This is a genomic window from Arthrobacter sp. B0316-1-20, assembly GCF_059091865.1.
This window is the reverse complement of the sequence record NZ_JBNHHC010000001.1, coordinates 450039-667070: the sequence shown is the minus strand read 5'-3', so window position 1 is coordinate 667070 and position 217032 is coordinate 450039. Positions and strand designations below refer to the sequence as shown.

Sequence of the window (217032 nt, the reverse complement as noted above, 5' to 3'; positions counted from 1 at the left end):
CGTCGTCGTTGCCCGGGATCGGGAAGTCGACTTCGTCCGGATCGCAGTTGGTGTCCAGGATGGCCACCACGGGGATGCCGAGCTTCTGGGCCTCGTCGATGGCGAGGTGTTCCTTCTTGGTGTCGACAACCCACATGACCGAAGGAGTCTTGGTGAGGTTGCGGATGCCGCCCAGCGTGGTTTCCAGCTTGGTCTTCTCGCGCTGCAGCAGCAGCAGTTCCTTCTTGGTGCGGCCGGAAGCTGCGACGTCGTCGAAGTTGATTTCTTCGAGTTCCTTCAGGCGCGAGATGCGCTTGGAGACGGTCTGGAAGTTGGTCATCATGCCGCCGAGCCAGCGCTGGTTGACATACGGCTGGCCGACACGGGTGGCCTGCTCGGCGATTGCTTCCTGGGCCTGCTTCTTGGTGCCGACGAACAGGACGGTGCCGCCGTGGGCGACCGTGGCCTTGACGAACTCGTAGGCGCGGTCGATGTAGGACAGCGACTGCTGCAGGTCGATGATGTAAATGCCGTTGCGCTCGGTGAAGATGAAGCGCTTCATCTTCGGGTTCCAACGGCGGGTCTGGTGACCGAAATGTACGCCGCTGTCGAGCAGCTGGCGCATGGTAACGACTGGCATGTCGTCACTCCTTCCGGCAGCACCGGGCTGGGCCTGGGCTGCTGCCTGTAGACGGTTGTTAGCTTGTCGCCCGGCGGGCTAAGCTCCTGGCGTCTGTCGGCGCCGCCGGCTCGGCGGCGCATGTGCCCGGACCGGTTTCCCGGACCGCCTGGGCACACTTCCATCGCTGAGATCAAGCCGATGGATTTCAGACACGCGTAGTCAGCCTCCGTCCGGACATGGGTCATGGACGGAAAACTGCTTCGTCCAGTGTACTACAGGCGGCACCCTGTTCCTGCGCGTTCCCGCCCTCCACAGCCGGCCGGGCCAAGGGGTTCCGCACACCATCCGGCGCCGCCGCGACGCGGACCGCGGGCAGCGGCGAGGATCGGTTGCATGACGCCGTCCGTGTCGCGCTTGGCCGCCGCCGCGGCCTCTGCTGTGCTGCTGGCCGCGGCCGGGTCACCCGAGCCGGCAGGCCGTTCCGGTTATTCGCCGCCGTGGGGCTGGCCCGCCAGCCCGCAACCCGCCATCGTGCGCGGCTTTGACCCGCCGCCGAAGCCGTGGCTGGGCGGACACCGCGGCGTCGATCTGGCGGTTCCGGCCGGGGCGACGGTCCTCTCCCCCGCCGACGGCCGGGTCAGCTTCTCCGGCCGGGTCGTCGACAGGCCGGTGGTCACCATCGATCATGGAAACGGCCTGCGCAGCAGCCTGCTGGCCGTCGCGTCCGGACTGCAGGCCGGCGATACCGTTTCGTCGGGCGATCCGGTAGGAACGGTTGCCGCGAGCAGTCATTGCGCATGCCTGCATTGGGGCGTCCGTCGCGGCGACGTTTATGTCAACCCCCTGCAGTTCGTCATGGACCTGCGGCCTTCGGTATTGCTGCCGGTGCCGGATGGCTAGACGAACGCCGCCAAGCCGGTGATCGCCCGGCCTGCCACCAGGGAGTTGATTTCGTGGGTTCCCTCGTAGGAGTAGATGGCCTCGGCGTCGGCGAAGATCTTGGCCATTTCGTAGTCGGCCACGATGCCGTTGCCGCCCAGGATGTTGCGGCCCAGGGCCACACTTTCACGCATCCGCGCAGTGGTGAACGCCTTGGCCAAAGCGGACTGCTCGTCCTTGGCCTGTCCGGCGTCTTCCAGCTGCGCCAGGCGGACCATCATGCCCATTGAGGCGACGGTGTTGCCGAGGATCTGCACCAGCTGGTCCTGCACCAGCTGGAACGATGCCAGCGGCTTCCCAAACTGGTGCCGCTCCACGGCGTAGCGCCGTGCCACATCGAAGGCAGCCATCTGCTGCCCCACCGCCTGCCAGGCTACGGCAAGCCGCGTCACCTTCAGCACCTTGTTGGTGTCGCGGAAGCTGTTGGCGCCCTTGAGATGGAAATCATCGGGGACCAGCACGTTTTCCAGGGTGATGTCCGCGTTCTGCACGGTGCGCAGGCTGATCTTGTTCTCGATCTTCGTCGCGGCATAGCCGGGGGTGGCCGTGTCCACGAGGAAGCCCTTGACCTGGTTGTCGGCCAGGTCGCGCGCGTAGATGACGACCCAGTCCGAGAAGGTCGCGTTGCCAATCCAGCGTTTGGCTCCGTTCAGCACCCAGCCGTTCCCGTCGCGCCGGGCCGTGGTGCGCGTGCCGCCGGCGACGTCGGAGCCGCCGAGCGGTTCCGTCAGTCCGAAAGCGCCGATCTTCTTGAGGGCGTAGATGTCCGGCAGCCAGGCCTCCTGCTGCTCCTTCGACGCGAGGACTTCGATCGATCCGGCGAACAGGCCGTCGTGGACTCCCAGGAACGTGGCGATGGACGTGTCGGCGCGGGTGAACTCCGCGTGGACGAGGCCGGCGAACAAGTTGGAGTATCCCTGCCGCCTGACCGGGCTGACCACGTCCAGGTCCGCCAGTTTCGGGATGATCTCCAGGGGGAACTCAGCCCGGTTCCAGCAGTCGACGGCAATCGGCCGGACTTCCTTGGCCAGCCAGTCGCGGATGTCGTGCAGCCGCGAGCGTTCGGGTTCCGAGAGCATCTCCTCGAACGAGTAGAAGTCTCCATCGGCGTAGGGAAGGTCGTTCGGATCGATGACGCGCTGGCCCATAGTGGCTTCCTTTTCTGTGAACAGGTCGCGGCCCCGGGCAGGAGGCGCCGGGGAGAAGATCAAGTTACTGATCAGTAACTTAGCGCAGAACCGGTCAGCGGGCAACGGCCGAACGCGTGGGGCCGCAGCTTCGGCCGGGGTGCCGGGGCAGCCGCATCCCCGGAGTCCCGCGGGAGTCCGGCGGGCGGCATGACGAAGGCCCCGGACCATTCTGGTCCGGGGCCTTCTCTCGACGTAGGGCGGGTGGGGCTTGAACCCACGACCAAAGGATTATGAGTCCTCTGCTCTGACCGGCTGAGCTACCGCCCCGCGCTGCCGGGCGGCGCCCCGCAGCGCGGGGACCGTTACCGGCACCTTAGACATACTAAGTCCTCCCGACCGGCGGGCGCACGTTGGCCTAGTCGAGGAAGTCGTCCGCCGAGGCTCCGCGGTAAAGCTGCTCGAAAGTGTCCATCGTCTTGTCGATGCCGTGCCGCATCGCCTTCGCGTGGCTGGCTTCGCCCATGGCCTCCAGCCGCTCGGGACTCTGGCCGAGTACGGCGTTGAGCTTGGCCGCCAGGTCGGAGGGATCGCGGGGGGCAAACAGGTAGCCGTTGACACCGTCCTCCACGAGGTGCGGCAGGGCCATCGCATTGGCCAGCACCACCGGCTTGCTGGCGGACATCGCTTCCAGGGACACCAGTGACTGCAGTTCGGCGGTTCCGGGCTGGCAGAACACAGCCGCGCGCAGGTACGCCCGGCGCAGTTCGGCGTCGTCCACATGGCCCAGGAACGCGATCCTGCGCCCAAGCCCCATCGCGGCAACCCTCGCCTCGAGGTTCTTTCGCTCGTCGCCGTCGCCGATGATCTCCAGGTGGACGTTCAGCGCCGGGTCCGTCATGGCCAGCGCCTCGATCAGCGTGTCCACGTTCTTTTCCACCGCCAGCCGGCCCACAAACAGCACCGTGGGGTGCTCCGGCCTCTCGATCGTTTCCCCGGGGGCCAGCTCATAGGCGGCGGCATCGATGCCGTTGGACAGCGGCATCACCTTGTGCAGGAAGGCGTGGTCCCGCATCGCCTTGGCGGCGAGCGGCGTCGGCGTCGTCACCACGGCAGCCTTGCCCATGATCTTGCCCATGTCGCGCCAGGAGTTCTTCGCGACGATGTCCAGGAACCACTGCGGGAACGGCAGGAACGGCTCCAGGTTCTCCGGCATGAAGTGGTTGGTCGCGATGGTGCGGATGCCCCGTCGCACTGCCTCGGCGATGGTGGCCTGTCCGATCATGTAGTGGCACTGGATGTGCACGACGTCCGGCTGGACCTCATCGAAGATCCGCTTGATGTCGCGTTTGATCTCCCAGGGAAAGCAGATGCGCCACGTCTCGTGCGTCGGCACCGAGTGTGAGCGGAGCCGGTGCACCGTCGCCTCCGCACGGTGTTCCACGAAGGTCGGGCCCTTGTCATACCGCCCGGCGATGATGTCGACGCTGTGTCCGCGCTTGGTCATCGCGGTGGCCAGCCGGTACCCGAAGACGGCCGCCCCGTTGACATCCGGCGGGTAGGTATCGGCTGCAATCAGGATCTTGAGGGGTTTCGGTCCGATGTCGTCGCTCACCTGCGGCAGGACTCCTTGTTTCGTGGTCACGGTATTGGTCATCGCGCCGGCCCTATGGTTTCTTGCCCGAGGCTTGGGCCCGGCGCCGGGCTTCTTCCTGTTTCTGCAACACGTCCGGATGGTGCCTCGAGAGGGCAATGACCCCAACAATAGCAACCAAACCTGCCCCCACCATGCCAATCGCAAACACCGGTTCGACGTCGGGCCTGAGCTCTCCGAGGATGAAAATGCCGATGGCGATGCCGACCAGCGGATCGATCACCGTCAGCCCCGCGATGACCAAATCGGGCGGGCCGCTGGCATAGGCACTCTGGACAAACCAAGCCCCCAGGCCGCCGGCCGCGGCGACCGCGATGACCGTGTAGATCGGTACGTTGGCGATGAAACCGCCGCCCGGCTCCAGCAGCCGCAGGCCGATAATCCTCACCAGCACGGCGACGAAACCGAACAACATGCCGGCTCCCAGAATGTAGGCGAAGGCATTCAGCCTGTGCCGGAACATCAGTTCCAGCGAGAGAAAGACGGCAACGACGACGGCCAGCAGCAGGACCGCTGAGAGTTCCTCCTCGGCCCGCACGCGATGGCTAGCGCCCGTGACGTTGACGGCCAGCAGTACGAAAACGGCGCTTCCTGCCACACACGTTGAGATGGCCACCACCGTCACGCGGTTCAGCCGGATCCCCTGGTCCTTGGAATTGATGATCGTGGTGATCACCAACGCGATGGCGCCGATCGGCTGGACGACGGTCAACGGCGCGCTCACCAAGGCAAACACGTTCAATCCCATCCCGACGGCCAACAGCAGCAGTCCCAGGACCCAGCGGGGATTGCGGAGCATCCGCAGCAAACCGGCGACGCTCATCGCCAGGCCGCCCGTATTGGCTTGGACGGCACTGGCTTGGCGCTGGGTGCCGAGGGCGAGGAAGAAGGCACCGAGCAGGGCACAGAGTATGGCTAACCAGACCATGGGGTCCCGTCAGAAAATGTCCGTTTCCGCCCGGAGCGCGGGTCAACCATGGAGTGGATCGTTCTGCCTGGCCTCGCGCCGGCGCTTGTACTTGCCCCAGGCCGCCCGCATGTAGCCCAGCCACGCAAGGACGTGCCCCGCACAGCCCGCGGCGAGGATGGCGTAGGCGAGGGTCAGCAGCCAGTCGTGCCCGAAGCCCTCCACCCGATGGAGCAGCAGCAGCGGAGTGCCTGCCAGCAGCAGGGCCGTCCGGACCTTGCCGATGAGTGTCACGGGAAGGTCGGGGCTGCCATGGAACAGGAGCAATGAGAACACGAGCAGGATCGCGTCGGGGATGATGATGGACAGCAGCAGCCACCACGGGGCGATGCCGGCCGCGACAAAGGTCGTGGCCACGATGATGAGGGCCAGCCGGTCGGCCACCGGGTCCAGCCACTTGCCGACCGAGGAGATTTGGTCGAGGCGGCGGGCGAGGTAGCCGTCCACCCAGTCCGTGGATCCCAGCACGACCAGCGTGATGGTGGCTGCCCCGTACGAGTGCCGGGCGATCAGCCAGACAAATAGCGGCACCGCAAGGAAACGCAGGACGGTGATGAGGTTCGGGATGGTCCAGAACGTGTGCAGCTCGCGGTACTCGAAGTCGCGCCGCGTCCCGGCACCGATGATCCTCAACGCCGTCCCTCCCCTCAGTCGTCGTTCCACGCTGGGCAGCCGGCTGCGCTGCAGCCGGCTTCCGTGCCGCCGTGCGACGGTGGTAATGGTTATTTTTTCAGCAGCCGCCGGAGCATGACGCCCATGGCGGTCAGCGAAACCGCCAGCGTCGCCAGTGGCTTCCAACGCTCCCTCAGCTCCGGGCCGGCCTCGCTGACGGCTTCGGCGCCTGCCACCAGGCGTTCCGTGGCAGCATCTGCCGCATGCTTCGCCCGGCGCTTGGCCTGCTCCGCACGGGGCTTGGGGTCGACGCGGCGGCCGAGATCGTCCCTGACTGCCGCCAAGTGGTCACGGCGTTCCGCGGTACGGGCACGCAGTTCGTCCATCGTCGGAGCCGGCTCCTGCGGTTCCTTGCGCTCCGCCTTTTCCGCCTTGGTCTCCTTCCGGGGCTTTTCGTCCAGTGTCGCCGGATTGAAGCTGCTGCCCTCACGCAACACGCCGACGTCGTACTTGACGCCGCGGATGGCCTCGGCGGGAAGGAGCGGCATGGCCTTCTTGCCCCTCGAGATTCCAATGAGCGCCAGGATACCGCCGAGGATCAGGAACACGGCTGCGACGAGCAGCGCCGCCAGCCAGGCCGGCATGATGAGGGCCAGTCCCATGATTGCGGCGACCAAGAGGGAGATGGCCATCAGGACCAGGAACACCAACGCGACCGCAAGGATCGCGGCGGCAATGCCTGCCTTGGTGCCCTTGCCCTTGAGCTCGAGCAGGGCCAGCGAGAACTCGTCCTGAAGCTGGCGGGGGGTTAGCTGGCCGGCGAGCCGTGCCAGCCCCGCCGTCGACAACCTGGCGCCGGCAACGGAGCTGCCTGGCTGCCCGGCACGGGCAGCGGTGCTCCCTGACTGCCCGACGCGGGCTGCAGCGCTCCCGGGCGGCCGCAACCCGGTGACGGTGCTGCCGGGAGTCCCCGCACCGGTTGCGGTGCTCCCGGACGTCCTCTCACCGGTTGCGGTGCTTCCGTGGCTTTCCGGACCGGTCATGGGCTCTGCCTCCATCTTGTCGGTAGTGCGCGAGTGTCCACACCTTCAAATTATCATTCTGCCCCAGTCTGGCCCCTCAGCCGTAGGGAGTAGTTTCACTGGAGGGCTGTGGAACAAAAAATATGAGTAAACGCTTACGTTCACCTGCCCTGCGAACTAGGCTGGCAGGCAGCCCGTGTCCGCGCCCGTTTCCGCAAGGGACCAGTGATGAGCAAGGTCGTGCAATTCCCGAAGCCGTTCCTGTGGGGCGCCGCGACGGCCGCCTACCAAATCGAAGGCGCGTCCCGGGACGACGGCCGCACCGATTCCATCTGGGATGTCTTCTGCCGGCTGCCGGGCGCCACCGTGGGCGGCGAGACCGGCGAACGGGCCTGCGACCACTACCACCGCTACCGTGAGGACGTCGCGCTGATGTCAGCCCTGAACCTGGGTGCCTACCGGTTTTCCACGTCCTGGCCGCGGGTCAAACCGGACGACGCGGTCGTGAACCCGGCCGGCCTGGATTTCTATTCGCGCCTGGTGGACGAACTGTGCGCGGCGGGCATTAAGCCCTGGCTCACGCTGTACCACTGGGATTTGCCGCAGGCGCTGCAGGAGAACGGCGGCTGGGCGAACCGGGACACCGCCTACCGCTTTGCGGAATACGCCCTGGCGGTCCACGAGGCGCTCGGTGACCGGGTACGCGTCTGGACCACGCTCAACGAGCCATGGTGCTCGGCGTTCCTCGGCTATGGTTCGGGCGTCCATGCACCGGGCATCCAGTCGAGGCCGCAGGCCTTGGCGGCCATGCACCATCTGCTGCTGGGGCACGGGCTGGCCTCCGACGAGCTGCGCCGCCGCGATCCGGACGCAGAGCTGGGCCTCACCCTGAACTTCACGGTGGCGGATCCCCTGAATCCGGAGGATCCCGTCGACGTGGACGCCGCCCGCCGAATCGACGGCCAGTTCAACCGCGCCTTTCTGGACCCCGTCTTCCGCGGTTCCTACCCGGCGGATTTTCTGGTGGACGTGGGGCCGTACGGACTGGAAGCCAGGATCCGGGACGGCGACCTGGCTCTGATCGGAACCAGGATCCAGGCGCTGGGGGTCAACTACTACCACGGTGAAGCGGTGACCGGGCACCCCCGCCCGGACGCGGAAAACACGCGTGCCGCCCCGGTCGAGCGTCCGCTGGCGCCGCCCTACCCCGCGGCCGACCATGTCAGCTCTGTTCCCCGCGGGCTGCCCACGACGGCGATGGGCTGGGAGATCCAGCCGGAAGGACTGCACCGGCTGCTCGTCCGTTTGCAGCACGAGTACAGCGGCCCGGCCGGGACGGCGCTCTTCGTCACCGAGAATGGGGCGGCCTTCGACGACGAGGTCTCGGCCGACGGCGCCGTGCATGACCGGCAGCGGCTGGAGTTCCTGCGCGCACACATCCTGCAGTGCCACCGTGCCATCCAGGACGGCGTGGACCTGCGCGGCTACTTCGGCTGGTCGCTGATGGACAACTTCGAGTGGGCCTGGGGCTACAGCAAACGCTTCGGCCTGACCCGGGTGGACTACGCCACCCTGAAGCGCACCGTCAAGGACAGCGGCCGCTGGTATGCGCAGGTCGCGGCCGGCAACCGGGTCGCCTCGGCCTAGCCAAAGAAAAATCCCGCAGCCGGCGCGGGGTGCGGGATTCTGCCTTGCAGCTCCCCCGACTGGACTCGAACCAGTAACCCTTCGATTAACAGTCGAATGCTCTGCCAATTGAGCTACGGGGGATTGAAGCGAGTAAAACTCTAGCAGGACGGCGGCGCGGAGACGAAATCGGCCTCGCGCCGAGGGCCCCCAAACGCACAGGATCCCCGCCTCCTGCAGAAGGCGGGGACCCAGTGTTTGTCCGCTCCCCCGACTGGACTCGAACCAGTAACCCTTCGATTAACAGTCGAATGCTCTGCCAATTGAGCTACGGGGGAAAGAAATCATCCGCCACCGGCGGTTTGACCTCCAACAGCATACTCAATGGAGGCCGGAACTTGCCAATTGAAGGTCCGACCCTACTCCGCGCGAAGGGCGCGCCGCTGCATCTCCAGTTCCATCAGTTCACGGTTGATCTGCTGGAAGCTCTCGGGATCGGACGTTGGATCCATCCGTTGCAACTGGCCCAGCTTGTCGGCCTTCAGGTGGGTGATCTGTAGGTCCTGCAGCCGGTTCAGGATCCCCCGGCAATACAGCCGCAGGGCGTCGTCGTTTTGTGCAGGCAGCGGGGTCACCGCAAGTTCCGAGACGAAGGTGCGCAGCTCCTCCGGGACCTCCTGGCGGATGGTCTCCACCCACTGCGAGGGTGTGGCACCGGAAACACCCGCAGCCCGGACGGCGCCGTGGATGGCCACGTGCACGGGCGCCAGGAAGCGGGCCTGCATGAACTGTTCCCACTGGTTGGCATCGAGGAGGCCGGGCTGCTGGATGGCCACTTCCAGTGCCTGGTGTTCCAGGCGGACCACGGGATCACGCAGGTCCGGCCGCGGAAAGGCCGGGGGTGCCGCGTACTGGCCGGATTCCCGGGCGTAGTCCGTTTCTCCGGCGGCCTCGGCGCCCCGGCCGTAGCCGTGCTGCGCGGCGTGCCCGTAGGGAGGCCGGCCGTCCTGTTGCCGGGAGGAAGGATTTCCCGGATTCCATGCGTCCCGGCCCTGCTGACCTCCGCCGCGCCGGTACGGTCCGGACGGCTGCTGGTTGCCGCGGTTCGATTCCTGCCCGCGGTCCTGCTGGCCCCGCTCGCGGCCCGCCGCCCGGGTCCCGGCTTCCTGTCCCCGTTTAGCGGCCCCGGCCACCGCCCGGGTGACGTCATCGATGTCCATGCCCAGCCAGCCGGCGAGCTCGCGCGAGTAGCCGGGACGCATGGCGGGGTCCCTGATCTCGGCCACCACCGGGGCCGCGGCACGGAGGGCCTGGACCCTTCCTTCGACCGTGTCCAGGTTGAACTTCTTCAAGGTGGCCTTGATCGCGAACTCGAACAGCGGACGGCGGGAGCTGATCAACTCGCGCACCGCACCCTCGCCGTGGCTCAACCGCAGGTCGCACGGATCTGCGCCGCTCGGCTCGACGGCTACGTAGGTCTGGGCGACAAAGCGCTGGTCTTCCTCGAAGGCCCGCAGCGCGGCCTTCTGGCCCGCCTCGTCACCGTCGAAGGTGAAGATCACTTCCCCTCCGGTCCCGTCGTCGGAGAGCAGGCGCCGGGCGATCTTGATGTGGTCGGTGCCGAAGGACGTGCCGCACGTCGCCACGGCCGTCCCGATGCCCGAAAGGTGGCAGGCCATCACGTCCGTGTAACCCTCCACGACCACCAGTTGGCGGTTGCGGGCGATGTCCCGTTTGGCCAGGTCGATCCCGTACAGGACCTGCGACTTCTTGTAGAGCGCCGTCTCCGGCGTATTGAGGTATTTGGGCCCCTGGTCATCCTCGAAGAGCTTGCGGGCACCAAATCCTATCGTCGCCCCCGTCAGGTCGCGGATGGGCCAGATGAGTCGGCCACGGAAACGGTCATAGATCCGGCTGTTCCTGCCGTCGGATCCGTCCGATCCGCCGGAGAACATGCCGGTCATCCGCAACTCGTCCTGGGTGAAGCCGCGGCCGGTCAGGTGCTTGAGCAGGCCGTCCCAGCCCTGCGGGGCGTAGCCCACGGCGAACTGCTCCGCGGCGGCCTGGTCGAAGCCCCGTCCGGAGAGGAACTCCCGGGCCGCCGCGGCACCCGGGCTCTGGAGCTGCTCCCGAAAGAACTCCGCGGCAACCTTGTGTGCGTCCAGCAGCCGCTGCCGCTTGCCCACGTCTTCCCGGCGGGGGCCGGTGCCGCCGTCTTCGTACCGGAGCGTGTAATTGATCCGGTGGGCGAGTTTCTCCACGGTCTCGCTGAACGTGGTGTGATCCATCTTCTGCACGAAGGAGATGACGTCGCCGCCCTCGCCGCAGCCGAAGCAATGGTAGGTGCCCACCTGCGGACGGACGTGGAACGACGGCGACCGCTCGTCGTGGAAGGGGCACAGGCCCTTGAATGAACCGATGCCGGCCGACTTCAGCGTGACGTAGCCGTCGATGACTTCCTTGATGTCGGTACGCTGGCGGACTTCATCGATGTCTTCACGCTTAATGAGTCCGGCCATAGTCCCATGGTATGCAGCCGTGCCAAATCGGGGCCGGAACCGCGGCGGCCTGTGCCCCAGGCACCGCGCGCAGCCGCCTGTGGAGGGAAGCTGCTTGCGGCCCGCAACCTCACAGGAGGGTGCGGTGGGCCCCCATCAGGCGTTCGTGCAGCGCCAGGGCGGAGACATCGGTGAGCGAGGCGATCTGGTCGATGACCACGCGAAGGCGGCCGCCGTCGTCGTCCGCATCCCGCCAATCCGAGGCAAAGGGCTCCTCCAGATGCTTCTCCCCCGTGGCATGGAGCTCGCTGACCAGGTCGTGCAGGATCTCCTGCTGGTGTTCGTAGACCGGCTGGCGCAGGTCCGCGGTCATCACGAACGTGGTGGCCAGGCCCTTCATCACCGCGATCTCGATGGCGGTTTCCTGCGGCACCACCAGCTCCGCTGCGTAGCGGGTCAGCTGCTGCGGGCCGTAGATGGAGCGGGTGGCTTCCATCGCGCTCGAGCAGAAGCGGCCGATCAGCTGGCTGGTCATGTCTTTCAGCGCCGCCATGGCCTTGCGGCTGCCATCGGCCTCGCGCACCCAGACGCCGGATTGCTCCAGCCGGGTCAGTGCTTCGTCCACCTCTTGGGCGTCGCTGGAGGGCAGGTACCACTGCTGCGTGTAGCCGATGACCCGGCTGCGGGTGTCGGCGCTGTCCAGCCACTTGAGCTGGATGCGTCCGGCCACGATGGCGTCTTCGACGTCGTGCACGGAGTAGGAGATGTCGTCGGCGAGGTCCATCACCTGGGCCTCCAGGCAGGAACGGCGCTCCGCGGCGCCTTCGCGCAGCCAGTTGAACACGGGAAGGTCGTCTTCGTAGGCGCCGAACTTGCTGGTGCGCTTGCCGTGGATCACCGGCGCGTCGTCGGCGGACCACGGGTATTTGCAGGCCGCGTCCAGGCTGGCCCGGGTCAGGTTCAGCCCGGCCGGGGATCCGTCCGGGCGCAGGATCTTGGGCTCCAGCCGGGTCAGCAGCCGCAGGGTCTGGGCGTTGCCTTCGAACCCGCCGATGGCGTGGGCCGCGGCGTTGAGCGCGGTCTCCCCGTTGTGGCCGAACGGGGGATGGCCCAGGTCGTGGGACAGGCAGGCGGCGTCCACCACGTCGGGGTCGCAGCCCAGGGTACGGCCCAGTTCGCGGCCGACCTGGGCCACTTCCAGGCTGTGCGTCAGCCGCGTCCGCACAAAGTCGTCCGTGTCCGGGGAGACCACCTGGGTCTTGGCGCCCAGCCGCCGCAGTGCCGACGAGTGCAGAACCCGGGCCCGGTCGCGTTCGAACTGCGTGCGGTAGGTGCTCTTCGGTTCCTCCGTGTACCAGCGTTCCTGGTCGAACTCCGTGTATCCCGGCGTGGGCGGGGCCGGGCGCCCGGTGCGTACCTTAGCCACCGGAGACGTCCAGTTCAGCGGCGGCGATCATGGCCTTGTGGTCCGCGTTCAGCTCCCGGCTGGAAAGCCAGCCGTCGGGCAGCGCCGTGCGTTTGGGCGAACCGGCCCGGCCGCGCGGGCCCTCGGCGTCCGCCCCCGGGTAGGGGGCGTCGGCATCCAGTTCGGCCAGCCGTTCGCGCAGCACTTCGAGGGTAGGCACTTGGGCCAGCGCGGCACGCAGCTCTCCGCCCACCGAGTATCCCTTGAAGTACCAGGCCACGTGCTTGCGGATGTCCCGCAGGGCCTTGCCCTCGTCCTCGAAGTAATCCACCAGCAGCTCGGCATGCCGGTAGAAGCTGTCCGCGACGTCCTTTAACCCGGGCCGGAAGCGCCTGTCGGTTCCTTCGAAGGCGGCCTGCAGGTCGCCGAACAGCCACGGGCGGCCTTGGCAACCGCGGCCGACGACGACGCCGTCCACTCCCGTTTGTTGCACCATCCGCACCGCATCCTCGGCGCTCCAGATGTCTCCGTTGCCCAGCACCGGGATATCCGGCAGGGCTTCCCGCAGTTCCGCGATCGCGTTCCAGTCGGCCTTGCCCGAGTAGAACTGGCTGGCGGTGCGGCCGTGCAGCGCCACGGCGGCGACCCCGGCGTCGCGGGCGATCTTGCCGGCCTCGATGAAGGTCAGGTGCTCGTCGTCGATCCCCTTGCGCATCTTGATGGTCAGCGGGACGTCGCCCTTGGCCGCCTCGCGGGTCGCGGCCTGGATGATCGCGGTAAACAGTTCCGTTTTCCAGGGCAGCGCCGAGCCGCCGCCGCGGCGGGTGACCTTCGGCACCGGACAGCCGAAGTTCAGGTCGATGTGGTCGGCGCGGTCTTCCTCCACCAGCAGGCGGACGGCGGCGCCGACGGTTTTGGGATCCACGCCGTAGAGCTGGACGGACCTCACGTCCTCGTCCTCATCGTGCGAGATGATCCGCATGGACTCCCGGTTGCGTTCGACCAGCGCGCGGGACGTGACCATTTCCGCCACATACAGGCCGCCGCCGTACTGGCGGCAGAGCCGGCGGAACGCCTTGTTGGTGATGCCGGCCATGGGTGCCAGCACCACCGGGGTGTCGACGGTTATCGGGCCGAGTTTGAGCGGCGGAAGCTCGAGCTTGGCGCCCGATTCGGGGGCAGCGGTAAGTGTCACCCCACCATTCTCTCAAAACCGGGCAAATCCGTCCGCCGGCACCCGCGCCTGTGGACTAACGGCCCCGGTCGGCTTCGCCGCCGTTCCTCCGCGCCGCCGGGGTTCGTCCGCGTCCGCGGGACAGCCGGGCCGCGCGCCGGCCTTGGAGCGCGCAGGCCGCCTGCCTGCCGCGCGCGCCGGCGGTCAGGCGCGCAGCAGGCCGCCGAGGGCGCTGTCCGCGAAGTGTTCGAGCAGGTCCTGCGGGTCCCGGTACACCTCTGCCGCACCGGCGTGGAGCAGGGTCGCAGCGGGGGTCCCGCCGCATTCGAGGCCGATGCACGGAATCCCGAGGTCTCCCGCCGCCTGGACATCCCACACGGCATCGCCCACGAAAACGGTGTCTGCCGGCTGCAGGCCCGCCGCGTCCAGGGCCGCCTGCAGGATGTCCGGCGCCGGTTTGCTGTTCTCCGCGTCCGCGGAGCTGGTGGCGGCGGTGATGGACCCGTCGGCGTCGATCACGCGGCGCAGCACTTCCAGCTCCGTTCCCTCGGCGGACGAGGCCAGCACGACGGCCAATCCCTCCTCGGCGGACCGGCGCACCAGCTCACGGGCACCGTCGAAGCGGCGCAGGGAAGGCCAAAAGGTGGAGAAGACGGTTCCGTGGGCGGCCTTGAGGTCCTCGTCCCGGGACTGGTCGCGGTCCTCGTCGAGCAGTTGCGCGATGAGCCTGCCGCCGCCCATTCCCACGCAACGGTGGATGGCCGCCATCGGGACGTCGAGACCCGCCTGCCGGAAGGCCTGCCACCAGGCCAGCACGTGCAGGTAGTTCGAATCCACCAGCGTCCCGTCCACGTCAAACAGCACGCCCTTCATGAGCACTCCTCCCTACGACGGCGATGGTTCTTTCGGCACCGGCCCGGACACGGCACCAATGTGTGCAGTTTAGCCGCTCGGGTCGGCGGGCCTGCCGTGGCCCGCCGTGGCTTCCGCCCCGGGGTCCCGCACCCCTGCGTCGGCGGGCGCGCGGGTTGCGGCGGCTCCGCCGGGCCCCCGTACCCCCGCGTCGGGATCGGCGGCGGCTCCGGCCATGAGGTGCCGGGGGCCCGACCGCTCCCCCGCCGCCACCGGGCCGCGGATGCCGGTGGCCTTGACCACCAGCACCGCGATCAACGTGGTGATCGGGATAGCCAGGACGAGGCCGATGGAGCCGACCAGGGTGCGCACAATCTCCTCGGCCAGTTCCCCGCTGGTCAACGTGGCGAACAGCGGCCGGTCGTGCAGCGACACCAGGATCAGTACCGGAAGGGACGCGCCGGCGTAGGCGAAGGCAATGGTGTAGACGGTGGAGGCGATGTGGTCCCGCCCCACGCGCATGGCCCCGGTGAACAGGCGCCTGGCAGAGGCACCGGGAGCCAGTTCGTACATCTCCCACACCGCCGACGACTGGGTGATGGTGACGTCGTTGAGCACGCCCAGTCCGGAGATGATCAACCCGCACATGATCAGCCCGGAGACGGAGAGGCTGCCGCCCAGATTGATCAGCTGGTAGGTGTAGTCGTCGTCCACGCCGGTCAGGTAGGCGGCGTCGGTGGCCCAGGCCGCCAGCAGGGCGGTCACGCCCAGGCCGAACAGGGTGCCCAGCAATGCGGTGGACGTGCGGGCGGAGAATCCGTGGGCGAAGTAGAGCACCCCGACCATGATGACCACCGAGCCGATGAGCGCCAGCAGCAGCGGCGGCTTGCCTTCCATGAGGCCCGGCAGGATGAACTGCGCCAGGACCAGGAAACCGCCCGCCAGCCCCAGCATCGCGCGGAAGCCGCGCCAGCGGGCCACGGCCACCACGACCAGGGCGTAGAGCACGGCCAGCAGCACCATGGGGACGCTGCGCACGAAGTCCACGAAGACGTAGGCCCCCTCCTGCCCGCCCATGACGCCGGAGAGATTCAGGTAGCGGATGGTGTCGCCGGCCTCGACGCCGCGCGAGGCCGCGATTTCCGGCGTGATCTCCACGGGCAGCGGCGAGCCGCCGGCGTCGGGCTGGGTGTAGGCGACCAGGCACTCCTGTGCTTCCATGCCGGCGTCCACCGCCGCCTGCGAGGTGGGGCAGTCTTCCAGCTCCACCCTCTGCACGGTGCCGACGTCGAACGTCACCCCGGGCGCCGCGGCATAGGGATCGGGGACATCGGCTCCGGCTCCGTCCCCGGAGGGCCAGAGCAGGATCATGCCCACCAGGGTCAGGACGGTGACCGGCAACAGGATGGCCGCCAGGAGCAGATTGGCCCGCCGCCGCGCGGCAAGTGCGGCGGCGCCGGGCGTGGAAGTCCCGTGGCTGTGGCTGTGCCCCATCCGTCAGTCGCTGACGATGGAGGTTTCCGGACCCAGCTGGCGCGCGAGACCGGAGTCCAGCAGCGGCTGCAGCACGGCCAGCACAGCGGTCATCGAGTCGTCCACCTCCAGCTGCACCGGGTACTGCGCCACCAGCATGGCCAGCAGCGCCCGCACCGCGGCCTCGGCGTCCTCGGCCGGCAGCGCGGTGTCGTATCCCAGCAGCACGTCCGCCGGGGCGTCCGTGCGCTCGTGCGTGTAGCTGACGGCGAAAGCCTGGATGGTGCCGCCGTCGGACTTGGGGGCGCTGCGCAGCACCACCGCGCCGCCGGCCCCCGCGCTCTCGCTGAGCAGCATCTGCTGGGCGCGTCCCACGGTCATGTCCGCCCGGTCCCACACGTGCACCGAGTTGTAGAAGTCGGCCACGGCCCGGGTCAGTTCCACCGACCCGGTGGCCGCCTCCTCCAGTTGCGGACCGGTTTCCCCGAGGTCGGGCAGCGGCAGCGCGCTGGGTGAGACCAGCACCACGCGCGAGCTCTGGATCTGGGTCAGGCCGGCGGCCCGGGCGAAGGCGGCGCCGGAGGTGTCCGGCTCCACCTTCGCCCGCAGCTTCCGCACGCCCGACGGCGCGTGCTCGGCCTCGGCGCGGAGCCGTGACAGCAGGTCACGGGCGACCCCGGCGCCGCGGTGGTCGCGGGCAACCTCGACGTACACCCACAGCCGGTCCGGATGCAGGCTGGTCTCGTACACGGTGCCGGCGGCAACGGCTATCCCCTGGTCCTCGGCCACGATGCACCGCGACCACGGCTGGTCGGCGGACGGGCGGAGCATGGCACGGAAGTGACCTGCCTGGCCGGTTTCCGGGTCGCCCCAGATCTCCAGCAGGGCCAGGTCATCGTCCTCGCGCCAGTCACGGTAGGTCAGCTGGGCCATGGTTCTCCTTTAGGGGTGGGCTGCCCTGATCGGGCGGCCGGACGGTTGCCGCAGCGGCTGCGGACGCGCGGTCCGCGGCCGGTTCAGGCTCCGATCAGGCGGGCTGCCAAATATGCTTCGACCTTGTCCAGGGAGACCCGTTCCTGGGCCATCGAGTCACGTTCACGGATGGTCACCGCCTGGTCCTCGAGCGTGTCGAAGTCCACCGTGATGCAGAACGGCGTGCCGATCTCGTCCTGCCGGCGGTAGCGGCGGCCGATGGCACCGGCGTCGTCGAAGTCGATGTTCCAGTTCTTGCGCAGCGCCTCCCCCAGCTCCTTGGCCTTGGGCGAGAGGTCCTCGTTGCGGGACAACGGCAGCACGGCGGCCTTGACCGGGGCCAACCGCGGGTCCAGCCGCAGCACCGTGCGCTTGTCCACGCCGCCCTTGGCGTTCGGCGCCTCGTCCTCGGTATACGCGTCCACCAAAAAGGCCATGAAGGACCGCGTGAGCCCGGCGGCCGGCTCGATCACGTACGGGGTGTAGCGCTCGTTGGTGGCCTGGTTGAAGTAGCTCAGGTCGGTGCCGGAGTGCTTGGAGTGGGTGGACAGGTCAAAGTCCGTCCGGTTGGCGATGCCTTCCAGCTCGCCCCATTCCGAGCCCTGGAAGCCGAAGCGGTATTCGACGTCGGTGGTGCCCTTGGAGTAATGGCTCAGCTTGTCCAGCGGGTGCTCGAAGAGGCGGAGGTTGTCGCGTTTGATGCCCAGGTCCACGTACCACTGCAGCCGGGCGTCGATCCAGTACCGGTGCCACTCTTCGTCCGTCCCGGGCTCCACGAAGAATTCCATTTCCATCTGCTCGAACTCGCGGGTGCGGAAGATGAAGTTGCCCGGGGTGATCTCGTTGCGGAAGCTCTTGCCGATCTGGCCGATGCCGAACGGCGGCTTCTTCCGCGAGGTGGTCAGGACATTGTTGAAGTTCACGAAGATGCCCTGCGCGGTCTCCGGGCGCAGGTAGTGCATGCCTTCTTCCTGGGCGACCGGGCCCAGGAAGGTCTTCAACAGGCCGGAGAATTCCTGGGGTTCGGTCCACTCGCCCTTGGTGCCGCAGTTGACGCAGGCGATGTCCTTCAGCCCGTTTTCCGGGGCGCGGCCCTTTTTCTCCTCGTACTCTTCTTCGAGGTGGTCGGCGCGGTAGCGCTTGTGGCAGTTCAGGCACTCCACCAGCGGGTCGGAAAAGACGTCCACGTGGCCGGACGCTTCCCAGACCTGGCGCGGAAGAATGACCGACGAATCCAGTCCGACCACGTCGTCGCGGCCGCGGACCATCGTCTGCCACCACTGGCGCTTGATGTTTTCCTTCAGCTCGACGCCGAGCGGCCCGTAATCCCATGCGGAGCGGGATCCACCGTAAATTTCACCAGCCTGGAACACGAAGCCGCGGCGCTTGGCCAGCGAAATAATCGAATCGAGGGCTGATTTGGCTGCTGCCATGAGGTGGTTCTCCGTATCTCTCCAGGGCCGCTGGGTGCGGTCCGAGGGTTGTCATGGCACAGATCCGCCCGGCTGCTGCAGGCACGGATCGGCGCATAGCGAAGCTACAACGTTAGCCTACCGAAAACGGGAACCCGAACCCGAACCGCGCGGATGCATCGACAGGCATCAGGCATGATGGTTCCATGGCTTCCGACGATATCCATGACGTGCCGATCCGCGACGAGATGATCCGGCTGGGCCAGCTGCTGAAGCTGGCCAACCTCGCCGACGACGGGATCCAGGCCAAGGAGTTCGTCGAGAACGGACTGGTCCAGGTCAACGGCGACATCGAAACGCGCCGCGGCCGGCAATTGCACGCCGGCGATACGGTCAGCTGCAACGGCCAAACGGTGCGGGTCAGCCGCGACTGACCCGCACGGGCCGTTTGCTACTTCCCCTGCAGCACCTTGTAGGTCAGGAACTCCTTCACATGCGCCAGTTCCTGGGCGTTGATGCCGTGGCCGATGCCGGGGTAGAGGACCTTGGTCAGGTCCACATGCTCGTTCGTCCAGGCGTGGGTGAACTCGATCTTGTCCGGGGTGATGACCTGGTCCGCCTGGTCCCGGCCCCAGAAGAGCGGGGGCTTGATCGCCTTGACCGCATCGTCGCGGAAGAAATCGTTGCCCGCGGCCGGCACGGCGAATCCGGACAGGCCGACCACCGCGGCGATTTCCTCCGGGCGGTGCCGCAGCACCGAGGTGGCCACCGCCATGCCCATGGAAAAGCCCAGCACCGAAACGCTGCTGTGCATGTCCTTGACTCCGTCCAGCCAGGACACCACGTCGCTGACGGCCTTCGTGACCTTGTCCACGGAAAAGTCCGGCTCGTGCATCAGGGGGAACCAGGTGAAGCCTGGCCCCATCGCCACCGGCGCGCGCACCGCCGCCACGGTGAATTCCTCCGGCAGTCCGGGCACCAGGCCCATCAGGTCCTGCTCGTGGGATCCGTAGCCGTGGAAGAGCACCAGCAGGGGCGTCCCCGCCCGCTCCTGTTCGGGTTTGGACCAGGCAACGACGGGCTGATAAGCAGTTTCAGTCATGAGTTCCATGATGGCACAAAGAGCCCATTGCTTGAAAGTTAAAGCTTCTTAAGGTGTCGGATCTCCCAGGGCCCGGGCACCCGAGCCGGTGCCGGGGAGGGTGCCGCCCGCGGGCTGGCCGGCCCCGCCGCTCCGTTCGACGGGCGCCGTCAGCTCGGCGACGAACCGCTTGCTTCGACGTGCGCCGTCAGCTCGGCGACGAACCGTTCCGGATACTCCACGTGCGGCGAATGTCCGCAGTTGTCGAGCAGCACCTCGGTGAAGCGCCCGCCGTTGGCGGCATACTTTTCCAGCACCGCCCGGGTCTGCGCGACCATCGGCTGCGGCGGGGCCGCCTCCTCCCCCGGCCAGCCGGGCACCAAACCGGCCTTGCCGAGGCAGTTCAGGTCGAAGAATGAAGCATCGGAAACGATCGCATCGCTGTCGCCGCGGATCCAGAGGATGTCCGGCTTGACTGCCAGGTCAACAAGGCCACTGGCGTCAAAGACCCCCGGTGCCATCGTGTTCAGCACCCCCCTGCGTCCGGGAGCGAAGCCGGGCCAGTTCGGCGAGGGGACGGAATCGCCCGGATAGTTGTCGGGGCCGGTCTTGGTGCTGAGCATCGATTCAACCCAGATGCGTTCGTAGGGCGACTGGAACCCGGCGTGCACATAGGTCGAGCGGTAGACCGACAGCGGCGAGGCAGGCGCGTCGCCGCTGGTGTCCCTGGCTGCCAACCGCGCCACGAAGTCGGGGTTGGCGCCCCCGCCGCCGGTGCCGGCGTCGTCCCCGGTGAGCCTGCGCCCCTCCGGTCCAGCCGTCCCGCCGAAGCCGTACGGCGAGACCGGAGCCTGGAGCGTCAGGCTGCTGACCGGATGCTCCAGCGCGTATTGCATCACCACGCCACCGCCCATGCTCCACCCCACCAGGTGCGCGGGCGACAGTTGCAGGGTTTCCAGCGTGGCATGAAGATCGTCCGAAAAGTCACGCAGCCCGCGGCCGGCGTCCACCGGCGCCGGGTCCGTCTGGCCGAAACCCCGCAGGTCCACGGCGAGCACGCGGTAGTCGGCTGGCAGCGCCTGCATCGCCTCCTGCCAGAACAGCGCGGAGGAAACATTCCCATGCACCAGGACCACCGGGATGCCGTCGGGCCGGTCGCCGTCGCGCTCGAGGATGTTCACCGTCAGCCGCCCCGTCGGCACGCGCCGCGCCACGATTCCGGCCAGCAATTCCATCTCAGCTCCTCGAGTTCGAGGCGGCCGCCGTTGGCCGCGTCAAGCACACAGTAGCCGGTAAACCGAGCAGTGACCATCACTTTCTGAAAGGTGATTCAGGTATTGGTTGTCGACCTTCTGTGCATCCTCCGCGGCTTGTTGGGAGAATGTACTTGTGAGTAACTTGTCCCTTCCCGAAACACAAGCGCCCATCGCCGCGGCCCGCCATCCTTGGAGCCGTTTCGTTGCCCTGGGTGATTCGTTCACTGAAGGCATCGGCGACCCGGACCCCGGGAGCCCGGGCGGACACCGCGGATGGGCCGACCGCGTGGCCGAGGAACTCGCCCGCGGCCACCATGACTTCGCCTACGCGAACCTCGCGATCCGCGGCCGCCTGCTGCAGCAAATCATCGATGAACAGGTCGAACCGGCCCTGGCCCTGCAGCCGGACCTCATTTCGATCTGCGCGGGCGGCAATGATGTGATCCGGCCGGGCGGCGACCCGGACGCCCTGGCCGAGAAGTTCGACCGCGCCGTCACCCGGCTGGCAGCGTCGCAAGCCACCATCGTCCTGTTTACCGCGCCCGACATCGGCGATACACCCGTCATCGGCAGTGTCCGCGGCAAGGCCGCGATCTACAACGAGAACCTGCGCACGGTGGCGGCACGCCATAACGCCGTCGTGGCCGACATGTGGGCGCTGCGCCAGCTGAAGGCACCGCAGATGTGGGCACCTGACAGGCTGCATTTCTCCCCGCTGGGGCACCACACCATCGCGGCCATGGTGCTGGACGCCCTCAACGTGGAGCATTCGCTGCAACCCGAGACGCCCAAACCGTTGCCACCCAAGAACTGGCGCACCGCCCGCACCGAGGACCTGGTATGGGCCCGCCAGCACCTGGTCCCGTGGGTCCTGCGCCGGGTCCGCCACCAGTCCTCGGGCGACGGGATCCTGCCCAAGCGGCCGGCCGCCGACCCCTTCTTCGGTCCGGGCATGCCTCCCGGCGCGGCCGGGTAACAGGAGCAGCCGTGCAGCAGCCGAGTCCCCAGGAGATCCGCCGTCACCGGCTGCGGGCACAGCGGCTGTGGGACAGCCCCCGGGACGACGCCGCCGCCGCCTTGTGCTGGCTGCTCGCCTTCCAGTCCCAGGAATATGCCTATGCCCGCTGGTCGCTGGCCCAGCGCTGCGGCGGACCGGCACGGGACAACGCTGCGGAGGTGGATGCGGCGATCGCCGGCGGACGCATCCTGCGCACGCATGTCCTGCGGCCCACCTGGCACTTTGTGGCCGCCGAAGACCTGCGCTGGCTGATGCTGCTCTCCGGCCCCCGCCTCAAGGCAGGAAACAAGGGCCGGGACCGGCAGCTGGGACTGGACGAGGCAACGGTGGCGCGCAGCAATGACGTGCTGGCCGCGGCCGTCGCCGGGGGCCGGCACCTGACCCGGGACGAGCTCGCCGCCCGGCTCGCCCAGGCGGCGCTGCTGAAGGACGACGGCGCGAGGCTGAACGGAGCGACGCTGCGCGGGCAGCGGCTGGGGCATCTGGTGTTCCATGCGGAAATGGACCGGGTGCTGGTGAACGGGCCTCCGCGGACCTCCGGGTCGGGCGCCGTGCAGCAGACGTATGCGGCCTTCGACGAGCGGGTACCGCCGCTGGCCGCGGACTTCGACCGCGACGCGGCGCTGGCCCAACTGACCGGGCAGTACTTCACCAGCCGCGGACCGGCGACCTTGAAGGACTGTTCCGACTGGTCCAAACTGCCTCAGGCGGACGTCAAGCGCGGCCTCGAAGCCGGGGGCCGAGACGGACTGGAACTGTTCGAAACCGAGGGGCAACAGCTCTGGTACTCCCCCGCCGCCGGGACGATCGGCGGCGCCGCAGCCGCGGCGGGCGACGGACACCCGCGGGCGGACCTGATCCAGTGTTACGACGAATACGTCATGGGTTACACCAAAACCCGCGGCTATCTGGGCGGCAGCGCGCCGGCGGCGCCGGGCGGCGACGTGCCGATCCACGTGCTGCTGTTGGACGGACGGATGGCCGGCAACTGGAGACACGTCCTCCGGCCCGGCTCCGCCGAGCTGCGGCTCAAGCCGCTGCGGGTCTTAAGCGAGCCGGAGCGGCAGGCCGTGGACGACGCGGTGGAACGGTACGGGGCCTTCCTGCGGCGGCCGGTATCGCTCGAACTGACCTGACGCTCCGCTCCCCCCGATCGGGCGCGGCGGTGGGAATCGGCGCGGAGGGCGCGCACCGACGTCGTACCGAGGCCGCTGTCACGCGGGCCGAAAAGTCAGGCGGGCGCGAAGAACGCCTCGGTGAGGGCCTCGTGCAGCTGGTGGATGTCGGTGAGGAAACCGTCGTGGCCCAGCGGCGTCTCGATGGTGTGGACCTTGACCGCCCCGGGCAGCGCCTCGGCCAGCTGCCGCGACTGTTCCGGGAAGTACAGGCGGTCGGAATCCACCGCGGCGACGAAGAACTGCGTGTCGGTGAGGCCGCCCAGCGACTGCTCCAGCGAGCCCCGGCCCCGGGCAACGTCGTGGCTTATGAGGGCCTCGGTGAGCAGGATGTAGCTGTTGGCGTCGAAGCGCGCGACGAGCTTGTCCGCCTGGTAGTCAAGGTAGCTTTCCACGGCATAGCGGCCACGGGCGGACGGCGTAATGCCGCCGAACGGCTGCTCCTCCGCCTGCGGCTTGCGGCCGAACCTGTACTCCAGCTCCGGCTCCGAGCGGTAGTTGATGTGCGCGATCCGCCGGGCGATACCCAGTCCAGCCTCGGGAGCGGGGCCCCCGTAATAGTCGCCGCCGGAGAAGTACGGGTCCAGCCGGATGGCCGCGACCTGCGCCTGCGCGAAGGCAATCTGTTCGGCGGTGCTCGCGGCGCCGCACGCCAGGACGGCGCACCGGGCCGTGCGCTCCGGGAACGTAGCCGCCCATTCAAGCGCGCGGGCGCCACCCATCGACCCGCCGAGCACCGTGTGCCAGCGCCGGATCCCCAGCGCGTCGGCCAGCCGCGCCTCGGCGCGGACCGAATCGCGGATCGTGACGAACGGGAAACGTGAACCCCACGGCGTCCCGTCCGGAGCCGGCGACGAGGGACCGGTGGAGCCGTAGCAGCCGCCAATCATGTTGGCGGCCACGACGAAATAGCGCTCCGTGTCGATCGTGGCACCGGGGCCTACCAGGTCGTCCCACCAGCCGTCCTCGTCCGAGTAGCCGCGTGCGACATGCGTGCTGCCGGTCAGGGCATGCTGGATCAGGACGGCATTGGACGCGTCCGCATTCAGGGTGCCCCAGGTCTCAAAGCCGAGGACCACCTCGGGCAGATAGCCGCCGGCTTCCAGCTCCAGCGCACCAACCGGCATCCGGCGCAGGATGCCGTCGGTTGCCTGTTCCACCAGTTCCTGCGGTTGCACTATCGTCACGCTGCGCTCTACCTGCTTGCCTAGTCGTCCGCACCCTTGGCGGCGCGGAAACCGGCCTCCAGGTCGGCGATGATGTCGTTGGCGTTCTCGATGCCTACCGACAGCCGGACCAGACCGTCGGTCACCCCGGCCGCGACCCGTTCCGCGGCCGAGAGTTGGGCATGGGTGGTCGACGCCGGGTGGATCACCAGCGAGCGCACATCGCCCAGGTTGGCCACGTGCGAGTGCAGTTCAAGGCCGTCCACAAAGCGCTTTCCGGCCTCGATGCCGCCCTTGATTTCGAACGCGACGATGGCGCCGGTCCCCTTCGGGCCGTACTTGCGGCCGCGCTCATACCAGGGGCTGGAGGGCAGGCCAAGGTACGCGACGGAGGCAACGTCGTCGTGCTCTTCCAGGAATTCGGCCACCCTCTGAGCGTTGGCCACATGCCGCTCCACGCGCAGGCTCAGCGTCTCCAGCCCTTGGGCAATCAGGAAGGCATTGAACGGCGAGATGGCGGACCCCAGGTCGCGCAGCAACTGCACCCGGGCCTTGAGGATATAGGCCAGGTTGGCGCCCAGAGCGCCGTTGACGCCGAGGTCGCGGGCGAAGACCAGCCCGTTGTAGGTGTCGTCCGGCGTGTTGAACCCGGGGAACTTTTCGGGGTCGGCGGCGAAATCGAACGTGCCGGCGTCGACGATCACGCCGCCGATCGCCGTCCCGTGGCCGCCGAGGTACTTGGTGGCCGAGTGGAGCACGATGTCGGCCCCCCACTCGATCGGGCGGATCAGGTACGGGGTGGACAAGGTGTTGTCAACGATCAGCGGCACGCCGTTTTCGTGGGCGATGGCGCTGACCGACTCCAGGTCCAGCACGTCCTGGCGCGGGTTGGAGACAACCTCGCCGAAGAACGCCTTGGTATTCGGCTTGACGGCATCGCGCCACTGCTGCAGGTTGTCCGGATCCTCGACGAAGGTGACCTCGATGCCGAACTTGGGCAGCGTGGTGCGCAGCAGGTTGTAGGTGCCGCCGTACAGGCTGGGGCTGGCCACGATGTGGTCGCCGGCCTCGGCCAGGTTGAGGATGGAGAACGTCGACGCGGCCTGGCCCGAAGCAAGCAGCAGGGCGCCGACGCCGCCCTCCAGGTTGGCGATCCGGGTCTCGACCGCTTCCTGGGTGGGGTTGCCGATCCTGGTGTAGATGGGTGCCAGTTCGGACAGGGCGAACCGGTCGGCCGCGCTCTGCGCGCTGGGGAACACGAACGACGTGGTCTGGTAGATCGGCAGTGCGCGGGCGCCCGTGGCGGCGTCCGGCTCCTGCCCTGCGTGGATCTGACGGGTTTCAAAGGACCAATCGGCGTTGGACATGGTGCAACTCCTTCACTGGAAGGGGCCATCCGGGATCCGGCCGTGCCGGCATGTCTGTCCCGGGTGTGACCCGCGCTTGCGCACCGCCTTATGGCGGCTGCCTGGTCTTCACCCGGGGCACCCCACCGCGGTTGGAGGGTTGCCGGCCAGCAAACCGGGGTTTTGCGCTGGCACTCATGACCTGCCTCCAGTCTCCGCAGACAAGCCGGCGGCCGCAACAATATGACACCTTATGACTGGGCACCCGTCTCGGGACCGCCTTTCCGACAGTCCGCTTCGTCACTGTTGCCGCCGCGTGCCGGGGAGGCGGAATTGCTGTCCGGAACGGCGCGTTCCCCACGAGCCGCAAATTGAGTGACTTAGGTCACCCTAAGTCGAGAGCGGGTTCACAAAGTGCCAAGATAATGCCATGCGCTTCGACCATGTTTCTTATGCCGCTGAACCCGACGGTCTGGCTGCCACCTCAGAGCGGATCTCCAAAGCCCTGGGCATCGACGCCGTCAAGGGCGGGGTTCACCCCCGCTTCGGCACCCGCAATATGATCTTCCCCCTCACCGACCACCATTACCTGGAGGTCGTGGAGGTGCTCGACCACCCCGCTTCCGATAAGGCCCCCTTTGGCCAGGCCGTGCGGGCGCGGTCGGAAGCCGGCGGCGGCTGGATGGGCTGGTGCGTGGCGGTCGACGACCTGACCCCGTTCGAAGAACGACTGGGCCGCCACGCGGTTCCCGGCAACCGCAAGTTCCCGGATGGGCAGGAACTGAGCTGGCAGCAGATCGGGATTAAGGGCCTCATCGCCGACCCGCAGGTGCCCTACATGTTGCGCTGGGACGACGGCACCGAACCGCTGCACCCGTCCAACGCCCGCCCCGCCACGGTCAAGCTGATCGGCCTGACCATCGCCGGCTCTTCCGAGCGGGTGGCGGACTGGCTGGGCACGCCGGTCGACGGCCTGCTGGACGACGTCAAGGTCGCCTGGACGGCACCGAACGGTACGCCGGGCATCCTGTCCGTCCGCTTCGAAACCGCCCACGGGATCGTCGAACTCTAAGTTCTCCCGGCATCGCTCCGTTTCGGGCGTCCGCTCCGCGTTATAGAAGGAGCAGACGCCCGAAACGGAGCTTTTGCGTTCACAAGCCCTCCAGATCGACCTGCAGGGCAGCGTTTTTCCACACAGCTCCTCCCCGCGTGCCCGACCGCCATGAGGTCGCCGAGGCTGTCCCGTATGGACGTGAAACTGATCTATGTGAGGGACCTGGAGAAGTGTGGTCCAGGACGCCGGGATGTCGCCCGACAAGCTGCGGAAGAACAATTGGTCCGCTTGCGGCGCGGCGTGTATGCGGCCGCCGGGGAATACTCGCGGTTGCCATGGTGGGAGCAGCAGCGCCTGCACATAGAGGCCGCCGTCGGCACCGGACGCACCGACAGAGTCCTTGTCCAGCGCTCTGCGGCGGCGGTGTGGGGACTTCCGGTAATCGGCCGCTCTCTGGACGTGGACTTGTTGGCTTACAACGGCACGCATGGTCGGTCCCGTGGCGGAATCCGGTGGCATCGCAGGGAACTTTTGGAACCCCTCGTTAGCCGCAACGGCTACCTGATCACTTCCCGGGCACAAACCGTTGTCGATTTGGCGGCGCATAGTCCCTTCGCTGAGGCCGTTCCCGCAATGGACCATGCGCTTCGCGTGGACCGCCACCTCGGCCTTCCCGCCCTGCAGGCCACCCGGATTCTTGATCTGGCCGGTTCTTTGCCACCGGGAAAGTCAAACCGCGTGAAACGGGTTCTCGCCTTCGCCGATCCCGCCTCGCAGTCGCCGGGCGAATCGTACTCCCGGGCTCTGATGTACCTGAACCACTTCCAGGAGCCGTTACTGCAGTACCCTGTCTTCGATTCGCAGGGAGTTCGTGTCGGCATCGTCGACTTCTACTGGGAACAATTTCGTCTTGCCGGCGAATTCGATGGTGCAGGAAAATACTCCCGAAACGAGTACCTTCGGAGCCGTAGTCCCGCCGACGTAGTGGAGGCGGAAAAGAGGCGGGAGGACCGCATTCGGGCGACGGGGGCGGGAATGGTTCGCTGGATGTGGGATGCGCTCCAGCCCACCGGTACCGACACACCACTGGGTCTCGTCCGGTCCCTTTCCATGGCGGGCCTTCCCCAGGATAGGTGGAACAACTCGTGGAGGGGCATGTAGCGGCCAATTCTCCCCAGCACCACTCCTGACTTGCGGGCGGGCCGTTGCTCCGGTTTGGGCTGCGGCTCTGGAAAACAGCAGGAGCACGTGTACCAGGCTCCAATAGATGGCCGGCAACTCTTTTGTGCCCGCTACGTGCCGATGCCGATGGCCGGCCCCAGCAGCGTGTAACCGACGAAGCCGGCAATATCCAGCAGCGCGTGCGCCACCACCAGCGGCATCACCCGCTTGGCCTTTGTATAGGCGTAGCCGAAGACCAAACCCATGAGGAAGTTCCCGATGCCCGGCCCGATGCCCTGGTAGAGGTGGTAGGTCCCGCGCAGGGCGGCGCTGACGAAGATCGCGGACCAGATGCCCCAGCCGAACTTCGCGAAGCGGTTGAAGAGGTAGCCCACCATGACCACCTCTTCGAGGACCGCATGCCGCAGCGCGGACAGGACCAACACCGGAACCGTCCACCAGTATTCATCCAGGGCCGCCGGGACAATGGCGGTGGTGATTCCCAGCGCCCGGCCGGCGGCATAGACGCCCAGCGTCCCGACACCGATCACCAGCGCGAGCAAAAAGCCCAGGCCGAAGTCCAGCCGCGGCCGGGAAAACGTGAACCCGATCGCACGGAAGGCCGACCGGCCGGGAACGGTCATCAAGAACAGCACCAGGGCCACCGGTACCAGCGCAAAGACGATGCCCAGCATTTGGTACACGAAGTCGAAGAGCTCCCGCTCGTTCAGCACCGGGTTCAGCGTGGTCGTCTGCGAGGCCAGCGGAGCGCGGGTCATTTTTTCCAGCAGGTTCACCACGGCGTAGACCGCCGACTGCCCGAGCGAGAGTCCCAGGACGATCAATACCTCTGCCCGGTAGTACCTGACCGTGCGCCGCGTGCCCTCGGCGGCGACCCTCTGCTTGTCCATAGCCTCCATCTTGCCAACAGAACCGCGGGAGTCATCGGCCTAAGGCGCTTCCGTTCCGTGCGCGGCTGCTCCCGTGGCCCGCGTCGGCGCCGGGAACGCTTGGCTGCTACAAGTCCAGCAGCAGGCGCCGGCCCTTGCATCGCGACACGCAGATCATCATGGTGTCTCCGGCCTCGCGCTCGTCGTCGGACAGCAGCGAGTCACGGTGATCGATCTCACCACCCAGGACGGGGGTTTCGCAGGTGCCGCAGATCCCCTCCCGGCAGGAATTCAGCGGGTGGATCCCGACCGCTTCGAGGGCCTGCAGAATCGATTCCCCGGGTCCCACCGGAACCTCGGTGCCGTCGGCCAATTCGACCGTGAAGGCCGAGTCCCCCGCCTCCGCCGGCGGCTCGGCCGTCCCGGAGGCTGTGAAGCGCTCACAGTGGAAACGCCCGGGGTTGTCCCAACCGTCCGCGATCGATTGAATCACGTTGAGCAGGGGTCCGGGTCCGCAGGCGTAAACGTGTGTTTCCGGCGGCAATTCGTCCAAGAGTCCGGCCAGCGGGTAGAAGCCGCTTTCGTCGTCGGCGTGGATATGGATGTCGCCGTCGAGCGCTTGGATTTCGTCGAGGAACGCCATCGAAGAACGGCTTCGCCCCAGATAAAGCAGGCGCCAGGGCACGCCGGCTTCGGCAGCTTCCCGGATCATCGGCAGAATCGGGGTGATGCCGATGCCGCCGGCGATGAACACATAGCCGGCGGCGGGAGCCAGAAGGAAGTTGTTACGCGGTCCCCGGACCTGGATCTTGGTGCCGGGCCTGAGCATGTCGTGCACGTAGGCGGAGCCGCCGCGGCCCTCCGGCTCGCGCAGTATGCCAAGCCGCCAGGCGGAGCGGTCCGCCCGCCGGGAGCACAGCGAGTACTGGCGCAGGAGGCCGTTGGGCAGGAGCACGTCGACATGCGCCCCCGCGTCCCACTCCGGCAGCTCCTCCCCCAGCGGATGTTCCAACTGGAGGGAGACCACGCAGTTGGACTCGTGGCTGATCGACCGGACTTCGACGTCGAAAAATTCTTCATTCATGGTGGCACTCACAGGGGTATCAGGCTGCTGCCGGTTCGGCGAGAACGGAGGCTAGGAAGGCCCTGGTTCGTTCGTTTTGCGGATTGGTGATGACGTCCCGGGCGGGCCCCTCTTCCACGACATGGCCGTCGTCCATGAAGACCACGCGATCGGCGACGTCGCGGGCGAAATTCATTTCATGCGTCACCACCACCATCGTCATGCCGGACATGGCCAGGTCCTTCATCACCTTCAGGACCTCTCCCACCAATTCGGGATCCAAGGCGGAAGTGGGCTCGTCGAACAACATCAGCTTCGGTTCCATGCACAGGGCACGGGCGATCGCCACCCGCTGCTGCTGGCCGCCGGAAAGCTGGCGCGGATACGCATCCGCCTTCTCGCTCAGGCCGACTTTTTCCAGCAGCGACTTCGCTCTGGCCACCGCTGTCGCCTTCCGCTCCTTCCGGACCAGACGCGGCGCCTCGATGAGGTTTTGCAGGACGGTCATGTGCGGAAACAGGTTGAACTGCTGGAACACCATGCCGACGTCGGAACGGCTGTGGCAGATATCGTTGTGGCTTTGCTCGTAGAGCCTGTTGCCCTTGAGGTCGTAGCCGACGATCTTCCCGTTGACCCACATCCTGCCGCCGTCGATGACTTCCAGATGGTTGATGCACCGCAGGAAGGTGCTCTTCCCGGATCCGGAGGGGCCGATGAGGCACACCACCTCGCCCTGCTGGACGTGCAGGTCAATCCCCTTCAGAACACGGTTCGAGCCGTAGTTCTTGCAGACCCCGTTCGCCTTGACCATCGGTTCGGCACCGTTCGCTGCTGTCATTTCTTGCCGCCTTTCAGGGAGAGTGCGTCATGGGTCGCGAAAAACCGCTTTAGCTGCTGGAACGGCGTCGGCGGCAGGTTTCGCTGGTTGCCGCGGGCGAACCGCCGCTCCAGGTAGTACTGGCCAACGGTGAGGACGGAGGTGATCAGCAGGTACCAAAGGCTGGCCACAATGAGCAGCGGGATGGTCTCGAACGTGCGTGCGTAGATGATCTGCGCCGAATACAGCAGCTCCGGCACCGAGATCACGCTCACCAGGGCGGTGGTCTTGAGCATGCCGATGGTCTCATTCCCGGTGGGCGGGATGATCACGCGCATCGCCTGCGGCAGCACGATGCGCCGCATTGTCTGCAGCTTCGTGATGCCCAGCGCTCCTGCGGCCTCGGTCTGTCCGTGGTCAACGGAGAGGATGCCGGCCCGGACAATCTCGGACATGTAGGCACCCTGATTCAGGCCGAGGCCGAGGATCGCCGCCGTCATCGGCGTAATGAACTGATTCGCATCCAGGTGGACCCCCGGGATGCCCAGGGTAATGACCGGGTAAAGCGCGGCCAGGTTGAACCAGAACAGCAGCTGCACCAGCACCGGAGTGCCGCGGAAGAAGTGCACGTAGGCGAAGGCAGCGCCGCGCACCACGGGATTGACCGACAGCCGCATGACGGCCAGGACCACCCCGAGCACGATGCCAATGGCCATGCTGATGGCGGTAAGTCCCAGCGTGACGAGTATGCCCCGGCCGATGGAGATGTCGCGCAGATACATCGCCACCACGTCCCAACCGAAGTTCGGGTTGGTGAAAACGGAGTGCAGCAGCAGTCCGCCGATCAGGAAGATCAGGGCTGCAGCCAGCCAGCGGCCGGGGTGTTTGGCCTTGACGATGGTGTAGTCATCGACCGGTGTGGCGACCGGCTCGCTTCGGGCAGTCACGGCAGTCATCAGCTGGTTCCCTCTTTCGCTACTTCGCCTCGAGCGCGTCGGCCGAGATCAGCACGGTCTTCGGGAAGTCCCACTTGGCGCCGATTTCCTCGTAGTGGCCATCGGCGATGATGCCCTTCACCGCCTCGGTCACGGCTTCCGTCATGCCGGAGTCCTTGGCCAGGGCAATGCCGAAGGGCGCGGGATCGTAATCCTCGCCCTCGGCCAGTTCGAACTGCCCCTTGGCTTCCTTGCCCTGGAAGGCCAGCGGCATGCTGTCGGCGATCACCCCGTCGACGCGGCCGGACGTGAGCGCGAGGTTGGCGTCCGTCTGCCCGGGGAAGTTTTGGATCTTGATCGCTTCCTTGCCGGCGGCCGTGCATGCCTTGGAGAACTCCGGCAGGTACTCCATCGACTGGATGGATCCCTTCTGGCCGCCGATCTTCTTCCCGCACATGGTCATGGGGTCCATGGAGATGCCCAGCGGATTTCCGGGAGCAACGGCGATGCCCGTGCCGGTGTTGAGGTACTCCACAAAGTCGACGATCTTCTCTCGTTCGGGCGTCACCGAGAAGGCCGACATGGCCATGTCGTACTTCCCGGAGGCCAGGCCCCCCAGGATGGTGTCAAAGGTTGCCGGAACGTGCTCCACTTCCAGTCCCAAGGCCGCGCCGACGGCGTCGGAGAAGTCGACGTCAAAGCCGATCATCGTCTGGTTGTCGGTGTCGTAGTACTCGAAGGGGGCGTAGGTCGGGTCGGAGGCGACCTTCAGCTTCCCGGAGGCCAGGATCCCCTCCGGCAGCAGGTCCCGGGCTGCCTCGTTGACCTCCACGGACCCCGTTGCGGCGCCGGCGGCGGCCGGAGCGGCGGTGTCGGCGGAGCCCGCGGCCGAACCGGAGGCGTTCGTGCAGGCGGCCAGGGACAGCGCGGCCAGCAGCACTGTGCCGGTGAGGAGATTGGCACGGACGGCACGGTGACGTGAATGACGCATGGACTTTCCTTTCATGGGCCGGACGGCGTTGTCCGGTTATGGATATCCGCACTGATCAGGAGTCGATCAGCGCCTCGGTGCTTCAGTTTCAGGTGCAGGGCGCAGCACGCGGCTCCGAATGAAACCGTGGCCGCCGCGGGACGGCCAGCGCGCCGTCCCGCCGATCCACGGGCCGTGCGTTGCGTGGTGCATGCGGCAGGTGGTCAGGCCGTGGCCGTCAAGGGACCCATCGCAGCACCTTGGCCTTTCGCGGGGCGAGGGTGATGACCTGGACGGTGGACTCTCCCGCCGCCAGCGAGAGCCGGATAGTCTCCGCGTCCTCTCCTTCGACGATGAACACATCGCCGGCCCGCAACCAGCGTTCCCACGGGCCGTCCTCGGCGGCGACCAGCGCCTCGCCGGCCAGTCCGGTCACCAGCAGTTGCTCGCCGGGCCCGCGCTGCAGGGTGCCGGTGTAGTTGCCGGTGTAGCGCCGGCTGTCGGAAGCGATGTAGTTCTCATCGGCTTCAAGTGCGACGGCGGGCTCGGGGCCGGATTCATCCAGTTCCACCGTCCAGCGCCACGGGTCGCCGCGCTCCGCGGAATCCGGGCATGCCGCCAGGATCTTGGCTCCCGAGTCCGCCGAGGTCTCCGCGCCGAGGGCGTTTGCCCTGATCAGCATCCACATGCCGGCGCCTAGGCCGTCACGGGAGCAACCGGCTCCCGGCGGGCGGCCGAACCCATCGCGGACTTGGCCTGCTGCTCCTTCTTGATCAGCGCGGCCAGGATGCGCCGCGCCTTCGCGACGCCGCCGTCCTGGGCGATCAGGACATCGAACTCGCCCTCGGGCCGGGTCTGCATCCCGATCTCCTGGGCCTCCAGCGCGGATGCGTCCTCGTCCAGCACGGTGGCCAAACCAACGCGCAGATCCTCTGTTGCCTGCTCGTTGTCGACGGCGAAGTTACGGCTGAAGGCGTAGTAGTACCAGGAATTGTGCTGGTCGATGGGCGTGATCCCGTTGAGGACCTTGATCAGGAAGCCCTCTTCGCGCGGCTTGCCCTCCCCGGTGATGCCGGAGTGCAGAACGTGCAGGTTGGGCACGAAGAACTCGGTGCAGTGGAAGCGGTCGAACAGCCCGCGGGCGTCCATGGTTTCGGCATAGAGCGGCGGCGCTTCGACCGAGGGCATCAGGCGGTCGACGCTGACCACGTTGCCCTCGACTTCCACGGTGATGCCGTGTTCGTAGATGTAGTCGTCGCCCACGGTGGTCTTGTGCAGGAAGGACTCGTGGGTCAGGTCCAGCAGGTTGTCGTGGATCAGGTCGGCCCGGCACTTGAAGTGGTACGAATGGGTGACGGTGGCCCACTCGGGGTCCACCATCCAGTGGGTGTCCGGGACGTCGGCCGGGTCGGCCAGTTCCGGATCGCCGGTCCACACCCAGATCCATCCGTCCTGCTCCACCACGGGGTATTTGCGCACCTTCGCGCGCTCCGGGATCGAGGACTGGGCCGGCACCTTGGTGCACATGCCGTCCGGGCCGTAGGTGAAACCGTGGTAGCCGCACTCCACCGAATCGCCGATGGTGCGGCCTTCCGAGAGCGGGAAGGCGCGGTGCGCGCAGCGGTCCGCAAGGGCAATGGCTTCGTTGTCCTGGGTCCGGAACAGGACGATCGGCTGCTCGCAGATGACCCGCCGCACCGGCTTGCGGGTGACCTCCGTCGACCACGCCGCCACGTACCAAGTGTTCAGCACATACATTTTAAGGTTCTCCTCCAACAGGTGTGTATACACTGTATTCAGAGCCGCAATGTGACGTCAAGCACTTTCAGCTAAACGTTGGCAAGTTACGCGTTTGGCCGCTTTTGCCTCGAAATCCATGTCCTGCTTGGCGGCAGGGCTATAAAGTGCACTCAATGAAACCCAAAAGGAGGCCATCGTGGCTGCGATACCGAATGACGTGAGGCCGCTGGCGGTCCGGGTCCACGAGCAGCTGAGCGCCGACATCATCAGCGGATCCATCGAACCGGGTTCAGCCCTGGCCCAGGAGTCCGTGGCGGCACAATACGGTGTCTCCCGCACGCCCGTCCGCGACGCGCTCACCCAGCTGACGCTGGAAGGACTGACCACCCTCGTCCCGGGCAAGGGTTATATCGTGAACCAGCTCGACGAGCGTGAGATCGAGAACGTCTTCAAGGTGCGCTACGCCCTGGAATCACTCGCGGTCCGGGACGCCATTGGGTCCTACACGCCGCAGCAACTCGTGCGGCTCGGCGGCCTCGTGGACGAGACGGAAATCGTCGACCCGCAGGACAGCGGTGAACTCTTCCGGTTGGGCAGGGCCTTCCATCTGGCCCTGATCGAACCCTCGGACAACGACTACCTGCGCGGCGTGATCTCCTCCATCTGGAACCATCCCATCCAGCACCGGATCACGTTGACGTACCGGCAGGGACCGGAGCACCAGGCCAAGGTCATCCACGACCACCGCAGCATCCTGCAGGCACTGAAGGACCATGACGCCGAGCGTGCCGTCGAGGTCCTTGCGCACTGCCACGACGTCAAGGACCCCAACCGGTACGAGCACATCGGCTGACGGCCGCTCCCGGACCTCAGGAGCCGGGTGGCGGACCGGACGCCCTAGGCCCCCACGGCCGAGCGCACGCCCGCCCGCCACACCGCGGCGGTCAGGGGCATGCCGGGCCGGTAGGCGAGGTGGGTGGCCGACGGGGCGTTGAGCAGGTGCAGGTCGGCCCGATGGCCGACGGCGAGGGAACCCACGGCACGCTGGCCTTCGGCATCTACCCCGGCATGCCGCCCGAGCGCCAGCGCCCCGCCATAGGTGGCGGCCCGGACCGCCTCGTGCACGCTGAGTCCCATCTGAAGGACGGCGGTGGTAACGCAGAAGTTAATGGAACTCGTGAACGAGGTCCCCGGGTTGCAGTTGGACGCCAGGGCGATTTCCACGCCGGCATCGAGCAGTTGCCGTCCCGGCGCCAGCGGCTGGCGGGTGGACAGGTCGCAGGCCGGCAGGCAGGTGGCCACGGTGCCGCGCTCCCCCGTGCCGCTGGCCCGGTCCCAGCCGGCCCAGCTGCCGGCGAGCGCTGCGACGTCGTCGTCGTTCAAATAGTTGACGTGGTCCACGCTGGCTGCCCCGAATTCCACGGCCAGCCGCACGCCGGGACCTTCACCCAGCTGGTTGCCGTGCACGCGCAGTCCGAGGCCGGCGTCGCGGCAAGCCGCCAGCACGCGGCGCGACTGGGCCTCGGTGAAGGCCCCGCGTTCGCAGAACACGTCGGCCCACTGCACGTACGGCCTCACCGCCGCGAGCATGTCCCCGCAGACCAGGTCGGTGTAGTCGTCGGCGTCGATGCCGGCCGGCACCAGGTGTGCCCCGAGGTAGGTGACCTCGTCGGCCACGGTGGACGCGATGCGGGCGCTGCGGGCCTCCTGCTCCACGTCCAGGCCGTAGCCGGTCTTGGTCTCCAGGTAGGTGGTGCCGCCGGCGGCCGCCTCCGCCACCCGGGCCAGCAGCAGGCGCGTGAGGTCGTAGTCGCTGGCCTCGCGGGTGGCGCCGGTGGTGACGGCGATCCCGCCGGCCTGGTAGGACTGGCCGGCCATCCGTGCCTCGAACTCGGCGGTGCGGTCTCCGGCAAAGACCAGGTGCGTGTGCGAATCCACCCAGCCCGGCAACACCGCCCGCCCGCCGGCGTCGAACTGTTCGTCGGCATCGGGGGCCTGCGCCGCGGGCCCGAGCCAGGAGATGCGCTCCCCCTCGATGATCACCGCGGCGTCGTGCAGCACGGAGTCCGCGCCGCGGGCCGGGTCCTGCGTGTGCAGTTCGCCGATGTTGGTGACGACAGTGCTCATTCAAACTCCTTCAGGGCGTCGGCCAGCAGCTCGGCCGGCCAACCCAGGCGCCGGTGGCGGCCGTTGACGGCCAGCAAGTCACCGGCAACGACGACGGCGGAAACGTCCGCTGCGCTGGCGCTCAGCGGCAGTTGCCCGGGCTCCGAGCCTACCGTGCGCACGCTGCCGGGGTTCACCGCCACCAGATCGCAGGCCATTCCGACGGCGATGCCGGCCACCGGGGTGCCCATCGCGGCGGCCGCTCCGGCGGACACCGAATCCAGCAGCTCGGCCGGCGCAAACCGGCCGCGCTGGCCGCTGGCCAGCCGTTCGCCGTGTTCCAGCGCCCGCATCTCCAGCCAGGGATCGATGACGGCGTGCTGGTCGGTGCCGACGGCGATGCGGGCGCCGGCGTCCGCCAGCTCCCGGGCCGGGCCGATGCCGTCGGCGAGATCGGCTTCCGTGGTCGGGCACATCACCACGGTGGCACCGGCTTCCCCGAGCAGCGAGATGTCCCCCGCGGTCAGGTGCGTGGCGTGGATGGCGCTCAGGCGTGGCGACAGCAGCCCGTGCCGGGCCAGCAGGCCGGCCGGCGTCACCCCGTAGGCGGCCAGGCAGGCCTCATTCTCGGCCGGCTGCTCGGAGAGATGGATGTGCAGCGGCAGGCCCTCGGGCAGGTGCTCGGCGATGAGCGGCAGCGCGGCCTCGGGCACCCCGCGGACCGAGTGCAGGGCGGCGCCCACCGTGATCCGCGCCGGGTCGAACCGGTCCGCAACCACGCGGCGCAGCGAGTCGAGCCGGGCCAGCCAGGCCTGCACGTCGCCGTCGCCGAAGCGCTGCTGCTCCGGCGCCAGCGGGACGCCGATGCCGCCGGCCAGGTAGCAGGTGTCCAGCAGGGTCAGCCGGATGCCGGCCGCCTCGGCGGCCCGGCACAGCGCCAGTTCCATCGCGTGCCCGCCGTACCCGGGGGTCTCCGGATCATCGCCCGCCGGACCGGACCGGTGCCCGCCGCGGCTCCCGCCGGCCGCGCTTCCGGGCCCGTACGGGCTGCCGTCCGGGCGGTGGTGGACGTAGTGGAACTCCGCCACGCTGCTGAAGCCGGCCGCCACCATCTCCGCGAACACCGCCGTCGCCAGGCGCTCGTAGTTCTCCGGGGTCAGCGTCCCGGCCGCGCGGTACATCTGCTCCCGCCACGTCCAGAAGTCGCCCCGGCCGGCGTGGGTGCGGCCCCGCAGCACCCGATGGAATGCGTGCGAGTGCGCGTTGGCGGCGGCGGGAAAGACCACGCCGTCGAGCACCAGCACGCCGTCAGCCGGATCGGGCCGGGGCGCCGTGCCCACCTGTGTAATCATCCCGGCGCCGTCGCAGCCCAGCAGGACTCCCTCGGCCACGCCGGCGGGGCCCAGCCAGGCGCGCTCACACCAGATGCTGCTCACAGCAGTGCCTCGAGCACGTCCGCCAAGGCTTCCGCGCCGGCGTCCGCGTCCCAGGGCTCCACGTATTCCTCCGGGGAGTGCGAGATGCCGGAGGGGTTTTTCACGAACAACATGCCGGACGGCACCCGCGCGGCCAGCACGCCGGCGTCGTGCCCGGCACCGGTGGCCAGCACCGGCGCGCCGGGCAGCGCGTTCTCCAGCTGGCGCTGCAACGCGGAGTCGAAGTGCACGGTTCCGCTGTAGGACTCTTCCGTCAGCGAGACGGAGCAGCCCTCGAAGGCGGCGATCTTCTGGGCCTTCCCGTGGATGGCCTCGACGAGGTGCGCGGTGACGGCGTCGTCCGGGTGGCGGGCATCCAGCCACAGGTCCACCCGCGAGGCGATCACGTTGGTGCCGCCGGGCACCGGCTGGAGGCGGCCGACCGTGGCGCGGGCGTCGGGCTGCTTGGCCGCGGCCTGCTGTACGGCCAGGATGATCTGCGCCGCGGCGACCATCGGGTCGGCACGGTCGGCCATCAGCGTGGTGCCGGCGTGGTTACCCTGGCCGGTGACACTGATCCGCCACCGCCCGTGGCCCAGGATGGAGCTGCCGACGGCGATGGTCGGGCCGTCCTCGCCCAAGCCGCGGCCCTGCTCCACATGCAGCTCGATGAAGTCGCCGATCCGCGCCAGCGCCTCCTCGTCGCGCCCCAGATGCGCAGGATCCAGCCCGTTGGCCCGGGCGACGTCGGCGAACGTGTCGCCGCTCTCGTCGCGCAGGTTTCGGGCCTTGTCCGGATCGATGGCGCCGGCCAGCAGCCGCGAGCCCAGGCAGGCCACACCGAACCGCGATCCTTCTTCTTCCGGGAAGACCGTGACGGCCAGCGACCGGTTCGGCTCGACGCCGCGCTCCTTGAGGAGGTCCACGGCGGCGAGCGCGGAGGCGACGCCCAGCGGCCCGTCGAAGGCGCCGCCGCCGGGAACCGAATCCAGATGGCTGCCGGTGACCAGGGCGCCGGGCTGCGGCTCGCCCCACCACGCCCAGATGATGCCGTTGCGGTCCGTCTCCACGCCCAGCCCGCGGCGTTGGGCCTGTTCGATGAACCAGTCGCGCAGGCCCAGTTCCGCGGTGGAATAGACCGGCCGCGAATACCCGCCGCGTTGCGCGTCACGGCCGACGTCGGCAATGGATTCCAGGAGGGAGGACACAGTTTCCATCTGCGCCTACTTGCCCATCGGGATGTGGACGCCCCGTTCGGCCGCGACCTCGACGGCGCGGTCGTAGCCGGCGTCCACGTGGCGGATCACGCCCATCCCCGGATCGTTGGTCAGCAGCCGCTCCAGCTTCTGCGCCGCCAGCTCGGTGCCGTCCGCCACCGACACCTGGCCGGCGTGGATGGAGCGGCCGATGCCGACGCCGCCGCCGTGGTGGATGGACACCCAGGTGGCCCCGGAGCTCGCGGCGGTCAAGGCGTTCAACAGCGGCCAGTCCGCGATGGCGTCCGAGCCGTCGGCCATCGCCTCGGTCTCCCGGTACGGCGAGGCGACGGAGCCGGAGTCCAGGTGGTCGCGGCCGATCACGATCGGCGCCGAGACCTTGCCCTCGGCCACCAGCCGGTTGAAGAGCAGCCCGGCCTGGTGGCGCTCGCCGTAGCCCAGCCAGCAGATGCGCGCCGGCAGCCCCTCGAACTCCACCCGCTCGGCCGCGGCATCCAGCCACCGGTGCAGGTGCTCGTTCTCCGGGAACAGTTCCTTCAGGGCTGCATCGGTCACCTCGATGTCCTTCGGGTCACCGGAGAGCGCCACCCAGCGGAACGGGCCCAGTCCCTCGCAGAACAGCGGCCGGATGTAGGCCGGGACGAAGCCCGGGAACTCGAAGGCGCGCTCGTAGCCGCCCTTGCGCGCCTCGTCGCGGATCGAGTTGCCGTAGTCGAACACCTCGGCTCCGGCGTCCTGGAACTCCACCATGGCCTGCACGTGCCGGGCCATGGACGCCTGCGCCTTCTTGGTGAAGCCGACCGGATCGGCCTGGGCCTCGCGCTGCCAATCCGCCACGGAAATGCCTTCCGGCAGGTACGACAGCGGATCGTGGGCCGAGGTCTGGTCGGTGACCACGTCCACGGTGATCTCGCCGGCCCGGTGCCGGCGCAGGATCTCGGGGAACACCTCCGCCGCGTTGCCCACGTAGCCCACCGACCAGCCGCGGCCTTCTTCCTTGGCCTTCATGGCCTTCGCGACGGCGGTGTCCAAATCCGTCTCCACCTCGTCCAGGTAGCGTTTGCCCACGCGGCGGCGGAGCCGGGCCTCGTCCACGTCCACGATCAGGCAGGCGCCGTCGTTAAGGGTGACCGCCAGCGGCTGGGCTCCGCCCATGCCGCCGCAGCCGCCGGTCAGTGTCAGCGTTCCGGCCAGCGTGGGCGACGCTGTCTTGCCGGCCTCGTGCAGCTTGGCGCCGACGGCGGCGAAGGTCTCGAAGGTGCCCTGCAGGATTCCCTGGGTGCCGATGTAGATCCAGGACCCGGCCGTCATCTGGCCGTACATCATCAGCCCTTCGGCCTCCAGGCGGCGGAATTCCGGCCAGTTGGCCCAGTCGCCCACCAGGTTCGAGTTAGCGAGGAGCACGCGCGGGGCCCAGGGGTTGGTGCGCAGCACGCCCACGGGCTTGCCGGACTGGACCAGCAGCGTCTCGTCGTCTTCGAGTTCCGCCAGCGTCTTGACGATCGCGTCGTAGGCTTCCCAGGAGCGTGCGGCGCGGCCGGTGCCGCCGTAGACCACCAGGTCCTCGGGGCGTTCCGCCACTTCGGGATCCAGGTTGTTCATCAGCATCCGGAGCGGAGCCTCGGTCTGCCAGCTCTTGGCGGTGAGGGTGGTGCCCCGGGAAGCCCGGATGCGGCGGGAAGGGTCGTGCTGGGTGAACGTCATCGTCATGCCCTTTCTGGCGTGGAGGTACTTCTCTGGTTATGTTCTTCGGTCCCATTGGCCGCCGAGCCCTCCGGCGCGGCGAAGAGCGTGCCGGCTTGTTCGGCCAGCAGCAGCCCGAATTTTTCGGCGGCCTCTGCCGTCGTGCGGTAGCTGGGCGCGACGATGCTCACCGCGGCAACCACCTTGTCGCCGGCGAAGACGGGAGCCGCGACGGCGGTGACGTCGGCCTCCACGCTGTCCGCCTGCACGGTGTACCCGCCCCGGCCCACCTGTCCGCTGAGGGCCGCCCCGGCCGCGCTGCCCGCCATCGGGAAGGTCCGGCCCACCCAATTCACGTGGCGCACGGTATGGGTGCCCTCTTCGATGGCTATGTACAGCCCGTGGTCGTTGCCGGCGGTCACGCTCAGGTACGCCGACTCCCCGGTCTGGTCCACCAGGCTCCGCAGGACCTCCCGGCCCGCATCCACCAGCGACTCGTGGCTGAGCGCCTGGACACCCAACTGCACCATCCGGAAGCCCGGCCGGTAGAGCGCGTTGTCGCGTTTCGCTGCGAACCCGTTTGCTTCCAGCGTGCGCAGCAGGCGCAACGCGGTCGACGCCGACAGGCCCACCGCCTTGGCCGCATCGGCGAGCTTCACGCCGTCGTGCTCGCAGACGATGCGAAGCAGCGCCAGGGTGCGGTCCGCCGCCCTGGTCGTAGGATCCGCTGCCGTTCCTGACGCCATCTCTGCTCCTCGGTAACCATCCAATGTTGCAGCCAGTAAAACATCAATTTCATGCAGCGGCAAGGAATTAGCAAAAAACCCTTGACCCCGGCAGCGCGGATGGGTAGCTTCAGGTAGCAAGCCACGCTCGTTTTACTGATCGAAACAGGTATGCCGCGTACCGGCAGAAACAAGGAGACCCTGATGCGCCCATTGATGTCCGCGGCCACCGCGCCCCGCCGCCCCCTGCTGGCCACCGCCTCGGCCGCGGTGCTGGCCGGCGCCCTCCTGCTGACCGGGTGCGGCTCCGGCAGTCCGTCCTCCACCGGCGGCGGAACGGAAACCGCAGGGGCGCCGGCAGACGCCAGCCTGGACCAGGTGAGCCTGGGCCTGATCCCGATCGCAGACGTGGCCCCGGTTTACCTGGGCATGCAGGAGGGCTACTTCGAGGAGGAAGGCATCCAGCTGTCCATCCAGCTGGCCCAGGGCGGGGCGGCCATCGTTCCGGCGGTGATGACCGGCGAATACCAGTTCGGCTACTCCAACGTCATCTCGCTGCTGATCGCGCGGGACAAGGGGCTGCCGATCACGGTCGTCTCCAACGGCTCCAGCTCCACCAATGAGCCCGGGAAGGATGGGACCGAGGTGGCGGCCATGCCGGACAGCGGCATCGAGAGCGCCGCGGACCTGGTGGGCAAGACGGTCGCGGTGAACGCGCTGAACAACTTCGCCGACGTCACCATCCGGAACTCCGTCGAACAGGCGGGCGGCGACCCGGACGCCGTCGACTTCGTCGAGATGCCGTACCCCAACATGCCCGCGGCGCTGGAGCGCGGCGACGTGGACGCGGCGTGGACCACGGAGCCGTTCCGCACGCAGATCCTGGACGCCGGCGGGAAGATCGTGGCCAGCCCCATGACCGACCTCGCCGACGACTTCGATTCGGCCTTCTACTTCGCCTCCGAGCAAACCCTGCAGGAGGACCCCGAGCTCGTGGAGCGCTTCCGCCGGGCGCTGGAGAAATCTTTCCAGTTCGCCTCGGAGAACGAGGACGAGGTGCGCACGATCATCCAGGATTATGCCAAGGTCACGCCCGAATTGGCCGAGAAGATAGTGATCTCCCGCTGGTATCCGGAGGTCAACATGGAGGGCCTGCAGAAGTTGGGGTCGGCGGCCACCAAGTACGGCGTGCTGAAGAACGAGCCCGACTATGACGCACTGATCGCGGACTGATCCCCGCCCCTCCCATACCCGCCACTCCCACCTTCACCCGCACCCGAACCCGCACCCGAAAGGCACCATGTCCCAGCTCCAGACCGCCACCGTCTCCGTCTCCGTCGGACCCCTCTCCCCCGCCGACGTCGTCGCCGTCGCCCGCCACGGCGCCGCCGTCGAGCTCAGCGAGGAATCCCTGCAGGCCATGGCCGAATCCCGCAAGGTGATCGAGGCCCTGGTGGACGACGACGTGCCGCACTACGGGGTCAGCACCGGCTTCGGCGCCCTGGCCACCAAGCAGATCCCGGTTCAGCTGCGCACCCAGCTCCAGCGCAGCCTGATCCGCAGCCACGCGGCCTCGTCCGGGGCCGAGGTGGACCGGGAGGTGGTGCGCGGGCTGATGCTCAACCGGCTGGCGACGATGGCCACCGGCCGCACCGGCGTCCGCCCGCTGGTGGCCCAGGCCTACGCGGGCATCCTCAACGCCGGCATCACCCCGGTGATCGGCGAATACGGCTCCCTGGGGTGTTCCGGGGACCTCGCGCCGCTGGCCCACTGCGCACTCGCCCTGATGGGTGAGGGCCAGGTCCGCACCCAAGACGGCGAGCTGGTGGCGGCCGCCGACGCACTGGCCGCCGCGGGCCTGGAGCCGGTGGAGCTGCGGGAGAAGGAAGGGCTGGCACTGATCAACGGCACCGACGGCATGCTGGGCATGCTGATCATGGCGTCGGCCGACCTGCACCGGCTGCTGAAGACCGCCGACCTCGCCGCGGCCATGAGCATCGAAGGTTTGCTCGGCACGGACTCCGTGCTCGCCGAGGACCTGCACGCCCTCCGGCCGCACCCCGGCCAGATCGCTGCCGCGGCCAACATGCGCACCGTCCTGGCCGGTTCCGTCCTGATCGCAGAGCAAAAGTCGGCCGGAGCCGATGCGCAGCACCGGTTCACCCGGGTCCAGGATGCGTACTCCCTGCGCTGCGCACCCCAGGTGCACGGCGCGGCGCGCGCCACGCTTGCCCATGTGGAATCGGTGGCCGGCTACGAACTGGCCTCCGCCGTCGACAATCCCGTCGTCACCCCGGACGGCCGGGTGGAGTCCAACGGCAACTTCCACGGCGCCCCGGTCGGCTACGCGCTGGACTTCCTGGCCATCGCCGTGGCCGACCTTGCCTCGATGAGCGAACGGCGGACCGACCGGTTCCTGGACACCGCCCGCAGCCACGGTCTGAATGCTTTCCTGGCCGATGATCCGGGGGTGGACTCCGGGCACATGATCGCCCAGTACACCCAGGCCGGCATCGTCAGCGAGCTCAAGCGGCTCGCCAACCCGGCGTCGGTGGATTCCATCCCGTCCTCGGCCATGCAGGAGGACCATGTGTCCATGGGGTGGTCCGCGGGGCTGAAACTGCGCCGCGCCCTGGACGGGCTCACCCGGGTGCTGGCCATTGAACTGCTCACCAGTGCCCGCGCCCTGGACATGCGCGACGGCGGGGTGGAGACCTCCCGCAGCGCCCCGGCCGTCACCGCGGTGCGCCGGGAGATCCGCAAAACCGTCGCCGGTCCGGGCACCGACCGCTATCTCTCGCCGGAGATCGAGGCGGTCCGACTGCTGGTGGACAGCGGCGTGCTGGTGGACGCCGTCGAACAGGCGGCGGGCACGGCACTGAACTGATGCGTTCGGCATAGACTGGTGCCGACAATCGCCGCGTCCGGCAGGCCGGACCGGATGCGGCGCAGGGACTCTGGGGGCCGGCACCGGGAGGACGTGCTGCATGGCCGCCAACACGCCCGAGGGACAGCCGAGCCGGCGCAGACTGCTGCAGCAGACGGTCCCCGTCTTGGCGGCCGGCATCGGGGCCGGGGCGTTGGGCACGGCCGGGGCGGCCGCCGCAACCCGGCCGGATTCCGCACCGGATGACGAGCGGATTGCGCGCTTGGTGGCGGACCCGACGTCGGCCACCCACCGGGAGCTGCTGCAACTGCTGGCCCCGACAATCGCGGCTGCGGCCCAAACGGCGGCCAACGGGCGCGTCGATCCGCGCCAGGCCGGTTACGACGTCGTCCTGCTGCTGGGCCAGTCCAATATGCAGGGCTGCGGCCTCCCCTTCGATCCGGCCATCGACGTGGAGCTCGACGGGATCGACCAGCTGGCGGGGTCCGGCCCGTCCGCCGGCCGGGTCATCACGGCCAGCGAACCGCTCTGCCATGTCGCCAGTGTGTGGGTGGACGGCCGGCCCGCGGTGGGACCCGGCCTCGAATTCGCGCGGCAGCTGTGGCTGGCCCAGCCGGCCGGCCGCAAGGTGTTGCTGGTGCCCGCGGCCCTGGGCGGCACCTCGATCACCGGCAACGCCGACTACTCCTGGGATCCGGACAACAAGACTGCCCGAACGAACCTGTACCACCGCACGCTGGATGCCGCCCGGCAGGCGCTCTCGCTGAATCCGCGCAACCGTTTGGCGGCGGTCCTGTGGCACCAGGGCGAGTCCGACGCGGTGCTGGGTGCCTCGGAAGGCTGGTACCGCCGCAAGTTGCTGCAGATTATTGATCTGGTCCGCGACGCGCTGGGGCCGGCGCCGTTTCTGATCGGCGGGATGGTGCCCGAATGGCTGCCCGATGACCGGCGGCGGCGCGGCATCGAGGCCGCGCACCGCTCCGTGGCGGCGCAGCGGTTGCGGACGGCGTTCGTGGCGGGCCCGTCCGGCGCCAGCCAGGATGCCGAACAGATCCACTACAGTGCCGCCGGCGCCCGCGAGCTCGGCCTGCGCTTCTACCGCGCCTTCGAGGCCCAAACCTCGGACCGGGCCCGGTAGCCGGGCCGGCGGGCCGGGAAAGGGCGCCACGCCCCGCCCGGTCAGGCCTGCCCGACCGCCTGTCGGGAGGCGACGAACGCCGCGACGCAGGCCTCGACGTCGTCGGCGCTATGGGCCGCCGAGAGCTGCACGCGGATCCGCGCTGCGCCCTTGGGCACCACCGGATAGCTGAAGGCGGTGACGTACACGCCGTGGGCGAGCATGGCCTCGGCCACCCGCCCGGCGAGGACCGCGTCGTGGAACATGACCGGGACGATCGGGTGCACGCCTTCGAGCAGGTCGAACCCTTCCTCCGCCATCCGCCGGCGGAACAACGCGGTGTTGTCCTGCAGCCGCGACCGAAGGTCGGCCGAACCGCCCACCAGTTCCAGCGCCTTCAAGGTGGCGGCCACGATGGCCGGCGCGACGGAGTTGGAGAACAGGTACGGACGGGCCTTTTGCCGCAGCACGGTCACGATTTCGCGGCGGCCGGACACGTAACCGCCGGAGGCCCCGCCGAGCGCCTTGCCGAAGGTCCCGGTGTAGATGTCCACCCTGTCGGCCACCCCGGCATGCTCCGGGGTGCCGGCACCGTTGGCCCCCATGAAGCCGACGGCGTGCGAGTCGTCGACCATCACCAGCGCGCCGTATTCTTCGGCCAGTTCGCAGATCCGTTCCAGCGGCGCCAGGTAACCGTCCATGGAGAACACGCCGTCGGTGACGATGACGGTCCGCCGTGCGCCGGCGCCGTCGTTCATTGCCGCGGCCTGTTGCAGCCGCTCCTGGAGCTCGGCCATGTCCCGATTGGCGTAGCGGAACCGCACCGCCTTGGACAACCGGATGCCGTCGATGATCGAGGCATGATTCAGCGCGTCCGAGATGATGGCGTCCTCCGGCCCGAACAAGGATTCAAAGACCCCGCCGTTGGCGTCGAAACAAGACGAGAACAGAATGGTGTCCTCGGTGCCCAGGAAGCGCGACACCTCCCGTTCCAGCTGCAGGTGGAGGTCCTGCGTGCCGCAGATAAACCGCACGCTGGCCATGCCGAACCCTCTCTCGTCCATGGCGGCCTTCGCGGTGGCGATGATGTCCGGATGGTCGGCCAACCCCAGGTAGTTGTTAGCGCAGAAGTTCAGCACCTCGCGGGTTGACCCGTCCTCCGGGCCGGCGGAGATGTGGCTTGACTGCGGGGTGGTGATGCGCCGTTCGGCCTTGAACAGTCCGGCGGCGCGGATCTCCTCCAGCTCCGAGGCCAGCTGGTCCTTGAGTGTTCCGTACATGCTTCTCCTCCCTAGATCCGGGTCCAGTCCAGGACCACTTTGCCGCTTGTCCCCTGCCGGGCCGTCTCGAACCCGCGCTCCCATTCGGCGGCCGGCAGCACGTCGGTGATCACGGAGGAAATCGCCGCGTGCAGGGCCGGGCTGGAGGAGAGCATGGCGCTCATCGCGTACCAGGTTTCGAACATCTCGCGCCCGTAGATGCCCTTGAGCGTGAGCATGTGTGTGACCACCTTGGCCCAGTCGATGGTGATGTCTTCGGCGGGCAGCCCCAGGAGCGCAATCCGGCCGCCGTGGGTCATGTTGTCGATCATGGCCCGCAGTGCCGAGCCGCGGCCGGACATCTCCAGCCCGATGTCAAAACCTTCGACCAGTTCCAGCTGCCGTTGTGCGTCCGCCACCCGGGCGTGGCTGACGTCCACCACCATGTCGGCGCCCATGTGCTTGGCCAGCTCCAGCCGTTCGGCGGACACGTCGGTGACGGCGATCTTGCGGGCGCCGGCGTGGCGTACTACCGCTATCGCCATCAGCCCGATGGGCCCGGCGCCGGTGATCAGGACGTCCTCACCGACCAGCGGAAAGCTCAGTGCCGTGTGCACGGCGTTGCCGAACGGATCGAAGATCGCGCCCAGTTCGGGCGTGACCGCCGGGTCGGTGTGCACCCACACATTGGTTTCGGGGATCACCACGAACTCGGCGAAGGCACCGTCCCGCTGCACGCCGACGCTGACCGTGCGGATGCACATCTGCCGCCGGCCCGCGCGGCAGTTCCGGCAGGTCCCGCAGACGATGTGGCCCTCCCCCGAGACCCGGTCGCCGATCTGCACGTCCTGCACGGCGCTGCCGGCGGCCACGACCTCGCCATAGAACTCATGGCCGGGGATGAGCGGCGCCCGGACCGCCCCCGCGGCCCAGTCGTCCCAGGCCTGGATGTGCAGGTCGGTGCCGCAAATGCCCGTGGTGTGGACCTTGATCTTGACCTCGCCGGTGCCGGGTTCCGGTTCCGGACGGTCGACCAGCTCGAAGCCGGCCTGTGGGCCGGACTTGTAGAGCGCCTTCACGCGGTGTCCTTTCTCTAAGCGGGCCGGCGCGTCCGGCCGCCGGGCTGTGGCCCGGATCGCTAGGCCAACTCTACGTAACTGTCTTGGCGAAGTGGAGCGCGTCACAGTATCCGTCGCGTCAGGGGCAGGGTAGCTTTGCTCGCAACCGGCGGCCGTAGGGCATCCGCGAGTCACCGAATGCGGACCGGGCAGGCCGACCCCATGGGAAGCAGGAAACCGGTCCGGAGCCGGGTGCCGTGAAAGCCGGTGGAAAGGCCGCGGAAGCGCAGGCTAGACTGTGACCCCGGCCACAGGTGCGTGGCTGCGATCCGGTAAAAGGGGTTCTCCAGTGCCGCACCCAGCCCAGCCAGCGTCCCGGCCCGTGCAGGACCAGGCCTACGCCGCGCACGAGCGGCTGGATCCGATGCAGCTGTCCGCCGGGACCGGGAGCATCAGGGGGCTGCGCGCAGTGGTCCGCGACTCCTGGCAACGGTCCTTGCGGCACGCGGCGGATCCGGATCGGGCGCTGGCTCCACTGGTCATGGCCGCGGACGCGCTGGACGAGTTCCGCCGGAACCATCCGTTGTCCGCCATCATGCCGGTCTTTGGCCGGCTGCTGGTGGAGCCCAGCCGCGACGCGGGGATGCTGGTGGCCGTGGGAGACCGGCACGGGCGGCTGCTCTGGGTGGACGGAGAGGCCCGCCTGAAAGACCGCGCCGAAGGCATGATGTTCATGCCCGGCACCGACTGGTCGGAGGCGACCGTGGGCACCAGCGCGCCCGGCACGTCGCTCGCGTTGGGCCGTGGAGTCCAAATCGCCGGTGCCGAGCACTTCAGCCGGGCGGTCCATTCATGGAACTGCACCGCCGTCCCCATCAATGATCCCGAAACCGGCGCCGTCCTCGGCGTCGTGGATCTGACCGGCGGGGAGGAAGCGGCCGCGCCCCACACGCTGTCCTTGGTCCGGGCGGCGGTAGCGGCGGCCGAGGCAGAGCTGCGCATTCTCCGCCTTCAGGCAGCCGCCCGGCACGACCCGGGGACACGGAGCCGGTCAGTGCCTGCCGGCCCGATCACGCGGCGCCGGGGGACGCCGGCCCGTCCCGAGGGCGAATCCGGAGCCCGCCCGAAGGCCGGTCTGCGCATCATGGGACGCGATCAGGGACTGTTGGAACTGGCCGGCCAGCGGATCGAGTTGTCGCAGCGGCACACGGAGATCCTCACCCTGCTTGCCCTGCATCCCGCCGGCCTGACGGCCGGGGAACTGGCGGACCAGCTCAACCCGCGGGCCCAGGGCGCCACCTTGCGCGCCGAGATGGTGCGGTTGCGCAAGCTGCTGGCTGGCATCAGCCCTGCCGCCGTGCCCACATCCCGGCCCTACCGCCTCCCCCAGGAAGTGGCCGTCGACGCGCAGCAGGTCCTCCGGTGCCTGGCCCGCGGGGCACACCGGCAGGCGCTTGGCCTGTACCGCGGGCAGGTCGTTCCGCGGTCGGAGGCGCCGGGCGTCGTCGGTTTCCGCCGGCACGTCAGCGCCACCCTGCGCGAGGCAGTGCTCAGCAGCGCCTCGCCGGATGAAGTCCTGCGGTACCTGCAGCTTCCCGAGGCAAAGTACGACGGCGAGGCCTGGCGCGCGGCGCTGCGCCTCCTGCCGCCGCGCTCACCCAAGCGGGCCGCGGTCGTCGCGGTGCTGGAACAGCTGGAAGCCGGGGACTGACGGGACTTTCGGAACGCTGCCGGTGGTGCAGGCGGAGCCGGTGGTCCGGCGGCCCCCTCTGGACCGTGCGCGGCCGGAGCCGCAGCATGGGCAACCCCTGCAACCTGATTGCAACGTTGCCCTCCGTAGGCTCTGGGGACACAGACAGTGCCGTCTGCCGGGCCGTGGGGGTCCGGACACCGAAGCCAGAGGAGTCGACCATGACTGTTTACGCCCAGCCCGGAACCGAGGGATCACCCGTCAGCTTCAAGCAGCGCTACGAGAACTGGATCGGCGGCGAATGGGTCGCCCCGGTGAAGAACCAATATTTCGAGAACCCCTCCCCCGTGACCGGCAAAACGTTCTGCGAAGTGGCACGCGGGACCGCCGAGGACATCGAATTGGCCTTGGACGCCGCCCACAAGGCGGCACCGTCGTGGGGCAAGACCTCGGTAGCGGACCGGGCCGCCGTGCTGAACCGGATCGCGGACCGGATCGAGGAGAACCTGGAACTGCTGGCCGTGGCCGAGACCTGGGACAACGGCAAGGCCGTGCGCGAGACCCTGGCCGCCGACATCCCGCTGGCCGCCGACCACTTCCGCTACTTCGCCTCGGCCATCCGGGCCCAGGAGGGCCGGCTGTCCCAACTGGACGACGACACCACCGCCTACCATTACCACGAGCCGCTGGGTGTGGTCGGGCAGATCATCCCCTGGAACTTCCCCATCCTGATGGCCACGTGGAAGCTGGCTCCCGCGCTTGCGGCGGGCAACGCCGTCGTTCTTAAGCCTGCGGAGCAGACACCGGCGTCCATCCTGGTGCTGATGGAGCTGATCGCGGACATCCTGCCGGCGGGCGTAGTCAACGTGGTCAACGGTTTCGGCGTGGAGGCCGGCAAGCCGCTGGCGTCCAGTCCGCGGATCCGCAAGATCGCGTTCACCGGCGAGACCACCACCGGCCGGCTGATCAGCCAGTACGCGTCGCAGAACCTAATTCCGGTCACGCTGGAGCTGGGCGGGAAGAGCCCGAACATCTTCTTCTCCGATGTCGCCGCCGAAAACGACGCGTTCTACGACAAGGCGCTGGAGGGCTTCACCCTGTTCGCGTTCAACCAAGGCGAAGTCTGCACCTGCCCGTCGCGGGCGCTGGTGCAGGAGTCGATCTACGACTCGTTCATGGCCGATGCCCTGGCCCGGACCGAGTCGATCATCCAGGGCAACCCGCTGGACACGGACACCCAGGTCGGCGCCCAGGCCTCCAACGACCAGCTGGAGAAGATCCTGTCCTACATGGACATCGGCCAGCAGGAGGGCGCGAAAGTCCTGACCGGCGGCGGCCGGAACATCCTGGACGGGGACCTCGCCGACGGCTACTACGTGAAGCCCACCATCTTCGAGGGCGACAACAGCATGCGGATTTTCCAGGAAGAGATCTTCGGGCCGGTCGTCTCGGTTACCCGGTTCGGGAACTATCAGGAAGCCCTGCAGATTGCGAACGACACGCTCTACGGGCTGGGAGCCGGAGTGTGGAGCCGCAACGGGAACGTGGCCTACCGGGCAGGGCGCGAAATCCAGGCGGGCCGGGTGTGGGTGAACAACTACCACGCCTACCCGGCGGGAGCGGCGTTCGGCGGCTACAAGTCCTCGGGCATCGGCCGCGAGAACCACGCGATGATGCTGGACCACTACCAGCAGACCAAGAACCTGCTGGTCAGCTACAACGAGAACAAGCTCGGCTTCTTCTAAAGACAGGTCACGTCATGGCGTCTGCTTCACCGCAGGGGCAGGGTGCACCCACCCCGCCCGCCGCGAAACACGAGGCGGCGCTCGAGGCCGCGGTGGCGCTGCCCGGGGAGAATTTTTCCCGGGTGGCGCTCACTGGACCGGCGGTCGGGCTGCTGCAAAGACTATGGGAGGCCCACGGGCCGCTGATGTTCCATCAGTCCGGCGGCTGCTGCGACGGTTCCTCCCCCATGTGCTATCCGGCCGGTGAATTCCTCACCGGCGATGCGGACGTGCTGCTGGGCACGTTCGACCTTCCCGGCCGCGGGATCCTGGACTTCTGGATGTCGCGGGAGCAGTTCGCGTACTGGAAACACACGCATCTGACCGTGGACGTGGTGGACGGGCGCGGCAGCGGGTTCTCGGTGGAGGCGCCGGAGGGCAAACGCTTCCTAATCCGCTCCCGGCTGCTCGACGGGAGCGGGCAGCCGGCCTGACGGGTAGGTCCGGGCCGGGTGCCGATCTCCCTGGGCGATGCTCCGGTTTGGGCCCCTGCTCCGCTTAAGAGGCGGAGCAGGCGCCCGAACCGGAGTGCGGGCCCGAACCGGAGCAGGGGCCCGGACCCAAGCAGGAGCGGGGACCGGAGCAAGCTCCCGAACCGGAGCAGGAGCGGAAACCTTGACTGCCCGCGCGGCTAGCGTTCGAAGAGGCAGAACGGGTGCCCAGCCGGATCGAAGTACACCCGGACGTCGTCCTGCGGTTGGTATCCGGCACGTTCAGCCCCTACCGACTCGGCATGAGAGCAGGCGGCGGCCAGGTTCTCGACGAGGATGTCCAAATGCATCAGCATTTGCTGTTCGCCGGGTTCTTCGGGCCAGACCGGCCGGCGGTAGTCCTCCTCCAGCTGGAAGGACAGCCCCGGCCCACCGCCCGGATTGGCCAGCGTCACCCAGTCTGGCTCGTTGGTGCGGATGTCCCAGCCCAGCAGCCGACCGTAAAACTGAGCCAAGGCCAACGGATCCGGCGCTCCCAGCACCGTTGCATGCAGCTGCAGTCCTGTGGGGCCGGGCATCGCCGCTCCTCCCGTGGACGCACTTCCTGGGCAGTAGTCCGGCCATGCTACTGCGGCGGCGGCGCGGCGGCTAGCTCCCGGACAGGACTTCGGCCAGCGCCCGCTCCGCCACGCCGCGCAACAACCGGTTGTCATCCGAGGAGGTCAGCAGCACCGTCGCGATGTTCAACGCCCAGCCGCGGGCGCGCTGCCAGGTGTCCGGGGAAACGTCGGTGCGCGCTTCGACGGCCGCAATAAACTCCCGGCGCCCCGGAGCGTCAAACACCAGCCAGGCGGCGGCCAGATCGGTCGCCGGGTCGCCCGCGGTGATGTCGCCGAAGTCGATGACGGCCGCCAACCGGTTTCCGTTCACCACCAGGTTCCCCGGGTGGAGGTCGCCGTGCAGCCACAGTGCCGGTCCCTCCCACGCGGGCACGGCGGACAGCTGGCGCCACAGCGCCGTGACACGTTCTGCCTCCGGAATGGCCCCGGAAGCCAGGCGCTGCTGCACGGCGGCGTCGCGGGAGGACAGCGGCACGCCGCGCACCGGATTCACCGGGGCGCCCGCCGGGGCGGGCACGTGCAGCGCGGCCACGAACGCCGCCAGCCCCGGGGCCAGCGGTCGCCGTTCCTCCGGCTGAAGGCGCCAGGCAGCCCGGCCCTCCAGCCACGGCACTACCGACCAGGACCAGGGATAGTACGACGTCGGGCTGCCGCGGCGCGTCGGGGCCGGCACGGCGAGGGGCAGCTCCCGGGCCAGGGACGGGAGCCACTGCTGTTCATGCAGCACCAGATCCCCTGCCGCGGTCCGGCGCGGCAGCCGGACGGCCAGATCGGCTCCGAGTTTGAACGTCACGTTGTCCCACCCGTTGGCCACCCGCACCAGTGGCAGCCGGGCGAGGTCCGGGAACTGGTCCGAGAGCAACCGCTGCACCAGGTCGTTACTGATGTCGATTTCGGCAGCAGGCATCGAAGCCATTCTGTTTCCGTACTCCCCTTAATCGGCGGGCGTGGCCCCGCCGGCGGCGAAGGCTGTCGTACCCGGTCCGGTAGTCCAGCGGAACCGGCCCGATGTCGGCCCGGGTCCGCTAGGCCAGCGGAACCGGCCCGATGTCGGCGCCGGCGGACGCGCGCGTCCCCGGGCGGACCGGGCGCCGTGGAACCGGGCCGATATCGGCCCCGGCACGGCGCGACCCATCACCGCTCATCGTCCGCTCCACCGGCTAACCCTGAACGCCGAGACGTTCAAAGATCAGCTCGCGGACCCGACCGGCGTCGGCCTGCCCGCGGGTGGCCTTCATGACCCCGCCCACGATGGCGCCGGCGGCCTGGACCTTGCCGCCGCGGATCTTCTCGGCCACCTCGGGCTGGGCTGCCAGCGCGGCATCGATGGCTTCCAGCAGGGCGGAATCGTCCGACACCACGGCCAGGCCGCGCTTCTCCACGACCTCCTCGGGCGTGCCCTCCCCGGCGAGCACGCCGTCGAGCACTTGGCGGGCCAGCTTGTCGTTGATCTTGCCGGCCTGCACCAGACGGTCCAGCTCGACCACGGTCAGCGGGCTCACGCCCAGTTCCGAAGGTTCGAGTTCGGCTTCCTTGGCGCGACGGGAGATTTCACCCATCCACCACTTGCGGGCCACGGCGGCGGAGGCTCCGGCGGCAATGGTTTCCTCGATCGACTCCATCACGCCGGCGTTGACCACGTCGCGGAATTCGGCGTCGGAATAGCCCCACTCGGCCTTCAGCCGCTTGTGCCGTTCGGCCGGCGGTTCGGGCAGCCGCGAACGCAGTTCTTCGATCCACTCTTCGGTGGTGACCACCGGGACCAGGTCCGGTTCCGGGAAGTAGCGGTAGTCATCGGCGTCGGACTTGGGCCGGCCCGCGGTCGTGGAGCGGGTGTCCTCGTGCCAGTGGCGGGTTTCCTGGACCACCTTCCGGCCGGCGTCCAGGACCGCCGCGTGACGCTGGATTTCGAAGCGGACGGCACGTTCCACCGCACGCAGCGAGTTCACGTTCTTGGTCTCGGAGCGGGTGCCGAACTGCTCCGAGCCCTTGGGCATCAGGGACACGTTCGCGTCGCAGCGGACGTTGCCGCGTTCCATCCGCGCGTCGGAGACGCCCAGGTTCTTGACGATCTCGCGGACGGCGGCCACGTAGGCACGGGCCAGTTCCGGAGCACGGGAACCGGCTCCGACGATCGGCTTGGTGACGATCTCCACCAGCGGAACGCCGGCGCGGTTGTAGTCCACCAGCGAGTACTCGGCGCCTTGGATCCGGCCGGTGGCGCCTCCCATGTGGGTGAGCTTGCCCGCGTCCTCCTCCATGTGCGCGCGTTCGATCTCCACCCGGAACACTTCGCCGTCTTCCAGCTCGATGTCCAGGTAGCCGTCGTAGCAGATCGGGTCTTCGTACTGGGAGGTCTGGAAATTTTTCGGGGTGTCCGGGTAGAAGTAATTCTTCCGGGCGAAGAAGCAGGATTCGGCGATCTTGCAGTTAAGCGCGAGCCCAATCAGGATCGAGTACTCCACCGCCGACTTGTTCACCACCGGCAGGACGCCGGGCAGGCCCAGGTCCACCGGCGACACGTTCGTATTCGGCACATCGCCGAACGCGTTCGGAGCGGCGGAGAACATTTTGGTCTTCGTGTTCAGCTCAACGTGGACCTCAAACCCGAGGACCGGGTCGTACTTCGCCATCGCCTCTTCGAAGGAGACCAACTCTTCTGTTGCAGCCATTTACTTCACACCTCCGAGGACAGGAGCCTGAGCCAGCAGCGGGCCGCCCCACTGGGCTTCCAGCAGGTTTTCAAGACCGGCGCCGGCGCGGTACAAGCGGGCGTCTTCACGGGCGGGGGCCAGGAACTGGATCCCCACCGGCAGCCCGTCGGTCAGGCCGCCCGGCACCGATATGCCAGGCACTCCGGCGAGGTTTGCAGGGATGGTGGCCACGTCGTTGAGGTACATGGCCATCGGGTCGTCCAGCTTCTCGCCCAGCTTGAACGCGGCCGTCGGGGCCGTGGGAGAGACCAGCACGTCGACGGTCTCAAACGCTGCGGCAAAGTCGCGCTGAACCAGCGTGCGGACCTTCTGCGCCGAACCGTAGTAGGCGTCGTAGTAGCCCGCGGACAGGGCGTAGGTGCCCAGGATGATGCGGCGCTTGACCTCGTCGCCGAAGCCGGCGGCACGGGTGGCACCCATCACGCGTTCGATCGTCATCGGGCCCTCGGCCGGCAGCACGCGATGTCCGTAGCGGACGCCGTCGAACTTGGCCAGGTTGGAGGAAACCTCCGAGGGCATGATCAGGTAGTAGGCGCCCAGCGCGTACTTGAAGTTCGGGCAGGAGACCTCCAGCACCTCGGCGCCGGCCCCGCGCAGCAGTTCCAGGGCCTCGTCGAAGCGGGCCTGCACGCCGGCCGCGTAGCCTTCGCCCTGCAGTTCCTTGATCACGCCGATGCGCATGCCCCGCACGTCGGCGTTCCGGGCGGCCTCGACCAGCGCGCCCACCGGGTCGGTCAGCGAGGTGGAGTCGGCCGGGTCGTGTCCGCCGATGACCTCATGCAGCAGCGCGGCGTCCAGGACCGTGCGCGTCACCGGACCGATCTGGTCCAACGAAGACGCCATCGCAATGGCGCCGTAGCGGGAAACTCCGCCATAGGTCGGCTTGACGCCCACCGAACCGGTCACTGCGGCCGGCTGGCGGATGGAACCGCCGGTGTCGGTGCCCAGCGCCAGCGGTGCTTCGAAGGCGGACACGGCAGCCGCAGAGCCGCCGCCGGAACCGCCGGGGATCCGGTCCAAATCCCACGGGTTTCGGGTGGGACCGTAGGCGGAGTGCTCGCTGGAGGAACCCATGGCGAATTCGTCCAGGTTGGTCTTGCCCAGCATCGGCATGCGCGCCGCCCGGATCTTCTTGACCACGGTGGCGTCGTACGGGCTCATCCAGCCCTTAAGGATCTTCGAGCCGGCCGTGGTGGGCTGGCCCACGGTGACGATCAGGTCCTTGATCGCTATCGGAACGCCCGCCAGGGCATGCAGCTCTTCGCCGGCCGCGCGGGCTTTGTCCACGTCCGCCGCCACCGCGAGCGCCTCGTCGGTGTTCACGTGCAGGAACGCGTTGAGGTCGCCGTCGACCTCGGCGATGCGGTCCAAATGCGCCTGGGTGACCTCCACCGAGGACACCTCCGAAGCGGTCAGCATCTCGGCCAGCTTGGCCGCGCTGTGGGTAATCAGTTCGCTCATGGGTGCGTCTTACTCCTCGTCCAGGATCGCCGGAACTTTGAACCGGCCGTCGGCCTGGTCCGGTGCGTTCGCCAGGGCAAGTTCCTGGCTCAGCGTCTCCCCCACCACGTCCTCGCGGAACACATTGTTCAGCGGGATCGGGTGCGAGGTCGCCGGAACGTCGGGGCTGGCAACTTCCTGGACGGACTTGATCGAATCGACAATGACGTCGAGTTCGCCGGCCATCTTGTCCAGTTCTTCGGCGGTCATCTCAATGTGGGCCAGCCGCGCCAAATGCGCCACCGCCGCACGATTGATCTCAGACATGAGTCTCCTACGCGGATGGAATGCTTTTCCTTTTCAGTCTACCGGCGCAGAAGGGTCGGGATTCGCCAGGAAATGCCGAGGGACCATCCCACGGCGACAGCCTCCGGCTTCCCGGCGCCCGGTCTTGGGCTTGGCGATCCGCAGGGACAGCGGGGGGACCACGGACTTGATCGTTTCGGCTCACTGCCCGTGCCGCTTTATCGTTGACCGTCTGACACCGGGCACCTAGAATGTGGCACGCGCTCGGGCCCAGGCCGGGCCGCCAGGCTTCCTGCCGGCTGCCGAAGTCCTTCGCGGCGAGGAGGTCCCCATGCGTCCGGCTCGGCTGGCTGCCATCGCCCTCACCGCCCTGCTGCTGCCCTGCTGCAGCAGTCCGGGGCAAGGCTCGCCCGCCCCGGCGCCGCACGCCTCGGCGGGCCCTACTTCCGTGACCTCTCGCGCGCCGGCCGCACCGCCGGTTGCGTCACCACCTGCCTCCGACCCGGCCGCCGCCGCGCCCCGGACAGCCGGCAACTCCGCGGAAAGCGTGAAATTCGCGGCGGCCGGGGACTTCGGCTTCGACGAAGGTGCCGCGCAGGTGCTGGAAGCGATGGCGGAAAGCGGCTCCCGGTTCGGCCTGGCGCTCGGCGACCTGTCCTACGGCCTTCCCGGCACCGAATCCGGGTGGTGCAGTTTCGTCACCGACCACCTGGGGGCGGATATCCCCCTGCAGCTGGTCGCCGGAAACCACGAAAGCGATGGCCGGAACGGTTCGATCGATGAATTCGCCCGCTGCCTGCCTCCCCGCCTACCCGGTGTCCACGGCGCCTATGGGCGCCAATGGTTCGTAGACATCCCCCAGCGGGACCCCCTGCTGCGGCTGATACTGATCTCGCCGGGCCTGGAGTTTCCGGAATCCGGCCGCTGGGACTACCTTCCCGGCACCGACCATTACCGGTGGACGGCCGCCGCCATAGACTCGGCCCGCGCCGCGGACATCCCGTGGGTTGTGGTCGGTTCCCACAAGCCCTGCCACTCGGCGGGCGCCTACGAGTGCGATCCCGGTTCCGCCGTGACGGATCTGCTGCTGGACAAAAAAGTGGACCTGGTGCTGCACGGCCACGAACACCTCTACCAGCGGACACACCAACTCGCCCTGGGGCCGGACTGCCCGTCGCTGCTGCCCGCGCACAGCGATAATGCCTGCATCTCCGACACCGACGCAGACTTCGAGTCCGGTGCCGGCACGGTCTTCGCGACGGTCGGCACCGGCGGGCAACCGCTGCGCGACATCAACGGCTCCGACGCCGAGGCGCCCTACTTCGCCGCCTACTCCGGCGCAAACGCCGAGCCCGCGCACGGGTTCGTGGAGATCGAGGTGACCGAGGACTCCCTGATGGCCGCGTTTATGGGCGCCGGCGGCGCAAACTTCACCGATTCGTTCACGTTCAGGAAACCCTGAGCACGCGCTGCCTGCAGCGTAAGTTCCTGCGGCTGCTAGAGGCGTTTGACGAAGACCAGCAGCCGGATGTCGGTCCCGGGTACCGGCCAGTCGCGCTCCGGCACCCGGTCGAATCCCAGCGACTCATACAGCCGGTGCGCCGCGGTCCAGTCGCTGCCGGTGGTCAGGCTCACGGCGTTGATGCCCGGCAGCGTGCGCGCGTATTCCACGATGGCGTCCACGAGTGCCCGGCCGACGCCCGAGCGCTGCAGCCCCGGATCCACGGCCAGCATCCGGAACTCCAGTTCGCCCTCCCGGGCGATGTCCGCATACTCCCCGCCGGCCTGGGTCAGCGTGACCGCCCCGGCCACCTTTCCGCCCCGCTCGGCCACCCAGATCTCGGCATGCCGGGCCCGGTGCGCCACGTCGGAAACGTGCACCAGATACGGGTGGTCGGCTGCCGGGAAGTGTCCAGCGGCCAGGTATGCCTCGCGCGTCAGGCGCTCCACGTCGTCGTAATCGGTAGCGGTGGCAGGGCGGATGGTGATCTGCATGTGCTTGGGCGGTGTCCTTGCGGGTAGTAAACGTACGACGGCGGGGCTTGCCTGACCAGTTTCCCGCACCACGGGCGGTGCGCGCCAATACGGTTCAGGCCGGGCCGCCGGCCGGCCGTCCCGCCGACGGCCCGGCCGCCGGACGGGGCACGGGCGGAAGCAATTCCGGATTGACCCGCCGCTGCAGGGCGGCGACCGCCTCGGCCGGCAGCGCCAACAGGCCGTCGAGCTCCTTGCGGGCGCGCGCGTAGGCCAGCTGCCGCTCGGCGGGCGTTGCCGCCCTATCCACCGCGATGGTCAGCAGCCGGCGCGCGGTGTTCAGCCGCAGCCGTTCGGGGCCGCTGAAGTGCTGGTCCTGAATGCGGCGGGCCTCGCGTTCGGCGATGTCGAAGGCGACCTCGTAGGCCCGCACGGCCTCGCGGTATTCGCGCAGCCGCTCGTCGGTGGCAACTTCCGCAGCGGTGACCGGCCGGAGCCCGTCGGCGGTCCGCTTGGCGCGCAGGAACGCCACCGTGAGCGGCTCGCGGACATCGGACATCATGGGAAAATCGATCAGCTTGGCCACGTCCAGCTCATAGTCCAGCCAGCGCGCGTTCACCGCATCGTGGTCGGCCATTACCGCCGCGGTGTCGCGGAGCCGCTGCTGTTCGGCGGCTGCGGCGGCACGCAGCCGGTCGGCCTCGCGCCGCGCGGCCTCCGAGCGTGCGCTTTCGTGGCGCCGGCCGCCGCGGTTCCAGCCCTGGCCGCGCCGGGTCCGCCTGGCACGCTGTCCAATACCGGAGACCACGGCGAAACCGACCCAGATGAACCACCAGGGGAAACCGTCGGCAAAGAATTCGTTCATGGCTCACCTCGCACATCCATCGTCCCATGGCGGGTGATGCCAGTCACGATAGTTTCACGAGGCCGCGGGAGAATGGTTGGGCCCGCGTAGTGCTGCCAGTATCCCTCTTCCCGCTGAGAGCGGCCTATAACGTCGAGAACGCTGTATATCGTCGAAACCGGCCGATAATGCCGCACGCCGGGACGATAAAGGCCGCTTTCGCGACGCCCGTGCAACTACCCCGCCGGGGCCCCGGCGTCGGCTCGGTTAATCCGCGGCGGCACACGTTCCGCCCCTCGCGCGGCTACGGCTGCCCGGGGCTGTTGGCGCGGCGGTGGCCGACCCGGTAGTCGCTGCCGTCCGGCTCGCGGTCCAGGAAGCCGTCATCGACCAGGGCACGGCGGAGCATCGGCACATCGGAGGTGAACGCGGCCAACCGGGCGTTCAGGTCCTTCTCAGCCATGACCTCGCCTCCGGCGATGACGCGGTCGCGGATGTAGCCCAGCAGTTCCAGCCGGTCCGAGGCGCGCGACGGCAGCACCACCAGCCCGCCGGTGAGGAACCTTTCCGGCCCGGCCGGCCCGGGTTTCCGGGCCGCGGCCAGCGCGGCCTTGAAGACGCCCGGCTCGACGGCGAGGGCACCGCCGTCGTCCGTCACCAGGCCGGAGGCAACCAGCTTCTGCCGTTCCTTGGGGGTCATCTCCGGCTGTTGGCCCAGCACCAGGGCGGCATAGAGCCCGCGCAGCCGCTCGCTGGCCAGGGCGGAGAGCAACTGCTGCCAGCTGGCGGCGGGCCCTGGCCGCTCCCCCGTCATGCCGTGCCGGTTTCCAGCAGCCGGCGGAAACCGTCCTCATCCAGCACTGTCAGGCCCAAGGACTCGGCCTTGTCCAGCTTGGTCCCCGCGTTCTCGCCCGCCACCACATAGCTGGTGTTCTTCGAGACGGAGCCCGAGGCCTTGCCGCCGCGGATGATGATCGCTTCCTTGGCCTCGTCACGGCTGAAGTTCGGCAGCGTACCCGTCACCACCACGGTCAGCCCTTCCAGCGTGCGGGGCATGCTCTCGTCCACCTCGTCGGCCATCCGCACACCGGCTGCCGCCCAGGCATCGACAATCCCGGCATGCCAGTCCTCGGCGAACCACTCTTTCAGCGCCGCCGCGATGGTGGGACCGACGCCGTCGACATGCGCCAGCTGGTCTTCGCTGGCGGCCCGGATGGCGTCCATCGAGCCGAAGGCCGTGGCCAGGGCTCGGGAAGCGGTGGGACCCACGTGCCGGATGGACAAAGCCACCAGGACGCGCCAGAGCGGCTGGGTCTTGGCCTTCTCCAGCTCCTCGAAGAGCTTCCTGGTGTTGGCCGTGGGAACCGAGGGCTTCTTGGCGGTGCCCTTGGTGTAGAAGTAGGGCACCAGCTCGGTCTCGCCGGTGGGCACCCCCTTATCCTTCTTCTCGCGCCGGATCCGCACGTCGGCCAGGTCCTCGGGCCTGAGGCTGAAAATCCCGGCCTCGTTGGTGAGCGGAGGCTGTTCGGGTTCGGCCGGCCGGGTCAGCGCGAACGCCGCCTCGTAGCCCAGCGCTTCGATGTCGAAGGCGCCGCGGCCGGCCAGATGGGCCACCCGCTCGGTCAGCTGCGCCGGGCAGGACTTGGCATTCGGGCAGCGCAGGTCGACGTCGCCCTCCTTGCCGGGAGCCAGCGGGGTGCCGCACGAGGGGCAGTCGGTGGGCATCACGAACTCGCGCACCGGCGGATCCTGCGCATCCCGCAGCGCCAGCACCGGGCCCACGATCTCCGGGATGACGTCGCCGGCTTTGCGCAGCACCACGACGTCGCCGATCTTCACGCCCTTGGCCTTGACCACGTCCTGGTTGTGCAGCGTAGCCATCTCCACGGTGGAACCGGCCACCTTCACCGGCTCCATCACCCCGTACGGCGTCACCCGGCCGGTGCGGCCCACGTTCACCCGGATGTCCAGGAGCTTGGTGTGGACCTCTTCCGGCGGATACTTATAGGCCACGGACCAGCGCGGCACCCGCGAGGTATGGCCCAGCGCGCGCTGCAGGCCGAAGTCGTCCACCTTGACCACGATGCCGTCGATTTCGTGCAGCAGGTCGTGGCGGTGCTCGCCGTAGTGCTCGATGAACTCCAGGATCTCTTCGTAGCTGTCCACGACCTTGAAGTAGGGGCTGGTGGGCAGCCCCCATTCCTGCAGCAGGGCGTAGGTCTCCGATTGGCTCTCGGCGTCGAGCCCTTCACGGGCGCCGATCCCGTGGACGAACATATGCAGCGGCCGCTCGGCCGTCACCTTCGGGTCCTTCTGCCGCAGCGAGCCGGCCGCCGAGTTCCGCGGGTTCGCGAACGGCGCCTTGCCGGCCTCCACCATCCGCTCGTTCAGGGCCAGGAAGTCCTTGGTGGGGATGAAGATTTCGCCGCGGATCTCCACCTCGGCCGGGATGTTGCTGCCGGAGAGCCGGCGCGGGATGTCCGCGATGGTCAGGGCGTTGTGGGTGATGTCCTCGCCGGTCGTGCCGTCCCCGCGGGTTGCGGCGCGAATGAGTTCACCGTTGCGGTAGAGCAGGTTGACGGCCAGGCCGTCGATCTTCACTTCACTAAGCCAGCGCAGCTTCCTGCCGTTGCCCAGGTTGGCCACAGACGCCGTGGCGCGGTCCACCCAGGCCTTCAGTTCGTCCAGCGAAAAGACGTCCTCCAGCGAGTACATCCGCTGCAGGTGTTCCACCGGGGCGAAGGCGGCCGAGACCTCGCCGCCGACTTCCTGCGTGGGCGAGTCGTTGGCCACCAACTCCGGGTGCAGGGCCTCGATCTCCTCCAGCCGCCGGTACAGCCCGTCGAATTCGGCGTCCGAGACCAGCGGGGCGTCCTCGTTGTAGTACGCGTAGCGGTACTTGCGGACGTCCTCGGTCAACTGCTCGTACTCGTGGCGGATTTCGTCGCTGGGAATCCCGCTGGCAGGTGTTTCGACTGTGCTCACCTGACTATCTTGCCCGAGAAGCGCGGTTCAGGCGACGACGGCGGTGCTCGCGTGCCCCGGGCGGACCGGCGGCCGCTCAGTCTTCGGCGTCCGGCCGTTCGTCGAGCAGCGGCAGGTCGGCCGCGGTGACCAGATGGGAGGTGACGGCGTGCTCGACCAGCCGCGCGCGCCGGTTGGTGGCGAGCTTTCCGCCGCCGCCGCGCAGTCCGGCGACGCCCACCCGGTCCAGTTTGTCGCAGACGTTGTCCAGCTTGCGGTTGAACTTGGTCAGGGGCCAGCCCAGCCTGGCCGCCGCCTGCGAGGACGATGGAATCGAGCTGAGCCCGGTCCCGTCACGCCTGAGCATCGGCTCGGCCAGGGCCAGGATCAGGGCCTTTTGCGACGCGGTGAACACCACCGGGCCGATGGTGGTCTCGCCCACCGCGTCCGTGTCCCGGTGTTCCTGGCGGAACGACGGCGTCTTCACGTGGACCGACAGCTCATAGGTTGTGGGACCGGCCGTGAAAACGATGTTCGTCTGGCTGAAGACCATGGGGATCCGCGCTCCCGGCGCCAGCCATGCCTGCATGCCCCCGGTGAAATCGGCGATGGTCGCGGAGATGAGGGAACCGACGTTGGCCAACCACCAGATGCCGTCGTAGTGGGCGATCTGCAGGAACTTGCGGTGCAGGTAGGGGTTGTCGTCGATCTCCAGGTCGCCTTCGCGCCCAATGGTGAACACGTCGTCGTTCGTGGCTTCGTACCATTCGCCGCAGAACTCAATGCTCACATCCGCCACCGCTAGCCCCCTTGTCTGCGCCGGCCAGGGGTCGGCGCGTGATTCATCGTTCCAAACCTACCCGCAAAAGCCACGCAGTCCGGGCAGCTACTGATCCGCGCAACCGCGGACCGGATCCGAGGCCCGGCCGTTGGCCCGCACCACCACCACTTCGATGCAGGTGCGGTCGTTCTGCGCCAGCGGCACGGTCGCCTCGGGCTCGCCGGTGCGCTCAGGCTCGCCCCGGCCCAACGCGGTAACGGGCGTCCAGATGAACAGGTCGCCGTCCCGCGGGTCCGGATTGATCCAGCTGAAGACCGCCTCGCCGCCCTCGACCCGGCCGGCCAAATCCTCGGGCGGCACCACGTTGCCGGACAGGCCCTCCAGGGCATTCGCCGGCGGCCGGCTGACGGGGGCCTCGGCCACCGCAGCCTCCGGGGCGGGCCGGTTGAGCACGACGGCGGCGCCGGCGAGGACCGCCGCCGCCGCGACCGCCCCCGCCACCCAGGCCCAGGGGCGGCGCCGCGCAGCGCCGTCTGGTTCCGTCGCTGCATCCCGTTCGGAGTCCCGCAGCACGGTGGAGCCGTACGGGGCCGGCTCAGGGGGCCGTCCCTCGGCGCCGGGCAGCCACGGCCCGGGAGCGCTGCCTGCTGCCGACGGCGGATCCACGGGCAGCCGCCCGGTGCGTTCGGGAAAGGCGAAACCGGGCGCGGTCGGTACCGTGCCGGCGGCCGGGTCGATGGAGACAATCCCGCGGACGCGCGTCGCCTCGCCGTCGTCGCCGCCGTCCGCTTCAGCCGGCCGTGCTTCCTCCAGCACCTCGAACGGCGTCACCGAGAGGTTCAATTCCGCCTGGACCCGCTGCAGGGACAGCGCGAAGGCATAGGCGGAGGTGAACCGCGACCCCGGCGACTTGGCCATCGCCGTCGCCAGGGCCAGTTGCAATGATGCGGGCACGTCGGCACGGCGCAGCGGCGGCAGCGGCGCATGGGCAATCCGGTCCATCAGGTCCCGCTGGGAGTTGTTTCCGCCGGGCTGGATGAACGGGGACCGGCCGGCCAGCAGCGTGTAGATCGTGGCGCCCAGGGACCAGATGTCGCTGCGGGTGCCGTTGCCGGCATTGCCCCGGAAGGCTTCCGGCGGCGACCACGGTATGGACATGCCGGTGTCCCCATCTCCGCCGTCGGTGCTCGAGGAAATGCCGAAGTCGGTCAGGGCCGGCCGGTTGTAATCGGTGACCAGGATGTTGGCGGGTTTGATGTCGCGGTGCGCGATTCCCGCTCGGTGCGCGGTTTCCACGGCCGAGGCCACCTGGATGCCGAGGGCCAGCACTTCGTCCACCCCCAGCGGACCGTTGCGGTACCGGACGTCCAGACTGGGACGTGAACAATATTCCATCGCCAGGTAGGAATGTCCGTCGGCGGTGAGATTGGCCTCGTAGATCGTGACGATGAACGGATGCGTGGACAGTTGCGCCATGAGGTTTGCTTCGGACTCGAAGCGGCGTCGGGCGTCCTCGGTCTTCAGCCCGGACAGCAGTACCTTGACCGCAACCCGGCGCCTGGGCCGATCCTGTTCGTACAAATAGACGTCGGAGAAACCGCCGGAGCCGAGCAGCCTGACGTAGCGGTACCCGTCGATGGCGGGCGGCGGTGCGGGCGGGCGCTTCACGCTCACGGCAGGTCCTCAAAGCGCAGGGAGATGCCGTCGCCCAGGTCCGCGATGTCGCCGTCCAGCAGCATGACCGCCTCGCCGTGGCCCAGCCGCCGGGGCGCCTGCTGGCCGCGCAGGAGCAAGGTCCCGTTGGTCGACTTTAAGTCGGCAAGGATGACGTGCCACCCTTCCAACCGGACTTCCACGTGCGAGCGCGAAATGTCCCCGCTGGCGCTGTGCACCGGCACCAGCCGAGGCATCACCCTGCCCTGCACCCGGTTCGCGGAAGGCTGCCGTCCGACGATCACGGGCCTGTCCAGTTCCACCACTTCGCCGGTGGACAACCGCAGGTGCCCCAGCGCCGGCCGCTGCACTTCCCGGGCCTCGCCGTTCAACGGCCCGCCGCACCCGGAACACGCCGAACTGGTCGGTGGATTGGCGTGGCCGAGAGCGCACACCCGGGCCAGCACCATGGGGGCGGTGCTCGGGGCCGGCGACGGCGCCGCCTCGGGGGCGGGTGCGGCCGGAACCTCGGGCAGGTCGCTGCGCATCAGCGTCTGCCCGTCGTGGTCGCCGGCATCGTGGTCGCCGGCGCCGCGTTCTCCGCCGTCGTGGTCGCCGCCGTCGAATCCGGCCGGTGGGCTAGCGACGGCGGCAGGGCCGCGGTTGGCAGCCGCTGCCGGTTCCGAATCCCCCGCCGCTCCCGCGGCCGATGCCGTGGCGGCGGCGCGGGCGGACGAAGAGGGCGTCAGCCAGGGAACGGCATCGATCAGGTCCAGCGGCTGGCCGGGCCGCCCGGTCGGGCCAGCCGCCGCGGGGCGTGGTGCGGCGGCGGCCCCGGCCGGAACCTCGCCGGCGGCTGGGGGCGGCGGCGGTTGCAGGTTGGCACGCTGCGCTGCGGCGTGGACTACCGTCTGGTCCAGGCCATCGTCTGCCGCCGCGGGGTCCGGTTCCGCGGGGGCGCCGGCGGTCTGTCCGGCCGGGGGCGCCGGTTCGTCTGCGGGCGCCCATTCGTCGGCGGCGGCGCTCTCGGACTCATCGTCCGGCACGTAGAGGCTGGTCAGGTCCAGGCTTTCGGCCCACCCGGCGCCGGCGGAGTTCGGTTCTGTCGATTCGGGCTGCGCGGCCGGAACCGGGGCGGGTGCAGGAGCCGGCTCGGGCTGCGCGGCCGGAACCGGGGCGGGTGCCGGAACCGGGGCGGGTGCGGGAGCCGGTGCCGTTGCCGGTGCGGGTGCAGGGGCCGCCGATGCCGGTGCGGGTGCGGGTGCAGAAACGCCGGCCGTCCGGTCCGTTCGGTCCGGATCGGCTGCGCCCTCTACTCGGGGCTCCAGTCCGGCCTCCAGTGCCGGGCCCATGCGCAGGGCGGCCAGCTGTACCGCCCCGGCGCGCAGCGGTAGCCACCGTCCCGTCCGGCCTTCGGGCCGGGCGCCGTCGGGCCCGGCCGCAATGGCCACGCTGCCGGCCCGCAGCCGTCCCTCGGTCCAGCTCGAGACGCCGCGTCCGCTCAATTCCTGCCCGTCCGGGTCGGCGGACACCACCACGTCGCCGCGGAGCACCGCGTGGATGCCGCCGGAGCAGGAGACGATGCCGAACTGCGGCATGGCCGACAGGTTGGCGCCGTACCCGGAGACCACCGTTCCGAGCAACGTTTCCAGCGTGGCGCCGGACTCCAGCGCCTGCCACAACTGCTGCACCAGGTCCTCGAGAGCGCCGGGTTCGAGGAGCACCGCCGTGCCGCCACTGACCAGCCCCAGCCAAGGCCCCGGGCTGTACGTCATGCCCGCCATCAGGCGTCCTCCTCGGCGGCTGCCTGTTCCGGGGCGTCCAGCCGGGGCAGCGTCGTCGTATCCTCCTGCCGCGGGGCGGTCGAGGCGTCGTCAGCGTCGCCTGCGGGACCGGCTACATCAACGACGACCACGGTGATGTTGTCGCGCCCGCCGGAGCGCAGCGCGGCCTGGATCAGTGCATCGACTGCGTCCTGGGGACCGGATACGGAGGTGAGGATGGCGTAGATGTGGTCGTCGCTGACCTCCGAGGTCAGCCCGTCGGAGCAGATCATGATCCGGTCCCCCGGTTCCACGGGCACCATCCAAAAATCCGGCTGGTTGTCTTCGCCGGTGCCCAGCGCCCGGGTAATGACGTGCCGTCGGGGGTGCACCAGGGCCTCCTGGGCGGTGATTTGTCCGGCCTCGAGCAGTTCCTGCACCTCGGAGTGGTCGATGCTGATCTGGACAAGCTTGCCGTGGCTGAGCCGGTAGGTGCGGGAATCGCCGACGTTGAACACGAGCCAATACGGCACCCCGCGTTCGGCGACCAGCGCGGCCCCGGACACCGTCGTGCCCGCCCGCGATGCAGCCGCCGCCCTGATCCGCGCGTCCGCCCGGCCGATCAGCTGCTCCAGCTCGTGCGCGCCGAGTTCGTGGCTGGCCACGTAGTCCCGCATCGTCTCCACGCAAATGCGGCTGGCCACTTCGCCCGCCTCGTGCCCGCCCATGCCGTCGGCCACCGCGAACAGCGTCCCGTCGGCCAGATACGCGTCCTCGTTCAACTGCCGTCGCAACCCGCGGTCGGACCCGGCACCGACACTGAGCCGGATGGGCTCCCCTCCCGACGCCGTGCTCATGCCCGTCCGATGGTAAAGCTGCGGTCGCCGAATTCGACGGTCGCGCCGGGTTGCGCCGCCACGGGTTCCCCGGGGGCCAGCTGACGGCGGATGCCGTCGCCGCCGGTCACCGCGGTCCCGTTGGTGGAGTTGCGGTCCGTCACCCAGACGGTGCCGCCGTCGACCCGCAGCAGCAGATGGGTCTTGGAGACGGAACGTCCCATGTCCGCGAAATCGATCAGATGGTCAATATCCTCGCCGGCGCCTGCGGCCGGGTTGCGCCCGATCAGGGCCGTCGTTTCAAGTACCACATCGCGCCCGTCGTCGAAGGTAATGGTGAGGGGGCCCGACGGCGGGGCCACCGTGCGGACCCGGGTCGCCGCGAATTCTTCGTCCGGGTGGTGGTGCGGTTCGGCCTCCGCAGCTATCCGTGCCGGAGCCGGGGCCGATGTCGGCGGCTCACCCGGGGTGCCCGAGCGGTCAGCCGCCGGCGTCGGCGGAACGTTGGAGCCGGGGCGGGCCGCCGGCAGCTTGGCCGCCGGTGCTTCCATTGCCGGGCCGAATCCCGGGATCGCGGCAATGACCCCGGAGGGCTGCGAAGCCGCCTCAGCGGCGGGCCGGTGCGGGTCTTGTCCGTCCGGTGCCACGCCGGCAAAGCCGGCGCGGGCGTCCGTACCATCCGGGGCGAAGGCCGCCGGCCCGTAGAGCCCGCCGGTGGTCAGCGGATCGCGGCCCTGTGCCACGTCGAGCACCAGTGTCTTGGCCACCTTGTCGTGCCAGCCCTGCCGCCTGTGGTTGCGGTCCCAGACGTTGGAGACCACCACCACGACCGCGCCCACCGCCAAGACCAGTCCGCCCACGGCGATGATCAGCCCGCGCAGGAAGATGGCTCCCCAGCCGGCCGCGTGGCCGTCCTCATTCGCGGTCCGCAAACCCAACAGCACGTTGCCGGGAGTCTTGCCGGTGGTCGCTTCCCAGCCCCAGAGCCAGATGGTGTAGGCCAGCGACAGCACGGTCGCCAACCCGATCCACAGGAACAGGCCGCCCAGCGACTCCGCGGCCGCGGAGGCGCTGCCCGAGGCCGCGGCTTCCATCACGGCCGGCACGCTGGCAGCGTAGGCGGCCAGCATCAGCACGGCCGGCGGAATCTTGTCGATCAGCCACGCCCCCAGCCGTTTGCCGACCGGGGCGCTGACCAGATTCAGTCTTGCTGCCACGTGCTGCTCCCGCCCTGTTTCGGCCGTCCGGCCTGTGAGTCTACTGTACGGATTCTAGTGGCGGCCGTTGTCCGCCGCCGCGCCAGCCGCCTCCTGGCGTCGGCAACCAGCGAGCGCGGCGTGTACTTTGCCCGCTGCCGCTGCCAGAAACCCAGCGAACCCTTCATCTTCGCCAGCGAGTCGTCCACCTGGTCCCAGTACTGCTGCACCTGCACCTCCGTCGGTTCGGCTGCCCCGAAGATCGCCGCGTCGGCCCGGTGTGCCAGCAGGGTGGTGCCGTCGGCGGTGGCCGGGAACTGCCCTGCCAGCGCGGCCGCGTGCTCGCGCCGGGTGGCGTTGGCGGGGGCGCTCGCTCCCATGTCGGTGGCCAGGGACATCACCTCGCGCCAGCCGCCGCCCACGCGTTGGCTCGGCAGGCCTTCGCTGGCCCGCCGCTTGCGGCGGCGCAGCTTCAGCCAGGCGATCAGCAACAGCGGCAGCAGCAATACCGCCAGCGGGAGGGCGGCCAGGCCCACGGTCGCGAAGAGCCAGCCCCACAGTTCCCAGAACGATTTCTCCTGCTGCTCGGCGTCCTGTGGCTCCGGGGCGGTGTCCGGCGGCAGCTCGGCCGGTTCCTGCGGCGGAGGGGGTGGCTGCAGGACCTGCGGCTTGGGCGTGGACTTCGGCTCCTGCTGCGGCGGCGTCGGCTCGTTGTCCTCGTCCGGCGTCGGATCGAAGGCGACCCAGCCGGCATGCTCAAATGCCACCTCCACCCAGGCGTGCACGTCTTCGCCCTTGATCTGAACTGCTTCCCCGGCGGACCGGCCTTCCTTCGGATCCGGGTAGAAGCCCATCACCACCCGGGCCGGGATGCCCAGGTGCCGGGCCATCAACGCCATTGCGACGGCGTACTGCTCGTCGTCGCCAATCATCTGGTCGGCGTCCAGCAACTGGATCATCCGCCCCGCGTAGTGGCCGGAGAGGCTGCGGGCCTCATCTTCTTTGCCGTTGCTGAAGAAGCCGTTCTCGTGCAGGTTCCGTTCCAGTTGGCGCACCTGTTCGATCGGCACCGTCGCTTCGCCGACAAACTCGTTCGCCTTGGCCGCGACGATGTCCGGCACCCTGGCCGGTTTCGGCAGCCGGACGGAGGCGAAGTCATACTGTGCCAGCTGGGCGTCCTCCAGCCGGCCGGGGAACGTGGTCTCTACCGAGTAGCTGTCTCCGGCCAGCAGGTACCGGGTGGTCAGCGCCGTCTGGGAGTCGTCGTTATAGAACAGCGAGCCGCCCAGCTCGGCCGCCCGCTCGCCCTGAAACGCCATCCCGTCGATGTGCCCGCCCGCGGGAAGCCAGACGCCGCTGTAGTCCCCGATCCGGATGTCGAGCCGCGCGGTGCCGCCGGACGCCGGGCCGAGCGAACCGGCGTCGCCGACGGGTTTGAAATTGCCCCCGCTTTCGGGGTTGACGTTGTAGACCGTGCCGTCGAAGGTATCCAGCGCCGCCAAGCGCACCCGCTGGCCCTCGGGCAGCCCCGCGACGGTGAAGAGCGTCTCCTCGGCCCGGTCCTTCACGTAGCTCCGGAAATCCATCAGCGGGCTCGGATAGTCGTAGAGGTTGACCGGGGGGACGACGACGTCGCGCAGCACCTCGCGATCGCCCCGCGCCGTGAGTGCCGGGCCGGCCAGCGCCGTGAGCGCCACCGCCGACGCCAGCATTCCCGCGCCCAGGCCGAGCCTTCGCCGCGGCCCTGCCCGGTGTGCGGCGGGATCCGCCGGCGCCGCAGTGGCCACACCGGCAGCGGCATCTCCCCGGGCCAGGTGGCGGTGCCACGCCAGCCAGGCCGCGGCCACGGCGACCAGCAGCACGCCCCGCAGCACCGGCAGCACCGGGACATCGGTGCCGAACGCGATGCCCAGCAGGAAGAACGCCAGTACCGGCAACAGCGGCCAGTACGGCCCGCGGAGGCGCCACGCAAACGTGCCGGCCAGCAGGGCGGCGGCCAGGGCGCCCAGGAACGGCACCACCAGCATCCCGCCGGAGATCCCTACCGGCGGGGCGACGGTAAGGATGTCCTTCCACGCGAAGACGAAGCCGGTGAGCACGATTCGCAGCGAGTCCAGCGACGGCAGGACGCCGCCGATGGCTTCGCCGGGCGCGGCGAAGGTGCTGCCGAGCAGCAGGTACGCCGCGAGTCCCGCGGTGGCCGTGGACAACAGGCCCAGCCGGTAGCGCGCGCCGACCAGCGAGAGCAGGAGGCCGACGGCGATGCCGCCGAAGCCTGCAGTAAGGTAGCGGCCGTTTCCGCCGAAAACATGATGGAATCCGGCCAGTCCCAGTCCCAGCAGCAGCACCAGGACAGCCGCGTCGACGGCCACCTGTCCTGCGGGCCGCGGCAGCCGGGTCGACAATCCGCCGCCGGCCGGCAGGCGCCGCTTCCGCGGGGTGGCAGGGCCGGCGTCGTTCTGTGCAGCGGCGGCACGGCGGCGCACCCGCCCGGGTTGCTGCTCCGGAGACGGAGCGTTGGCGCTGCCGCTCATGCGGCGGCCTTCCGCAACACGAGGGCCAGGTCGTCCAGGGTGGACAGGGACAGCACGGACAGGTCGCCGATGGTCGCCCGGGCGGCCTGGAGGCCGCCGCCGCAGCGGATGGCGAACGCACGGATGCCAACCGGAACGGCCGACGATGCCTGGCGCAGCTGCGTGGCGGACACGTGATCACCGACGACCAGGAACATGACGGACGCATTCGGAACCGCGTCGGCGGTACTGCGGGCCAGTTCCACCGCGGTGGAGCGCTGCGGTTTGCCCTCGATCCGAGTCATTTCATCGAGCAGTATCCGGCCGGTTTCGCTGCGCAGCGGGCCCCGCTGGGTCAGGACGCTCAGGTTGCGCTCCTCCCGGATGGCCTGCAGCCCGATCGATGCGCCGACTGAGACCGCCAGTTCGAAGTCTTCCTCCGAACCGTACTCCTCGGTGTTCGTCGAGACCGCGACGGCGAGATGCGCGCGGCGGGTTTCCTCGAACTGGCGCACCATCAGCGTGTTGGTGCGCGCCGTGGTTTTCCAGTGGATGTAGCGGCGGTCGTCGCCGGGGACGTAATCGCGCAGCGCGTGGAAGGAGACGTCGGCGCTGGCCAGTTCCTTGGTGGGCAGGCCCTCGAGGTCGCGAATGAAGCCGGCGGCCGAACTGCCGAGCGCGGTGGTGCGCGGATGGACGAAGAGGTCGGTCGGTTCCGTCCACATCATCTGGCGGCGGAGCAGGCCCAGCGGATCCTGGCGCACCGAACGGACCGGGCCCACCACGATGACGGCGCGGCGCTGCGTCGGGATGGTGAACAGGTCCTCGTGCACTTGGCCGGCCTTCATGCGCGGCAACTGGAACACGGCGGTGGCCGCTCCGACCGGCAGCTCCAGCGCGGCCGGCAGCAGGGGTTTGTCCGCGGTATTCGTCACCGCTATGCTCCCCACGGCTTGGTCGCCGACCGCGACCCGGGTGCGGGCCAGGTCCAGTTCCACACCATACGAGGAACGGCCCAACACAAAACCTATCGCCAGCAACAGCAGAAACAGTCCCGTGAGTGCCGCGATCTTGGCTTCCTGCCAGCCGAAGGCCATCCCGGGCACCAACAGCAGGACCGTGCCGCCGGCCACCACCCAGCCCAGCGGGCTCACCGTTTCCAGCACGGGCCGCAGGTAGCGCTCCGCGGCGCCCCGGACCCGCTGCCAGCCCGGCCGCACGTACTGCCCTGCCAGCGAATCGGCCCGGGCCGCCAGCGAGGCCGGATGCAGTGTGCTGCCTTCGTCCGGGGCCAACCGCCGGACGGTTTCGCCGAGGCCACCGAACCGCTTCGTCTGCTCCGTGGCCCGCTTCGTCGTCGTCTCGGTCATGCCGCCGCGTCCGGTCGGAAATCTTCCGTCGGCACGGCCCTAGACCGTCACCCGCTGCTGGGGAGCCGGCACGTCGGCCAGCACGCGCGACATCACGGCCTCCGGGGTGGCGCCGGCAAACTCCGCCTCGGGGTCCATCACGAACCGGTGGTTCCAGACCACCGGAGCCAGTTCCTTGATGTCGTCCGGCAGCACGAAGTTCCGGCCCTGGGAGGCGGCCCAGACCTTGGCCGCCCGGACCATGGCCAGGGCGCCGCGGACGCTCACGCCAAGGCGAGACTCGGCCGCGTTGCGGGTTTCCTCGCACAGGGCGGAGACGTATTCCAGTACCGACAGGTCCACGTGGGTGGTGGCCGCGAGATCAGCCATGTCCCGCACGGCCTGCGGGGTGATGATCGGCGTCAGGGCCGCCGACCTGTCGCGGGTGCCGGCTCCCGCCAGCAATTCCACCGTGGACGCGCGGTCCGGGTAGCCGATCGACGTCTTGATCAGGAAGCGGTCCAGCTGGGCTTCCGGGAGGCGGTACGTGCCGGCCTGCTCAATCGGGTTCTGCGTGGCGATCACCATGAAGGGTCGCCCGGCGTCATAGGTCACGCCGTCCACCGTCACCCGGCCTTCTTCCATGACTTCCAGCAGCGCCGACTGCGTCTTCGGCGAGGCGCGGTTGATCTCGTCCGCCAGCACCACGGTGGCGAAGATCGGGCCCTTGTGGAACTCGAACTTCTGCGTCTTTTGGTCGTAGATCGTGATACCGGTGACGTCCGAGGGCAGCAGGTCCGGCGTGAACTGGATGCGCGAGTTCGAGCCCTGCACGGTGGCGGCCAGCGACCGGGCCAGCATCGTCTTGCCGGTTCCCGGGGCGTCCTCCAGCAGCACGTGGCCCTCGGCCAGCATGGCGGTGAGCACCAACCGCACCACCTGGTTTTTACCAAGCACGGCCTGGCCGACGTTGGCGGCCAGCTTCCCGAACGTCTCGGCGAACCACTCGGCCTGCTCGGAAGTCATCGTCATGCTGTTCCCGGTCTCTCTTCGTGTTGCATCCGTTTTGATACCTTTGGTTACTTTACGGAGGGGCGGACTGCTCTAGCCTGCCCACATCACGTTGGCGAAGGCGTTAGCCGCACGGTGGCATACCGTCTGGCTGGTTCGAGCCCAGCGCTCGGCCTCCCCACTGGACATGAATACCCTTGACCACCAGACCGTTGTTATGGGCGCGAGACGGCGTCGCATAGACCTGCTGGTACCACTTGGTCTTGTCGCTTCCGATTATGTAGCACTTCGCCGTGACTACAGTGCGGTCCGAGTCCTTCTTTTCCCCGTGAGTGTTGGCCCAGTGCTCGCCGTTGCAACTCCCACCGTTGAAGTTCCTGCTCGTCAAGGAGAGGTTCTCCATGCAACTGCGATAGCCGTTGTCCAGCGAAGTTACTGCTCCCCCGACCATAAGGTCCCACGTTTTCGGTGCCGGCTTATTACCACTGATCGCCGATGCCGCGGCGATATCTCCCGCTTGGCTCCGGGAGTTGACCGAACGAACTTCAAACGTCACGTTCTCGCTGTATCCTTCGGTGTTCACGGTCCTGGTGCCGGACAGACTTTCATCCTGCCATTTACCCTGCCCGTTAATGCGCACCTGAATTTGGGACACGTCGTGGTTGTTCAAGGCAGGCGGGCTCCAACTGAATGTCACGCTTTTCTGTTCCGGCGCGCCGTTCTGTCCGGAGACGCTCGGCGTGCCCGGAGCCCCATACGGCGTCGCGTTGTTGGACGCGGCGCTCGGCGCACTCGAGTAGCTCGCGCCGTCGCTGTTGGCCACGGAGGTGATGCGCACGTTGACGGCCTTGCCGTTGGTGAAGCCTCCCACCTTCTGGCCGTTTGCGATGGCCAGGGTCCGGCCGTCGCTGAAATGGGCACGGTAGCTGACTTCGCCGGCCTGGGCGCCGTTGCGCTGCGCGGCGGTCAGTTCGTTGAAGGACACCGTCACCGCACGTCCGGCACCGCCGGTATCCGCTTCGCTCAGCGAGGCTCCGGTCGGGGCCTCCGGTGCCCCGACCGCCCGCCGCGGGTTGGACTGCGGGCTGGCCTCGCCCGACCCGGCCTTGTTCCGGGCCGTGACGGTGTACGTGTAGGCGGTCTCCGAGTTAGGCGCCGTCACCGTCTGCGAGGTGGCGCCCACCGCGGGGAAGGTCCGGGTCAGGGCGCCGCCCTGATATTCGCGCACGGTGTAGTCGAGAATCTCGCCGCCGTTGTTGGTCGGCGCGGCCCAGCTCACCTTCAGCTGGCTCTGGTCGCCCACGGATTTCACCCGTTCGGTGGCAGGAGCGGTGGGAGCGGCGGGCGGACCGGCCGGCACCTCTGCGGCGGAGTAGGCGCTGAAGTCGCTCGGTTCCGGGGCGCGGTTGTGCGCCTGCACCCGGACCTCGTAGGCCTGGCCGTTCTCCAGTCCCTCCCACCTGTAGCTGGTGCCGGTCAGGCCGTTCTTCTGCAGCTGGCCGCTCGGCGGCGCCGGCGAAATTTCCAGGGTGTAGCTCTCGATGGCCGAGCCTTCGTTGGCCGGGGCGGTCCAGCTGACGTCCAGTGACTTGTCGCCGAACTTCAACTGCGGGGCGGCCGGGGTCGCCGGCCGGACGTCCGGCCGCGCCACCGCTGACTCCGCGGACGGGTCGGACGTGCCCACGCTGTTCTCCGCCGTCACCGTGAAGGTGTATTCGACGTCGTTCTGCAAACCGGTCAGGGTGCAGGTGGTGGTCGCGCACTGCTGGCTGAAGCCCCCGCCCACCGCATTCACCGTGTAGCCGGTGATCGGCGCGCCGTTGTCGCTGGGCGCCGTCCAGGACAGCACCACGCTCTGGTTGCGGACCGAGTCAATCAGCGGCGTGCCGGGCGTCTCCGGCTGGCCCTTGACCACGAGCGAGACGTTCGCCGTTGCCTGCCGGCTCCCCTCGCGGGTCTTGTCCTCCACCGTGTATTCGACGGTCATGGTGCCGGAGAAGTCGGCGCCGGGCGTCACGATGATCCGTTCCCCGTCGATCTCCGCGGTGCCCCCGTTGCCGGCCACGGCGCTGACGATCGTCAGCGGGGTTTCCGGGAACGGGTTCACGTCGTTGGCGAGCACGTCCACCGGCAGCGCTTCGCCTTGGACGGCGTCGGGCACCTCGTCGTCGTTGGCGACCGGCAGCGGCCGGGTGGAGGCGGTCGCCCGCACACCCACCCGGCTGGTCACCTTATCGGAGCGCCCGTCGCTCACGGAGAAGTTGACCACGCCGGTGGCGCCGGTCTGGAGCGCGGCATCTGCCGCGACACGCAGCACGCTGCCCTCCAGGCTGACGTCGAATCCTTCCGGCGTCCCGCCCTCGACGGCGAACTGCAGCTTTTCCAGGTCCTCGGGGTTCGGGTCGCTGGCCAGCGGGCGCAGGTCGTAGCTGACGGCGTCTTCGCCCTTGGCGACCTCCAGCGTTCCGGTGGTCAACTCCGGCGGGAAATTCCGGTCCTCGGCCGGGATCACCTTGGTCATGATGGTGAGCGTGGACTTGAGCCCTTCGGGGTCGTCGGGGCCCGTTCCGTCGGTCACCTCGAACGTGATGGAGCCGGGGCCGGCGTAGTCGCGGTCCGCCTTGTAGCTGAGCGTGCTCGCGTCGGCCATCCATTCGTCGTCGCTGGTGCCGATCGCACGGATATTCTCGGCCACTGTGATCCGCGGGGTGCGGCCGGGCCGGACTTCCACCAGTTCGGTCAGGTCCAGCTGCAGTTCCTCGCCGGCCGTCACGTCCTGCGGGGTGTTGTCGCGCAGCACCGGATACTGCTCGCCCAGCGGCGGAACCCAGATGACCGCGGTGGCCTGCAGCCCGTCCACGTCCCGGACGGTGTAGGGAATCAGCTGGACCGCGTCGGTCAGCTCCACGTTGACCTGGCCGTCGGCGACCGCCCGGGCGGTCGGATAGTCACCATCAATCAGGACGTCCAGCTCCTTGGCCACGCCGTCCGGGTCCTCGTCGTTCTCCAGCACCGGCACGTCGACGGCGGTGCGCCCCTTGATGTCGGCCGATTCCACCCGGTCATCGCGGGCCAGCGGCGCCTGCAGCGGGGCGTCCTCGCTCACCTGGACCGTCACGGTCCCGACGGCGGAGCCGCCGCGGCCGTCGCCCACCGTGTACCGGGCGTTGACCGTGCCTTCCTGGGCCGGGGTTGTCAGATAGACGCGGCCGTCTTCGGCCTTGGCCGCAATCGACTCGGGCGTGCCGACGATTTTGTCGGGGGCCAACTGGAGCGGGTCACCGTCCGGGTCCGAATCGTTTGTGAGCACGTCGACGGCCACCGTACGGCCCGGCCGGATCTCGATCCCGTCATCCAGCGCCACCGGGTTCTGATTGCTCTCCGGCGCGGGGGCGATGCCAACCAGGACCGTGGCCGTGTTGACGGCGCCCAGCCTATCCTTGACCTGGTAGGTGAAGGTGTCGGTTCCCGCGCCCTGCGCCGATGCCGTGTAGTCGATGTAGTTGGGCCCGGCGACGGCCGCGCCCTGGGCGGGAGCCTTACCAATGCCCGTCAGGTACACCGAGTCGCCGTCGGGATCGATGCCGTTCAGCGGGATGGGAATCCGGACCGTCGACCCCGCGATGGCCCGGGCCTCTTGGTTTTTGGGGGCGGGCTGGGAGTTGGACTCGTCGTCGCGCGGGAGGATGTTGATCCTCAGCTGGGCCGAATCTCTCTGTCCCGTGGGGTCGGTCACCTCGTAGACCGCGTAGACCGTTTTGGCCTGCTGCCCGGCGATGAAGCGCACGGTGTTCTCGGCAGTGAAGATGCGGCCGTCGGCAGGGTCCGGGGTCTCGGCGAGCTCTTCCATCAGCTCCAAGGTGTCGCCGTTCGGATCGGTGTCGTTGGCCAGCACCTCCACGGTCACGACGTCGCCGGCCCGCACGGTGGCGGTGTCGGCCTCGGCCTGCGGCGGCAGCGGCTTGTCCTGGCCGGCCACGGAGATCACGCTGACCTCGCCCGTGGCCGAGGCGAAGCCGTTCGACACGGTGTACCGGATGGTGGTCTGCTCGTGCAGCCCCTTCACGTCGGAGAGGCGCAAAATGTTGTGGTCCAGCACCTCGACGGCGACAGGCGCCCCGTCCGCGTCCACAGAGGTCACGACCAGGACGCCGCCGGCGGGGTCGGTGTCATTGGCCAGCACATCCACCAGCACCTGCCCGTTCTCCGGCAGCAGCGCAACGTCGCGCACGGCTACCGGCGCGCCGCCGCCGTCGTCCTCGGTGGCATCGATGCGGATCAGGCCGGTGGTGCTGGAGGGCCCGTTGGTGACGAGGTAGGTGAAGTAGTGCGCGCCGGCGGCATCGGCCGTGAACTTCACCGTGCCGGCGTCGTAGTCGGGCGCGATCGAGGTGTTCGGCGCGGAGCCGGTCTTGGCCAGCCGGAGTTCCCCGCCGTTGGGGTCCTGGTCGTTTTTCAGCGGCGCGATCTGGATTTCCTGGCCCACGGTCGCGGAAAAGTGGTCGGCGTTGGCCAAGGGCGGCAGCGCTCCGGGCGGGCGGACGTCGAACACCACCACGTCCTCGGTGGTTTCGGAACCATCGGACACCCGCACCGTGACGTCCTTCTTGCCAAACGTCTTCCCGACGTCCTGGAAAGTCAGCAGCCCGTCCGGCCGGGTCCGCACCAGGTCGCCGTCGGCGGTGTTGTCGGCGTCGACCAGGAACAGGTCGTCCCCGTCCGGGTCGATCCAGTCACTGAGGATGTTCTGGCTGATCTCCCGGCCCTGTTCCACCAGGATGGTGGTCTTCCGCTTCGCTTCCGGCGGCAGGTTGCTGCCCTCGGCGCGCACGTCAATCGCTACCCGCGCCGTGTCCGTGCCGCCCCGGCCGTCGTCCACCTCGTAATTGAAGGTGTGCCGGCCGGGCCCCGCGTCGCCGTTGACCACGATCTGCAGTCCGGTGCTGTCGTAGATGCCCTGCACCTCGCCGACGACCGGGCCGTCGCCGATCACGCGGGCGGTGAGCACATCGCCGTCGGGGTCGGAGTCATTGTCCAGGATGGTCAGCGTGGTGGTGCGGCCGGCACGCACGCCGAAGGTGTCGTCTTGGGCGACCGGCGGCTGGTTTTCCTCGGTGCGGTCGGGCAGGGTGTTGACCGGGTTCTCGTCCGCCGAGTCCTCTTCGTCCTCTTCGTTCTCCTGCTCCGGCGGGATCAGGTCGCTCCAGTTGTCCACCAGCTGCATGTTTTCGAGCACCAGCCAGACGTTTCCAGCGTTCACGTCGTTGAGGACCACGATGTCCCGGTTCACCCGGAAGACCAGCGACGCGTTCGCACCGATCCCCAGGATCGGCTGCGCGAGATCATCGGCGTCGTCGCTGCAGTCCCGCAGGTAGTGGTTGACGCCGGCCCAGGCCGCGTGCAGGCATCCGGCGAGCTGGACCGGTGCGGCCGGTGTTCCGGTGCCTTCCAGCGGCACGATGGCTGCGTCGGATCCGTTCAGCGGCTGCTTGATCAGGGCCGACTCGGTTGCCACCGCCACGAACGGGCTCTCGTCGCCGCTGAGCTGAAGCGCGCCGCCGCGGGCGTCCGGCACGGTGACCTCGCGGCCGCCGGGGAGAACCAGCAGGCCCGAGTCGGTATCGAAGACCACCGCTTCTTCCCCCACGGCGGCTATCTGCAGATCCCCGGCTGTGGCCAGCGACTCCACCCGGTGCCCGCCGGTGCGTTCGGGCACGCCTTCGTCGTTGACTTCGAAGCGGGCGACCTCGCCGGCAGCCGGATCGGCAACGAAGATGGTGTCCTGCCTCGAGACCGTGGCCACGCTGCCCTTGGCGTCGGTGAGCAGCGGCTCGGCCGTTTCCTCATTGAACGACCCCAACTCGTCGGCCGGGCTGATCCAGACTTGGCCCTTGGCCGTGTCGGTGATGGACAGCAGCGTGTTGCCGAAAGCCACGTCGGCGGTGCCGGGCAACTGCTGTTCGGACCCGCGCTCCATCTGCGCCACGTCCACCGGGCTGAGCATCGACTGGTCCTGGTTTTCCATGAACACCGTGCCGGCGTTCTGCAGGACATCAAAGCCGTCACTGTTGGCACTGAAGCCGCCGTCGAGCACCTGGGACTGATAGTTGAGGTGGCCTACCATCCCCTGGCTGTTGTTGGTGACCCACACCCCGCCGTCATTCAAATCCACGTCGGCGGTGGGGAACCCTTGGTAGTAGATGGCCCCGCCGACCACCAGCGCCGTCGCCACAGAGAACGTCGTCGTCGATGCGAGCGTCTTGCGCCGCCGCGTCCGCCCGAACATTCTTCCCCGCAATGCCCTGATTCCTTTGTGATCCCGCGCCGATTCCCCGTCGGCGCCCCGGGGAATTCCGGAGGAACACGCCGATAAGGCACCCAAAGACGGCCCTTGGTGGCCAAGGGCCCTTACCGACTATTGCACGTATAACCATCGAGCGTAAACCCGAGGCATGGGGAGGACTCCCCTGCCGGCCATTCGCCCTGGAACGTCGGCGGGGTGCCGTGCCCGGGTGTCGGCGGCGGTCCGTGCCCGGGCGACGGCGGCGTGCCGTGCCCGGGCGTCGGCGGCGGTGCCGTGCCCGGGCGTCGAGCGCCTCGTTGCGGTACCGTCCGGTGAGCCTGGACCTAGTCGACAACCAGCCCTTGGCCGGTGCCGTGGGCAACGGTGACCGGGTTGACCTCGCCGAATCCACGGACGGTGCGCACCTTCTGCGGGATCAACACGAATCTCTCATCCCCGGCGAGCGTGGACGCGGTGGACGCATCGACCAGGACGGTGCCGGGCTCCGCGAGCGTGGTCAGGCGGGCGGCGAGATTGACCGTGGGGCCGTAGATGTCGCCGAGCCGGGAAAGGACCCTGCCCCACACCATGGCCACCCGCGCCGAGGGCAGCAGGTCGTCGTCGCCTATGGCCTTCGCCAGGGCCAGCGAAATTTCGGCCCCGGCCTGCGGGGAGGGCGCGATGTAGAGGACTTCGTCGCCGATCGTCTTCACCAGGCGCCCGCCGCCCACGGAGATGATCTCGGCACAGCGGTTTTCGAAGCGCTGGACCAGCTGGGCGAGGGTCTTCTCGTTCATCTGGCGGGACAGGCTCGTGTAGGACACCAGGTCCGCGAAACCCACGGCCCGCAGCAGGGGCAGCGAATCGGCGTCGCCACCTGCCCCGGCTCCGGCTCGGAGGGCGGCCTCGGACCGGACGGTCAGGCGGGCAACCCCGGCGTTGAGCTGTCGCCGATAGGAGTAGAGCAACAGCTTTTCCAGGGAATCGATCAGGTTCGGCAGCTCATGGACCAGCCGCTGGCGGGCCTGGGCATCAGTGAGCCCCCGCTGGTGCACCATCTCCTCCACCAACGCCTCCACCTGCCAGACCACCATGCGGTCCGTCATCTGGCCGACCGACCGGGTGATCGAAATCGCCGCTTCTTCGGTCAGCCGCTCCTCGCGGACCAGGTCGATGATGGTGGTCAAGGCCTCCAGGTCGGCCTGGGTGAAGGCGAGGTCTTCGTCCCCGAGGTTGGCGAACCCCAGGGCACGCCAGATTTTGCGGGCCGACAGCAGCGACACTCCTGCCCCGGCAGCCACTTCACGGCGCTTCATGGTCCGTTCGGAACCCAACAGCCGGATCTCTAGATCCTTGATGGCCTGCCGGTCCACCTTTCCGTTGGACTCGGCGACCGGCGCGGGGGTGGGCAGCGGCACCCGGGGCATGGACAAGGTCAGCGGCTCGGGCTCCCCCGTCGGGTGGCCGCCGGGGGCGTGGTGCCCTTCCGGTGCCGGCTCGGGCTCCAGCACAGGTTCGGGGTCCTCCGGGCGGGTTTCCTCCAGCCCTTCGTCCGGTTCGTCCGCGGGCGGCGGCGGCACTTCGCGGCGCAGCAGATGGGGCAGCTCGGGATCACGCGGAACCGGTGGCCGGCGCGGTTCATCCTGCCCGCTGCTGATGTCCATCCTGTGCTTTCCTCCCTGTCAGCTGTCCCAGCTGTTCCACTCTGTTTCCGTTTCCATGTCTACACCATCAAACATGGCGGTGCGTGGCAGCTCCTCAATGGCCTCCACCACCAACGATCTGAACCGGTGGACCTCCGGTACGTCAACCAGCGTGCTGGTCCGTCCGTGCCCCAGGTCGATCGTGAGATTGCCGCTGCGCAGGGTGCGCTGGATGATGGACTGCTCGCTGCGGACTTCGGCGATGGCCACCAGCAGCAGCTGGCGTTCATGCCGCCGCCCGACGCCCTCGCGGATGAGGAGCCGCCGGCTGGTCAGCACATAGCGCGTGCTCATCCAGCGCAGCAGCGGCAGGAGGAACAGTCGCGACAGCAGCGCCGCCACCATCACGGCCAGTCCGGCGAGCAGCAAGGGGCGCGACTCGACCACCCAGTCCGGCGGGCCGGGACGGCTCAGGTTGCCCAGCAGGTAGGAGCCGACTCCCAGCACCAGCAGCGCTGCCGCCACCGGCCAGGAAAGCTTCCGTGCCTGCGGCCGGGTCACCACGATCACGCGCTCCCCCGGATCCAGTTTCAGCCGCAACGCGGCTCCCGGTTCCCGCAGGGCCTCCGGCGCAACTCAGGGGCCTTCGTGCGGCCGGAGGTGCACCACGTCGCCGGCCGTCACGACGTGCTCTGTGCCTTCCGCGTCGCGGATTTTCACGGCACCGTAAGCGTCCAGGCCGAAGGCCTCGCCGATGATGTGTTTCCCGTCCGGAAGCTCGGCGCGCACCTGCTGTCCCAGGGTGACCATGACGTCGCGCATGCGGCCGATCAGGCTGGATCCGTCGTCCCATTCGGCCGCCGGGTCGCCGCTGACATCACAGAACTGCCGGTAGCGCTGCGAGAAGACCCGCAGATAGGACATCAGCAGGATGTTCCGGTCGGTCGTCCGGCCCTTTTCCAGCGCGACGCTGGTGGCGGTGGGAACCGGCAGCTCATCCCTGGAGAGGGTCACGTTGAGGCCGGTGCCGAGGACGACGGCGGGGGGCGAGCCGTCGGGGTAGCTCACGATTTGGGCCAGGATGCCGGCGATCTTGCGGCCGGAGACCAGGACGTCGTTGGGCCATTTGACCTCGGCCTTCAGCTGCGCGTACTCGCCGAGCGCCTCCGCGAGCGAGGCGGCGGCCAGCAGTGAGAACCAGGCGTAGCTTTGGGTCGGCACGGGCCGGCCGGCGTGATTGAAGGGGCGCAGCAGGATGCTCACGATCACCGACGAGCGGGCCGGAGCGCTCCATTGCCGGTCCAGCCGGCCGCGGCCTGCGGTTTGCATCTCGGCGGCCAGGACGCTCAGGTCCGACCATCCCACCTTGTCCGCGACCGCCTTGGCCGCCAGGTCGCTGTTGGTGGAGCCGGTGGATTCCACCAGTTCGAGCCTCCGGTACGGGCCCAGGGGTGCGCAGAGAGCGTCGCTGAGGCCGTCGAAATCCAGGGCCGGTCGGTCAACGTCGGAAAAACTCGGGCTCATGTGTCCCATCCTACTGACCGCCGACCGCACGGGGGCTGCCGGCAGGCCGCGATCCGCGGGGTTCCCCGGGCAAAAGCACTTGCGGCGAAATTGTAGGGTTCCTACACGTGGCCTGACGCCCATGCTCACTAGACTTGGTTCAGCGGCGCGCCTGCGCCCTGCTGTTTTGTGCGAAACCTACTTAAGCAGCCTGCAGAGCGCCGCATCCGACACCCTCGGCAGAATCCGGAGAATTCATGAGCCTCGACCAAGACCTTGATCTGCAGACCACTGCAGGCAAGATTGCGGACTTCCGCCGCCGCCAGGCGCAGTCCCTGCAGCCTTCCGGCGCCGAGGCGATCGAGAAGCAACATGCCCGCGGCAAGAACACCGCGCGGGAACGGATCGAAATGCTGGTGGACGAAGGATCCTTCGTCGAGTTCGATGCCTTTGCCACGCACCGGTCGACCGCCTTCGGCATGGAGAAAAAGAAGCCGCTCGGCGACGGCGTCGTCTCCGGTTACGGCACCGTCGATGGGCGGCTGGTGGCGCTGTACAGCCAGGACTTCTCCGTCTACGGCGGCTCGCTCTCCCAGGTCAACGGCGAGAAGATCGTGAAGGTGCAGGAATTCGCCCTGCGCAACGGATGCCCCGTCATCGGCATTAACGACGGCGGCGGCGCCCGGATCCAGGAGGGCGTGGCGTCGCTGGCGATGTTCGCCGACATCTTCCGCAACAACGTTGCCGCCTCCGGCGTGGTGCCGCAGATCTCGCTGATCATGGGCCCGTGCGCCGGTGGGGCCGCCTACTCCCCCGCCCTGACGGACTTCGTGGTGATGGTGGACAAGACCAGCCACATGTTCATCACCGGACCGGACGTCATCAAGACGGTCACCGGCGAAGAAGTGGACATGGAAACGCTGGGCGGGGCGCGCCAGCACAACGCCACGACGGGCACCGCCACGTACCTGGCCGCCGATGAATCCGACGCCGTCGAATTCGTCCGTGAGCTGCTCGAGTTCCTTCCCTCGAACAACCTGGCCGAGGCTCCGCCGCTGGACTTCGAGGAGGAACTCGACCTCACCGCCGACGACCTGACCCTGGACGAACTGATTCCGGATTCGGCCAACCAGCCGTACGACATGCGGACGGTGATCGAGCACGTCGTCGACGACGGCAACTTCCTGGAAATGCAGTCGCTGTATGCGCCGAACGTGATCATCGGCTACGGCCGCGTCGAGGGGCACACCGTCGGCGTCGTGGCCAATCAGCCCATGCAGTTCGCAGGCACGCTGGACATCAACGCCTCCGAAAAGGCCGCCCGCTTTGTCCGCCACTGCGACGCCTTCAACATTCCCATCCTCACGCTGGTGGACGTGCCCGGCTTCCTGCCTGGCAAGGACCAGGAGTTTAACGGCATCATCCGCCGCGGGGCCAAACTGCTCTATGCCTACGCCGAGGCCACGGTGCCGAAGCTTACGGTCATCACCCGCAAGGCCTACGGGGGTGCCTACATTGTGATGGGCTCCAAGAAGCTCGGTGCCGACCTGAACCTCGCCTGGCCCACCGCCCAGATCGGCGTGATGGGTGCCCAGGGCGCGGTCAACATCCTCTACCGCCGCGACCTGGCCGCAGTGGCTGCCGAAGGCGGCGACGTCGAGGCCCGCCGGCAGGAGATCATCTCACAGTACGAGGAAGAGCTGCTCAACCCGTACCAGGCTGCCGAACTCGGTTATGTCGACGCCGTGATCGCACCGTCCGACACCCGCCTTCAAGTGGTGCGCGGCCTGCGGGCGCTGCGCGACAAGCGGGCGACCATGCCGCACAAGAAACACGGGAACATTCCGCTATGAGCCGGTGGTCAGACATGAATACAACACAGTCTTCGGGCACCGCCGCGGTGCCGCAGGCCGATGACGCCATGCGGCCGCATCCGCTGCTGACCGTGGCCAAGGGAAATCCCAATGCCGAGGAACTAGCCGCGCTGACCGCCGTCGTCGCCGCCCTGCAGTCATCCGGGGTGTCCGGCTCGCCGCAGAGCAAGCCCCGGCGAAACCGCCGGCCGCTGCTGCGCCCGTTCGTCTCGCACGGCCCCGGCGCTTGGCGGCACACCTTCCGGTAGCCGGCTCCCCAGAGGGCACGCCCTGCGGTAATGCCGCCGCGGCCCGGGGGTCACGGACTCCCGGCCGGCTTGGTACTGCTGCCGCTTCACTGCGGGGACGGGCGCGGTACGGGTTTCCGGGCTCTCAGCGCGGATCCAAGACCGTGCCGAGGAAAAGCGGAAAACCTGTGGGCAGGTGGATGATCTGGTAGAGGAAGGGCCGGTCGAACGAAAGCTCGACGTCGGGCAGCGGTGGCAGCGAACCGGCGATCACGTCGAGCTCCGTCACGGCCGCTGCGACTGTCCCCTTTTCCCCGACGGCGATGTTGGCTTGCTGGGCTGCGCCGGTCACCGAGGCGTCCGGCTGGATGGCCTCCAAATCGGGATCCGGGCCGAAGGTTTCGGCGAGTCCGAGCCCGCGCAGGATGGGCAGCAGGTCCTGCCGGTGCGTGTGGTTCCAGCGGGGCAGCTCGAGAACGACCATGGCCTCGTCGGCACTGTCCATCACCGTCGCCACCTCCACCAGTCCGGCCTCGTCCATGGCCGGTGCACCGTCGTCGGGCAAAACGAGGCGCATCACGAATCCGTCGCTGTACGGCAGGTCGAGGCCTTGCCAGCCGTTCCCGCGGGCGTACCAGGCCTGCACCAGATTGCCCATGATGGGTACCTCGACCGACTCGCCGGATGCCGTGGTGAAACCGCCGTCCTCCGTGGCCGACGGGTCGAACGGTTGTTCCCAGGCGGCCGCGAAGTAGACGGCGTTGAGCAGGGTCAGCGTGTTCCCCGGGTCGAAGGTGCCGGGCGCCTCGGTGATGCGGCCGCCGGTGTGGTGGTCCACCCATGCATCCATGGCCTGTTTGGTCGCTGGATCCGAATAGTCCACCGGGTAAACGCCGGAGCCGTAATGCCGGGCCAGGGTGTGCAGGTAGTCTTCGCCGGTGGGCGTCCCTTCGTCCACGAAGACGCCGTTGGCCAGGTGCAGCAGCGGCCGGGCCGGTGGCTCCTCCTCGTCGACCGAGTTGGGATCGCCGTCGAAGCCTTCCCACTCCGCCGACAGCCCGTTCATGGCGGCTTCGAGATGCTCGTCCGGCAGCCCCACCACGGCATCCATCTCGCGGGCCGTGGTGCTGCCGGCGCCCGCGCGGAGCATGGCGACGGCGTAGAGCAGGCTCACCGGACTGGTGACCTGGTTCTTCTCCGGCGCCGCCGCGAGCATGGCTGCTCCCAGCTTGTAGGCCGAACGCCGCAGCGCTTCGACCTCGGCCGGAAAGTCCCCCGCTGCCACGTCCGCCCGGGCCACTCCGTCCGCGGCCAGCAGTTCCGGAGGCGCCGCGCAGGCGCCGAGCATCATGGCGGGCGCCACCCCCAGTGCCGCCAGCGCCGCCGTCGTCCTCTTGCGCACTTTGCCCTCCTCGCCGTTGACCCCCCAACCTATGGGGCGGCAGGACCTCAGGGCCAGAGGCAGCACACTACGATTCTGTGACGATTGCCGCTGGGCCGGCCGCCCGGTGCCGGACGGCGGACAGGCGCGCTGGCGTGGCCGGGTCTGCGGGTTGCCGGTAGGCTCTCCCTGTGACTGAGCAGACATCTGAACTGACCAAGAGCCCGGAAACCTGGCGCATCCCGTCCGCCATCGATGCCGTCGCAGACGCCTACACGGCGGAGCTGCTGGAGTTGGATCCTTCGCTGGCAACCTCCCTGGGCATCCCCGGACATGAAACCGAGTACCCGGACTACTCCCCTGCCGGCGCCGAGGCCTTCGCCGAGGCCACCCGGGAGGCACTCCGGCGGCTGGAGGACCTGGAACCGACCGACGACGTGGACCGCGTCACCCTCGATGCGATGCACGAGCGGCTGGGCCTTGAGCTCGAAATCCACGAGACCGGCTGGGACCTGGCGGACCTGAACAACATCGCCTCGCCGGCGCAGGACATCCGCGCGATCTTCGACTTGATGCCCACCAACACCATCGAGGACTGGAACAACATCGCCGGCCGCATGGCGCACGTTCCGGACGCGATTGCCGGCTACGTGACGTCGCTGCGCGAGGCCAAGGACCGCGGGCTGGTCGCCGCCAAACGGCAGGTGCGGATCGTGATCGAGCAGACCCGTGCGTACGCGGCCGAGGACGGCTTCTTCCGCACGTTGGCGGGGCAGGCTGCCCCGGAAGAGGGCGAGCTGTCCCAGGACCTGCGCGACCGGCTGGCCGAAGCCGCCGGCGCCGCGGCGACCGCCTACGGCCGGCTGGCCTCGTTCCTCGAGGCCGAGCTGCTGCCGGCAGCACCGGAGAAGGACGCCGTCGGGCGCGAACGCTATGCCCTGATGTCGCGCCGTTTCCTGGGCTCTGCGGTGGACCTGGAAGCCACCTATGCCTGGGGGGTGGCGGAATTGGACCGCATCATCGCGGAGCAGGAAGCCGTGGCGGAGCAGATCCGGCCCGGGGCCAGCATCGAAGAAGCGATGGCTCTGCTGGATGCGGATCCCCAGCGGCAGCTGCACGGCACCGACGAGCTGCAGGCGTGGATGCAGCGTCTCTCGGACAAGGCCGTTGAGGAGCTCGCCGGCCACTTCGAGATCTACGAACCGATGCGCCGGCTGGAGTGCATGATTGCCCCGACGCATGAAGGAGGCATCTACTACACCGGCCCCAGCGACGACTTCGCCCGGCCGGGCCGCATGTGGTGGTCGGTGCCCGAAGGCGAAGACAGCTTTACCACGTGGAAGGAAACCACCACGGTCTACCACGAAGGCGTTCCGGGCCACCACCTCCAAATCGCGACGGCCACCTACCGGCGCGAGCTGCTGAACAACTGGCGACGGAACATCTGCTGGGTTTCCGGCCACGGCGAAGGCTGGGCACTGTATGCCGAACGCCTGATGGATGATTTGGGCTACCTGGCCGATCCGGGCGACCGGATGGGCATGCTGGATGCGCAGCGCATGCGGGCCGCGCGCGTGGTGTTCGACATCGGCGTCCATTTGGAGCTGGAGATCCCGGAGCGCTGGGGCTCGGGTGCCTGGACACCGGAGAAGGGCTACGAGTTCCTGCGCAAGAACATTGCCATCAGCAAGGGCCAGCTGGACTTTGAATTCGCCCGCTACCTGGGCTGGCCGGGACAGGCGCCGGCCTACAAGCTGGGCCAAAAGCTCTGGGAGGAAATCCGCGACGAGCGACGCCTGCGCGAGGGCGACGCGTTCGACATCAAGGCCTTCCACAGCCAGGCGCTGAATATCGGTTCGGTCGGGCTGGACACCCTGCGGCGCGCGCTGCTGGGCGAGGACCCGGTGCCCGCCACCGGCTGACCCGGGCTGGTTCCGGCCGGGCGTCGGACAAGGCGCGGACAAACAGGAGGGCCGATGCATCCCCCAACGGTGCACCGGCCCTCATCTGTGCCGGGTCCCTTCGGCCCTTAACGGGGCGTACTCTCCGGCGGGAGAAGCTCCCGCCGAAATCGTACGGTCAGGCAACCGGTCCAGGGGCCAACCGCGGCGCTTCTTTACGCTCAGGTCACGGCGCGGAAACACCCTAAGCAGGGTTCGCTTTGCGGCGCCGGATAAGCTTGGTCGGATGACCGATCTTCGCCTGATACTCGCCTCAGCCTCCCCCGCCCGCACCAAGCTCCTGACCGAAGCCGGCATCGCGCACGAGGTCCTGGTCTCGGATGTTGACGAGGACGCGGTCACGGCGGGCTACGGCATCACCGACCCGCACGACACGGCGCTGTTGTTGGCAAGGGCCAAGGCCGAGGCTGTTGCGGCGCTCCCCGCGGCCGAAGGCGCCTTGGTGCTTGGCTGCGACTCCGTGTTCGAACTCGACGGCGCGCCGTACGGCAAGCCGCATGAGCCGGACGTCGCCCGGGAACGCCTGCATCGGATGAGCGGGCGGCACGGGGTGCTGCACACGGGTCATTGGCTGGTGGACTGCCGCCCCACCGCCTTCGAGGCCGGCGGGCAGGAAAGCCCCGGCGCCGGATCGGGGGCCACCGTAGGGGCGGTCGCCTCCGCCGCGGTGCATTTCGCCCAGCTCACCGACACCGAAATCGACGCCTACGTGGCCAGCGGCGAACCGCTGCACGTCGCCGGTTCGTTCACCATCGACTCGCTGGGCGGCGCCTTCATCGAGCGGGTGGACGGGGACCCGCATGCCGTCGTCGGCCTCTCGGTATCCACCCTGCGCCGGCTGCTGTCCAGCGCCGGCGTTCAGATCACCGACCTCTGGAGCTGAGCGCAGGCCGCTTTGTAGGACCCCTACAAAGAACCGCCCTCTCACACGCAGAAACGGCATGGTTCATGAGCGAATCCCGCAAAAGCAGGCTAGGCTCCTCAAGGATAGAAGGAGCTTTGAATGACCCAGCGCATCACCAAGGTACTGATCGCCAACCGTGGTGAAATTGCCGTTCGCATAGTCCGCGCCGCACGGGACGAAGGCATCGCCTCGGTCGCCGTCTACGCCGACCCAGACCGGGATGCCCTGCACGTCCGTCTGGCGGATGAAGCCTACGCACTCGGCGGCAGCACCGCCGCCGAGTCGTACCTGATGATGGACAAGCTCCTGCAGGTGGCCGAGGCCGCCGGTGCCGACGCCGTCCACCCCGGCTACGGTTTCCTGTCCGAGAACGCAGAGTTTGCGCAACGGGTCGTCGACGCCGGGCTGACCTGGATCGGCCCCTCCCCCGACGCCATCTCCCAACTGGGCGACAAGGTCCAGGCCCGGCACATCGCCGAACGGGTCGGCGCCCCCTTGGTGCCCGGCACGCCCGATCCGGTGGGCAGCGTGCAGGAAGTCCTGGACTTCGCCGACGCGCACGGCCTGCCGCTGGCCATCAAGGCGGCCTACGGCGGCGGCGGCCGCGGCATCAAGGTGGTCCGTGACCGCGAGGCCATCGCCGAGTCCTACGAGTCGGCGGTGCGCGAGGCCACGGCGGCGTTCGGGCGGGGCGAATGCTTCGTGGAGCGTTTCCTGGACTCGCCGCGGCACGTGGAAACCCAGTGCCTGGCCGACGCGCACGGCAACGTGGTGGTCATTTCGACCCGCGATTGTTCGCTGCAGCGCCGCAACCAGAAACTCGTGGAGGAGGCCCCGGCCCCGTTCCTGTCCCCCGAGCAGAACGAGCGCCTGTACACGGCGTCCAAGGCGATCATGCGCGAAGCCAGGTACCAGGGCGCCGGAACCTGCGAATTCCTCGTCGGCCAGGACGGGACCATTTCCTTCCTCGAGGTCAACACCCGCCTGCAGGTGGAGCATCCCGTGTCCGAGGAAGTCACCGGCATTGATCTGGTCCGCGAACAGTTCCGCCTTGCCCGCGGCGAAGAACTCGGTTATGACGACCCCGACGTGCGCGGGCACTCGTTCGAGTTCCGCATCAACGGCGAGGATGCCGGCCGCAACTTCATGCCGGCGCCCGGGACGGTGGAGACCCTGCGCCTGCCCACCGGTCCCGGCGTCCGCGTGGATTCGGGCATCGAAGCCGGCGAAGTCATCGGCGGCAACTTCGACTCCATGCTGGCCAAGCTGATTGTCACCGGCAGCACGCGCGCCCAGGCCTTGGAGCGCGCCCGCCGCGCGTTGGACGAGATGGAAATCGGCGGCATGCCCACCGTGCTGCCGTTCCACCGCGCCGTGGTGGCCGACCCGGCCTTCGCCCCCGTGGAAGGGCCGTTCAGCATCCATACCCGCTGGATCGAAACCGAGTTCGTCAACGACATCCCGGCGTTCCAGTCCGTCCCGGCGGCGGGATCCGACGACGACGGCGAACGCCAGCGGGTCACCGTCGAGGTCGGGGGCAAGCGGCTGGAGGTCGTGCTCCCGGCCGGCCTCGGCGGCGGTACCGGCACGCCCGCCAAGTCCAACGGCAAGCCCAAGCGCGCCGGACGGAGCCGTTCCGGTTCCGCAGCCGGCGCCGCGGCCGGCGGCGACGGGCTGGCCTCCCCGATGCAGGGGACCATCGTGAAGGTCGCCGTCGCCGAAGGCGACACGGTTGCGGAAGGCGATCTCGTCGTCGTACTGGAGGCGATGAAGATGGAGCAGCCGCTCACCGCGCACAAGTCCGGGACCATCCTGGGGCTGGCCGCCAAGCCCGGGGACACCGTTTCAGCCGGCGCCGTGCTGGCTACCATTGCGGATTAGGGCGCACACTTTTAAGGCCGGACTGTATCACTGGTTGTAGTCATGTCACGTTTTAGGTACCAAGTGGGCGCGGGAACTTACTAAGCACGCTGTCCATGCGGTAGCGTGATGCCTACCAAGGAGCAGAACCCGGCCTGACCGGGAGAATTGACGTAGCACCTAACAAAGGAGATGCACCTCATGAACTTCCTAGCATTCCTCTTACTTGGACTTATTGCAGGCGCCATTGCCAAGCTGATCCTTCCCGGACGGCAGGGCGGTGGCTGGATTGCGACGCTCGTCCTCGGTGTCATCGGTGCCCTCCTGGGCGGATGGATCGGCGGTGCTGTGATGGGCGCCGATATGAACGAATTCTTCAGCCTCGAATCGTGGATCTGGGCCATTATTGGCGCCCTGATCGTGCTGGTGATCTGGGGCTTCATCACGAAGAGGAGGAGCACAACCGCTTAATCTTGGCCGATTAAACTGCTCCTTTTAGTGGCATCTGGCCCGCCGCCCCTCCGGGGAGGGCGGGCCTTTTGCTTGCCTGCAACCTTTTGCTTGCCCTGCATGGCGGCGGCACACCTGCGCCAAGGCATCAAAAAGACCCACGGCCACGGCCGCGGGTCTTTCTGATAGTCCGGCTGGAAGGTCAGCTCGACTGGTTCTCGTAGTCCATGTCCTTGGTTTCCTTGGTCAGCAGCAGGGCGACCAGCGTCAGGACGGCGGCGCCACTGAGGTAGAGGCCCACCAGGACCGTGCTGCCCCCGGCGGCCTGCCACAGCGCGACGGCGATGAACGGAGCCACCGAAGCGCCCAGGATCGAGGAGAAGTTGTAGGCCACGGCCGAGCCGGTGTAGCGCACGTTCGTCGGGAACAGCTCGGGCAGGATTGCGCCCATCGGCCCGAAGGTCAGGCCCATCAGCGTGAAGCCGATGATCAGGTGCGCCATGGTGCCGGCGAAGCCGCCGGCGAAGAGCGGCACCCAGAGGAAGCCGAATGCCATGATGCCCAGGGATACCGCAATCAGCGTCTTCTTGCGGCCGTACTTTTCTGCCAGGGGGCCGGACACCAGGGTGAAGATGCCGAAGAACACCACGCCGATGATCAGCATCAGCAGGAAGTCGTTGCGGGCATAGCCCAGCCCGGCGGCAAAGGTGTCCGGATCGAACGGCTTTCCGGCGGCCTCGGCCGCGGCGGCGGCGTCCTCGGCGTTCGTTGCCGCCGTGCCGTAGGACAGCGTGAAGGTGGTCATCAGGTAGAACAGCACGTAGGTGGCCAGCATGATGAACGTACCCAGGATCAGCTGGCGCCAGCTGGTCTTGAAGACCCGGCCCAGCGGCAGCTTGGTGACCTCGCCCTTGTCCACGACCTTCTGGAAGGCGGGGGTTTCCACCAGCTTCAGGCGCACCCACAGGCCGATGATCACCATCACGGCGCTGGCCAGGAACGGAATGCGCCAGCCCCAGGCCATGAACTCTTCGTTGGCGAGGTTGATGCTCAGCACCAGGAACAGCGAATTGGCGATGATGAAGCCGATCGGGGCGCCCAACTGCGGGAAGGTGCCGTAGATGGCCCGCTTATTCGCCGGCGCATTCTCGGTGGCCAGGAGGGCGGCGCCGCTCCATTCGCCGCCGAGGGCCAAGCCCTGGGCGAAGCGCATGACCACCAGCAGGGCGGGTGCCCAGAAGGACCAGCCGTCAACCTGGGCGGTGGGCAGGCAGCCGATCAGGAAGGTGGCGATGCCCATGGTGAGCAAGGAGGCCACCAGTGTTCCCTTGCGGCCGAACTTGTCGCCGAAGTGTCCGAAAATAATGGACCCCAACGGGCGGGCGATGAAGGCCACGCCGAACACCGCGAACGAACTCAGCAGAGCGACGGCTCCGCTGGCATTCGGGAAGAACAGCGCCGGAAAGACAAGCACGGCGGCCGTGGCGTAGACGTAGAAGTCATAAAACTCGATGGACGTGCCAACAAGGCTGGCAACGATGACGCGGCCGCGGGAGTTCACCGGCGCGGCAGGCGCCCCCGCGGTAACTGATGCTGGTTTGGACATTGAAGTGTTGGCTTTCGCTCGAATGAATAACTTATGAATTCTAGTCAGATGTGTCCGCGATCCGGACAATTGTTTCAACATGTGGACAGCTGTGTTATGCGCACCGCCCTGCTCTTGCTGTTTCCCGGTGCGGACCACCGTGCTCGCCGCGGTCGCCATGCCGCCGTAGGCTGGGCGGACGGAAACACGCGGCGCTGCGAGGGAGGGCCCCGATGGAGGCCGATGAACGGCACGGGATGCTGGCGCGCCCCGATGCGACACTCGCCGTCTATACGTACGGCCCGCCGCACGGGCCCGGGAGGCCGGCCGTCCTGCTGATCCACGGCTACCCGGATGACCACTCGGTCTTCGACTCCGTCGCCGCCCACCTGAGCGCCGACAGCCACGTCATCTCCTATGACACCCGCAATGCCGGGGCGTCCCGAACCCCCATCGCCCGTCCCGGCGCCTACCGCCTGCCCGTCCTGGTGGACGATCTTTTTGCGGTGATCGATGCCTCCGGGGCAGAGGGCGTGCACCTCGTGGGACACGACTGGGGATCGATCCAAGGCTGGGCGGCGGCCCAGGATGCTCGTGCCGAGGGCCGGATTCTCAGCTTCACCAGCATTTCGGGACCGGACCTGGGCCATCTTCACCGCTGGTTCGGGCGCAGGCTGCGCAGGCCCGCGCTCTGGCCGCAGGCGGCAGGACAGGCCGTGCGCAGCCTGTACGTCGCCGGGTTCCAGTTGCCGGTACTGCCGGAACTTGCGTGGCGGACGCTCCTGACCCGTCCGTACGAGCGCTTCTCCGGCCGCAGGATCGGCGACAACGGTGTTCGCGGCCTCGCCCTGTACCGGGCAAACTGGTTCCGGCCCCAAACCCTGTCGGCCCGCTGCCGGGTTCCCGTGCAGGTGATAGTCCCGCGGCGGGACCCGTTCCTCTCGCCCCATCTGGTGGAGGGGCTGGAGGACTGGGTGCCGCGGCTGAGAATTGTTGAAGTGGATGCAGGCCATTGGTGGCCCGCGGAGGCCGGAGAAACAGCCGCACGGATGGTGAGGAACTGGATTGCGGACCTGCCGGGGGTTTGAGGTTCCGCCCGAAGCCGGTCCGCCTGTCCCCTATCCCCGGGGGCGCGACCGGCGCGACACTGCGTAGGACGGCGCGCGCAGCTTCTCGATCCAACGGTAGGTATCCGCGTTTGGAAGCCGGTGCACGATCGGATCGAAACGCAGGCCGGTGTCTCCCCCGCCCTGCGCAAGCCGCAGCGTGAGGGTACCAAACCGGCGCCACGGGCCCCACGGCTGCGCGTGGGACAGCGAGAGCACCCAGTCCTCGCTGCCCAGCGCCCGTCGGAATCCCGCCGGATCCGCCGGAAGCGGCACGTTCGGCCGGATTGTGCGGGCTGCGAGCTGGACCGGGCCGTGTGCCCCTCGGTAGGGCATCACCGTGGTCAGCGCCGCAGCACGAACGTCCCGTCGAGGCTGGAGCAGGTACCTGCCGGCCCGGGAGGTACCGCTGGAAGCCAGCAGGATGTCGGCCTGTCCGTCCTCCGCGGTGACCCGCAGCGCGAGCCCGATAATGTCGGGGAGCCGCGACGGCAGGCCCGCTGACCTCGACAGCCGGGCCTCGACGTCGTTGTTCCCCGCTTCGTCCAGCCAGGAAATGCCACTGGCGAGGGAGTTCCCCGATCTCTCCAGCCGCCCTTCCAGGTGGAGCCCGATCGGATGGATGGGCCGGGCCGGCCGCAGCCTCTTGAGCGCCGAGAAAACAAAGGCCAGACCACGACCGGCCGCCGTGCCAACATCCCGCATGCCCGCCGACTCCTCCCCCCGTGACGCTGCCCCGATGCGCACCGCTTCCAGCATCTCTGTCAGTCAGCCGGCAAGCCATCCGAGCTTCGACCCCGCCATAGACAGCATACTGAGCATCAGCCTACTCTGATTGGCATCGGGCACAGTGCGGACTGCGCCAAACCGGGTCCGCCGCCCCTAGCGGGAGGAATCCATGATGAGCAGCGGCAACGAATATTCCGATTCCGGGGAAGAGGAAGCAACAGCTCCCGCAGATCCCGGGGCGGGCAACGAAAACAGCACGGAATCCGAGAAGCCGATGGAAACGTCCGGCCCCGATTCCAAGGATGTGCAGGGGGAAGCCGCAGCCGAAAATGCCAAGGAATCGGGCGGCTACGGCTACTGAAGCCGCCGGCGACCCCGGATCGAGACAGTTGCCGCCCGTACCGTCCGGGCCGGATGGCAGGCTTTCCGCATGAACAAAGTAGACGTCATGACCGCCCGCAGGTACGCCCGGGCTCGCGGCGAACCCGGCCCCCGCGCCGAAGGCCGCCCGCCCGGGGCCACTCGTGAGCCCTACGGCCGCGAACCGTATGTCCGCGTGCGCCATGAGGGGAAGACGTTCGACGCCAAGGCCATCTCCTGGGACCGGACCAGCGTGCAGGTGAAGTGGATGGATGCGCACGGATCCGCCCGTACCGCCTGGGTTCCCGGCAGCGAGGTCCGGCGCATTCACCGTGACGAGTCCAGCTGGCGCGACCCCTATGATGACTACGCCTTTTACTATCCCGGCGCCTAGGCCAAGCCTCGAATACGGCACAATGGATCGGTGACCGAATCATCCGCGCCTGCCCCGCCCGCCTCCGTTGCAAACCTGCCGCCTCTCGACCCGGCCGCGCTCAGTGCCCGGATCCATGCCCAGCTCGCCCGGGAGCTCGGCGTCCAAGCCTGGCAGGTCAAGGCCGCGGTGGAAATGCTCGACGGCGGTGCCACCGTCCCGTTCATCGCCCGGTACCGTAAAGAGGCCACCGGCACGCTTGATGACGCGCAGCTGCGTGATCTCGAGGAGCGGCTGCGCTACCTGCGGGAACTGGAAGACCGCCGTCGTGCCGTGCTGGAGGCCATCGCCGCGCAGGGCAAACTGACCGTCGAGCTGGAAGCGGCAGTCAACGGAGCCGACACCAAGGCGCGGCTGGAGGACATCTACCTTCCGTACAAGTCCAAGCGGCGGACGAAGGCGCAGATCGCCCGGGAAGCAGGCCTGGAGCCGCTCGCCGATGGCCTCCTGGCCGACCCGTCCCAGGATCCGCTGGCAGCGGCGCAAGGGTTCCTCAATGCCGGGCAAGCCATCAACGAGCCATCCGACGCCCTGGCCGGCGCCCGGGCGATTCTGGTGGAGCGGGTCAGTCAGGACGCCGACCTGGTCTCCGAGCTGCGCGAACGGCTGTGGCAGCAGGGCCTGGTGCGGGCCGAGGTCCGCGAGGGCCAGTCGGAAGCCGGCCAGAAGTTCGCCGACTACTTCGACTTCGCCCAAGACCCTGCCGGCCTGCCGTCGCACCGGGTGCTGGCACTGCTGCGGGGCGAGAAGGAGGGCGTGCTGAACCTTGATATCAGCGAAGGCAATCCGGCTCATCCGGAGGACTTCGCCGAGGCGCGCGGCCGGTTTGAGAACGCCGTGGCATCACGGATGGGCGTGGCTGACCGCGGGCGGCCGGCCGACCGCTGGCTCTTGCAAACGGCGCAGCTGGGCTGGCGGCGGATCCTGGTCAAGCTGGCCATCGACCTCCGCGTCCGCCTGTTCACGGCAGCCGAAGACGAAGCAGTACGGGTCTTCGCCGCCAATCTGCGGGACGTGCTGCTGGCCGCACCGGCCGGCAACCGGGCCACGTTGGGGCTGGACCCGGGGCTGCGCACGGGAGTGAAGGTTGCGGTCGTCGACGGTACCGGCAAGGTGGTGGCCACCGATACCATCTATCCGCATGCTCCGGCCAGGAAATGGGACGACTCGCTCGCCACCTTGGCCAGGCTCGCGGATCAGCACGCCGTCGAGCTCGTCGCCATCGGCAACGGGACCGCTTCGCGGGAAACCGACAAGCTGGCCACCGAGCTGATCAAACTGATGGAGCCCGCCCGCAAACTGCAGAAGCTGGTGGTTTCGGAGGCAGGGGCGTCGGTCTACTCGGCCTCGGCGTTGGCCTCGGCGGAGCTGCCCGAACTGGATGTCTCGCTGCGCGGTGCGGTCTCGATCGCCCGCCGGCTGCAGGACCCGCTGGCCGAGCTGGTCAAGATCGACCCGAAGTCCATCGGGGTGGGGCAATACCAACACGACGTCACGGCCAGCAAGCTGGAGCGGTCCCTGGACGCGGTGGTCGAAGACTGCGTCAACGCGGTCGGGGTGGACCTGAACACCGCCTCCCCGTCGCTCCTCTCCCGCGTGGCCGGCCTCGGTACGCAGCTGAGCGAGAATATCGTGGCCTACCGCAATGCCAACGGCCCCTTCGCCAAGCGCTCCGAGCTGAAGAAGGTCCCGAGGCTGGGCGGGAAGGCATTCGAACAGTGCGCCGGATTCCTTCGCATCACCGGTGGTGCCGAGCCGCTCGATGCCTCCAGCGTGCACCCGGAGGCGTACGGCGTGGCCCGGAAAATCCTTGCCGCCGCCGGCACAACCGCGACGGCGGCGGGGCGGGGCGCCCAATCCCTGGCGGTGCTGGACCCGCAGCAGTTCGTCGACGAGCACTTTGGCCTTCCGACGGTAGTGGACATCATCACTGAACTGGAGAAACCGGGGCGCGACCCGCGCCCGAGCTTCACCACCGCCTCCTTCACCGAGGGCGTGGAAAAAATTTCGGACCTGATGCCGGGCATGGTGCTGGAAGGCACCGTAACCAACGTCGCCGCGTTCGGAGCCTTCGTCGACGTCGGCGTCCATCAGGACGGGCTGGTCCACATCTCCGCCATGTCGAACAAGTACGTCTCCGATCCCCATGACGTGGTCAAGTCCGGCCAGGTCGTGAAGGTCAAGGTGCTCGAAGCCGATCCCGAGCGCAAGCGCATCTCCCTGACGCTGCGGCTCGACGACGAGGCTCCCGTCGGCGAGCGGCGCCAGCCCGGGTCCGGCCACCAGGGCCCCGCGAGCGAAACCCGCAGCGGAAAGGGCGGGTCTCGTCCCGATCCCCGCGGTGGCACAACGGGGCGCGGCGACGTAGGGAAGCCCGGGCGGGGCGCCGGCCGGAAGCCGGGGCGTGGCGACGGCGGCAAGCCCGCACGCAGTGACGGCCGCACTCCGGGCCCGGGCGGCTCCGCCGACACGGCGATGGCCGAGGCGCTTCGGCGGGCGGGCCTGGGCAGCTAGCACAGCACAGAAACAGCCCCAGCACCTCCCTCGGGTCCGGAGCACTCCCTCCGGACGGACAAGGGCAGGGTACTGGGGCTGTTCCCACCGGATGGTGGACTAATGGAGCCTGTGCCTCCGGCCCCGGGCACGGGGCTTGAAACCACAGACAACACTGTGACCGATGCCGCTTAAGGGCGCGGAGGCTTTCGCTGAAGATTTGCTCAGCTTTGGCCTAAGGGGACCGCCAGGTCCGCGCGGAGGCTCTGCACCGGCGGCGCCGTGCACGTCACCTGTTCGGACCGCCCGGCCGTGCACCCCTCAATCGAGATTGGTGCTCAAGAGTTACCCAAGGTTGCGCCTGCACGCCTCGGCGGGCCGCAGCAGTCGCTTACGATGTAAGTAGTTCGAAGTCGCAACAAGTTTGAAAGGGGCGCCGCCCGATGCTCTTTTCCGGGCAGTCCTCCGCATCCGGTCCCCAGGCGTTCTCGTGACGGCCATTTCGCCGGAAATTCCTCTGGTCTTAACGGCAGTACTGGAAAAACTGGCAACCGACCTCGACGACCACGACGGCAGCATGCGCCGCCGCTTCATCGGCAATTACGTGGGGCTGTGGGAACACCGCTTTGGAAGGGTCTCGAGCGCCATTCTCGCCCGGGACGCCGAAGACGCCATGGACGCGATCCTCAGTTTGAAGATCTCCAGCAGCATGGTGGGGGCCGGACGCCTTGGCCAGATGGCAGAACATCTCGAAGGCCTGGTCAACGGGCGGCTCTTTGACGCCGCGACGGCTCTCTTGGACGAGCTGCGCACCTGCGGGATGACGACGACGTCACAGCTGCGGAGCCTGCACCTGCAGTAGCCCGCCCGTCAGGCGGGAAATGCGCGCCCGCGCGGCGTCACCGCTTCGGTGCCAGGCTGTAGCCAACCCCGCGCACTGTCTTGATCCAGCGCGGGGACTTGGTGTCATCCCCGAGCTTGCGGCGAAGGTTGGCCATATGCACTTCGATCGTGCGTTCGTCGGAGTCCGAAATGTAGCCGCCGGTGTTGTAGGGCTCGTTACGAAGCCGGCGGACCAGATCCGCCTTGGTCCGCACCACCCGGCCGCTTTCCATCAGGGCGTACAGCAGGTCGAATTCGCTGCGGGTCAGTTCCAGCTCGCGCCCGGACCGGATCACCGTGCGGGCACGGTGGTCCACCACGATGCCGTTGTGCTCCAGCACGCCGTCGCCGGCCGGGCTCGCCGCGCCGGCCGCGGCAGCCGCTGCCCCGGCGCCGGTCTCGGCTGCGAAGGCCGGTGCCCCGCCGCCTCCTGCGAGCGCCGCTGCCGAAACGGCACCGGACGTCGACAGCGACAGGCCGGGATGCCCTCCGGCACCCACCCCCGCTCCCTGCAGGACGGGTTCGGGCACCTGAGTTGCCGCAGCTGCGCCGGCCAGGGCCGGCCCCGTCGGGGCACCCCCGCGGGCCCCGACGTCCTCCGGCAGACCGCCGTCGTTGCCCTTTGTAGTACGCGGGCGACGCAGCATCGCGGTGATCCTGGCGCGCAGTTCCCGGGGGCGGAACGGCTTGGTGAGGTAGTCATCCGCGCCGGTCTCCAGGCCAAGCAGCGTGTCCAGTTCTTCGGCGCGCGCGGTGAGCATGATGATGTACGTGTCGCTGAAACGGCGCACCTGTCGCGCGACCTCGAAGCCATCGATGTCCGGCAGGCCAAGGTCGAGGGTGACGACATCGGGGTTGTGGCGTTTGATGGCGGCAACGCCTTCCATCCCGGAGGAGGCGGTGTGCACCGTAAACCCAGAACTGGACAGGACCGTCGAGATCAACTCCCGGATGTCCAGGTCATCCTCCACAATGACGGCAGTACGCTGCTCGCTCATCCTTTATCCCCCAACTGACTAACTTCGGTTCATCGTTTCATTACATGGCTATTTGATGATCATAGACCCAGAAACGGACAATGTGGCGAAATAATCAGCGGGGAAATGACGGCGGGATCCGCCGCCTAGAGATGCACGTGCAGCCGCCTCGCCGCCTCGGAAATGGAACCGGTCAGCGACGGGTACACCGTGAACGTGTTCGCGAGATCGTCCACGTGGAGTTTCTGGCTCACCGCCAGCGCAACGGGGAAGATCAGTTCGGAAGCCCGCGGGGCCACCACCACTCCCCCGATGACCGTGCCGGAACCGCGCCGGGCAATGATTTTCACGAAGCCGTCGGAGACGTTCATCATCTTGGCCCGCGCGTTGGTGTTGAGCGAGAGTTTGATGATGTCGCCCTGGTACTTTCCGGCGGCGACTTCCTCCTCGGTCACCCCCACGGTGGCGATCTCCGGGCTGGTGAAGATATTGGACGCCACCTGCTTGAGCTTCAGCGGCTTGACGTAGTCGCCCAGCAGGTGGGCCACGGCGATGCGGCCTTGCATCGCGGCCACCGAGGCCAGAGCCAGCACGCCGGTGCAGTCGCCGGCAGCATAAATATTCGACGCGGTGGTGCGCGAGACGCCGTCCACCTTGATGTGCCCGCCCTCGGTCAGGGCCACCCCGGCTTCTTCGAGCCCGATGCCGGCGGTGTTGGGCACGCCGCCCACGGCCAGCAGGCAGTGCGAGCCCTCGACCACCCGGCCGTCGGCCAAGGTGACCAGCACGCCGTCGTCCGTTCGTTCCACGCTGGCGGCGCGGGACTTGGACAGCACTGTCATCCCGCTGCGGGCGAAAACATCTTCGAGCACCTCGGCGGCGTCGGCGTCTTCGCCCGGCAGCACGCGGTCCCGCGAGGAGACCAGGGTGACCTTGGTGCCCAGCATGCGGTAGGCAGAGGCGAACTCGGCTCCCGTCACGCCCGAACCGACCACGATCAGGTGCTCCGGGATCTCGGTGAGGTTGTAAACCTGCGTCCAGTTGAAGATGCGTTCGCCGTCCGGCTTGGCCGTGGACAGTTCGCGGGGTGTCGCGCCGGTGGCCACCAGGATGGCATCCGCTGTAATCGTCTCGGTCCCCGTCTCCGTCGACACGGCGATGGTGTTCGGGCCGGAGAGCTTGCCTTCGCCCAGGATGACGCGCACCCCGGCACGCTCCAACCCGTGGTGGATGTCCGCCGACTGGCTCTCGGCCAGCTTCAGCAGGCGGTCGTTGACCGTGCGCAGGTCGGCGTAGGCGGCCTTGGAGTCCTCGTCGAAGCGGACCCCGAGGTCATGGGCACTCGCTACCCGCCGCATGGCGTCGGCGGTCGCGATCAGGGTCTTGGACGGCACCACATCGGTCAGCACGGCGGAACCGCCGAGGCCCTTCCGTTCGATGATGGTCACCTTGGCGCCGAGCGAGTTGGCCACCATGGCCGCCTCGTACCCGCCGGGGCCCCCGCCCAGGATCGCCAGACGCGGGGCACTGAAATCTATTTGGCTAGTCACGGACTTCATTCTGTCGCATGCCCCGCAACGCCTCAACCTGCCGGCACGGCGTGAAGCAGGCGCCGGCGGCCCGCGCAGGGCCGCCGCCAGTACCCGCGCGGACATCCCCAATGCCAGGAACGACGACGGCGCCGCCCGCCCGACGCTTTCGGCGGCAGTTCGGCAGCGGGTAGGTTAGGTCCTGTGACTACAGACCCCTTTGAACTGGCCGCCGAGGCAGCCGCTTTCCTCGCCCGGCAGACCGGTGTCGCCGCCCATGACGTCGCGCTGGTGCTCGGCTCCGGCTGGGGCGAGGCCGCCGACCTCGTCGGCGAGACGACCCACTCGATCCCGGCCACGGACATTCCAGGGTTCTCCGCCCCGGCAGTCGAAGGCCACGTCGGCACCATCCGCTCCGTCCGGACGCCCGACGGCAAGCGCGTGCTGGTGCTCGGTGCCCGCACCCACTACTACGAGGGCAAGGGCGTGCGCTCGGTCGTCCACGGCGTCCGGACTGCGGCGGCGGCCGGGTGCAGGACGCTGGTACTGACCAACGGCTGCGGCGGACTGAACCCGGTCTGGGCGCCGGGGACGCCGGTGCTGATCAGCGACCACATCAACCTCACCGCCGCCTCCCCGCTGGAAGGCGCAACCTTCGTTGACCTGACCGACCTCTATTCGGGACGGCTGCGCACCCTGGCGCGGGAAGTGGATCCCAGCCTGGACGAAGGCGTGTACGCACAGTTCCCCGGCCCCCACTACGAGACTCCGGCCGAGGTGCAGTACGCCAAGCGGATCGGCGCCGACCTGGTCGGCATGTCCACGGCGTTGGAGGCCATCGCCGCCCGCCACGCCGGCATGGAGGTTTTCGGAATCTCGCTGGTGACCAACCTTGCGGCCGGCATCAGCGACGTTCCGCTCAGCCACGCCGAGGTCATCGAGGCGGGGCGGGCCGCGGGGCCGCGGATCTCGCGGCTGCTGGCCGGAATTGTCGCCAAGCTGTGAACGGGAGCGACATGACCGCAACGCCGCAGGAGCTGAAGGCGGCGGCCGAGGCCTGGCTGCAGGCTGATCCGGACGAGCAGACGCGCCGGGAATTGCGAGACCTGCTGGCAGCGGCCGAGGGCGGCACGCCGGAAGCCGCCGCGGCACGGGCCGAACTTGCGGACAGGTTCTCCGGAACCTTGGCCTTCGGTACCGCCGGGCTGCGGGCCGCGCTCGGCGCCGGGCCCTTCCGGATGAACCGTGTGGTGGTGCGCCGGACGGCCGCCGGCCTGGCCCGCTTCCTGCTGGACACCGCCGCCGGCGCCTATGCGCCGCGCGCGGTGATCGGCTACGACGCACGCCGGAACTCGGATGTCTTCGCCTCCGAGTCCGCGGCCGTCTTCACCGCCGCCGGCATCGAGACGTTCCTCATGCCTTCCGCCCTGCCAACGCCGGTGCTGGCGTACGCCGTTCGGGCGCTGGGCTGCGAAGCGGGCGTGATGGTCACCGCCAGCCACAATCCCGCGCACGACAACGGGTACAAGGTCTACCTGGGCGGACGTGCCGTGGACGAAGGCGGCCGCGGAGCGCAAATTGTGGCACCCTACGACGCCGATATCGCCGCCCGCATCGACTACACCCCGCCCCTAGACTCCATCCCGCTGGCCGAGGAAGGCTGGAACGTCCTCCCGGAGGGCATCGCCGAAGACTACGTCGCTGCGGTCACCGCGCTGACCGACCCGCGGCTGTTCCCGCAGCGGGACCTGAGGATCGTGCTCACACCGATGCACGGCGTCGGCGGAGCGACCATGCGGGCGGTCTTTGAGCAGGCCGGATTCACCGACGTGACGCTGGTGGCCGCCCAAGCGGAGCCGGACCCCGACTTCCCGACCGTGGCCTTCCCCAACCCGGAGGAAGCCGGAGCGATCGACCTGGCCCTGGAGACGGCAGCGGAAATCGATGCGGACCTGGTGATTGCCAATGATCCCGACGCCGACCGCGCGGCGCTGGCTGCCAAGGATCCGTCGACCGGGGTATGGAGGATGCTCCGCGGCGACGAGGCCGGTGCGCTGCTCGGCGCGCACATGGCGGCTCGTTTCGAAGGCCAGGACCGGCTGCGCGCGGACCACGACGCCTCACCCGATCCGATCGATGCAGGTGCGGGCGAGAGCCCGGCTGCGTCCCGGGTCTTCGCAAACTCGATCGTGTCTTCCCGGCTACTGGGCAAGATCGCGGCCGACGCAGGGGTAGCCCACGTGGAGACACTGACCGGCTTCAAGTGGATTTCCCGCGTCCCCGGCCTAACCTACGGGTATGAGGAGGCCTTGGGTTATTGCGTGGCACCGCACCTGGTCCGGGACAAGGACGGGATGTCCGCCGCCCTGCTGCTCGCCGAGCTCGCCGCCGACGTCAAAGCCGCGGGCCGGACAATCTTCGACGTCCTCGATCACCTCGCGCTGAAGTACGGGCTCCACGCTACGGACCAGCTGAGCATCAGGGTGGACAACCTCGCCCTGATGGGAACGATGATGTACCGGCTCCGGGAGCGGCCGCCGTCGTCGCTGGCCGGCTCCCCGGTGGTGACGAGCACGGACTTGTCCCTCGGCAGCGAAGCGTTGCCGCCGACCGACGGGCTGCTGTTTCTGGGCCAGGACGATACCCGCGTCATCGTGCGGCCGAGCGGCACGGAGCCCAAGCTCAAGTGCTACCTGGAGGTCATCCGGCCGGTTGCCGGCGTGGACCGGCTGGCGGAGGAACGCGCGGAAGCGGCCCGGCTGCTGGAGGCCATCAAAACCGACCTCCGCACCAGCCTCGGCGTGCCCGGATAACCGCCACGGATCGCTGCCGCCCGAAGACCGCGGTGTACACATGGGAAAGTGCTCCCATCTCCAGGGCGGCCGAGCTGTGCGAGAACGGCCTTAACCGACGGGTCTGTGTCGACTTTCGGCCGCCCTGAAACCCGGCACGGTTCATCGGCACGGATCCTGGGTTCGCGGTGGATGGCCAGCAGTTCCCGGCAACGGAATCTGCTCCGCATCCAGGCCCATCCCTCGTGACCGGTCCCGCCGGCACCTACAGCCACGCTTCCGCTGCGCGCCCACACGGGCTGCATGTTTGGGATGTTCCGGCAACTGTCCATCTCACCCAGCCATTCCCCACCACCCGGCACACCAGAAGCCCGGACGTCAGCCCGCACCGCTCTGTCTTGCCGCCGGATCAAGTCACGATTCTGCGTGGTCCGCGCGGCGAGCCGGTGCCCGTCACCAGCTTGGAACGGACAGTAGCGGACTGTGCCAGGACCATGCAGCTTGACCGGGCTGCCATTATCGGCGATCACGCCCTCCGCTGCGGGACGGTCCTCGGGCGGATTAACGAGATCCTCGATTCGATGCCGGGTTCACGGGGAGTGCGCCGCGCCAGAACTGCCGTCGCCTTGCTGGATGGCAGGGCCGAATCACCGGGAGAAACCCGCACCAGGCTGTTGCTGGGCACGTTCGGCATTCCGATGCCCGTGCCGCAGGTAGAACTGACCACCAGGCTGGGCAAGCACCGCGTCGACTTCGCCTGGGAGGACATCATGCTGATTTTGGAATTCGATGGCAGGAGCAAATACTTCGACTACAGGCCGACGGAACAGGTACTGCTCGAGGAACGACAGCGGGAGAACGCCTTATCGGAAATCCACTGGAACTTCATCCGTGTGGACTGGGCGCAGCTCAGCCGGCCTCACGAATTCCGGGGCAGGCTCGCCGAAGCCATGGCACGCGCCGCCAGCAGAACCTCCGCGCTGAAACATCGCCCCACGGCCGCCTGACCGGACACGCCCCACGGCCGCCTGACCGGACACGCCCCACGGCCGCCTGGCCGGACACGCTCCCCACCGCCGCCCGGAATCGTTCGGCGGGCGAGGCGCCCAAAGCGGAGCTTAAACCCGGCGGGCGCGGGCCGAACGAGCCCGCTGGCCGAGGCGCCGGCCGGCCCGGGCGCCCTCCGCGGGAAGGGCCGGGCCGGCGGGGGAACAACCTCCGCTGATTGATCACCTTCCGCACCTTTTCGACGCTGGTGCCATGTGGGACGATGCAGCCATGGGCATCGAAGAACAGCTGCCCCGTTCCGCAGGGGCGAGGCATCAAAGCCCTGACGAAGAGCCGGCGCACAAGGCCTCGGAGGAGCACATTCCGGCCGACGACCCCCGGGCCATCGCGCGCCGCCGGCAGGAGGCCGAGGAGAAGCTTGAGGAGCACCGACGTGCGGCCGAGGAAGAGGGCCACTCCACTGGCGGCCCGCACTGACCCCTGTCCTGTCCGGGAACGCTCCCGGCGGCCGTGCAGGCCGGTGCGCCGGTCCTCTGGCCGCCTGACCGGTATGCAAGGATAGAAGTTCCTTCGAACCCCAGCAGATGAAAGGGATGGCCATGTCTGAAGACATCACATCCGGATCCGCTCCGAGCGCGACCTATCACGATCCGACGTCGATCGCTTCGGTCATCGACCACACGCTGCTGAAGCCGGAAGCTTCCCGCGAAGACATCCTCAAGGTCTGCCAGGAGGCGGTCGAGTACCGCTTTGCCGCCGTGTGTGCGAATCCTGTTTGGACGGCATTGGTCCACAGCACGCTAAAGGGCTCCGGGGTCAAGACCTGCGCGGTCGTCGGTTTCCCGTTCGGCGCCACTCCCACCGATGTGAAGGTACACGAGGCCCGCGGCGCCACTTTGGACGGCGCCGACGAGATCGACATGGTGATCAATATCGCCGCGGCCCGGGCAAACGACCGCGCCGCGATCATCGATGACATCGCTGCGGTGGCCGAAGCCGTCCACGCCGGCGGCGCCATCCTCAAAGTCATCCTGGAAGCCCATTTCCTGAGCGACGAGCAAAAGCGGATGGTCTGCGAAGCCGCCGCCGAGGCCGGGGCCGACTTCGTCAAGACGTCCACCGGTTTCAGCGGTGGCGGCGCCACCGTCGAGGACATCGCCCTGATGCGGGATGCGGTCGGGACGCGCCTGGGCGTAAAGGCCTCGGGCGGCGTGCGATCCGTCGATGACGCGCGCGCCATGCTCCGGGCCGGCGCAACACGAATTGGTGCCAGCTCATCAGTGGCTATTGTTAAAGGTGAGCAAGCCGCCGGCGGCTACTGACGCCGCATCGCACTATTGAGGAGAAACACCCCATGGCCCACCCCAAACAGCGCACCCATTCGGGCGAGGGACACCTGGTCGGCAATCTGGTCACCTTCGCGGTCATCATGCTGATGTTCTTCGGTTCCCTGTACGCCTTCAGCCTGGAGCCGGTCATCGGCCCCATCCCGGCCTTCGCCATCGGGCTCGGCCTGTTCACGCTGGCGTTCTTCATTCCCAAGCAGTTCCTGGGCCGTTCCGACACGCACCACAACGCCTGACGTTTTTCGCGGGCTTTCGCGGGCGCCCAGCCAGGAGGCAGGCAGGTCCTGTTTCCCATGGCGGGGCGCCCTGCGTATTCAAGGGCGGAGCCGGTCCCGGGCCCGAACGGAACCGGCGCGCAGCGGACTGATCCGCCAACCCGTCTGCGCCACACCCAACCCGCACCGCTGCGACTTGCGTCACAGACCGCATAGTTCCACGGCGCGGGCCAACACGCGTGCCATACTGAACCAGTCATGGCCAGCCCGGCTCCGCAACGCAACCGACAACGAGGGCTGCCCGGAGTAAGGGGACCTTCGATCATGTCTGCCGCACCAAGCCCGTTGTTGTCCTGGCTGACCGGACGCCGTCAGTTCCATGAGCTGCCCCTGCGCGCACGCGTTTTCCTCAGCCATCTGCCGCTCTGCATTTCGGTGACGCTGACTGCGGTGATCGCCGCCGCATTCTTCCCCCAACTGCTGGGCAACGCGCAATTCACCGGCGGACTCATCGGCATTGCCGTGTTGTGGATCCTCGGCGCCGCCATCCCGTGGGACCGGCTGCCCTATCCGTCGTACTGGGTGATCCCGCTGCTGGATTTCGTCGCCATCGGGGCCCTTCACCAGGGCGCCGGGACAGAACTGGCCGGCGTGGCCCTGTTGGCGGTTTTCCCGGTGTTCTGGATGGCTTGGTCGGAGATCGCCCCCGCCGCCGCGCGCATCGTCAGCTTCGCCGCGCCGATGCTCATCGTCTGGATTCCGGTGTTCACCGGCCCGGAGCCGGTAACGCCGGAAACCCTGTTCGGCCCGATCCTGATCCCCATCGTGACCCTGGGGGTCTCCATCACCGCGTCCGTTTTCTCCCTGAGCATGACGGCGCAGCAGCAAGCCTTGGCCGGCAAAGACCGCGAACTGCGGGCCTTGCTGGAAGAAAGCAAGGTCCACGTGCGACGGCTGGACACCGTCCTGAACGCCGTCGCGGTGGGGGTGCTCGTCACCGATGCAGACGGCCGTGACATCCTGAGCAACGTGCAACAGGATCGGGACCGTTTGCTGGCCATGCCCCAAGGCATCGACAATCCGGACGAGGCCGATTTGCTGGTCTTCGAACCGGACCGGGTGACCCCGGTGGTCCCCGAAGACCGCCCCATTCGCCGTGCCATTCAGGGGGAGTCTTTTTCCGACCGGCTGGTGTGGATCGGCGACGGCGACAGGCAACGGGCCATGTTGTGCACGGCACGCCCCATGCAGAATGACCTCGGCCAGTTCGACGGCACCGTGATGGCCTTCAGCGACGTCACCGACCTGGTCAATGCGTTGACGGTGAAGGAAGAGTTCGTCGCCGGCGTCTCGCACGAGCTCCGCACTCCCCTGACCTCCATCATGGGCTACCTGGACCTCGCGCTCGAGGACGCCGACCAGCTGCCGCAACATGTCACCGCTTCCCTCGGCATCGCCATGCGCAACTCCGAACGCCTCCTGCAACTGGTGGAAGACCTGCTCGTCACCGCCTCCGGAACGCTGAGCATCGAGCCCCGCCGCACGGCGCTGGCCGACCTCGTCGCTACCAGCGTTGCGTCGGCCATGCCGCGGGCAGAACACGCGGGCGTGGAGTTGGTCATCGACGCCGTCGACGGGCTGGAAGCAGAGATCGATCCCAACAGGATGGGTCAGGTGCTGGACAATTTGCTCTCCAATGCCATCAAGTACTCCCCCGACGGCGGACGCGTCACGGTACGGACCCTGGCGGCCGACGGCGCCGTCCTCCTGGAGGTCAGCGACACCGGCATGGGCATGTCCGAAGCGGATCAGGCTGAAATCTTCACCAAGTTCTTCCGCACCAGTGCCGTCCGTCAAGCGGCCATTCCAGGGCTGGGGTTGGGGCTGGCCATCAGCAAGTCGATCGTAGAAGCCCACGGCGGCACGCTGACCTTCACGAGCGTCCTGGGAGCGGGCACGACCTTCAGCGTCGCGATTCCGCAGCGCAGCGAAGAGGGAGGCCGTCCGGAGACGGCCTCCCTGGGCCAACTGCTGCCGTAGGAGACAGCGCCGGTCCGGTGGGGTCAGCGAACGGCGTGCGGCCCCTTGAACGGCATCTTGGTGCTGCCCGTTCCCTTGCCCTTGGCCGTGCCGTTGACCGCTGAGGTCGTTTCGGCGAAGGTCAGCGTGGCATGCGCAATCGCATCAGCCATCTGATCGAGTACCACGAGGTCCACATTGGCAAGCGTGTCGCAGGCCTCGTGGTAGCAGGGATCGTAGGCCACGCCCGCGGTGCCGCCGTAGATTGCCGCCTGCTCTTCGGTCTTGATTTCCTCGGCGCCGGTGAACAGGCCGCCGGCGGGAATGCCGTTGTTGATGAAGCCGAAGTAGTCCGAGCGCCCGTCGAACGCCGTCGGTTCCGTGGCGAGTCCCTGCGAAGCGAAGTAGTCCTCGAAGACGCGCTCGATGGTATCCGAACCCTTCGGCCCGGTCAGCCCAAACGCGTCGCCGTCGCCGTCGTACACGAAGCGAACGGCATTGGGCGAACCGACCATGTCGAAATTCAGGTTGAGCGCATGCTGCTTGATCTCGCGCTTGCTCAACTGGGACACGTAGTAGTCGGAGCCGAGCAGCCCGTCCTCTTCACCGCCCCAGAATGCGAACCGCACCCGGTTTTCCGGGGCGTCACCCGATGCCGCCATCTGAAGCGCCGTTTCCAGGATCGCCGCGCTGCCGGAACCGTTGTCGTTGATGCCCGGACCCTCGGATACAGAATCCAGATGCGCACCGACGACGACGGTGCGGTCCGCGCGCCCGGCCGTGTCGGCGAGGATGTTGAACGTCTCCGTCACGACGATCTCGGCGTCCACCGCGATCCGCAGTTCCAGGCCGGCGGTCCCGGCGAGCTCGGCCCCCAGGTCGAAGCTGGTGCTGACGGCCGGGATGGCCTGCGGCGTCCCCAACGTGCCGCCGAACAGGTCCGTCCGGTCCGGTGTTCCTCCGTTGCCCTGATTGAAGATGACCACGCCGGCGGCGCCTGCTGCCGCGGCATTCGAGACCTTCGTGGCGAAATCGCACGTACCGCGCTGGATCAAGGCGATGTTTCCGGCGGGGAAGCTTGCGAAGTCGGTCGCCTCGCAGCCGCTGGTGGATGCCCTGTCGCCTGCGAGGTTGATATCCACCGCGGTCACCGGTGCCGTGACGTCGCCGGAGGCGGAGTAATCCATGGCCAGAAACTCCTCCCCTGCCGTGTAGATCGTCGGCGTCGGGGCGACCTGCTCGAACTCTGCGCCGTGGAGCACGAACCGCTCATAGGAGAACGCCTGCCGAACGGGCGTGTACCCGGCGGCCGACAACTGGGCCTCGATGTATTGGGCCGATGCCTCGTAGCCCGGCGTGCCCGCAGCGCGGTTGCCGCCGTTGGCATTGGCCGCGTCCTGCAGGGCCTGCAAGTGGCTGACGATGTTCTCGACGGTGACCGCGTCCCGCAGGGTACTGGTGTCTGTCCCGATAGCGGCTTGGGCGGGCAACCCGGTTCCGAACGCCAATGCGGTGGCGGCAGCGATGGCCGCACCCCGCCTGAAACTGTGGGTCTGCATGCTGGTTCCTCCATAAGGTGTGGATGCAAGAATCCCGCTGTCCCCGCAGCAGGATCCTGCCCGGAAGCTACCCCATGGCCCCGGAAAGCGACAGACCCAGCTCGTGATATCCCTCACAAACACCTGAAAGAACCATTTCAGCCTTGCAAGCGGCCGGTCTCGCGTCGCCGAGGCAGTGTCCCACACCGGCAGGCTGGAGCGGGCGGGCGGCCGGGCTTGGTGGCGCACCGGTACCATGGCATTCCGTCGCCCGCGCATCAGCGCGGCCGCCCACACCCGAGAGGAAGACCGATGCGGCTTGGCACGTCCCGGGAGCCGTCCCGCCTGCTGCATTTTTGGCTGTTGGCCGGCTATACCCTCCTGGTCGCCGTCGCAATGTTGTGGCCTACCCCGGTTGATGCCGGCGCGAACAGCACCCTCCAGGCAGTTCTCGCGGCTCTGCATGACGCAGGCGGGCCGCGCTGGGTCGACTACAACCTGGTCGAATCCGGGGCCAACGTCCTGATGTTCGTGCCGCTCGGTCTGCTGGCCGCCCTCCTGATGCCGACCGGTTGGCGCTGGTTGACCCCGGCCGGAGCCTTCCTCCTCTCCGGTGCCATGGAGTGGGCGCAACGAGAGTTCCTCCCCGGCCGCTATGCCTCGCTGCAGGATGTCTGGACGAACACCCTGGGCGCGGCACTCGGCACGGTGCTGGCCTATGCCTGGCTGGAATTCCGGCAAAACCGGCACCGGTAACGCGCTAAAGTCGAAGTAGTCTCTACTCAGGCACGCGTAAAGGACCACTATGCGAATCTCCGTCATCGGCTGCGGCTACTTGGGGGCCGTGCATGCCGCGGCCATGGCCAAACTCGGGCATGACGTGGTCGGTATTGACGTGGACGAACGCAAGGTCTCCGAACTCCAAGCCGGCCGCGCCCCGTTCTTCGAGCCCGGGCTGCCCGAACTGCTCGCTGAGGTTCAGCAGACCGGCCGGCTGACGTTCAGCACCGAGATGGCCGACGCGGCCGGAGCCGCGGTGCACTTCGTGTGCGTGGGCACACCGCAGCGCAAAGGCGAGAACGCCGCCGACCTACGCTATGTCGATGCCGCCTTCACGTCTCTCGCCATGCACCTTCGCCCGGGCGACGTGGTGGTCGGCAAGTCCACCGTGCCGGTGGGAACGGCGTCACGGCTGGCAGAGGAGATCCGGGAAATCGCCCCGGCAGCCATTCTGGCGTGGAACCCCGAGTTCCTGCGCGAAGGCCACGCCGTCAAAGACACGTTGACCCCGGACAGGTTTGTCTACGGCGTGCCTGCGGGTGCACCCGGTGAAGCGGCCACCGCGGCCATGGACGAGGTCTATGCGACGCCGCTGGCCGACGGGACGCCGCGGCTGGTGGTCGACTATGCCACCGCCGAACTGGTCAAAGCCGCGGCGAACTCGTTCCTGGCCACGAAGATCTCCTTCATCAACGCCATGGCGGAAGTTTGCGAAGCCGCCGGGGCCGACGTCACCGCCCTGGCCGACGCCATCGGCATGGACGAACGGATCGGGCGCAAGTTCCTCAACGCCGGAGTGGGCTTCGGCGGCGGCTGCCTGCCCAAGGATATCCGAGCCTTCATGGCCCGGGCGGGCGAACTCGGGGCGGACCAGGCCCTGACCTTCCTGCGTGAGGTGGACGCCATCAACATGCGCCGCCGCACGCGGGTGGTGGAACTGACCCGAGAGCTCTGCGGCGGGTCACTGATCGGCAAGCGCATTACCGTGCTCGGAGCAGCGTTCAAACCGCAGTCCGACGACGTCCGTGATTCTCCCGCGTTGTCCGTTGCCGCCCAACTGCAGCTGCAGGGAGCCACGGTCACCGTCACCGATCCGGAGGCCCTGGCCAACGCCAAGCAGCGCTTCCCGGAACTCAGCTATGAACCGGATGCCAAAACGGCTATCGCCCGCGCCCACGCGCTGGTGCTGGTGACCGAGTGGAATGAATACCGAGAGTTGGATCCGGTCGCCGTCGGAAACCTGGTGGACGAAAAGAACATCCTGGACGGACGCAACGTGCTGGACCCGGCAGCGTGGCGCCAGGCGGGCTGGACCTTCAAGGGCATCGGCCGCCCCTAGCGTTTTCCCAAGTCCGGCCTTCCAGAATGGGCCCGTACAGCCAGGTTGTGCGGGCCCATAGTCGTATCCGTTGACAGTGGCCCCGAACAGGAGCATCTTATGTAGATGGCCAGCGCGTGAAGCCGCCGACCCGCACATCCACGGGTCCGGGCAGCCTTGGCCGATGGGGGGACGTTGCATGATGGCTCGGAGGGGTCTTGCCCTGGCTGCGGCCGCGCTCGTTGGTGTGTCCGGACTGGGCCTGTCTGTCGCCCCGGCCGCCGCAGCACCCGATCCCGGCCGGCACATCTTCGAACCCGGCTCCGCCACCCTGCATGACGAGTATTTCCCTGACGCCGGGAACGGCGGCTACCAGGTGTCCCACTATGGACTGGATCTGCTGTACGACCCGCCCACGGACCGGCTGGACGGCACCGCCACAATCACGGCACAGGCCACGCAAAACCTCTCCGCGTTCAGTTTGGACCTGGATGGCCTGGACGTCGATTCCGTCAGCGTCGACGGGCGGGACGCACGTTTTGCCCTGACCGGCACCAAGCTCACCGTCACCCCCACCCGGGGTTTACCGGACGGCGACCGCTTCACCGTGGTCGTGGCGTACTCCGGCACCCCCCGAACCCTCGCCCTCCCCGGTCCCGCCGGGTTAATCCATACCGACGACGGCGCCCTCGTCACCGGCCATCCGCTGAGTGCGCCAACCTGGTTTCCGGTGAACAACCATCCCAGCGACCGTGCCGGCTACACCTTCAGCATCTCGGTGCCCGACGGCTGGCAGGCGGTGGCCAACGGCTTGCCGGACGGCACGAAAGCCGAGTCCGGCCGCACCGTCTACACCTGGAAGGCCGACGAGCCGCTGTCGCCGCATTTGGCGACCATCGCCGTCGGGCACTTTGACGTGGCGGAGCGCACCAAGGGCGGCATCAGCTACGTGGACGCGATGGATCCGGCGCTAAAGAGGGCGGTGGTCCCGCGCAACGGCGACGGGCTTGCCTGGTCGCAGAGCGACAATGCCAGCTACAAGCGGCTCACCCGCACGGTCAGTGTCCCCACATCCGGCGGTGAACTCTCGTTCTGGATGCTGCGGGACACGGAGCCCGGTTGGGACTATGCCTTCGTGGAGGCGCGCACGCCCGGCGGCAGCGATTGGACCACGCTGAAGGATGCCACCGGACTCGCGAACGACGAAACGGGTAATTCCTGCCCGGCGTGGCATCACGTGCACCCCTTCCTGAAGCACTACCAGACGGACGACGGCGGCGGTTCCTGCACCGCAGAAGGCGCCACCGGTCAATGGTGGGCGGCCACCGGCGCCAGCGACGGCTGGGAGCACTGGGAGTTCGACCTGGCAGATTACGCCGGCCAGGATGTGGAGCTGTCCATCACCTACGCCAGCGACATCACGGGACAGAACGACGGGGTCTTCGTCGAAGACATCAAGGTGCCGGGCGGCGGAGGGTCCACGTCCTTCGACAGCGACGGCGACCGCTGGGACGGCTGGAAAGCGCAGCCTGCACCGGACGGCAGCCCGGAGAACGCGAACGGCTGGACGGCCGGGTCCGCTGCTCCGCCGTCGCAGGCGTACAGGATCCAGCAGTCGCTGGACAGGCAGCCGCAGATCATGCAGTTCCTGTCCACCGTGTTCGGCAAGTATCCGCTCAAGAGCGCCGGCGGCATCATTGACCGTGCCGAGGACCTTGGCTTCGCCGTTCAAATGCAGGGTCGGCCGGTCTACCCCGTGGACGGCTTCTACAGCGAGGCCAGCGGAAATGCCATGATCGCCCGGGAGTTGGCGCACCAGTGGACCGACGCGCAATTGCCTCCACCGCGGTGGCAGGACAGCTGGCTCAACCAAGGCCTTGCTACCTATGCCGAGTGGCTCTGGAACGAACAGCAAGGCCTGGGCAGCGCCGATGACACGTTCGATTTCTACGCCGGCATCCCGGCCGACGACGACTTCTGGCAGGTGCGGGTGTCGGATCCTGGCGTCGATCAACTTTTCGCCGGTAATGTCCAGACCCGGGCCGCCATGGCGCTGCATGCACTGCGGGAAACCGTGGGCGACAGAGACTTTTTCAGGCTCCTGAAGACCTGGGTCCGGAACGGATCGGGCAAGCCGGTCGATTTCGAAAAGCTGGCCGAGGATGTCACTGGCAAAGACCTCGCTGCACTCTTCAAGGCCTTTGTATCGACGGCTGGGAAACCAGGGGTTTTGTAGCGGCAAGGCGTCGCGGAGGGCAGGCCGGGAGCCACCTGTCAGCGACTCCATTCACCGGCTAGCCGTCTCCGGCTAACGGTCCTCGCCTGGCCGTCTTCTGCTAGCGGTCTTCGCCGAGGACGCGCAGGCCTTCTCGGTAGGCATCTGCCGTCAACTCGCCGCGGGCGAACCTCTGGTCGAGGATCTGTCGGGCAGTGCTCCGCCGGTGCGACTGCTGTATTTGACCGCCTGCTGCTGCCAAAGCATCTTCCACGTCGCGCGGTCTCAGCCCCATGAACGCACGTATCACCAGGACGGCCAGCAACGCCACAATCGCCAACAACAGCAGCCCAAACAGCCATGCCAAGCCCATATCAACCATGATGAAAGCACCCCTTCGATCACGACGGAACGATGGCTTTTCTACTCCGTTCCTCTAGGGTCAGGATACGCGTCCGGTCCGACAACCAACAGGGACGGGTACACCGAAGCGCCGCCTGTCTTCAGGGTTTTTGGCAGGCCGGCATTCTGAAGCCCGGGGGCATTCCTACTCCGGCGAGGCAGCCTCATGGAGTGTCGTGCCCCATGGGAAATACTTCAGGGTCTTGTAGACGGGATCGCCGGCAACAGTTCCGTTCATGGGCTGGATCCGCAAGCGGTAATCTGCAAAGAATTCACCGCCGGTCTGGGAGAACGGCAGCTCAAAGTCGGCGCTGGTCGCCTGCACCCTCGTTTCAGCGCCCCAGCCGTTGGCGCCCTGCAGGGACACCTCGTAGGAGGTCGCGCCGGCCGATTCGTTCCAGCTGAAGGACACGTGCCGGCGGTCGTCGGCGGGCGCCCTGACTGCGTGCTTCACACTCGTCAACAGCCCCAGGGGCGGATGCTGTTTGGCGTCGTAGTAGCAGTTTTCCACGTTTGAGTGCTGGTACTCGTACGCCAAGTAGGCAGCATCACCGGCGGAAGTCCCGTTCATCGGCTGGACCCGCAGGCTGTAAAGCCTGTAATAGGGTGCTTTTGTCCCGGCACCGTCGAGCGGATTGCCCAGGCGGTCGGAAGGAATGCGAGGCCTGCTGAAGGTGACCGATTCCCCTTTGACCTCGGCCGCAAGGTTGTAACGCGGATCGTCCGAGGTGAGCGTGACGTTGTAATGCGTGACGCTTGAGGCTCGGCTCCAACTGAAGGTGACGTCGACCTTGTCGCGGTTCTCCAACTCTGCCTTGGTTTTCCCCACCACGCATTGCACGGATTTCCTTCCCGGCCCTATGGGGCGGGGCTTTAATTGGGCGCCGGCCACAACACGGGCAGCCCCGGATCCGGGCGGCGGCCCTGGCACCGGCCCCACCGTGATGTTCAGGGTGGCGGTGGCCGTCTGCTGCCACTTGGCCGCGGCGACGGGCACGCCGGCGCCGAGCAGAATGACCAGGAAAAATGCCACCAAGGCCGGCACAAAACCGGGCACAGCCCTCAACCGCATCAGAAAACCAGGGCCTCCAGCGGAATCCGGCGCGTCGGGGTCTCGAGGTGTGCTCATGAACGCTTCCCTCGTTTCATCAGGACCAGGAACAGAATTCCCATCAGGCCCAAAGCCACCGCCAGCCACCCGCGGCTGTTGGCGGACACGTTGCCCGCAATCCAGGTGGCCGGCTGACTTGCGCGACCTGTTTCAGTCGCCAGCGCACCCGCCTCGGTACCGGGCAACGGGAACTCCTGGTCTTCGGCATCGGCAGTCACGACGGTGTCGAGGGCATGTTGGCCGTGCGGCTCACTGGGGCGGGTGGCGTCTGTACCGTTTCCGGTCAAGCCGACGGCGCCCGCGCGACCGGGCCCGCTGACGGGACCGGCAGCCGCCTCGTCCGGCGGCGGGATGCTCGGGTTGGATCCGGTGCCTGCGGGGCAGGCGGCGCGGGCCGCCTGTCCTCCCGCCGTCGCCTGCAACGTCACGGCCACATCCACGTCGGCGGTCTTGAGCCGGGTTTCGTTCGCAGCCTCTTGGTCGAGGCGCAGTGTCATGTCCAGGTGCAGGATCTCCCCCGCCTCGAGAATCCAGACGGTGTTGATACGGGAACAAGACCACGGCCCGGTCAGCGAGGCTTCGACGGCAGGTTCCTCGCCTGACTCGACCTGCAGGACCAGATTCCTGGCGATCTGCACGTCGGCGTCGCCGACGACGCCGGCCACGGTCAGGGCTCCGGCGTCACTGCCGTTGTTGCGAATCCACAGGCCGGCCGTCATGGATCCGCCGGGCACCAGCGGCGCATTCTGTTCAAACAACGGTGCCTGAAGCCGCGGTGCGAAATCCCGTCCGTCCAAGCTGATTTGCAGACGTTCATCGCCCGCGAATGCCGGACTGGCCGGCGCCAGAACCAGGAGGATCAACAGGACCGAAACCGAGGCGCGCCAGACACAGGGCCGTGGATCCTTTCGTCCGGTTATCACGCTAAATCCTGCTCTGTTCCCTGAGCGAACGGCGGGTCGGCAGCGCTTCCGTCTGCGACACGGCAGTGGTGCCGGCGCGGGCGTGGAGGTTGTCCCGCGCGTCCGTCTCCGGCTCGTTGTCCCCTCCTGCCGGATTGGACGGGGCCCCGGCGACGGCATCTGAGCTGCCTTGTTGTCTCCGCTGGCGGAGCCCGCGAAGCATCGCAAAGCCGCCATAGGCAATGAGCGCGAGGGCTGCAATCTGAACGAGGCTGCCGCGCCCGCCTTGTCCCATGGCGCTGGCAACATAGCCGACCGAGGGCACGGCATAGAACAGTTTGCCGCGGACCTGCACTTCCATGACGGGCATTTCGTCTTCCAGGGAGTTGTTATCCCCCTTTGTCACCAGCAGCCGCTCACCGTCCTGCGCCGTGATGATAGCGGTGACGCGGTGGGTGACGACGACGGGGCTGTTGGATTCCACCTGGTAGGTGATGACGTCGCCGGTACTCAGCTCTGCGAAAGGGACAGGCTTCACCACCAGAAACGTGCCGGGCGCGTATTTGGGCGCCATGGAGTTCGTCAGCACCGTGTATGTCTGAGACCCGGTAACCAGAGGTATAACGACCAGTACCAGTGCTGCCAGGGTTACCGTCAGGAAGGCCAGGTAGGCAAGTCCCCTGCCTATCAGGCGAACAACATGCATGGGCTTCTCTCTCACATCTGAGCGGCAGACAACGGAATGGAAATCGCTGTAGACGAACCCTCCAGTGCGGCCGGCACGTCATCGGCGAGTTTCACCTGGAAACAAAAGGCGCCCGCTTGCCCCTTGGCCAGGCGGAATGAAGGGAGCACTTCGGGGGCGGCCGTAAAAAGGGCGGGATCCGAGCAGGAGGCGAGATTTCCCGCAGCCGCGGATCGGACCTTGAGAAATCTGCCGAGCTCCTGCGATTCCACAATCGGCGCTACCGCCATCTTTGCCTCGACAGTGAAATTTGCACTTGCGTTGGTCTCGTTCGTCATGACGATGCCGGCATAGACAGTTCCGCCCGGGAGCAGGGCGCCCGCTGGCTTCGTGGACAGTGCCAGCGTCGCCGGAGCACCGTTGGCCAGCGTCATATCCATGTGCCGGCTTTCGTCCCCGCTGAGGGTGACTGTGAAGTCGGCGGCCTGGGCGGTGCCGGCATCGGCCGACACGCTCGCATTCCAGAGGGCATAAGTAACTTGAACGGCGAGCAAACCCAGAAAAACCGCACCTGACATCAGCGCCGCTGCCGTCGCAAAACGCCGCATCCAACTCCCCCCTGCCTCCCACTTGGCTGGAGCCGATGCCCAGCCGCCTGCTGACGGTCCAACCAGGCAACCGGCACCCGCTACCTCACGGGCGTAGGCGTAACCTGCTCAAGCTTGAATGCCACGTTGCTGAAGTCATACTTCGCGTTCACGCTCTGCCTCTGAGCAGTGTCCGCGTTGAAGGTAAAACTCACGGACGCTGTGATGCCCTCGACCGATTTCGAGAGGACGTTGGTCAGGTCAACGCCTTCCTTGGCCAGGGTGACTTCCGGCTTATTGATCGTCCCGTCGACGAAGGCTGCGTCGAGAACGTTCTTCCCGTTTTTCCCGTCCACGCTGAGTTTTGCCTTGAGGGCGTTGCCCTCCAGAACAACGTCCAGGTTCTGCTTGTAAGTCAGGGTCTCGCCGGGAACGATTCTGTGGGTTGCGAGGTCCACGGGGGCTTCGATCAGGTTGCTCGTCCAGATACCCTGCCCCGCTTTCAGGTTGAGGTTACCGGCCTGGATCGTGCCCATTTGTGCGGTCTGGTCCGCGTTCCAGGCTGCCAGCGTTCCGCCGCCGCCGAGGAGCAACAGCGCGCCGGCGCCGATCGCAATAGTGCCCTTAACCATCTTGTTCATCTTCGACCTCATGCTGTGCTGACCCGGTAGGACGTTCCTCCCGCTGCTTCAACTCTCATCGGCACAACCAAAGATGAACGGTTGCATGAGCCAAAGGTTCTCGAAATTCGTGGCTGGACGGCCGTGCGAACCTCAAGAATCACCTCCAATCTCAAGATCATGGAGTCCGAAGAGCAACGGAGCACGCTGCAGACGACAAAACAACGGCCCCACCGTCCTACGACTGTCAGGTACCATCGGCCACGCGAGGGGTTGAACGTTACAAAGGAGCAGGGCATCGTAGCTAGGAAGGAGCCTGAGAGCTGGCCCACATAGCGGCTCAGACGTTCTTTCGACTGCACCCCAGGAATCGGCAGACACACAAGAAATGGGATAGATGGACACTCCGCAAGTAGCCGTTGTCATAGAAGACGACCAAGACATCCGGCGGCTCATCAGCAGTGTCCTCACCCAATCCGGTTTTTCGGTTCATGCTGCCGCCAGTGGCCAGGAGGGCGTAGCTGCGGTGAGGAAGTACTGTCCCAGTATCGTGACCCTGGACGTGGGGCTGCCGGACTTCGACGGTTTCGAGGCCGCACGGCAGATCCGCCTTTTCAGCGATGCCTACATCCTCATGCTCACGGCGCGGTCGAACGAAATCGACACCGTGTTGGGGTTTAAATCAGGCGCGGACGACTACATCAACAAACCGTTCCGACCGTTTGAACTGCGTGCCCGGGTTTCGGCCATGCTCCGCCGGGCCCGCAATACCGGGCCGCTGTCAACGCAGCCTCCCGCGGCCCTTGCAGTACCGACGGCTGTCCCTGCCGAGCAACCCGCGGCCCCCGCCCTTCGGCCGGCCACAGGAAAGGACGGCTGTGCCGCAAGCGCTGTTGCGCTCGGCACGTACGACCACAACGGCCTCTCGTTGGACTATCCGACCCGCACGGTAACCGTGGACGCGGCCGCGGTGGAGTTGACCCGGACGGAATTCGAATTGCTGTTGACCCTCATGGACGGCGGCCGCACCGTGCGCAGCAAGCAGGACTTGGTGCGGCGCCTGCGGTTTGAGGAGTTTGACACGGGCTCCTTCGTGTCGGAGGCCGACGAACGCGCCGTCGAGGTCCACATGGCCAACCTGCGCCGCAAACTCGGAGATGATCCGCGTTCGCCCCGGTGGCTGGAGACCGTTCGCGGATTCGGTTATCGGATGGCCCCGTCGGCTGTCGCCAGGTAATCGGCAGCAAGGCGCCGCATCGTCTCGTCGCCGCAGCTTCCGATCGGGTCCAGCAGATCCCGCGCGGTCGCCAAGCCATGCCGGTTTCCCTCCGCGAATTCGGTGGCCAGCCTTTGAACCTGCCGGCCCCAAAACGACAGCCGCAGTGCCCCGGCTACGCTGCTGGCAGTCTTGAGGCTCAGGGAAACATCCATGACCTTGTCCAGATCCTGTTCCTGGACCGCCTGGACCAGCCGCGTCCTCCGGAAATCCCACATGTCAATGTAGTCGGCCACGAACCTGCGGCAGGCGTGTTCGTCCCTCAGGTCCCTCGCCAGGGCATGCAGCACCGGCATCGAGACCACCGGCAGTTCGCAGGCGGCCAGGAGGAGGGACACCGCGGGTCGGCCAGGGCCCGTCTCGCGTAGGCGGGGCTGGTCAGGAAAACTCATAGGTGCCAGTCTGGCCTCGGCAGCTCAGGAAGCCGGGCGGCGCAGCCCGAAGATCGGCCAAAGGAAAGCTGAACGAGGCGGCAGGCCGTTCACACCGCGGGCGAACCGACGGGCTTCCCGACACGACAAAGGAAGATGCCCGGATTTCCGCGCCGGCTACCTAAGATGGCTATGCCACGTCTGTGCGTACCACACCCGTTCCTGATGGCTGAAAGGCCAGTAATGCCCAATCCTGCCCAAGACACTCAACTGCCGAGCCGGCGCGACGTTCGCACGGGGGCAGCCGAGCCCGCGCCGCCGACGGGCATGATTCCGGTGATCCCGCTCGTGTCCAAGCCGTCCGGTGACCCGTATCCCGCCCGGCGGGAGTTGCGCACCGGCCTCATCCAAGTAGTGGCACCGGCGGACGGTCAAGCGGCCGGTCCTGCGAAGTATGTGCGCATCGAGAAGCCGCAGTCCGGTATTCGGTCCGCGCAGCGCCCCAAAGCACCCCGAAAGACGGTCAGGACCGCCTGGGTCGCCAGCACCGTCGTCGTGCTGGCTGCCGTCGCCGTCTTGTGGTTCGCGTTCTTGCGGTAGGCCCTTCCTAGTCCTCCCCCGACGTGAGCTTGGCCAGGAGTGCAGCAAGTTGGGAGCGCTCGGCTGCCGTCAGGGCGCCAAAATACTTCTCCGCATGCCTCACTTGGACCTCCCGGATGGCCTGTCCTATCTCCCGCCCAGCCGCGCTCAGGACGACCACCGTGGCCCTGCGGTCCGCCGGATCAGGCTCCCGCGAGCACCAGCCCCTTTCCTGCAGGCCATCGACGATGTCCGTCGCCGACCGCGGTGCTATCCGAAGCCGCTCGGAAAGTTCACCCAACCGCAGCGGGCCGTGCTGGCGGAGCATGCGCAGTGCCCTCGCTTGTGACGGGGCGACGCCGAGCGGGGCCATGCCCTCCCGGGCGCCCCTCCTGAGTTGACGCGACACTGCCCAGAACGCGTCCAGTAAACTTTCATCTGCCACGGGAATAGGCTACCAAGTTCTCCTGTTGTAACCTCATATTGAGGTAACCTCAGCAATGCGGGCGGCGCATGTTGCCCCCTTCATCACGGATCGAGGTGGTTCCGACGGAAACCTTCGGAATAACCGCCGGCCGCGGGCCCATAAGGGAGCCGACGGCCGCAGAAAAAGAACAAGCCCGGCACGTACCGCTAAAGCGGATCGCCGCCCTGTTCCGCCCGTACCGGGGACAACTGGCCCTCGTCACCTGCATCATCGTCGCTTCCTCTGCCGCCGCCATGGCCTCGCCGTTCCTCCTGCGCGCGGTGATCGACACGGCTCTGCCCCGCCAGCAGCTCCCGCTGCTGGCTTGGCTGACCGCCGGGATGCTGGTTGTCGCTGCGGTCACGGCCCTGTTCGGCGTTTTGCAGACGTGGATTGCCACCCGGGTGGGCCAACGCGTCATGCACAGCCTGCGGACCGAGGTCTTCGCGCACCTCCAGCGCCAGTCCGTCGGCTTTTTCACGCGGACACGCAGCGGGGAAATCCAGTCCCGCATCACACACGACATCGGCGGCATGCAATCGGTGGTCACCTCGACCGCAACAGGGATTGCCACCAACCTGACCACCGTCGTCGCCACGGCAGTGGCCATGGCGGCGCTGTCCTGGCAGCTGTCGCTGATCTCGCTGCTGGTCATGCCGCCGGCCGTTGTGCTGACCCGCAAGGTGGCCAAGGTGCGCCGGGAGCTGACCGCGCGCCGCCAGCGGGAACTGGCCGACATGAATGTGACCATCGAAGAGTCGCTCTCGGTCAGCGGAATCCAACTGAGTAAGACGCTGGGCACCGCAGACGACCTGGCCGCCCGGTTTTCCGCCTCGTCGGAAAGGCTGACCGATCTGGAACTTCGTTCCGAATTGGCCGGGCGCTGGCGGATGGCGACCATGAGCATCATCTTTGCCGCCGTCCCCGCCGTCATCTACTTCGCCGCCGGCCTGCCGGGGGCGGCAGGGAACATCAGCATCGGCACGGTGGTGGCGTTCACGGCGCTGCAGGGCGGCCTTTTCCGGCCGTTGCTCGGACTATTGAACGTGACGATCACCGTCACCAGCTCGCTGGCGCTCTTCGCCCGGATTTTCGAGTATCTGGACCTGCCGGTGGAGATCGCCGAGCCAGCCTCCCCCGCCCCGGTGGATCCGTCGAAGGTCGCCGGGCATGTCCGCTTCGAGAACGTCAGCTTCAGCTATCCGGACAGCGGGACACCGGCCATCGAGCATGTGGACCTGACTGTCCCCGCCGGTTCCACCCTGGCCCTGGTCGGCCCGACCGGCTCCGGAAAGAGCAGCCTGGCCGCCCTGGTGGCCCGCCTGCAGGATCCGACGGAAGGTCGCGTCACCATCGACGGCGTCGACCTCCGCTCCCTGCGCCTGGCCGACCTGGCCGCCATTGTGGGAGTGGTCAGCCAGGACACCTATTTGCTCCACACCACGGTGCGGGAAAACCTGCGCTACGCCAAGCCGGATGCCAGCGATGCCGACATCGAGCAGGCTGCACGGGACGCCCAAATCCACGACCACATCGCGGCGCTGCCGGATGGTTACGACACCGTCGTCGGGTCCCGCGGGCACCGGTTCTCGGGCGGCGAGAAGCAACGGATTGCCATCGCCCGGACCCTGCTGCGCAATCCCCCGGTGCTGGTGCTGGACGAGGCAACCAGCGCACTGGATACCCAGACCGAACACGCTGTCCAGCAGGCCTTCGACCGGCTGGCCGCCGGCCGCACCACCATCACCATCGCCCACCGGCTCTCGACTGTCCGGAATGCCGACCAGATCGCCGTCCTCGAGGCCGGCCGGATCGTCGAACAGGGAACGCACGAGTCCCTGCTCGACGCCGACGGCCGGTATGCGGCGCTGGCGGCCTAGCCACCCGCGCCGTTACTCCTTGAACACCGCGTCGATGACGCCCTGCGCCCATTCAAGGATGGCCAGGTCGGCCAGGTCCTTGCCGCCGATCCGGGCGGTCTTGGGCTTGGGGACGAGGATGAAGTCCAGCGCCGGCTTCACCTGCGACCCGGGGTACATGCGGTTCAGCCGCATCACCTTGGACTCCGGCAGCGCCGCGGGCGCGAACTTGATGAAGTTGCCCTGCACCGCCACGTCGGTCAGCCCGGCGGCGCGGGCCTCGACGCGGAAGCGCGCCACCGCCACGAGATTCCGGACGGGCTCGGGCAGCTCGCCGTAGCGGTCGGTGAGCTCGGCCACCACTTCGTCGATGGCTTCGTGTGTCCTTGCCTGGGCGAGCTTCCGGTAGGCCTCCAGGCGCAGGCGCTCCCCCGGCACGTAATCGTGCGGCAGGTGCGCGTTGACGGGCAGTTCGATCTTCATTTCGGCGACCTTCTGCTCCGTTTCGCCGCGGAAATCCGCCACCGCCTCGCCGACCAGCCGGATGTAAAGATCAAAACCGACGCCGGCAATGTGCCCGGACTGTTCCCCGCCCAGCAGGTTGCCCGCGCCACGGATCTCCAAATCCTTCAGGGCCAGCTGCATGCCCGCGCCCAGCTCATTGTGCGCGGCCACGGCTTTCAACCGCTCGAGGGCAACTTCGCCCAGTGGTTTCTCTGCGTCGAACAGGAAATAGGCGTACGCCCGTTCCCGTCCGCGGCCCACCCGCCCGCGCAGCTGGTGCAGCTGGGAAAGGCCGTACCGGTCCGCCCGGTCAACGATCAGGGTGTTCGCATTGGAAATATCCAGCCCGGTCTCGATGATCGTGGTGCAGACCAGGACGTCAAAGCGCTTCTCCCAGAAGTCAACAATGATCTGCTCCAGCCGTGACTCGCTCATTTGCCCGTGCGCCACTTCCACCCGCGCCTCGGGCACCAGCTCCCGGATCCGCGCCGCCTGCCGCTCGATCGACGACACCCGATTGTGCACGAAGAAGACCTGGCCCTCGCGCATCAGCTCGCGCCGGATGGCAGCGGTCGTCTGCTTGTCGGTGTACGGGCCGACATAGGTCAGCACCGGATGGCGCTCCTCCGGCGGGGTGGCCAGCGTGGAGGTCTCGCGGATGCCGGTCAGGGACATCTCCAGGGTGCGCGGGATCGGCGTCGCGGACATGGCCAGGACGTCCACGTTGGTGCGCATCTTCTTCAACGCTTCCTTGTGCTCGACGCCGAAGCGCTGCTCCTCGTCCACGATGACCAGTCCCACGTCCTTGAACTGGACCTCCTTGGACAGCAGCCGGTGCGTTCCGATGACGACGTCGATGCTGCCGTTCTTGATGCCTTCCATCGTGTCCTTGGCTTCCTTGGGGGTCTGGAAGCGGGACAACGCCTTGACCCTGACGGGGAACCCGGAGAAGCGTTCGCTGAACGTCTCGAAGTGCTGCTGGGACAGCAAGGTGGTGGGAACCAGGACGGCGACCTGCTTGCCGTCCTGGACCGCCTTGAACGCGGCCCGCACCGCGATCTCGGTCTTGCCGTAGCCCACGTCGCCCGAGATCAGCCGGTCCATCGGGACTTCCCGCTCCATGTCCGCCTTGACCTCGTTGATGGTGGTCAACTGGTCGGGCGTCTCGATGTAGGGGAAGGCTTCTTCCAGCTCGCGCTGCCACGGGGTGTCCGGTCCGAAGGCGTGCCCCCGGGAGGCCATCCGGGCCGAGTACAGCCGGATCAGTTCGCCGGCAATCTCCTTGACCGCCTTGCGGGCCTGGCTCTTGGTCTTGGCCCAATCGGAGCCGCCCATCTTGGACAGGACGGGGGTCTCGCCACCCACGTACCGGGTGACCTGGTCCAACTGGTCCGTCGGCACGAACAGCCGGTCCCCGGGGGCGCCGCGCTTGGACGAGGCATATTCCAGCACCAGGTATTCGCGCATGGCCTTGGTGGGTCCGGCACCGGTGGAGCGCTGCACCAGTTCAATGAACTTGCCCACGCCGTGCTGCTCGTGCACCACATAGTCGCCCTCGGTCAGCTGCAGCGGATCCACGGCGTTGCGCCGCCGCGACGGCATCTTCCGCATGTCCTTGGTAGAGCGTGCGGTGGCCCGGCCCAGCAAGTCGGCTTCGGTCAGCAGGCCGAGCTTCAGCCCGTCGAAAACGAATCCCTTGCCCGTGCTGGCCGTGGTGATTTCGATGATCCCGGGCTGCGGCTCGTTCTCCAGCGATTCGACGCGGGAGGCCGGGATCTGGGCATCGTGGAAGAGTTCGGCCATGCGGGCGGCGGGGCCCGGGCCTTCGGTCGCCACGACCACACGCCACTGGTCGCGCACGCGGGAACCGATGAACTCCATCATTTCGGCCACATCGCCCTGGTAGCCCCTGGGTTCCCGGGCCGCGATGGTCAACGTGTCGATGTCCAGCACCGTTTCGTCGTCCGGATTGAACGAAGTGATGGACCACCACGACACCTGCTGTTCCGCGGCCGCAGCCCGGGTGTCCCCCAGCGACCGGAAGCCGGCCTGCTCCAGATCCCCCTGCAGCGCCAGGTCCAGCGGTGCGTCCCCGCCCTCGGAAGCCGTCGCCCACGCGGCGGCCAGGAACTCGTCGTTCGTCGTCTCGAGGTCATGGGCGCGGCCGCGCACCTTTTCCGGTTCAATGACGACGGCGATGGAACCGGGCGGAAGCTCCCCGATGAACGGCACCATGGCGTCCACCAGCACCGGCGACAGCGATTCCATGCCTTCGACGGCGACGCCCCCGGCGATCTTCTCCAGCATGTCGGCCGCCGCCGGCATCTGCCCCTTCAGTTTGGCGGCGCGGCTCATGACCGAAGGCGTGATCAACAGCTCCCGGCACGGCGGCGCGTACAACTGGGCGGGGTGCTTGACGTTCTCCCCGGCCAGGGAGCGCTGGTCGGCAACCGCGAACCAGCGCATCGATTCGACCTCGTCGCCGAAGAACTCGATCCGGACCGGGTGGTCGTCAGTGGGCGAAAAGACGTCCAGGATCCCGCCGCGCACGGCAAACTCCCCGCGCCGGCTCACCATGTCCACCCGGGCGTAGGCGGCCTCGGACAACCGCCGGACCACGTCGGTGAAGGCGACCTCGTCGCCCACCGTAAGCGAGACAGGCTGCAAATCCCCCAGCCCCTGCACGAGCGGCTGAAGCACCGCGCGCACCGGCGCCACCACCACCCGCAGCGGCGCCGCCCCGTCGTCGTGCTTCAGCCGGCGCAGCACCGATAGCCTGCGGCCCACCGTGTCCGACCGCGGCGACAGGCGCTCATGCGGCAACGTCTCCCAGCTGGGGAACTCCTCGATCGACTCATCCGGCAAGTAGCTGCGCAGCGCCGCCGCCAGGTCTTCGGTTTCCCGCCCGGTCGCCGTCACCGCCAGCACGACGCCGGGCCCGGACCCGTCGCCCGGTGCGGCCCCCTCGCCGGCGCCCGCCTCCAGCCCTTGCACCATTTCGGCCAGCAGGGCGGCCCGCAGCCCGGGCGGCGCACCGATCTGCAGATCCTCGCTGCGCTCTGCCACGGGCCGGGCCGACTGCAGCCGTACCTTCGCGAACGATTCGTCTTGGGCGAGGGCTGTGCGCAGTCCGTTCAGGCTCATTGTGTTCCATCTTCTTCCGGTCGGGCGCAACACGAATACCCTCCAGTTCGGCGCACCTGGATCCGACGCAACTGAGGGTCAGGGACCAACTTTACCGCGCACAGTAGGATGGATGCTGGCCCAACCAGTTCCGACAAACCGGGAGTCTTCATGGCGCTCAGCGCTTCCACCACCCTGCCCTATCCCGCAGCCAAGGTCACCGAAACCTTCACCGACGAGGCGTTCCTGCGCCACATCAGCGAGTTGGTCGGCGGCACGCTGGAGTCCGTGCAGCGCGACGGCGATGTTGCGGGCGCCTTCACGCTGACCGTGGTCCGCAAGGTTCCCAGCGCGCGGCTGCCGGAGATCGCGAAGAAGATGCTCGGTGACTCGCTCACCGTCACCCAGACCGAACGGTGGCAGGCGCCGGCGGCCGACGGTTCCCGCACCGCCGACGTCAGCATGAAGGTGGCCGGCGCCCCGGTGGACGTCACCGCGGTCCAGCACCTCGTGGCCGACGGCGGCTCCACGCGGGTGGACCTCAGCGGAGACGTGAAGTCTTCGATCCCGTTCCTCGGCGGCAAGATCGCCGCCGCCGCCGAGCCGATGCTCGGCAAGGCCTTGAACATCCAGGCGCAGCAGGCCGAGGCCTGGCTGTCCGGCCGCGCCTGATCCGGGAGCCGCTGCAGTGAATATTCCGGCTGTCCTGGCCTGGGTGCTGATCCTGGCCGGCGTCTGGGCTTTGCTTGTCTGGGCCCCGCATCTTGTCCGTGTGTGGAAGGATCCCCGCTCCACAGACGACAAGGGCGCCATGACCCGCTACTTCACCATGGAGTTCATGAAGGCGACCACCTCCATGATCCTGGGCATCGCCACGCTGGTGATCGGCGCCCGCGGCCTCGCGGGCTAGTCTGCCGCCAGCAGGCCAGAGGAGGGGCCGGGCCGCGCGAGTGCGCCGCCCGGCCCCTTGTGCATCCGGTCAGTTCGCCGCCAGCAAGGCTTCCTCCAGCGCCACCCAGGCGAGCATGGCGCACTTCACCCGCGCCGGATACTTGGAGACGCCGGAAAACGCGGCCGCATCGCCGAGGATTTCTTCGTCGGCCTCGACACTCCCCCGCGAGCGCATCAGTTCGCGGAAGCTGTCCACCACCTTCAGCAGCTCCTCCCGCTCCATGCCCTGCGCCAGGTCGCTCAGCACCGATGCGGAGGCCATCGAGATGGAACAGCCCTGCCCGTCCCAGCTGACGCCGGAGAGCATGGTCGCGGCGCCGTCCTCGTGCACGGCGGCGCGGAGCGTGATTTCGTCGCCGCAGGTGGGGTTGAGCATGTGCGACTCGCCGGACTTGTCTCCCGGCGGCGGATCCGCCAGGGGCGCCCCGTGCCGTTTCTTGGCGTGCTCCAGGATGATCTGCTGGTACAGCTGCTGCAGTTCAGCACTCACGTCAGTTAACTCCAAAGAACGGGCGGACCCCGGCGACGGCGTCCAGGAAGGCGTCGACATCGTCGGTGGTGTTGTACAGATATGTGCTGACCCGGGTGGTGGCCACCAGGCCGAGGCGCCGGTGCAGCGGCTGCGCGCAGTGGTGGCCGACGCGCACGGCGATGCCCTTGTCGTCCAGGAACTGGCCGACATCGTGGGCGTGGACCCCGTCGACGTCGAAGGCCGCCAGCCCGATCCGTTCGGCCCCGGCGGCCGGGCCGAGCACCCGGACACCGTCGACAGCGGCGAGCCCGGCCACCAGCCGCTGCCCCAGCTCCGCCTCCCAGGCATGGATCCGGTCCATGCCCGTCTCCTGGAGGTAGTCGACCGCCGCGGCCAGCGCCACCGCCTGCGAGATGCGCTGGGTCCCGGCTTCGAAGCGTTGCGGGGACGGCAGATAGTCGGCCTGTTCCATGGTCACGGTGGTGATCATGGAGCCGCCGGTCAGGAACGGCGGCATGGCGTTGAGCAGCTCCGCCTTGCCGTACAGCACGCCGATGCCGGTGGGACCGAGCATCTTGTGCCCGGAGAAGGCGGCGAAGTCCACGTCCAGCGCCTTCACGTCCACGGCCATGTGCGGCACGGACTGACAGGCATCGAGCACGACGACGGCGCCCGCCTTGCGGGCAAGCTTCACCAGGTCCTCCACCGGGTTGATGGTCCCCAGCACATTGGAGGCATGGGTGAACGCCACAACCTTGGTGCGCGGGCCGATGACCTGCGCCGCTTCGTCGAGGCGCAGCGCACCGGCGTCGTCCACCGGGATGAAGCGCAAGGTGGCGCCGGTGCGGAAGGCGAGCTCCTGCCAGGGGATCAGGTTGGCGTGGTGCTCCATCTCGGTAACCACCAGCTCGTCGCCGGGCCCCAGCGCGAAACGCGACGCGGCCGCACCGCCGCGGCCGGCGCTGGCGTTGGAAAAGGCATAGGAGACCAGGTTGATGGCTTCGGTGGCGTTGGAGGTCCAGACCACCTCGTCGATGCCGGCATTGATGAAGCGGGCGACGGTTTCCCGCGCGTTCTCGAAAGCGTCGGTGGCGGAGACGGCCAGCATATGCGCACCCCGGTGGACGGCGGCGTTCCGCTGTTCGTAGTACTCCTGTTCGGCCTCCATGACGGAGAGCGGATTCTGCGAGGTGGCGCCCGAATCCAGGTACACCAGCGGCGAACCGTTCACCTGCTGGTCGAGGATGGGGAAGTCGTTGCGGATGCGCCGCGCTTCAGCGTTGTCGATCATGCCGGCGGCATGCTTGAGGGTTGCGGGGGTGGATACCACAGACACCTGGGGTGCTCCTTGGATCGATGGCTGGAACTGTTTGTCCCGCTATTGGCCGACAATACGCAAGACAAGTCTGCGCTAATCATCCCACTTCAGCGGGTGCAGGGTCACCTGAGCCATGCCTTACCCGCGGGCCCCGGTCACCGCGGGCGGCGGCGAAACTGTCGTCGGTCCGCCCTTATCGGCTATATACAAACCCCTGCGGATTCGTTAGAAACGAACTGGAACCCCGTCATTGACCCGACCTGCAGGAGCCTGATGCCAGAACATTCCCGGACGCCCGACCACGACGAATTGCGCAGGGTGGCCGAAGAATCCTTCGGCTGGGACGTGCTCCGCGAGGGGCAGTTGGACGCCATGGCGGCGGCCGCCCGCGGTGAGGACGTCCTGGCCGTGATGCCCTCCGGGCACGGAAAGTCCGCCATCTATCAGGTTCCTGCCGTGGCGTTGCCGGGCACCGCCGTCGTGATTTCTCCGCTGATTGCGCTGCAGCACGACCAGGTGGATGCCATCAACGGCGATCTGGGCGCGCAGCGGGCCTTCGCGGTGAATTCGCACGTGAGGTCCTCCGCGGAACGGGCGGCGTGGGACGCGGTGGCCGGCGGGGAGGCGAAGTTCCTGTTCCTGGCACCCGAACAACTGGCCCGTGAAGAAACCCTGCGGCGGTTGGCCGAACAGGACATCTCGCTGTTGGTGGTGGACGAGGCACACTGCATCTCGTCCTGGGGACACGATTTCCGGCCCGACTACCTGATGCTGACCTCGGTGGTGAAGCGGCTGGGGCACCCGCCGGTCGTCGCGCTGACCGCCACCGCATCACCGCACACGCGGACGGAGATCGTCGACCGGCTGGGCATGCGCGACCCGTTCATCAACGTGCAGAGTTTCGACCGGCCGAACCTGCACCTTCAGGTCCTGCGGCATCACGAGGACGGCGGCAAGCGGCGGGCCGTGGTGGACCAGGTGGCAGAACTCGGCGGGCCCGGCCTGCTGTACACGGCCACCCGCAGGGACACCGAGAGATACGCCGCCGAGCTGGCCGAGCGCGGCCTGCGGACCGACGCCTACCACGCAGGCCGGACGGCCGCGGACCGGGAGGCGATCCATGAGCGTTTCCAAGCGAACGCGGTGGACGTGGTCGTGGCTACCTCCGCCTTCGGCATGGGGATCGACAAGCCGGATGTGCGGTTCGTGGTGCACGCCGACATCCCGGATTCGCTGGACAGTTACTACCAGGAGATCGGCCGCGCAGGCCGGGACGGGGAACCGGCGCGGACCATCTTGCACTATCGGTCCGAGGATTTGGGCCTGCAGCGGTTCTTCGCCGGCGGCGCCCCCGACCCCGATGAGCTCGCGGGTGTCTTCAGCGCCGTCCGGGACCACGGCCCCCTCCGGCCCGCGGCGCTGCGCGAACACACCGGCCTGTCGCAGCGGAAACAATCCCGCCTGCTCAACTTCCTGGAGCACAGCGGCAGCATCACCGTGAACCGCAAGGGCTACCGGGCGGTCGGCGGCGCGGACCCCGCTTCCGCCGCGGAAAAGGCACTGGCAGAAGCCGACGCGCGGCACCGGATCGACGAGTCGCGGATTGAAATGGCCCGCGGCTACGCCGAGACAAATCACTGCCGCCGCGACTGGTTGCTGAACTACTTCGGCGAGGAGACGGACGGCTACTGCGGCAATTGCGACAACTGCGAGGCCACGTCCGAAACGGAGGTTGAAGCGCGGGAAGCGGAGATGCCGGAGGGCTACGAGATCCAGCGTCCGGTGAAGCACCGCGAGTGGGGGCCCGGCATCGTCATGGGCACCCAGCCGGACCGCATCACGATCCTGTTCGAATCGGTCGGTTACAAGGACATCGCCCTTTCGGCCATCGAAGCGGACGACGGCCTGTTGACATAGGCAGACCCCGCCGGCTGGTGAGCCGGCGGGGTCTGTTTGCTGCCAGTTGCTGCCTCTATGGCGTCGCCGGGCGTATCACAATGGTGCCCATCACGGCGTTGGCGGTGGCGCTGTCAGCGGTAGCGGTCAGGCCACCGGCCCTGGTACCGGAAATCGGGCCGTTGCTGTCGGCGACCAGCCAACTCAGGTGTCCGGTGCCCGTCCCGGCGCCGGTCTGGCGGACCGTCACGCCCGCAGATGCCGTCCAGGACGTCGTCGAAGCGGTCTTATCCGCCCAGTACGAGAGCACCCAGTCACCGGCCGCGGCAGTCATCACCGGAGTGGTGTGGGTTGCCCTGCTCACGGTTTCCCGCTCGAACCCGAAGGACGCGGCACTGACCTGTGCCCCGCGGTAGGCCGAGACCGCCAGCGAACCACGCGCCCAGTCGGCCGTGCGTACCGTCACCGTCGCCCCGGCATCCTGCGCCGTGGCAACCTTCGAGTACAGCACCGAGCGCATGGACGTCGTCCCTACCTCCGCAGCCAGGGTCCACCCCGCCGGCGGCGTCAGGCCGACCGTGGCCGAGTTCGCCGAGAACGCCGCGACCAGCACGTCGCCGGCCGCTACCTGCGCCGGCAACTGGACGCTGTGGTTCATGGCCGAGCCGGTATTGGAGCTTGCCACCGAACCCACGAACGCAACCCTGGCAGAGGGAGGCGGCTGCGAGGAACCCGATACGGTCACCGTCCGGGTCACCGACGCGGTTGCACCGGCGGCATCCGTCACCGTCAGGGTCACCCCGTAACTGCCAGCCGCGGTGAAGGTGTGCGAGAACACCTCGCCCGTGGCCGAAGGTCCGCCCGCGACCCGCCAGGCATGAGATGCGATCGTACCGTCAGGATCGGATGACCCCGAGCCGTCGAAGACGCAGCTCAACCCGTTGCACTCCGCCGTGAACGACGCGACCGGCGCCTGGTTCTGCGGCGGAGCGGACGTGCTGGTTCGTGCGATCAGCGACCGGGCGGCCCAGTTGGCGCCGTCCAGGCCCGGGCCGCTGACCGCCGCGGTGGTGCCGGACACCCGGCCATCGCGGCCGACGGGTTCGGTCCAGTTCACCGCATTGAGGTTGCCGTTGGCGGAGGCCCAGTACAGGGTGTTTCCGGCCAGGAACATGCCGCTCACGTTGCGCCAGTCCACGCCGGCGGCTGCGCCGGTGATGACGTGCTGCTGGGCGCCGATGGTGCCGGTGTCCAGTTCGAAATACCGCATGTACAGGTTGGGCTGGCCCTGGACGGTGTAGTACATCCGTCCGTTGGAGTAGAACAGGCCGGTCATGCCCTGCAGCTCCTGGCCCAGGTTGGCCAGTTTGTAGCTGGAGGTCTGCCGGCCGAACGTGGCCAGGTCGGTCCTGTCCAGGTTCCGCAGGTTGACCTGCTCGGCCGCGCCGATCTGCGTTCCGTTAAAGGACCGCTTTTCCATGGTCCCGTTGGCCATGGCCAGGTAGAGCGAACCGCCGGCCACGAAGCCGCCGCGGACATTGGCCCAGTCCACGTTGCCGGAGGGCACCCCGGTGACCGGAGTGGCCCTGCGGCCGTCGAAGTAGACCTGCTGGACAGCGCCGGATCCCGACTTCAGGACATCCACGGGAAGCCGCGGTGCGCTTGCCGTAGCCGCCGCATAGCCGCCTGCCAGCGGGAAATGCGCGATTCTGGCCCGGTACTGGGAGTTGGCGATGCGATCGGTGTCGGACCCGACCCACAGGCCGGTGGCCGTGGCCAGCAGGTCGAAGACTCCACGACCGCGGTCACGTCCGGGATTCCACGCCAAGGCCATGCCGTTGGCGGAACTGATGACGCCAATGCCTTCGCGGACTTCCGCACCGGGTCCCGCCGCGTCACCCACGAACGGATTGTTCGTCCAGCGGTTGTGCCCGCCGAAGTAGATGTGCGCGCCGACATGCTCCAGGGCATAGATGCTGTCGCCGCCGACCCAGTTGATCCAGGTCGGGTCGAGCTGCTGGCCGGAGGCGGCGGTGTCCCAGCGCGCGATGCTGTCGCAGAGGCTGGGCGGACCGGAGCCATAGCCGCCAAATGTCGAGACTGCCAGGTTTGACCCGTCCGGGGCGAAGTCCAGATCGTTCACATAGTAAGCCCGCTGGAAGTTGCAGCGGGCATCGTAGCGGTCCGTGTGCCAGTTTTGGTCCACCGTAGCAGTCGCACCGGCGAGATTGATTTTCGCGATCTGGTTTCGATCCGCCCCGTTGACGGTGGCGAAGTGCCCGGTGATGAACATGGTGTTCCCGTCCGGGGTGGTGTCGAACTTGTGCACGAAGACGTTGATCCCGGCGTCGCCGGTGCCTGTCGCGCCGCCGACGAATTCGAAGTTCACGGTGGGACGCAGCGCGCCGGACGATGCATCCAGCTCGGCTAGCTTGCTGCGTTGCTGCCCGCCAATGCTGTCGAACTCACCCCCGATGAACAGCCGGTTCCCCACCAACTTCATGTCGTGCACGACCGAGTTGATCTGCCCCGGATTGAAGCCGGTGACGCGGGCCCCGTTGCTCACCGAGAGCCTGGTGACCTTCTGCACGCTGGCCCCGTTCAAGGTTCCGAACTGCCCGCCGACGTACACGGACTGCCCGTCCGCGGATGCCACCACGCTGCGGACCGTGCTGTTGAAGTCCGGTGCGAACGAGTTGCTGATCGCGCCGGTGTTCTTGTTGAACGCGACGATGCGGTTGCGGACCAGTTCCGGGCCTCCCGTGCTCGCCTGCACCCGCGTGAACGAGCCGCCAAGGATGATCATGTCCCCCGCTTCCGCGATGGAGAACACGATGCCGTCGAGCACGTGCGGCGTGTAGTTGACCGGGTTCGCCCGCACCACCTGGGTGTGGCTAACGTCGGCGGCCACGGCCGCCCCGGGCGTTGCCAATCCCATGCCGGCGACCAGCAGTAGTCCCGTAAATATGGATAAAAGTCTTCGCATTGTTTATTCCTGTTCTCCCCCGTTTCCGCTTTCGCGGCGGAATAGCTGCGGCCCCTCATTCGGTATCCCGGACATGCAAATCGGGATCAAAGAAAAGACCCTAGGCTGCACCAATATTGCCGGGGATCAAACAAACGGGAAACACTCGGCGGGGGCCTGCGGCTACCAGTTCTTCTTTCGCACTACTCGAATTCCCCTTGTCCGCTACGGGTCGAATACCCGGTCTTTCCCACCCCGGTAACGGTGTGGGGAAGAGTCGGGTATTTGAAACCTTTTTCTTCCCACATGAAGGCCATACGATCGGGTCAGCTTCGTTCCCCGGCGCGTTGGCTCCGGGGTACGCCAGCCTCGTTCTTGAGGTTCATCTGGGGGGAAGAATGAAACGAACGATGGCCCGTGGCTGTGCCGCGCTCGGCCTGGTTGTGGCCTTGTCCGCTTGCAGCGGTGGTGCCGATCCAGCGGCCGCCGACCTGCCCACCGTGGGCGGGAGGGCAAGCGGGACTCCGGCCAAGGCAACCCAGCCCGGCAGCGGCAACAAGAAGGAGGCGACGGCGAAACCGTCGCCCTCGGCCACGGCAGATGCCGCCAAGAAAAAAACGCCTGACCCAGCCGCCAAGAAGGACAAGCCTGACGCTGCCGCCTCAAAGGATCTACTGGCTGAACTCGACCTTAACGACCACGGCAACCTGCCGGCGGAAGTCGGCGAGGCGGGAGTGCTCGGCGAACCAACCGGCAAGAAGTTCGCCGAGATGGAGGCCAGTGAAATCCAAGCCGATTTCACCTGCACGGCGGACACCGCCCTGCCGAGCATCAACGGGCAATTCGTTGCCATCCATTTCTCGGTGAAGGCCCACCCCGAGCTGCCGGAATCCGGCTGGCCCTATTTCGCCATGTCGGTGCACGACTTCCGTGCCTGGGACGGCGACGGCGAACAGGTGGTGGATCCAGTCGGCAACAGCGCGGGCTGCGTGCCCGAGGCCGATCTGCTGCCCAACCCGGTGAATCCCGGCGGTGACGCCGAGGGGCTGATCATCCTCGATGTCCCGGAGGGCAACGGCTCGGCCTCGTTCCGGATGGGCGGCTTCGAGGGCGCTTACGGCTGGGAATGGTCCTGGTAAATAACGGCACAGGGGGCATCGTGATGTTGGGGGCAAAAAATCGGGTGGCGTTGCATTCGTGGCCCTTCGTGCTGTTCTTTGCCGGTTTTCCCGTGTGGTGGCTCCTGGGATTCGGGGTGCTGGGTTTCCTGCTGATGGCAGCTCCTCTGGGCTATCACCTGCTGCGACGACGCGCAGTGCTGCTCCCGCACGGTTTCGGGATCTGGTGGTTGTTCCTGGCGGTGGCTGCCATCGGCGTCGTCGTGCTCTGGATTCCCGTCCCCGGGCTGCTGCCCGAAGAAGGATCCGTGCGCCTCCTGCCGTGGGCCTACCGCATGGCGTGGTTTGTGGCGGTAACCATCGTCATGCTTTACATCGGCAACACCTCCGAGCGGGAACTTCCCCGCAGGCGCATCGTGCTGCTGATGGCATGGATGTTCGTCATCACCGTCGTCGGCGGATATGCCGGACAGTTCCTGTCGCGGCTGGACTTTCCGTCACTGCTGGAGGCGGTACTGCCGGCCCAGCTGGCCTCGAACGCGTTCCTGAACGGCCTGATCCACCCCGGCCTGGCTCAAGTGCAGGGCATTCTGGGATTCGACAACCCGCGGCCTAAGGCACCGTTCGAGTATGCGAATTCCTGGGGCGCAAACTTCGGCATGTTCCTGCCGTTCTTTATGCTCTCCTACGCCTACGTGCGGAATTGGTGGCAGCGTGCGCTCTGGGCCGCGGTATTGGTGGCTTCGGTGCCGCCGGTTGTCTTTTCGCTCAACCGAGCGCTGTGGCTCGGTCTCGCCGTCCTGGCCCTGGCGGCCGGTATACGGATGGCGGTGCGCGGCAAAGTGGTGGTTCTTATTGCGATGGCCGCCGCCTTCGTGGCCGCCTTGATGGCGGTGCTGCTGACTCCTTTGGGCTACCTGGTGCAGGCACGCCTGGAAAATCCACACAGCAACCAGGGCCGGTTCAATCTGGCCAAGCGAAGCATCTCCACCATGCTGGAACATTCGCCCGTCATAGGCTTCGGCGCCCCGCGGACCCAACAGAACAACTTTTACTCCATCGCGGCCGGCGCAACCGCGGATTGCAGCCAGTGTTCGCCGCCGCAGCTGGGCACCCAAGGTGCGCTCTGGTACCTCATCTTCTGCACCGGGGTACTCGGTGCGTTCCTGTTCCTCTGGTTCATCTTCCGGAGGTATCTGCCCTCGCTGCGGACACGCGACCGGGACTCGGCCGCCATGCTCTACGTCTTCCTCTTTTTCCTCTGCGTGCTGCCGTTCTACGACACCATCGCCGCCCCGCTGATGACCCTGATGATCGGCATCGGCCTGCTGTGGCGGCGGGAACTGGAGCAGCAGCCTCCGCCCCACCCCCCTTTGGCCACCCGCCGGAAGCAGCCAACGAAAGAGCCGGTTTCATGAAAACAATCCGCAACAGCCCAGCGCTGGAGGACCTGATGTCCACCGTGGAGCAATTGTTCCCGGATTCGAGCGTCAGCGTCGGCCCCGTCGGGCCCGGACGGCACGCCTTTCGTCTGGTGCCCGGCCCGCGACGGCCGCGCCTGCTGGTGCCGGCCCACTCCAGGGCGGCGGCAGCAGACGCGGTAAATCGCCCCAGCGCCAATGACTCGTTCAGCCGTTCGGCGCAGCGGTGGCTGCTCGCCAAGCTGCTGGCGTCATCGGTCGGCGGGGCACTGATGCCCTACGGGCTGAACGTCACTCCCGGGTCCGGATCCATCAGCGACTACTTGGCCGACGTCGTCGGCGCCCCGGTGATGCTGTCCCTCTCCGTAGGCTCCGCGAGGGCGAACCGGAAACCGGTCTTGAACGTCCACACGTCAGACGGGCGGGAGATTGGATTCGCCAAGGTGGGACTTAACGGCTTGACGAACGCCCTCGTGGACCATGAGCACAGCGCGCTGCGCGCCTTGGCCAGTCACCGGTTGGCCTCTTTTGCAGTGCCCGAGGTGATTCACCACGGCAACTGGCGCGGCAACGCGGTCTTGCTGATGACCGCCCTGCGCGCCGACAGGCGGCGGGTACAGAACGGGGTCCCGGTTGCGGCGGCGGCCGCTATCGCTGCAACCGGTACCATCGGATCCTGCCCCGCCGAGTCGGGCCCTTGGTTCACCGGGCTGCGACGGGAGCTGACGACGCTGCACGGCACGAGCGAGAGCGTGCTGCCGGAGCTGGCCGATGCCTACGGCGAGCGCTTTGCAGGCCTGGACGTGCCCCTCGGAGCGTGGCACGGCGACTTCGGCGCCTGGAATCTGGCTGCCACCGCCGGAGCGCCCTTGGTCTGGGACTGGGAACGGTACGCTCACGACGTCCCGCTGGGCAGCGACGTCGTTCATTACCTGGCCCACCCGGTGTTGCGGGCGGTCGACCAGATGGCCGCCGCGCGCAGCGCTCTCGGCGTCGACTGCCGTCCGGCGCTGGCACAGGCAGTCGGCCGCAGCGCCGGGCCGGACCCCGCCCGCGACCCCGCGGTACTGGACGCGCTGGTACTGGGCTACCTGCTGACCATCACGGCCCGGTTCACTCTCGACAGCCTGACCCCTGACGGGGCTGCAGTCCGCCCGTTGGCACGCTGGCACCAGCGGGTGCTGGCGGACCGGCTGGAGCATCCCGCCCTCACCACCCTCGGCAAGAAATGAGAGATCGATGACCCTGACCGAACGGCTCAACGGTTCCGCCCGCGCTGCTGCCCGCACCGCGGCCACCTCGGTGGGGAGGCTCAGCGCCGATTTCCGGTTGCGTCCGTCGTTCCTGATCGCCGGCGCCCAACGCTGCGCCACCACCAGCCTGTTCCGCATGTTGGCCCAGCACCCTGGCGTGCGCCCGCCGCTGCTCAACAAGGGCATTCACTTCTTCGACACCGCGGACCGGTTCCGGCGCGGGACGCGATTCTACGCCGGGCATTTTCCCCTGCGCCGCGCGCGTGGGCAGGAGATCACCGGCGAAGCCAGCCCGTACTACCTCTTCCACCCGCTGGCACCCGGACGGATTGCACAGGAGCTGGGACCGGTGAAAATCATCGTGCTGCTGCGCGACCCGGCCGAGCGGGCGTTCTCCGCTCACAAGCAGGAGTACGGCCGGGGATTCGAGACCCTTGGCTTCGCCGAAGCGCTGGCAGCCGAACCGGGGCGCCTGGCCGGTGAAGAAGAACGGATCGTCGCCGACCCGGGCTATCAGTCGTTCGCGCACCAGCATCACGCCTACCGTGCCCGTGGCCGGTACGCGGCACAACTGGAGCGCATGTTCGACGCCGTAGGGCGGGAGCACGTACTGGTGCTGGACGCCGACGACTTTTTCCAGCCGGGGCTCCCGCAGTGGGACAGGTTGCTGGAGCACCTCGGGCTACCGGATTGGCGCCCTCCCGCGGCCGTGCATTCCAATTCCCGTCCCAGCCGGCCGATGCCGGAGCGATTGCGCAGGCAGCTCCGCGAGGATTTCGTTGACGACGACGAACGGCTCGCCCGGCTGCTGGGCGTCACTCCGAGCTGGCGCAGATAGCGGTGGCCAACATGAAGATTCAGGACCGACACCCGCACCGGCAGGCACAGCTCCGGCCCCCGGACCGCGGACATGGACTGAGGTATCGCGGCCTGATGCGCGACAATTGGCGGACCGGCTGCGCCGTTATTGCGGCCATGCTGGCCGCCGGGCTGGGACTACATGTCGCCAAGGAACCCGAATACACCGCCCGCACCGACGTGGTGGTCGTGGCGGTGTCGGACCTGGCCCTCAGCGACGCCCTGGTCGTGGATGTTTCCATCGACTCCGCCGTCCAGTTGTTGCTCTCTGACCGGGTCTTGGGGCAGACTGCGCGCGGCTTGGACTACCCGGGCGGTACTGCCGGGCTGTTGGACGACGTCACGGTTTTGCCCGTGGTCAACTCGCGGATCCTGCAGCTCTACGTCTCAGCGCCCGAGGCGCGGACGGCGTACAGGGCCGTCGCCGCCCTGGCCGAAAACTTTCTTGAGGTCCGCAGCGAATCGCTCGCGGCGACCACCCGGGACCGGGCGGAAACGATCGCCGCCCAGAAACGGGTCATCGAGCGCAGCATGCACGACCGGTCGAGCACGGCCCCTGCGAACACTGCCGTGGGAGTCGATACGCTCAGCCGCCAACACGCGCAGCTTGAGGCAGAACTGACGGCGCTAAGCGTCCACGACCCGGAACCCGGCTACATCTCCCGGCCGGCCGTGCTGCCCGACCGCAGCAAGCGCGCCGGGCTCCCCACCGCGATCGGGTCCAGCTTGGCGGCCGGGCTGGCCTTGGCCGCGGCCGTGGCTGCACGCAGCCAGCGCAGGCACGAACAAAGGTTTCCACACGAGGGAAGGACGTCATGAACACACCTACGGGGCTGGAGCTCGATGCAGCCGTCGACGTCGTCATAGCCACGCACAACCGGCCCGAACTGCTCCGCCAAGCGATCGGCAGCGTCATGGCCCAGGATTATCCAGGCGCCATCCGGGTGACCGTGGTCCACGACCGGTGCGCCGAGGACCCGGCCCTGGCCAGAACCGAACCCCGTCGCCAAGTCCGGGTGATGTCAAACCGGCGCACTCCCGGCTTGGCCGGCTCGCGCAACACCGGCCTGCTCGCCGCCGACGCACCGCTGGTGGCGTTTTGCGACGACGACGATGCCTGGCGTCCGGAGAAACTGAGGCGGCAGGTGCAGACCATGGTCGACCGGGCCGCCACCGCCTGCGTCACGGGCATCGAAGTCCACTACGGGGAGAAACGGTTGGTCCGCATCCCCAACGTCCGCGAGATCACGGCCGGGCAGCTCACCGGCAGCAGGTTGACCGGGGCGCACCCGTCGACCTATCTCCTGCTGCGCGAGCACCTGCTCGAGAGAGTCGGGTTGGTGGACGAGGATCTGCCCTACGGCTACGGCGAGGACTATGACTTGCTGCTGCGCGCAGCCCAGCACGGGAAAGTGGCAGTACTCGGGCAGGTGGGGGCCGACGTGCTGTGGCACCCCGACGGTTCGTACTTTTCCCGACGCTGGGACGCGATGGCAGACGGCCTGGAGTATCTGATGGCCAAGCATCCGGCGATCGCGGCAGACCGCCGCGGCCGGGCGTGGATGCAGGGCCAGAGGGCGTTCGCGTTGGCTGCCCAGGGGAACAGCAGGGAGGCCGTGCGCACGGCGGCCGGGTCGTTGGCCGGCAGCCTGCTGGAGCCGCGGGCCTACCTTGCGCTGGCGCTGGTGCTGAAGCTGGTCAAGGCGCCGGTGGTGGTCCGGGCACTCAACGCCCGCGGCCGCGGAATCTGAGCTTCGCTCCGATGCGCGCCGCGGCATAGGCGGCGCGCAGCGGGGCGCTGAGCACGGCGGCGATCCGCCGGTCCCGCACCGGCATCTGCCGCCGCCAAGCCTCATCCAAACGGATGGGCAGCGCGCCTGTGCGGAACCGCATCGGGTTGCCGGCCACGGTGTGATGGGCAGCGAGTTGCACTTCCGCGGGGCTGATGTGTTCCATCGCCGCACCGGCGTTCACGCCGGCAAATCGGAGGACATCGTGGACTGTTTCGCGTGGCCTGGCCATGAAATCCTCATAGTGCACGGTCATGACCGGTACGCGCAGCAGGGTCAGGGCGTGGAAGAGGACTCCATACAGGGTCCAGCGGGTGACCGCGGCAGCGGTCGAGTACCGGGGCATCAGCGCCTCCGCGCCCGTGCTCTCGGGACGCCTCACAACTTTGGCCCATGAGTACGCCACCCCGCGCGGGTCCCGGACCACCAGCACGCATCGAAGCCGCACGTTGGCCGCACGAAGCAAGTATGCGTACGCGGGATGTTTGCTGGAGTCGATGATGAGACCGGCACCGCTGACCTGGGCAATCGCCCCGTACAGGGAGTCGAGCCGGTGCAGGAGGCGCTCCCGGGGCTTCCTGCGGCCCGGCAGCGGCAGCCCGGACGCCAGCTCCGGCAGGAAGCGGTTCCGCACGACCGCGAGGCGGTCTTGGATCGCCTGGACGGAATCCACCCGCGGCCAGCCGCCGTAAGCAGCCTCGCCAACCTGCTGCCAGAAACCGCACTGGCTGAACGGCAGGCCGCAGCCACAGAGCTCGTCGTCGCGCAGCCCCCGTTCCCACAGATGAAGCACTTCGCCCACGCCGACGGCGTCGGGGCATTCTGCCAGGCAACGTTCCAACAGCGTGGACCCGCTGCGGCCGAATCCACCGAGCATCAGGACCGCCGGATGTTGCCGCCCTTGCAGCGCGCCGCCGTGCTCCCCCCGCTTGGTGAGTGGCGCCACGCGGCGCGCGCCGCTGTCCTCCCGCTTTGCCGCATCCACCCGCGGCTTTACAGCCGGCCGAGCGCTTGACATGTTGATACCCATCACGACTCCCCATGGCTGGAAGCCGTTCCCCGCGGCACGGCAATTGTGCCGGCCGTTCGCCCCCAGATTTGCCAATAATCACGGCGGCATTGATTCCTGTCAAGGATTTCGGGGAAAGCATTGGCGCTATTGATGAAAGCGTTAATTTTTGCCCCAGCAGGCTATTCCACACGTTGTGGTTCTGTGCAAGACTGGGCACCACGCACCGCTTGGGGCATGAGGCGGGCGTTTTTGGGGAAAACTTTTGGGGGACGCCGGAGGCGGAAGCCGGCCGGCAAAAGTTGGGGGTTTAATCATGGACGATTCATCGGCGCGCCCAGCATTCTTTGGCCGTGCCATGCGCCGGCATTGGCTGTTGCTGCTGGCCGTGGTGCTGCTGGGGGTACTTGGCGCCGGAGCCTATGTTGCGGGCAGCGTGCCCAAGTATTCGTCGACCAGCGTTGTCTTCTTGGAACCGTTGTCGGGCAATCCCTTCTCGCCGGCGACGCCGCCGACGCGAAACGAGCAGCTCGCCGCGTTAACCACCGAGGCCGGGCTGGTCCACACGCAGGCAGTGATCGAACTTGCGAGGGAATCGGTCTCAGATGCGCTCGGCGAAGATGCCGGGCAGCTCATCGCCACGGAGGTGCCGTCCAACTCCCAGGTAGTGCACATCACCTACACCGCTGATTCACCGGCCCAGGCCCAGTCCGTGGCCGGGGCGCTGGCCGAGGCCTACCTGCAGTACCGCAGCGAGCGGGCCGCCGACGTACTGGAGGCCCGATCGGCGATGCACGATGAGCAGATCGCGTCCGCGACGCAGCTGCTGGACCAGGCGTCCGCCGCGCTAAACGAGGCGCGGGCCGCGGAAAAACCAGACCAGGCGGCCGTACTGGACCTCGAGCAGCAGGTCTCCCTGTACGCCAACCAGCTTGCGGAAATAAGGCTGGAGGCTTCGGACGCGGAGGCAGGATCCTTGGATCCCGGAGACATCATCGATCCGGCCAGCCTCCCCACCGTCCCTGACGGCGTGGACCCGCTGCTGATTGCCGGGGGGATAGTCCTTGTGGTTGTGGCAGTGGGCGTCGGGCTGGCCCTCTTGCGCGAGCATCTGCATCAGCGGATTCTTGACGGACCGGATCTTGTTGCCGCAGGAGCAGGTCCGGTGCTCGGCACGGTGGAAGCGCTCGCGGCAGGGGGGAACGCGGAGACCGCCTTGGACGACTATCGCCGGCTTAGCAACGCGTTGCAGCGCGTGACGTTCCTGCCGAACAACACTGTCCTGCTTGCCGGTCTTTCACAAGGAACGGCGGCACGGCAGGTGTCCGAAGGGCTGGCGCAGGCGTTCGAGGAAGCCGGTCTCCGCACCGTGGTGGTGATGGCGGACGGCACGGCGCCGCTTGATCGCAAGGCGTCCGCCCCCGGGCAGGACGGTGCAGCGGCCAGGGATGGCTTGAGCGAGCTTTTGAACGGCCAACGTCCGCCGTCGGAAGCCCGAACGCTCCTGGTTCCGGTTTCCGAGCACGTATCGGTGCTGGAAACGGGGCGGGAGCCGCAACGCCTGTCGGCGCTGGTCCAGCACCGCGGCCTGGACACCGTGCTGGCCACCCTGCAAGATGCCTCGGATTTAGTGCTCGTTGTTGGACCTACCGCCGACTCGGCCACTGGCGGCTCGCTGATGCGCGCTTGCCGTGAGGCGGTGTTGGTCGCGGCACAGGGCCGGTCTACAGCCATGGAAGCGTCGGCGGCCCGCGAACTGCTGGGCAATGGTGGTGCCGCCATGCTTGGATCGGTGCTCCTCCGCCGGAGTTCCAGGCGGCGCAGGGCCACGCCGCCCCCGCCCGCGACCCAACGCCAGGAAGCGGCCAGCCTTGAACCGGTCCCGGTAGGGGGACCCGTCGATGGAGGGAGCACCGCCGACGGTCCAGGCTCAACGGGGGTCGACGAGCGCACCCGGCCGCTCTCCCGCAGCTGACCGGTGGCGTCTTCCGTGTTCGCCAAGGGTAACGGGCGCGTCCGGCAGGATGACGACGACGGCCAAGCCGCAGTCCGCCGGATAGCACGCTCCGGCAGTGTGAGCATCCTGGGGAGCGGGATCTCTGCCGGGGCAAACTTCGTGCTCATTGTCCTGGTCTCCCGGCTCTGGGACTTGGAGACTGCCGGTTCCCTGTTCGCCGTGACGTCGCTGTTTTTGATTGCCTTGGCACTGTGCCAACTCGGCGTGGACCAGGGACTCATCCGGTCCATCGCGTGGAACAACGCCCGCTCCGAGAGCAGGCACAACCGCCGGCTGGTTGTGGAAGGCCTGCTGGCCGCCCTGGCCGCCAGCCTGGTCGTGATGGCCGCCGGAATGCTGCTGGCCGGGCCGCTAGGACAGCTGCTCGGAGGCGCGCCGGCGACACGGGACGTGATCGTGGTCTTCGCCGCCGCGCTGCCCATTGGCGCAACGTACGAGCTTTTGCTGGCCGTCTCGCGGGGACTTGCGCACATGCGGCCGACGATCGTCGTCGAGCGTCTGCTGCGCCCCTGCCTGCAGCTTGCCTGCGTCCTGCTGGCAGGCTTATCAGGTGCCGACGCCGTAGGGCTGGCCCTGGCTTGGACGGCGCCCTACCTGCTGGGGCTGGTTCTCGCGGCCGCGGGGCTGCTGCGGATCCTGCGGGCGAATCCGGGCTCGCTCACCGGCACCTCGCCGGCAGCCGTCATCGACTGTCCCAGCAGCGCCAACGCTGCGCGCGCCGCATTTTGGAAGTTCACGATCCCCCGCGGCTTGGCCCGGCTGGCGCAGGTCGGGCTGCAGCGGGCGGACATCGCGCTGGTCACGGTGCTCGCCGGGCCGTCGGCCGCCGCGCTGTACACCGCCGTCACGCGATTCCTGGTGGTGGGCCAGATGGCCACCAGCGCGATGCAACAGGTCAGCGAACCGCAACTTGCGCGGCTCCTCGCGCGCGGGCAGCCGGACCAGGCCAAGATGGTGGCACGGAAGATGACGCTGTGGGCGGTCATGCTGACCTGGCCGGTGTACCTCTTGATCGCTGCCTATGCCGAATGGCTCCTGGAACTGTTGTTCGGTTCGTCCTTCGCCCTCGCTGCCGGAAGCCTGCAACTGCTGGCCTGCGCCATGCTGATTGGCGCGGCCATGGGACCGCTGGACGTGTTGCTGTTGATGGCCGGACGGAGCAGCCTGTCGCTGATCAACGTCGCGCTGGCACTGGCCGCCGATGTGGTGCTCTGCCTGTTGCTGGTCCCGGTGCTTGGCATCTTCGGGGCGGCGGCAGCGTGGGCCTCGGCGATTGTGCTCAAAAATGTCTTGTGCCTGATCCAGGTGCACCGGACACTGCACATTGTGCCGACCTCGCGGGAAGTTGTGGCGATGGCCGCCTTCCTGTTGCTGGTCTTCGGTGCGGCGCCGTGGCTGGCCGCACATGTGCTGGTGTGGCCGCCGGCGGTCCAGGCGGCGGTGCCGGCGGCAGCCGCGGTGCTCTATGCGGCGGCGGTGTGGCGGCGCCGGGCGTCGCTGCTGCGCGGTACGCGGGCGCGGGAAGCTCCGGAGGCCGCCGCCGAACCGACAGGAACCCGAGAGGGCGGCCGGACGCACGCTGTCAGCCCGACTAATGCAACCACCCACCGGGTGTGAAGGCACATGCCCGAGGAGGATGCGGATGAGACGTCGTGTGCTGCTTGTTGCATCAGTTGCTGCCGCGGTGTCCCTCCCCTCGTGCTCGCTGCCATTCCCGCAGGCCGATGGGCGGGCGCAGCCGGCCTGCAACGTCCTGCTTGGCGTGGCCGCCAACCCGCTGCCGGGCCAGGACTGGGATGCCGCCCTGGCCGATTTTGAGGCAGCGGCCGGACGGAACGTGGACGTGGTCCGCTATTACAAGCGAGGCCAGGGGAAGTTGTTTCCCGATGAGATCGAACGCGCACGCAGCAGCGAACCTCATCGAAACAGGATACTTTTCTACAACTGGAAACCGGACGGGCTGACCTGGCGTCAGGTTGCCGACGGCGCCGCCGATCAGTATCTTGTCCGGCTGGCCCGCCATCTGGCCGCGCATGCCAAGCAGCCGTTTTTCCTGTCGCTGAACGCGGAGATGGAAGACGAGGTCAACACGGACCCGGATTCCGGTCAGACTGCCGATGATTTCCGCCTGTTTTTTCGCCACGTCGTGTCGACACTGCGGTCCAACGGTGTGGACAACGTGGTGACGGTGATGAACTACACCGGTGCCGAAAAGTGGGCCATGAAAGACTGGTTCGGCGACCTGTACCCAGGTGACGACGTCGTTGATTGGATTGCGCAGGATCCCTATGCCTACCCCGAATCCGGCACCACGGACTTGGCGGGGCTCGTCAACCGCTCGAGTGGCGGGGCCTGGCCGGGTTTCTATGATTGGGCGGTGGCAAACTACCCGGACAAGCCCCAGATGCTCGCCGAATGGGGTGTTGCGGCGGAACTTCCACCAGCCGGCGCCAAGGCGGACTTCTTCCAAACCGCCGCCGACGACCTCGCTGCACTGCCACAGTTGCGCGCTTTGGTGTATTGGAACCATTCCGGCCCTGACCAGGAAGACCATTTGGCGGTGGGTGACACCTCCATCGATTCGCGTCCGGAGGACTTGGCCGCTTTCCGCGAATTCATCGAAGACGGCGCACTGAATTCCCCTTCTGCATGCCGACTGGCGCACGAACAATGAGCCAGCGGGTGCGCCGCGCCGGCGAAAACAATGGGACGCACCCGCATTCCAGAGAGAATTCTCCTGCGCGCGGGGCCGGGTCGCTTATTCCAGTAGCAGCACGGAAAAATACTCTATTTCCCCGGCGGCAGGTCTGCCAGAATATCGTTTCATGGACATGACTATCGGCTTCGCCGCGTTCGGCATCGGCATCGTTGTCGGGCTGACCGGCATGGGCGGCGGCGCTTTGATGACACCGATGCTGGTGCTCTTCTTCAACGTCCCGCCGCTGACGGCCGTCTCCAGTGACCTCCTGGCCAGCGCAGTCATGAAACCGGTTGGATCGGCGGTTCACCTGCGGCGGAAGACCGTGAACCTGCAGCTGGTTAAGTGGTTGGCTATCGGGGCCGTGCCATCGGCTTTCTGCGGGGTCCTGATACTCAAGGCGCTCGGCGACGACGCCCGGGTCCAAGACGGAATCAAACTCGCCTTGGGCTGCGCCCTGATGCTCACCGCCGTGCTCTTGGTCGTCCGTGCCTACATCCGGTTGGTCGAACGAGCGAAGTCACGCGACGGGCTGGGCGCGAAGCTGCCGCTGGATAGACCGGAAGTAGCCGCCCGGATCCTGCCGACGGTGCTGCTCGGCGTCGTCGGCGGCATGATCGTCGGCCTGACATCCGTCGGGTCAGGTTCGATCATCATCATCGGTCTCATGATGATCTATCCGGGACTCAAGGCTTCCCAGCTGGTGGGCACGGATTTGGTGCAAGCCGTGCCGCTTGTCGTGGCCGCTGCCATCGGTCATATGCTGTTCGGTTCGCTGGACCTGGGAATTGCCCTGCCACTGATTCTGGGCAGTATTCCGGGCGTCTGGGTCGGAGCCCAGATGTCGTCCCGGCTCAGCGGTGGTTTCGTCAGGCGGGCGCTGGCCTTCGTCCTCCTGGCCTCCTCGCTGAAAATGCTGGGTGTCGACAACACCACGACGGGGATAATCCTGGTCGTGGTGTTGCTGGTGGCACCGCTGGTCTGGATGTACATCCGCCGGCGCCGGGGCTTCCCCGCCCTGGCCTGGACCGAGAAGCACGAACGGGTCCGCACAGCGGCTGGCCAACCGGCGTCGGAGGTGGCGCAATGAGTGACTGGTCCGCTTCCTTGCACGAGCCGGTGTTCGCGCTGTCCGGCGCCAGGCTTGACGAGCTGGAGTTGCTCACGGGCGGCCTGTACGCGCCAGCGGACGGCTACTGCCGGCCGGGCGACAAACCGGACGGCTGGCCACACGAGTTCACGCTGCCCGTGCCGCCCGATGTCGCCCGGCGAGGCGCCGCCCAGGGTGCCCTCCTCCTGTCTGATCCGGAAGGCACGCCGCTTGCCCGGCTCGCGGTCGCTGAACGCGGCAACCGCGGAGAGCCAGACAACCGGGAGGCGGCGGCAGGCACGGGCGGCAACGGTGCCGTTTATGTGAGCGGCACCCTGGAGCCGTTACAACCGGCAGAGCACCCTCCGGCGCGGAGACTTCGCCTGACCGCTCCCCTGTCGGAGGCGGACGGCCCGTGCCTTGTCGCAGCCTTCGCCGTACCGCCGGAACCCGCACAGATCGCCGAAGCGGTGGCCGCCGCCTCCGAAGCCGGTCGGCGCCTGTTGCTGACCGCCGTCGTGAGCAGTTCCGCCTCCGCCACCCGGGACCTCGGGAGGCTGCTGGACGCCCTGGACCGCTGCGCCCATCGGGTTTCCGGCGCCTTGGTGCGTCTGCTGGTCATACCGGATGCCCAGGACCATTGCCTGCTGCGAAGCCATGCGCTGGAGCGGCTTGGCGCCGCGGCTGTCCTGGATTTCACGGCGGCTGATGCGTCCGGCGCCTCCCCTTCGCCACCCGCCGCCCCCGCCGCCGGAGCGCGGCGGGAGGGCCTGGTCGTGCTGTTTACAGGGCTTTCCGGCTCCGGCAAGTCGACCTTGGCCCGCCGGTTCACGGAACGCTTGCAGGATTTGGACGGCCGCGAGGCCATCCTGCTGGACGGCGACGAAATGCGCCGCATGCTGTCGGCGGGGCTGGGCTTCTCGCCGGCCGATCGTGAGCTGAACGTCCGTCGAATCGGTTGGGTGGCGGCACAGATTTCACGGGCCGGGGGCATAGCGGTCTGCGCACCGATTGCACCCTTCGAAGCCACACGCCGGGAGGTTGCGGCAATGGCCCGGGAGGCGGGCGGTTACCTTCTGGTGCACGTCTCGACCCCCTTGGAGGTCTGCGAGGCCCGCGATCGGAAGGGCCTGTACGCGAAGGCTAGGGCGGGCCTCATTCCAGACTTCACCGGCATCGGTTCACCCTACGAAACGCCGCAGGACGCCGATTGCGTGGTCGACACTTCCCGGGTGGACATCGAGGAGGCTGTTGCGGAGCTCCTCAGCCTGGTGGGAGCGGCGCAGACGCCGCTTACTGCCGCGGCCAACCGCTAGGCGAGCCAGGGGAACCGGCTGTCCCTCACGTTCCAACCACCCTGCATAACAGCCCTGCCCGTGGCGTGGATCCACGGGCAGGGCTGTTATGCAGAGGCAGTATCAGGCCGTGGCGACGATCATTCCGGCCCCCACCGTCGCATTTGTAGCCTCGTCTATCAAGATGAAACCGCCGGTCTGCCTGTTCCTCCTGTACTCGTCGGCGAGCAACGGTGACGTGGTGCGCATCCTGATCCGGCCGATCTCGTTGAGGCTGAGCGAGTCCGGGTCGGGCCGGCGATGCAGGCTGTTGATGTCCAGCCCGTACTGCAGGTCCTTAACCAAGGCCCGCGCGCTGCGCGTGGTGTGTTTAACCGCAAGCTTCTGCCCCCGCTGCAGCGGCTTGTCGCTCATCCAGCACACCATCGCGTCGATGTCCTGGGCCACCATCGGCTTGTTGTTCGGCCTGCAAATCATGTCACCGCGGGAGATGTCCAGGTCGTCTTCGAGCCGCACGGTGACCGACATCGGAGCGAAGGCCTCGTCTACCGGTCCGTCCGGGGTATCGATGGCGGAGATCCGCGAAGGCAGGCCGCTGGGCAGGACGATCACCTCGTCGCCGACCTTCATGACGCCCCCGGAGACTTGGCCGGCATAGCCGCGATAGTCGTGGTTGCGGTTCTGGTGCGGCCGGATCACGTACTGCACGGGAAAGCGCACGTCCACGAGGTTGCGGTCGCTCGCAATGTGTACGTTTTCAAGATGGTGCAGCAGCGACGGCCCCTCGTACCACGGCATGTTCTGCGACCGCGAGACCACGTTGTCGCCCTGCAGCGCGGACACCGGGATGATCGAAAGGTCGGTGATTTCCAGCTTGCTGGCAAATCCGCTGAACTCCTCGCGGATCTGGTCAAACACGTCCTGCGACCAGTCGACCAGGTCCATCTTGTTGACCGCCAGCACCAGGTGCGGCACCTGCAGCAGCGACACGAGGAAGGCGTGGCGCCGGCTTTGTTCCACCAAGCCCTTCCGGGCGTCCACGAGGACGATCGCGACGTCCGCCGTGGAGGCGCCGGTAACCATGTTGCGGGTGTACTGCAGATGGCCCGGGGTGTCGGCGATGATGAACTTGCGCTTTGGCGTCGCGAAATACCGGTAGGCGACGTCAATGGTTATCCCTTGTTCCCGTTCGGCGCGCAGCCCATCCGTCAGCAGCGCCAGGTCTGTGTACTCGTCGCCTCGTTCCCGGCTGGTGCGTTCGATGGCTTCCATCTGGTCGCTGAAGATCGATTTTGAGTCGTAGAGCAGGCGTCCGATCAGCGTGCTCTTGCCGTCGTCGACCGAACCTGCGGTGGCGAAACGCAACAGATCCATCAGAAATACCCCTCTTTCTTGCGGTCTTCCATGGCCGCTTCGCTTACTTGGTCGTCCCCACGGGTGGCGCCGCGCTCCGTAACGCGGGTCGCCGCCACCTCGGCGATCACGTCCGCGGCCGTCGTCGCCGTGGAACGGACGGCGGCGGTGAGGGTGGCGTCGCCGACGGTGCGGTACCGCACCGTTTCCCTGAAGGTGCGCTCGTTGCCTCGCGGCTGACAGAAGCGGTGCACCCCGAAGAGCATGCCGTTGCGTTCGAAGACTTCCCGCTCGTGGGCGTAGTAGATCGACGGAACGGTGATCTGCTCGTGCGCGATGTAGCTCCAAATATCGAGTTCGGTCCAGTTCGATATGGGGAACACGCGGATGCTCTCGCCCAGGTGGATGCGGGGGTTGTACAGGCCCCACAATTCCGGACGCTGGTTCTTGGGATCCCACTGGCCGAACTCGTCACGGAAGGAAAAAACCCGTTCCTTGGCCCGGGCCTTTTCCTCGTCACGGCGCGCCCCGCCCATCAGGGCGTTGAAGCCGTATTTTTCGGCAGTCTCCAGCAGCACCGCCGTCTGGATGCGGTTGCGGGACCCGTTGGGTTCCTCCTGCACCAGCCCGCGGTCGATGGCATCCTGCACCGAGCCGACCACCAGGTTCACCCCGAGTTCTTTGACCAAGGAGTCGCGGAACTGCAAGACCTCGTCGAAATTGTGGCCGGTATCGACGTGTACCACCGGAAACGGTATCGGCGCAGGTGCGAAGGCCCTCGCCGCGAGATGCAGCATGACGATCGAGTCCTTGCCGCCGGAGAACATGAGCCCCGGTTTCTCCAGTTCGGCGGCGACTTCACGGATGATGTAGATCGCCTCCGACTCAAGGAGCTTGAGGTGGCTCACGTGATAGCGCGGCCCACTGGTTGTTTCATTCATCTCTTTCTTCCCCCTTTGTTTGTGCCAGCCAGCACGTAACGGCCTATTCCCGGGGCAACCGGCTGAGCCGCTGCAACAGGTCGCCTGCCAGTTCCTGCCGGCAGACCAGCAAATCGGGCAAGTACGCACTCGGTTGGTTGTAGACCAGTGGCGAACCGTCCAGCCTGCTGGCATGCAGGCCACGGCTGCGGGCCACGGCGACCGGAGCCGCTGAATCCCATTCGTACTGACCGCCGCTGTGCAGGTAGGCATCTACCTCGCCGCGGATCACGGCGGCGATCTTGTAGCCGGCAGAGCCCATCGGCAGGACTGCCGCGCCCGTTTCTTCGGCCAGTGCGCCAATGACGGCGGGAGGCCTGGTCCGCGATACCGCGATCCGCAACCGCCGACCCGGCGGGAAGCGGGACGGTTGCAACCGGACCGCGGGGTCGGATGTATCCAGGGTCGTGGAAAGTCCCGGCAGCGCGACGGCCCCAGCCCGCAGGCTGCCCCTGCACCACAGCGCCACGTGGACCGCCCAATCCCGGCGCCCTTCGGAGAATTCGCGGGTGCCATCCAGCGGGTCGATAATCCAGACCCGTTCGGCCCTTAGGCGCGCCGGGTCATCCTCGCCCTCCTCCGACAGCACCAGGTCCTCCGGCCGAGACCGCCGCAGCGCTGCGACCAGCAGTTCATGCGAGCGCGCATCACCTTCTGTTTTCAGCCGGTCGGCTGTCCATCCACCGACCGCGGCGTCCCACTGCAACTGCCGCAGCATGGCCCCGGCCCTGCCGGCGAGCTCCGGCGCCAGCGCGGTGTCCGGGACGTGCCGTCCCAAGTCCAGGCGGTTGACCGCCTGTATATCCGCCCCCATCAATTTCCCCTTTCCCTGCTCAATCCCCTTGTTGCTGCCGGTAGCGGGCGCTCGTCGCGTGAACGGCGGGCCCTCAATAAGCGCCGGTTGGATTCACCATCACCTTCAACGTGCGCCACATGATCATGAGGTCCCCGGTCAGCGACCAGTTCTCCACGTAGTAGAGGTCGAGCCTGACGCTTTCGTCCCAACTCAGGTCGGACCGCCCATTGATTTGCCACAGTCCGGTCAGCCCCGGCTTGATGTACAATCGGCGGCCCACGTGCCCCTCGTAGCCGGCCACTTCCGAGGGCAGCGGCGGCCGGGGCCCGACCAGGGACATTTCACCCCGCAGGACATTGAAGAACTGCGGGAGTTCGTCCAGCGAGTACTTGCGCATCCAGGCGCCCACCCTGGTGACACGAGGGTCGGCCCGCAGCTTGAACAGCGGACCGCTGCCTTCGTTCATAGCCTTGAGGGCCTCAAGTTCGGCCTCAGCGTTGGCGGTCATGGACCGGAACTTGAACATCTCAAACGTCTGTCCGTTGCGGCACACCCGGCGTTGCTTGAAAATGACCTTGCCGGGCGAGTCCCAGCGGATCAGGCCGGCGAAGACGGCGAAGGCCGGCAGCAGGGCAAGCAGGGCGGCAGCGGAGACGACGACGTCGACGAACCGCTTGAGCAAGTACCGGTAACCGGAGAACTGCGGCCTTTCGACATGCATCAGCGGCAAGCCCTCCACCGGACGCATCTGGATCCTGGGACCTGCAACGTTGGTCAGCGATAGCGCGACCACCAGCTCGGTGGCGCTCTCCTCCAGCCGCCAGCCGAGTTCCCGGAGGTAGCCGCTGCGCTGCCCCACCTGTCCCGCAACGATGACGGCGTCTGCGCCAAGGATGTCCACGGCCCGCTCAACGTCGTCCAGCCCGGCCACCACGGGGACCTGCCGTGCGGCGAGGGCGTCGCTGTCGGCCGGGACGCCATCCAGCGCTGCCCCCACCACTTGGTACACGGCGCCGGATTTCTTGGCGATCTGGTCTATCACGTAAACGACGTCTTCATAGGCACCGAGGACGACGACCTTCGAGAGGTAGTGTCCGTTCTCCCGCTGCTTCGTCAGCCACCGCCGCCAGCCCCAGCGTCCCGCCAGCAGCGCGACGATGCCGACCGGCACTCCCGCCACGAATGGAGGTGCCAACTCCTCCGCCTGCAGGGCCAAGAGGACGACGGCGAGCATCCCGTAGGCACCGGAGCTTGCCCTGATCACCTTCTTGTACTCGGCGGCCCCGACACCGATCACCCGCAGGTCCCGGGTCCTCCCGACCGCGAGGGCGCAGGCCATGACAGCGCCGGTGACCAGCGCAAGGGCCGCACCGGCCCCGGTTACCCGATCACCAACGAGCAGCAGTGCCACAGCTACCGAGAGCACGAGGATGGCAGTGTCCGTAGCGAGCAATTTGGCCTGGTAGCGGCGGGCCCACGGCTTGGACGTGCGGCCGCGCGCTCCCGGACGTGGAACAGCGGGTTTCAGGAGCGTCGGTATGGAAAGTTTCGGCGCAGCCGGCGTCTCGAACCCGAACGTTTCCGCGGCGACACCCACCAGCGGGGCGACCGTGCGTTGCAGGTAGCTGTCCGTGGACACCTGGGCATCATGCATGGCTAGCGCTTCCCTTCAAGAACCGGAAAGTCCGGCGTAGTGATCGTCGACCTGTGCGAAAAGACCCGGCGGCTGGCATTCGCTGCGCCGGCGGCCTCGGAGACATGCGAGGTCTTCGCCGCCTTCATGGCGTCTTAAGCAGGGCTGCCGCGGCAGCCAGTCGCTCGAAAGCCGAGCGGCCGACGCTTCCCGGCGCGCTCCGGCTGGACGTTAACTCCTGCGATCCCCCGCCAACAGAAAGTTGATTGGGTGCCTGTTGGTCTGCAGAGCCGGCTACGGGCCGTGCCGGCACGCCTGCCCAGCATTCTTCCGGCGGCACGTGTCCCAGGACGGCCGAGCCCATGCCCACCGTCGCGTCCCGGCCGATGCCAACACCGGAGGCGACGCTGCAACACATCTGTAGCCAAGCTCCACGCCCCACCTGCACGTGGTCGGCAAGGGCCGCCCCTGCGCCCACGGTGGCAAATGCGGATACTGCCACATCGTGCGACAGTGACACCCGCGGCATGATGACGACGTGTTCCCCCAGGGTTACTCCCGCGGCCAGGACACTTTCCGCCAGGACAAGGCTGCCGGCACCGACCCGGACACTTGCCGAAAGCGGTGCGCGGAGGCCGACGAATGTCGCGTAGCGTTCCGGCCCGGCTCCGTACTCTGCCAACCGGTCCACCAACTGCCGGCGGATGGCCGGGGATTCGTGGCACACCAAGAGCCTGCAATCCGGGTACCGGTAAACCGCCTCGACGGGCCCAAGGACTTGCACACCATCTACGTAACGTCCATGGACATCCGGGTCCTCATCGAGCACGCCGACTACGTCCCACCCACCTGCAGTGCGCATCGCTGCCAAAACTTCCCTGGCCAGTCCCCCTGCCCCCAGCAGCAGCACACGAGTTACAAAATCCCCCATTGCACATCTCCCCCCAGAAATGCACTTCCCGCTATTGTCCGGCAGCGGATGCCGCAGCCGTCCTTTATACATGTACGGGTTACTTGCCCCCAGCGATCCGTAGACTCCCTGCGTCCTTGCAGGACCGGTGTTTTCCGTACCCTCAGAAGCCTACGGGGGCGCGCCGGAGTGCGTGCGCGTACCGGCTACTGGACTGTCCGGCGCGCTACTCAGGTTTCTACTTCCAATTTTTCGGCGCAGGGGGCACCAGCGGGGTGCGAAGAGGAGGGCTTTGCCGGTTCCGGGACGCCTGATACCCGGACATGGAACGACCACTACCGGCGGCATACTCGCCTCTGGCAGTGGTCGTCTCCACGGGCCGCTCCTACAGGTGTTCGTGCCCCAGCTGCTCCCGGCGGTTGATGCCCAGCTTCTCGAACATGCGGTAGATGTGGCCTTCGACGGTCCGGACCGACAACGAGAGCGCGTCCGCGATCTCCGCATTGCGCTTGCCCGCGATGACCAACGCCGCGATGTCGCGTTCCCGGCGTGTCAGCGACATCGAGGACGGGATCTCCCGGGCGACGGGTGCCGCCTCCTGCCACTGCCCGAGCAGTGCGCTAATGCGTCTTTGCGCAGCCCTGTTGCGTTCCGCCTTGGCAATCCGGAGCGCCTCCGACAAGGTGTGGAGCCCAAGGGAAACCAGCCCTGATGAGTGCACTTCCTCGGCCGTGTGCACTAATTGCTCGATTCCGCCTATATCGGCAGCCTCGCAGTATTGGGCTGCAAACGCCGCCTCCCTTCCCTCAATGGAAGCGGCCAACGAACCGACCTGGCCGATCCTGCCCATGTCCCCCAGCTGAATGGCCAGAAACCTCAAGGCGAGTTCGAGGGAGCTCCACCCCCGATTCCCCGCGGTGTCTGCCAGGGATTGCAGTTCGGACAGCGCCTTGGTGCCGGGAAACTGGAGAAGCCGGGCGGCAGCAGCCAAACCGTCGCTGAAAAGGCCGGATGGAGTAGCGTTTCCGGTCCCGGCCATTGCGTAATCGGACAGGTACTGCCCGGCCGGCTCATCCTGCCCGTTCAACATCGCCACATACGCACCGACAGCGAGCGCCACTGGGCGCAGGCCCAACGGGTCGTGGTGCTCCAGTTCCCCGGCTGCTCCGGCCAGCATACGGTGAGCCTCGGCATAATCGCCCCGGCGCCCGAGGATGATCCCGGCCGCCACATCGACTGCTCCGCCGTAATGGACCAGCTCGTTCGGCCTTACGGCCCGGAATCCATCCACTGCTTCCGCGGCGTCGCCCCAGCGCCCCGCCGTCAGCAGCGCCGCGATATGGCGGGCAACGACAAACGTCCGGCTTGCTACCTGCGGCTCGTGCACTTCCAGCGCCTGCAGGGCCTTGGTCGTTTCCGCTGCCGCGTGATCCGCTCGCCCGGTGACCGTATACACCTGTGCCAACAGCGCGCGCGCCAGCACCAGGCAATCCAGGTCCTGGGCAGATGATGCCTCCGCGACGAGCACCGTCAGGGGCCCGCTCGCCGCCGTGTGTCCGCCGTCGGCAACAAGATGGCGCAATTCAAGCAGCCGGAGGCTCCGGTCCAAAGCCTGGTCCATACCGGGCTTTGACTCGGAATACGTCGGCAAGCCCTTTGCTTCGGCGGCCCAGTCCTCCAGGCTGCGGTGCGTCCAAATATCGGCGGGATACGGCCGTTGTACTGCCAGCAGTGCTGCGTCCCGGGCCTGTTCCGCATTACCGGCCGCCGCGACCAACCCCACGATGAGGGGCCCGGACGTGGGATCGGAAGGGCAAACTGCCCTGGCCCGCTGCAGCTGTGCCGCCCAACGGACCCCACCTGTCGTAACGGCGCCGGCTGACCGTACGGCGAGCCTTGTTTCTCCCGCGTTGTTGGCCGCCGCGGCGGCCTTCACCAGCTCATCATCCGGCAGTTGCACGCCGCTATCGAGCGCCCATTTTGCACGCCGGAACAGCATCTCGCCCGATCCGCTGACCGGCAGGACTTCCTCCAATTTCCGGTACAACCTCAGCCTTCGGAACACCGGCACCAGAGTCGGCAGGGCCTGTGCGTGAACCGGGTTCCGCAACCAGATACGCGGTTCGGGCGGCGGCGAAATCTCGATGAGTCCGTTTTCCATCAGCCGGTCGATGGCCTGCACGTTCCCGCATTCGAACATCACCGTCAGGGGGACTGCCCCGAGCAAAGCCACGAAATCCAATACTTCGCGCTCGTCGGCGCTTAGTTCGCTGAGCTCCCGCTCGATCAGCTCGGAGAGGCGGGCGTCCGCCTCCGGCAGCGCATCCCGCAAGAGCCATACGCCGCGGGTCTGGACCAAGCGCCCGGCCTGCCGGGCCTGCTCCAGCAGGCTTAGCAGGAAGAGCGGGTTACCGCCGCTCGCCCGGGCAAAGATGGCACTGGCGCTGGCCGCGGTTTCCCCGTCCAGGACTTGGTTGCACAGTTGGTGCACCTGCCTCTCACTTAGCGGCTCCAATGACCGGCGGTGCAGCAGCCCCTCGACCGCCTCTCCCAGGATCGTGGGCGGTTCGGCCAGGCTGGGTCGACTGAGCAGCAGCGCCTTGACCTGCATCGAGGCGACCAGCTGGCCAAGAATTTCCGCGCTACCCGCGTCCAGGTCGTGGGCGTCGTCGACCACCAGCAGGGCTGGCTGCAGGCTGGTTGCGTCGGACTGCAGCCGCTCCGTCAGGGTGCGCATGGTGGAAAAATGCGAGCCTAGTTGCTGTGCGGTCAGGTTTGTGAGTAGCGGTGCCAGGGCGCCGTACGCGACCGAGGAAAGGGTCCGGCTCGCGTGTACGCGAAACGGCCGCACGTCGTCCGCCAATTCCTCCAGTACGGCGCTCGCAAGGGCGCTTTTGCCGAGCCCGGATTCAGCGACAATCCAGGCTCCGTTGCCACTGCGGATGTTCTCGGTGACAGCCATGACATCGGCGTCCCGTCCCACCAGCCTGCGTCCTTGAGCTGTATCAGTCATGACGTCGACCCCGCCGCTCCCAGCAAGTCGCGCAAGTCGGCGCGGCCGGAGACATGAAGCCTCGCAAACATCTTGCCCAAGTGCCAGTCAACGGTCCGCGGCGACAAGTGCAGCCTTCGGCCCAGTGCCGCGCTGCTGCTGCCTTCGGCGGCCAGCTGCGCCAAGGTCAGCTCGAAGGGACTTAGGGACGCCAGCATCGCAACGATGGTGCTGTTGTCCCGGAGCATGCGGTACCCCGCGTTTTCCATGGCGCGCGCCTTGCGGGCCGCCGCGCGGTCACCTCCGGTGACCGCGGCGCTTTGGGCGGCTCGCGCAGCGTCGTAGCTGAAAAGGATGTCGCCCAGTGCGGCCGCGCAGTCGGCTGCCTTGAGCAGTATCTCGGGGTCCTGGGACATCAGGCCCGCGCTGTACTCACTGCAGAGCCGTGCGGCTTCGCCGTCACAGACGGCGGCCGATGCCTGTAGCTTCCGTGCATAGGACCTGCCGCCGACCCGCGCCGCTGCCGCATGGAAAATCATGGCCGCGGCAGAATTTCCGGCGGCCAGTTCTTCGGAGCCCGTCTGGTCCAGCGCCGCTGCTGCGTCGTCATCCCGCCGCAGCCGCTGGGACGCGAGGATGCTGAAATATTCCGTGGCGCGCCGCGCCAGCCAGCGGGAACCTGCCGGTGAAGCAGCGGCAGCGGCTAGGTGACGCCGAGTATTCTTCTCATCCGACAGCAGCGAGTAGGCGTAGGCGGCAGCGGCGTTGGCAAGGCCGGCGCCGCCGCTGTTGCCGGCGACCTTCAGTTGGCTGATGGCCGGCAGCAGGGCAGCAAGGGCCTTTTCGGCCCGGCCGGCGCGGGCGTGGACCAGCCCCAAGGCAAGCTCGTTCCCGTTGCTGTACGGGGACGTCCCCCGCTGCGCCGCGGGGGTCTGGCAATAGGCGAGGCACGCATCAAGCTGACCCGCCACGATGAGCGAAGCGACGACCCGAATTCCCACGAAGTTGTGCAGCCCCTTGGGCAAGCGCTGATCGGCCAGCTCCGCAGTCAGCATGTTTCCCAGGCTGAGGGCATCCGTTTGCCGGCCCATGACCGCAAAGGCTTCGCAGAGAAGGGCTCCGGCGCGGAGCCGAATCTGCGGCGGCTTGTCCCAGTCGTCGCGCAGCAGCTTGACCAGCTCGGGGACTTGCCCGTAGCGGCCGTCGGAAGCGGCCTGCTCTGCTTCGATCAGCAGGGATTCGTCCAACGCGGTTTCCAGTATCTCCTTCGTCCGGTCGGCAGCACCGAGTACTTGGCCGCCGTCATCGGCCACCGGTACCGTGCGCAGTTCCGCGCCGAGCCTTTCGCGCAGGTGCTTCAGTTCCTCCAATCCGGCGTCAACGGTTCCGCCCGTGGCCCGGGAAACGGCGAGGCGTTCGCCGGCCAGCGCGACCAGGGCAGCCGCTGATTCCTTGCAGTCCTGCGGACCGGAGGACGCGAGCAGGGCCGCGGCCTGGCCAGATTTTCCCAGCAGGAGCAGGGCCCGGACTTCTTCCCGGAGGCCGGCCGCGCCGCGGTGTTGCCGGCCCAGCGCCCGGACCAACTGCAGGGCCCGTCCCGGCTCCAGTTCGTCGTTGGCGGCAGCAGCAGCCCGCAGGGTTTCTGCCGGACTCAGCGCGGCGCCTCCCTCCAACGCCCAGAGGCCGAGATCCGGCAGGTAGCGATCGGGTACATCCACCGGGTGCAGGACGTGCGCCACCTCATCCCACAGTTCACGCGTCCGGCCGGGTGTGAGTGTGCTCTTAACGACGCCGCCCAGGAAGTGACCGGCCACCCGCACCAGCGGGTCGACGCCCAGGTCGACCGTGATGATACCGCGGCCCTCCAAGTGCTCCAGAGCCAGCGGATCGGCCAACCGCTGCAGAGCCGAGAGCGTAATGCCTCCCGCCAGTGCCAGTTGCTCGACGAGCCGGCGGTGCCCCGGAGGCAGTTGCAGCAGCCGCGGTCGTATCACGTCTGCAATGTCACCGCTGAAAACGAGCGGCTGGGCGAGCACCCATGTCCCGTCCTGCTCGACCAAAGTCCGTGCTGCCACCTGGTCTTGGGCCAAGACCCGCAGGTAGCGCGGATTTCCGCCGGTGTTCCGCCACAGCGATCGTGCAGCGACGGACGATATGTTGCCCCCGAGAATTTCGGTCAGCAGCGCCTCACTGTCTGTCGGGTCCAGCGGCGCCACGTCGAATCGGCGGAGGTCTCCATCGATCCACAGCTGCATAAAGGCGCGGTCGCCGGCGGCAACGCCCTGGCTGGCCACAAAAAGGGTGACGACTCCGGCGCGCGCCAATTGGGTCAGGGCAGCTGAACTGAATGCGTCCAGGTTCTCGGCGTTGTCCACAAGCAGGACAATGCGTTTGCCCTTGGCACGGTGCAGCAGCGTAGCCGCGATTCCCTCGAGCACGAGCGCCGGGTGCTCCAGTCCGTCGTCGCCCACTCCCCCAAGCAGGATTCCCAACGGGGCATAACGGGTGCGCGACGAGACGTGGCTTCCCCGAACAAATTCGAGGTGCGTCTCCGGGCCGAACATTTTTAGCACTTGCTGGGCGATGGTGGATTTCCCCATGCCGGCGGCACCGATGAGCAGCACTCCCTGGTGCCCGGGTTTCAGTACCGCGAAGATGTCCTCTGCAAGGCGGCGGCGCCCCGGCGAAATAGAGTCGGTCAGCGGACCACTAACCGGCCCATTAAATACAGCAGTCATCAGCGTCTCCCCCCAAAGTCGCTCAGGCACGGCGGTAAGTTAAGACGGCCATGCCTTCACACCGGCCGCGGGCCGCGTTCCCCCAAGGTCCGCAAGGCCCGATCCCCAACCGGTGTGGTCCACAGTCTAAAGCCGATTTCACGAGGCGTCTACGCAGGGAGCGCCTCCGTTTGTGCAACATGCAGGTAGCAATGATGCGCCGTGGTCAGGTAATGCCCGTAGCAGTAGCCGTAAAGATGAGTGTCTTACCGCCCTGATCCGGGGACGCAACGTGCTTTCTCGGGCGCATTCTCCGGCAAACCCCGGTAGCGGAAACGGACCAGGCCGGGGCAGCTTCGGGATCCCGGTAAGCACCACTCGTGTATCGGCCGCCACCTGTCAATAGGCTCGCTTTATCACCGCAGAGGTCGGTGATCCGGGGTGCCTTGGGGCGCATCCCGGTAGGGGGAGGACGGCGCATGAAAATCATGTTCGTGACGTCGGCGGGCGGGCATCTGGCCCAGCTGCTGCCGTTGGATAAGTGGTGGAGCCAGCACGCCCGCAGTTGGGTGACGTTCCAGCGGCCCGAGGTCGAGGCTGCTTTGCACAACGAAAACGTCACCTGGTGCTTTTATCCCACCACCAGGAATGTCCGCAATGCCATCAGAAACCTGCTTTTGGCCTGGCCGACGCTCCGCCGGGAGCGCCCCGACGTGGTGGTTTCCGTTGGCGCCGGCGTGAGTGTCCCGTTCTTCCTGGTCGCCCGCCTGCTCGGCATCCACACGGTGTACATAGAGTGCTTTGATCGGATTACCATGCCGACCCTGAGCGGCCGCCTTTGCTACCCTTTGTCCGAGCTCTTCTGCATCCAGTGGGAAGAACAGCGGCGCTTCTACCCCGAAGCCGTGAATATCGGACCGGTACTGTGAACAGCGCGCACCCCGCTCCGCAGGTCGTGGTCTCGTTGGGAACCGACCATCACACGTTCGACCGCTTGGTCGACTGGATCGACGACTGGCTGGCCGGTCTTTCCGATCCACCGTCGTGCCTTGTGCAGCACGGAGCCAGCCGTCCGCCCCGGCACGCAGACGGGGTCACCAGAATGCCGCGCGAGGACTTGCTGGCACTGTATCGAACTGCCACCGTCGTCGTCGTCCAGGGCGGGCCAGGCTCCATCCTCGATGTCCGTGAGGCCGGCCATCTGCCGATCGCGGTGCCCCGGCGGCCGGAACTGCGGGAGGTCGTCGACGGGCACCAGATTGCGTTTACCGAGACGATGGCGCAGCACGGGGACGCGATCCTCGTGCAGGACCAGCGGTCGTTGGCCGCCGAACTCGAGAGGACGCTGCTCGACCCCTCGTCTGTTCGTACGCCGCCGCGCGTTTCTTTGGCAGCCGAGGCTGCCGAACGGCTCGGCGCGGCAGTCGAACAACTGGAACAGACACCCACCGGGCCTATTGCGCTTCGCCGTATCCGGCAGCTTCTGGCGCTGCGGCAGAGGGAAGTCCACACGCACGCGGGGTTAGAAGCTCCCCGCGTCGTTCGAAACTAGGCCTGCGGCAGTCCGGATCGAGCCGGAACCGCCGTAGTCCCGCTAGACGGGGACGAGCCCGCCCTGCGCAGGCGGGCAGAATCCCTGACCGAAGGGTTGCGCTGCGTTAAATGCCCCCGACGCAGCGCAACCCGAGGTTTGCCCGCGGCACGCCTGCATCGGAATGGCCATGAAAAAGGGGCCGACGATGGGATGGGGGTGGCCCAGTCTCGGAGGCCGCCCATCGTCGGCCCCGCTCAGGGAGCCACTCAGGCTGAAACGATTTTATGCACGGTTGGTGCGGGCGTGCCAATCCACGGTTGTGTGACGCCTTGCGCCGGCGCCCAGCCCTCCATCGCGGACCTGCGTTAGGCGGCGACTCAGTTGACCGTCCGCTACGACGATCCCTGTTGCTTCCGCATTGGACCGTCTTTCTTCCCGAGCCCGAATTTCTTCGTTATCCAGCAGAGACCGACGGGGCCTGGGGGGAAGGTTCCGCCTTCGCGGTTCCTCTGGCTTTCGCCAACCCCGCCGGTCGGCTGGATGCGCCCGGGCCCTTCAGCTCCACGCGCACGGTATTGCGACTCCGCCTTGACGGCGCAACAACACCTTCTCAGCGTAAAGAGCCGAGGGCGACCTGACACGAGTAGTCACCACTCGTTCTTGGGTTAGGTCGCCGCGCCCATGACCCGCGGGATACCCCTGCGGTCTTCCTGACACTCACCCCTGCTTGGCGTTGGCGTGATACTTTTGCTGCGCGGCGAGAAGCCCGTCGGACAGGAGCAGTTCCACCGCGTCTGCTGCATCGTCCAAAAGGAAGGGAAGGTCTTTCTTTTCCGCCGTCGAGAAATCGCGCAGCACGTAGTCCGCCGTATCCATCCGGCCCGGCGGGCGGCCAACGCCTATGCGAATCCTGTAGTAATCCTTGGTCGCCAGCGCCTTGGACATGTCGCGGAGTCCGTTGTGCCCGCCCTCTCCCCCGCCGATCTTGAGTTTGATCGTATTGAAGGGGATGTCGATCTCGTCGTGCAAGGCGACCACGTGGTCCGGTTCGATTGAGAAAAACCGGCACAGCGCCGACGTCGGTCCCCCGGACAGATTCATGAACGTCAGTGGCTTGGCGAGCACAACCCTGGGCCCGCCAATTCCCAGGCGCCCTTCCAAAACCTGTGCGTGCGCCTTGTGCGACTTGAACGAACCGCCGACCCTGCCGACCAGCTCGTCGAGGGCCATCTGGCCGACGTTGTGCCGATTGCCGCTGTAGCCGGGGCCCGGGTTCCCCAAACCGATTATCAGCCAAGTGTCGGTGCTCACGTAGACGGGTGCTCCTCGGACGGTAGATGCGAAGGATTCAAGATCATCCTAGGGATAGACCAAAGCCCCCGGCGAATGCGCACGCGCGTCGCCGGGGGCTTTGAGGCCGTGTTGTTACTCGGCCGGGGTCTCGGCAGCCGGCTCGGCGGCTTCGCCTTCAGCGGCTTCAGGCTCGGCCACGGTCGGAGCGGAAACCGCGGCGATGACGGTGTCCTCGGGGATCAGCAGGCTGACGCCGGCAGGCAGCTGAATGTCGGTGGCGTGAACGTGCTCGCCAACCTCACGGCCCTCAACGTTGATGGTCAGCGCCTCCGGCAGAGCGGTCGCATCGGCCTCGACCAGAACGGTGAACTCTTCCAGATCCAAGATGGCGCCCGGGGCAACTTCGCCCTCGACATGGATGTTGACGTCGACGTGAACCTTCTCGCCCTTGCGCACGGTGAGCAGGTCAACGTGCTCGATGATCTGGGCGATCGGATCGCGCTGGATGTCCTTGGCCAGGGCCAGGTGCTCGTCCCCGTCAATGTCCAGGGTCAGCAGCGCGTTGGAGGTACGCAGCGCCAGCGTCGTGGCCTTCTGCGGAAGCAGCACGTGCAGCGGCTCTGCCCCGTGACCGTAAATAACGGCGGGGATCTGGGCGTTGCGGCGGGCCCGGCGCGCGGCGCCCTTGCCGAATTCGCTGCGGACTTCAGCTGCAAGCTTCTGGTCGGACATAATGTTCTCCTTGTGCTGGGTGGTTTTGAGGCGGGTGCCTAGAGACCGACCCGCCGCACCGATACCAGTGCAGAGAACGAAGCTGCTAGCCACCGTCGATAACGGAGAACCGGTTCCGGCTCTCCCTCGCCTAGGCAATGCCAGAAGTTTATCAGGGTCGAGGCGCTGGCCCGAATCCTGCACCCGCTTACTCCAGCGCGCTGCTGTCTTCAGCCAGGCTAGTGGCGGCATGGGTGATCGCGTCGGTCATAATGCCCAGCGCCTCCAGATCGACGTTGCCAATGTCATCGCCCGATTTGTGGTAGTTCGGGTCTCGTGGCTGCCCTGGTGCGCCACCGAAAAGGATGCTCTCCCGGGCGGTTTTTCTCTCGTCGCTGCCGGTGAAGAGGCCGCCCACAGCAATATCTTCCTCGATGAACGCCACTTGATCGGAATAGAAGTTCCATTCCGTTGGCACCCAGGGCTGGGCACGGGAGTCGAAGTAGTCGGTGAAGAACTGCATGATCTCCTCCGACCCGTCGGGCACCTCCCACTCGGAGTCGTCGTCGGATTTCTGTGGGTCGTAGACCGCGATGACGTAGTTGGGCGAGGCTACCATGTCGATGTTCAGATAGGCGGCGATGTGGTCGAGTTCGCCGCTGTCGTGCTCTGCCAGATCTTCGACATAATGCTTGGAGCCGAACGCCTCCGGAAACTCTTCCGCCCCCCACCACGCGAAGCGCACCTTATTATTTGGTTCACCCCGTTGGCTGAGTTCTTGCGCGGCCTCCAGCAGGGCCGCCGCACCGGAGGCGTTGTCATTGATCGCCGGACTGTTCCGCACCCCGTCGAGGTGGGCGCCCAGCATTATCACGTTGTCGTCACTGCCGCCGGCCGTCTCGGCAATGATGTTGAAAGACTCGTAGCTTTCGCCACGTGTTTCGAACGTAAAGTACTGGCGCGTGCTTTGATAACCCGCACTCTCGAGTTCCCGTTCTACGTACTGAGCCGCTGCCTCATATCCGTCGGTGCCAATAGCTCGATCGCCGTGATCATCGGCGAGTGCTTGAAACTCTTTTAGGTGCTCGTACGCTGTGGAAGCCTGCGCCTGCGGCCCGGGTCGCTCCGCCCGCACAGAAGCCAGGACAAGCGCGGCCAGGAGAGCAACCAGCCCGAGCGCCGCGACGAGGACAAGGGATCTCCGGCGCCTGGGCCAGTGGAGTTTCATGTCGTCCTCATGAGTGCAACATCACCACAGCATTCTAGCTGCCGGCTCCGGGGGGCCGGGCAATGTCCGACGGCAGGTTTGGAGTCGGCAGAATGAGCGGGGTGAACGGGGCCCCAGAGTGAACCGGGGCCCGAAAAGCAATCGGCTACCTAATGGTCGGTGCAGCCCAAAGCATTCCCCCCGGGGGCCAGGAGATCCCGAATCAGCGGGAAGCCGTTCCTGAAGCAGCCGTGGGGGACGATGATCCGTCGTCCACGATTTGCCGGAAGTTCTTGGCGCCCGCGGCGACCGGTCTCTCCAATGGGCCTTGTCCCATCCACCGTCTCCAGATCAGGGCGAAGGCGAGGGCGACCGTCAAATGCACGATGAACCACAGGAAGGGTGCCTCGTAGTGCAGCTCAGGGCTCAGCGCGAGCAGGTGTGCGGAGTAAAGGGTCAGGGTCATCGATCCCATTGCGGCAAGCGGCGTCAGCAAGCGTGCGGCCGCCCCTTCGATCAGGAGGAACACACCGACCGCCAACAGACCGAGCCCCAGACTGCTGGCGATGGCCAGGGGCATGTTCGAGTGCGGCGTCGCGATCGCCAGCCACCACGCGGAGGTGTCCGGAATGATCCCGGGCCCGAAGATAAGGCCGTTGTCCAACTCTTCCCCCGTCATCCCGCTGGTGGCCACCAATTGCTCGAAGCCTCCCATGGCGTACAGCAGGATGGCGGAGGCCGCGTTGGACAAGATCGCCAGGCCTGCACCGATACCGGCGATATATCCCTGCACCTTGGGCCTTCGCAGGTCCAGCCGTCCGATGCCAAGGCCGGTCAGGATGTAACACATGTAGGCCAGCGCCGGATATGAGCCGGTCAGCAGTAAATCCGAGACCACGCCGGCGGGTTCGAAGAAGAAATGCCCGACGGCGGGGTTGAACGTCGACGATGTCGGGAGGAATGGATCCAGCTTCTGCAGGAGGATCGGCGAGACGATGCCGAAGACGGCCGCGCTGATGAACAAGGTTCTGGGCCGCAGATGCAAGAAAGGAATGGCGAGCAAGAAGAACACCGAATAGTAGATCAAGATGCCGTTGGCAGGAGGATCCTCCTGCTGCAAGAAGGGCGCGATCGCCAGGGCTATGGCTCCGATCAGGACGGCCCGAACGGCCAGTCCCAGTCGGTCCCCGGCCATCCTCGGCCCCGTGTGCGGTCTGTTCCCCCCGGAGGACAGGGCCAAACCCACTCCGGCAAGGAGGGCGAACAGCGCAGCGGAGTCACCGGCGAACAAGATCCACGCCAAAGTGGGCTCGCCGGTGTCCTGGTTCGCGTCCGGCAAGATGTGAATGGCGATCATCCCGATGAGGGCGAGGCCACGGGCCGCGTCGATGCCGACCAATCGGCTCCGCTTCTGCATCGATTTAGCGTCTGCGGGGCCGGGGTCGCGTCCCTGCCTGTCCGGAATACGGCTCATGTTCGTCCTCCTCTTTCGCTGTCTAAACGATCTCTCGTGCGGGGTTGCCGCCGTACCGCGCGCCCTCCGGCACTTGGCTACCCTTCATCAGGAGGGAATCGGCCTCCAGGACCGAGCCGTCGCCCATGACGACGTCGTAGAGCAGGTAGGACCCGACGCCCAAGGTGACTCCCCGGCCGAGGGCGATCGCGTCGAGTTTGAAGACGCCGTCCTCCATGGAGTGGCACTGGACGACGCTGGAGTTATTGAGAGTCGCGTCGTCACCGATGGTCACCAGCGTCTTCTCCGGGATGACGCAGCCGTCGTCAAAGACACGCTTACCCATCCGCACGCCCTGCAGGCGCCAGAACAGGGGCTTGAACGGGGTGCCGTCAAAGAAATACAGCGGATACGTGATGAACTTCCAGAACCGTTCGTGCCGCCAGAATCTGACGTCGTAGATGGAGCAAACGGTCGGGACCATGGCTTTGAATCCCTGGGCGGCACGCTCGAGCACGATGAAGAAGGCGATCATGAAGGCGCCGAAGCTGACGGTGCCCAAGTACAGCCCGAGTCCCGGAACGCCCGGGAAGAGTATGAGGGCGAGTGAAAAGGCCAGCATGCCGGCGAGGATGAGGACCCACCGGCTCGCCAGGTACAGCCCAAGGGAGACGGCATTGTGCCGGTTCTTGGCCGGCAGCCGGCGGATCATTTCTTCCCGCCGGTCCGTTTTGAGGTCGCGATTGACCGACCGGGGAATCTCGAACGCCGGTGATCCGAGCAGGCCGACGTTTTCCCGAACCTCGCCATGGATGGGAATCATGACTTTACTGCCGAAGAGAACGTTGTCGCCGACACGGGCGCGGGACGGATACGGAATGTCGTTGCCGAAGAAGTTCTTCGCCCCGATTTTCACCTCGGAGACGCTGAAGGACGTACCTGAGTAGTTGGCGTTACTGATCGACACGCCGTCGGAGATCATCGTTCCGGATCCGACGGTAGTCAGGTAAGGGTTGTCATGGTCGAGTTCCGTCCCGAAATTCGATCCTGTCTGCTCAACATTTGGCTGCTTGTAACCCAGCAGACGAAGGTAGTGCACAGCCAGGGAGCTGTCCCCGGTGATGTGCATGAACTGGAAGACGTTGGTCAGCCGGAAGATGAGCCGGTGGGCGGCGTAGCGCAGCCCGTACATCGGATAAACCTGCCCCGGTTTAATCAGGAGGTTGAGCAGCCGGGGAACCGTGAACATTGCGGCCAGACCGAGGAACATGCCACCAAACAGCACGACGAATGAAGCGAATACCAGATCCGCGTAGAAGCCCGGGTTCGTGTGGTCCATATGGCCGGTTTCCCCGTAGGCCGGCAGGAGCAGCGCAATGGCCAGTAGAAGCAACGGGCCGAACAGGACAGTGTTGTTGAGCAGGAGGAGCACGCTGAAGGTGACCCGCCGCCGCCGGCTGCACGGCAGCGGCTCGACGAACCGGTAGTTCACGTCGGTCGGCACCGCAGGGGACCCGTGCCAGCTTTCGCCGGCGGGTACGGATTGCAGCCGCTGCAAGGACGACGAGTGACCCAATTGAGCTCCGTCGCCCATCGTGGAGTTGATGTCCAGCACGCACCTCTCGCTCACCAGGACGTCCTGGCCAAGCGTGACCCGGCCGGTCTGGATCCACCCGTCGTGGGCCCGGTAGCACAGGTAAAACGCATCCCTGTTGATCACCGTCCCGCTGCCGATCGTCAAGAGGTCGGTGCATACCGGAGTGATGGGGGTGAGGATGGTGACGTTGGAGCCGATCTTGGCTCCCAGCAACCGCAGGTAGAAGGGAAGGATGGGGGTCCCGACGAAGAAGGCCAACGGGTTGAGTCTGACCAGCGCCCGGACAAACCAGAACTTGACGTAGGCCAGGGACCAGATGCGGATGTTCTGCTCTTCCCATCGTCCGAGGAGCAGCCATTTCAGCAGGATCGGCACGATGCTGAGGGCCAGAAAGAAGCTGAATCCGACGACGACCGATCGCCCCCAGGTCTCCAGGACGCCCTCCCCTGCAATGACCCAGGTGAAGCCGGCCGTGATCGCCGTGAGGAAGGTGTAGGAGTAGCCGATGGCGAGTGCGGCTTGCAGGGCACCGCAGAGCACGACGTCGAAAGTGCCGGCCCGCCCTCGTTTGGGCCTGGGGTGCGGTTCCTGTGCTGCCCAAGCGTGGGGGGCTGTCGGGGAAGTAAGAGCAGCGGCGAGCTCTCGGATCGTCGGATGCTCGTAGATGACCTGCAGATCAACCGGCGGCAGGTCGGTGTTCGTGCGCAGCGCGGCGGAGAATCGCGCAACTATCAGGGAGTTGGCCCCGAGATTCTCGAACATGTGAGCCTCGACGGAGACGCGCTCCAATCCCAACACGGCAGCAAGCTGCTCGGCGAGAGCCGCCTCGGCGTCCGTCGCCGGTTCGCAGTACTCGCCCTCGGCTGAAGCGCTCACCCGGTTGCTGGGTGTCGGCAGGTTTTTCCGGTCGGCCTTGTCGCTGGGCAGCATCGGCATGGTCTCAAGCTGCTCATAGAAGGCCGGGATCATGTAGCCCGGCAGCCGGTCGCGGAGCTCCTCCCTGATCTCCTCGGGCGCGAGTTCGGAGACCCCTTGGCGCAACGTATAGAACGCGGCAAGCTCTGTCATCCCCGGTGCCGACTCATGGGTCTCGACGACTGCCTGCGCGATCCCAGGGATTTGCAGAAGCACCGATTCAATTTCTGACAGCTCGATCCGGTACCCGCGGATTTTGACCTGGGTATCGATTCGGCCGTAGTACTCGATCAACCCGTCGTCGTTGATCCGCCCAAGGTCGCCGCTGCGGTAGATGCGTCCCGATGGGTTATTCGAAATGCCCATGAAGTCGGGGATAAAGACCGCATTAGTCTTCTCGGGATGATTCACATAACCCACCGCCAGCCCGATCCCGGCGATGCCGATCTCGCCTGTCTCTCCCCGTGGCAGGGCACGCGGCTCGTCGGGATCCAGGATCATGATCGTGTAGGTCGGCAGCGGCTGGCCGAGGGTGATCGGCTTGTCGGGATGCAGAACGTCCCACGTGGCGGTCACGGTCGCTTCGGTGGGCCCGTAGACATTGAGGAATCTCCGGCCGGGCCGGTACCAACGCTCGGCCAGATCGCGCGGGCACGCCTCACCCGAGACCAGCAGAAAACGCAGGTCAGGGAGTTCGTGCTCCAGTGTGGCCAACAGGGTGGGTACACAACACATCGCGGTAATACGGTTGTCGAGCAGAAACCGTTCCAGGTCAACCCCGAGCAGGCTCTTCGAACTCGGCTTGGGCACCAACGTCGCCCCGACCATCCACGGCACCCACATCTCCTCGACAGAAAAGTCGAAGGCGATCGTCAGTCCCTGATAGACGCGGTCGTTGCCCTGATATCCGTAGACCTCGGCGGCGACCCTGACGAAGTTGCAAATGCTGGAGTGTTCGATGGCCACCCCTTTGGGACGGCCCGTGGAGCCCGACGTGTAGATGACGTAGGCCAGGTTCTCGACAGGGGCGGGCTTCTCGCTGTCTGCGAGCCGGGAGCCGGACATGGCTGCAATGTCCGCGGCGGCCGTGTCCAAACTCAGGGCGCGCGGGCAGTCCTCCGGCAACAGACTGGCCAGGTGGCTCAAGGTCAGCACGCGGCTGGCCCCGGCGTCCTCCATGATGTAACCCATCCGGTCCGGCGGAAATCCCGCGTCCAGCGGCACATACGCCGCCCGGATCTTCAGCACCGCCAGTATTGAGACATAGGCCCACACGGCGTGGTCGAACAACAGCGCAATGCGATCGCCGGCCTGGGCTCCGTCATCGAGCAAATGCCGGGCCAGCTGATTGGCCCGCGCGTCGAGCTGATCGTAGGTCAACCTCGAGTCCGCGGAGTCGACCGCCAACTGGCCTGCCCGGCCTTCGCGGCGCAACAAGTCGCATCGGCTCTCGAAGAGCTCCTCCAGGCGCTCGCCCGGAGACCACCGCACCTCTTGGCGGTGCGGGGACTGCAGCAGCAGGTCTACCGCGGTCGTCATCGGCTCGTGAACTACGTCGGTTGCGGTTGCCGGACCGCCCGAGCGCACCTCGTACGGTGCTGCGCTGAGCTCCGTCTCGCTCAATTCGACTCTTCGCCCTGCGGGTTCTGCCTGCCCGCCGGCCCGATCGACAAACACCGGGCCTTCAGGATCGGCGCGAACAAAATCCCCAGTGCGGTAGGCCCGTGGCCAGCCGAGGGCGCCCAGGGGAGCATATTTCTCGACGTCTTCGCCTGGATCGAGGCAGCGGCCTAAGCCAACCCCGCCGATGACCAGTTCTCCTTCTTCGCCCCAGGCGACAGGCTGGTCGTTCCTGTCCACTACGGCCAGTTGCCAGCCGGGCAGCGGCCGGCCGATGCCCGCCGGAGTCGACCCATGGGCTGGAGCACAGGCGACGATGGCCTCGATGGGACGGTACGTGTGCCATACTTCCCTGCCGGGGGCGGCCAGCCGCGGCGCAAGATGCGGTGGGCATTCCTCGCCGAAGATCAGCAACCGGACGTCTTGCAGCGATTCCGCCTGCCATAGTGCAGCGAGGGCAGACGCCGTTGAAACCACGGTGATACCCCGTTGCACCAGCCACGGGCTCAGGTTTTCGCCTGAGCGGATGACCTCGGGAGGTGCCGGCACCAAGCAGGCGCCGTGCCGCCACGCCAGCCACATTTCGTGGCACAGGCCGGACCTGCCGGAGAGACCGGTCAGCACACGATCGCGGGGCCCGAGCGGATCCTCGGCGCAGAAGACCGACGCTTCAGCGTCCACAAAGGCGGCCGCCGACCGGTGCGACACTGCGATTGACTTGTATTGGCCGGTCGAGCCTGAGCTGACGATGATCCATGCATCGTCGTCGGCGGTGGGCGGGCGAGCCTCTCCGTGGGCGGGCGCTCCGATAACGGGACGGACCCGAAGCCCGGGTCCGACTACCGCGCATACTTCGGCCGCTTCCCATACCAAAGCGGCCCGGTCACCGAGCTCGTCGGGATCGACAGGGACGCATGCCGCTCCGCGAACGAGTACGGCCAGCACTGCGATGTAGAGGTCGACCGTACCAAGGGCCATCAGGATGCCGACCCGGTCTCCGGCACCGATCCCGCGTTCGCGCAGGTTCAGGGCCAGGGACTCGATCCGCTCCAGCAGCGCCAGGTAATTCAATGAGGTGGTGCCGTCATCCAACGCCAGCGCGTCCGGGTACTCGTCTACGGAGCGAAAGAGGATGTCCAGCAACGTGCGAGGAATCGGTGCAGGCCCCCCTGAGTACACGCCGGGGGCGGGAGTGATTGTGCTGCCGGTCCGTTCGCTGGCTCCTGCCGGGGCGGGGTCCGTTGGCGCCGCCAGTGCGACTAATTCTTTGGGCGCCGCTTTATGAGCGCCGGCCGGCGTCCGCGCGTGGGACTGCCTGACCAGCATGGTGGTGGTGTCCTCTGATTTAAGGTACGAGTTCTCGGCTGGCGCCATTGGTACCTCCCGTTTATGCACTGCATTTGGGCGTATGGGTCACTGGGGTCAGTCCCTGCTCGCGTGGCGCAGAAAGCTGATGTCCTCGTGCCGGCTCGGCACATTGCCTAAGCTGCACCTTCCTCCCCAGTCAGACGTCATGCGGAAGATCCCGGCCGGGTAGCGGCGAGCGCCTGAACCTCGAACTGCGGAAGCGTGTCCGGCGAACGGTCGCCCGCCGCTTCCTTGTCCTGCGGCGTGAGACCAAAGGCGTCCTGCAGAGCGCGGACAGCATCGGCAAGCTCATCGGCCCGTGCCACGGCCGCGATGCACAGCTCGGAAATCGAGATCATCTCCGGACTGATCCCGGCGTCCGAAAGTGCTCTGAAGAAAGTGCTGAGGGTAGTGGGCGAAGAGCGCATCCCGAGTCCGGTGAGCAAGACCTTGCCCACTTCTCCCTTGTGGTACAGGGCTTCAAATCCGATGCGGCTCCGGGCCGCGTCCAGGGCCGCTATGGCTGCCGACGCCTCCGTAGATGGGAGGGTGAAGGTGATGTCGGCGATTCCGGTCCCCGCGTCCCGCGAATTCTGGGCGATCATTTCGATGTTCAGCCCCGATGCGGCGAGCTCCTGAAGGAGTCGCGCGGCAGTCCTCGAGCAGGCCGGGATTCCGGCGATGGTCACTTGTGCAGCGGAGTTGACGCTTGCCACGCCCGAAACCAGAGTCTGTTCGCCTGCGTGCGCATCCGAACGGGGTTGATCGAGACTGGGCAGGATCATGGTGCCCCGCTTTTGCACGAACGAAGAACGGACATGGATCGGAATACCGAAGCGGCGAGCGTATTCAATGCATCGGAGGTGGAGAACTTTTGCCCCCGCGGCTGCGAACTCGAGCATTTCCTCGCTGGCGAGTACATCAATCTTGCGCGCGTTGGGAACGATTCGCGGATCTGCCGTATAAATACCGTCGACATCCGTATAGATCTCGCAGACGCCTGCGCCGAGTGCTGCGGCGAGTGCGACGGCGGTCAAGTCCGAACCACCCCTCCCCAGAGTGGTGACCGTCTTCCCTTTACGGCTTTTGCCCTGAAACCCTGCCACGACGGCGACCTGACCGTTCTTCAAGCAGGCACGGACTTGGCGCGGATCGACATCGATAATGTGAGCTTTGCCGTGGCAGTCGTCGGTGATGAGGCCCGCCTCGCTGCCTGTGAAGGTCCGGACATCGACGCCCAAATCGGCTAAGGCGATCGCCAGCAAGGCCGCCGAAACGAGTTCGCCGGTCGTCAGCAGGGTGTCGAGTTCGCGGGCAGGGGGATGCGGCGAAACACTGGCCGCGAGATCCAACAACTCGTCGGTGGTGTCGCCCATGGCGGAGACCACTGCAACGACTTGATATCCAGACGCCTGTGTCTCAGCCACTCGGTGAGCGGCGCGTCGAATGCCGTCGGCATTCGCCACCGACGAGCCACCGAACTTCTGCACGATGATATTCGTTGAGCGTCCAGCCGTGCCCGCCGCCTCCGCTCGTTCGCCCCACGGCAGCGGCTCGCCGAGCCTCGAGGCGCTGCGCGGCAGCTCGAATGAGTCCTGTGCCATGCGGACAGCAGCTTCATCCATGGCCTCATCTATGCGCTTGTAGTTTTTCACCCTGACCCCCAAACTTGCTGGGCTGCCGCTGCACCTCGGGTGCGGTCGCTGCCCCGCAAACACTCCGGATTGCCCTGCTGCGCCTGTCCAGAGCTAACCGCCTATTTGCCAATGTGTGCTCGGCTCGGCGTGCTCACTGCGCGCAGCAGCGCCGAACTGGACGCCCGCGGCCTGGGGACGTCCCCACCGCGGCTGCCCGGCGTTCCGTCAAGCCATTCACCGGCAACCGATCGGACTGCCTCTGCAAGCAGGTCAAGCCCGCGGGTCATGTTTTCCGCGCTGATAGTCAATGCAGGCATGGCTTTGAGCACTTCTCCCTCCGGCCCGGAGGTTTCTACAAGCAAGCCACGGGCGAAGGATTCGGCGGCAACTTTTCGTGCCATTGTCCGGTCCGGGAAATACACGCCTGCCAAGAGCCCTCGACCGCGGACAAGGGCGCCTTCAATGCCGACCGCCATCGTTGCCAGAGCTGCATGCAACTGTGCGGACCGTGCCGCGATGTCTCGTTCGAATCCCCGACCGTTCCAGAAGTGTTCCAGGGCCGCGGTCCCGGTCACGAAGGCCGGGTTATGGCCGCGGAAGGTACCGTTGTGCTCTCCCGGCTTCCAGATGTCCAGTTCGGGTTTTAACAACATGACGGCAAGCGGCAGTCCGAAACCGGACAGTGATTTCGACAGGCAGACAATATCGGGTTGGATACCTGCTTCCTCAAAGCTGAAGAACGTGCCCGTACGTCCACACCCGGCCTGGACATCATCGACGATAAGAAGCATGCCGTGCTGGTGACAGATATCGGAGAGTCGCCGCAGCCAACTTCCACTGGCCGCTCTGAGCCCTCCCTCGCCCTGAACCGTCTCCACTATGACCGCGGCGGGTTTGTCCAGTCCGGACCCGCTGTCCTCCAACGCATGCTGCAGCCACAGGAAATCTTCCGCCGGCTGATCGAAGTAGCCGTCATAAGGGAAGCTAGAGGCGTTATTGAGCGGAACTCCTGCGCCTTGGCGTTTTAGTGAATTGCCCGTTACCGCCAGTGCGCCAAGGGTCATCCCGTGAAACGCATTGGTGAAGCTCAGCACTTGGTGCCGGCCGGTAACCTTGCGCGCCAGCTTCAGCGCCGCTTCGACGCTGTTCGTCCCGGTGGGGCCGGTGAACATGACCTTATAGTCGAGACCGCGAGGGATCAGGATTAGTTCCAGGAACGTCTCCAGGAATCGTCGCTTCGCCTTCGTCTTCATATCGAGTGAATGGATGACCGACCCGGAGCGCAAGTAAGTAATCAGCGGCTCCAGCAGAAGCGGGTTGTTGTGCCCGTAATTGAGTGCTCCTGCGCCCGAAAAGAAATCCAGATACTCCCTGCCGTCCTCGCTATGCAGCGTGTCCCCGGCGGCGTAGTCGAAAACGGTATCCCAAGTCCGGCAGTAACTGCGGACCTCCGACTCCAGAGATGTAAAAATATCCATCATTAACCTGCCTTAGCTGTCGCTGGCTGCCGCCCCGGGCACGTCTCCTCCGGGCGGGGGGAGCGTGTGAGTCCCGGGCTGCAGGCCTGGACAGCTCCGGTGACCCGTTCTGCTGCGCCGGACCGTGCGGGACCGCCGCATGTGTGAACATGCGTGTGGCAGGCCCTCGAGACCTTGTCGAGTTCTGCGATCATGACGATTCCCCAATCTGTTCAACCGGGTCCCCAATCCGTTCCACCAGACGGATTCTGCGATCGACCAGCGCGCGCAGTGCTCCTACGGGGATGCGCGATGCTGCCCGTGTCCCAGGCGAGGCCCGTGCCCCAAATTCGGTTGCCGGGATGGATGTCACAGCCCGCCGACGCATGCCCGCGGACTGTCCCGGAACCGATAGTCGTCGAGAGCCTCACGCCCCCTTGGTTTCTACCGAAGCTTTCGACAGTTTCAGCCTAGGAAGCGGCTACGATGTATGCCCAAGTAGCCGACACTCGACTTGGACCGACAATTCGGCTGTTTCCTGCCGCGGCATGACCGATGGCCTACTTGCTGCTTCGCGGGCGGTACTTGGATCTGCGCGTCAGATACTTGCTGTTGGCCCTCACTGATCCAGTACTTCGGCGTACCGGATCAGCTGCTGGCGGTTCTCGACCCCGAGTTTTCGGTATATCCGGTACAGGTGTCCCTCGGCGGTCCGGGGAGAGAGCGTCAAGGACTCCGCGATCTGCTTGTTGCTGGCGCCCCGGCGCACCAAGTGGACAATTTGTTGCTCCCGCGCGGTCAGTGCCGGTGCACTCCCCCGGGCACGTTCGGTTGCAGGAGTCGTGACACCGTCGAGTCGGCGCAGGGTTACCCGCAATTGGTGCAGTGCACCGTTGTGCTGGCGTTGAAGCCCCTGCCGTTGGTAGATGTCCGATGCCCAGGACGTTGCCGTGGCCGCGAGCAAATCTTTGCCCGCACGCGTTGCCATCTCGGCTGCTGCCATCAAACCCCCCGGATCCGATGAGGCCCTGCTGGACGCGACAGCCGCCAAAGCCTGGGTTTCGGGCCCATCCAACGGGGCGCACAGTTCCGCGAGACGTGCCGCCCCGCTACCGTCCCCGAGCAGGAGCTGATGCTCCAAGATCTCTTTCTCTGCGCTGACCCATCCCGCCGCACGGGCCGTTGCCGCGAAGGCTTCAAGTTCGTCCAGCAGAAGAACCGGATTCGCGCGTGCTGTTCCCGGCGGGCCCGCGCGGCTTGATGCATCTGCTGCAGCGTAGGCAGAGGCTACAAGCAGGCGCGGGCGGCTCCCGGTGCCCGCTTCTTTCTGCAGGCCAACCCGGAAGTCTTTGGCTTGCCCGCCGTTGCCCAACAGAGCCGCTCCGGCTGCTGCGGCTCCGAGCACGGATGGAAGCAGCATCCCTTGATCCTCGTGGCGCAGCGGGCCGATACCTTCCGCCAACGACTGGACCGCGGGCTTCATCCGGCCCCTTCGAAAGAGAAGCAGTCCTCGCAGAGCGGATTCGTTACCTGAAAACCAACGGTGCCGGCACGGCGCGGTCCTGCTGTATTCATCCAGGGCGCGTTCTGCCTCCTGGTAGCGGCCGGCGATCAACAAGGACTCCACGTTCCGGGAGAAGACAAAGGGATAGAAGGACCGTAGCGACGGAGTTGCCGCGACCAGCTTCAGGGCCTCTGTCCCGGCTTCCGCCGCCTGCCTGAAACGGCCGGTTTCCGCCAGGCAAAGCGCCTTGACGGTACCGGCAAGCAGTCGGGTAACTCCAGCATCCTCAGATCCAGGGGCGGGGGCGTTCTCCAGCCGATCGAGGGCCGTTCCGAAGTTTCCTTCCAACATGTCGGCATAAGCCTGCAGCAACCAAGCACCGGTTGCTGCATCCAGGCACGCCGCTGCGACCGGAGCGTCGCCCGGGGCCGTCGAGGGTTGCGCCGCCGCTGCTTCCATCCAACCGGAGGAAATCTTTTCAAGCTGAACCCGGTACCCGGCTTCCGGCTCCACCAGGGACGCCCGGAGCAGCGCGGCGGCCGCGATTGTCCGATGGTCCACGTTCTCATGGATCAGGTCCAGCGCCGTTTTGGCCTCCGAGCTGTCGCCCAGCCCCCAATGGGCGCGCGCTCGTTCCACCAGAGCGGCAGGCTGGCCGTTTGTGCCGGCATCTGCAAGCCTTAGAGCCAGCTGATGGTCACACTCGTCATTGGCGGCACACGCGGCAGGCAGTAATTCTTCGGGTGACGGCGGCCGGCCGGCGTCAACCTGCCAGCGCACCAGTTCCACCCTGGCTCTCTCCGGTGCAGGTTCCAGGCGGTTCATGACGTCCAGGTATTGGTTGAGAAGTTCCGCGCTGCGTCCTGCGGGCACCATGGATCGGATAACGTCCGCGTACGGCGGGAACCGAAGCCGCACGGCGAGGTTTCCGGTGCGCATGTCCGCCAACAGCCCCATCTCCTCCAAGGATCGGACCGCCATACTGTCGAAGAGGGCACCGGTCGCTGCAGCCGACACCGAGCCGGCCAGTGCGGCGATGTCCACCACACGCCGCTGAGGTGCCTCCAGCCCATTGACCAGTCCCTTGAACAGATCAAGTGCGCCCGGATCCAGGCCAGTGGGTTCCTGGATCATCCGCCACACTCCGTGGTGCTGCACCACATTGCCCGCTGCAGCAGCGTGGGCGGCCAAGGCCTTCAGGAGGTGCGGATTCCCCAAAGACTTGTGCTGCAGCATCTGCACCGTCCCGCCGGCTACGGCCCCTCCAAACATCTGTTCAAGGGTGTTGCGGACTTCCCCCGTCGTGAGCGGGCGCACTTCGAAGGCTTCCAGGATCCCGTCCTGGCACAATTCCAGGAGCTCCCGCGGCTGCGCGCTCCAGCTTCTACAGAGCGCAAGGATCTTGAGTGAGCGCGCCATGACCAGTTGCGCCAGCAGATGGCTGCTCGCGTCATCCAGATCATGGACATCGTCGACCATCAGCAACAGGGGACGGGCCTCGCCCGCGGGGCCCTTGGCAAGGGAGGTGCGCACCGTCCGCAGGACCGCCAGCGGAGATTCCAACTCCGCGGGGGTCACTCCCCTCAGATAAGGAAAGAGCGCACCGTAGGGCACGGGCGCCAGGGTTGGTTCGGCTCGTACCCGCTGCACCCGCACCGTGTCCCCAAGGTTCCGGACAACCCCATCCGCGACGGTGGACTTCCCTATGCCGGCGTCCCCGTAAAGCACCGCTCCGCCGGTTGCCTGGCCGGCGAGGCAAGCGGTCACCGCATCGACGAGGTCCCGGCGCCCGCCCCCGGAGCCGGAAACGTTCATGCGGTTGGGCCAGGGGAGTCCGGAGCCAGCATCTCGGCCAACTCTTGACGGCTGCGAATGAGCAGTTTGGAAAACACCTGGTACAAGTGGCCTTCGACCGTTCTGGTCGAGACACCAAGTTCCCGGGCGACAGCGTGATTGCTGCGGCCCTCGGCAACAGACCTGGCAACAGCCTGTTCACGCGCAGTGAGGCGCCCGCGCCAGGCGGCCTCGTAGCCTGATTCCGTCCCGGCCTCAAGGAGTGTACGAACCTTGCGCCTGACCCTGCGGAGTACATCGGCCCGTCCCGATCTGTCTGCGGCCGCCTCGGCCTGGCCGGCTACGTCGCGGGCAAAGGTCAGTTGACCGGCTCTAGCCGCTTGCTCGGCCGCTTGGAGAAGCAGGCTGGCATTTCCGGAAGCGAGGCCCTTCGCGTACGTTTCGCAGACATCGGCGAAAGGTCCTTGGCACCGGGTGGCAAGTTCCAGCAGTCGGCCATCCTCGTCCACCCCGCACAGACGCGCCATGGCCGCCAGCGCCATCATCTCCATTGCGCCGACCGCCGCCGACCGGTCCGCAGCCGCCTGCTGCCGCAGCAGTCGCAGCGCACCATCGACGTCGCCGCTGGCCGCCCGTGCCATGGCGCGAAAGTGCCGTTCCAGGCGGTTGATGAGCCAGGGACTTGCCCCGCCGCGGGGGGGTTCTGTTCCTGCCTCTCCGCCGGCTTCATTGAGCATGGCCCGGCAGTAAGCCAAGGACGCTTCGGCCAATGGTGCCAATCCGTCGGGATCCGCTTCCGACGACTGGGCGCGGGCAGAGCGCAGCAGGCCCGCTGCACGGTGCAGATCACCGGTTAAGGCCAGCACGATGCCGTCAACGAGTTCCTCCCACGTACCGCCGGGATCACCACGGCGGCCGCACTGGCGGAGACGCCCGGCGCCGTCCAACCAGGAGCCGGACAGCAAGTAGGCTGCGGCCCGGTGCTGTTGGATCTCCCGGCGGCGTTCTTCAGGCACCGTTGCAAGGTCGGGCCACGGCTCGTCGGCAACCGCCAGCGCATCATCACTGCGCCCGGTGACTGCCAAGGACTCGCAGAGCAGGGCTCGGCTGAGCAGCCTCTGCCACGTCGGGACAAAGGGATCCTCTGCACAGCGCCGAAGCAGGTCTAGCGAGCCAGCGTACTCACCCTGAAAGACCATGGACCGGGCCGTGTTTAGCGGCGGCACCAAGCCGTTCCGGACCGGTTCCGGGTGGCTGCGGAGGGTCGTCCGGGGCACGGCCGGTGGCCGGGACCGATAGAGACCGTCGGGCGAGGTTGCGCGGAGGGCCTCTGCCATGAGCCGGTCAGCGATTTTGACCACTGGGGCCGGATGGTAGCCGATGCCAACTATCCCGCGATACTGAAGCTGGTCCAAGGCACCACCGCGCCCGGTCGCCTGCAGATCGGACAGGGGAAGACCGCCGGACTCCGCGAGTTGGCGGGCGAGCTCCAGAACGTCGTCGTCCAAACCGCTCAGGGTCGCGCACACAGTGCTCACCGTGGGCGGCCCCAGCCGGACCGGTTTGCCGGTGTGGACCCATACGCCGTTCCGTTCCCGGAGAGTACCTGAGGATACGTAGTCCCTGACCAGCAACGGAACCAACCTTGGATTCCCGCCGGAATGTGCCTGCAGCACCCGCGCCGCTTCGCGTGAAAGCCGTCCGTCCAGCCCGGTCGCAGCCAGCTCGCCAACTTCCGACTGGTTCAGGGGAGGCAGGTCGATCCGCCGCATTCGCGGGTCGTGGCCCAGGCTCAGGAAGGCCGGCGGAACCGCCGAAAAATCCCGGGCGAGAATAATGCTTCGTACATCTCCCCTCGTGACCAGTTGGCCGAGCAGTGTCGCGGAGTCGCCGTCGATATGCTCCGCGTTGTCGATCAGCAGGACGACGTCTCTGCCGCCGGCTGCCTGGCTCAGTTGTTGTGACAATCCGTCCAGAACCAACATCGGGTGCGCCAGCTGCGAGTCATCCAACTCGGCCAGCAAGTATGTCAGCGCCCCGTAGGAGCGGCTGCGCGCGTACGCGGTTCCGCGCAGTTGGACGACCAGGACGCGTTCCCCAAGATGTTTAACCACATGCCGTGCCAGCAGGGTCTTCCCGTATCCAGAGGGCGCGACGACGACCGCGCCCGCGGATCCCCTGTCCGTCAGCGCTTTAAGAACCGCTCCTGCGACCTCCACCCGGCCGATCAGAACCGTGTCCGGGCCGGGCACAAGCGCATGACTGAATAAACTCTCAGCCTTCATGGCGAGACCGTCTTTCTTCCCCTGCCCCCAACGCCCGACCCCCATCGGACGTGAAATTAACCATAGCCAGCGAGTCCGGCCTTGTACACGAGTAGCAGGCGGGTGGGCCGGGAACGGCTGCGGCAGATGATCCACGCCGGCCAAGGTACAGTCCCGGTCTGAGACGGGAAGCCTCCGGAGACGGAAAAGGAGCCGGCGAGGGGGCGGCCACATCGTCAGGCCGTCACCCGTCGCCGGCTCCGCTCAGGAACCGCTAGAGACTGGTTGAAACTGTGTCAGGCCCCGCTGTCAGGCCTTGCCGTCGAAGAGGCTCGTGACCGAGCCGTCTTCGAAGACTTCGCGGACCGCGCGGGCGACCAGCGGAGCAATCGACAGGACGGTCAATTCCTTGAAGTTTTTCTCCGGCGGGATCGGCAGCGTGTTGGTGACCACCACTTCCCGGGCACCGCTCTCGGAAAGCCGGCGGGCGGCCGGATCCGAGAACACGGCGTGCGTTGCTGCGATGATGACGTCCTTGGCGCCGGCGTTCTTCAGGACCTGAACGGCGCCGGAGATCGTTCCGCCGGTGTCGATCATGTCGTCGATCAGCACGCAGGTGCGGCCCTCAACCAAGCCGACGACCTGCTTCGACACGGCCTGGTTCGGCGCGTTCACGTCGCGGGACTTGTGTACGAAGGCCAGCGGAGCCCCGCCCAGCCGCTCGGCCCACTGTTCGGCAACGCGGACGCGGCCGGTATCCGGGGACACCACGGTCACGTTGTCCAGGTCGACCCGTGTGCGGACGTACTCGGCCAGGAGCGGGATGGCCATGAGGTGGTCGACCGGACCGTCGAAGAAGCCCTGGATCTGCGCCGTGTGCAGGTCGACGGACATCAGCCGGTCCGCGCCGGCCGTCTTGTACATGTCGGCCACCAGGCGGGCCGAGATCGGTTCCCGGCCGCGGTGCTTCTTGTCCTGCCGGGCATACGGGTAGAACGGAGCGACCACGGTGATGCGCTTGGCGGAGGCCCGCTTGAGCGTGTCCACCATGATCAGGTGCTCCATCAGCCATTCGTTGATGGGAGCCGGGTGCGCCTGGATCACGAAGGCGTCGGTGCCGCGCACGCTTTCCTCGAACCGGACGTAGATCTCGCCGTTTGCGAAGTCGTAGGCGGACGTCGGCAGGAGGTCGATCTCCAACTCTTTGGCGATCTCCCGCGCCAGCTCGGGATGGGCGCGTCCGGAGGCCAGCACCAGCCTCTTTTCGCCCTGTGCCTTGATTCCGCTCATGAAGGATCACTTTCTGCAGTTGGGGATTGCGTGGAGGAAGTTCGGGTGGCAGCTTCTGCAGATGAGCTGCCGGGGCGGTTCTTCTGCACCCAGCCGTCAAGGTTCCGCTGCGGCGCGACGCTGACCGCGAGCGCTCCGGGCGGCACATCCTTGCGGATCACCGCGCCTGCGCCGGAGTAGGCACCGTCGCCCACGTGCACGGGAGCCACAAAGACGGTGTTCGAGCCGGTGCGCACGTTCGAGCCGATGACTGTACGGTGCTTCTTTTCGCCGTCGTAATTGGCGGTGATATTGCCACAGCCAATGTTGGCATACTCACCGATCTCCGCATCCCCGGCATAGCCGAGATGGGACAGCTTGGCGCCCTTGCCGATGGTCACGTTCTTGGTTTCGTAAAACGCGCCGATCTTCCCCTTCTCGCCCAGCACCGTGCCGGGGCGAAGGTAGGTGAACGGGCCAACGGTGGCGCCGGGCCCGATCTCGGAATCGGTGCCGTGCGTCCTGATGACCGAGGCGCCCTCGCCCACGGTTACGTTCGTCAGGGTCGTCTCCGGCCCCACCACGGCATCGGAGGCGACATGCGTGGCGCCGTGCAGCTGAGTGCCGGGCAGCAGCGTCACGTCGGTGCCGAACGTCACCGTCGAGTCGATCCACGTGGATGACGGATCCACGATGCTGACGCCGGCCCGCATGGCAGCGTCCAAGACCCGCCGGTTGTGCTCCGCCCCCAGGGCAGCCAACTGGACCCGGTCGTTGGCCCCCTCCACCTGCCAGCGGTCGGTGGTGACGACGGCGGCCACCCGGCCGCCGTCGGCCCGGGCCAGCGAAAGCACGTCGGTCAGGTACTTCTCGCCCTGGGCGTTGTCCGTGGTGATCCTGGACAGGGCGGCGCGAAGGACTCCGGCATCGAAGGCATAGATTCCGGAGTTGACCTCACGGATCGCGCGCTGCTCGTCCGTGGCGTCCTTGTGCTCGACGATGCCTTGGACACTGCCGTCCTCGGCGCGGATGATCCGCCCGTATCCGCCGGCGTCATCGAGGACTGCGGTCAGTACGGTAACGGCATTCCCGCTGGAGGCGTGCTCGGCCACGAGTTCCTTCAGCAGCGCCGTGGTCAGCAGCGGAACGTCGCCGTAGGTGACCACCACGGGGCCGTCCGGCTGGGCGGGAAGGGCATCCAGTGCCACCTCCACTGCGCGCCCGGTACCGGGGATCTCGTCCTGGTCGACGATCAGTACGTCCGGATCCAGCGAAGAGATATGCTCCGCCACCTGGTCACGCTCATGGCGTACGACGGCGGCGAGCACCGTGGGTGCCAGGCCGCGTGCCGCGGCGAGCGCGTGGCCCACCATGGAGACGCCGCCGATCTCATGCAGGATCTTGGGCTTTTTGGACTTCATCCGGGTGCCCGCCCCCGCGGCCAGGACGATGACCGCTGCCGGTGTTGAAGCGTTTTTGACGTTTTGTTCAGGGACGTCCTGGGGGCTCACTAAGTGGCACTCCTCGCTGCGCTGATTCCGGTGTGGCCGGTGCATTTGGGTTAACGGCATCCTACCTGCCGCAGCACCTCCGGTTTACCGGCCGGTGGTCGTTCCGCCCATAGGATTCGAACCTATACTCCACGGCTCCAAAGGCCGGGGTGCTGCCATTACACCAGGGCGGACCGTGCCGCCAAGAACACTGACCCGGCGGCACAAGTGTCCATTTTGCCACGTTTGCCAACCCCGATGCGACTCGGCGGCACGGGCCGCCGACACATGGCATCCGTGCCGGTCACTCCACCGCGGTCGCCAAGCTGGGTGCGTCCTCAAAGGATGGCTCGACGGCCGCCGGCAGGCTGGCACCGCTGCGCAACAGCCGGGCCATGACTGCTGCCGACACCGGCTTGCTGAAATAGAACCCTTGGCCACCGCTACAGCCAAGATCGCGCAATTGTTCCGCCTGTTCCCGCGTCTCGATGCCCTCGAAGATCGCGTCCAGCCCCGCAGCACGAATGAGCTGAAGGACGGCACCGATGAAGTCCTGCTGGGAACCGTCGGCAGAATGCGTAGCAATGATGGACCGGTCCACTTTGACCATGTCAACCGGCAACCGGCGCAGGTAACTGATCGATGAGTAGCCGGTTCCGAAGTCATCGATTTCGATGCCGATCCCGAGCTTGCGCAGGGCCAGCAAGGAGTAGGTCTCCACTTCTCCCCCGGTAACCAGACCGGTCTCCGTGATCTCCAGCACCAGCGACTCGGCCGGCATTCCGGAATCCCTCAAGACGCCCCGAACGTGCTCTACCAGGTCGATGCGTTGGAGCTCGGCTACCGAGAGATTAACGCGGATCTGGAACGCCGGATCCAGGTTCAGTTCGGCGGACCACTGGGCGAACTGGTGCGCGGCCGCCCACAAGGTCCACCGCCCCAGGTCAACAATCAGGCCGGTCTGTTCTGCCATGGGGATGAAGTCGGCCGGCATGACACGTCCCCGCACCGGGTGATTCCACCGGATCAACGCTTCCACCCCGATCGGCAGGCCCGTGCACAGATCCACCACCGGTTGGTACTCGAGCTCGAAGCCGCCGGTCGCGATGGCACCGCGGAGTTCGGACGCCATCTGGTTGTGCAGTTGGCGCGCCTGAAGCATATGGGACTGGAAGACCTTGGTGCGGTTCTGGGGGTCTTTTTTCGCCTCGTACATTGCCGTGTCCGCGTCCAGCAGCAGGCTCTGCGCGGTCTGTCCCGCATCTGCCACCCGGACGCCAATGCTGGCCTGGGGCCAGACGGTGACTTCGTCCAGTTGGATTTCGTCATTGAGCACGCCCAGAATCCGCTGGGCCACCTGGAGCGCGAGGTCCGTCGTCGCGCGCGGAAGCAGGACCGCAAATTCGTCGCCGCCCAGCCGTGCCACCGTGTCGCCGTCGCGCACGACGGACCTCAGCCTGTTCGCCACGACCGTGAGTACGCGGTCGCCGGCGTCGTGGCCAAAACTGTCGTTGACCTGCTTGAAGGAATCCATGTCCAGCAGGAGCAATGCCGGGGCCCGCTGGCCGGACCGCGCATCGTCGAGCGCGGCGTCCATGTCCTTGGCCAAGGCCGTGCGGTTCGCCAGCCCGGTCAAGGCATCTGTGAGGGCCATCCGGCTCATGTCCCGATGTGCCTGGCGCAGTTCAGCCGTCCGTTGCTCGACGCGCTGTTCCAGTTCCATGTAGCTAAGCTGCAGCTCCTCGGCCAACAGGTTGACGCCCGTGATGACGGCGTCGATATCGTCGCGTGCCGGCGAGGGGTCGATCCTGGTGGACAGATCGCCTCCGGCCAGGCGGACCATCCCGTCGACCAACTGCTGGAGCCGAGGATCGGCATTATGCGGCATTGTCCCGTTCCAGCCACGCGAGGGCCTGTGGTTCGGAGTCAAAGTAGCGGACAGGGCATTCGGACGGTTCGGCTCCCAGCACGAAGTTGGCGATCACCCGGTCCACTGGAGACTCGCCCACGAGGGCGATGGCGGATGCATTCGTCTGCCGGCCCAGCATGGACCGGGCCAGGCGGGAGATTGATGTGATGCCCGTCATCCGCATCAAGACACGGCACGGGTGGCCGCCGGAAAGAACGCGAAGCTGTGTTGACGTGTGGGCCGCGACTTCGTCGGTGAAGGCTGATCCGTTCGGAAGATCGACGCTGATGATGCCGCCGCCGGCACTGATCACGTCGGCTGCAACGGCATCGGCCGGGTCAACCACGCGCCTCATGCGGCCGCGTCGTTATTGGATACCGCTCCTGCAACCCTCTCGGGCCAGCCATGACCTAGCACGTGCATCCGCTCCCCAACGATTCGGTGGAAGCTTTCGCTCCCGTCCAACAAATCCAGAACCTACTGCTTCAGAACTGCCAATCGTTCACAGCGTAAACGAACGGAGTTCACGACACGCTCAATGACACGATGAAGAATGCATGTTACGAAGCCCGCGGAAACTCGGCGATTGCAGCCGCAACCTGCGCCGCCCGATCCTTGGCACCCGCTTGACTGAAATAGGCTTGGCTCTCCTTAAGGCAACGCAGCGCATTCATGAAGTCGCCCTGCTCCTGCAGGGCCCGCCCCAAGAGAAGATTCGCTTCTCCCGCGGTTTGGTGGCCCATTGCCTCAGACTCGCTGCAGATGCCAACGAGTATCGCCACGGCTTGATCCAATTCCTGGTTTAAAACGTGCCAGTTGGCGCGGTTCAAACGGTTTTTAAACCGGTCGCTGCCATCCTCACCGATAATCGACGCGGCCAACTCAGCACGCTCCATGCAATGTTCTGTTTCGGCGTCTGCCACACCTGCCGACAACCGCATTGACGCAGAAGCGCGATTGAACCAAGCCCACAGAGCCAGATCATTCAAGGGCGACAGGTACTCAGCTGCGAGCTTGTGGTACCTAATCCCGTCCTCGGCCTCATGCCGCAGGAAGGCCACATTGCCGATGACCCAGTAGCCCTTGCCTGTAGCCTGTGAATCGATGCCTGACCCCAAGATTCCGACAAGCTTCAGGCACTCCTGCCAAGCCTGCTCCAATTGGTCGCTCTCCGCGAGGGAAGCGATCAAGGCAAGAAAAGAACCTATTCTCAGGTTCTCACCTACGTCTATGTCCGAGGAAATGTGAACCGCTTTGACCCCGAACTGAACAGCTCGGTCTAGCTCGCCGGCTGCTTGACAAACATCCGACAGCAGGGTGAGAACGCGGCATTCGAGCTCTCTCGACCCAAGCGTGATGGGATGCTTGCGGAGAACTTCCGCCGTCTCAATGCAAGATCGTATGTCACCCATGCCCCGCTGGCATTCGGCTTGAAACAAAGTCATCTGCCACCAAGCCGTTTCATCACCCGCCTGTTTCGCCCGACGCGCGGCCTGGAGTGCCAGCTCCAGCCCGTGCAGAAAGTCCCTTCGGCCGAAAGCCTCCCGCGCGCGCAGCTCGATTAGGAAACTATCTCCGGACGGATCAGGAGCCATGGTGCCTATCCTCCATGCATCGAAGTTTATTCAGACAGGCAAGTGGTCCCATCTGCATCATCCTATTAGGCCCGGCGCGCTAACTGGGGAACCCCTGAATGTGTCGTTTAACCGGTAGTTGGAACACCCACCTGTCTGTACACTAAACAGTGTCATCACCACTGCATCGATTTGCGAGTCTATGCATAAAAAACGAGGGAGCACCCAATGAAAAAGTTCTCGGCATCAGTACTCATTGCTGCAGTTCTGGCCATCACCGGCGCGACGGCTGCCTCAGCCGCCGACGGCAGCTACACCACCATCACGACCGTCAAGTCTGTCGATGGCGGCTTCTCGATTCAGACCGGCAACTGGCCGCACTAAGTAAATAGAGCGGGAATCCCGCTCGCCGGCTGAGGCCGTGGCATGCATCTTCGGACGCATGCCACGGCCTTTGTGGCTTAAGAGACAGCGACGGCGTCGGAGGCGTCGGCGGGTTGCTGTTTCGGTCCGGAATCCAGCGGAAGTGTAATCGTGAAGGTCGTGCCGATGCCGACCCTCGACTCCACGGAGATATCGCCGCGGTGCTGGTCGACCATCCCCTTGACGATGGCCAGGCCCAGACCGGTGCCCTGGATGGCATGGGCGTTGGATGCCCGGTAGAAACGCGAGAAGAGCTGGGGCAGGTCTTCTTCCGGGATGCCGATCCCGCTGTCGGCGACCTTGACCACGGCGCAGGGGACGCCGTCGTCGTTCTTGCCGCCGAGGTCGACCGTGACCCGCACCTCCCCGTCCTGCGGCGTGAACTTGACGGCATTGGACAGGATGTTGGTGAAGACTTGCTCCAACATCTTGGTATCGCCGTCAGCGGCGAGCCGGGTGTCCAGCCCCTCACCGACCAGCTTAACGTTCTTGGCCTGCGCCACCGGTTCCAGCGCGGTGGAAACCGTGCGCAGGAGGCGTGGCAGGTCCACCGGTTCCGTCTTCAACCCGCTGCTCTGGAAATCCATCCTGGACAGGGTGAGCATGTCTTCGATCAACTCGCGGAGCCGCGCGGCATTGCGACCCACGATCTTCAGCATCCGCGCCACTGATTCCGGGACCTCACCGGCGTCTCCGTCCAACACCAACTCCAGGTACCCGGCGATAGAGGTTAACGGAGTCCGGAGCTCATGGTTGACCGTTGCCACGAAGTTCGACTTGGCTTGGTCCAGCTCGCGAAGCTTTTCCACGACCTGTTGTTGAACTGTAATCAGGTGCCCCTGAATCAGACCGTGGGCCAGGTTGCCGGCTACGTGCTGAAGCAGTGAAATCTCGGCCGGCGACCATGGCCGCGGCTGCCCCGTGCGGATCAGGCACAGCAAGCCGAAAGCCTGCGGGCCCTGCCCCAAGGGCGCGAGCAGGGACAATTTGCCCCGGGGGGTGGCGAGCCATTCGGCCACATGGGGATATGCGGCGATATCGATGCCGCCGTCGTCGGCCGACGTGAGCACGCTGTGCTTGGCCCAGAGCGCCGAGGACAGCTCCAGCACCTGTTCGTCGCTGCGGTAGGGCATGGAGCCCTGGGTGGATTCGCTGATCCATTGAGCGGTGGTATGCGGCACTCGTTCGTCCGCCAGGGTACGCACCCAGACGTGGTCGGCTTCGAAGGCCTCGCCGATGCCACGCAACGCGAGGTTGATCATTTCGTCCGGGTCATTCGTACTGCGAATGCCGTCGGACACATTCCGGATCCGCTCCCGCAGGACGGCCACCCCGTTGCGTTCCCGTCGCCGGTGTTCCGATCTCGCGAGGGTCACGCGGACACGGTTCACCACACTGGCGGCCGTCAGCGGCTTGATCAGGTAGTCGGAGACGCCCAGCTCGTAGCCGCGTTCCACCAAGTGCAGCTCGTCCTCGGTGGCCATGAGCATCACCCGCCACTGCGCGCCCGGCTGGCTGTCCGACAGCCGTCGCACGGCTTCCATCCCGGCCAGGGACATATCGGCGGCGTCCACCAAAAGGATGTCGGGCGGGTTGCGCTGCACCTCGGCCAACACCTCGGCCGCGGAAGTCAACGCAGCGACCGATATGCCGGCATCGCTCAGGACGCTGCGCAGGAACCCGCGGGTCGCAGGGTCCACGGCGCCGACCAGGACGGTTGGGCGCGCTGCCGCCCCGGGCTCACCTGCAACGGTCCGCACTGCATTCCTCCTGCATTGAACGCGGCCCGGTGTCGTCCCGGCCCCCCGACGTTATGAATGAAGAGTAGCAGTGCTCTCACCGGTACGACGCGAGGTTCCGTCCTGCCTCCGGCGCGCACCCGTCCCCCATCAGGACCGGTGCAGGCCCCGACACCTGACGCGGGAAGCAGACATTCCGGTCCGGCCCCGGCCGGTGCACTGCCGCTTGGGTTAGCGTTGCCACCATGACACACGTCCCGCGGATCGCCGCCGTCCCGCTTTCGGTCCTTGCGGCCATCATCGTGACGGTCCTGGCGTGGGCCAGTGCCTTCGTCGTGATCCGCGGCGTGCTGCCGCATTTCGGGCCCGGTCCGCTCAGCCTGATGCGGCTCGCCATCGGCTCGGCCGCACTGGCACTGCTGTTGGTCGGGCGGCCGTGGGTCAGGCCGGGCCGCCGGGCGTGGTTGCTGATCGCCGGCTGCGGCCTGTCGTGGTTCGGCGTCTACAACTTCGCCCTCAACACCGCGGAGCAATCGCTCGACGGCGGCACCACCGCCATGATCGTCAATCTCGCACCCGTGCTCACGGCCTTGGGCGCCGGGCTGTTCCTGGGCGAAGGCATCCCCAGGTGGCTGGCCATCGGCGCCGGAGTCGCTTTCTCGGGAGTCGTCATGATCGGCTTCGGCACCGGTGGCGGCGCGGCCGGCGGCGTCGGGCTGCTCTGGGCGCTGGCAGCGGCGTTGACGTACTCCGCCGGGGTGCTGCTCCAGAAGCCGGCCCTGGGTAGCGTGCCGGCCGGGCAGGTCACCTGGTTGGCCTGCAGCATCGGTGCACTCTCATCGCTGCCGTTTGCCGGTGACCTTTTGGCGGAACTGCGCACCGCCCCGGCCGCGGCGACCTTGGGCGTGGTGTATCTGGGGTTGGTGCCCACGGCCCTGGCTTTCAGCACCTGGGCCTATGCCCTGGCCCGGATGCCGGCCGGGCAACTGAGCGTTTCGTCCTACCTTGTTCCTCCGGTCACCATCGTGTTGGGGTGGCTGTTCCTGAGCGAGACGCCCACCGTGCTGGCCGTCATCGGCGGCGGGGTGTGCCTGCTGGGCGTTGCGCTGTCCCGCCGGCGCGACCGGCGGGAACGGCAGTCAGGGCGCGGCACCCACCCGGCCGAGGGTGCCCAACCGGCTGGCAATGCGGGAGATGTCGACGGCGGACGGGCTGGCTGACGAGGCCAGGTCAAGCGGCTCCGCGCTGATGACCGTCAACGGCACGTCGGCGTCATAGAGGATGTCCACAATATTGCTGAAGCGCTGCCAGCCGTTCATGCTGATCGCTTCCCGGGGCGGCACACCGGAGATGATCCAGTGGGCGGCGTGCGCCAGCAGGCCCAAATAGTCGGAGGCGGCGGTGGGCCCTTCGCACAGGTCGCGGAAATCGAACCACAATTCGGCCGGCGTGCTCCGAAGGACCGGCAGCGGCCAGCTCCCCGGCCGCAGTTCGCGCGCCTCTGCCGCGGACGGCCAGTCTAGGCCCGCCTCGGCAACCCGCGGGTCGCCGGGACCGTCCGGGGCAACGACCATGGCGCCGTCGCCGAACCGGCCGGGGCGGGCACCGCCGTCGTCCGACCGGCCGTCGGCGCGACCGGCGGGCTGCGTGCGGTAGTCGACCGGGCCGGCGACGGGGGCAACGTGCATGGTGCGGCGGATCAGGGCGATGGTGGGCTCGAACAGCTCATGGAAGGCCTCGCCGGGCATCAACTGCTCGGGCGGATAGTTCGAGGTGGTGACCAGCACTATGCCGCGGCGGTGGATTTCACGCAGCAGCCGGGCCAGCAACTGGCCGTCCCCCGGATCGTGGACGTGGAATTCATCCAGGACCAGCAGGGCGCAGCCGCGCAGCAAGCCGTCGATAGCCACCTCAATGGCGCTGGTGCCCGGCGGCCGGGCCTCTGGATCCTGCGCGTCGCGGCGGAGGGCGTGCAGTTGTCGGAACAGGTCGTGGAAGTGCCAGCGCTGCTTGCCCGGCACGTCGACGGCCTCGAAGAACGCCCGGGCCAGCCAGCTCTTGCCCCGTCCGACGGGACCCCAGAGGTACAGCCCGCGGCGCGTGCCCGAAAAAGCGGGCAGTCCGGCGCGGAGCCGCGCGGCGGCTTCGGCGAGCAGGCGGGCGGCCTTTTGCTGGTCTTCATCGAGGCGGAAGCCGGCTGCCGAGGCGGCCTGCTCAAGATGGTCGAGCATCCCGCGGCGGCTGGGGGTCCGCCCCCGCAGGCCGGCCGCAGCGTTTCCTGCGTCCACGACGCGTCCCTCCTTCTCCCGGTACCAACGAAACCCGACCCGCCGGTGCCATCGTTCCGGCCGTCCCCGCCTTAACGGCGCGGGGCGCCCCGGCTTCCCTGACGGGAGGTACGGAGCGCCCTGCGATGCGGAGCGTTAAGCGGCGCGAAGCCGCCGGGGGCCGCAGGTTAGTTGGCGGCGACAGCTGCGGCGCGGACGGACTCCATGGCCTTGGTCCACGGGATGAGCTGGTCGATCATCGGAGCCAGGGTGCCGGCGTTCTGCTCGGTCGGCTTGAAGTCGGCGAAGTTCTCGAAATCGGTGAACAGCGAGAACATGACCTGGTTGCGCACGTGGGCGATCTGCAGTTCGGACAGGATGTTGCGCAGGTGCTCAGCGGCACGGGCGCCACCCATGGAACCGTAGGAAACGATGCCGGCGGCCTTGTTGTTGAACTCGACGTTCAGGTAGGACAGGGCGTTGGTCAGGGCCGGCGTGACGGTGTGGTTGTACTCGCCGGTGACGAAGATGAAGCCGTCGAACTCGCTGATCTTGGCCGAGAACGCCTTGGTGTGGTCGTTCTGGTAGTTCTGGTACATGGCCGGGTAAGCTTCGTCCAGCAGGGGCAGGTTGAAGTCGGCGATGTCGACGACCTCGAACTCGGCGTCGGTGCGGCCGGCGGCCTGGGCGAGAACCCAATCGGCAACCTGCTTGTTGACACGACCCGGACGGGTGCTGCCGGTAACGATAGCGATCTTGGTCATAAATAACCCCTTCGAGGTCTGGTCCCGACGTGCCAACATTGTCGACGCGTCATGGTTTTGTTGACACGTCAATTATGCAGGGCGGAAACTTGAATTGTCAACCAAAGGCGAGGAAGTGACAGTCGTGAACTCCGACACCCGCTGGCTGGACGATCACGAGCAAGAGATCTGGCGCGCCTTCCGGGAATTGCTGTGGGGCTTCGAGTCCGCCATGGACCGCCAGCTGCTGCGCGACTCCGACCTGTCCGGCGTGGAGTATTCGGTCCTGGCGTCCCTGTCGGAGGCGGACGAGGGCGTCATGCGGGCCCGGGACATCGCGCAGCAGCTGGACTGGGAGCGCAGCCGGCTGTCCCACCTGCTCAAGCGGATGGAAGCCCGCGGGCTGGTGGAGCGGGTGGCGTGTGCCACGGATGCGCGGGGTTTCAACATCTCGATGACCGACGCCGGCTGGGATGCCATCCGGCAGGCCGCCCCCGGCCACGTCAGCTTCGTTCGCGAGAACGTCTTCGATCCGCTCTCGGCCGCGGAGCGCGAGGCGCTGCTCTCGGCAACCGCCAAGATCCAGCGGTCCATCCGCGACGCGGGCCTCTGGGGGAACAGCGGCAGGTCGTCCTGAGCCGAGGGATCACTCCAGGATTTCGGAGACCTCCAGCCACTCCATCTCCAGGCCTTCCTTCTCCTCGGCGATTTCCTGCAGCTTGCGGTTCATCTCCGCCAGCCCGGCGAAGTCGACGTCGGACTTGGCACCTGCCGCGTGCATCTGCTCCTTGAGCTTGTCCTCCTGCTGGCCCAGTTTGCCCAGTTGGCGCTCGATCCGGTTGAGGTCCTTCTTGGCCTGGCGCTTGTCCGCTTCGCTGTGCACGGCGCCGGAGGATGGTGCGGCGGTGGCGCTTGCGCCGGCCGGGGACGGCGCGGGCCGGCCGGCGAGCGCCGCTTCGCGGAGCTCAAGGTACTGGTCCACTCCCCCGGGCAGCCCGCGGAGCTTGCCGTCGCCCAGCAGCGCCACCTGATGGTCGGTCACCCGTTCCAGTAGGTAGCGGTCGTGCGAGACGACCACGAGCGTGCCCGGCCAGCCGTCGAGCACATCCTCCACGGCCGCCAGCGTGTCCGTATCCAGGTCGTTGGTGGGCTCGTCCAGCATCAGCACGTTCGGTTCCCCGACCAGCAGCCGCAGCAGCTGCAGCCGCCGCCGCTCCCCGCCGGACAGGTCGCGCACCGGCGTCCACTGCTTCTCCTTGGAAAAGCCGAGCTGTTCCACCAGCTGGCTGGCAGAAACCTCGCGTCCGCCGATGTTGAAGACCTGGCGTTCGCGCTGGATCACCTCCACCACTCGGAGGTCCATGACATCGTCGAGTTCGCGGACTTCCTGCGTGAGCATGGCCGTCTGCACCGTCTTGCCGCGCTTGACCTTGCCGGCCGTGGGCTGGATCTCGCCGTTCAGCAACCGCAGCAGGGTGGTCTTGCCCGCCCCGTTGACGCCGACCAAGCCGAGCCGTTCCCCCGGTGCCAGCCGCAGCGTGATGTTGTCGAACAGCGCGGCGGGCCCGCCGTCGCCGTCCGTGGGCCGGGCCGGCGGGGTGTAGGAAACCTGCTCCAGGTCCAGCACGTCCTTGCCGAGCCGGGCGGTGGCCATCTTGTTCAGGGCCACCGCGTCCCGGGGCTCGGGCACGTCGGCGATCAGCTCGTTGGCCGCTTCAATCCGGAACTTCGGCTTCGCGGTCCTGGCGGGAGCACCGCGGCGCAGCCAGGCGAGCTCCTTTTTCACCAGCTGCTGCCGCTTGCCTTCGACGACGGCCGCCGTCCGGTCGCGTTCCGCACGGGCCAGCACGTAGGCGGCGTACCCGCCGTCGAACGGGTCGACGGTGCCGTCGTGGACCTCCCAGGTCCGGGTACACACTTCGTCCAGGAACCACCGGTCGTGGGTGACCACCAGGAAGGCCCCCTCGGTGGGGCGCCACCGCGTCTGCAAGTGCCGGGCCAGCCAGGCGACCCCCTCGACGTCGAGGTGGTTGGTCGGCTCGTCGAGCATGATCACGTCATGGGGCTCGATCAGCAGCTTGGCGAGGGCGACCCGGCGGCGCTGCCCGCCAGACAAGGACGACACCGTCGCGTGCCAGTCGACGTCGCCGACGAGGCCGTTCATAATTTCGCGGATCTGCGGGTTGGAGGCCCACTCGTGCTCGGCCGCTTCGCCGACGATCGCCACGCCGACCGGCAGGTCTCCGTCCAGCACGTCCTGCTGGTCCAGGTAGCCCACGTTGACGTCGCCGCGCTTGGTGACCCGGCCGTCGTCGGGCGTGGCGCGGTGCGCCAGCAGCCGCATCAGGGTGGACTTGCCGTCGCCATTGCGCCCCACCATGCCGATCCGGTCCCCTTCGTTCAGGCCGAGGGACACCGAGTCCAGGATGGTGCGGGTGGCAAAGGAGACGCTGACGTTTTCTGCGCCGAGCAGGTGGACCAAGGATGCTGCTTTCTGTTGCGTTGGTGGAGGCGGACGCGCCGCTGCGTTCCAGGGGCGGGGCCCGGCGGTCAGGCCATGATGCGGGCGCCGTGCACCGGTCCGCGGACCGGCAGGGCAACCACGCCGGCGACATCCGCGAGCCGCTGCCCCAGCTCGGCCGCCTCGCGCCGTCCGGCGGTCAGGAAGGCTACCGTCGGCCCGGACCCGGATACCAAGCCCGCCAGCGCGCCTTCGGCCTCGCCCAGTTCAAGGATATCGGCCAGTTCGGGGGCCAGCTCGATGGCGGCCTCCTGCAGGTCGTTATGCAGGCAGCCGGCCAGCTGGTGGACGTCGCCGGACTGCATTGCCTGCAGGATCGCCGGGTCCACCTGCTCGGGTTCGACCGGGACGTGGCCGCGGCGGGCGCGCAGGTCGTCGGCCACCGCGTAGACCTTGGGCGTGGACAAACCGAACGAGGCGGGCACCAGGACCCAGTGCATTTCGCTGCGCGCCAGCGCCGGCGTCAGCCGGTCGCCGACGCCCAGGCCGACGGCCACTCCGCCGTGCAGCGCAAACGGCACGTCTGCGCCGAGCCCGGCGGCCAGGCCGATCAGCTCGTCGCGGGAGTAGCCGGTGTTCCAAAGCGCACTGCAGGCAACCAGGGCGGCGGCCGCGTCGGCGGAGCCGCCGCCCATGCCGCCGGCAATCGGCACCCGCTTGGTGATGTCCAGGTGCACGCCCTGCGCGTGTCCGGAGGTTTCGCGGATCAGGTCGGCGGCCTGCACCGCCAGGTTGGAAGCATCCAGCGGGATGCCGTCCAGATCGAAGTCCAGCCCGGGCCCATTGCGCACGCTGACTGTGATGGCATCGTCCTCACGCGCGGTGGCGGTGACCTCCTCATACAACGAGAGCGCCAGATAGACGCTGGCCACCGAGTGGTAGCCATCCGGTCGCGGGCCGCCGACGCGGAAGGAGACGTTGATCTTTCCGGGCGCCATGACGCGGACGGGACGTGTTCTGGTCATATCGATGCCGCCACCTTCCTAGCCGACAAGCGGATGGTTGAACTCGGCGATGCGGGCAAAGGCGGCAATGTCCAGCACCTCTCCGCGGGCGCCGGGGTCCACGTTTGCCAGCCGCAGCGCTTCCTCGGCCCGGGCGGCGCTGCCGGCCCAGCCGGCCAGCGCGGCGCGCAGCGTCTTGCGGCGTTGCGCGAACGCCGCGTCGATGACGGCAAACACTTCATGGCGCGGGGCCCGGGTCACGGGCGGCTGCCCGCGGGTGAACTCCACCAGCCCGGAAGCGATCTTGGGTGCGGGCCAGAACACGTTCATGCCGATCACCCCTGCCTTGCGCATGGTGCCGTACCACGCGGCCTTGACGCTGGGCACACCGTAGATCTTGGAGCCGGGCTTGGCCGCGAGCCGGTCGGCCACCTCGTCCTGCACCATGACGAGTCCGTGCCGCAGCGACGGGAAGTGCTCCAGCAGGTGCAGCACCACCGGCACCGCCACGTTATAGGGCAGGTTGGCGACCAGCGCATCCGGGGCCTTGGGCAGTTCCCTGACCCGCAGCGCGTCCGCCAGCACCACGTCCAGGTGCCCGGCGGCATCGGGACGCCATTCGGCCGCTGTGCGTTCCAAGCGGGCGGCGAGTTTGGGATCGATTTCGACGGCGACCACGTGCCCGGCCACGTCCAGCAGCCCGAGCGTGAGCGACCCCAGGCCGGGCCCGACCTCCAAGACTGTCTCGCCGGGGACAACATGGGCGGCAGCCACGATCCGACGGATGGTGTTGCCGTCGATCACGAAGTTTTGCCCGAGGGTCTTGGTGGGACGCACGTCCAGTTCGGCTGCGAGCCGGCGGACGTCGGCCGCTCCGAGCAGGGGCCGGGTGGGGGCGGGCGCGGCTCCCCCGGCGTCATGCCGTGAGTCGGTACCGGAGGCGGATTGGGGTTCTGTCACTGTGCCATCGTATCGGGCCGCCGGCGGCGGCCGTGGCGGCGCCGCCCGGTTAACGCACACCGGGCCCGGGCAGCGAAGCCCGGGCCCGGTGGCAGGAAGCGGAAGCCTTACAGCAGTCCCAGCTTGGCGGCACAGGCCGGCCAGTGGCCCCAGCCGCCGTTGCTGCGCAGCACTTCGGCGGTAGCGATCTGCTCGCTGGGCGTGGCCATGTAGGCGTAGGGCGCGTACTTGCCGCCGCCGGCGCCGAGCCAGGAGCTAGCGCTGAACTGCAGTCCGCCGGAGTAGCCGTTGCCGGTGTTGATGGACCAGTTGCCGCCGGACTCGCATTCGGCGAGCGCCTGCCAGGTCCCGCCGACGTTGGCGTTGTTGACCTTGGCCGGACGCTTCTTGGTGCCCACCGTGATCTTCTGGCTGACCGGTTCGCGGGTGACCTTATCGCTGACGAGTTTCCGGTCGGATTCCTTGCCGTCGGTGAGGACGACCTCGTAGACCTTGACGCGTTCGCCGGGCTCCCCGGCCCGGGTGACCTTCTCTTCGTCCTCGTACATGGCGGAGTTGGTCGTGGTGGCCGTCTCGAACGGGACGGACTCGGCCTCCTCCACGCGTTCGCGGTCGATCCGGGTCACTTTGACCTTGGTGCCTTCGGTCACCGGCTCGGCCTCGGCAACGGAGAGCTTGTCTTCCTTGCCCAGCTTGATCTTCTGTTCCTGGAGCAGGTCGCCGATGGTGGTCGCGGTGGTGACTTCCTTGCGGGTCTTGCCGTCGACAGCGATGGTGACGTTCTTCGGCGTCGAGATCGTCACCGCGCCGCCCACCGAGGCCAGCTCGGCAGTCAACGGGGCGGACAGGGCCGACTTTTCGTTGACTTCCAGTTCGTCCAGCAGTTCCTCGACGGTGGCGGCGGTGGTGTGCACGGTGGAGGCCTTGCCGTCCACGTTCACGTCTACGGGTTTGGCGGTGACCACTTCGATGCTGGCACCGTCGGCGATCTCTTCGCCCACCGCAGGAGTGACGTCGTCGAGCTCGCCGACCTGCACCTCGGATTCGGCCAGAACGTCTGCAACGGTGGAACCGAACGTGGTGACGGTGCTGGCCTGCCCGTCCACGGTCAGCGTGACCGACTTGTTGTTGCCCACAAAAGCCACCAGCCCGAGGACCAAGGCGGTCATGACGACGACCTGGCCGGCGATCTTCACCCAGCGGTTCTTCAGTGCGTTTGTCACGGTTCCCGAATCTGTTGCAGTTTCCGGGCACGGGGACATTAAGACACGCGCGTGGGACGTGCCGGTTTTCACGGCACGGTGCGAGTGCAGGCTGCACCCGCGGCGGCTGTTTGGGCGTACGAACGGAACGTCCAACGGCTACCGCCACAGGTGTCACAATGTCCGGTTGCCTTCCCCGACCCCGGCCATTAGCTACCTACCGTAATCGAAACGTGACATGCCGACAAGCGGCGCCTGCTGCGGGCGGCACCGGGCACTGCGCGTCGCTTCCCCGTTCGGGCAGCCCTGCATGCTCGTTTTCGGTCCGGCCGGGGGAAGTTACGCGCGTGTTATTCCTGCTGCCAGGAGCCGTAAACGCGCTCCGTGTTTTCCGCCACCTCCGTGCATAACTCCGACAGGTCCTTCCCGAGGACCTCGGCCATCGCGCGCATGGTGTAGGGCACCAGGTAGCTGGCGTTCGGCCGGCCCCGGTAGGGATGCGGGGTCAGGAAGGGCGCGTCGGTCTCGGCCAGCACCAGGGCCGGTTCCGCAACCGCCAGGGCCTCACGCAGGCCGTCGGCGTTCCTGAAGGTGACGGTTCCGGCGAAGGACATGTGCCAGCCGTTGTCGTTGCAGGTCCCGGCCAGCGCCGCGTCCCCGGAAAAGCAGTGGAAGACAACTTTTTCGGGGGCTCCCTCCTCGAGCAGGACGCGGACCACGTCGTCGTGCGCGTCCCGGTCATGGATCTGCAGGGCGAGGCCCAACCGCTTGGCGATGTCGATGTGGCGGCGGAACGATTCCTGCTGGGCGCCCCGGCCTCCGCCGCCGGTCCGGTAGTAGTCCAGTCCGGTCTCCCCGATCGCCCGGATCCTCGGGTGCGCGGCTATCGCCTCGATCTCCGCCAGGGCCTCCTCCAGCGTCCCCGCGTCCGCCAGCGGGGGTGCGTCGTTGGGGTGGATGGCCACCGCTCCCAGCAGCCTCGGCTCGGCCTCGACGGCCTGCAGCGTGAAGCGGGCGGATTCCAGGTCGCAGCCCACCTGGACGGCACCGGCAACGCCGACCGCCTCGGCGGCGTCCATCGCCTGCCGGACCGTGACCGCCACCGGTCCGTCGCGGAAGTCCAGGTGCGTGTGGTTGTCCATCACCGGCACGGGCAGCGGCTCGGGTGCCGGCGGATAGCTGAGATTACGACGCCGGCCGTCCCCCTCGGTGGGGCTCCGCACCGCCGTCGTCCGGGCTGCGGTGCTGTCAGCGGTGTAGGCGGGAGGAGTTTCGCCGGCAACGGCGGCTACAGGATGGGACATGTTTCCAGCCTACTGAAGCGCCGGGTCCGGTTCCGCCGTGAAGGGAGGCGGGCCCGCCAGGCGGGGTCCGCGTGTCTACCGCATCACACAGCCAGCAAGTAGGGTTGGATCAACCGGCCCTCGGGGAAGGCACACCGGAAGGTACTTCATGGACACGCAGCAGCACATGGCAGAGGCCGGGACCGTCCACTCCGATCCAGCGGGTTCGGGGCCGGGTGAGGGCCTCAAGGCCGGTGAGGGCCTCGCGCTGACCGAGTTCCACGACGCCTGCGGCCGGATCAGGGCCGCGATCGAGACCGTCATCGACGGCAAGTCGGAGGCGGCACGGCTGGCGCTGACGGTGCTGTTGGCCCAGGGGCACCTGCTGCTGGAGGATGTGCCCGGCGTCGGCAAGACCATGCTGGCGAAGACGCTGGCCAAGACCATCGACTGCAGCGTGCACCGGATCCAATTCACGCCGGACCTGCTGCCCTCCGACGTCACCGGCGTCTCGATCTACAACCAGGACATGCACCGGTTCGAATTCCGCCCCGGACCGGTGTTCGCGAACATCGTCATCGGCGACGAGATCAACCGTGCCTCGGCCAAGACCCAGTCGGCGTTGCTCGAGTGCATGGAGGAACACCAGGTCACGGTGGACGGGAACACCTATCCGCTGGATACGCCTTTCATGGTGATCGCCACCCAGAATCCGATCGAGATGGAGGGCACCTACCCGCTGCCGGAGGCCCAGCGCGACCGTTTCATGGCCCGGATCTCGATGGGCTACCCGGATCCCCGCGCCGAGATGGAAATGCTGGAGACCCACCAGTCCGTCTCGCCGCTGGAGGGCGTCCGCCCGGTCGTCACGGTGGGCGAGGTACGCAGCATGATGGCCATGGTCCGTGATGTCTACGTTTCGCCCGCGGTGAAGGAATACACGGTCAACATCGGGCGGGGCACCCGCGAACACCCGCACCTGCGGCTGGGAGCCAGCCCGCGGGCCATGCTCCAGCTGCTGCGCGCGGCGAAGGCGACGGCGGCCCTGGACGGCCGCGACTTCGTCCTGCCCGACGATGTGGCCTCCGTTGCCGAGGCCGTGCTGGCGCATCGTTTGATCCTTGACCGCAAGGCGATGACGGCCGGCGAAGACGCCTCCAGCGTGGTGGCGTCCGTGCTGGCCAAGGTTCCCGTGGGCGGCGAATCCCGCCGCGCCTCTTCCTGACGGCCATGGACGCGTTCGGCTGGCTCCCCACCAGGTATGTCACCCTGCGCGGGTGGGGCGTGCTGGCGGCCGGCGTGCTGGCGCTGCTGCTGGCGCAGATCCTGGGCCGCCGGGACCTGCTGACCCTGGCGGTGTTCCTGATTGGCCTGCCGCTGCTGGCCGCGGCGGCGATGGTGCTCCTCAAGCCGCAATTCACGGTGGAGCGGAAGTTCCGGCCCGCGGCCGTCGAAACCGGCCTCGTGGTCCAGGTCCGGTTGTCGGTGCGCCGCAACGGGGGCCTGACGGGGCTGGTGTACATGGAAGAGCAGCTGCCGCTGCGCTTCGGCAAGGCCCCGTCCTTCCGGTTCCCGGCGCGGCACCCGTCCCGCTCCGGGGCGAGCGTGTATGAGTACAAGCTCCGATCCAGCAAGCGCGGGATGTTCGCCATCGGGCCGGTGACCGCGGATTTTTCCGACCCGTTCGGGCTGGCCAACCACCGGCACCAGTTGGGCGAAACCAGCGCGTTGGTGGTGACCCCGTCCCCCGTGGAACTGCCGGCCACCTCGCTAACCGGCGCCCGGGGTTCGGACGGCACGGCGAGCACCCGGCGGCAGGCCAATCCCAGCGACGACGACGTGATGACCCGCGAATACCGCTACGGCGATCCGATGCGCCGGGTCCACTGGGCGGCGACGGCCCGTCACGGCGAGCTCATGGTCCGCCAGGAGGAATCGGTGACCACGCCGCAGGCGACCATCGTGCTGGACCGCCGGGCCGCGGCCTACGGCACGGGACTGCTGCCGTCCTTCGGCGATGGCACCGACCCGCACGGGGACCTGCTGCACACCTCGCCCTCCTTCGAGTGGGCCGTGACTGCTGTGGCCTCGGCCGCCAACGACTTCCTGCAGCGCAACTACACCGTCCGGTTCCTGGACGTCCATGCCCGGGCGGCAGTCCTGGAGTCCCCCTCGGCCCCGTCGCCCGGCCAAGAGCAATTCGACGGGCCGGCGGGCTACCAGGACCTCGCCGAGGGGCTGGCCGCGCTGGGGCTGGCCGAAGACCACCGGAAGTCCGACCGGCATCCGGGAGAACCGGCGTTCGGGGACCGGCTGATGGACAAACTTGCGGCACATAAGTACAAGGGGCCGTTGGTCGCGGTCCTGGGCCAGATCAGCGCCGGCGAAGCGCGCCTGCTGGCCCCGGCCGCCGAATTCGGCTCCCACGCCTTCGCCCTGATCGTCACCGACCGGCCGCAACAGGCCCGGGCGACGATGGACGTGTTGCGTGCGGGCGGTTGGCGGACCGTGGCGGTCAGCCCCAAGGCCTCGCTGCCGGCGGCCTGGGCGCACTTCGACCTGGTCGGCCGGATCGATCCGGTGGGAACAGGAGCGGTCACGTGACCCTCACGGTCGACAAGCAGGCGGAACTCCGCGGCCCGGACGCACCCGGCCGGAGCGGCGGGCGGCCGCCCTCCCCCGGCGTCGCGCCACGGTTGATGAGCGCCGCCGTCGCACTCGCCGTCCTGCTCACGGCCGCCAGCCTGCACGGGGTCCTGGAGGGCTGGAGTTGGCTGTTCCAAGCCGCCGTGACTGTCTGTTGCACCGAGGCGGGCACGGGGCTGGCCCGCCGGCTGGACTGGTCGCCGCTGGCCGGGGCTCTGCTGGGACTGGCAGGCCTGGTCATGTCGGTCACGGCGATGTTCCTGGCGCCGACCGGTCTCCTGGGCGTGATCCCCGGGCCCGGCACGTTCGCTGCCCTTGATCCCATGTTGGAGGAAGCCCGGGACACCGTTGTGTCGCAGGTCGCTCCGGTGCTGGTCAACGACGGCATCGCGCTGGCGGCCTGCGTTGGTGTGGGGATGATCGCCCTGCTCGTGGATACGCTGGCCGTTCCGCTGCAGATGCCGGCCATCAGCGGCCTGGGCCTGCTGGGCCTGGCCATCGTTCCAGCCATCATCAAGCCGAACAGTATAGGACCGGCGGGTTTCCTGGCCGCCGCGGCGGGTTACCTGCTGGTGCTGGGCTGCGCGCAGTGGCTTGCCGCCGGCGGCAGCGGCAGGGGTCGACTGGCCTCCGTTGAGCAGATCCGCCGCGCCGTGAGCATAGCGGCGGCCGGTCTCGCGGTTTCGCTGGTGCTCCCGCTGGCCATCCCGGGCTTCACGTCCGGATTGTTCCCGGAGGGCTCGAGGCTCAATTGGGGCGCGCCGACGGGCCTCAACCCGGTGGTGAGCCTGGGCGACAACCTCCGGCGGCCCGGGGCCTTCGGGAGGATGACCTACGCCACGGATGCCGGGGAACCGCTTTATCTGCGCTCGGTCACGCTGGAAAACCTGACCGGCGCGCGCTGGAGCCCGAGCGACTTCGACGGCCACCGCCGCACCGGCATCGATGAACTCGAGGTGCCCAGCGTGCGGAACCTGCTGGCAGACGGCGAGGTGACCACCACGAGGATCAGTACGGCATCCTTCACCAGCCCCTGGCTGCTGGCCCCCTACGCTCCGGCGCGGGTCACGGGCGTCCGCGGCACGTGGAGCTGGGATCCCCGCACCCTCAACATCCGCGGCGAGTCCGGCACCACCACCGCCAACCAGGAGTACGAGGTGCGCAGCGTCAGGCCGGCGCTGACCAGGGAAGCGCTGCGGGCATCGGAACCGTCGAACAACCCCGTCGTCGATCCTGTCTTCTCCGAGCTACCGGAGGACATGCCGGACATCATTGCAGACACCACGGCGACCGTGCTGGCGGGTTTGGAGAATCCGTACGAACAGGCCATGGCCATCCAGACGTATCTGCGGACGTCCGGATTCGTGTACTCGGAACAGGCTCCGGTCGACGGCGGCTACGACCAGAGCGGTTTCGAGGTCGTGGCCTCATTCCTGCAGGAAAAGTCCGGCTACTGCATCCACTACGCCGCCACGATGGCGATCATGGCCCGGATCGCGGGCATTCCCAGCCGGATGGCGGTCGGCTATGCGCCCGGGCGTCCCACCGGTGCGGTCCTTGAAGACGATACCGGCAGGGAGCTGGAGGAGTTCGAGATCGATTCCCGGGACGCGCATTCCTGGCCAGAACTCTTTTTCAATGGAATCGGCTGGGTCGCCTTCGAGCCCACGCCGTCGCGGGGAGTGTTGCCGGCCTACGCCCAGACCGGACCCGCCGGCGGCCCGGTGCTTCCCAACGACGACCCGCTCAGGCCCGCGGGGCCGCCGCCGGCCGCCACCGACACTCCCCGGGATTCCACTGCCTCCGGCTCCTCCGGCCTGGCGGAGGAAGACATGCTCTCGCAACGGCTGTGGTCGGCGGCGGCCGCGGCCCTGGTGCTGGCCGTCCTCCTGTTGCCGCTGGTGCTGCGCCGGCGCCGGACCGGCTGGCGCCGGGCAGCGATGGCCGGGGGCGGCGGGGGTGCCGCCCTGGTCACCTGGGCGGAAGCCGTGGATACCGCGGAAGACCTCGGCTGGCCGGCCGCGGCAACGGAAACACCGCGGGCCTTCCAGCAACGCCTCGACGACGCCGGCGTGGTCACCGGGAAGTCTTCCGTTGCCCTGGCGCGGCTGCGGGCTGGCTATGAGCGGGCCGCGTATGCGGCTCCGGAGGCGCCGCCACCGGGCGGCGCCGGCGCCGCACGGTGGTCCGATGTGGAAACCGTCAGGGACAGGCTCCTGGAGCGGGCCGGATGGCGGCGCCGCCTGACCGGGTTGTTGTGGCCGGCGTCGCTGTTCCGCCGCCGGCCGCCCCTGGGGGACGGCCGGCCGACGGATCGGAACTACCGGGCGTAGGGATCCGCGATGCCGATGTACTGGACCGTGGTGTACTCGTCCAGGCCCTCCGCGCCGCCTTCGCGGCCCATGCCGGACTGCTTCACTCCGCCGAACGGGGCGGCGGCGTTGGAGATCACGCCGGCGTTGTAGCCGACCAGGCCGAACTCGATCTGCTCGGAGACGCGGAACATGCGGTTCACATCGCGCGAGTAGATGTAGGAGGCAAGGCCGTACTCGGTGGCATTGGCCAGGGCGATGGCCTGCTCTTCGGTTTCGAACGTGGTCACCGGGGCAACCGGGCCGAAGATCTCGCTCTGCAGGATATCGGCGTCGTTCGGAACGTTGGACAGCACGGTCGGCTGGTAGAAGTAGCCGTCGCCTTCCACCGGCCCGCCGCCGGTGCTGACGGACGCTCCGGCTTCCACCGCCGCGGTCACCAGGGCATGCACGTCGTCGCGGGCGCCGCCGTCGATCAGCGGGCCCACCGTGGTGTCCGCTTCGGTGCCGCGGCCCGGCTTGAGGGCCTTCATGGCGTTCGCAAACTTGGTGGTGAATTCCTCGGCCACGGAGGCCTGGACCAGGAAGCGGTTGGCGGCCGTGCAGGCCTCGCCCATGTTGCGCATCTTGGCCGCCATGGCGCCTTCGACGGCTTTATCCAGGTCGGCGTCTTCGAAGACGATGAACGGGGCGTTCCCGCCGAGCTCCATCGAGGTCCGCAGGACGTTGTCCGCCGCGTCCTTGAGCAGCTGCTTGCCCACCGGCGTGGAGCCGGTGAAGGAAACCTTGCGCAGGCGGGAGTCCTGCATCAGCGGCCCGGAGATGCCGGAAGCGCTCTTGGAGGAGACCACGTTCAGCACGCCTGCCGGGAGGCCGGCCTCGATCATGGTCTGGGCGAAGAGCTGGCTGGTCAGCGGGGTGAGCTTGGCAGGCTTGAGCACCATGGTGCAGCCGGCGGCTACCGCGGGACCGACCTTGCGGGTGGCCATGGCGAGCGGGAAGTTCCACGGGGTGATCAACAGGCAGGGGCCGACCGGCTTGCGCTGGACCAGGATCTTGTTCTTGCCCTCCGGCGTGGTCAGGTAGCGGCCGTAGTCGCGGACGGCCTCCTCCGAGAACCAGCGCAGGAATTCGGCACCGTAGGCCACTTCGCCGCGGGATTCGGCCAGCGGCTTGCCCATCTCCATGGTCATCAGGAGGGCGAAATCCTCCGAGCGCTCGGTCACCAGCTCGAAGGCGCGGCGCAGGATCTCGGCGCGCTGGCGCGGAGCCGTGCGGGCCCAGGCGGCCTGCGCGCTGTCGGCGGCGTCGAGGGCGGCGAGCGCGTCCTCGCTGGTGGCCGAGGCCAGGGTGGCCAGCACCTTGCCGGTGGCGGGGTCGTGGACGTCGAAGGTCCCGCCGTCGGATGCGTCGCGCCATTCGCCGTTGATCAGCAGGCCGGTGGGTACTTTGGCGAGCAGTTCTGCTTCGCGGGCTGCGGTTTCAGCCATGGCGGTGCCTCCAAGTGTTCGGGATTGTGTCCGTGGGCGCAGTTGCCCGTTTTCCTTCACGGTAGGTGCTCCGCTTCACGGGTGTAAATGCGAGGGTGCACTACGTTCCACGGAACCTACTGTGCAGATCGACAATACCAATCCGGCGGCCGGGTGAGGGTCACAGAGCGTGCAGATGACGACATCCAGGACATCCGGCGGCACCCGCTTCGCTGAGAGTCAGCGCCCGCCGGGAGCACGGGCGGCCAGGACCGCGGCGTAGAGCTCGCGTTTGCTCACCCGGGCATCGGCCGCGACGGCGGCGACGGCGTCCTTGAGCCGGGCACCCTGCGTCACCAGCGCGTTGACGCCGTCCACGTGGTCTTCGGGCTGTTCGGGCGCTGTTTCCGTCGCGCCGGCAACCACCACGGCGATTTCGCCCCGGACCTCATGGCTTTCGGCCCACTCCAGCAGTTCCCGGACCGTACCGCGCAGCACTTCTTCATGCAGCTTGGTCAGCTCCCGGCAGACCGACGCCCGCCGGCCCGGGCCGAATCCGGCGTCGAGGGCCCGCAGCATGGCCGCCAGCCGGTGCGGCGCCTCGAAGAAGACCATGGTCCGGCGCTCGGCGGCGAGCTCCGCCAGCCGCCCGGCGCGCTCCCCCTGCTTGCGGGGCAGGAAGCCCTCGAAGGTGAAGCGGTCGGTGGGCAAGCCGGACAGCGCCAGCGCCGTGAGCACGGCCGACGGCCCGGGCACGGCAGTGACCAGCAGGCCCTCCGCCACGGCCGCCTCCACCAGCCGGAAACCGGGATCCGAGACGGCCGGCATGCCGGCGTCGGTCACCATCACCAGGGTGCTGCCGGCACGGACCAGCTCCAGCAGGTCTGCGGTACGGGTCGCCTCGTTGTGTTCGTGGTAGCTGATGATCCGGCCGGCGGCCGTGATACCCAGCCGCTGCAGGAGTTTGTGCAGGCGGCGGGTGTCTTCGGCAGCGACTACATCGGCCGTTTGGAGCAGCTCGACCAGCCGCGGGGAGGCGTCCCCGACGTTGCCGATCGGCGTTCCGGCCAACACGATCTGTCCTGGCTGCCCCCCTGCCGGGACGCCCCGTTCCTGCTCATTCACATGGACAACCCTACCTGCGGCGTTGCCCTCTTTCACCGGCGCCTTATATAGAGTCGGTATGTGCCCCACTGCAGCGAGGACCGCCGTCCGGCAGCCGACGTCCCGGCCTGTGGCGCCGCACACCCCTGCACCTACCGGCCGGTAACATGATGGCCGTGACCCGAACCACGCCTCCGCCGGCGGCGGTTGTCCCCCGCCACGGCTGGCTGGAATCGCCGGGACGGGCCTTCAGCGAGGCAGTGCTGCGCCGCCGACTGCTCGGTCTTCCGGCCCGGTTCGGGCCCTGGGCGTGGCTGCTCCCCGTGCTCACGGCCGTCCTCGGCGGGGTTTTGCGTTTCTACCGCCTGGGTGAACCGGGTTCGCTGGTGTTCGACGAAACCTACTACGTCAAGGACGCCTACTCCTACCTGCAATCCGGCTACGAACGCGAATGGCCCAAGGACGCCAACGACTCCTTCAACGCGGGCAATCCGGACGTCCTCCTCGATACCCCCGAATATGTGGTGCACCCGCCGGTGGGCAAGTGGATGATCGCCGCAGGCATGTGGCTTTTTGGTTCCGACAACGGTTTCGGCTGGCGTTTCGGCGCCGCACTCACCGGCACGCTGTCCATCCTGATGATCGCCCTGGTCGCACAGGCGTTGTTCAAGTCGCCGGCGCTGGGCGGGGTCGCCGGTTTGCTGACGGCCATCGACGGGCACCATCTGGTCCACTCCCGGACGGCTTTGCTGGACGTCTTCCTCATGTTCTGGGTGGTCGCCGCCTTCGGCGCGCTGCTGCTGGACCGCTTCGACGGGCGACGGCGGCTGGCCGCGAAAATCGCCCGGCAGGCTGGTCCCTCCGGGGTGCCGCCCCCTTCGCGGCTGCTGTACGGTCCCTGGGTGCTCTGGCGGCCGTGGCGGCTGGCTGCGGGGGTCTGCCTCGGGCTGGCCGTGGGCACCAAGTGGTCGGCGCTGGCGTTCGTCGCGGTGTTTGGCCTGATGTGCGTGTTTTGGGACCTTGGCGCCCGGCGTGCCGCGGGGATCAGGGAGTGGTTTTCCGCCGGCGTGATCAGGGACGGGGTGCCGGCGTTCTTCACCATGATTCCGGCCGCGGCGGTGACCTATCTGGCGGCCTGGACCGGCTGGCTGCGCTCCGACGATGCCTACGACCGCAACTGGGCGGCGTCGAACCCGTCCGCGGCCTGGGGGTGGCTGCCGGACTGGCTGCGCTCGCTGGCCGAGTATCACCGCAGCGCCTACACCTTCCACAACGGCCTGGATTCCGAGCACCCGTACGAATCCAATGCCTGGACCTGGTTGTTCATGGGCCGCCCGACGTCGTTCTACTACCATGCCGAAGAAGCCGGCCAGGGCGGGTGCGAGGCGGCCACCCGCTGTTCCGAGGCGGTCACGGTGGTCGGCAACCCGCTCATCTGGTGGGCCGCGGCCGCCTCGCTGCTGGTGCTGCTCTTCTATTGGGCCGGGCGGCGGGACTGGCGGGCAGGGGCGATTCTGGCGGGAGTCGCGGCCGGTTACCTGCCCTGGTTCCTCTACCCCGACCGGACCACGTTCTTCTTCTACGCGATCGCCTTCCAGCCGTTCCTGGTCCTGGCCCTGACCTACGTGCTCGGGCTGGCGCTGGGCCGGGCGACGGATCCGCCGTGGCGCCGGCGCCAAGGCGTGCTGGTGGTCGGGCTCTTCGTGGCGGCCGCACTCGCGGTGTCGGCATTCTTCCTGCCGGTGTGGACCGCAGAGATGATCGGCTACGACCAGTGGCGCTGGCGGATGTGGATGCCAAGTTGGATTTGATGCAGGCCGGACAACACGACTTTTACCGGATTCAGAAAGTGGGCACGACGTGCGCGAAGCAGTAACCGAAGTGCTGGCAGCGATGCCGGCCGGCTCCAACCTGACGGACATCCTGGTGGCCCAGCATCAGCGCGACCCGCAGCAGGCGCTCTATGCGGTCAAGCGCAACGGCGCCTGGTCCGATGTTCCGGCCGCCGAACTCCTGGCCCAGGTCAGCGCCGTGGCGAAGGGCCTGATGGCCTCCGGCATCGAAACCGGAGACACCATTGCCGTGATGTCCAAGACCCGGTTCGAGTGGACGGTGGTGGACCTGGCCGGCTGGTTCGCCGGCGCGGTGGTGGTTCCTATCTACGAAACCTCGTCCCCGCACCAGGTGCAGTGGATCCTGCAGGACTCGGCGGCGAAGCTGGTGTTCGCCGAGGACGCCGCCAAGGCCGCCGTGGTGCGCCAGGCCATGTCCGGGCTGCCGGCCGCGCTTCCGGTCTGGCAGCTGGACGGGGAGGCCGAGGGGCTGGCCGAGCTGGAGGCCCGCGGAACCGCGGTCACCGACGAGGAACTTGAACTGCGCCGGACCTCCCGGGGCATGCAGGACGCGGCCTCGCTGGTCTACACCTCGGGCACCACCGGCCGGCCGCGCGGCTGCATCATCACGCATGGCAACTTCGCGGAACTGGCGGTCAACACCGTGGAGTTCCTGGCGGACATCCTCAAGCGCCCGGACGCGAAGTCGCTGATGTTCCTGCCGCTGGCCCACGTGCTGGCCCGGGCCGTGCAGGTGATCTGCCTGACCGCCGGAGTGAAGATGGGCCACACGTCCAGCATGGCGGAGTTGATTGAGGACCTGCGCACCTACCAGCCCACCTTCCTGCTGGTGGTTCCGCGCGTGTTCGAAAAGGTCTACGCCTCCGCCCGGCAGAAAGCGCACGACGGCGGCAAGGGCAGGATCTTCGACGCCGCGGCGCAGACAGCGGTCGCCTACTCCCGGGCACGGGATGCGCAGGCACGCGGCACCGGCGCCGGGCCCGGGCTGGCCCTCAAGGCCCGGCATGCCGTGTTCGACAGGCTCGTCTACGGAAAGCTGCGCGCGGCGTTCGGCGGGCACGTGGAGTACACCGTCTCCGGCGCTTCCGCATTGAATCCAAAGCTCGCGCACTTCTTCACCGGCATCGGCGTGCCGGTCCTGGAAGGCTACGGGCTCACCGAATCCACTGCCCCTGCGGCGGTAAACCTGCCCGGCGCCAACCGGATCGGCACCGTGGGACTGCCGTTGCCCGGCACCACCATCAGAATCGCCGACGACGGCGAGGTCCTGATCAAGGGCATCGGCATCACCCGCGGCTACCACAATAACGACGACGCCAATGCCGAGTACTTTCGGGACGGCTTCTTGTGCACGGGGGACGTCGGGACGTTGGACGACGACGGCTACCTGACCATCACCGGCAGGAAAAAGGAGCTGCTGGTAACGGCGGGCGGCAAGAATGTCGCTCCGGGTCCGCTGGAGGACGCGCTGCGCGAACACCGGCTGGTGTCCCAGGCGGTGGTGGTCGGCGAGGGACGCCCGTTCGTCGGGGCGTTGGTGTCCCTGGACGAAGAGGGCCTGGCCGGCTGGCTTTCGTCGGCCGGCCGCCGGCCGGTCGGCCTGGCCGAGGCCGCCGAAGACCCGGCGGTCCTGGCCGAGCTGCAGCAGGCCGTGGACCAGGCCAACCAGCTGGTTTCGCGGGCGGAGCAGATCCGGAAGTTCGCGGTCCTGGGGCAGGACCTCACCGAGGCCTCCGGGCACCTGACGCCGTCACTGAAGCTCAAGCGCGTCACCGTGCTGGAAGACTTCGCCGGCGAGATCGATTCCCTGTACCGCTAGGCCCTGGCCGGCAGCCGCCGCCTAGTCCTGCTCGCGGGCGAGCAGCAGTTCGTGCCGGCGGCGCTGTTCTTCGGCGGCGGCGGCGCTCCGGTTCCGCCGGGCGCGGGTCGGCCAGGTCAGCGCCAGCACCAGCGAGGAGACCATCAGCACCAGCAGGGCAATGACGATTCCGGCGTCCATCCAGAACTGGGCCGGGAACAGGCGGATCAGGGTGTCGTCCACGAAGAAGGTCCAGGTGCCGTCGGCGAAGAAGATCCGGTGGAACTCGGTGAAGAACTGCTGCCAGTTGAGCGCCCCCAGGACGCCCAGCAGCAGGACCAGGATCAGTGTCGCGGCGGAACCGGCGAACAGGCCGCGCCGGATCCCCCCGTGGTAGCGGCGGGCCAGGTAGACCACTGCGACGACGGCCAGCAGCAGCATGACCGCCCCGGCCAGCATGGTCGCGAGGAACACGCCCTTCACGTCGGCCATGTGGCTGACCTCGGAGTCCAAAAACAGGCTGCCGCCGTGGGGGCCGGAGAGGTCTCCCAGGTATCGCGGGCCGGCGAAATTCAGCAGGTAGTCCACCGCATAGGAGCCGTAGGTCATCCGTTCCTCCGTGCTGAAGCCGAAGCTGTCGGCCGGGAACCCGGGGCGGTGGTATTCCGCCCAGAGGAACAACGGCGTGGCCACCAGCCGGATGGCACCGATGATCAGCAGCGGCGGGAACAGCACCGCCAGGACAACCTGCAGGATCCGTCCGGCCAGCGGCTTGGCGTTCATTGCCTCGTCGCGCTCGGTCGTGCGCCGGACAACCTCGGAGCGCGGCGGGCGTACCGAGAGCGCACCGGTCGCCGGGTTGGCGTCGCTGCCGGCCGCGGCTGCGGTCGTCCCACCGGGCGGCATGGGCGGGCGCGCCGGCAGCGGCTTCGGGGCAGCCGGGCCCTGGTCGGCAGCGGCGGCCGTGCCGGTCCCCCGGCGGCCGTCGCCCGGTGCGGCGTCTGCTGCTCCGGCCGGATCCGGCCGTCCGGCCGCGGGGGCACCGGCGGCTCGGCCGGCAGGCACGGGGGCTCCGACCCGGGCGGCTTCGGCGGCGGCGCCCGCTCCTCCGGCGGCCCGCGCCCCGGCGTCGGGCTGCGTGGACCCGTCGCTCCGGGGCCGCGTTCCGGCGCTGTCCGGGGCACCGCCGTCGCGCTCGGTGCCGAGGCCGGTCGCCACGGCGCTCAAATCCGGCAGCCGGCTGGGCCGGCGCATGGGCAGCGGGTTGGCGCCGTCCCGGAACCGGCCGTTGACGGCAGGGACCGGAGGCGCGGGGGCGCGCTCCGGTTCAGCGCCAGGGGCTTCTCCCGGCGCTGTCCGTGCCCTGCGTTCGTCTCCGCCGGATTTCACGTCTTCGACTGCCACGTCCGTCGCCTCTTTCTGTGCCGCTGGCCTCTCTGCCTATGAGACTACCGCCGGCCGGCGGCGCTTCACGGTTGCCACCCCGGGGGCGGCCCGCCCGGCCGTCGCCTGCCTGCCCCGTCGCCTGCCTGCCCCATCGCCGGCCCGCCCGGCCGTCGCCTGCCTGCCCCGTCCCCGCATGCCCCGTCGCCTGCCCGGACGGCAGCTACCCGGTGGCGGCGGCCTCGCCGGCATCGAACCGGCCCAGGTCGCCCCGCTCCCCCGCCAGGTAGGCTCGCCGGCCCACGACGAGGGTGTACATCCAGTAGGCGGCCAGCACCAGCACACCGATGCCCAGGCGCAGCCAGTCCGGCAACTGGCTGGGGGTCACGAAGCCCTCGACCAGGCCGGAGATCAGGAGGACGAGGACCAGCCCCAGGGCGACGGTAATCAGCGACCTGCCTTCCCGGGCCAGCGAGGCGGTGCGGGTGAGCCGGCCGGGCGAGACCCAGGACCAGAAGATCCGCAGTCCGGCCGACCCGGCGATGAAGATGGCGGTCATCTCCATCAACCCGTGCGGCAGGATGTAGAGGAAGAAGACGTCCAGCCGGTCGTAGGCGGTCATCATCCCGCCGGCCATGCCCACCCCCTGGGCGTTCATGAACAGTATGTACGGCACCCACAGTCCGGTCACTCCGAAGGCCACCGCCTGCGCCGCAATCCAGGCGTTGTTGGTCCACACCATGCCGGCGAAGGAGGCGTTGGGATTCTCCGAGTAGTAATTGACGAAGTCCTCTTCCACGTACTGCCGGATGTCCTCGTCGGAGCCCATCGCTTTGATGACCTCGGGGGTTCCCGCCACCCAGGCGGCGAACAGCCAGGCGACCAGGACGAAGAGGGCACCGATGGCCACGGTCAGCCAGCGCAGGCGGTAGAACGCGGCCGGCAGCGACAACACGAAGAACTCCGCCACGTCCCGGGCGAAGTTGGAGCGGGCCCCCGTGAACCGCGTCCGGGCGCGCGACAGGCGGGTGGAGAGGGCCGCCGACAGTTGGCCCTCGGCGGCCACCGACCGGATCATCGACAGGTGGGTTGAGGTGCGCCGGTAGAGCACGAGCAGTTCATCCGCCTCGGCGCCGGTGAGTTTGCGTTTGGCGCTCAGTTCGTCCAGCCGCTGCCAATCGTGCTCATGCACCGCGGCGAAGGCGTCGATATCCACGCTCCTAGCCTAGCCGCCGCGCGCGGAAGATCCGGGGCGCCGCCCGGGCCGCCGCCCCGGATCGATAGAGTGGAACCGGGCGCGGCACAGACCGCCCGGGAAAGGGATCCGATGAGCAACGTCATCACCGGCGAGGCGGTAGTGCTGGAACTGCGGCCGGCGTCGTTCGGCGTCCGGGCGCTGAGCTCGATCATCGATGTGGTGGCCAACGTGATCCTGCTGATCGCCGCCTTCGTGCTGCTGGCGGAGACCCTCGAGGTCGGGTTCGACGCCGCGGCCGCCCGGGCGCTGGTCATCGCCGTGGTGCTGTTCTTCCTGGTCGGGGTGCCCATCGCCGTCGAGACCCTTACCCGCGGCAAGTCGCTGGGCCGCTGGGTCATGGGCCTGCGGATCGTGCGCGACGACGGCGGTGCCATCCGGTTCCGGCATGCGCTCATCCGCGGCCTCGTGGCGGTCTTCGAACTGTACATCCTGCTCGGTTCGGTGGCCTTCATGGTGGCCCTGTTCAATGACAGGTCCAAGCGGCTCGGCGACCTGCTGGCGGGCACCTACAGCATGCGGGAACGCGTCGCGGTCATGCCGAAGATCCTGCCGGAAATTCCCCCGCCGCTGGCCCCCTGGGTGAAGCTCGCGGACATGGGGCGGCTGCCGGAGCCGCTGGCCCGGCGGATTATCCAGTTCCTCTCGCAGGCGCCCAAGATGATTCCGGCCTCCAGGGCCCGGTTGGCCACGGCCCTGGCCAACGAGGCGTCCGGCTATGTCTCTCCCCCGCCGCCGGCCGGGACGCCGCCGGAAATGTACCTGCTGGCTGTGATGGCCGAACGGCGCGAACGCGACTTCGTCCGGCTGTCCCGGCAGCAGGAGCGCGCGGCGCGGCGTGGCGCCCGGCTGCATTCGCTGCCCTTCCGGGACTAGGCGCGGCCGCGCGTTCCGCCCGCCCGTCACCTCGCGAGCTGCGGAGGGCTACCCCTTGTCCTGCGACGTCCAGGTCTTCCAGTCCACGTTCCAGTCCCCGAAGCCGTCCGTGGGGTCCAGGAACCCGCCGTCGGTGTTGCGGATATCCACGATGTCCCCGGTCCGCATGGTCTCGTAGAAGTACCGGGCGCCGGCTTCGGACATGCCCACGCAACCGTGGGAAATGTTGCGCACGCCCAGGGCCGAGGGGTCCAGGGTGGTGTGGACGAACTCGCCGCTGTTGCTCAACCGGCTGGCGTACTTGGCGTCGAACGGCTCGTACCAGTCCGGGTCTCCCGGTTTGAGTCCGATGCTGCGCGGGTTGAACGGCAGCGATTTATGCATGTCCATGATCGGGTGGATGCCCTTGCTGGACGGCCAGTTCGGGTCGCCCAGCGTCACCGGGAAGGTCTTGGCCAGCTCGCCGCCCACGTAAATCTTCATGGTCTTGGTCTTGTTGTCCACGATCGCCCGGCGGTCATCGAGGATGTTGACGGTGATCTTCTCGTCGTTCATGCCGATCATGTCGTTGCCGAACTCCACGCCGAACAGTTTCATGTCCACGGTCACGGTGCTGTTCGGCTCCCAGTATCTTTCCGCGCGGAAGCGGGCCTTCGTGTCCGAGTACCAGTAGAACTCGCCCTTCTGCCCGGCGGAGGTGGTGATGGCGATGGCCTCCTCCACCGCTTCCTTGTTGAGCACGGGTTCGCTGAAGTTGAACTCCAGCGGCTGGGCGATGCCCACGCTTTGCCCGTCCAGCGGGTACATCCAGCCGTCGGCCTGGTTGGGTGCGAGCACGGTGGTGAAGGTCTGCTGCTTCGCGGTCTCGGTGCCGGCGCGGTCCACCAGGGTGTAGCTGAACTCGTATTCGGTCAGGAAGTCCAGGCGTTCCGTTGCCTTCCAGACGCTGCCGTCTGCGGACAGCTCCCCGGCGATCGGTTCGCCGCCCTGTGCCGGCGCCAACGCCACATCCTTGATGGAGGCGTTCTTGGCGGTGATGGTGGCCACGGTGGCGGGATTGACCTCCACGGCTTTGTCTGCCGGGGTGACACCGACCGACATCGCCTTGACGACCGGCGCGGAGAAGCCCTGCCGCTCGGCCGGGGCGGCGGCGAACACCCGTCCCAACTGGGCAGCGAACGTGGGCGACGCCATGGTTGCTGCCGTGACGGCCGCGGCGGCAGCCACCAGCACTCCGACGATGCACAGCAGGGCGATCTTAAGGCCCTTGCGCTTCTTCTTTTCCTCAGTCATCCCAACCCAACTCACGAGACCCCGGCGGCAGGCGGTCGCCGCTGAAGGGCACAACAGCACCCTGCCTCCATCGTAGGGCGGGCGCCGCCGAAGGTACGGGTTATTGCGGGCGAGCCCGCCCAACAATCCGGTAACCATTTCACCGGACGGCTAACGGCGGGACGGTACGCCCGCCGTCGGCCCTCCCGGCCTGGATCAGTAGCGGTAGTGGTCCGGCTTGTACGGGCCGGCGGCGTCCACGCCCAGGTACTCGGCCTGTTCCTTGGTCAGTTCGGTGAGTTCGACGCCGAGCGCGTCCAAATGCAGCCGGGCGACCTTCTCGTCGAGCACCTTCGGCAGCACGTAGACCTGGTTGGCGTACTCGGGCTCGCCGGTGGCCGAACCCTCGGCCGGCTTGCCGTGCTTGGTGAACAGCTCGATCTGCGCGATGGTCTGGTTGGCGAACGAGTTGCTCATGACGAACGAAGGGTGCCCGGTGGCGTTGCCCAGGTTCAGCAGCCGTCCCTCGGAGAGCACGATGATGGAGCGCTCGGTCGCCAGCCCGGCATCGAAGACCCATTCGTGCACCTGCGGCTTGATCTCCACCTTCTGTACTCCCTCGACGCTGGCCAGGCCCGCCATGTCGATTTCGTTGTCGAAGTGGCCGATGTTGCCCACGATGGCCTTGTCGCGCATCTTCACCATGTCGGACGCCATGATGACGTCCTTGTTGCCGGTGGTGGTGATGAAGATGTGGCCCTCGCCCACTACTTTGTCCAGGGTGGTGACCTGGTAGCCGTCCATCGCGGCCTGCAGGGCGCAGATCGGGTCGATCTCGGTAACGACGACGCGCGCGCCCTGGCCGCGCAGCGCCTCGGCCGCGCCCTTGCCGACGTCGCCGTAGCCGCACACAACCGCCGTCTTGCCGCCCATCAGAACGTCGGTGGCCCGGTTGATGCCGTCGGGCAGCGAATGGCGGATGCCGTACTTGTTGTCGAACTTGGACTTGGTCACCGCGTCGTTAACGTTGATCGCCGGGAACAGCAACTGGCCCTGCTCCGCCAGCTGGTAGAGCCGGTGCACGCCGGTGGTGGTTTCCTCGGTGACGCCGCGGATGCCGGCGGCGACCCGGGTGAACTTTTGCGGGTCCTTGGCCAGCGAGGCGCGCAGCACGTCCAGGATGATCGTGTACTCGTGCGGGTCCTCCGCGGTGGCCGAGGGGACGGCGCCGGCGGCCTCGAATTCCACGCCCTTGTGCAGCAGCAGCGTGGCGTCGCCGCCGTCGTCCAGGATCATGTTCGGTCCCAGCTCGGGGTTTTCGTCGGCGCCGGGCCAGGTCAGGATCTGCTCGGCCGTCCACCAGTACTCTTCGAGCGTTTCCCCCTTCCAGGCGAAGACCGGAACGCCCTGCGGGTCCTCCGGCGTGCCGTTGCCCACCACGACGGCTGCGGCGGCCTCGTCCTGGGTGGAGAAGATGTTGCAGGAGGCCCAGCGGACCTCCGCTCCGAGCGCGGTCAGCGTTTCGATCAGGACCGCGGTCTGCACCGTCATGTGCAGGGAACCGGCAATCCTGGCGCCGGCCAGGGGCTGGGCCTCGCCGAATTCTGCGCGCAGGGCCATCAGGCCCGGCATCTCGT

Annotated in this window: 170 protein-coding genes, 4 tRNA genes and 1 riboswitch (1 of these 175 cut by a window edge); of the genes, 64 read left to right on the top strand and 110 right to left on the bottom strand. The window is 67.5% G+C overall.

Features of this window, described 5'->3' with window-relative positions; genetic code table 11:
* Window positions 1-619: 30S ribosomal protein S2 (gene rpsB / locus AC5RW2_RS02965; protein WP_494073678.1), on the bottom strand; the 619-nt coding region annotated here is incomplete at its 3' end.
* Window positions 620-994: 375 nt separating this feature from the next.
* On the opposite strand from rpsB, the gene AC5RW2_RS02960 reads away from it, so the two are divergent.
* Complete coding sequence (locus AC5RW2_RS02960) at window positions 995-1501, top strand: murein hydrolase activator EnvC family protein (RefSeq protein WP_494073677.1); 507 nt, start codon at window positions 995-997, stop codon at window positions 1499-1501.
* Here the strand turns inward: AC5RW2_RS02960 and AC5RW2_RS02955 are convergent.
* From AC5RW2_RS02955 to AC5RW2_RS02930, 6 genes are all read right to left on the bottom strand, one after another.
* The gene (locus AC5RW2_RS02955; protein WP_494014220.1) at window positions 1498-2688 is read right to left on the bottom strand and encodes an acyl-CoA dehydrogenase family protein; all 1191 of its coding nucleotides are present in this window, start codon (window positions 2686-2688) and stop codon (window positions 1498-1500) included. The two genes, AC5RW2_RS02960 and AC5RW2_RS02955, sit on opposite strands and share 4 nt — an antisense overlap.
* 235 nt (window positions 2689-2923) lie before the next feature.
* Window positions 2924-2997 (bottom strand) — tRNA-Ile (locus AC5RW2_RS02950).
* An 88-nt stretch (window positions 2998-3085) separates the two neighbouring features.
* Window positions 3086-4282, bottom strand: coding sequence for a glycosyltransferase (locus tag AC5RW2_RS02945; RefSeq protein ID WP_494014221.1), 1197 nt, complete (start codon window positions 4280-4282; stop codon window positions 3086-3088).
* Window positions 4283-4334: 52 nt separating this feature from the next.
* On the bottom strand, window positions 4335-5249 hold the full coding sequence (locus AC5RW2_RS02940) for a DMT family transporter (protein WP_494002471.1): 915 nt from the start codon (window positions 5247-5249) through the stop codon (window positions 4335-4337).
* 42 nt (window positions 5250-5291) lie between these two features.
* On the bottom strand, window positions 5292-5921 hold the full coding sequence (locus AC5RW2_RS02935) for a CDP-alcohol phosphatidyltransferase family protein (protein ID WP_494023776.1): 630 nt from the start codon (window positions 5919-5921) through the stop codon (window positions 5292-5294).
* 89 nt (window positions 5922-6010) lie between these two features.
* On the bottom strand, window positions 6011-6943 hold the full coding sequence (locus tag AC5RW2_RS02930) for a phage holin family protein (protein WP_494073676.1): 933 nt from the start codon (window positions 6941-6943) through the stop codon (window positions 6011-6013).
* A 207-nt stretch (window positions 6944-7150) separates the two neighbouring features.
* Here AC5RW2_RS02930 and AC5RW2_RS02925 point away from each other — a divergent pair, with 207 nt between their 5' ends.
* Entirely contained in the window at window positions 7151-8569 is a 1419-nt protein-coding gene (locus AC5RW2_RS02925) for a GH1 family beta-glucosidase (protein WP_494073675.1), read from the top strand.
* Window positions 8570-8619: 50 nt separating this feature from the next.
* Here AC5RW2_RS02925 and AC5RW2_RS02920 read toward each other — a convergent pair.
* The 9 genes from AC5RW2_RS02920 to AC5RW2_RS02880 all read right to left on the bottom strand — a co-directional run bounded on the left by AC5RW2_RS02920 (window position 8620) and on the right by AC5RW2_RS02880 (window position 18355).
* Window positions 8620-8692 (bottom strand) — tRNA-Asn (locus tag AC5RW2_RS02920).
* A 121-nt stretch (window positions 8693-8813) separates the two neighbouring features.
* Window positions 8814-8886: transfer RNA gene (locus AC5RW2_RS02915), tRNA-Asn, on the bottom strand.
* A gap of 81 nt (window positions 8887-8967) precedes the next feature.
* Window positions 8968-11067, bottom strand: coding sequence for a DNA primase (dnaG, locus tag AC5RW2_RS02910; RefSeq protein WP_494073674.1), 2100 nt, complete (start codon window positions 11065-11067; stop codon window positions 8968-8970).
* Between the two features lie 109 nt (window positions 11068-11176).
* Window positions 11177-12472 carry a deoxyguanosinetriphosphate triphosphohydrolase gene (locus tag AC5RW2_RS02905; protein WP_494002476.1) on the bottom strand — a complete coding sequence of 432 codons (1296 nt, stop codon included), beginning with the start codon at window positions 12470-12472 and terminating at the stop codon, window positions 11177-11179.
* A complete protein-coding gene (dusB, locus tag AC5RW2_RS02900; RefSeq protein ID WP_494073673.1) occupies window positions 12465-13646 on the bottom strand; it encodes a tRNA dihydrouridine synthase DusB in 1182 nt (393 codons plus the stop codon). The genes AC5RW2_RS02905 and dusB overlap by 8 nt, the downstream gene beginning before the upstream one ends.
* A gap of 183 nt (window positions 13647-13829) precedes the next feature.
* Window positions 13830-14498, bottom strand: coding sequence for an HAD family hydrolase (locus tag AC5RW2_RS02895; protein WP_494073672.1), 669 nt, complete (start codon window positions 14496-14498; stop codon window positions 13830-13832).
* Between the two features lie 69 nt (window positions 14499-14567).
* Complete coding sequence (locus AC5RW2_RS02890) at window positions 14568-15971, bottom strand: YibE/F family protein (protein ID WP_494002479.1); 1404 nt, start codon at window positions 15969-15971, stop codon at window positions 14568-14570.
* Window positions 15972-15974: 3 nt separating this feature from the next.
* Window positions 15975-16883 carry a GNAT family N-acetyltransferase gene (locus AC5RW2_RS02885; RefSeq protein ID WP_494073671.1) on the bottom strand — a complete coding sequence of 303 codons (909 nt, stop codon included), beginning with the start codon at window positions 16881-16883 and terminating at the stop codon, window positions 15975-15977.
* 83 nt (window positions 16884-16966) lie between these two features.
* Complete coding sequence (locus AC5RW2_RS02880) at window positions 16967-18355, bottom strand: glycine--tRNA ligase (protein ID WP_494014230.1); 1389 nt, start codon at window positions 18353-18355, stop codon at window positions 16967-16969.
* 185 nt (window positions 18356-18540) lie between these two features.
* On the opposite strand from AC5RW2_RS02880, the gene AC5RW2_RS02875 reads away from it, so the two are divergent.
* Entirely contained in the window at window positions 18541-18768 is a 228-nt protein-coding gene (locus tag AC5RW2_RS02875; RefSeq protein ID WP_494014231.1) for an RNA-binding S4 domain-containing protein, read from the top strand.
* Window positions 18769-18785: 17 nt separating this feature from the next.
* Here the strand turns inward: AC5RW2_RS02875 and AC5RW2_RS02870 are convergent, their stop codons facing one another.
* Together AC5RW2_RS02870 and AC5RW2_RS02865 are read right to left on the bottom strand one after the other, a co-directional pair.
* The gene (locus tag AC5RW2_RS02870; protein ID WP_494026396.1) at window positions 18786-19436 is read right to left on the bottom strand and encodes an alpha/beta hydrolase; all 651 of its coding nucleotides are present in this window, start codon (window positions 19434-19436) and stop codon (window positions 18786-18788) included.
* 149 nt (window positions 19437-19585) lie between these two features.
* Window positions 19586-20650, bottom strand: a complete 1065-nt coding sequence (locus AC5RW2_RS02865) for an alpha/beta fold hydrolase (protein ID WP_494073670.1) — start codon at window positions 20648-20650, stop codon at window positions 19586-19588.
* Between the two features lie 154 nt (window positions 20651-20804).
* On the opposite strand from AC5RW2_RS02865, the gene AC5RW2_RS02860 reads away from it, so the two are divergent.
* Together AC5RW2_RS02860 and AC5RW2_RS02855 are read left to right on the top strand one after the other, a co-directional pair.
* Complete coding sequence (locus AC5RW2_RS02860) at window positions 20805-21647, top strand: SGNH/GDSL hydrolase family protein (protein WP_494002485.1); 843 nt, start codon at window positions 20805-20807, stop codon at window positions 21645-21647.
* Window positions 21648-21658: 11 nt separating this feature from the next.
* Window positions 21659-22825 carry a winged helix DNA-binding domain-containing protein gene (locus tag AC5RW2_RS02855; protein ID WP_494073669.1) on the top strand — a complete coding sequence of 389 codons (1167 nt, stop codon included), beginning with the start codon at window positions 21659-21661 and terminating at the stop codon, window positions 22823-22825.
* A gap of 95 nt (window positions 22826-22920) precedes the next feature.
* Here the strand turns inward: AC5RW2_RS02855 and metX are convergent, their stop codons facing one another.
* Together metX and AC5RW2_RS02845 are read right to left on the bottom strand one after the other, a co-directional pair.
* Entirely contained in the window at window positions 22921-23991 is a 1071-nt protein-coding gene (metX, locus tag AC5RW2_RS02850; protein ID WP_494002540.1) for a homoserine O-acetyltransferase MetX, read from the bottom strand.
* 80 nt (window positions 23992-24071) lie between these two features.
* Window positions 24072-25397 carry a bifunctional o-acetylhomoserine/o-acetylserine sulfhydrylase gene (locus AC5RW2_RS02845; protein WP_494026399.1) on the bottom strand — a complete coding sequence of 442 codons (1326 nt, stop codon included), beginning with the start codon at window positions 25395-25397 and terminating at the stop codon, window positions 24072-24074.
* A 67-nt stretch (window positions 25398-25464) separates the two neighbouring features.
* Window positions 25465-25579, bottom strand: a riboswitch (SAM riboswitch).
* A gap of 227 nt (window positions 25580-25806) precedes the next feature.
* Here AC5RW2_RS02845 and AC5RW2_RS02840 point away from each other — a divergent pair.
* Together AC5RW2_RS02840 and AC5RW2_RS02835 are read left to right on the top strand one after the other, a co-directional pair.
* Window positions 25807-26448 (top strand): VOC family protein, encoded by a 642-nt coding sequence (locus AC5RW2_RS02840; RefSeq protein WP_494026400.1) that lies wholly within the window; start codon window positions 25807-25809, stop codon window positions 26446-26448.
* A 174-nt stretch (window positions 26449-26622) separates the two neighbouring features.
* Window positions 26623-27591 (top strand): hypothetical protein, encoded by a 969-nt coding sequence (locus AC5RW2_RS02835; RefSeq protein WP_494073668.1) that lies wholly within the window; start codon window positions 26623-26625, stop codon window positions 27589-27591.
* A gap of 131 nt (window positions 27592-27722) precedes the next feature.
* On the opposite strand, the gene AC5RW2_RS02830 is transcribed toward AC5RW2_RS02835, so the two are convergent.
* The 7 genes from AC5RW2_RS02830 to AC5RW2_RS02800 form a co-directional block, all read right to left on the bottom strand.
* Complete coding sequence (locus AC5RW2_RS02830) at window positions 27723-28502, bottom strand: CPBP family intramembrane glutamic endopeptidase (protein ID WP_494014238.1); 780 nt, start codon at window positions 28500-28502, stop codon at window positions 27723-27725.
* 106 nt (window positions 28503-28608) lie between these two features.
* A complete protein-coding gene (locus AC5RW2_RS02825) occupies window positions 28609-29565 on the bottom strand; it encodes a PDR/VanB family oxidoreductase (RefSeq protein ID WP_494014239.1) in 957 nt (318 codons plus the stop codon).
* Between the two features lie 19 nt (window positions 29566-29584).
* Window positions 29585-30382 (bottom strand): amino acid ABC transporter ATP-binding protein, encoded by a 798-nt coding sequence (locus AC5RW2_RS02820; RefSeq protein WP_494002492.1) that lies wholly within the window; start codon window positions 30380-30382, stop codon window positions 29585-29587.
* Window positions 30379-31317: an amino acid ABC transporter permease gene (locus AC5RW2_RS02815; RefSeq protein WP_494002493.1), complete on the bottom strand. Its 939-nt coding sequence runs from the start codon at window positions 31315-31317 to the stop codon at window positions 30379-30381. Before AC5RW2_RS02815 ends, AC5RW2_RS02820 begins: the two co-directional genes overlap by 4 nt.
* A gap of 19 nt (window positions 31318-31336) precedes the next feature.
* A complete protein-coding gene (locus AC5RW2_RS02810) occupies window positions 31337-32287 on the bottom strand; it encodes an ABC transporter substrate-binding protein (RefSeq protein WP_494014240.1) in 951 nt (316 codons plus the stop codon).
* 217 nt (window positions 32288-32504) lie between these two features.
* Complete coding sequence (locus AC5RW2_RS02805) at window positions 32505-32954, bottom strand: hypothetical protein (RefSeq protein ID WP_494073667.1); 450 nt, start codon at window positions 32952-32954, stop codon at window positions 32505-32507.
* A gap of 8 nt (window positions 32955-32962) precedes the next feature.
* Window positions 32963-34042, bottom strand: a complete 1080-nt coding sequence (locus tag AC5RW2_RS02800) for an aromatic ring-hydroxylating dioxygenase subunit alpha (protein WP_494026403.1) — start codon at window positions 34040-34042, stop codon at window positions 32963-32965.
* Window positions 34043-34202: 160 nt separating this feature from the next.
* On the opposite strand from AC5RW2_RS02800, the gene AC5RW2_RS02795 reads away from it, so the two are divergent.
* Window positions 34203-34859 carry a GntR family transcriptional regulator gene (locus AC5RW2_RS02795; RefSeq protein WP_494023759.1) on the top strand — a complete coding sequence of 219 codons (657 nt, stop codon included), beginning with the start codon at window positions 34203-34205 and terminating at the stop codon, window positions 34857-34859.
* 44 nt (window positions 34860-34903) lie between these two features.
* Here AC5RW2_RS02795 and hutI read toward each other — a convergent pair whose 3' ends face one another.
* The 5 genes from hutI to AC5RW2_RS02770 are packed head-to-tail and all read right to left on the bottom strand — an operon-like array spanning window position 34904 to window position 41173.
* Complete coding sequence (gene hutI / locus AC5RW2_RS02790) at window positions 34904-36133, bottom strand: imidazolonepropionase (RefSeq protein WP_494073666.1); 1230 nt, start codon at window positions 36131-36133, stop codon at window positions 34904-34906.
* Complete coding sequence (locus tag AC5RW2_RS02785) at window positions 36130-37548, bottom strand: formimidoylglutamate deiminase (protein WP_494073665.1); 1419 nt, start codon at window positions 37546-37548, stop codon at window positions 36130-36132. The genes hutI and AC5RW2_RS02785 overlap by 4 nt, the downstream gene beginning before the upstream one ends.
* Window positions 37545-38744 carry an allantoate amidohydrolase gene (locus AC5RW2_RS02780; protein WP_494050239.1) on the bottom strand — a complete coding sequence of 400 codons (1200 nt, stop codon included), beginning with the start codon at window positions 38742-38744 and terminating at the stop codon, window positions 37545-37547. Before AC5RW2_RS02780 ends, AC5RW2_RS02785 begins: the two co-directional genes overlap by 4 nt.
* A gap of 6 nt (window positions 38745-38750) precedes the next feature.
* Complete coding sequence (gene hutU, locus AC5RW2_RS02775; RefSeq protein ID WP_494014386.1) at window positions 38751-40448, bottom strand: urocanate hydratase; 1698 nt, start codon at window positions 40446-40448, stop codon at window positions 38751-38753.
* A gap of 2 nt (window positions 40449-40450) precedes the next feature.
* Window positions 40451-41173 (bottom strand): IclR family transcriptional regulator, encoded by a 723-nt coding sequence (locus AC5RW2_RS02770; protein WP_494002501.1) that lies wholly within the window; start codon window positions 41171-41173, stop codon window positions 40451-40453.
* A 183-nt stretch (window positions 41174-41356) separates the two neighbouring features.
* Between AC5RW2_RS02770 and AC5RW2_RS02765 the strand changes: the two genes are divergently transcribed.
* The 3 genes from AC5RW2_RS02765 (at window position 41357) to AC5RW2_RS02755 (ending at window position 45177) form a co-directional block, all read left to right on the top strand.
* The gene (locus AC5RW2_RS02765; RefSeq protein ID WP_494073664.1) at window positions 41357-42385 is read left to right on the top strand and encodes an ABC transporter substrate-binding protein; all 1029 of its coding nucleotides are present in this window, start codon (window positions 41357-41359) and stop codon (window positions 42383-42385) included.
* Between the two features lie 67 nt (window positions 42386-42452).
* Complete coding sequence (hutH, locus tag AC5RW2_RS02760) at window positions 42453-44039, top strand: histidine ammonia-lyase (protein WP_494026409.1); 1587 nt, start codon at window positions 42453-42455, stop codon at window positions 44037-44039.
* 100 nt (window positions 44040-44139) lie between these two features.
* Window positions 44140-45177, top strand: coding sequence for a sialate O-acetylesterase (locus AC5RW2_RS02755; RefSeq protein WP_494073663.1), 1038 nt, complete (start codon window positions 44140-44142; stop codon window positions 45175-45177).
* Window positions 45178-45218: 41 nt separating this feature from the next.
* Here AC5RW2_RS02755 and AC5RW2_RS02750 read toward each other — a convergent pair whose 3' ends face one another.
* Window positions 45219-46436, bottom strand: coding sequence for a glycine C-acetyltransferase (locus tag AC5RW2_RS02750; RefSeq protein ID WP_494023753.1), 1218 nt, complete (start codon window positions 46434-46436; stop codon window positions 45219-45221).
* Window positions 46437-46447: 11 nt separating this feature from the next.
* The gene (tdh, locus tag AC5RW2_RS02745; protein ID WP_494073662.1) at window positions 46448-47494 is read right to left on the bottom strand and encodes an L-threonine 3-dehydrogenase; all 1047 of its coding nucleotides are present in this window, start codon (window positions 47492-47494) and stop codon (window positions 46448-46450) included.
* Window positions 47495-47822: 328 nt separating this feature from the next.
* On the opposite strand from tdh, the gene AC5RW2_RS02740 reads away from it, so the two are divergent.
* From AC5RW2_RS02740 to AC5RW2_RS02730, 3 genes are all read left to right on the top strand, one after another.
* Window positions 47823-49184, top strand: a complete 1362-nt coding sequence (locus tag AC5RW2_RS02740) for a GAF domain-containing protein (RefSeq protein WP_494073661.1) — start codon at window positions 47823-47825, stop codon at window positions 49182-49184.
* 200 nt (window positions 49185-49384) lie between these two features.
* Complete coding sequence (exaC, locus tag AC5RW2_RS02735; protein ID WP_494026413.1) at window positions 49385-50908, top strand: acetaldehyde dehydrogenase ExaC; 1524 nt, start codon at window positions 49385-49387, stop codon at window positions 50906-50908.
* 14 nt (window positions 50909-50922) lie between these two features.
* The gene (locus AC5RW2_RS02730; RefSeq protein WP_494073660.1) at window positions 50923-51381 is read left to right on the top strand and encodes a DUF779 domain-containing protein; all 459 of its coding nucleotides are present in this window, start codon (window positions 50923-50925) and stop codon (window positions 51379-51381) included.
* A gap of 197 nt (window positions 51382-51578) precedes the next feature.
* On the opposite strand, the gene AC5RW2_RS02725 is transcribed toward AC5RW2_RS02730, so the two are convergent.
* The 5 genes from AC5RW2_RS02725 to gatC all read right to left on the bottom strand — a co-directional run bounded on the left by AC5RW2_RS02725 (window position 51579) and on the right by gatC (window position 56479).
* Window positions 51579-51956, bottom strand: a complete 378-nt coding sequence (locus AC5RW2_RS02725) for a VOC family protein (RefSeq protein ID WP_494073659.1) — start codon at window positions 51954-51956, stop codon at window positions 51579-51581.
* 70 nt (window positions 51957-52026) lie between these two features.
* A complete protein-coding gene (locus tag AC5RW2_RS02720; protein WP_494073658.1) occupies window positions 52027-52905 on the bottom strand; it encodes an aminoglycoside phosphotransferase family protein in 879 nt (292 codons plus the stop codon).
* 253 nt (window positions 52906-53158) lie between these two features.
* Window positions 53159-54670 carry an Asp-tRNA(Asn)/Glu-tRNA(Gln) amidotransferase subunit GatB gene (gene gatB, locus AC5RW2_RS02715; RefSeq protein ID WP_494002512.1) on the bottom strand — a complete coding sequence of 504 codons (1512 nt, stop codon included), beginning with the start codon at window positions 54668-54670 and terminating at the stop codon, window positions 53159-53161.
* Window positions 54671-56173, bottom strand: coding sequence for an Asp-tRNA(Asn)/Glu-tRNA(Gln) amidotransferase subunit GatA (gene gatA, locus AC5RW2_RS02710; protein WP_494026418.1), 1503 nt, complete (start codon window positions 56171-56173; stop codon window positions 54671-54673).
* 9 nt (window positions 56174-56182) lie between these two features.
* Entirely contained in the window at window positions 56183-56479 is a 297-nt protein-coding gene (gatC, locus tag AC5RW2_RS02705) for an Asp-tRNA(Asn)/Glu-tRNA(Gln) amidotransferase subunit GatC (protein ID WP_493977642.1), read from the bottom strand.
* 310 nt (window positions 56480-56789) lie between these two features.
* Here gatC and AC5RW2_RS02700 point away from each other — a divergent pair, with 310 nt between their 5' ends.
* Complete coding sequence (locus AC5RW2_RS02700; protein WP_494026419.1) at window positions 56790-57920, top strand: metallophosphoesterase; 1131 nt, start codon at window positions 56790-56792, stop codon at window positions 57918-57920.
* A gap of 35 nt (window positions 57921-57955) precedes the next feature.
* Here AC5RW2_RS02700 and AC5RW2_RS02695 read toward each other — a convergent pair whose 3' ends face one another.
* The 16 genes from AC5RW2_RS02695 to AC5RW2_RS02620 form a co-directional block, all read right to left on the bottom strand.
* Window positions 57956-58453 (bottom strand): GNAT family N-acetyltransferase, encoded by a 498-nt coding sequence (locus AC5RW2_RS02695; protein ID WP_494026420.1) that lies wholly within the window; start codon window positions 58451-58453, stop codon window positions 57956-57958.
* Window positions 58454-58547: 94 nt separating this feature from the next.
* Entirely contained in the window at window positions 58548-59297 is a 750-nt protein-coding gene (locus AC5RW2_RS02690; RefSeq protein ID WP_494014259.1) for a hypothetical protein, read from the bottom strand.
* A 283-nt stretch (window positions 59298-59580) separates the two neighbouring features.
* Window positions 59581-60090 carry a DUF2087 domain-containing protein gene (locus AC5RW2_RS02685; protein ID WP_494026421.1) on the bottom strand — a complete coding sequence of 170 codons (510 nt, stop codon included), beginning with the start codon at window positions 60088-60090 and terminating at the stop codon, window positions 59581-59583.
* Window positions 60087-62261, bottom strand: coding sequence for an NAD-dependent DNA ligase LigA (gene ligA / locus AC5RW2_RS02680; RefSeq protein WP_494026422.1), 2175 nt, complete (start codon window positions 62259-62261; stop codon window positions 60087-60089). The genes AC5RW2_RS02685 and ligA overlap by 4 nt, the downstream gene beginning before the upstream one ends.
* A 76-nt stretch (window positions 62262-62337) precedes the next feature.
* A complete protein-coding gene (locus AC5RW2_RS02675) occupies window positions 62338-63039 on the bottom strand; it encodes a hypothetical protein (RefSeq protein ID WP_494026423.1) in 702 nt (233 codons plus the stop codon).
* Window positions 63040-63126: 87 nt separating this feature from the next.
* The gene (locus tag AC5RW2_RS02670; RefSeq protein ID WP_494026424.1) at window positions 63127-64695 is read right to left on the bottom strand and encodes a serine/threonine-protein kinase; all 1569 of its coding nucleotides are present in this window, start codon (window positions 64693-64695) and stop codon (window positions 63127-63129) included.
* Window positions 64692-66458 (bottom strand): FHA domain-containing protein, encoded by a 1767-nt coding sequence (locus tag AC5RW2_RS02665; RefSeq protein WP_494073657.1) that lies wholly within the window; start codon window positions 66456-66458, stop codon window positions 64692-64694. The genes AC5RW2_RS02670 and AC5RW2_RS02665 overlap by 4 nt, the downstream gene beginning before the upstream one ends.
* Window positions 66458-67294, bottom strand: a complete 837-nt coding sequence (locus AC5RW2_RS02660) for a PP2C family protein-serine/threonine phosphatase (protein ID WP_494073656.1) — start codon at window positions 67292-67294, stop codon at window positions 66458-66460. The genes AC5RW2_RS02665 and AC5RW2_RS02660 overlap by 1 nt, the downstream gene beginning before the upstream one ends.
* A complete protein-coding gene (locus AC5RW2_RS02655) occupies window positions 67291-68490 on the bottom strand; it encodes an RDD family protein (RefSeq protein WP_494073655.1) in 1200 nt (399 codons plus the stop codon). The genes AC5RW2_RS02660 and AC5RW2_RS02655 overlap by 4 nt, the downstream gene beginning before the upstream one ends.
* A complete protein-coding gene (locus AC5RW2_RS02650) occupies window positions 68475-71003 on the bottom strand; it encodes a transglutaminase TgpA family protein (RefSeq protein WP_494073654.1) in 2529 nt (842 codons plus the stop codon). The genes AC5RW2_RS02655 and AC5RW2_RS02650 overlap by 16 nt, the downstream gene beginning before the upstream one ends.
* Complete coding sequence (locus AC5RW2_RS02645; protein WP_494073653.1) at window positions 71000-72352, bottom strand: DUF58 domain-containing protein; 1353 nt, start codon at window positions 72350-72352, stop codon at window positions 71000-71002. Before AC5RW2_RS02645 ends, AC5RW2_RS02650 begins: the two co-directional genes overlap by 4 nt.
* Window positions 72353-72391: 39 nt before the next feature.
* A complete protein-coding gene (locus AC5RW2_RS02640; RefSeq protein WP_494073652.1) occupies window positions 72392-73363 on the bottom strand; it encodes an AAA family ATPase in 972 nt (323 codons plus the stop codon).
* A 103-nt stretch (window positions 73364-73466) separates the two neighbouring features.
* A complete protein-coding gene (locus tag AC5RW2_RS02635; protein WP_494073651.1) occupies window positions 73467-79628 on the bottom strand; it encodes an Ig-like domain-containing protein in 6162 nt (2053 codons plus the stop codon).
* 341 nt (window positions 79629-79969) lie between these two features.
* Window positions 79970-81052, bottom strand: a complete 1083-nt coding sequence (locus AC5RW2_RS02630) for an adenylate/guanylate cyclase domain-containing protein (RefSeq protein WP_494002542.1) — start codon at window positions 81050-81052, stop codon at window positions 79970-79972.
* Window positions 81053-81307: 255 nt separating this feature from the next.
* Window positions 81308-81868, bottom strand: coding sequence for a PH domain-containing protein (locus tag AC5RW2_RS02625; RefSeq protein WP_494073650.1), 561 nt, complete (start codon window positions 81866-81868; stop codon window positions 81308-81310).
* A gap of 36 nt (window positions 81869-81904) precedes the next feature.
* Window positions 81905-82792 carry a biotin--[acetyl-CoA-carboxylase] ligase gene (locus AC5RW2_RS02620; RefSeq protein WP_494014271.1) on the bottom strand — a complete coding sequence of 296 codons (888 nt, stop codon included), beginning with the start codon at window positions 82790-82792 and terminating at the stop codon, window positions 81905-81907.
* A 236-nt stretch (window positions 82793-83028) separates the two neighbouring features.
* Between AC5RW2_RS02620 and AC5RW2_RS02615 the strand changes: the two genes are divergently transcribed.
* Both AC5RW2_RS02615 and AC5RW2_RS02610 read left to right on the top strand, forming a co-directional pair.
* Entirely contained in the window at window positions 83029-84624 is a 1596-nt protein-coding gene (locus AC5RW2_RS02615) for an acyl-CoA carboxylase subunit beta (RefSeq protein WP_494002528.1), read from the top strand.
* Window positions 84625-84638: 14 nt separating this feature from the next.
* A complete protein-coding gene (locus AC5RW2_RS02610) occupies window positions 84639-84893 on the top strand; it encodes an acyl-CoA carboxylase epsilon subunit (RefSeq protein ID WP_494002529.1) in 255 nt (84 codons plus the stop codon).
* A 124-nt stretch (window positions 84894-85017) separates the two neighbouring features.
* Here AC5RW2_RS02610 and AC5RW2_RS02605 read toward each other — a convergent pair whose 3' ends face one another.
* A complete protein-coding gene (locus AC5RW2_RS02605) occupies window positions 85018-86274 on the bottom strand; it encodes a serpin family protein (RefSeq protein WP_494073649.1) in 1257 nt (418 codons plus the stop codon).
* Between the two features lie 170 nt (window positions 86275-86444).
* Between AC5RW2_RS02605 and AC5RW2_RS02600 the strand changes: the two genes are divergently transcribed.
* The 4 genes from AC5RW2_RS02600 (at window position 86445) to AC5RW2_RS02585 (ending at window position 91449) form a co-directional block, all read left to right on the top strand.
* Window positions 86445-88175, top strand: coding sequence for a DUF885 domain-containing protein (locus AC5RW2_RS02600; protein ID WP_494014273.1), 1731 nt, complete (start codon window positions 86445-86447; stop codon window positions 88173-88175).
* Window positions 88176-88440: 265 nt separating this feature from the next.
* Window positions 88441-89097, top strand: a complete 657-nt coding sequence (locus AC5RW2_RS02595) for a Maf family protein (protein ID WP_494023732.1) — start codon at window positions 88441-88443, stop codon at window positions 89095-89097.
* 120 nt (window positions 89098-89217) lie between these two features.
* Entirely contained in the window at window positions 89218-90999 is a 1782-nt protein-coding gene (locus tag AC5RW2_RS02590) for an acetyl/propionyl/methylcrotonyl-CoA carboxylase subunit alpha (protein ID WP_494050225.1), read from the top strand.
* Window positions 91000-91179: 180 nt separating this feature from the next.
* Complete coding sequence (locus AC5RW2_RS02585; RefSeq protein WP_493977616.1) at window positions 91180-91449, top strand: GlsB/YeaQ/YmgE family stress response membrane protein; 270 nt, start codon at window positions 91180-91182, stop codon at window positions 91447-91449.
* A 181-nt stretch (window positions 91450-91630) separates the two neighbouring features.
* On the opposite strand, the gene AC5RW2_RS02580 is transcribed toward AC5RW2_RS02585, so the two are convergent.
* Entirely contained in the window at window positions 91631-93034 is a 1404-nt protein-coding gene (locus AC5RW2_RS02580) for an MFS transporter (RefSeq protein WP_494001334.1), read from the bottom strand.
* A 212-nt stretch (window positions 93035-93246) separates the two neighbouring features.
* Between AC5RW2_RS02580 and AC5RW2_RS02575 the strand changes: the two genes are divergently transcribed.
* Window positions 93247-94101 carry an alpha/beta fold hydrolase gene (locus AC5RW2_RS02575; RefSeq protein WP_494001335.1) on the top strand — a complete coding sequence of 285 codons (855 nt, stop codon included), beginning with the start codon at window positions 93247-93249 and terminating at the stop codon, window positions 94099-94101.
* Between the two features lie 30 nt (window positions 94102-94131).
* On the opposite strand, the gene AC5RW2_RS02570 is transcribed toward AC5RW2_RS02575, so the two are convergent.
* Window positions 94132-94824 carry a hypothetical protein gene (locus AC5RW2_RS02570; RefSeq protein WP_494001336.1) on the bottom strand — a complete coding sequence of 231 codons (693 nt, stop codon included), beginning with the start codon at window positions 94822-94824 and terminating at the stop codon, window positions 94132-94134.
* A gap of 196 nt (window positions 94825-95020) precedes the next feature.
* Between AC5RW2_RS02570 and AC5RW2_RS02565 the strand changes: the two genes are divergently transcribed.
* The 4 genes from AC5RW2_RS02565 (at window position 95021) to AC5RW2_RS02550 (ending at window position 98996) form a co-directional block, all read left to right on the top strand.
* The gene (locus AC5RW2_RS02565; protein WP_494001337.1) at window positions 95021-95209 is read left to right on the top strand and encodes a hypothetical protein; all 189 of its coding nucleotides are present in this window, start codon (window positions 95021-95023) and stop codon (window positions 95207-95209) included.
* Between the two features lie 69 nt (window positions 95210-95278).
* Entirely contained in the window at window positions 95279-95602 is a 324-nt protein-coding gene (locus AC5RW2_RS02560) for a hypothetical protein (RefSeq protein WP_494023728.1), read from the top strand.
* Window positions 95603-95632: 30 nt separating this feature from the next.
* Window positions 95633-98155 carry a Tex family protein gene (locus AC5RW2_RS02555; protein ID WP_494073648.1) on the top strand — a complete coding sequence of 841 codons (2523 nt, stop codon included), beginning with the start codon at window positions 95633-95635 and terminating at the stop codon, window positions 98153-98155.
* A gap of 469 nt (window positions 98156-98624) precedes the next feature.
* Complete coding sequence (locus AC5RW2_RS02550) at window positions 98625-98996, top strand: hypothetical protein (RefSeq protein WP_494014281.1); 372 nt, start codon at window positions 98625-98627, stop codon at window positions 98994-98996.
* A 37-nt stretch (window positions 98997-99033) separates the two neighbouring features.
* Here the strand turns inward: AC5RW2_RS02550 and AC5RW2_RS02545 are convergent, their stop codons facing one another.
* Window positions 99034-100014: a response regulator transcription factor gene (locus AC5RW2_RS02545; RefSeq protein WP_494001341.1), complete on the bottom strand. Its 981-nt coding sequence runs from the start codon at window positions 100012-100014 to the stop codon at window positions 99034-99036.
* Window positions 100015-100139: 125 nt separating this feature from the next.
* Complete coding sequence (locus AC5RW2_RS02540) at window positions 100140-101543, bottom strand: NAD(P)H-quinone dehydrogenase (RefSeq protein WP_494073647.1); 1404 nt, start codon at window positions 101541-101543, stop codon at window positions 100140-100142.
* Between the two features lie 183 nt (window positions 101544-101726).
* Between AC5RW2_RS02540 and AC5RW2_RS02535 the strand changes: the two genes are divergently transcribed.
* The 7 genes from AC5RW2_RS02535 (at window position 101727) to AC5RW2_RS02505 (ending at window position 108923) form a co-directional block, all read left to right on the top strand.
* Window positions 101727-102527, top strand: a complete 801-nt coding sequence (locus tag AC5RW2_RS02535) for a purine-nucleoside phosphorylase (RefSeq protein WP_494073646.1) — start codon at window positions 101727-101729, stop codon at window positions 102525-102527.
* Between the two features lie 11 nt (window positions 102528-102538).
* Window positions 102539-104335 carry a phospho-sugar mutase gene (locus AC5RW2_RS02530; protein ID WP_494073645.1) on the top strand — a complete coding sequence of 599 codons (1797 nt, stop codon included), beginning with the start codon at window positions 102539-102541 and terminating at the stop codon, window positions 104333-104335.
* A 473-nt stretch (window positions 104336-104808) separates the two neighbouring features.
* The gene (locus tag AC5RW2_RS02525; RefSeq protein ID WP_494073644.1) at window positions 104809-105321 is read left to right on the top strand and encodes a putative endonuclease domain-containing protein; all 513 of its coding nucleotides are present in this window, start codon (window positions 104809-104811) and stop codon (window positions 105319-105321) included.
* Window positions 105322-105574: 253 nt separating this feature from the next.
* A complete protein-coding gene (locus tag AC5RW2_RS02520; protein ID WP_494026429.1) occupies window positions 105575-105799 on the top strand; it encodes a hypothetical protein in 225 nt (74 codons plus the stop codon).
* A 122-nt stretch (window positions 105800-105921) separates the two neighbouring features.
* Complete coding sequence (gene deoC / locus AC5RW2_RS02515; RefSeq protein WP_494073643.1) at window positions 105922-106644, top strand: deoxyribose-phosphate aldolase; 723 nt, start codon at window positions 105922-105924, stop codon at window positions 106642-106644.
* Between the two features lie 32 nt (window positions 106645-106676).
* Window positions 106677-106904 carry a hypothetical protein gene (locus tag AC5RW2_RS02510; RefSeq protein ID WP_494001347.1) on the top strand — a complete coding sequence of 76 codons (228 nt, stop codon included), beginning with the start codon at window positions 106677-106679 and terminating at the stop codon, window positions 106902-106904.
* Between the two features lie 303 nt (window positions 106905-107207).
* Window positions 107208-108923, top strand: a complete 1716-nt coding sequence (locus tag AC5RW2_RS02505; protein ID WP_494026430.1) for a sensor histidine kinase — start codon at window positions 107208-107210, stop codon at window positions 108921-108923.
* A gap of 23 nt (window positions 108924-108946) precedes the next feature.
* On the opposite strand, the gene AC5RW2_RS02500 is transcribed toward AC5RW2_RS02505, so the two are convergent.
* Window positions 108947-110461, bottom strand: coding sequence for a M20/M25/M40 family metallo-hydrolase (locus tag AC5RW2_RS02500; RefSeq protein WP_494014287.1), 1515 nt, complete (start codon window positions 110459-110461; stop codon window positions 108947-108949).
* Between the two features lie 291 nt (window positions 110462-110752).
* Between AC5RW2_RS02500 and AC5RW2_RS02495 the strand changes: the two genes are divergently transcribed.
* The 3 genes from AC5RW2_RS02495 to AC5RW2_RS02485 all read left to right on the top strand — a co-directional run bounded on the left by AC5RW2_RS02495 (window position 110753) and on the right by AC5RW2_RS02485 (window position 114774).
* The gene (locus tag AC5RW2_RS02495; protein WP_494026431.1) at window positions 110753-111196 is read left to right on the top strand and encodes a VanZ family protein; all 444 of its coding nucleotides are present in this window, start codon (window positions 110753-110755) and stop codon (window positions 111194-111196) included.
* A gap of 49 nt (window positions 111197-111245) precedes the next feature.
* On the top strand, window positions 111246-112559 hold the full coding sequence (locus tag AC5RW2_RS02490; RefSeq protein WP_494026432.1) for a UDP-glucose dehydrogenase family protein: 1314 nt from the start codon (window positions 111246-111248) through the stop codon (window positions 112557-112559).
* A gap of 178 nt (window positions 112560-112737) precedes the next feature.
* Window positions 112738-114774 (top strand): M1 family aminopeptidase, encoded by a 2037-nt coding sequence (locus AC5RW2_RS02485; RefSeq protein ID WP_494073642.1) that lies wholly within the window; start codon window positions 112738-112740, stop codon window positions 114772-114774.
* A 100-nt stretch (window positions 114775-114874) separates the two neighbouring features.
* Here the strand turns inward: AC5RW2_RS02485 and AC5RW2_RS02480 are convergent, their stop codons facing one another.
* The 6 genes from AC5RW2_RS02480 to AC5RW2_RS02455 all read right to left on the bottom strand — a co-directional run bounded on the left by AC5RW2_RS02480 (window position 114875) and on the right by AC5RW2_RS02455 (window position 119081).
* Complete coding sequence (locus AC5RW2_RS02480) at window positions 114875-115135, bottom strand: SHOCT domain-containing protein (RefSeq protein WP_494023716.1); 261 nt, start codon at window positions 115133-115135, stop codon at window positions 114875-114877.
* A 165-nt stretch (window positions 115136-115300) separates the two neighbouring features.
* Window positions 115301-116284, bottom strand: a complete 984-nt coding sequence (locus AC5RW2_RS02475) for a hypothetical protein (RefSeq protein ID WP_494073641.1) — start codon at window positions 116282-116284, stop codon at window positions 115301-115303.
* Entirely contained in the window at window positions 116281-117024 is a 744-nt protein-coding gene (locus tag AC5RW2_RS02470; protein ID WP_494073640.1) for a hypothetical protein, read from the bottom strand. Before AC5RW2_RS02470 ends, AC5RW2_RS02475 begins: the two co-directional genes overlap by 4 nt.
* Before the next feature lie 166 nt (window positions 117025-117190).
* Window positions 117191-117874, bottom strand: a complete 684-nt coding sequence (locus AC5RW2_RS02465; RefSeq protein WP_494073639.1) for a signal peptidase I — start codon at window positions 117872-117874, stop codon at window positions 117191-117193.
* A gap of 11 nt (window positions 117875-117885) precedes the next feature.
* Window positions 117886-118461 (bottom strand): hypothetical protein, encoded by a 576-nt coding sequence (locus tag AC5RW2_RS02460; protein ID WP_494073638.1) that lies wholly within the window; start codon window positions 118459-118461, stop codon window positions 117886-117888.
* 80 nt (window positions 118462-118541) lie between these two features.
* On the bottom strand, window positions 118542-119081 hold the full coding sequence (locus AC5RW2_RS02455) for an alternate-type signal peptide domain-containing protein (protein ID WP_494073637.1): 540 nt from the start codon (window positions 119079-119081) through the stop codon (window positions 118542-118544).
* A gap of 376 nt (window positions 119082-119457) precedes the next feature.
* Here AC5RW2_RS02455 and AC5RW2_RS02450 point away from each other — a divergent pair, with 376 nt between their 5' ends.
* Window positions 119458-120297, top strand: a complete 840-nt coding sequence (locus tag AC5RW2_RS02450) for a response regulator transcription factor (protein WP_494023710.1) — start codon at window positions 119458-119460, stop codon at window positions 120295-120297.
* On the opposite strand, the gene AC5RW2_RS02445 is transcribed toward AC5RW2_RS02450, so the two are convergent.
* A complete protein-coding gene (locus tag AC5RW2_RS02445) occupies window positions 120264-120728 on the bottom strand; it encodes a hypothetical protein (protein WP_494026438.1) in 465 nt (154 codons plus the stop codon). The two genes, AC5RW2_RS02450 and AC5RW2_RS02445, sit on opposite strands and share 34 nt — an antisense overlap.
* A 222-nt stretch (window positions 120729-120950) precedes the next feature.
* On the opposite strand from AC5RW2_RS02445, the gene AC5RW2_RS02440 reads away from it, so the two are divergent.
* Window positions 120951-121307 (top strand): hypothetical protein, encoded by a 357-nt coding sequence (locus AC5RW2_RS02440; RefSeq protein WP_494014298.1) that lies wholly within the window; start codon window positions 120951-120953, stop codon window positions 121305-121307.
* Between the two features lie 7 nt (window positions 121308-121314).
* On the opposite strand, the gene AC5RW2_RS02435 is transcribed toward AC5RW2_RS02440, so the two are convergent.
* Complete coding sequence (locus AC5RW2_RS02435) at window positions 121315-121731, bottom strand: MarR family winged helix-turn-helix transcriptional regulator (RefSeq protein WP_494014299.1); 417 nt, start codon at window positions 121729-121731, stop codon at window positions 121315-121317.
* A gap of 68 nt (window positions 121732-121799) precedes the next feature.
* On the opposite strand from AC5RW2_RS02435, the gene AC5RW2_RS02430 reads away from it, so the two are divergent.
* Window positions 121800-123632: an ABC transporter ATP-binding protein gene (locus tag AC5RW2_RS02430; RefSeq protein ID WP_494073636.1), complete on the top strand. Its 1833-nt coding sequence runs from the start codon at window positions 121800-121802 to the stop codon at window positions 123630-123632.
* 12 nt (window positions 123633-123644) lie between these two features.
* Here AC5RW2_RS02430 and mfd read toward each other — a convergent pair whose 3' ends face one another.
* On the bottom strand, window positions 123645-127259 hold the full coding sequence (mfd, locus tag AC5RW2_RS02425; RefSeq protein WP_494073635.1) for a transcription-repair coupling factor: 3615 nt from the start codon (window positions 127257-127259) through the stop codon (window positions 123645-123647).
* 150 nt (window positions 127260-127409) lie between these two features.
* Here mfd and AC5RW2_RS02420 point away from each other — a divergent pair, with 150 nt between their 5' ends.
* On the top strand, window positions 127410-127910 hold the full coding sequence (locus AC5RW2_RS02420; RefSeq protein ID WP_494073634.1) for a DUF2505 domain-containing protein: 501 nt from the start codon (window positions 127410-127412) through the stop codon (window positions 127908-127910).
* Between the two features lie 16 nt (window positions 127911-127926).
* Complete coding sequence (locus AC5RW2_RS02415; protein WP_494014302.1) at window positions 127927-128148, top strand: SCO4848 family membrane protein; 222 nt, start codon at window positions 127927-127929, stop codon at window positions 128146-128148.
* A gap of 69 nt (window positions 128149-128217) precedes the next feature.
* On the opposite strand, the gene sufU is transcribed toward AC5RW2_RS02415, so the two are convergent.
* Together sufU and AC5RW2_RS02405 are read right to left on the bottom strand one after the other, a co-directional pair.
* Window positions 128218-128679 (bottom strand): Fe-S cluster assembly sulfur transfer protein SufU, encoded by a 462-nt coding sequence (gene sufU, locus AC5RW2_RS02410; protein ID WP_494023704.1) that lies wholly within the window; start codon window positions 128677-128679, stop codon window positions 128218-128220.
* A 1-nt stretch (window position 128680) separates the two neighbouring features.
* Window positions 128681-129997, bottom strand: a complete 1317-nt coding sequence (locus AC5RW2_RS02405) for a cysteine desulfurase (protein ID WP_494023703.1) — start codon at window positions 129995-129997, stop codon at window positions 128681-128683.
* A 255-nt stretch (window positions 129998-130252) separates the two neighbouring features.
* Between AC5RW2_RS02405 and AC5RW2_RS02400 the strand changes: the two genes are divergently transcribed.
* Window positions 130253-131896, top strand: coding sequence for a RecQ family ATP-dependent DNA helicase (locus AC5RW2_RS02400; RefSeq protein ID WP_494073633.1), 1644 nt, complete (start codon window positions 130253-130255; stop codon window positions 131894-131896).
* A 55-nt stretch (window positions 131897-131951) separates the two neighbouring features.
* On the opposite strand, the gene AC5RW2_RS02395 is transcribed toward AC5RW2_RS02400, so the two are convergent.
* A complete protein-coding gene (locus AC5RW2_RS02395) occupies window positions 131952-134861 on the bottom strand; it encodes a PKD domain-containing protein (protein WP_494073632.1) in 2910 nt (969 codons plus the stop codon).
* Window positions 134862-135238: 377 nt separating this feature from the next.
* On the opposite strand from AC5RW2_RS02395, the gene AC5RW2_RS02390 reads away from it, so the two are divergent.
* From AC5RW2_RS02390 to AC5RW2_RS02365, 6 genes are all read left to right on the top strand, one after another.
* A complete protein-coding gene (locus AC5RW2_RS02390) occupies window positions 135239-135979 on the top strand; it encodes a hypothetical protein (protein WP_494073631.1) in 741 nt (246 codons plus the stop codon).
* Between the two features lie 50 nt (window positions 135980-136029).
* Entirely contained in the window at window positions 136030-137376 is a 1347-nt protein-coding gene (locus AC5RW2_RS02385) for an O-antigen ligase family protein (protein ID WP_494073630.1), read from the top strand.
* Window positions 137373-138611, top strand: coding sequence for a hypothetical protein (locus tag AC5RW2_RS02380; protein WP_494073629.1), 1239 nt, complete (start codon window positions 137373-137375; stop codon window positions 138609-138611). Before AC5RW2_RS02385 ends, AC5RW2_RS02380 begins: the two co-directional genes overlap by 4 nt.
* 7 nt (window positions 138612-138618) lie before the next feature.
* Entirely contained in the window at window positions 138619-139470 is an 852-nt protein-coding gene (locus tag AC5RW2_RS02375) for a sulfotransferase (protein ID WP_494073628.1), read from the top strand.
* A 95-nt stretch (window positions 139471-139565) separates the two neighbouring features.
* A complete protein-coding gene (locus AC5RW2_RS02370; RefSeq protein WP_494073627.1) occupies window positions 139566-140309 on the top strand; it encodes a hypothetical protein in 744 nt (247 codons plus the stop codon).
* Window positions 140306-141241 carry a glycosyltransferase family 2 protein gene (locus tag AC5RW2_RS02365; RefSeq protein ID WP_494073626.1) on the top strand — a complete coding sequence of 312 codons (936 nt, stop codon included), beginning with the start codon at window positions 140306-140308 and terminating at the stop codon, window positions 141239-141241. The genes AC5RW2_RS02370 and AC5RW2_RS02365 overlap by 4 nt, the downstream gene beginning before the upstream one ends.
* Here AC5RW2_RS02365 and AC5RW2_RS02360 read toward each other — a convergent pair.
* Window positions 141216-142298, bottom strand: a complete 1083-nt coding sequence (locus AC5RW2_RS02360) for a sulfotransferase domain-containing protein (protein WP_494073625.1) — start codon at window positions 142296-142298, stop codon at window positions 141216-141218. The genes AC5RW2_RS02365 and AC5RW2_RS02360 overlap by 26 nt on opposite strands.
* A gap of 307 nt (window positions 142299-142605) precedes the next feature.
* Here AC5RW2_RS02360 and AC5RW2_RS02355 point away from each other — a divergent pair, with 307 nt between their 5' ends.
* From AC5RW2_RS02355 to cysC, 5 genes are all read left to right on the top strand, one after another.
* Window positions 142606-144264 carry a P-loop NTPase family protein gene (locus AC5RW2_RS02355; RefSeq protein WP_494073624.1) on the top strand — a complete coding sequence of 553 codons (1659 nt, stop codon included), beginning with the start codon at window positions 142606-142608 and terminating at the stop codon, window positions 144262-144264.
* A gap of 15 nt (window positions 144265-144279) precedes the next feature.
* Complete coding sequence (locus tag AC5RW2_RS02350) at window positions 144280-145923, top strand: lipopolysaccharide biosynthesis protein (RefSeq protein ID WP_494073623.1); 1644 nt, start codon at window positions 144280-144282, stop codon at window positions 145921-145923.
* 226 nt (window positions 145924-146149) lie between these two features.
* Window positions 146150-146980, top strand: coding sequence for a glycoside hydrolase family 26 protein (locus AC5RW2_RS02345; protein WP_494073622.1), 831 nt, complete (start codon window positions 146150-146152; stop codon window positions 146978-146980).
* Window positions 146981-147131: 151 nt separating this feature from the next.
* The gene (locus tag AC5RW2_RS02340) at window positions 147132-148094 is read left to right on the top strand and encodes a sulfite exporter TauE/SafE family protein (RefSeq protein ID WP_494073621.1); all 963 of its coding nucleotides are present in this window, start codon (window positions 147132-147134) and stop codon (window positions 148092-148094) included.
* Window positions 148091-149410 (top strand): adenylyl-sulfate kinase, encoded by a 1320-nt coding sequence (cysC, locus tag AC5RW2_RS02335; protein ID WP_494073620.1) that lies wholly within the window; start codon window positions 148091-148093, stop codon window positions 149408-149410. The genes AC5RW2_RS02340 and cysC overlap by 4 nt, the downstream gene beginning before the upstream one ends.
* A gap of 102 nt (window positions 149411-149512) precedes the next feature.
* On the opposite strand, the gene cysN is transcribed toward cysC, so the two are convergent.
* From cysN to AC5RW2_RS02300, 7 genes are all read right to left on the bottom strand, one after another.
* Window positions 149513-150763 (bottom strand): sulfate adenylyltransferase subunit CysN, encoded by a 1251-nt coding sequence (gene cysN / locus AC5RW2_RS02330; RefSeq protein WP_494001396.1) that lies wholly within the window; start codon window positions 150761-150763, stop codon window positions 149513-149515.
* A complete protein-coding gene (gene cysD / locus AC5RW2_RS02325; RefSeq protein ID WP_494001397.1) occupies window positions 150763-151683 on the bottom strand; it encodes a sulfate adenylyltransferase subunit CysD in 921 nt (306 codons plus the stop codon). The genes cysN and cysD overlap by 1 nt, the downstream gene beginning before the upstream one ends.
* A gap of 43 nt (window positions 151684-151726) precedes the next feature.
* Window positions 151727-152536, bottom strand: a complete 810-nt coding sequence (locus AC5RW2_RS02320; RefSeq protein ID WP_494073619.1) for a 3'(2'),5'-bisphosphate nucleotidase CysQ — start codon at window positions 152534-152536, stop codon at window positions 151727-151729.
* 73 nt (window positions 152537-152609) lie between these two features.
* Window positions 152610-154172, bottom strand: coding sequence for a sugar transferase (locus AC5RW2_RS02315; RefSeq protein WP_494073618.1), 1563 nt, complete (start codon window positions 154170-154172; stop codon window positions 152610-152612).
* A gap of 124 nt (window positions 154173-154296) precedes the next feature.
* The gene (locus AC5RW2_RS02310) at window positions 154297-155082 is read right to left on the bottom strand and encodes a PglD-related sugar-binding protein (protein WP_494073617.1); all 786 of its coding nucleotides are present in this window, start codon (window positions 155080-155082) and stop codon (window positions 154297-154299) included.
* A gap of 364 nt (window positions 155083-155446) precedes the next feature.
* A complete protein-coding gene (locus AC5RW2_RS02305; RefSeq protein WP_494073616.1) occupies window positions 155447-158074 on the bottom strand; it encodes a LuxR C-terminal-related transcriptional regulator in 2628 nt (875 codons plus the stop codon).
* Window positions 158071-160791 (bottom strand): helix-turn-helix transcriptional regulator, encoded by a 2721-nt coding sequence (locus tag AC5RW2_RS02300; RefSeq protein WP_494073615.1) that lies wholly within the window; start codon window positions 160789-160791, stop codon window positions 158071-158073. Before AC5RW2_RS02300 ends, AC5RW2_RS02305 begins: the two co-directional genes overlap by 4 nt.
* Window positions 160792-161249: 458 nt before the next feature.
* On the opposite strand from AC5RW2_RS02300, the gene pssD reads away from it, so the two are divergent.
* Together pssD and AC5RW2_RS02290 are read left to right on the top strand one after the other, a co-directional pair.
* A complete protein-coding gene (gene pssD / locus AC5RW2_RS02295; protein ID WP_494001403.1) occupies window positions 161250-161699 on the top strand; it encodes a PssD/Cps14F family polysaccharide biosynthesis glycosyltransferase in 450 nt (149 codons plus the stop codon).
* Complete coding sequence (locus AC5RW2_RS02290) at window positions 161696-162322, top strand: glycosyltransferase (RefSeq protein WP_494073614.1); 627 nt, start codon at window positions 161696-161698, stop codon at window positions 162320-162322. Before pssD ends, AC5RW2_RS02290 begins: the two co-directional genes overlap by 4 nt.
* 699 nt (window positions 162323-163021) lie before the next feature.
* Here AC5RW2_RS02290 and pth read toward each other — a convergent pair.
* From pth to AC5RW2_RS02215, 15 genes are all read right to left on the bottom strand, one after another.
* Window positions 163022-163615, bottom strand: coding sequence for an aminoacyl-tRNA hydrolase (pth, locus tag AC5RW2_RS02285; RefSeq protein ID WP_494073613.1), 594 nt, complete (start codon window positions 163613-163615; stop codon window positions 163022-163024).
* 114 nt (window positions 163616-163729) lie between these two features.
* Window positions 163730-164329, bottom strand: coding sequence for a 50S ribosomal protein L25/general stress protein Ctc (locus AC5RW2_RS02280; protein WP_494001406.1), 600 nt, complete (start codon window positions 164327-164329; stop codon window positions 163730-163732).
* 187 nt (window positions 164330-164516) lie between these two features.
* Complete coding sequence (locus tag AC5RW2_RS02275; RefSeq protein ID WP_494023683.1) at window positions 164517-165536, bottom strand: M28 family peptidase; 1020 nt, start codon at window positions 165534-165536, stop codon at window positions 164517-164519.
* 202 nt (window positions 165537-165738) lie between these two features.
* Window positions 165739-166989 carry a heparan-alpha-glucosaminide N-acetyltransferase domain-containing protein gene (locus AC5RW2_RS02270; protein ID WP_494073612.1) on the bottom strand — a complete coding sequence of 417 codons (1251 nt, stop codon included), beginning with the start codon at window positions 166987-166989 and terminating at the stop codon, window positions 165739-165741.
* A gap of 22 nt (window positions 166990-167011) precedes the next feature.
* On the bottom strand, window positions 167012-172474 hold the full coding sequence (locus AC5RW2_RS02265) for a Pls/PosA family non-ribosomal peptide synthetase (protein ID WP_494073611.1): 5463 nt from the start codon (window positions 172472-172474) through the stop codon (window positions 167012-167014).
* Between the two features lie 137 nt (window positions 172475-172611).
* A complete protein-coding gene (locus AC5RW2_RS02260) occupies window positions 172612-174051 on the bottom strand; it encodes an aspartate kinase (protein WP_494073687.1) in 1440 nt (479 codons plus the stop codon).
* 152 nt (window positions 174052-174203) lie between these two features.
* Window positions 174204-175562 (bottom strand): diaminobutyrate--2-oxoglutarate transaminase, encoded by a 1359-nt coding sequence (gene ectB, locus AC5RW2_RS02255; RefSeq protein WP_494073686.1) that lies wholly within the window; start codon window positions 175560-175562, stop codon window positions 174204-174206.
* A 598-nt stretch (window positions 175563-176160) separates the two neighbouring features.
* Window positions 176161-178860, bottom strand: coding sequence for a LuxR C-terminal-related transcriptional regulator (locus AC5RW2_RS02250; RefSeq protein WP_494073610.1), 2700 nt, complete (start codon window positions 178858-178860; stop codon window positions 176161-176163).
* Entirely contained in the window at window positions 178857-181124 is a 2268-nt protein-coding gene (locus tag AC5RW2_RS02245) for a helix-turn-helix transcriptional regulator (protein WP_494073609.1), read from the bottom strand. The genes AC5RW2_RS02250 and AC5RW2_RS02245 overlap by 4 nt, the downstream gene beginning before the upstream one ends.
* A gap of 288 nt (window positions 181125-181412) precedes the next feature.
* Complete coding sequence (locus tag AC5RW2_RS02240; protein ID WP_494001412.1) at window positions 181413-182393, bottom strand: ribose-phosphate diphosphokinase; 981 nt, start codon at window positions 182391-182393, stop codon at window positions 181413-181415.
* Window positions 182390-183928, bottom strand: coding sequence for a bifunctional UDP-N-acetylglucosamine diphosphorylase/glucosamine-1-phosphate N-acetyltransferase GlmU (gene glmU, locus AC5RW2_RS02235; protein WP_494073608.1), 1539 nt, complete (start codon window positions 183926-183928; stop codon window positions 182390-182392). The genes AC5RW2_RS02240 and glmU overlap by 4 nt, the downstream gene beginning before the upstream one ends.
* Before the next feature lie 56 nt (window positions 183929-183984).
* Window positions 183985-184056, bottom strand: a tRNA-Gln gene (locus AC5RW2_RS02230).
* Between the two features lie 110 nt (window positions 184057-184166).
* Window positions 184167-185750 (bottom strand): putative bifunctional diguanylate cyclase/phosphodiesterase, encoded by a 1584-nt coding sequence (locus AC5RW2_RS02225; protein ID WP_494001414.1) that lies wholly within the window; start codon window positions 185748-185750, stop codon window positions 184167-184169.
* Window positions 185740-186126 carry a SpoIIAA family protein gene (locus tag AC5RW2_RS02220; protein WP_494073607.1) on the bottom strand — a complete coding sequence of 129 codons (387 nt, stop codon included), beginning with the start codon at window positions 186124-186126 and terminating at the stop codon, window positions 185740-185742. The genes AC5RW2_RS02225 and AC5RW2_RS02220 overlap by 11 nt, the downstream gene beginning before the upstream one ends.
* 205 nt (window positions 186127-186331) lie before the next feature.
* Window positions 186332-187366, bottom strand: coding sequence for a hypothetical protein (locus AC5RW2_RS02215; protein ID WP_494073606.1), 1035 nt, complete (start codon window positions 187364-187366; stop codon window positions 186332-186334).
* A gap of 207 nt (window positions 187367-187573) precedes the next feature.
* Here AC5RW2_RS02215 and AC5RW2_RS02210 point away from each other — a divergent pair, with 207 nt between their 5' ends.
* A complete protein-coding gene (locus tag AC5RW2_RS02210; RefSeq protein WP_494073605.1) occupies window positions 187574-187729 on the top strand; it encodes a hypothetical protein in 156 nt (51 codons plus the stop codon).
* Between the two features lie 77 nt (window positions 187730-187806).
* Here the strand turns inward: AC5RW2_RS02210 and AC5RW2_RS02205 are convergent, their stop codons facing one another.
* Window positions 187807-189528 carry an ATP-binding response regulator gene (locus AC5RW2_RS02205; RefSeq protein WP_494073604.1) on the bottom strand — a complete coding sequence of 574 codons (1722 nt, stop codon included), beginning with the start codon at window positions 189526-189528 and terminating at the stop codon, window positions 187807-187809.
* Between the two features lie 224 nt (window positions 189529-189752).
* Between AC5RW2_RS02205 and AC5RW2_RS02200 the strand changes: the two genes are divergently transcribed.
* On the top strand, window positions 189753-190727 hold the full coding sequence (locus AC5RW2_RS02200) for a DMT family transporter (RefSeq protein ID WP_494073603.1): 975 nt from the start codon (window positions 189753-189755) through the stop codon (window positions 190725-190727).
* Here the strand turns inward: AC5RW2_RS02200 and zapE are convergent.
* Both zapE and AC5RW2_RS02190 read right to left on the bottom strand, forming a co-directional pair.
* Window positions 190647-191795, bottom strand: coding sequence for a cell division protein ZapE (gene zapE / locus AC5RW2_RS02195; RefSeq protein ID WP_494073602.1), 1149 nt, complete (start codon window positions 191793-191795; stop codon window positions 190647-190649). The genes AC5RW2_RS02200 and zapE overlap by 81 nt on opposite strands.
* A gap of 167 nt (window positions 191796-191962) precedes the next feature.
* A complete protein-coding gene (locus tag AC5RW2_RS02190) occupies window positions 191963-192538 on the bottom strand; it encodes an NADPH-dependent FMN reductase (RefSeq protein WP_494001421.1) in 576 nt (191 codons plus the stop codon).
* Window positions 192539-192653: 115 nt separating this feature from the next.
* Here AC5RW2_RS02190 and AC5RW2_RS02185 point away from each other — a divergent pair, with 115 nt between their 5' ends.
* Complete coding sequence (locus AC5RW2_RS02185) at window positions 192654-193154, top strand: MarR family winged helix-turn-helix transcriptional regulator (RefSeq protein WP_494001422.1); 501 nt, start codon at window positions 192654-192656, stop codon at window positions 193152-193154.
* Between the two features lie 9 nt (window positions 193155-193163).
* Here AC5RW2_RS02185 and AC5RW2_RS02180 read toward each other — a convergent pair whose 3' ends face one another.
* The 5 genes from AC5RW2_RS02180 to AC5RW2_RS02160 form a co-directional block, all read right to left on the bottom strand.
* Complete coding sequence (locus AC5RW2_RS02180) at window positions 193164-194999, bottom strand: ABC-F family ATP-binding cassette domain-containing protein (RefSeq protein ID WP_494073601.1); 1836 nt, start codon at window positions 194997-194999, stop codon at window positions 193164-193166.
* Window positions 195000-195067: 68 nt separating this feature from the next.
* Window positions 195068-196003 (bottom strand): 4-(cytidine 5'-diphospho)-2-C-methyl-D-erythritol kinase, encoded by a 936-nt coding sequence (locus AC5RW2_RS02175; RefSeq protein WP_494073600.1) that lies wholly within the window; start codon window positions 196001-196003, stop codon window positions 195068-195070.
* Between the two features lie 18 nt (window positions 196004-196021).
* Entirely contained in the window at window positions 196022-196942 is a 921-nt protein-coding gene (gene rsmA, locus AC5RW2_RS02170) for a 16S rRNA (adenine(1518)-N(6)/adenine(1519)-N(6))-dimethyltransferase RsmA (protein WP_494073599.1), read from the bottom strand.
* A gap of 107 nt (window positions 196943-197049) precedes the next feature.
* Window positions 197050-198165 (bottom strand): resuscitation-promoting factor, encoded by a 1116-nt coding sequence (locus tag AC5RW2_RS02165; RefSeq protein ID WP_494073598.1) that lies wholly within the window; start codon window positions 198163-198165, stop codon window positions 197050-197052.
* A gap of 329 nt (window positions 198166-198494) precedes the next feature.
* Window positions 198495-199448 carry a TatD family hydrolase gene (locus tag AC5RW2_RS02160; RefSeq protein WP_494073597.1) on the bottom strand — a complete coding sequence of 318 codons (954 nt, stop codon included), beginning with the start codon at window positions 199446-199448 and terminating at the stop codon, window positions 198495-198497.
* Window positions 199449-199596: 148 nt separating this feature from the next.
* Between AC5RW2_RS02160 and AC5RW2_RS02155 the strand changes: the two genes are divergently transcribed.
* The 3 genes from AC5RW2_RS02155 to AC5RW2_RS02145 are packed head-to-tail and all read left to right on the top strand — an operon-like array spanning window position 199597 to window position 204406.
* Window positions 199597-200652, top strand: coding sequence for an AAA family ATPase (locus AC5RW2_RS02155; protein WP_494073596.1), 1056 nt, complete (start codon window positions 199597-199599; stop codon window positions 200650-200652).
* Window positions 200653-200657: 5 nt separating this feature from the next.
* On the top strand, window positions 200658-202031 hold the full coding sequence (locus AC5RW2_RS02150; RefSeq protein ID WP_494073595.1) for a DUF58 domain-containing protein: 1374 nt from the start codon (window positions 200658-200660) through the stop codon (window positions 202029-202031).
* Entirely contained in the window at window positions 202028-204406 is a 2379-nt protein-coding gene (locus AC5RW2_RS02145) for a transglutaminase TgpA family protein (RefSeq protein WP_494073594.1), read from the top strand. The genes AC5RW2_RS02150 and AC5RW2_RS02145 overlap by 4 nt, the downstream gene beginning before the upstream one ends.
* On the opposite strand, the gene AC5RW2_RS02140 is transcribed toward AC5RW2_RS02145, so the two are convergent.
* Both AC5RW2_RS02140 and rsmI read right to left on the bottom strand, forming a co-directional pair.
* The gene (locus AC5RW2_RS02140; protein WP_494023665.1) at window positions 204394-205875 is read right to left on the bottom strand and encodes an NAD-dependent succinate-semialdehyde dehydrogenase; all 1482 of its coding nucleotides are present in this window, start codon (window positions 205873-205875) and stop codon (window positions 204394-204396) included. The two genes, AC5RW2_RS02145 and AC5RW2_RS02140, sit on opposite strands and share 13 nt — an antisense overlap.
* 219 nt (window positions 205876-206094) lie before the next feature.
* Window positions 206095-206979, bottom strand: coding sequence for a 16S rRNA (cytidine(1402)-2'-O)-methyltransferase (rsmI, locus tag AC5RW2_RS02135; RefSeq protein ID WP_494014349.1), 885 nt, complete (start codon window positions 206977-206979; stop codon window positions 206095-206097).
* 149 nt (window positions 206980-207128) lie between these two features.
* Between rsmI and AC5RW2_RS02130 the strand changes: the two genes are divergently transcribed.
* Window positions 207129-208769 carry a dolichyl-phosphate-mannose--protein mannosyltransferase gene (locus AC5RW2_RS02130; RefSeq protein WP_494014392.1) on the top strand — a complete coding sequence of 547 codons (1641 nt, stop codon included), beginning with the start codon at window positions 207129-207131 and terminating at the stop codon, window positions 208767-208769.
* Between the two features lie 49 nt (window positions 208770-208818).
* Complete coding sequence (locus tag AC5RW2_RS02125) at window positions 208819-210630, top strand: AMP-dependent synthetase/ligase (protein ID WP_494073593.1); 1812 nt, start codon at window positions 208819-208821, stop codon at window positions 210628-210630.
* 21 nt (window positions 210631-210651) lie between these two features.
* Here AC5RW2_RS02125 and AC5RW2_RS02120 read toward each other — a convergent pair whose 3' ends face one another.
* Both AC5RW2_RS02120 and AC5RW2_RS02115 read right to left on the bottom strand, forming a co-directional pair.
* Window positions 210652-212013: a TIGR01906 family membrane protein gene (locus AC5RW2_RS02120; RefSeq protein WP_494014351.1), complete on the bottom strand. Its 1362-nt coding sequence runs from the start codon at window positions 212011-212013 to the stop codon at window positions 210652-210654.
* Between the two features lie 202 nt (window positions 212014-212215).
* Window positions 212216-213208, bottom strand: coding sequence for a stage II sporulation protein M (locus AC5RW2_RS02115; protein WP_494073592.1), 993 nt, complete (start codon window positions 213206-213208; stop codon window positions 212216-212218).
* 111 nt (window positions 213209-213319) lie between these two features.
* Here AC5RW2_RS02115 and AC5RW2_RS02110 point away from each other — a divergent pair, with 111 nt between their 5' ends.
* The gene (locus tag AC5RW2_RS02110; RefSeq protein ID WP_494073591.1) at window positions 213320-214123 is read left to right on the top strand and encodes an RDD family protein; all 804 of its coding nucleotides are present in this window, start codon (window positions 213320-213322) and stop codon (window positions 214121-214123) included.
* Between the two features lie 48 nt (window positions 214124-214171).
* Here AC5RW2_RS02110 and AC5RW2_RS02105 read toward each other — a convergent pair whose 3' ends face one another.
* Both AC5RW2_RS02105 and ahcY read right to left on the bottom strand, forming a co-directional pair.
* Entirely contained in the window at window positions 214172-215416 is a 1245-nt protein-coding gene (locus tag AC5RW2_RS02105; protein ID WP_494073590.1) for a L,D-transpeptidase, read from the bottom strand.
* Between the two features lie 195 nt (window positions 215417-215611).
* Window positions 215612-217032: the 3' portion of an adenosylhomocysteinase gene (gene ahcY / locus AC5RW2_RS02100; protein ID WP_494073589.1), read on the bottom strand. 73 nt of this gene lie beyond the right edge of the window; the window shows 1421 of its 1494 coding nt (coding positions 74-1494); the start codon falls outside the window, past its right edge — the gene reads right to left on this strand; it ends in the stop codon at window positions 215612-215614.

What these genes read in the sequence shown, in the direction of transcription:
- AC5RW2_RS02590 (WP_494050225.1), top strand. Translation starts at nt 89,218, where the DNA reads ATGACCCAGCGCATCACCAAGGTACTGATCGCCAACCGTGGTGAAATT.
- AC5RW2_RS02610 (WP_494002529.1), top strand. Translation starts at nt 84,639, where the DNA reads ATGAATACAACACAGTCTTCGGGCACCGCCGCGGTGCCGCAGGCCGAT.
- AC5RW2_RS02265 (WP_494073611.1), bottom strand. Translation starts at nt 172,474, where the DNA reads ATGGCGCCAGCCGAGAACTCGTACCTTAAATCAGAGGACACCACCACC.
- AC5RW2_RS02870 (WP_494026396.1), bottom strand. Translation starts at nt 19,436, where the DNA reads ATGACTGAAACTGCTTATCAGCCCGTCGTTGCCTGGTCCAAACCCGAA.
- AC5RW2_RS02770 (WP_494002501.1), bottom strand. Translation starts at nt 41,173, where the DNA reads ATGGCGTCAGGAACGGCAGCGGATCCTACGACCAGGGCGGCGGACCGC.
- AC5RW2_RS02355 (WP_494073624.1), top strand. Translation starts at nt 142,606, where the DNA reads ATGGACGATTCATCGGCGCGCCCAGCATTCTTTGGCCGTGCCATGCGC.
- AC5RW2_RS02390 (WP_494073631.1), top strand. Translation starts at nt 135,239, where the DNA reads ATGAAACGAACGATGGCCCGTGGCTGTGCCGCGCTCGGCCTGGTTGTG.
- AC5RW2_RS02315 (WP_494073618.1), bottom strand. Translation starts at nt 154,172, where the DNA reads ATGCATGATGCCCAGGTGTCCACGGACAGCTACCTGCAACGCACGGTC.
- AC5RW2_RS02340 (WP_494073621.1), top strand. Translation starts at nt 147,132, where the DNA reads ATGGACATGACTATCGGCTTCGCCGCGTTCGGCATCGGCATCGTTGTC.
- AC5RW2_RS02930 (WP_494073676.1), bottom strand. Translation starts at nt 6,943, where the DNA reads ATGACCGGTCCGGAAAGCCACGGAAGCACCGCAACCGGTGAGAGGACG.
- AC5RW2_RS02815 (WP_494002493.1), bottom strand. Translation starts at nt 31,317, where the DNA reads ATGACTGCCGTGACTGCCCGAAGCGAGCCGGTCGCCACACCGGTCGAT.
- AC5RW2_RS02460 (WP_494073638.1), bottom strand. Translation starts at nt 118,461, where the DNA reads ATGCGGCGTTTTGCGACGGCAGCGGCGCTGATGTCAGGTGCGGTTTTT.
- AC5RW2_RS02505 (WP_494026430.1), top strand. Translation starts at nt 107,208, where the DNA reads ATGTCTGCCGCACCAAGCCCGTTGTTGTCCTGGCTGACCGGACGCCGT.
- AC5RW2_RS02565 (WP_494001337.1), top strand. Translation starts at nt 95,021, where the DNA reads ATGAGCAGCGGCAACGAATATTCCGATTCCGGGGAAGAGGAAGCAACA.
- AC5RW2_RS02105 (WP_494073590.1), bottom strand. Translation starts at nt 215,416, where the DNA reads ATGACTGAGGAAAAGAAGAAGCGCAAGGGCCTTAAGATCGCCCTGCTG.
- AC5RW2_RS02840 (WP_494026400.1), top strand. Translation starts at nt 25,807, where the DNA reads ATGCGCTTCGACCATGTTTCTTATGCCGCTGAACCCGACGGTCTGGCT.
- AC5RW2_RS02300 (WP_494073615.1), bottom strand. Translation starts at nt 160,791, where the DNA reads ATGACTGCTGTATTTAATGGGCCGGTTAGTGGTCCGCTGACCGACTCT.
- AC5RW2_RS02960 (WP_494073677.1), top strand. Translation starts at nt 995, where the DNA reads ATGACGCCGTCCGTGTCGCGCTTGGCCGCCGCCGCGGCCTCTGCTGTG.
- AC5RW2_RS02225 (WP_494001414.1), bottom strand. Translation starts at nt 185,750, where the DNA reads ATGCCGCATAATGCCGATCCTCGGCTCCAGCAGTTGGTCGACGGGATG.
- AC5RW2_RS02830 (WP_494014238.1), bottom strand. Translation starts at nt 28,502, where the DNA reads ATGGACAAGCAGAGGGTCGCCGCCGAGGGCACGCGGCGCACGGTCAGG.
- AC5RW2_RS02200 (WP_494073603.1), top strand. Translation starts at nt 189,753, where the DNA reads ATGACACACGTCCCGCGGATCGCCGCCGTCCCGCTTTCGGTCCTTGCG.
- AC5RW2_RS02730 (WP_494073660.1), top strand. Translation starts at nt 50,923, where the DNA reads ATGGCGTCTGCTTCACCGCAGGGGCAGGGTGCACCCACCCCGCCCGCC.
- AC5RW2_RS02620 (WP_494014271.1), bottom strand. Translation starts at nt 82,792, where the DNA reads ATGAGCCCGAGTTTTTCCGACGTTGACCGACCGGCCCTGGATTTCGAC.
- AC5RW2_RS02750 (WP_494023753.1), bottom strand. Translation starts at nt 46,436, where the DNA reads ATGTACGGAACACTCAAGGACCAGCTGGCCTCGGAGCTGGAGGAGATC.
- AC5RW2_RS02360 (WP_494073625.1), bottom strand. Translation starts at nt 142,298, where the DNA reads ATGTCAAGCGCTCGGCCGGCTGTAAAGCCGCGGGTGGATGCGGCAAAG.
- AC5RW2_RS02280 (WP_494001406.1), bottom strand. Translation starts at nt 164,329, where the DNA reads ATGTCCGACCAGAAGCTTGCAGCTGAAGTCCGCAGCGAATTCGGCAAG.
- metX (WP_494002540.1), bottom strand. Translation starts at nt 23,991, where the DNA reads ATGCCGGTTGGTGCGCTGGAGCTGGAAGCCGGCGGCTATCTGCCCGAG.
- AC5RW2_RS02160 (WP_494073597.1), bottom strand. Translation starts at nt 199,448, where the DNA reads ATGTCCCATCCTGTAGCCGCCGTTGCCGGCGAAACTCCTCCCGCCTAC.
- ectB (WP_494073686.1), bottom strand. Translation starts at nt 175,562, where the DNA reads ATGGATATTTTTACATCTCTGGAGTCGGAGGTCCGCAGTTACTGCCGG.
- AC5RW2_RS02420 (WP_494073634.1), top strand. Translation starts at nt 127,410, where the DNA reads ATGGCGCTCAGCGCTTCCACCACCCTGCCCTATCCCGCAGCCAAGGTC.
- AC5RW2_RS02215 (WP_494073606.1), bottom strand. Translation starts at nt 187,366, where the DNA reads ATGGCTCCTGATCCGTCCGGAGATAGTTTCCTAATCGAGCTGCGCGCG.
- AC5RW2_RS02445 (WP_494026438.1), bottom strand. Translation starts at nt 120,728, where the DNA reads ATGAGTTTTCCTGACCAGCCCCGCCTACGCGAGACGGGCCCTGGCCGA.
- AC5RW2_RS02260 (WP_494073687.1), bottom strand. Translation starts at nt 174,051, where the DNA reads ATGGCACAGGACTCATTCGAGCTGCCGCGCAGCGCCTCGAGGCTCGGC.
- hutU (WP_494014386.1), bottom strand. Translation starts at nt 40,448, where the DNA reads ATGACGTTCACCCAGCACGACCCTTCCCGCCGCATCCGGGCTTCCCGG.
- gatA (WP_494026418.1), bottom strand. Translation starts at nt 56,173, where the DNA reads ATGAGCGAACTGATTACCCACAGCGCGGCCAAGCTGGCCGAGATGCTG.
- AC5RW2_RS02690 (WP_494014259.1), bottom strand. Translation starts at nt 59,297, where the DNA reads ATGAACGAATTCTTTGCCGACGGTTTCCCCTGGTGGTTCATCTGGGTC.
- deoC (WP_494073643.1), top strand. Translation starts at nt 105,922, where the DNA reads ATGTCTGAAGACATCACATCCGGATCCGCTCCGAGCGCGACCTATCAC.
- AC5RW2_RS02940 (WP_494002471.1), bottom strand. Translation starts at nt 5,249, where the DNA reads ATGGTCTGGTTAGCCATACTCTGTGCCCTGCTCGGTGCCTTCTTCCTC.
- AC5RW2_RS02780 (WP_494050239.1), bottom strand. Translation starts at nt 38,744, where the DNA reads ATGGAAACTGTGTCCTCCCTCCTGGAATCCATTGCCGACGTCGGCCGT.
- AC5RW2_RS02825 (WP_494014239.1), bottom strand. Translation starts at nt 29,565, where the DNA reads ATGAATGAAGAATTTTTCGACGTCGAAGTCCGGTCGATCAGCCACGAG.
- AC5RW2_RS02140 (WP_494023665.1), bottom strand. Translation starts at nt 205,875, where the DNA reads ATGGCTGAAACCGCAGCCCGCGAAGCAGAACTGCTCGCCAAAGTACCC.
- AC5RW2_RS02845 (WP_494026399.1), bottom strand. Translation starts at nt 25,397, where the DNA reads ATGTCCAACGCCGATTGGTCCTTTGAAACCCGTCAGATCCACGCAGGG.
- AC5RW2_RS02560 (WP_494023728.1), top strand. Translation starts at nt 95,279, where the DNA reads ATGAACAAAGTAGACGTCATGACCGCCCGCAGGTACGCCCGGGCTCGC.
- AC5RW2_RS02545 (WP_494001341.1), bottom strand. Translation starts at nt 100,014, where the DNA reads ATGAGCGAGCAGCGTACTGCCGTCATTGTGGAGGATGACCTGGACATC.
- glmU (WP_494073608.1), bottom strand. Translation starts at nt 183,928, where the DNA reads ATGCACCGGCCACACCGGAATCAGCGCAGCGAGGAGTGCCACTTAGTG.
- AC5RW2_RS02895 (WP_494073672.1), bottom strand. Translation starts at nt 14,498, where the DNA reads ATGAAGGGCGTGCTGTTTGACGTGGACGGGACGCTGGTGGATTCGAAC.
- AC5RW2_RS02595 (WP_494023732.1), top strand. Translation starts at nt 88,441, where the DNA reads ATGACCGATCTTCGCCTGATACTCGCCTCAGCCTCCCCCGCCCGCACC.
- AC5RW2_RS02450 (WP_494023710.1), top strand. Translation starts at nt 119,458, where the DNA reads ATGGACACTCCGCAAGTAGCCGTTGTCATAGAAGACGACCAAGACATC.
- AC5RW2_RS02615 (WP_494002528.1), top strand. Translation starts at nt 83,029, where the DNA reads ATGAGCCTCGACCAAGACCTTGATCTGCAGACCACTGCAGGCAAGATT.
- AC5RW2_RS02875 (WP_494014231.1), top strand. Translation starts at nt 18,541, where the DNA reads ATGGCTTCCGACGATATCCATGACGTGCCGATCCGCGACGAGATGATC.
- AC5RW2_RS02245 (WP_494073609.1), bottom strand. Translation starts at nt 181,124, where the DNA reads ATGAAGGCTGAGAGTTTATTCAGTCATGCGCTTGTGCCCGGCCCGGAC.
- hutI (WP_494073666.1), bottom strand. Translation starts at nt 36,133, where the DNA reads ATGAGCACTGTCGTCACCAACATCGGCGAACTGCACACGCAGGACCCG.
- AC5RW2_RS02495 (WP_494026431.1), top strand. Translation starts at nt 110,753, where the DNA reads ATGCGGCTTGGCACGTCCCGGGAGCCGTCCCGCCTGCTGCATTTTTGG.
- AC5RW2_RS02955 (WP_494014220.1), bottom strand. Translation starts at nt 2,688, where the DNA reads ATGGGCCAGCGCGTCATCGATCCGAACGACCTTCCCTACGCCGATGGA.
- AC5RW2_RS02685 (WP_494026421.1), bottom strand. Translation starts at nt 60,090, where the DNA reads ATGACGGGGGAGCGGCCAGGGCCCGCCGCCAGCTGGCAGCAGTTGCTC.
- AC5RW2_RS02480 (WP_494023716.1), bottom strand. Translation starts at nt 115,135, where the DNA reads ATGGTTGATATGGGCTTGGCATGGCTGTTTGGGCTGCTGTTGTTGGCG.
- cysD (WP_494001397.1), bottom strand. Translation starts at nt 151,683, where the DNA reads ATGAATGAAACAACCAGTGGGCCGCGCTATCACGTGAGCCACCTCAAG.
- AC5RW2_RS02400 (WP_494073633.1), top strand. Translation starts at nt 130,253, where the DNA reads ATGCCAGAACATTCCCGGACGCCCGACCACGACGAATTGCGCAGGGTG.
- AC5RW2_RS02440 (WP_494014298.1), top strand. Translation starts at nt 120,951, where the DNA reads ATGCCCAATCCTGCCCAAGACACTCAACTGCCGAGCCGGCGCGACGTT.
- AC5RW2_RS02700 (WP_494026419.1), top strand. Translation starts at nt 56,790, where the DNA reads ATGCGTCCGGCTCGGCTGGCTGCCATCGCCCTCACCGCCCTGCTGCTG.
- AC5RW2_RS02490 (WP_494026432.1), top strand. Translation starts at nt 111,246, where the DNA reads ATGCGAATCTCCGTCATCGGCTGCGGCTACTTGGGGGCCGTGCATGCC.
- AC5RW2_RS02485 (WP_494073642.1), top strand. Translation starts at nt 112,738, where the DNA reads ATGATGGCTCGGAGGGGTCTTGCCCTGGCTGCGGCCGCGCTCGTTGGT.
- AC5RW2_RS02455 (WP_494073637.1), bottom strand. Translation starts at nt 119,081, where the DNA reads ATGAACAAGATGGTTAAGGGCACTATTGCGATCGGCGCCGGCGCGCTG.
- AC5RW2_RS02835 (WP_494073668.1), top strand. Translation starts at nt 26,623, where the DNA reads ATGGACGTGAAACTGATCTATGTGAGGGACCTGGAGAAGTGTGGTCCA.
- AC5RW2_RS02220 (WP_494073607.1), bottom strand. Translation starts at nt 186,126, where the DNA reads ATGAGGCGCGTGGTTGACCCGGCCGATGCCGTTGCAGCCGACGTGATC.
- AC5RW2_RS02475 (WP_494073641.1), bottom strand. Translation starts at nt 116,284, where the DNA reads ATGAGCACACCTCGAGACCCCGACGCGCCGGATTCCGCTGGAGGCCCT.
- AC5RW2_RS02365 (WP_494073626.1), top strand. Translation starts at nt 140,306, where the DNA reads ATGAACACACCTACGGGGCTGGAGCTCGATGCAGCCGTCGACGTCGTC.
- AC5RW2_RS02570 (WP_494001336.1), bottom strand. Translation starts at nt 94,824, where the DNA reads ATGCGGGATGTTGGCACGGCGGCCGGTCGTGGTCTGGCCTTTGTTTTC.
- pssD (WP_494001403.1), top strand. Translation starts at nt 161,250, where the DNA reads ATGAAAATCATGTTCGTGACGTCGGCGGGCGGGCATCTGGCCCAGCTG.
- AC5RW2_RS02190 (WP_494001421.1), bottom strand. Translation starts at nt 192,538, where the DNA reads ATGACCAAGATCGCTATCGTTACCGGCAGCACCCGTCCGGGTCGTGTC.
- AC5RW2_RS02585 (WP_493977616.1), top strand. Translation starts at nt 91,180, where the DNA reads ATGAACTTCCTAGCATTCCTCTTACTTGGACTTATTGCAGGCGCCATT.
- AC5RW2_RS02500 (WP_494014287.1), bottom strand. Translation starts at nt 110,461, where the DNA reads ATGCAGACCCACAGTTTCAGGCGGGGTGCGGCCATCGCTGCCGCCACC.
- AC5RW2_RS02305 (WP_494073616.1), bottom strand. Translation starts at nt 158,074, where the DNA reads ATGACTGATACAGCTCAAGGACGCAGGCTGGTGGGACGGGACGCCGAT.
- cysC (WP_494073620.1), top strand. Translation starts at nt 148,091, where the DNA reads ATGAGTGACTGGTCCGCTTCCTTGCACGAGCCGGTGTTCGCGCTGTCC.
- AC5RW2_RS02375 (WP_494073628.1), top strand. Translation starts at nt 138,619, where the DNA reads ATGACCCTGACCGAACGGCTCAACGGTTCCGCCCGCGCTGCTGCCCGC.
- AC5RW2_RS02650 (WP_494073654.1), bottom strand. Translation starts at nt 71,003, where the DNA reads ATGAGCGGCAGCGCCAACGCTCCGTCTCCGGAGCAGCAACCCGGGCGG.
- AC5RW2_RS02820 (WP_494002492.1), bottom strand. Translation starts at nt 30,382, where the DNA reads ATGACAGCAGCGAACGGTGCCGAACCGATGGTCAAGGCGAACGGGGTC.
- AC5RW2_RS02130 (WP_494014392.1), top strand. Translation starts at nt 207,129, where the DNA reads ATGGCCGTGACCCGAACCACGCCTCCGCCGGCGGCGGTTGTCCCCCGC.
- AC5RW2_RS02380 (WP_494073629.1), top strand. Translation starts at nt 137,373, where the DNA reads ATGAAAACAATCCGCAACAGCCCAGCGCTGGAGGACCTGATGTCCACC.
- AC5RW2_RS02310 (WP_494073617.1), bottom strand. Translation starts at nt 155,082, where the DNA reads ATGGGGGATTTTGTAACTCGTGTGCTGCTGCTGGGGGCAGGGGGACTG.
- AC5RW2_RS02660 (WP_494073656.1), bottom strand. Translation starts at nt 67,294, where the DNA reads ATGAGCACGGCGTCGGGAGGGGAGCCCATCCGGCTCAGTGTCGGTGCC.
- AC5RW2_RS02430 (WP_494073636.1), top strand. Translation starts at nt 121,800, where the DNA reads ATGTTGCCCCCTTCATCACGGATCGAGGTGGTTCCGACGGAAACCTTC.
- AC5RW2_RS02465 (WP_494073639.1), bottom strand. Translation starts at nt 117,874, where the DNA reads ATGCATGTTGTTCGCCTGATAGGCAGGGGACTTGCCTACCTGGCCTTC.
- AC5RW2_RS02150 (WP_494073595.1), top strand. Translation starts at nt 200,658, where the DNA reads ATGGACGCGTTCGGCTGGCTCCCCACCAGGTATGTCACCCTGCGCGGG.
- AC5RW2_RS02630 (WP_494002542.1), bottom strand. Translation starts at nt 81,052, where the DNA reads ATGCCCCGGGTGCCGCTGCCCACCCCCGCGCCGGTCGCCGAGTCCAAC.
- AC5RW2_RS02520 (WP_494026429.1), top strand. Translation starts at nt 105,575, where the DNA reads ATGTGGGACGATGCAGCCATGGGCATCGAAGAACAGCTGCCCCGTTCC.
- AC5RW2_RS02575 (WP_494001335.1), top strand. Translation starts at nt 93,247, where the DNA reads ATGGAGGCCGATGAACGGCACGGGATGCTGGCGCGCCCCGATGCGACA.
- AC5RW2_RS02175 (WP_494073600.1), bottom strand. Translation starts at nt 196,003, where the DNA reads ATGACCAGAACACGTCCCGTCCGCGTCATGGCGCCCGGAAAGATCAAC.
- dnaG (WP_494073674.1), bottom strand. Translation starts at nt 11,067, where the DNA reads ATGGCCGGACTCATTAAGCGTGAAGACATCGATGAAGTCCGCCAGCGT.
- AC5RW2_RS02720 (WP_494073658.1), bottom strand. Translation starts at nt 52,905, where the DNA reads ATGCCTGCTGCCGAAATCGACATCAGTAACGACCTGGTGCAGCGGTTG.
- AC5RW2_RS02665 (WP_494073657.1), bottom strand. Translation starts at nt 66,458, where the DNA reads ATGGCGGGCATGACGTACAGCCCGGGGCCTTGGCTGGGGCTGGTCAGT.
- AC5RW2_RS02110 (WP_494073591.1), top strand. Translation starts at nt 213,320, where the DNA reads ATGAGCAACGTCATCACCGGCGAGGCGGTAGTGCTGGAACTGCGGCCG.
- cysN (WP_494001396.1), bottom strand. Translation starts at nt 150,763, where the DNA reads ATGGATCTGTTGCGTTTCGCCACCGCAGGTTCGGTCGACGACGGCAAG.
- AC5RW2_RS02210 (WP_494073605.1), top strand. Translation starts at nt 187,574, where the DNA reads ATGAAAAAGTTCTCGGCATCAGTACTCATTGCTGCAGTTCTGGCCATC.
- AC5RW2_RS02525 (WP_494073644.1), top strand. Translation starts at nt 104,809, where the DNA reads ATGCAGCTTGACCGGGCTGCCATTATCGGCGATCACGCCCTCCGCTGC.
- gatC (WP_493977642.1), bottom strand. Translation starts at nt 56,479, where the DNA reads ATGTCTGAGATCAATCGTGCGGCGGTGGCGCATTTGGCGCGGCTGGCC.
- AC5RW2_RS02370 (WP_494073627.1), top strand. Translation starts at nt 139,566, where the DNA reads ATGCGCGACAATTGGCGGACCGGCTGCGCCGTTATTGCGGCCATGCTG.
- AC5RW2_RS02635 (WP_494073651.1), bottom strand. Translation starts at nt 79,628, where the DNA reads ATGTTCGGGCGGACGCGGCGGCGCAAGACGCTCGCATCGACGACGACG.
- AC5RW2_RS02250 (WP_494073610.1), bottom strand. Translation starts at nt 178,860, where the DNA reads ATGAACGTTTCCGGCTCCGGGGGCGGGCGCCGGGACCTCGTCGATGCG.
- exaC (WP_494026413.1), top strand. Translation starts at nt 49,385, where the DNA reads ATGACTGTTTACGCCCAGCCCGGAACCGAGGGATCACCCGTCAGCTTC.
- AC5RW2_RS02320 (WP_494073619.1), bottom strand. Translation starts at nt 152,536, where the DNA reads ATGGGGGCGGATATACAGGCGGTCAACCGCCTGGACTTGGGACGGCAC.
- AC5RW2_RS02645 (WP_494073653.1), bottom strand. Translation starts at nt 72,352, where the DNA reads ATGACCGAGACGACGACGAAGCGGGCCACGGAGCAGACGAAGCGGTTC.
- AC5RW2_RS02865 (WP_494073670.1), bottom strand. Translation starts at nt 20,650, where the DNA reads ATGGAATTGCTGGCCGGAATCGTGGCGCGGCGCGTGCCGACGGGGCGG.
- AC5RW2_RS02395 (WP_494073632.1), bottom strand. Translation starts at nt 134,861, where the DNA reads ATGCGAAGACTTTTATCCATATTTACGGGACTACTGCTGGTCGCCGGC.
- AC5RW2_RS02640 (WP_494073652.1), bottom strand. Translation starts at nt 73,363, where the DNA reads ATGACGATGACTTCCGAGCAGGCCGAGTGGTTCGCCGAGACGTTCGGG.
- AC5RW2_RS02580 (WP_494001334.1), bottom strand. Translation starts at nt 93,034, where the DNA reads ATGTCCAAACCAGCATCAGTTACCGCGGGGGCGCCTGCCGCGCCGGTG.
- AC5RW2_RS02805 (WP_494073667.1), bottom strand. Translation starts at nt 32,954, where the DNA reads ATGTGGATGCTGATCAGGGCAAACGCCCTCGGCGCGGAGACCTCGGCG.
- AC5RW2_RS02765 (WP_494073664.1), top strand. Translation starts at nt 41,357, where the DNA reads ATGCGCCCATTGATGTCCGCGGCCACCGCGCCCCGCCGCCCCCTGCTG.
- AC5RW2_RS02530 (WP_494073645.1), top strand. Translation starts at nt 102,539, where the DNA reads ATGACCGCAACGCCGCAGGAGCTGAAGGCGGCGGCCGAGGCCTGGCTG.
- AC5RW2_RS02240 (WP_494001412.1), bottom strand. Translation starts at nt 182,393, where the DNA reads ATGAGCGGAATCAAGGCACAGGGCGAAAAGAGGCTGGTGCTGGCCTCC.
- AC5RW2_RS02275 (WP_494023683.1), bottom strand. Translation starts at nt 165,536, where the DNA reads ATGAAACTCCACTGGCCCAGGCGCCGGAGATCCCTTGTCCTCGTCGCG.
- AC5RW2_RS02695 (WP_494026420.1), bottom strand. Translation starts at nt 58,453, where the DNA reads ATGCAGATCACCATCCGCCCTGCCACCGCTACCGATTACGACGACGTG.
- AC5RW2_RS02510 (WP_494001347.1), top strand. Translation starts at nt 106,677, where the DNA reads ATGGCCCACCCCAAACAGCGCACCCATTCGGGCGAGGGACACCTGGTC.
- AC5RW2_RS02755 (WP_494073663.1), top strand. Translation starts at nt 44,140, where the DNA reads ATGGCCGCCAACACGCCCGAGGGACAGCCGAGCCGGCGCAGACTGCTG.
- AC5RW2_RS02725 (WP_494073659.1), bottom strand. Translation starts at nt 51,956, where the DNA reads ATGCCCGGCCCCACAGGACTGCAGCTGCATGCAACGGTGCTGGGAGCG.
- gatB (WP_494002512.1), bottom strand. Translation starts at nt 54,670, where the DNA reads ATGGCTGCAACAGAAGAGTTGGTCTCCTTCGAAGAGGCGATGGCGAAG.
- AC5RW2_RS02925 (WP_494073675.1), top strand. Translation starts at nt 7,151, where the DNA reads ATGAGCAAGGTCGTGCAATTCCCGAAGCCGTTCCTGTGGGGCGCCGCG.
- AC5RW2_RS02155 (WP_494073596.1), top strand. Translation starts at nt 199,597, where the DNA reads ATGGACACGCAGCAGCACATGGCAGAGGCCGGGACCGTCCACTCCGAT.
- hutH (WP_494026409.1), top strand. Translation starts at nt 42,453, where the DNA reads ATGTCCCAGCTCCAGACCGCCACCGTCTCCGTCTCCGTCGGACCCCTC.
- AC5RW2_RS02270 (WP_494073612.1), bottom strand. Translation starts at nt 166,989, where the DNA reads ATGAGCCGTATTCCGGACAGGCAGGGACGCGACCCCGGCCCCGCAGAC.
- AC5RW2_RS02885 (WP_494073671.1), bottom strand. Translation starts at nt 16,883, where the DNA reads ATGGCCCAGCTGACCTACCGTGACTGGCGCGAGGACGATGACCTGGCC.
- AC5RW2_RS02890 (WP_494002479.1), bottom strand. Translation starts at nt 15,971, where the DNA reads ATGGGGCACAGCCACAGCCACGGGACTTCCACGCCCGGCGCCGCCGCA.
- AC5RW2_RS02880 (WP_494014230.1), bottom strand. Translation starts at nt 18,355, where the DNA reads ATGGCAGCAGCCAAATCAGCCCTCGATTCGATTATTTCGCTGGCCAAG.
- mfd (WP_494073635.1), bottom strand. Translation starts at nt 127,259, where the DNA reads ATGAGCCTGAACGGACTGCGCACAGCCCTCGCCCAAGACGAATCGTTC.
- AC5RW2_RS02810 (WP_494014240.1), bottom strand. Translation starts at nt 32,287, where the DNA reads ATGCGTCATTCACGTCACCGTGCCGTCCGTGCCAATCTCCTCACCGGC.